Raw genomic sequence first — 230,686 nt, 5'->3', positions numbered from 1 at the left:
GGACGGATTTGATTCAAGCGATCCGCTTCACGTCGGCGGAGCACTTGATCACTTTCGTCCAAGGCATCCAGAAGGCGTCTGCTGTCGATTCGCATGTCGTGCCAGAGCCTTGGGACATGCCTGGCTACGAGCATCCGGTCATCATGGCTGCAGGCACATTCATTCAAGGTGGCAGCTTGGAGCTGTCCGCAGATGCGCCAATTCGAGAGCCATACATCGCATATATGCAGGGCGGCTTGACCTACTCACATTGTAAGTTAGGTGTACTAACGGCTATCCAACATATGGAAGACAAGGGATTACTGTGAAAATTTAAACTGTGAACAAACCTGACACTCCTTGACACGTTTTTGTTAGGAAGGTACAATGAGAGAGAGGTACTTACTGACCAGGAGTGATTAGCATGAGTGATGAAATACGTAGAAATATGGCGTTATTCCCTATCGGAATCGTCATGAAGCTGACTGATTTGACAGCAAGACAAATTCGGTACTATGAGCAACACGAACTGATCATCCCGGCACGTACTGCTGGTAATCAACGGCTCTATTCGTTTAATGACGTGGAACGTCTTCTTGAGATTAAAGATTTGATTGAAAAAGGTGTCAACATTGCAGGTATCAAGCAGGTTCTTATCCCTGTGGATAAGGATTCTGAGGATGCAACCATCCTTAACGAGCACACGGAAGTGAAACGGAAAGAATTAACCGACTCTCAATTGCACAAAATGCTGAAGCAGCAATTGATTGGCGGGGGTAAACGTCCGGATCAAGTGTCTTTGATTCAGGGGCAGTTGTCCAGATTTTACAAATAAAATCAGTTGTCCAATCGCTTAACATTTGAGAGGAGAATGCACACGTGAGTTATAACATTAACTATTCCAAAGAAGATATTCTTCGTATTGCCAAAGCAGAAAACGTTCGTTTCATCCGTTTGCAATTCACAGACTTGATGGGAAGTATTAAGAACGTAGAAATTCCTCTAAGCCAACTTGAGAAAGCGCTTGATAATAAAATGATGTTCGATGGATCTTCTATCGAAGGTTACGTTCGTATTGAAGAGTCGGATATGTATTTGTATCCGGATTTGGATACATGGGTTATTTTCCCATGGGTTACGGAAAGCAAAGTTGCACGTTTAATCTGTGACATTTATATGCCGGATGGCACGCCATTCCCTGGGGATCCGCGCGCTATTTTGAAAAACGCATTAAAGCAAGCAGAAGAAATGGGTTACACGGCGATGAATGTTGGACCGGAACCGGAATTCTTCCTTTTCAAAACAGATGAAAAAGGTAACCCAACTACAGAGTTGAATGACCAAGGTGGTTACTTTGATTTGGCACCAATGGATCTAGGTGAGAACTGCCGCCGTGATATCGTGCTAACTTTGGAAGAAATGGGCTTCGAGATTGAAGCTTCTCATCACGAAGTAGCGCCTGGCCAACACGAAATCGATTTTAAATATGCAGATGCGATCAAAGCAGCTGACCAAATCCAGACTTTTAAGCTTGTTGTCAAAACAGTAGCTAGACAGCATGGCTTGCACGCAACGTTTATGCCGAAGCCATTGTTCGGAATGAACGGATCAGGGATGCATTGTCACCAATCCTTGTTCAAGGGTGAGACGAATGCGTTCTATGATGAAAGCGATAAATTAGGTTTGAGCACAGTAGCAAGACAATATATGGCGGGCGTACTTCGTCATGCGCGTTCTTTTGCAGCGATTACGAACCCAACGGTTAACTCCTATAAACGTCTAGTTCCTGGTTATGAAGCCCCTTGTTATGTAGCATGGTCAGCTAGTAACCGCAGCCCTATGATTCGGATTCCAGCTTCCCGTGGCCTAAGCACGCGTGTTGAAGTTCGTAACCCGGATCCAGCGGCAAATCCATACTTGGCATTGGCAGTTATGCTGGCAGCAGGTTTGGATGGCATCAAGAACAAAATGCAGCTTCCTCCGCCAACCGATCGTAACATTTATGTGATGACGGAAGAAGAGCGTGAAGCTGAAGGTATTCCTAGCTTACCGCTTAACTTGAAACAAGCTCTAGATGAGTTGCTACGTGATGATGTTGTTTGCGATACACTAGGCGAACACGCGCTGGCGCATTTCTATGAGCTGAAGGAAATTGAGTGGGATATGTATCGCACACAAGTTCACCAATGGGAAAGAGATCAATATCTATCCCTGTACTAGGATTTGATTCTTACAATTAGATAATTAGAGCCCGTCAGCCTCGTTTATGAGAGCTGGTGGGCTTTTTAATGCGAAGGAGAATAATTGAACAATGGACAATTTTAATAGAAATTTAGAGAAGTATGCAGAGTTAGTGATCCGCATTGGGGTTAATTTGAATAAAGGTCAAGACCTCTTGGTAGAAGCGCCTATTGAGACACTTGATTTAACAAGGCTTATTGTCCAGAAAGCATATGAAGCAGGGGCAAATTATGTGCATGTGCATTGGCAAGACGATGTTGTAACACGAAGCAAATTTGATCATGCGCAGGATGAATCGATGGATTATTACCCGGAGTGGTACACGACGATGTTGGAGCGTTTTGTAGAAAATGGCGGCGCATTGTTGAATATCAAGGTTCCGAATCCTAACTTGTATGACGGGATTGATGCTAGTTTAATTTCGCGTGCATCAAAAGCTGCATCAACGGCGAGAGCCAAGTACCAACAGTATGTACGAACAGGCCAGTTCAGCTGGTGTCTGATCAAAGCGCCTACAGAAGCCTGGGCGAACATGGTGTATGCGGATTTGCCTATAGAGGAGCGTATTCCTGCGATGTGGGATGCTGTTTTTCAGTTCAATCGTGTATATGAAGATGATCCTATTGCGGCATGGCAGACACATTTGGATACGCTAAAGGCCACGCATAGCTTGTTGAATGAAAGAAGTTATAAAGCGCTGCGTTATCGGGCTTCAGGGACTGATCTACGAGTTGAGCTGCCTGAGGGACATATTTGGCTAGGCGGGGATAATGAGAACGCTCGGGGCATCCGTTATGTGGCGAATATGCCGACGGAAGAAGTGTTTACCATTCCAAACCGAACAGGGGTAAGTGGAACTGTAGCGAGTACGATGCCGTTAAATATCAATGGGGCATTAGTAGATCGGTTTTCATTTACGTTCGAAGCAGGTAAGGTTGTAGATTTCCAAGCTGAAGTGGGTTATGACCATTTGGCTCGTTTATTGGATATGGATGAAGGTGCACGCTATCTAGGAGAGGTTGCACTTGTGCCATTTGATTCTCCGATTTCCAATGTTAATCGTATTTTCTATAACACGGGTATTGATGAGAATGCATCATGCCATCTGGCCTTAGGCAGCTGTTATCCGATCAATTTGAAGGAAGGGACTACGCTGTCTAATGCGGAGTTGAAATCTCGAGGAGGGAATAGCTCCTTGATCCATGTGGATTTTATGATAGGTTCTGCGGAACTTGAGATCGATGGGGAACTAGCAGATGGGACGATCGAGCCGATTTTCCGTGCGGGGAACTGGGTATTAACTTTTTAGTAGGATGAAAAAAAGCAGGCTCTCAAGTGAAATATCACTTTGAGGGCCTGCTTTTTTGCGGTATTGGTGTCTTACATATCCCGGAACAAACCGATAACGCGCCCTAGGATCGTTACATTCTTCAAGAGAATAGGCTGCAAAGCGGAGTTCTCAGGTTGAAGGCGAATGTGATCCTTCTCCTTGTAGAAACGCTTAACGGTAGCTTCATCATCTTCGGTCATGGCGACAACGATATCGCCGTTGTTCGCTGTTTGTTGTTGTTTAACGATGACATAGTCGCCATTATGAATGCCAGCTTCGATCATACTGTCACCCATAATGCTGAGCATGAACACGTTGTTGTCGCCAACCATGCTAGTAGGAAGCGGGAAGTAATCTTCGATATTCTCAGTGGCTGTAATAGGTACACCTGCTGTTACTTTACCAACGAGGGGAACACGAGCGACGGAAACTGCGAATTGGGATTCGGCACCATCAAGCCCTAGAATTTCGATTGCACGCGGTTTAGTAGGATCTCGACGAATCATGCCTTTTTTCTCAAGACGCTCCAAATGTCCATGTACAGTTGAACTGGAAGCTAGTCCAACAGCTTCGCCTATTTCTCTAACGGAAGGCGGGTAGCCCTTATCTTTCACTTCGTTCTTAATGAATTCCATGATTGCTTGTTGACGCTGCGAAATTTTACTCATAAGATATCACTCCAATACTGGGAATCATTACCCAAAGTATAACATAGAACCCGAGTTCGTACAAACATAAGTTCGAGAAATGGTTGACTCAAACATGTGTTCGTGTTATTCTGATATCAGAACAAATGTTTGGGGGATGATTTTATGTATATGGCTTATTCACAATCGAACGGAAGAACAACAATACTTCAAGGTACTGCTCAAGCATCCAAAGGGATGACGACTAAACGGGGTCATGCGAAACTACTACTTCGTTTCTTGCTGATAGCAGTAATTCTTGGAACTGTGTTTTCGTTTGGTGCGATTGTACAAGCCTATGCAGGTGATAGTACGGTTACATCGTCTACATCAACTGCTTCCATTCAACCATCCGCACAACCGATTCAACACGAGAAGATAGTTATTCAAAGTGGTGATACACTCTGGGAAATCGCTGACTCTCACAAAAAGAAGGGTGAGAACACACGTTCTTATGTCGAACGATTGAAATCATTTAATCATTTATCGAGCAGTTCACTACAAGCGGGTCAGGTTCTATTACTTCCTTAATACGTACATTTTTAGTTATCTATATAGATGAAAGTTTGAGCTATGGACCCTAAGGTCTATGGCTCTTTATGATGTATCCTTGACAATCACAAACGGTGATGGCAAAGTAGTACTCATATTGAAATTTTGACTGGGAGGATTACAATGAGTGACAGCATGGATAAAACGATTGAGCGCATCAATGAATTAGCTCGCAAAGCGAAGACAGTTGGCCTAACAGATGCAGAACTGGATGAGCGCAACGAGCTGAGAAAGAAGTATATTGATGCATTCAGAGGGAACCTGAAAGTCCAACTGGATTCGATTAAGTTCACTGACGAAGAGAATTAAGCTTACACATAGATACTACATTCAAAGGGGAAATGAATGATGACGTTGAAAGCTGTGCTTTTTGATTTGGATGATACGCTATTATGGGATGATCGTAGTGTGGAGGAAGCCTTTACTGCAACTTGTGAAGAAGCAGCGAAGCATGTCGATGTCAAACCTGAGGAATTAGAAGCTTCTGTTCGTAAAGAAGCAAGAAGTTTATATGAATCCTTCGAGACGTTCCCATTTACGAAAATGATTGGGATTAATCCATTTGAAGGACTATGGGCTAACTTCACGCAAGGTGAAGATGAGAACTTCCGTAAGTTAGAGAAGCTAGCGCCAGGCTACCGCACGGAATCTTGGACAAGAGGTTTAGCTGCACTTGGAATCGAGAATCGTGAGCTTGGCTACAAGCTAGGTGAGTTGTTTGCAACTGAGCGTCGCAGTCGTCCCTATGTATATGAAGAAACGTTCCGCGTGTTAGATGCGTTGAAGGGTAACTACAAGCTGCTCCTTCTAACAAACGGTTCACCAGATCTTCAAAAGGAGAAATTAGCAGGTGTTCCTGCGATTGCTTCCTACTTTGATCATATCGTAATTTCAGGTGAATTCGGTCAAGGGAAGCCAGCTGCGGCAATTTTCAACTATGCATTAGGGCTGCTTGATATCAATGCTGACGAAGGCATTATGATTGGGGACAAGCTAACAACAGATATTTTGGGATCGGGAAGCATCGGTATGCGTAATATCTGGATTAATCATCACGGACTACAAAGTGGCGATGAAATCGTACCCGCTTACGAAGTAAGCCGTCTTCAAGAAGTATTGCCGATTATTGCGAACGGTTAGGTCATAAGGTTTATGAATAGAAAAGCCCAGCAGCGAAGCAAGACGTAATGTCCTGTGCTGTTGGGCTATTTTTTACGAAGTTAAGATTAAGCTTTACTGAATTGTGGATCATCGACATTGTAAGCAACCCAACCATCTTTTTCGATGAAAAGGCGAACAGCAACGATCTCACGGTTATCCATCAAAGTGAAGAAGTGGTTCGTGTTCTCTGGAACGGAGATGACATCTCCTGGCTCAAGTTCGACATCGAAATAGCCGTGTTCTTCGGATTTGATAATGAAAATTCCTTTACCTGACACGATGGCACGAATCTCATCTTCTGTGTGCGTATGCACTTGCTCGAACTTCTTCAAAAGCTCTTCGATATTCGGAGTTACATCAGAAAGGGAAATAACATCCCAAATTTCATAACCGCGTCTAGCGGCTAGATCTTTGATTTCTGGTTCATACATGGAAATGATTTCTGCTTTTTCTTCATCACTTAGGGTGAATTTCTCGCGTAGTGCGACAGGAAGCTTGTTTGCGTCCCAGTGTTCATAGACAACTTCTTGACTATCCAAGAAGGCTTTAACTTCATTTTCGCCTTCGATGCGTTCATTTGTATTACGAATTCTAATTTGTGCCACGCTACATCCCTCTTTCTTCAATAAATATATACATATTATAGTGGAAATCATGGTAACTGTCGATGGAAGGAAATAAATATTTCCGATAAAACCCATAGGAATTTATGATAATTCAAAATCTTTTCATAAAGGCCTTATTCTGTTACACTAAATCTTAACATAATTTGTCGTTTTTTTTATTACGGTTTAGGAAAAGTTGAAAGGGAGTCTAGTCATGAAGAAACCACCGATTCAAGAACAACTAAAGAAAAAGATTATGATCCTAGATGGTGCCATGGGTACGATGATCCAGCAGGAGAATTTGACGGCTGATGATTTCGGAAGTGATGACTTAGATGGATGTAATGAAATCCTATGTGTGACACGCCCAGATGTCATTCAAAAAATTCATGAAGCTTATTTCGCCGCTGGCGCTGATATGATAGAAACGAATACGTTCGGAACGACGAGTGTCGTTTTGGCGGAGTATGACTTGCAAGATCGTCATCGGGAGTTGAATATCGCCGCTGCCAAATTGGCGATTGCGGCTGCTGAGAAATATTCGACACCAGAATGGCCGAGATACGTTGTGGGGGCTATGGGTCCGACAACCAAAACCTTATCCGTAACGGGTGGTGTGACTTTCGAGCAACTGGAAGAAAGCTACTACGAACAAGCGCTTGCACTCATTGAGGCAGGCGTAGATGCGATGCTGCTAGAGACTTCCCAAGATACACTCAACGTGAAAGCAGGAAGTATTGGGATTCGCAGAGCTTTTGAAACTTTAGGTGTAGAGCTGCCCATCATGATCTCCGGAACTATCGAGCCAATGGGTACAACACTTGCTGGACAAAATATTGAATCCTTCTATATTTCACTTGAGCATTTGAAGCCGATTTCGATGGGTTTGAACTGTGCAACAGGACCAGAATTCATGAGAGATCACATCCGTACATTAGCCGGTATTGCAGATACAGCGATCAGCTGTTATCCGAACGCAGGGTTGCCGGATGAGAATGGTCACTACCACGAATCACCAGAATCTTTGGCGAAGAAAATGGCTGGATTTGCAGAGCAAGGCTGGATCAATATTGCCGGCGGCTGTTGCGGAACGACGCCTGAGCACATTCGTGCGATGGCTGAAACGTTAGCCAATTACAAGCCAAGATCAGAATATGGCTCCCATCCACCTGCGATTTCCGGTATTGAGACTGTTTATATTGAGCCAGAAAACCGTCCTATCATGGTTGGTGAGCGGACGAATATTTCCGGATCCAGAAAGTTTAAGCGTCTGATCAAAGAGGGTAAATTTGAAGAGGGCTCTGAAATTGCTCGGAACCAAGTGAAAAACGGCGCACATGTCATCGATATTAATCTACAAGATACGGATATTGACGAAGCCTACGCAGTAGAGGAATTCATGCAAGAGGTTGTCAAAAAAGTCAAAGTGCCATTAATGATTGACTCGACGTATGATCACATCATTGAGCTTGGACTCAAATATTCACAAGGTAAAGCGATTATCAACTCGATTAACTTAGAAGATGGAGAGACGAAATTCGCAGGGATTTTACCATTGATTCACCGTTACGGAGCATCTGTCGTATGTATTCTGATTGACGAGCGCGGCCAAGCGGTGTCCCGTCAAGCGAAAATCGAAGTGGCAACACGTTCCTATGAGCTTCTTACTGGCAAGTATGGGATGAATCCGGAAGATATTATTTTTGATCCGAACATGTTCCCTGTTGGTTCAGGAGATCCGCAATACATTGGTTCTGCCGTGGAAACCATTGAAGGGATCAAGCTGATTAAAGAGAAATATCCGCTTGCCAAAACGATTCTAGGACTAAGTAATATCTCATTCGGTTTACCGGATGCAGGTCGTGAAGTTCTGAACTCGGTTTATCTGTACCACTGTACGAAAGCTGGACTTGATTATGCGATCGTAAATACGGAGAAACTAGAGCGGTATGCATCGATTCCGGAAACAGAGCGTCAACTAGCAGAAGAACTCATTTATAATACAACGGATGAGACTTTGGCGAATTTTGTCGCTCACTTCCGTGAGAAAAAAGTCGAAAAGAAAGAGAAGATTTCCAATCTATCTCTGGAAGAAAGACTGGGTTCCTATGTTGTTGAAGGTACAAAAGAAGGTTTAATACCTGACTTAGAAATCGCACTTCAAACCTATTCCCCGCTAGAGGTCATTAATGGGCCACTCATGAAAGGAATGGAGGAAGTTGGGCGTCTCTTTAATGGGAACGAACTTATCGTTGCTGAGGTGTTGCAAAGCGCTGAGGTCATGAAGGCATCCGTTAATTATCTAGAGCCATTTATGGAGAAATCCGAAACCGCAGTCAAGGGTAAAATTATTTTGGCAACTGTCAAAGGTGATGTTCACGATATTGGTAAAAATCTCGTAGAAATCATCCTTTCCAATAATGGTTATAAGATTGTGAATCTAGGGATCAAGGTACCGCCAGAACAAATTATCGAAGCCTACCGCAGAGAGCAAGCGGATGCGATCGGATTGTCGGGCTTACTTGTGAAATCGGCACAGCAAATGGTTATCACTGCGCAGGATTTACGTACAGCGGGTGTTGACGTACCGATTCTCGTTGGTGGTGCTGCACTGACCCGCAAATTCACCAAAACTCGGATTCAACCAGAGTACGAAGGTGTTGTTCTTTACGCGAAAGATGCGATGGATGGACTAGATATTGCGAATCGTTTGAGTGATCCTGAGCAGCGGAAACGTTTGATCCAAGAGCTTCGTGAAAGTCTAGAGTCCGATGTCATGGATACGGGCAAAAAAGAAGAGAAGTTGCCGCAGCTTACACGCGTGAGTTCGTCAGCTGTCTCCAAAGATCTGCCAGTTCAAGTGCCGCAGGATACGGATCGTCATATCTTGCGTGACTATCCGATCAGCCATTTGATGCCTTATGTGAACATGCAAATGCTGTTAGGTCATCACCTTGGTTTGAAGGGGAAAGTCGAGCAGTTGTTGAGTGATAAAGATACGAAAGCGATGCAATTGAAAGACACCGTTGACTCGATTCTCCATGCTGCTCAGCATAATGGTATTATTAAGGCTCACGGTATGTATCGCTTCTTCCCAGCACAATCCAGTGGGAATGATGTCATCATTTATGATCCGTCAGATACAAGCAAGGTGCTCGAGACGTTTACATTCCCTCGACAAGACAAGGAACCTTACCTATGTTTAGCTGATTATTTGAAATCGGTTGATAGTGGCGAAATGGATTATGTAGGTTTCTTACTCGTGACAGCTGGCCATGATATTAATGAGTTAGCGAAGGAATGGCGCGATAAAGGGGATTATTTGAAATCTCATGCTTTGCAAGCGACAGCTTTAGAAGTAGCAGAAGGATTTGCTGAGCGCGTTCATCACATTATGCGTGATGTTGTTGGGATTGCAGATCGCGTGGACATGACCATGCAAGAAAGATTCGGGGCCAAATATATCGGTCAACGCTTCTCATTCGGTTACCCAGCATGCCCTAATCTCGAAGATCAGGCGAAGCTGTTTAATTTGTTGAAGCCTGAGGATATTGGCGTTGAGCTGACGGAGTCGTTCATGATGGAGCCGGAAGCTTCTGTCTCCGCGATTGTTTTTGCACATAAAGAAGCACGTTACTTTAACGTAGGATAAGTAGGGAGAGAGCGAGGCAGCCAGTGTGAACTGTTCAGGTTCCGCGGTATCCTCGCTTTCGGTTTTACCACCGATGTGATATTGAAACAGAATGGGGTTTGGCTTGTGGATTTGTATTTTCTTGGAACGGGGGCAGGTATGCCCTCCAAGCAGCGGAATGTAACCTCAATCGCCTTGAATTTATTGGATGAGAGGGGAACATACTGGCTAGTTGATTGCGGGGAAGGTACGCAGCAGCAGATATTGAATTCTCCTGTGAAACTTGGGCGTACAGAGAAACTGTTCATCACGCATTTGCATGGCGATCACTTGTACGGACTTCCCGGGTTGTTGACGAGTCGCTCCTATCTAGGAGGCGATACGCCCTTGACGCTCTATGGGCCACGTGGGCTCAAGAAATTTGTGGAGACAGCGCTAGAGGTCAGCGGTGCCCATCTAACATATACGCTTCATCTTGTTGAGCTTGATGAGGAAGGCGTTATTTTCGAAGATGAAAGCTTTCTTGTGGAAACTGCGCGCTTAGAGCATCGCATTGAATGTTTCGGTTTTCGAATTGTAGAGAAAGATCAACCTGGCAAGCTGCTGAGTGACAAGCTGCAAGAGCTTGGCGTACCCTCAGGTCCGCTCTATGGTCAATTAAAGCTAGGTCACTCCGTGAAGCTGGAAGATGGTCGAACGATCCATGGGCAAGATTTCTTAGGTGCTCCAGTTCCTGGTCGCATCGTTGTTATTCTAGGGGATACTCGCTATTGTGAGGGTGCCAAGCGGTTGGCCCGCGGCGCTGATGTACTGGTGCATGAAGCGACGTTCGCGATGGATAAGCAAGAGCTTGCGTATGCCTTTGATCATGCGACTTCAACCGACGCGGCAAGGACGGCTCAGGAGGCTGGAGCCGATGCGTTGATCATGACGCATCTTAGCTCTCGCTATCAGGGAGAAAGCATCAATGTGCTTCTCCATGAAGCGCAGCAAATTCACGCCAACAGTTACTTGGCGAAAGATTTTTGGAGCTTTGACGTGCCACGCAAAGGTTAAAATAAATAAGCTTCTTCCGATGGTAACATGCGGAGGAAGCTTATTTTTTGTGTTCTTTCGTCAATTTTGTGCGGTTGCCTCATACACTAAACAAAACCGATGGAATTTGAGGTGAAGGTATGGCAATTACACTTGGTGAAGTGCTGCTTTCTATCTTTATATCCTCGATCTTTTTCATCATGATAAAGGAAATTAGGAAGTCTTACAAAGATTCAGAATAGTTAAATAATTAGCCTAGAGGCCCTATACGGAATGCTAGGGCTTCTGATAAAATAAGTGTAAACGCTTTATTAATGGGGGTGGACATGACGTATCCGGTTTACAGATGGACTGTATACCCTATCACGATTTTCTTTTTTCTATGCGCTTTAGTTGGATTAGTATGTCTATCCAAAGATGCATATGCCTCTGAGATTCCGGTTTCTCAAGGTAAATCTACTGTTGCATCAACGGTTACAGGAGTTACATACAGTGCAAGTCAAGCAGTTGATGGATTTATTCATACGAAATGGGTGGCAAGCAACGCGCAACTCCCGCAATGGTTAACCGTAGATCTTGCACAAAATGTGCATGTTGCGCGGGTTGAAACTGTATTTGAACATGTCAATAGTTCTTATGCTTATAAGATTGAAACCTCGATCGATGGCATCAATTGGCATGTTTTTGCTGATCGATCCTCAAATTCATCTATTAACTTTCCCTTTTACTCGGACAGCGGGGATATGACGGCGAGATTCGTCCGATTACAAGTGCTAGGCGTTGGTTCGCCTGGAGATCAAGCTAGTGTGTATGATTTTCGTGTTTATTCATCGAATGATGCGCTAGCGCTTCTATCACAAAATAAGACTACGGCAGCGTTTACTAGTTTTTCAGGTTCATGGGGCTCTGATAAGGCTGTGGATGGTCAATTGTTATCGAGCTGGGCACCAAGCAGCCCTTCCTTGCCACAATGGCTTGTGGTGGATCTTGGGCAGCTGAATCAAGTACAGCGTTTTGAGACGACGTATACAAATCCGCAAGATGTGTATGGGTACAAGATTGATTTTTCAATAGATGGTCTGAGTTGGTATACCTTTACGGATCGGACGGGAAATACACAGGCGGCTGAGCCGCGATATGTGGATGAAGGGAATGTTACGGCACGTTATTTTCGCTTAACAACAACACGAGCAGCGTCTGGGGGTTATGCCAGTGTCGCCGAGTTTCAAATCTATGGGCCAGATGGCGGCTCAACCAACCTTCCTCCTTCACAGACACCAACAAGAGTTTATTTGGATGAAGAGGGGTATCAACTGCAGCCTAGTGAGACGATAGCTAGTTATTTGACCGCGGTCTATGCAAATGGACAAACGACGAATATTCAATCCGGTGCCACCTACAGAATAGCTAATACGGCTGTCGCAACGGTCAATGCAAGCGGAGTAATAACGGGAGTAGCTGCGGGTTCTACAACTTTGACGGTTACCTATAACGGGAGAACGACTTCAGCAAGCATTACGGTAGCTTCCCTAGTGCCAAACTTGAATCGCATAGCCTTAGACTCCTATACGTATTCGCTTCAAATTGGTGCAACACGATCTCTTTATGTGACGGGATATAAATATGATAGCAGCACACAAACATTGACAAGTGGACTAACATTTGCGAGCTCTAATCCATCAGTAGCAAGTGTGAATGTCAGTGGGGTAGTGACAGGGATTTCGCCGGGTTCATCGACAATTACCGCTTATTATGGGAATTTTACAGCATCTGCGAGCCTACAAGTTACAGCTGCGGTGAGCCGAATTGAAGCTGATGAAAGCTCCTTATTTTTAGACGTAAACGACACCCGGTATATAACTATTCATGCGTATGATTCACAATATATAGCAACGGAAGTAACGGCGAATACGAGCTTCACGAGTTCAAATTCATCCGTTGTCACAATTAGCAGCGGCGGCTATCTGACAGCTATAAGCGCAGGGAGTGCTATTATTACGGCAACTTATAGCGGCATCTCTACAACGGTGTATGTTACTGTAGCACTGAAAGATCTAGTAGCTCCAACTTGGAACTACGGCTCTACAATTACCGTTACACCGAGTTCGGTATCTGCGGTTACTTTGACCTGGACTGCAGCTACGGACAATGTTGGCGTAACTTCATATCGGGTGTATAAGGACTCAGAGTTGGTAACGACTGTGAGCGGAAGTGAACTAACGACCGAAATGTCGGGGTTAACGCAAGGCACACCGATGAACTTTAAAGTAGAAGCGGGAGATTTGGCGAATAACTGGTCATCATCTGGGCCAAGTGCAGCGTACACATTAGCTGGAGGTCCAAGGGTGATCGCTTCTTCGACGGTACTTCTTACGAGTGAGCGAGTGCGTGAATCGGCACCTGACGGCAGTATGCTATCCAGAATCCGAATTGATGAAGCTGAACTGAATGATGCGATCAATGCAATAAATAATGGATCAGCCACAACCCTTTCGATGCAAATTCAAGATGATCATGATACGACTATAGTAGAATTCTCATCTGGTATGTTGAGTAGCTTACAGGAGACAGGGGCAAATGCAAGCCTCCAACTGGATATGAGCACTATTCAGTTTACAATTCCTCTGATGCTTTTCAAAAATCATGTTAGTGATGCCAATCGAACAAATGGGTTATTCGCCGTTCTCATCCGACATGAAGCCGGTCACCTAGCGGAAATGCTGAAGGAGCAAGCAGCCTCAGAGCAAGCGATTTTGCAAGTGACCAATCCGATTGAATTTGAAATTCAAGCAGGAGGTGTTTCAATACCGCATTATGAGAACATTCATGTCGAGCGATCCATCAAGCTTCCAGGAGCTTCGTATACCCCTAATGTGACGGCAGTTCGACTTGATACTGAAACAGGCAAGATGGCTTTCGTCCCGTCTCTCCTAACAGGTGGGGATAACGCCTGGAATATGGTTATTAAAGACCAGTATGGCGGGTTGTACACCATTATCCAAAAAAATAAGCAATTTGAGGATATGGTCGCACATTGGGCCAAAGAAGATGTTGAAAAATTAGCCTCTAAAAATATCATTACAGGGGTTGATGAACGCAACTTCGCGCCTGAGAAGGAAATTTCCCGGGCTGAGTTTGCCACATTGCTCATTCGTGCCCTGGGTATGCGTGGCAACAATTCGGCGGCCGGTCCCTCGCAATTCAAAGATATCCACGAGACAGATTGGTATGCACAAATGGTAAATACAGCGGCAAGCGCAGGCCTAATCGAGGGATACGATGATGGGACTTTTCGACCTCTTCAGCAAGTAACACGTGAGCAGATGGCGGCTATGATTAATCGTACGGTTCAAATCACAGGTGATCAACAAGAAAGTTATGCGCAAGATACGATTCTAAATCCATTTACAGACCAACATGCCATTGATAACTGGGCAAGGAATGCCATGGCATTTACCTTGCAACGAGGCTTGATCCAAGGTGTTACGGAAACACAGTTAAATCCGAATGCCTATGCAACTCGAGCGCAAGCGGCCGTCATGTTGAAGCGTTTACTCATTTATTTGCAATTCATGAACTAACGTGTCTAGGACGCAATTCGCTATTAAGCGATTGCGTTCTTTTTTTTGTGCTCAACCTTACAAATTCTTCATAACACGCAAATAAATCGGAAATATTGCTCTGGTAATCTAGAGTTATAAAACTCTAGTGAAGGGCGTGAGGACGAATGAGTGGAGTACCTCTACAATTGGCGCCGCAACCTGCGAAACTGATGATGAAGCTGGCTAGTAATTCACAAGAAATCGAACAAGCGATGCGATTGCGTTATCAGATTTTCGTGGAGGAAGAGAAGAATTTGCGTCTGCGAAATGAGAGTGGGTTAGAAATGGATGCCTACGACGAATATTGTGATCACCTCATTGTCAAAGAGCTAGAGTCAGATCAAGTGATAGGTACGTATCGTCTACTTCCAGGGGATCGAGCATTGGATGCAATCGGCTTTTATTCAGAGACCGAATTTGATTTGGATAGTTACAGCAGTTTGAAAAAGCAGTCCTTAGAGTTAGGACGCAGCTGTATTGCACCTGAGCATCGCGGTGGAAGAGCGATTGGTATGCTTTGGGAAGGGATTGCAGGTTATATACACAATAGTCCGTATACACATTTAATTGGTTGTGCAAGTGTACACATCCCAAAGATAGAGGAATTGAATGAAATTTACACGCTTCTTCATAAAAAAGAAGTTTTGACGGACCGCTACGGGGTCAAGCCACTCGAGACGCATCGGATCTCTGGTTTAGCTCAAATTGAACTTGCTGGTAACGACAAGGAAATGTTTCGCAAACTCCCTCCCTTAATGAAAGGTTATCAGTGGCTGGGAGCAGAAATCGGTGGAGATCCTGCCTATGATGCGTTATTTGGTACGGTTGATTTTTTCATTGTTTTCCAAAAAGATAAAATTACGAGTCGGTACAAACGACACTTTTTGCCTGCAGATTGAGATGAGGGGGACTTGCCTTGTACGAATGGATTGCCAAACTAACTTTGAATGTTGGTAAACAAAGCCGTTTGGCGCGCGTGTTGCCCATTTTTCCATTGTGGTTAATGTCATGCCTATGTGCTGTGTTGGCCGCATTATTGTGTGTGGTATCGCGCAAGGGGTTTCTAAAGCGTGTGGAACATAATCTGGCTGATCTCTTATCCCCGATTTCCAAACGTAAGCTAAGGTCGCTAAGAAGACGATATGTGCGGAATGTTGTGTACTCGCTTTGTGAGATTTTGCTTTTGTCTGATCGCATGCAGGAGAAGAATTTTCAACTTCAGGGTGAAGCGTATTTGCATGAAGCGCAGCAATTGGCCAAAGGAAAAGGTTTTATCATCTATGCGCCGCATGTAGGTAATTTCTTCAGTTATTATTGGTATTTCTCAAAAAGGTATGATTGTCTTACAGTGGCTTCGGCTGGCAGTCCGGAATTGTTGCCTTTGTACATGAAATTCGCTGAATTAGGATGTAAAGGCTTGGATTACGATCGTGTTCCGCCACTTGAATTATATCGGACCTTGAAAAATCATGTACTGTCTGGTGGTGTCGTCTTCCTTTTGGGTGATTTCTGGAGATCCTCATTTCCCTTATCCAAATTATTCGGTCGAGTTACCCGGACACCTGAAGGAGCTGCGATGCTAGCGCTTGAGCAGCAAGTACCGATTATTCCTTTTTACGGATATCGCAAGCGAAATTTTAAGCATCAACTTATCGTTGGCCCCCCATTAAACCTACACTCCCAATCAGCACGAGTTTCGCGATCTGCTAGAGCAGATACGAATCTTATTCTTAATAACTTTATCGAACGGGTTATTCGTGAGCAGCCGGCTTCTTGGTTTTATTGGTTTAACGCCCATGAGAGATGGGAGAACGCGCATCAGCAAGTAAGAGCATAAGGATGGAGGGGTTCAATATGGATTCAGCTAGCCACTTATTGTTTGGGGTAAGTCTTGCAGGACTGGCCTGTTTGGCACCAGGTGTTGTTCAAGAGCCAACGGTAGTTCAGGCAATATTAGCGGGGACATTGATAGGGTCTTATGCGCCGGATTTTGATACGGTAGCCCGCTTGCGAGGATATGGAAGCTATGTTCGCATCCACCGAGGTGTGACACATTCATTGCCAGCGTTATTCATATGGCCGCTATTGATTAGTTTACCACTCGCCGCGGTGTTTGGTGTGTGGGAGCATTATTTTAGCTTATTCCTGTGGACGTTTTTAGCTGTCGTCTGTCATGTTGGTCTAGATGCGTTGAATGTCTATGGTGTGCAATGCTTGCGGCCTTTTACGAAAAAATGGATTCATCTGGATACACTCTGTCTCTATGATCCTTTCCTATTTGTACTTCACGGGGCAGGCGCGATATTATGGTTTGTCGTTTGGCGAGGCGAGGCGGGCAGTCACATTGGTGAAATGTATGCGCTGATTTTTGCGGCTACGCTATTGTATATTGGCACACAAGCCTCTCAGCGGAAAGCCTTGATGAAGCTTGTTGAGAAGGAGATAAAGCTAACTACAGGCGTTTGTCGTCTTGTGCCTAGTTTAAGCTGGTTTTACTGGCAGTTTATTTATGAAAGTGAGACTAGTTTTTATCTGGGAGAAATTCGTTCTGGGAAGGTAGTTGTCCTTGAGCAATATAGCCGCAAGAATTACAATTCGGAGGGCTCACATCCCATTGTGAAAGCAACGATGGGTACAGAAGGGGTACGATCTTTTCTGCACTATGCTCAGAATATTTATGTATGTTGGAACGTGAAGAATGGCGGTTATGAGGTGCAGTGGCGAGATATGCGCTTCTGGTACAAACGGAAATTTTCCTTCGGTGTGGACGTGCAGCTGGATGGCAATATGAACGTAGTGAGTGATCGAATCGGGATGGACAAAAAGGCATGGGATCCCCCTTACGTGTAAATTAGGTTGTGAAGAGTCTCACTCCATTGTGGAGTGAGATTTTTTATTATTGGTTGAGCATATGAAGTGTGACCAAATTGTCATTTTATAAGGAGGAGGCATGGCAGTATTTGTTGAAAATATGGTACAATAGTCCTAGGTATATAGTTGTGGATATTCGATGAAATAATAAATGGGAGTCCGATAGAGATGAGTAAACGAAAAGAGCGAGATGAGGGTTTCACACTTATTGAAGTGTTAGCTGCAACGGTCATTTTATCGGTGGCTTCATTAGCCATGATGACTTTTTTCATCAACGCCATGTCGTATAACAAAGGGAATCAGAATAAAACGGTAATGGTTAATTTGGCGCGTAATGCTTTATTTTATATGGAGAAGCAGCGCTTTAATGATGTGAAGAATTATTTTGCGAATGTGGACGAAGTGGAAGGCGAGAATCCGGTTATTACGTTTGCTGGTTGCTCCTATGACAAGGTATCAGAGGCTTTAAATTGCCCCCAGAATAAATTGCCGTATCTAATTAACTTCTCTGGCATACAGAACATTTTGTCACCGAATATTAATGGACGTGATTATGAAATTACCATTACTTATCAGAATGATTTGAAAAAGGGTCAAGAAAATGTTGATAAATATTTGATCCCGATACGCGTTAACGTTAAGTCAGGGTCAGATCCCAATCGGAGAAATCAAACATTCGTAGAGGGGTATGTCATCAATGAGCAAATTCGCTAGCTTTATCAAAAATGAGCAAGGTATGACCTTGGTTGAGCTAATTGCTACTTTAACGATACTGTCTCTGGTCATGGGGTCTATTTATGGTGTGATTACTTTTGGATTTACAGCGTACAACAAGGTGACAGTTGAGAATTCCTTGCGTGACGAGGCTGACATCCTGATGTCGACGATCATGTCAGAGTTATACACATATGGTCCTACTTCAGTTCGAAGTCTTGTGAATGAAAATGGCTTAACGTTAGAACGTAAAGGGGCATTCGTTACTGGAACCGTGCCTAATAAACAAATTAATATCAAAAATGGGACACTCTTTATCAAAAATGATACGGATGCAGAGGGTATTGGGGCTATTTCAGATCTGAAGTCACGCTTGTTAGCGGGGTCCAAAATAGTATTGGATTGCGGTACCGCTACCTCGTGTTCGGATGGACTGATTAATATTGTTCTTGTACTTCAACAGAGTGACCAGAAGCAACAGCTACATCAAATTACGACGGAGAGTAGATTTGGATTCTAGGAGGGGAACTCGTGAACCGTTGGAAAGATGACCAAGGAGCGGCGCTGTTAATCGTTCTTTTTATGATTATTGTATTTACTATGCTGGGTATGGCTGTTCTTAGCGCAAGTTTAGGGGGAGCTGTGAGAACGGAAACAAAGCAAAGAGATGTGCAAAGTCTACATCTTGCTGAAAAAGCTTTAAATGAAGCAGTAGCGATTCTTAAAGCTAATTTGGATGGTAAGGATATTAGTGCAGATGCGATTTCGGATCAAATTAGAGATGAAATTCTGCCTAAAATTAAAGGGAATATTGTGGAGACGGAATATCAAGAGAAACCTGTGATTAATGCAAGTGTCAGCGGTAATCCTCCTGTCGTCAATGTTGAAGCTATAGCTACCGTGGATGGTGTGAAAAGGAAACTTCAACAGCAAATAACCATTAATACCTATCCGGATATGTTAAATTACGCAGCTGGTTCGGAAGGGAATCTCATCATTAATGGTTCACCATATTTTTTGAATGGTGATTTGTACGCGGGCGATAAATTGAAAATTAAAAATGAGGCTAACTACTTTTACAACGATCCGAATGAAAAAAGTGAAGCTGCAAGGTTTCCGTTTTTAAATGGTAAAGCCTTTGTACAATCCTTTGATAAATTTACCTACTGCGATAAAAAAAATGGTGCCAATGATTGCTCTAGTAATAGCAATTATGTGCCCATAAGTGAAAACGCGGATTTGGGTGAATCGGCTATACGCCTTGTTTTGAATACAAAAAAAGAAAATGTGCAATTTAAGTCGCAAGAAAGCTTTGTTCAGTTGAATATGGACGAATCATTTATTGATAAGGTAACAGAAGCTCTACACGGGGATAGTGCTTTGCGATCACTTGTACAAACCAAGTATTATGAAAGTATTCCTAATTTAATAAGTTACATAGAAGACAGTTTACCTGATCCACAGAAGTTACCAACTTTACCACTTAATTCAGAAGATGATGATGTAAATTATAATAATAAACTCCAAACGTTTATCGATGCGATAAACACCTTCCAGCTTGGTGGAATCACTGTGCTCCATAAAGGTAATTTTAATATGGGCGTAGGTGGAAGCTATTCACAACTTGTATATACCACGGGTGCTAAAGGGAGTAGGACAGGACATTTATCGAATACTGCTCCTTGTCAAGAAACCTATTGTAATAGCAATTGGTTCATTATTGATGGTGACTTAAATGTCGAGACTTTACCTAATGCAGAGCCAATAAAAATTAGAGGGAATATTTTAGTTACAGGGAATGTGAATATACAAGGGAACGTGGATATTGACGCTACGATATTTTCATTAGGTAATTATCAAGCGACGAAATCAAATAGTAAAGCAGGTATTGTGGCTTCAAAAATTGCTACTGGTGTAGAGATCAGTGATGCGAGTATTAAAGGACTTGATGGGAAACAACTGCTATTAATGTCCAAGGGGAAAATATTAATTACTCGCGTGAATTCGTTTAAAAATCTTCCCACATCAGGATATCCTAGTATAAATAGTGATATTGCTAGGCTAGATGCTTTTTTTTATACAGAGGATGACGCTGAATTGTATGGCGTAGGTTCTGTATTTTGGATTAAAGGGGGATTCTTTGCAAGGGGAGATTTAACTATTAACGCTTTAAGAGGGAATACACAAGAATTTGTTGATTCAAATGGTCAATCTTTGATTGAGTTTGCTTTTGGACAATCCAATATAGATAAAGAGTTTTCACGCTTTGTTATTGAATACGATCCCACGATTTTCACGAACCAAAATGTGGGCCTTCCGCGAGTAAGAGGAATAAACCTAAAAACAAGTAAGAAGGTTCAAACACACTAGAACTAATCGAATGATAAAAAAGGCTATACCGAGTTTTCTCGGTATAGCCTTTTCTGTGTGGCGAAATCGGTCTTAATACCGATTATCAAACTGCTTTTGAACAATAACACGAACCGTACCGAATATCTGGTTGTCATCGATATATCTAAGGGTAACAGTCGTTGTACCTGCTTTAGTCCCCGTAACAACACCGTTGCTTAATGAAACGATAGTGGGGTCATCGATGATCCATTCTAATCGATCTTTGAGTTCATCGCGCCATTTCGTTGGCATAACGACGGTCTGAGACCAGATGTCGAAGGTGTTTTTATCCGTATTAAGGACTAAACGAATTGGCCCGTCAGGTAATTTGATGCTAGTTAATCCTTGTTTGATTGTCACGTTTCTAATATCTTCTTTACCGCCAACGAGGACTCTTACTTTGATGGTTCCTTTCGTTTCGCCCGTAAGAGTAACGTTCTGGGAACTGTCTGTATTTAATGTGGCGGAGCCAGTGGAACCAGCTTCTTTAATGATGTACCATTTGAAACCGGTGTGAACAGCATCTGGACGCTGAATTAGGGCCGTAAGATTGACAGATGAGCCTTTGTCCACAGAAATTGTGCTTTGAGAGTTATCAGTCTCGTCAGGTTCGCCATTGACTTGGCGTCTAATGGAAACGGATTTAACGGGGTTTTCCACAGTTACTCGAAAGTTTGCCGAGTACTCCTTACCCTCATTGGTTTCGAGCGTCACTGTCCCTGTTACAGTACCTACTTTAGCGCCGGTTATGGATCTTGAAAGAATGTCGTTTCCTGTAAACACAACAATAGACTGATTAACATCATCAAGTTTCCAAGTGCTCTTACTAGGAACCTGATGAATGAAATTTGTGGATACCTGTAACGTTACAGGCGTATCCGCTACGTTGATTTGTACAGGGGTATTAATTGTAATAGCTGGATTAATCACTGTGATCGTGAGTTGGTCGGATAGATTACTTCCATCGCGAGAGCTTACAGTAATCGTTGCTTCTCCAGCTGCCTTAGCTTTGATGGTTGCGAGCCCTTCATTTGAGCTTGCATTCGTACTTGTCTGCAAAATTTCAATCACATTTGAATTCGATGAATGCCAGTCCAAGGATGGATTGGTTGCATAACCAGGCTGATAGTAAGCGTGTAAGGTGGATGTGTCACCAACCTCATACCTCGTCTCACCATCAAGATCTAAGGATGTGAGTGGAGCTAAGACGGTTACGCTATACGTTTGATTATAAGTCTTTCCTTTATCTGTTGTTATCGTGAGATGGACAACGACTTGTCCAGGTGATTTGCCCCACAGCACACCATTAGTCAGGGTATTCGTACTCTCACTGAATTTGGCAATGGAGTCATTTGATGATCTCCAGTAAATTGTATTTATGCGTTCATTTGCGGTAACAAATACAGATCTTAATTCAATGGGTTGATCGACATTCACAACAGAAGGGCCAGTAATATTTAAGCCAGGTATAATGACTGTTACTTGGGCTGTGGCACTCAATCCACTTCCATCTTTCGAAGTCGCTGTGACATTGGCAACACCGGCTTGTTTACCTAACACGACGCCAGTATCATCGACGCTTACGATAGATGGTGCATCTGATGACCACGTAAAATCGGTATCTCTAACAAATGTGGCATCATCAGGCTGATATTTTGGAATTAACTTCGTTTTGTCGTCCTTCGCGATGGTTACGTTATCTAAGGCTAGACTTGTTAGTTTGGTGAAAGCTGTCAGTAATTGGTCAGTAAAAAGAATAGATTGAGGTGCTGCCGTGCTGTAATCCTTGAAGCTCAATGTGGCATTGGTTAAAGAGTAGTCACCATTGTACAAAGGTTTTACACGAATGGAGAAGAAGCTGTTGTTCCCAATAAATTTATTACCGACTTGATGATAAGGGATGTCTGCTAAGGCTCCTTCGATCGTATATCCTGCTGCTACAGTGCCTGTTTTGGAGAATCCTGCAGGCATGTCTATGATTTCTAAATTTGCCGGAAGCTTTTCTTTGAAATGGATGTTTTTAATTGTGAGATCATCTACATTAATGGCAGCATTGTAATCCATCGCAATCGGCGTAATCGCATACTGTATCGTTACTGGCGTGTTTTTCTCAACACGAGCACTAGACAGGGTACGAGTTGGATCCAATCCTGTTGAGGTAATGATCTTGACTAACACACTTTTTGTTTCTTTTGCACCACTGGGGTCGACGGTAGAAACCGTAATTGTCAGGTCTCCGCCTCGAGTAGCTAGTGGATTTGTAAAAGTCCTTGTGATTGTTTCTCCTTTAGGTTTTTCTAAATTGGAGAGAACGGTGTCGACTTGCGTTGTTCCATTCGCCTTTTGGTAAGTAAACGTTACGGTAGACGTGACCGTCTTATCATCTAAGTCCAAATCATCAGGTTTGAAGCTGACGGAAATATTGCTATTCGCTGAGATGTAGTTTTTAGACGTCGCATTAAAAGCAGCTGGTGATAATATGTCCAAAGTAGGCTTATGGTTAGAGCCGATAAATGCACGATACATGGTGTTGACGAACAGCTTCTGTTCCCAATCGGGGAAGGTGCTATTTGTTGTTGTATTTACAAAGTTATGTCCTGTTCCTGAGTAGGTAACGTTACCTTTGGAATAGGTGTAGTAATGATTCCAGCTATCTTCGATATCGCGGGCGTCCCCTTTTATGTTGTACCAAGGAATGACAGTTGGATCGTCCAAGTTAAGTCGGAAATATTGATCATGTGTGGTTGCTACCGCGGTCGGCAAATCGCTAATAAAGAAAGGGAACTGTGTAAGAAGACCCTCATTTACTTTGACCGTGGTCGTAGACGTATGGGGTGCATTTAGCCCCATGTTCGTCATGGGCCCAATTTGACCTGTAGCTGCTTGAAAATAGTTGATCCATGTCTGATTCCCCTGATAAACCGTATCATGCGTGAACATGACCCCTTGCTTTGTAGCAATGAAAGATTTAACAGCCTCAGCAGCGGTGTTAGAAATATCGCCCGTTCCATTATAGGAATCATTGAATCCGAAAATGACCATATCGTATCTGCTATTTAGTGTACTGTGGATCGTTGAATTGAAGGTACTGAAATCAGTCACGGTAAGATTAATATCATAATCACTGGCGTGTAAGTAAGTTTGGTTCATGTTGGTATTTTTGAGTAAACTGCTTGTTAATGCTGAAGATTGTGAGTTCGGTAACACTTGTAGCACATTAATTGTTGGTTTTTGATCCTTGTAACGGAATACACCAGAAGCCGTATCTTTTAACAATCCTGTGCTAGTCTGGTCTACAAGTTCTAGTCGCCAGTAGTACAAGCCTGAATAACCTTTAGGAAGTGTAAAACTAATCGTGTTGTTCGTTAAAGAAGTAACAGGAACAGTTTGAACAATGTTCGTTGCACTGAATCTTAATACACTGTCCGTACCCAAATACAGATTCGCTACGAGATTGCGTTGCGCAAGATTACGTACATTGGATACATCAAACATGTATGTTAAAGTGTCGCCTGCTTTATATGCTGATTCTCTATTCGTGCTTACCGTATAGTCCGTAGGCTTGGTTATTATATTGAGCTGAGGTCTAACATTTGCGTTCACGAGCAGATTCGTTTTGGTCATAAAGGCACTGATTGATGCTAAATCGGATCTGTTAACGAAAATAACGTTGCTTTTGGGTGTTGTATTATACGGGTTAAATAAGGCATACAGCTTTCCACTATTGCTTATCCATTTGCCATTAGCATCCAAATAGCCTTGATAAAGGGCTCCTCGATTTTGTTTGGTATCACTTGAGGAATCACTGAAAACGATAACGGGGAGTCCCTTATTAATGTATTTCTCGGTAATTTCAGTCGCCTTCAGTGTGGTAATGTCATTTTCTTCGTAGCGCGTATTATGATTATTACCTTTTTCAGAAGTGGGATTGAACAAACTCTTGCCAAAATAAATGGCATCATATTTCCCATCCAGCTCATCACGAAGGGCAACAAATTTTTTGATACTCATCGTTTCAAGCTGAAAGCTGGTGTTCGTGCCAAGGACCGAGGATAGATCGGAAATAACTGTATTTGCGTCTCCGTTAGCAGGTTTATCCAAATCTTTGATTTCAAGAACCTTTAACGGCTTGGTGAGATCAAAATAAGTTACTTTGAATTTGGCACTATCATTCACAGTTTCTTGGTCAGCTATTAAATATGAACTATTTGCATCGTATCTGACGAATTTATTCGTTGAAGTCGATTTAAATGAGGTGAAAGAATTATCGTAATTCGTCATCGTAAAAATTTCTTCATCAGTAGGAGACGAGGAATTTGCTGAAAGAACCTTCGTACTGTTGTTGTTTAGGTTAGTGACTCTAACAAACTTAGCATTCGTTCTTGATTTCAGTTTAACTTGCCCATTTCCTTGCTCAATGACATCGAATAATTCACTAAACCATGGATTAGTTTGACTCCCTTTTAGTTTAGAGCTATCACTTGTATCCACCGAAACAAACTTGTTATTGGAAGCCTGCAAAGCAATCGTAACCGAATCTCCCGTTGCCGCAACTGCTTCATGTGTAAATGGCCCTTGATACAAACTGAACATCGAAGCGAGTAAAGCGGCAATTAGTACAAGACTTATTCTCTTATGTATGGTCCTCAATCGATCATCTCCTCTATTATTTCATACGAATTAAAGTATATGAGACTATTTTACTACTTTTGACAATAAAAAATATACAGTTTGTGCACGTAATATCGAAAAATTTTTGTGATTTTATTTGTTTTATGAGTTAAAATACCTATTTACTCGTCGTTATTCGAGAAAATTTTCAGGAAAACACTGAAAAACGTATTCACTATGTGACTTCGATGTTGTATAATGAGTCTTGAAATTGAATTATAGGTACATAGACCTATTTTGTTTGGGTAAATGACAACTCTATTTACCTCGTTAATCAGGGATGGAGCTGAATGGGTATGGCACTACTTAGAAAAAGATTAGGTGATTTGCTAGTCGATAGTGGAATTATTTCGGAGGCTCAACTACAAGAAGCGCTTCAAGAACAGCGGAAAACGAAACAAAAACTAGGTGATTTGCTGATCACGCAAGGCTATATCACCGAGCAACAATTAATTGAAGTTCTTGAATTTCAACTTGGTATCCCCCATGTGAGCTTATTCAAATATCAGATTGACCCTGAGATTACAAAAATCATTCCAGAAAGCATGGCTAGACGTTACCAAGCAATTCCACTAACAAAAGATGGTGGAAAGCTCATGGTCGCGATGGCTGACCCGCTTGATTATTTTGCAATTGAAGAAATGCGCATGAGTACAGGCTATCGCATTGAACCGGCAATCACGAGCCGGGATGAGTTGCAGCGTGCTATTGCGCGACATTATGGTCTTCAAGATTCGATGAGTCAAATGTTGACGGATATGCCTACGTCGGAAGATATCAAAGAAACAGAAATCACTGACGAGGATTCTCCAATTGTTCGACTTGTGAATCAGATGATTCAGCAAGCCGTGCAACTGAAAGTATCTGATATTCATGTGGATCCAGGTGAAACCAGCCTTATGATCCGATATCGGGTCGATGGACACCTCCGAACAGAACGGGTTATTCCTAAGCAAATGCAAGGCTTTATTACCGCAAGGTTGAAAATTATGGCCAAACTGAACATCGCCGAACGAAGATTGCCTCAGGATGGTCGCATTAAAATGCAAGTGGATTTTAAACATGTCGATATTCGTGTTTCCTCATTACCAACCATTCATGGTGAGAAAATTGTACTTCGGTTACTCGATCTGTCTACAGGTGTTAAACCGATTGACCAGCTTGGCTTTGGTGAGCGTAACATGGGTGTTTTCAGAGAGATGATTGAGCAGCCCTATGGTATCTTGCTAATTACGGGCCCAACCGGAAGTGGGAAGACGACAACGCTGTATTCTGCGCTTAGTCACTTGAATCGAGAAAATGCCAACATTATTACGATTGAAGATCCTGTCGAATATCAATTGCAAGGCATTAACCAGGTGCATGTGAATCCGACCATAGGTTTAAGCTTCGCAGCAGGGCTGCGTTCGATCCTTCGGCAAGATCCGAATATTGTGATGGTCGGAGAGATTCGTGATTCAGAAACAGCAGAAATCGCCATTCGAGCTTCATTGACAGGTCATTTGGTCCTATCCACCCTGCATACGAATGATTCTGTAAGTACAATAACACGTTTCAGAGATATGGGAATTGAACCGTATTTAATTGCTTCTTCCTTGATTGGCGTTGTCGCGCAGCGTTTGGTTCGAAGAATTTGCGCAGAGTGCAAAGTAGCTTATGTACCAACGGAACAAGAAGCTATTTTTATGAAAAATAAAGGCATCCATGTGGAAAAATTGCACAAAGGTGCTGGTTGCGGCAACTGTAACCGAACCGGATATCGAGGCCGATTCGCCATCCATGAAATTCTCGTGATTAACGAAGAACTCCGTCAATTAATCAGTAATAAGGCAACCGTTCAGGAAATGAGAGCAATAGCACAAGCACATGGCTTGATTCAATTGATGGATGATGGCATAGAGAAAGTGAGAATCGGTATCACAACTTTGCAAGAAGTTATTCGTGAGACTGTCGCTTATTAAAGAGAAGGGAGGTGGTCATCATGTCTAATTCGTTAGTACTTATGTTGGATTTACTGAAGCAAGCTCATGAGTCAAAAGCATCGGACTTGCATTTATCCGTTGGGTCTCCGCCAGTATTGCGTGTGCATGGCACATTACAACTGCTCGGACAAACGCCTTTAACAGCGGATGAGACGCGGTCGATGGCAGAGTCGTTATTAAGTGCCGCACAAATTGAGCGATTTCAAGAAGCAGGTGAAATTGACTTTTCGTACGAGTTAGAAGGTTGTTCGAGATTTCGGATCAATGCCTATCGCCAAAGAGGACGAGTAAGTGTCGCGATTCGTACAATTCCCACTGCGATACCATCTCTAGAACAACTGCAGCTGCCTGCCATTATTGCTACATTGGCTTTAAAACCACAAGGCTTAGTGCTTGTAACAGGACCAACAGGAAGCGGGAAATCTTCAACATTAGCGGCCATGATCAATTACATCAATCACAAAGAGAAAAAGCATATTGTCACGCTCGAAGATCCTATCGAATTTCTTCATACACACGCCTCATCGATCATTGATCAAAGGGAAGTTGGTAGTGATACCCAATCATTTTCGAATGGCTTGCGAGCTGCGCTGCGTCAAGATCCAGATGTTATTTTGGTTGGGGAGATGCGAGATCTCGAGACCATTGCTGCAGCGGTTACAGCAGCTGAGACAGGGCATCTGGTTTTTGCAACCTTACATACCTCTGATGCGCCACAAACCATTGACCGTATTATTGATGCGTTCCCAGCTCATCAGCAAGGGCAAATCCGCGTTCAGTTAGCTGCTGTTCTCGTTGCCGTCATTTCGCAACGATTATTTCCAAAGCCAGGTGGTCAAGGACGTTCCTGTGCGACGGAGATTATGATTAATACGCCTGCTGTAGGTAACTTGATTCGTTCGGAAAAAATTCATCAGATCAAGAGCGTTATGCAAACGGGTAAAAATCAAGGCATGCATACGTTAGAGATGGCAATAAAAGAACAAATGCAGCAGGGACTCATAGATCCGATTGCAGCAAGAGCGTATCTTGCTGAAGGTGGTGTCTTGTAATGTCCGAGTATGTGTACGAAGTAAGAGGTCATAGCGGTAAGCAGCATAAAGGTAAAATAACGGCTTCTGATAAGCCTGCAGCCGTGGATGAGCTTCGTAAAAAAGGCTACATCGTTCTCTCCGTAAAAGAAGAGCAATTCAAAGCATTAAAGACGGAGATTTACATCGGAAATCCCGTCAAAACGATTCATTTTATCGTCTATTGCCGCCAATTTGCCACGTTGATCCGGGCGGGTGTGAATATCGTTGAGGCTACGAGTATTTTGGCGGCTCAAACTGAAAGTAAAGCACTGAAAAAGGCGTTAATTGATGTAGCTTCAAGTATATCGAAGGGGGTTTCATTCTCCCAATCGATTTCGGAGCACAAAAGGATTTTCCCTGCGATGTTTATCAACATGGTGCGAGCAGGTGAGGAGACAGGGGATTTGGATGGGACGCTAGATCGTTTAGCCAAATTCTTTGAGAAAGAGCATGTGACCCGAGAGAAAATAAAATCAGCGATGACGTATCCAGCTACAGTCGGCGGGTTATCCATTGTTGCCGTTATCTATCTCTTGAAGTCAGTCGTGCCACAGTTTGTGAGTACGTTTGAATCTTTGCACGCTGAGTTGCCTCTGATCACACGGATTGTACTGTCGCTAAGTAACAGCATTCAGAATCAGTGGCTGATGTGGTTAATTGCGATCCTTGCCATTGTTCTCGTCTATCAAGTTGCCAAACGAAACGTTAAAGGGGCTTATGCAATTGATTACTTGAAGCTGAAGGTTCCAGTTTTTGGAAAGTTGAAACAGAAAGGCTCTGTAGCGGTAATGACCCGAACCTTAGCTTCGCTATATGCGAGTGCTGTGCCCGTGTTACAGTCGTTAGCCATCGTTGAAGAAGTGGTAGACAACAAGGTAATCGGTGGTTTTATTCGCAAATCAGCGGAATCCTTGCGTCAAGGGAATCCACTTTCTGAACCACTCAAACAAGCATGGGTATTTCCACCTTTGGTCACGCAGATGATTGCGATTGGCGAAGAAACAGGCTCTTTGGATCAAATGCTCGAAAAGATAGCAGATTTCTATGAAATGGACGTCGAGAATACGGTAGATCGTTTGAAGTCGTTATTGGAGCCGTTGTTGTTAGTTCTTTTGGCAGGCTTGGTAGGTGGGATCGTAGCAGCGATTATGCTGCCGATGTTCAGTATGTATTCGAATTTAAGCTAGATAAAATATGGAGGTAATGACGATGTTAATTAAAATGATGAATCGTTTGAAAAAAGAAGAGAAGGGCTTTACTTTGATTGAGTTATTGGCAGTTATCGTTATTTTGGCGGTTATTGCGGCGATTGCGGTGCCTTATATTTTGAACGTAATTAATAAGTCGAAGACTGATGCTGACGCTGCACTTTTTAATCAGGTTTATGAGGCGGCTAGATTATACAATACTGCTGAAAATGGTGGTACACCTACAGCATCTGTACTTGTGACAACTAATTTAATTGGTAAAGGTTATTTAGCAAAAGGAATAGTGATGCCGAGTACTAAAATTGCTATCTCTGGCGGAGAACTAACGTACGAAACTGCTGCTGGTGTTGATTTTGGACAATTAAAGAAAATAACACTAACAACAGGTTCAGGGAATGATTTGGTTACCTATACTGTTGATCCCGCTAATGTAATTGCAGGTAAAGGGCCTGTAGCTACATCAACTCCAGCGCCACCGTCAGGAAGCCAATAATATCTATTAAAAAAAGGAATCGGTCCATTCCGATTCCTTTTTTAAAATCTAACGAAAGCGACCCTACCACATGACGATATTAATCGCTATTTATGTTTTCATCCTTGGTCTTGTTCTAGGTTCGTTCTATAACGTAGTTGCTTTACGCGTGCCTGCGAAACAGTCCATCGTCAAGCCGCCTTCTGCGTGCCCATCCTGTGGGACGGAATTGAAAACGAAGGATCTGATCCCGGTGATCAGCTATCTTTTAAGCCGTGGAAAATGTCAGTACTGCCAGGCGAAGGTTTCCATTTTATATCCAATCGGAGAGTTTGCAACGGGGTTATTGTTCCTCTGGGTGTATGTGCATGTGGGAATGACGGCGGAAGCGCTAGTAGCATTAGTACTGGTAAGTTTATTAGTTATTATTACGATTTCGGATATAACGGTTATGCGAATACCGAATCAGGTTTTACTCTTTTTCTTTCCGATATGTGTGGTTGTAAGAATTGCTGTTCCAGATGGACAGGCTTGGTGGAGTTATGTGCTTGGAGCTGTAATTGGTTGTGGGATTATCGTCATGATTTCCCTATTAACGCGCGGTGGAATGGGAATGGGAGATGCCAAGCTCCTGTTGGTTTGCGGCTTTGTCGTAGGGCTGACTCATATCCTAGTGGCTTTCGTTTTGGCATGTCTATTCGGTAGTCTGATCGGTGGATTGCTGCTGCTGTTAAAACTCATCAAGAGAAAACAACCGGTACCATTTGGCCCCTATTTGGCAGTGGGCATTCTTATTTCATATGGATATGGATCGGATCTCATACAAGCGTACCTCAATTTAATCGGATAGCAGGATGTGATGGGCATGTTCGGTCTAGGTAATAAACGAATCGGGATCACAATTGATCAAACAGGTGTCCGATATGTAACGATCAAGAAGAAAAAGTCGTGGGAGATCGGGTCTAGCGGCTATTTGCCAATCCCACCTGGCATTATTGTTGAAGATCATATTATGAATACAGAGTCACTCAGTCTGCAAGTTAAACACTGGGTCAAAACAGAGAAACTTCGGGGTGCTTCTGCAACCGTCGCTATCCCAACTTCGCAAATTATTATTCGTAAAATGCGCATACCGAGTATTAAGGCTGCTGAACTTAGTCAACTCGTGGAGCTAGAGGTAGAAACGGCACTTCGTTTACCTTTTGAGGATCCTGTTTATGATTTCATTAAAGTTGGACATGACGATGAGAGTACACAAGTCCTGGTCTTTGCTGCGCCTAAGAAATTAATTCAGAGCTATGTCAACATTTTTGAAGATGCGGGCATTCATGTTAGAGCCGTAGAAATATCAGCAACAGCACTTGCCAGAGCGATCGCTGCGCAGCAGAATGATTTTGTCCAAGAATCAATGCTCATTTCACTAGATAAAAATGCACTTGAAGTGTATATGATGCAAAATGGAAATCCCATCTTTATGCGAACGATCACGTTTGTAGATCATGATACGAATGATGTAGAAGCATTGACTTCCGATCAGGTTGCCGAAATTATTGCCGAGATTTCAAGGATGTTGAGCTTTTATCAATACAGCATTCAAGAAGGGGCAAGCCGAATCTCACATATTATCGTAACGGGGGCAAATGAAACTAGAATTCAACTGCATCGAGAATTGCAACTGGGACTTACAGAACTTCATGTAGAGACGCTGGATTTTGATATCTTTACCAAAAGTAGATCCAAAGATTTCAATGCCAACGCGTTTCGCGTAACTGCTGGTGTTGCGATGTTCTCGAAGCGAAATGCATGTATCAATCTGCAGCCGCATCGAAAAGCAGAGACCAAGATTAAGATGTTTATCTTATGGACATTTGTCATCGCATGGATAGCTTGCATGGGAATTAGTGGTTATACGTATTGGGGTAATAGCAAAGAAATCACACAAAACACGTCCAAACTCCAACAATTAAATCAGAATAAAGCGATTCTAGAGGCCAAATTATTGGTGAAACCTGAACTTTCTTCTGACCCAGCTAATTTCATTACAACAATGAAGGCTTCTCGCAAAGATGTCGTCGTCATAGCCAATGATCTGATGAAACCATTACCAGTAGATGGGCGCATCACTACGATGGCCTACTCGGCAGATTCACAGATCTCCTTAACTGTACTTTTTGCTAAAATGGAAGATTCAGCGCGCTATTTGTATGATCTTCGCAAACTTACTTTTGGGGAGAATGCCTTGCTACAATCCATCACAGAATCGACGAATGGGAAAACAACGCTGAATGGCACTGCGGACAGCAGCTCCTCAGATGACACTGTAACTGACATGAATGCGAATATAGCAGCAACGAAGCAATATGTGGTGAATTATGCAATTTCTCTGAAGAAGGAAGCGGCCAAGGATGCTGCGAATAAGGCTGCGACGACGGAAGTGAAGGGGGCTGCGACAACGAATGTCCAACAAAAATAATCAGCAAACACTGCTTTTGTTCGTCGCTGTGCTGCTTTTTTTAGGGCTATTCGCCTTCTATTACTTTGTGCAAATTCCTTCCTCAACCAAAGTGAAGAATCAAGCGGATGAGGTTAGCGCTCTTGATAAGCAAATTCAACTCCTCACGCAAAAAGTGAGTGAAAAGCAAAAATCAAACCCAGGTCCATCGATGAAAGATGTACAGGCTGCACTTCCTCTGTGGGATAATACAGAACAGTTAACGCTCGATTTAAATAAGATTCGAACAGAGCAAAATGTTACTTTCAGCAGTATAGCTTACAGTATGAATGATAAAACGGCACAGCCAGCAGACGCGACGAAAAAGAATGCCTTTCCGAATGTTCGTGAGATCAAAGTAACAACAACGTTAAATGGCACATTCAAAGAAGTTTCGGCTGCGCTAACACAATTGCAATCGCTGCCGCGTTTGATCAATGTAGATGCTGTTAACTATGGTAATCTACCGAAAGAGGCAAACAAGAAAATCACAGTAAATCTAAGTTTTACAGCCTATTTTGATCCTTCTTATAAGTCGAAAGTGGACAAGATCGAGTCACCGTATTAAATGAAAAAACAGGACGCCACTTTACATAAAGTGATGTCCTGTTTTTTGGTGAACGGCTACCATTTATTCAAATTGTCCTGCGTAAATAAACTCACTCACTTCACGTCTTCCTGATGGAATTTCGCGTTCTTGCAAGTTCTCTGGGAGAGCTTCGACAGGGCCACGATGTCCAATAGCAATAACCGCATGAAGTTGATAATCAGCTGGGATTTGAAGGGTTTCACGCGCTTTGTCGGCATCGAATCCACCCATGGCATGCGTGACGAGTCCTTGATTGTTTGCCTCAAGCGCTAAGTAACCCCAAGCTGTGCCAGCGTCGAACGCATGACTAGGGTTATCTGTCCCTTTTGGTGTTTTGGTATGTGAGAAAATGAGCGTAAGAACGGGGGCTTTTTCGCACCAAACAAGATTAAATGGATTTATAAATGTATGGAATTTGGCTAGCTGCTCTGGTGTGCGAGCGACAATGAAGCGCCATGGTTGGTTGTTACTTCCTGATGGTGCCCATCTAGCTGCTTCAAATAAGCTAAGCAAAACGTCTTCCGTTACTTCTTGATCCGAGAAGGAGCGCGGCGACCATCTTTCAAGGAATTGTGGGTTGATCTCGTGTTCCGGCTGGCGGTGTGCTTCGATTTCTGCAGGTAATGATGCGGACATTAGTAATTCCTCCTTATTTAGAATTCAACCTAATTTTACCTTATTCTACGCTGGTTTACGAATTTCTTAATTTTTAGTTGGTTTGTATGGGCTTGGAGCAATTTGGCAAAGCTAATTGTTATGAAATGATGGACTAAGAAGAGGTGCGAGAAGCCGTGAATTTCACAAGTCATGATGTCATTATCATTGAAAGAGCTTTAAGAACTGCCATGAAGCATGATAGAGAAGAGCACCGAACTAGAGACTATCAAGAAGTATTGTATAAAATGCAAGAAAGTGCAAATCAAGCATTATCAGTTACAGCTCAGATGACAAGCGATGATCTTGACGGTTTTCGATACGATTATGATGATTCAGCTGATTTAATGTAGACATACGAACGTATATTCTGTAAAATGGAAGAAACGAAATGGGTAAGGAGATTCGGTTTATGAATCCTTTCACAGGTAAGGTTTCTTCAATGATAGAGATGATTGCAGGGCTGCGCCAAACGCCCGAAATCATGGCACAAGTGACATATTGGCACACAATACCCCCACGTGATCCGAAGCTGGCTAATTTTCCAGAAGGATTGCATGAGGGTATTTGTTCTGCACTTCAACATAAAAACATTGGGCAATTATATACGCATCAAGCGGAGTCTTTTCGTCAGGTGACTGCGGGGAATCATGTTGTAACGGTTACGCCGACAGCCTCAGGCAAGACGCTTTGTTACAATCTGCCAGTTCTGCAGAAGATTTTGGAGAACGATGCCTCGCGAGCACTGTATTTATTTCCGACGAAAGCATTAGCACAGGATCAAGTTGCTGAACTTCAGGAAATGATTGAATTTATGGACGTTGATATCAAAACGCATACGTATGATGGCGATACGCCGCCGACGGTTCGGCAAGCCATTCGAAATGCCGGGCACATTGTCGTCACGAATCCAGACATGCTGCATTCTGCCATTCTCCCGCATCACACCAAATGGGTGAAGTTATTTGAGAATTTGAATTATATCGTCATCGATGAGGTCCATTCCTATCGGGGTGTTTTTGGGAGTCACGTGGCTAATGTGATCCGCAGGTTGAAACGGATTTGCCGTTTCTACGGGTCGAATCCACAGTTTATTTGTGCATCCGCAACGATTGATAACCCGAAGGAGCATGCGGAGCGACTAATCGGTGAATCCGTTGCGTTGATTGATAATAACGGTGCACCAGCTGGCGAGAAGCACTTTGTTTTTTATAATCCTCCGGTCGTTAATCAACAACTGGGGATTCGTAAAAGCTCCGTCTTGGAGACGCGCAAGCTAGCGGGAACGCTGCTGCGGAGCGGGATACAGACGATTGTTTTTGCGCGAAGCCGCGTGCGCGTAGAGATTTTGCTGACGTATCTACAGGAGCTCGTGAGTCACGAGTTGGGCAGCAAATCGATCCGCGGCTATCGCGGCGGGTATCTCCCGAAGCTGCGCCGGGAGATCGAAAGAGGCTTACGCAGCGGCGAGATACGCGGCGTCGTGAGCACGAACGCATTGGAGCTGGGCATCGACATTGGCCAGCTCCAAGCGTGTGTCCTTAATGGCTATCCAGGCACGATAGCCAGCACTTGGCAGCAGTCCGGGCGTGCCGGACGGCGGCAGGAAACATCGCTGACGATCCTCGTCGCGAGCAGCAACCCCCTGGATCAGTATTTGATCCAGAATCCGCGGTATTTCTTCGAGCGCCCTCCTGAGCAGGCGCGGATTCATCCCGACAACTTGATCATACTTGTGGATCATGTGAAGTGTGCAGCGTATGAGCTGCCTTTTGAAGCGAATGAGAAGTTCGGCGAGGAGTCGCTCACGGATGTGCTTGAATATTTAACCGAGGAACAAGTGCTTCATCATGTCAACGATCGTTGGTACTGGATGGAGCAGTCTTTCCCCGCACATAACATCTCGCTGCGCTCTGCGGCGCAAGAGAATTTCATCATTATCGATATGACGAATGGTCATCGCGTGATTGGGGAATGTGATCGTTTTAGCGCGCCAACGTTGATTCACGAAGAAGCCATTTACATCCATGAGGGTATACAATTCCAAGTGGAAAAGTTGGATTATGAAGAAAAGAAAGCCTTCGTACGACAAGTCAGTGTGGATTACTTCACGGATGCGAGTATGGCGGTTCAATTGAAGGTGCTGCATGTGAATAGAGAAGGACGCGTAGGCGGTCTTCTTCGCCAATTAGGTGAGGTCACGGTGAATGCGCAGCCAACGATTTTTAAGAAAATTCGTTTACGTACGCATGAGAATATCGGCTCGGGGCCGATCCGATTGCCAGAAGAGGAGCTTCATACGAGCTCCTACTGGTTTACTTTTGACGAGGCGATGGCTGCGGGACGATCGGCCAATGACATGCAGCATGCGCTGCTTGGCATTGCCAATGTCCTGTCTCATCTGGCGCCGCTGTATTTGATGTGCGACCCAATGGATATTCGGGTCGTACCGCAAGTGAAGGCGGTGCATAACAAGCTGCCGACCGTGTTTTTCTACGACCGCTATCCGGGCGGCGTAGGCCTTAGTGATCGGCTGTACGAGGTCCACGGACAGCTGATGGATCAGGCGCGCAGCCTGATTCAGGACTGCGGCTGTATCAGCGGCTGCCCAGCCTGTGTCGGGCCGATCGAAGAGGTCGGCCTGCTAGGCAAGAAGCTCGCGCTGGAGCTGCTCGCAGAGCTTGAAGGCGGTGCCCAATGAGCGGGCTCCGCGAAAGGCTCGGCCGGCTGCGGGGACCCGCAGCCGCTGGGGTAACACCGCCGCCCCCGCCGGAGGCAGGGGGCGAGTGGGCGCAGCTCGGCGCCCATATCACGACGAGCCCAGCGGGCTCGTTCATCATGCGGCGCCGTGTGTACGGCGCGGACAGCGCGCACGGCAAATATCGGCTGCGAGAGCTTGCCGATGTTGCGCCTGAGCTGTCCAGCTTTCACGGCGGGGACGCCGTCGTCCGGCTCGAAGAGCTGCTCTTCTTCGATACCGAGACAACCGGACTCGGCGTCGGTGCAGGTAATGTGCCGTTCATGGTCGGCATCGGCTTCTACACGGGTGAGCTGTTCACGGTTGAACAGCTCATGATTCGTAACCCAGCAGAGGAACATGCGATGCTGGTATATTTGAAAGAACTGCTAGAACGATATACGCATATCGTTTCGTATAACGGCCGAACGTTTGATTGGCCGATACTTAAGAATCGGTTTGTTTTGAATCGTCTTAGCCTGGACGATTCAGAGCTCGTACAGCTCGATCTACTATATCCTTCAAGGAGTCTATGGCGGAACACGCTGCCTTCTTGTCGGCTCAGCAAGGTGGAGGAGAGCCGCTTAGGGTTTGAGCGCGTGGATGATGTACCGGGATCAATGGCACCGACGCTATATTTTCAATACTTGGCTGAGAAGGACCCATCCGTACTTGAAGGTGTTTTTATCCATAATGAACATGATATTGTGACATTGGCTGCATTGACGATTCATTTTGGAAAACTACTGAGGCCAGATGCTGGACTTAGTGATTCTGATCTTGATATTGATCTTGATCCTGATCTTGATCCTGATCTTGATCTTGATCTTGATCTTAATCCTGATCTTAATCTTGAACTACTTGGTCTCGAACTAGAAGAGCTTTTCCGCACGGGCCTATGGCTTGAGAAAATGACACGACCTGCCAAAGCGAAGCGTTATTTTGACGAGTTATATGAGAGATTAACGTTAGATGTTGCCACGACACCGCCAATCGAACGCGAAACGGCTTTGCTTCAATTAGCAAGCTATTACAAGAAATGCGGTCAATACGACCGTGCAACGATACTGTGGAAACATGCGATCTTACTTAAGCCTGCGAGCATTTCCTTGCAGTTAGAGCCGTATTTAGAGCTTGCGATGTATTTTGAGCATCGTGAGAAGAATTTGTCTCAAGCCATTTTTTATGCAGAGGAAGCGTGGGCGAGACTTTGGCGAAGACGTGCATTGCACCGTGGTGATCGTAAAATTAATGAGATCGAGGAAGCTTGGGAGAAACGACTTGGCCGTTTGCAAGATAAAATGCGCAAAAATGAGAGGAATTCTCAGTCTCAAGGAGACCCTTCTTCGTTAGACAAAGTGTTGCCAAAAAGAAAGAGAAGAAAAACGATGAAGCCGGCATACGCCAGTGAAGGGTTAATATAATGACCATTTCTCTTTGATATGAACTTTACTATTCTCGAAGGGGTATTACGCTTTCTAATCTCCTTAACTCTTGCGTATATTTTTAGCTCATATGAGGGTGTTTACACGAGCCGCCATTTGGATATACAAGGTATAAAAACGGCAAGGAGTGAGCGTCGTGCCCGAGCTTCCGGAAATGGAGACGTATCGTCAGCAATTGTCGAGATTCATACTAGGTGTATCGATTACGGGAGCCGAAGTAACACGGCCCAAATCATTAAATATAGACCCGGATGAGTTTATCAGAAAGCTTACGGGTAACCGAATTGCACGGATTGAGCGCAGGGCGAAGCATTTGCTTTTTCACCTAGCTGCTGGAGACGTATTAGTGTTGCACCTCATGCTTGGTGGCTGGATTTTTTACGGCACGCAGGAAGAAAAGCCCGACAGAACGGTTCAGGTAGAAATCCACTTCGGTGAGCATCATCTATCTTTTATTGGACTACGATTAGGGTATTTACACTATCATACGTCAACGGAAGTTGATCACATATTACAAAAGCTAGGGCCTGAACCACTTGGATTGGACTTGATTCAATTTCGTCGTGTTTTACGCTCAAAAAAAGGGAATCTAAAAGTGTCCCTAGTAGATCAAAGTTTTTTATCTGGCATTGGGAATTGTTATTCAGATGAAATTTGTTTTGAAGCGAGGATTTTGCCCTTGCGTAAAGTACCTTCGCTCTCCGAGAATGAGCAAATGATGCTCTTTCAAGCGATGCAAGCGTTGCTTCGAGAAGCGATTCAATTCGGCGGCTACATGGAGGAACCATTATTCGTTGGGGATCGGTTGACGGGACAGTACAATCCAAGATGTCGTGTTTACGATCGGGGTAATGAGCCTTGTCCGCGTTGTGGTCATCCCGTGGTTCATACGGAAGTATCGAGTCGGAAATGCTTCTATTGTGCCCATTGCCAAGTGTGAAAGGTAGGATAGAACCATGTATGTTGGTGCACATGTAAGTACCCGAGGCAGTTATCTGAACGCAGCCAAGACAGCTATCTCAATTGGAGCAACTGCTTTTCAATATTTCCCTATGAATCCTCGAAGTCTTGTAACGAAAGCAGTCAACGCCAAAGACACAAGCGCTTGTTCAGTGCTATGCAAAGAGCAGGGCATTGTTTCTATTGGTCATGCGCCTTATGCCTTGAATCCTGCGGTGGATGAACCTGATCGTGAAGTCATGGTTAAGCTATTGAAGAATGGTTTGGACATTGTGAATGCCTGTGGTTCAGTCGGGCTTGTGGTACATTTTGGCAAATATGCAGGAAAAGACCCGTTACAAGGTTACAAAAATATTATACAATGTTTGAATAGCGCTACGGAGGATTACACGGGTGCTTCTTTCATTTTGCTTGAAAATCAAGCAGGAGAAGGGGCTCAGTTAGGTCTGACCATGGAAGAGATGGTACAGGTACGGTTGCTGTGTAATCAACCTGAGAAAATCGGTTTTTGTCTCGATACTTGCCACGCATTTGCTAGTCGTCTATGGCAGGGAACAGATTGGCATGAGCTGGAATTGAAAGGGACAAAGCTAGATTATCTGCCACATGTAAAAGCAGTTCATCTGAACGATTCTGTCTACACGTACGGATCACGTCGTGATCGGCATGCGAATATCGGGGCAGGTCATATCGGATCAGCGGGTTTTCAAACCATGTTAGCTTCCCCCTACTTGCAGGGGATTCCTGTGGTTTTGGAAACATCTAGCGGACCAGATGGCACGCACCGGCAAGAAATTTCGTTCGTAAATTCGTTGCTGGAAAGGAAATGAGAGGATGATTCATGTATACTTAGATGATTCGCGTCCTTGTCCTCAAGGATTTGTTTTAGCCAAAGATGCTGTAGAATGTATCACTTTACTTGAAGAATATGAAGTTGATATTTTATCGCTGGATCATGACTTGGGTTGGATGTCGAAGCAGACAGGCATGGATGTCGTTCATTGGTTGATTCGTGGACGTAAGTTTCCCAAAACGATTTATATTCACACGTCCAGCCATTCCGCATGTACACAGATGTATCAAATGCTATATGCTGCTAAGCCAGAGGACATGGGATTATTTGCGCATCGCATGCCTGATGAAATACTGTTACAAGTTGCTCAAGAAAAACCAAGAAAACCGTAACGTGAAAGGAAACTGAACTTATGATTCATTTATCAGGCATACATTTTATTCGTGGCGAACGCCATATTTTAGATGATGTGAATGTACATATCGAATCCGGTGAACACTGGGTATTGCTGGGCCGTAATGGTTCAGGTAAAACAACGCTGCTAGAGATGATGAATGGCTATGAATTTCCAACGAGAGGCACAGTTGATGTACTTGGCAATCGCTATGGTCAATGTGACGTTCGTGAAGTACGTAAGAAAATCGGCTACATTTCCCAATCGTTATTTGAAAAATTGAACCTAAATGACTTAGTCATCGAGATTGTAGCGACGGGTGAATATGCATACCTCCGCTTTTATCAAGAGATTCCACAGGACGTGAAAGATCGCGCATTAGCAATGCTAGAACGTGTGAGACTTCCACATCTCGCTGGCCAACCGCTGGGCACGCTCTCGCAAGGTGAACGGAAAAAGGTCATGCTGGCCAGATCCTTGATGATGAAGCCAGATATTCTTATTATGGACGAGCCAGCTGCTGGATTGGATCTGTTCGAGAGAGAGCTCCTTTTAGCTGACGTGAACGATTTAAGTAAACAAGACATTACGGTTGTTTATGTGACACATCACATTGAGGAGATCGTTCCTTTATTTACGCATGTCGCCATTATCGAACAAGGTAAATTGATTGCTGCTGGGCGCAAAGAAGATGTATTAACACCAGAGAACATACGTCAAGCGTTCGCCATCGATATTTCATTGGAATGGTACCAAGATCGTCCGTGGATTAAAGTCATTGGTGGTAAATAAGCAAAGCAGATAAGTAACGAAAGCAAGAACGTAAATTACATTAAGGATGCGGCTATGACACAATTAACGACCTATATAGGTACTTCGAATCATGGATTTGCGCAATATGCACAAGACGAAATCCGCAAGTTGTTTCCAATGACCAAATTTACTTTGTTGATACCAACAGAGGTATTTTATTTCCAAGTTCCTGATGATGCCAATCAAGTGATTTCGGCTCTACAAGAGCAAGAACCTATTTTCCTACGACATGTGCAGCCTGTTCATCAAGAATGGGAGCTATCCCGAACGGATGCGGATATTGCCCATGTAAAAGCTTGGATTCGCGAAGCCTATGCTTCAGGACTTTTTGTTTTCGGTGAGAAAATAGCTACGCAAATTCGCAAAGAAGAGCGGGCCGATGTGCCGTATGCTCCTTTTGCTATTAAAGCTGCGATCGATGAAATTCTTACCGCGGAGTGTGGAACTGACCCCGTAGTTCGCTATGCGGATCATATTATTTCGGTTTATATCAGCGCGAAGAAGCTATTCATTGGTATTTCCAAACCGGAAGAAAACTTGTCGGACTGGTCAGGTGGCGCAATTCGCTTCATAAAGGAAGAGGATCAGATTTCACGGGCAAAGTTTAAGCTTTTGGAAGCAGAACAGCGGTTTGGTATTGATTTTAGCGTTGCACGCAAAGCGATTGATATTGGAGCTGCACCTGGTGGATGGACGTCATTGCTGTTAGAACGTGGCTTGAAAGTTACAGCTATCGATCCAGCAGCCATGAATCCTAGACTTCTCGGTAACCCACTGTTGACGTTCTTAAAGAAAAATGCCGGAGATGTGAAGCTTCGCGAAAATGAGTTTGATTTACTTGTGTGTGACATGAGTTGGGACCCGCGGCAAATGGGACGTCTCGTGGCGGATCTGCTTTTCTCTTTACAAAGTGGAGGTACTGCGATCATTACAGTGAAACTCATGCACAAAAAACCGTTCCAAACCGTGCGTGATATCTTACGTATTTTTGAGGACTCCTTATTCCTCTTAAAAGCGAAGCAGTTATTTCATAATCGGGAAGAACTGACTCTTTATTTGCAAAAGATATAAAATTTGGGAAATGTGCTGGATTTTCTAACCACCCTCCCTTATAATCAAGTGCATTATGGCTTGTTTATAAGAGGGGGTTTTTAGTTATCGAGATGCACACACCGCAGTGGCAGGGCACGCTGATCGGAGGAAGATACCGACTTATCTCTATGCTTGGACAAGGGGGTATGAGTCAAGTGTATCTTGCCGAGGATGAGAAGCTAAGAGGAAAGCGCTGGGCTGTAAAGGAAATCTTGTTTTCAGATACAGATACGAACATATTTTTGGAAGAAGCAGAAATGCTCGCCAAACTTGGACATGCGCAGCTGCCTCAATTAGTGGACTATTTTATCACAGATGAGAACAAAGGGTATCTTGTGATGGATTACATCGAGGGTCCCACGTTACAAGATTTATTCGAACAGCATCATCGTGGCATGCCAACCATACAAATTATTCAAATTGCTTTTCAACTCATTGATATTTTCCACTATTTGCACACCTTTCAGCCACGACCGATTATTTACCGCGATCTCAAACCTTCCAATGTGATGCTCAATGAACATAACCAAGTGCGATTAATTGATTTCGGCGTAGCCAGGCAATTCATGCAAGGACAAGCATCGGATACCATGCAAATGGGAACTATTGGATTCGCAGCTCCTGAACAGTATTTAGGTCTACAAACCGATGCACGTAGCGATCTATACACGCTGGGATCCTTACTCTTTTACTTATTATCTGGCGGCCACTACGCGTATCTCACTCCTAAGCCTTTGGCACAGCTGAAATCAGGGATTCCTGAAGATTTACTCACAACTGTTCATCTACTTCTGCAAGATCAGCCCCAGAATCGCTGCCAAACGGCGATGGAAGTGAGGCTTAGACTTCGTTCTATGTACCCCGACGAGCCTTCTAGCGATACAAAACAAAAGCACACGGCCCCAATAAAAGTTACAGACCAATTAATCGTCGTAGGCGGACTCTTTGCAGGTATTGGTGCAACATTTACTGCAGTCACGATAGCAAGGATCTTGCATGCGCTGCAAATTCCCAACGCGTTAGTCGAACAACCCACGATTGATCCTGATTTATACATGCTGCTCTACGGTGATCGGCACGCCCCTGATACGTATAAATTCCCTTCACAGCTCCTACAAGACCCAACACTTATGCATACTTCTACGGTTTGGACAAATGGTTTTACCACATGGGTACCCACAGACCCTGATGCCATGACAGCCAATTGGCAATCGACAGATTCATTTAAGTTGCTGCACATGATCAAAAAGCCGATCGTCCTATGGGACGTATCGACTCAGTGGGAGCACCCTGCTGTTAAGGAGCTTTGCAATTGTGCGGATTCGATTATTGTCATGATAGATGCTTCGCCGGGCAAATGTACACGACCAAGCTCACGTAAGTATATCACTCTTTTTGAATCGTATCAGAAGCGTGGTATACCTGTGCATTATATCGCTAGAGGACATATTCCTACGCAATTCCGAAAAGAATGGGAAGGTTCTTTACCAGCGGTTCCGTTGTGTACAATGCCAGAAATTCCTAGAGACGATGTGTTGAACGCGATTTGGAAAGGGGAGTGCGTCCAGGATTCACCTGCTTATTTACCTGCTTTTTCCGAAGCGCTGGGGCCATTTCTACGTGAAATGCTCCCCAAAGTAAGTCTAAAATCGTTGGAGCGACCCCGAAGGAAATCTTTATTTTCTAAATTTAATAAGCAAGGTTAGGTTTTTTATTCAGTTGATAAATTGTCCAGGCCAGTAGGGTAGCGAAGCATGACCACAATAAATAGGGAACTAATAACCAAGCTGCCAGTTTGGAATATGGAATAGTTGCATAAATTAACATAAACGTTGTGATTGTGACTAACACTGTGTCCAGAAAAGCTAAACGTACATTTTTTAATTTGAATTCGAAAAAGGTAAAAGCTTGATTAGCTACATAATTGATAAGCAATATCAACACATAACTAGTGGAAGCCTGCTGAAACCCGTCTGTTGAGATGTAGACGATGGCAACTGAGGCTGAGATGAGTGCGTAAATAACGGCCCAAACGATTCCAAACAACTTGGCTGGGGGGTTCCAACTTGGTTTTTTCAGCGTAGCGTAGTAAGCGAGATCTGTGGGGAAAAGTACGCCTGAAATCGAGAAAAGAGCATAAGTAATCAAGAAAACGATGATAAACGTGAACACATGGAAGCACCTCCTGTGAATTGTATAGCTTGTTTTAATATATTCCACAATAAGGATTAGTTATAACCAAATCCAACCAAAAGTGTGGTATGATGAGTCATATTTTGTAGAGGAAATGAGGGGGAACAGTCATGGAACAGAGATATTCGAGAGAATCCAGATGTTTCAAAACATCGCGCATTTTTCCGACAGACGTGAACAATCACAATACGCTATTTGGTGGTAAGCTGATGTCCTACATTGATGACATTGCTTCCATTGCTGCACATAAACATTGTCGCAGATCAGTCGTTACAGCATCAACGGATTCAGTTGACTTTTTATACCCAATTCATACGTCAGATTCAGTCTGTTTAGAGTCATTCGTAACTTGGACAGGCAAAAGCTCCATGGAAGTTTTCGTAAAGGTCGTAACTGAAGATTTAAAATCTGGTGCGAGAAAAATAGCTGCAACTTCCTTTTTGACTTTTGTAGCCTTAGATGAGAATAAGGTGCCTGTGGAGGTACCCGATGTCATTCCAGAGACAGAAGAGGAAAAAAAGCTGCATGAATCCGCACCTCATCGTGCGGAGATGAGAAGGATTCGCCGCGTGGAAAGTAAAAAGTTGGCGAGCTTTTTCACAATGAAGTATCCCTGGGAATAAAGGGATTGATTTATTAGGGGAATGTGGTACAATTTGGGTAATTGAATATCGGACAAGCGGAAGCACCGCTGATGATGGAGTTATTCTCTCTCATCGGCGCGTGCTTTTTTGTTGTTCCGAAATGGGAAGGAGGACGTTAATGAAAGCCGAAACGACCACACGTGTGGCTATTGTACTTGCCATTATGAGTTGTGTTCTCATTGGAAGTGGTGTGTACGCCAAGCTTTCGGGATAATTTCATATAGGAAAAAGGAGATGCTTAAGTGAACAAACTGCAACTATACGTCTTAGATGACGACACGTCTTATGCGGAACGATTAGCCTTATTTATTCGATCTACGGATGCTGCTACGCAGCTGCAAGTAAAACTTTTTACACATCCAGATGTGTTGCTGCAAGAGCTGCATAAGCCCAATCTCACTGGTGTCTTGCTTCTCTCAGAAACCTATTATCCGTTATTGCAACATCATCGAACGCCTTTATACAAGATGTTTTTAAGCGCGAATATCATGAATTCAAATGGAGCAGAGAAAGTGCTTCCGTTCTTATTTCGATTTCAACCTCTGTATCAACTCATATCGCGTATTCAAGCCTTATATGCGGAGGGCATTCAGGTAGATCATCGTCATTCACCTGGTGTAAACAGGACACGTGTAATTTCACTCTACAGCAGCAGCGGGTATTCCGGGAAATCGGTTACGGCCGTCCATGTGGCTAAGCAATTGGCATTTCGCGGGGAACGTGTTTTCTATTTGAGCTTGGAGACGATAAGTGCTGCTTCACGATGGTTACAGGGTGAAACCGCAGGATTATCGCAACTGCTGTATTATTTGAAGAGCTCACCAGAGCAATTCGGTTCCAAACTAGCTTTACTGAAATCACATGATGCAAAGCTGCGCTTTGATTATTTGATACCGAAAGAACAAATAAGGGAAATGCACGAAATGAGTGGGGATATTGTTCGTCAACTCATCACGTCCATTGTCGAGCTATCGGTGTATGATACGCTCATCATTGATCTGGAATCATCCGTACATCCTCGTATTGTGACAAGTTTGGAGATGAGTGACGAAATTATTTGGCTAGTCAGGGATGATTGTAACGATGCTTTCAAAACAGAGTCGTTATATACACAAATGAGTCATTTCCAGCACATTCATTTTGTTATGGCGTGTTACAGGGGCAGTCAAACCAATTCCTACGATTTTCTTGGAAAAGAAATGAGTTACAGACTTCCTTATATTCCGGAGTGGAAGGTAATCAATCGTCCAGAACAAATCTGGCATTCTGAGCTTTTTTCAGAGCAAGTATATGGGATGCTGGCGAATGTTCTGCAAAGGAAACTTTCAACACCGAATCTGATAGAAGGGGCTGGTTCCTTCGTTGAATCAACAGCTGTTTAATGAGTTAAAGCGGGAGATAAAAGAAAACCTCGATCTATCTAATGAAGTCAGCGATGCGCAATTACAGGGTCACATTGAAGAGTCTATCATTCGTATTGCGACTGGGCAAGGATGGACTTCGAGTGAAATTCAGACAGGCGTCAAGCGTATATTTGACAGCTTTCGTGGACTCGACATCCTCCAGCCACTGTTAGATGATCCAACTGTGACAGAGATTATGGTCAATGGTCACACCTGCATTTTCTTTGAACGAATGGGTACCGTGGAACGTTATCCTCTTGAATTGGAAAGTGAGGAGAAACTGGAAGATCTAATCCAGATGATTGTTTCAAAAGTGAATCGAATCGTAAATCAATCTACCCCGATCGTAGACGCTCGTCTAAAAGACGGTTCACGGGTCAATATCGTACTTCCTCCAGCTTCACTCAGTGGTCCCACCTTAACGATTCGCAAGTTTCCAGCGAAACCAATGGACATGTCAGATTTGATTCGGATGGGAAGTATCTCAGAGGAAGCGGCAGACCTGCTGCGGATTATGGTTGAAGCGGGTTTTAATCTATTTGTTGGCGGGGGGACGGGGTCAGGCAAAACAACGTTTCTCAATGCGTTGAGTGCTTGGATTCCCGAGCATGAACGGGTAATAACGATCGAAGATTCAGCAGAGCTTCAGATCCAATCTGTGCCTAATCTCGTTCGACTTGAAACTAGGAATGCCAATACGGAAGGGAAAGGAGCGATCACTATGAGAGAGCTGATCCGTTCTTCGCTGCGAATGCGTCCCAATCGGATCATCGTCGGGGAGGTGCGGGGGGCAGAAGCTTTAGATATGCTGGCAGCTATGAATACGGGGCATGATGGTTCACTTAGTACCGGTCACGCAAATACCTCCTTGGATATGCTAAGCAGGCTGGAAACGATGGTCTTGAGTGCAGCTCCACTGCCTATCGAAGTCATAAGGAAACAAATTGCCTCCGCATTAGATGTTGTAATCCATATTGCAAGAATGCGTGATCGATCACGTAAAGTCACGGAAATTCATCAAGTCATTGGAGTTATGGATGGCGAAGTGAAGCTTCAGCCTCTCTTTTTATTCGAAGAGAACGGAGAGACGCCAGAAGGCAAAATCATGGGCTCATTGCGTTATACAGGGCAAGCACTTTTCAATTTGGATAAAATCACAATGGCTGGCAAGACGCTGCCGGATTGGTTTATTCCAACCGTTAATTCGTGTGAAGCATCATGATGGTGTGGTTATTGCTTCTTATTATAGGTGGTGGCAGTTGGCTGCTTTTGTTATATATGGAACGCCGGAAAACTATGCGAACTACTCAACCCATTGAACCATCCCCCATTCACAGATCATCTGCACTAGTTCCCTTCATTGATTACAACCACTATGACTTAACGTCCAAAGAGAAAGCCTATGCTATTCTTTTGCTTGCGGTACCTGCTTTCGTAATTGGATATATTTTCTACCAAAATGTCATGTTATCCCTCGCCTTTTCAGCAACTGGTTTCTTATTTCCAAAGATTCGTCGACAACAGTTGATTCACAAACGCAAACATATGCTGTATGTACAATTTAAGCAAGCGCTCAGTTGTCTTTCCTCTTCGATGACAGTGGGGAAGTCGATTGAGACTGCGTTTCGAGAGGCTTGGGAAGATCTCAAACTTTTGTATCCCGATCCTGCTTGTCTGATTGTTATTGAGTTCGGCATGATCTGCCGTAAAGTTGATAATGGCGAGCCCATCGAGTCTGCTTTAAAGCATTTTGCTGATCGCAGCCATTTGGAGGACGTTCAGAGCTTTACAGATGTATTTCTAACATGTAAACGAGCAGGTGGGAATCTGGTAGAAGTCATGAAGCGAACAGCCACAGTGATTACTGAAAAATTAGAAATTACACAAGAAATTTCCGTGATGATTGCGCAAAAACGTTTTGAATCTAGAGTGCTTGTTATTGCTCCCATTGCAATTGTTGCTGTATTGGCCTTTTCTTCGCCAGATTACATGGAACCGCTCTATAAAGGGAGCGGAATTCTCATCATGACAGTGTGCTTGTTGCTACTTGGAGCCTGTTATGCCCTTACTCAAAAAATTATGGATATCAAGGTGTAGCATGTGGATGTGGATCCTAGGAATCATTCAAATTGTCATGGGTATGACCTTATATATGCTCGGTCGGCGGAAATATGGTGCACAACTTCATTCCCATGCTTATCCATTCCGACTGAAGTTGTTTCTCCCTTTTAGCTACTATTTGATTGATAAATTTCAATTGTTGGAGAAAATGCCTGAGTTCACTTCGAAAATCCATCATAAATGTATGACCTTATACGGGAGAAGCTTGTCGTCACAAGGCAGTAAATGGTTCTTGGCGGAGCTCATTTCAGCAGGGAGCTTGTGTTTATGTATGGTTACCTTTCTCGCCATTCTTGCAGGTGAAGATAGCTCATTATTCGTTTGTGGTGTAATTGCTGCTTGTGTGACACCGATGCTGATGGTCCGTGATTTGGATACGAAAATACGAAAAAAACAGCAGCAAATGATACTAGCGCTGCCTGAGTTTCTGAGCACGATTGTCCTCTTGGTCAATGCTGGTGAAACGGTGAATCGTGCGTGGATACGTTGCGTGCAGGCGAAACCTCATTTAGCTGATTCACCGCTTTTCAAAGAGCTGCTTGTCGCCGTACATGAGCTTGAAATGAACATCTCTTTCACCAAAGTGTTAGAGGATTTCAGTAAGCGATGTGCCTTACATGAAGTCTCTTTATTCACATCAACGCTTGGGCTGAATTATAAAAGGGGAGGAAATGACTTCGCTGTCGCCCTGCAATCGCTGTCTCTCGAGCTGTGGCAGCGGAGGAAAATGGTATCTCGAACCTTAGGCGAGGAAGCATCTTCCAAGATGGTATTTCCAATGGTACTTATTTTTGTGGTGGTTATGGTGATCGTCGCTGCACCTGCGCTACTAATGATGAAACAATAAAGGAGAAATGTGGATATGAAGACTGTAATTGAATGCTTCAAGCGAGTATGGAAAGAAGAAGATGGTCTAGGTACATTGGAGATTCTATTGATTGTTGCTGTGCTTGTCGCGATTGCCATTATTTTCAGAAAATGGATCGTCTCGTGGTTTCAAAAGCTGATTGGTGATGCAAACACAGACCTCAAGGATAATAGCGTGGTTGCACCGTGTGCGCCTAGCCCAACAACAAGCTGTGCGCCATAAACGGTTACTCGGCTTTACGAGAAGCGAACAGGGAAGTTTCACGTTAGAAGCCTCCCTGGTGTTTCCAATGATCTTGATTTGTACGGTGTCTCTCTTATTTGTGGGTTTATATGCGTACCAACATGTGTATATCAAACAGCTAGCACGTACAGCGGCGGAACGGCTAGCCTTCACTTGGACGAATAGCTATAAAAATTTGAATCCGGGAAGTTTTAACCCGCAGGAAACAGATGGTCTGTATTGGCGTTTGACGCAGGATCACGCGACTGATTTATTTGGCATCCTGAGCGGGAACGGGGGCGCAAGTATAGCACTGCCAACACATCAAAGTGATGGCCTTGTGGAACGAAAGCTGGCAAGAGCCTCAGGTTTACTCCCCAATGGCGTTACTGGAACGGCAAGTTACAGGAATTATGTACTCGATCACCAGGTTGAGGTGGATGTAAACAAGTCCTTTTTAATGCCTTCGTTCATGCGAAAATGGTTGCAAACACATACAACAAGTGGGAGAGCAATTGCCCATGTCGTCGATTCCGTTGAACTAATTCGCATGACAGATCTAACCCGCACTTATGTCCCTACATTGGTAGGCCGAATTTCTCCAGAGAAAGCAAAGGCCGCCCTTATCGAGCCCGAGAAAAGTAATTTGTCAGGCCCCAAAGTTACTATTCAATCCGAGAGACAAGCCTCTACCTATTTACGATCTCTTGTGGGAGGCAAAGAGGTAGTTCGAACAACCGCATCGGGGAAAAGTAGACTGATCGACGCGCTAGATGCTCGTGGCATTGCCCATCAAGCCTTCTACAGTTTGACGGAAACTCAGCTGCGTACGGAGCAGTTGCCGAAGGATGTTGAGCTGCTCCAACAAGATCCAACGGTGAAAGGTGTCGTATGGCACTTTTTCAAAAAAGATGCCAGTGGCAAAGGGATGCCAACAGATGCATTCCGTAAAGAGCTCGAAAGCAAGGGGATCGTTGTTGTGATTCACAATTAAGAAGAGTGAGAGAGGAGATGACCTTGAGAAGATTTCTATATGCAGAAAATGGCGCAGTATCGGTATATTTAATACTTATTATCGTGCCGATTTTCTTATTTCAAGCCGTGTTAATCGATTTTGCCCGGATTAAAGCAGCCGAGAAAGAATCGGAATCAGCGGTTCAGGCTGCGTCCCGTTCTGTCATGTCATCCTTCGATTCAGATCTTCAAAAGAGAGGTCTCTATGGGATGATTCTTTCACAGGAAAATTCTGAACAGCTATTTAGCGAAGTTTTTGCAAAAAACCTATCTAGTGGCGTTACCTCCAATGCCTTTCATTTTATTGACACCAAAGCGGTAGACGGAGGCATGCGGGTTACTCCTGTGTATGCACTCGCTAGTCATGCCATTTTTGAGGGTCAGCTTCTCGAAGATATGAAGTTAAAAGGTCCTATTGAATTCTCTCTGGAAATTGCAGATAAATTTCAAAAAAGCGGAGTGAAAGGGCCATTTCAGATGGGATCACAATTTGCGAAAAATGCTGCGGAAGTTGAGAAACTTATCGAGCAACGGGAAGATGCACTTGATGAAGCGTGGCACAGTACGGAAGCGATGCAAGCTCGAATAACTACTTTTCACCTTTACTATCAGAAAAGAATTTCGGATTTAGATGCAATGGCAAACCGCATTGGACTCCATACGATTGATGAACTGAGAATCGAGATCATTCAAGTAAAAGATCAACTGCAATCACTTTCGAACGCGATACATAATATGGATCTCTCGATGAGCTCAATGATGACAGCGAGTCCGCAAAGTATTCAAGCGGCACTTTCCGCTAGAAGCAACCTTGAACAGCAGTATAGTACACTATCCCAGAAATTGAATGACCTTGAAGCTCTCGTACAATTAATTATTCAGTACACAGCTCTTATCGTCAGCACGAAGTTAGAGGTTGCAGTAAATGAGAGAGACATCTTACAACTTCAGCAAAGTATAGAGCCTGTTTTGAGACTGGCTAAGCAAAAAAATGACGATATTCGGGCAAAGTTAACAGCGATTGGTGGATCTTCTACTTCTACTACGAGTGCTAGTCAAGGTGTGAATGATGTATTTCAGCATGTTTCACTCATAGGTGATAATTATTTTTATGACTATCAGATCTCAGTGGCGAGTATTGCTTCTTTATTTACCGCATTTCATTTGAAAATTGAAAGTATCGCTTTATACACGGCTGCGAACACGAATCAGGCAAATGCAGCGAATGATGCGTATTGGACATTAGCTAATGATTTTTACAGTAAAAAAAGCCCAATTGAAAAAGCTAGAATGGATGCGAACGATGGGACAAAGGCGAAAAAACAAACGGAAAGAAATAAGATTCAAGCTGTTTTGGATAAAGCCAAACAAGCAATTGGCGGCTGCAGCCTCATTCAATCACAATCCAATGATGAGGCATTATATAACAAACTGCAGGGTGATACAAGTAATCTCGAATCAGCGAATGTACAAGGTTTCTATCAGAAATATCGTCAAGTTAATGCGCAAGATTTATTGGTCGGGAACGAAGTTGCCTATGATTTGGATAAAGCGGAATCAACGAGCTTAAGAGCAATGGATATACTGGGAGTGATCACCCAAGCATCAGAAATGCTTCGGGACGAGTTGTATGTGAATGAATATGCCCTGACAAAGTTCAACTATCGTACTTATGGACTTGAGAAAGATCGGAATGGTCAAGCGAAATTGTCAAATGAATTGATCGATCTCGGTTCGCACCCATTAGCAAATCAAGAAGCTGAGTATCTCTTATATGGATTCTCCTCGTGCGCCGCGAACATCTCAGCCGCCTATGCAGAAATGTTTTCTTTGCGACTTGCTATTCGAACGGTAGAAAATTTATTGGATCCCGAAAAAGAATTGCTTAACGTAGGTTCGCCTTTACTCGTATTATTAGTCGCTGCTGCGCAAGGTGCAGTAGAAGCTTTTGCAGATATGAACGCATTAGTAAAGGGGGAGTCCGTTGAATTATCTTCGAAGCTTTCAGCGGCTGTCTTAAAGTTAACGTACAAAGATTATTTGCGTTTATTTCTGATGCTGCACAGCGATAATACGAAGCTAATGGCGAGAATGCAAGCACTAATTGAATTAGAAACAGGTAAGGATCTTACGCAAGCAGCATCATATATCCAGACCAATGCCACTAGTGAAATTAGATTGTGGTTCGTTCCACAGATGATGAAGCTACTTAATGGATCAGATCTTCTTGGATGTAAAGTGGTTGGGACACAATGTCAATTTAATAGGACAGCGATTGTATCTTATTAAAGTGGGGGGGAATGGTATTGCTTCGAAAAATGTACAAGGATCAAGAAGGGGGGATCGTGCTAGAGGCAGCTCTTATTTTGCCTTTGTTCCTATCTTTTGTAGTTGGTCTGATTCTCTTCATTCAAATAGCCATAGCGGAAATGGCTTTACAAGCTGGTGTTTCTGAAGCGACGAAGTCGATTGCTGGTCAAGTATACCCAGTCCAACTGCTAGTACAGGAAGCGAAATCGAAATATGATCAAAGCTCCGCTGCAAATGTGATGAATACGGTGGTAGATCATGTTCAGACGGCACGGAGCCAGGTAGTCAATGCTGAGAATTTTGTGGATCAATATGCGGCCTATATACCTGATTCCGTTCTAGCGCTTGTTCGTTGGGAGCAGGAAAAAAGAGAACTTGGTGAAGGAATGGCAGAAGATGAGTTGGATGCCATGTATGAGTCACAGGTGAAACCGCGTATCCTCGCTGCATTTACGCCGGTCGTATTCGCTTTTTGTGATGCGAAAATCTTACAAAGAGGAAACTTTAAAGTCACTGCGGTGACACTTCCAAGCATGGTGCAGAATGAAGATTCATACTTTGGCGTGGAAGCTCAACTTACGTATAAACTGCCGATCCCTTTTATAAGCCATACCATCGTGTTAAAGAAAAGGGCCTTTGAACGCGCGTGGGTAGGTTCGTCATCCATGTAAAACTGCTGTAACTGAATGCAAGAATGAATTTCGAATGAGGAGTGAAATACCATTTTATTGATCCATGGCATTTTTCTGATTTTTATTACTGTGGCCTTTGTTATTGATGTTCGACTTGCTAAACTGCCCAATAAGTTGACTATGAGCGGAACTGTGCTCGGCGTAGTGTTCCACACAATGAACGAAGGTTGGGAAGGGCTGGTTTTTGCATTCCTCGGTTCTGGGACAGGCCTTGTTATCGTACTTTTCCTCTATGTTATTGGCGCTTTGGGAGCGGGAGATGTCAAGCTATTTGCAGCCATTGGGGCGTTTATGGGGGTTGCATTTGTCATGCAAACGCTCGTGTACGCGATTTTATGTGCCGGGATAATTGGACTTATTCTCTTACTCATGCAGAAGCAAATGAGAACGACAAGCGAGAAACTAAAGGGCTGGCTCATCTCGATATGTGCTTATCGTCAATTAGACACATTATTCGAACTGAAACATCAGAACAACATCAAGTTTCCATTTATGTACGCAGTTGCACCTAGTGTAGCTGTCACTTGGTACTATTCCTTGCTATGAAATGAGGTGGTCGAATGACGGAAGAGGTATTTGGACTCTGTTACGAATTTGTATATCGGCATGGTCATTATATGGAGCTTTATAAAGAAGAAGGACTTTCCAACAGTGAGTTATCGGCCTTGCAAATCCGCATGCTGGAGGCGAACCAAGTGCCTAGATTGCTTCCACTCGACATCCTGGAGGTGGACGCTAAACTTCGTTTGCAATATAAACTATCTTCAAAACGCATGCTGACGCATGTACTAAAAGTTGAATCATTCTCCGTGCATCAATTTGCTAAGCTCATGTACGCTATTGTGAGTACGCTGGATGAGAGTAACAATTACATGCTGTATGAAATCAATTATGTGCTAAAGGAAAATTTTATTTTCATTGGCCAGGATTGGTCGGATATTTATTTGACCTATGTACCGATAGATACACAGCACGTTGAAGAGGATGTATTTCCTTCGATAGCTAAGCTGATGTGTAAGCTTGCTTCCCATATTTCAGAGGAAGAGCAGGATCAGGCCAATGCCTGGATCTCCATGACGTCCAATTTGAAAAGCATGCAGGCCTATAAAGATTTATTATTAAAGCTAATGGACGAGCCAATTCGTACCAACATACCTATAGAATCCCATGTACATGAGTTGCCAAAAGTAGAAGTGGAAGCCGGGCTGCCTAAAGCACACTGGAAACGGGATGAAATGACTCCAAATGAGCATGCAATCCCTGAATCAATTACATATTCGACTAAACAAACTACCACACCAAATGTCGCCTCACTATCAGCAAAAAATCAGAATGCAATGCCGATCATCCCTACTACTGAAAGCGCCATAAGTAAGAATTCTATTGGATTTGCATGGCTTCCACTACCACAACGCGCAAAATGGTTTGCCATTGCAGTACTCATCACTACTACAGCCTTCCTCTGGCAATATTACGCCGCGGATCCCTCAACGAGTTCATTTCAACTAATAGCAGGCATAACTTTGCTTTTAGGTGACGTAGGATTCATTTTGCTTGCATGGGGCTTTCCAGTCTTTTCAAAAGGGAAAACTGCACAAGTTCCATCCATACCTCATGAAGAAGCTGCTACTTTCGATACTACTTCAGAGCCCATGGATATTCAGGCCTACTATCAGAATCTTCCTATGCATACCACGATACTTAACCCTCCGAAACATAATGCGACTGTTTTATTAAGCAAATTACCTATCCAAAAGAGCGGTCCTAGGTTGGAATATGAAGCTGATGGTACTAGTAAAATAGTTCCCATTGATACGAATCTTTTTATAATTGGGCGAGGAGATACTAGCATTCAAGTGAATTGTGAGCTGGAAGTAGCTGGTGTTTCTAGAATCCATGCAGAAATTGTTCAAACGAGCCAAGGTTACCAGCTTCGAGATGCAGGCTCTACGAATGGGACGTACTTGAATGATCAACCACTGGTCATCTATCAAGTATATCCGCTAAAAGATGGGGATATTGTGCGAATTATTCGTCAAGAACTGATATTTCGACTCTAATACAAATAGTTCTACTTCCTGTCTGCCATGAGCAATGGTATAATAAGAAGTCGCGAGGAAAAACGTGATTATCTTAGAACTAGACAGGGGTTTGGTTTTTACAATATGAGTCTTTTAACAATTGAAGATTTAAGCCACAGCTTTGGTGACCGTACATTGTTCAAAAATGTATCGTTTCGTTTGTTAGCTGGTGAACGTGTTGGTATCGTAGGAGCGAATGGCGTGGGGAAATCCACGTTGATGAATATATTAACGGGCAAGCTTTTGAAGGATACAGGCAAGGTAGAATGGACGCCAAGAGTCCACTATGGATATTTGGACCAGCATTCTGTGTTGGCAGCAGGTAGAACGATTCGTGATATTTTGCGAGATGCGTTCCTGCCTTTGTATGAAGAAGAGAAAAGAATGATGGCGATAACTGACAAAATGGGAGACGCTACACCAGAGGAACTTGAGGTTCTGCTGGAGGAAATGGGCGAAATTCAAGAGCGCTTGGAGATTGGTGATTTCTATCTGCTCGATGTAAAAATTGAAGAGATGGGTAATGGCCTTGGCTTGAATGCAATTGGATTGGACCGGGATGTAACATCGCTTAGTGGTGGACAAAGAACGAAAGTTCTTCTAGCGAAGTTATTATTAGAAAAACCAACTGTCCTTCTGCTGGATGAGCCTACCAACTATTTGGATGTTGAGCACATTGAGTGGTTGAAAATGTACTTGAAGGACTACCCATATGCATTCATGTTAATTTCACATGATACGGAATTTATGAATGAAGTCGTCAATGTTGTCTATCATCTGGAGTTTTCCAAATTGACAAGATACACAGCCAACTATGAAAAATTCCTGGATATGGCTGAAATGAACAAGGCACAGCACATTGATGCTTATGAGAAGCAGCAGGAGTACATCAAAAAGCAAGAAGATTTCATCGCGCGCAACAAAGCGCGGGCTTCAACGTCAACGCGTGCGAAGAGCCGTGAGAAGCAGTTAGATCGCATTGACCGTATAGAACGTCCAGAAACAGCTATGAAGCCAACGTTCGTATTCAAAGAATCACGCTCAAGTGGTAGAATCGTATTTGAGGCGCAAGATTTGGAAATTGGTTATGATCGTGCTTTGCTTCCTAGAATGAATGTGACGATTGAACGCGGTGAGAAAATTGCGATCGTCGGCTGCAATGGGGTCGGTAAATCCACGCTTTTGAAGACGATACTTGGCAAAATCGAGCCATTCAGCGGTAAAACGTATCGCGGCGATTACTTAAGTCCTGCGTACTTCGAACAAGAAGTCAAAGCGCCTAGCATGACACCAATTGATGATGTGTGGAATTCTTTCTCTTCCATGACACAGAATGAAGTCAGAGGAGCTCTTGCACGAGTTGGACTGAAGAATGAGCATATCACCCGTGCGATGAGCATGTTAAGTGGTGGTGAGCAAGCGAAAGTTCGTTTGTGCAAACTGCTCATGCAAGAAAGCAACTGGTTGCTATTCGATGAGCCTACGAACCATTTGGACGTCATAGCCAAAGAAGAACTTCAAAGAGCTTTAAAAGAGTATAAGGGTACTGTGCTTCTCGTCTGCCATGAGCCTGAATTTTATGAAGGCTGGGTAACACGTGTGTGGGACGTGGAAGAATGGTCTGCCAAAGTAACGAATTAACTAATACGAATGATCGAATCGGAGGAGATAACAATGTTAACGCATGTTGTGTTTTTTAAACTCAAAGATCGCAGTCCTGAAGCCGTGGAAGTAACCAAAGCCGTTCTTACGAATATGGAAGGTAAAATCCCGGTATTACGACACATTGAGGTTGGGACAGACATTCTGCATTTGGAGCGTTCTTACGATATCGCACTGATCACGAAATTTGATTCACTAGATGATTTGAAGGTTTACGATACTCACCCTCTGCATGAAGAAGTTAAAGCTCACATGAAAACAGTTCTTGATGGAACGTCCATCTGTGTTGATTTTGTAAGCTAACCTACGTTTGAAAAACATAGGAGAACAGTGTAGTATCCTTAGAAGAGGCTCGCTCCTGACAGTGTCAGGGGTTAGCAATGTTCTGAGGCTGCACTGTTTTTTGTGTGTTTAGCGCAATACATACTTACATATAAAAAAGGAGGAATCCGAGTTGAAGTCCCAATTAAATAGAGCTTATATGACGGAAGTTCTTGAAATGCTGCTGCGGACTCCTAGTCCAACAGGCTATACACATCACATCATGCAAAAGGTAGAGCTAGAAGTGAGTAAGCTTGGCTTCGAGCTTTCTTATACGAATAAAGGCTGCGGCATTGTTACCATTCCCGGGGCGAGTTCTGATCGCGTTATTGGGATATCTGCACATGTGGATACGCTTGGTGCTATGGTTCGTTCTATTAAAGAGAATGGCACACTGAAAATCACATCGCTTGGCGGCTTCATGATGGGCGCGATCGAGAATGAATATGTTCAAATTCACACACGCGATGAGCGAGTGTACGATGGGACGATTCTGACTTCTAGACCTTCCGTGCATGTGTACGAGGATGCGAGAGAGTACAAGCGTGATGAAGCGAATATGGAAGTTCGTATTGATGAACTGGTGAAATCCAAAAAAGATGTGCAAGCTCTCGGCATCCGCGTAGGCGATTACATTTCTTTCGATCCTCGTGTACAGGTGAAGGATAATGGTTATGTGAAATCACGTCATCTGGATGACAAAGCGAGTGTGGCTTCTTTGTTTGGCCTTCTCAAACTATTGAAAGAACAAGGGATTCAACCATTCTACACCATCAAGTTGTTCTTCTCTAACTATGAAGAAGTTGGTCATGGCTCCTCATTTATCCCTTCAGATATTACTGATTTTATTGCGGTTGATATGGGAGCGCTTGGGGATGATTTGAGCGGCAGTGAACGCGATGTTTCGATCTGCGCGAAGGATTCGTCTGGTCCTTACGACTATGCGATGACGTCGAAAATGATTGAGCATGCCGAGAAGCTGGAGATCGGCTATGCCGTAGATATTTATCCGCGCTACGGATCGGATGCATCAGCAGCGTTAAGGGGCGGCCGCGACATTCGCGCAGCGCTCATAGGACCTGGTGTTCATGCGTCACATAGCATGGAGCGCACGCATATGGATGCTGTAGTAAACACGGCAGCCCTTCTTGCCGCGTACATCTTGGAGCCGGTACAAGGATGAATATACTTAGCGCAGCTGATATAACCAAAACTTACGGCGACAAGGTGCTCTTCGATGACATCTCGTTCACCCTGAACGAGAAGCAGCGTATTGGCCTCATCGGCGTGAACGGCACAGGCAAGTCCACGCTGCTGAAGATGCTGGCGGGTCTGGAAACACCCGATCGCGGCAAGCTCGTGCACGCGAACCATTTCCGCGTGGAATACTTGCCGCAAAACCCGGAGTTCGATCCGAACTCCACGGTGCTTGAGCAAGTATTCCACGGAGATTCGCCGCTCATGAAGACGCTTCGCGACTATGAGCTGGCACTTGCTGAACTGGAGCTAGACGCCTCCAATGAGAAAAAGCAAGCGCGACTCTATAGCGCCCAGTCGCGCATGGATGAACAAGGTGCCTGGGAAGCCAGCACCTTGGCCAAAACCGTGCTGACGAAGCTCGGCATCAGCGAATTCGACAAACCCGTCGGCCTGCTATCCGGCGGTCAGCGCAAACGCGTTGCCATGGCGCGCGTGCTCATTCAACCGGCCGATCTGCTCATCCTTGATGAGCCGACGAACCATATTGATAACGAGACGGCCATCTGGCTCGAGGAGTTCCTCAGCAAGTGGCGCGGCGCTTTGCTGCTCGTTACCCATGACCGGTACTTCCTAGAGCGGGTCACTACCCGAATTCTGGAGCTGGACCGGGGCAAGATCTATAGCTATGAGGGGAACTACGAGTGGTTCCTCGAGAAAAAGGCGGAGCGGATGGATTCCGAAGCCGCTAGTGAAGATAAGCGGCAGAATCTCCTCCGCCGCGAGCTGGCCTGGCTCCGTCGCGGCGCGAAGGCGCGCACGACGAAACAAAAGGCGCGTATCAACCGCGCCGAGGAATTACGGGACCGCAAAGTGGACGGTCCCGCTGACAAGCTAGACATGGCGCTGGCTGGCAGCCGCCTTGGCAAAAAGGTGATGGAGCTCGACGACATCTCCAAGTCTTTCACAAGCGGGAAGCAGCTGCTCAGCGGCTTCAGCTATATTGTGATGCCGAAGGACCGTCTCGGCATCATTGGTCCGAACGGCAGCGGTAAGTCGACGCTGCTCAATATGCTGGCCGGGCGCATTCAGCCCGACAGCGGCACGATAGAGACAGGTACGACGGTGAAATTGGCGTACTACACGCAAGAGAACGTCGAAATGGACGAGAAAATGCGTGTGATCGAATACATTAAAGAAGCTGCAGAGCAGATTCGCACGTCGGATGGTGAAACCATTTCGGCCGCGCAGATGCTGGAGCGCTTCATGTTCTCTCCTAACCTGCAATGGTCGCCAATTGGCAAGCTTTCAGGTGGAGAGCGTCGCAGACTTTATTTATTACGCACCCTAATGGGTGAGCCGAACGTTTTGCTGCTCGATGAGCCGACGAATGACTTGGACATCCAAACTTTGACGATACTGGAAGATTATCTAGATCAATTCACAGGGGCTGTTATTACCGTCTCCCATGATCGATACTTCTTGGATCGAACAGTTACCCATTTATTTGCATTCGATGGCAGTGGCGGGATTGAGCCTTTCATCGGGACGTATTCCGATTATTTGGAAGATAAGCGTGAACAAGAAGAAGCTGAGCAAGCGAGGAAAGAAGTCATTCGCCAAGCGAGCGCGAAGTCGAGTAGCGGCAGTCCTGCTTCTACGTCATCAAGTGCAAATACAGCTCCAGCCGCGAATCGTCCGAAGAAACTTTCGTTTAAAGATCAGAAAGAATGGGATGAAATCGAGAATACGATTGCTGCTTTGGAGGACAAAGTCGATAGTTTGAAAAAGCAAATTGAAAACTCTGGAAGTAACTTTGATCTCGCTCGTGATCTCTATGAACAGGAGCAACAAACGACTGCAGAGCTAGAAGCTGCAATGGAAAGATGGACTTATTTATCAGAGTTAGTAGAAGAAATAGAACGAAATAAGTTATGATAGAAGAATATACAATAAAAATATTATAAAGGCAGGTATATACACCACATGATTAATGTAAATAACGTGACGCTTCGTTACGGCAAGAGAGCCCTATTCGAAGATGCCAATATTAAATTCACACCAGGAAATTGCTATGGCTTGATCGGAGCAAATGGTGCAGGTAAATCCACATTCCTCAAAATTCTTTCTGGTGAGATCGAGCCGAACACAGGTGAAGTTAGCATCACACCAGGCGAGCGTATGGCTGTCCTGAAACAGAACCATTATGAATTTGATGAAATCGAAGTTTTGAAAACAGTTGTAATGGGGCACTCCCGGTTGTACAAAATCATGGAAGAGAAAGATGCTTTGTATGCAAAAGCAGATTTCTCTGAAGAAGATGGCATGAGAGCCGCTGAGCTCGAAGGCGAATTCCAAGATCTTGACGGCTGGCAAGCAGAATCCGACGCAGCAGAGCTTCTAATCGGTCTTGGCATCCCAACATCCCTGCATGACACCAAAATGAAGGATTTAGATGGTAACGAGAAAGTTCGCGTGCTCTTAGCGCAAGCACTTTTCGGTAACCCGAACATTCTTTTACTCGATGAGCCTACCAACCATTTGAACATGGAGTCCATTAAATGGCTGGAGCACTTCTTGTCCCGATTTGAAGGCACCGTTATCGTGGTATCACATGACCGTCACTTCTTGAACCAAGTGTGTACGCATATCGCAGATATTGACTTTGGTAAAATCCAAATGTATGTCGGTAACTATGATTGGTGGTATGAGTCCAGTCAATTGGCACTTCGTTTGCAACGTGATGCGAATAAGAAAACGGAAGAAAAACGTAAAGAACTTGAAGCGTTTATCGCGCGCTTTAGTGCAAATGCGTCCAAATCCAAGCAAGCGACTTCCCGTAAAAAGCAATTGGAGAAGCTTACGCTTGAGGATATTCGTCCGTCCTCCCGTAAATATCCGTTCATTCACTTCAAAGGTGAGCGTGAAGCAGGTAAGCAATTGCTTGCTGTTGAAGGCCTTACGAAAACCGTTGATGGCGTTAAAGTTTTGAACAACGTCTCGTTCACACTTAACAAAGGCGATAAAGTTGCTTTCGTGGGACTAGATGGAATTGCCAAAACGACACTTTTCAAAATTTTGATGGGTGAATTGGAAGCAGATAGTGGCACGTTCTCATGGGGTATCACGACTTCACAAGCGTATTTCCCAAAAGACAGCCAAGATTACTTCAACTCCGAACTTACGTTAGTGGATTGGTTGCGTCAATACTCCAAAGATCCGGATGAGTCATTCCTTCGTGGATTCTTAGGCCGCATGCTGTTCTCTGGTGAAGAAGCACTGAAAAAAGCGAATGTCCTTTCCGGAGGAGAAAAAGTTCGTTGTATGTTCTCCAAAATGATGTTGAGCGGTGCGAACGTGCTTATTCTTGATGAGCCAACGAACCACTTGGATTTGGAATCCATCACAGCACTTAATAATGGTCTTGTTGATTCTGACTGTACGATGTTGTTCGTCTCGCATGACCATCAGTTCATTCAAACGATTGCAAATCGCGTTATGGAGTTGACACCGAAAGGTATCATCGACAAAATGGTGACGTACGATGAGTATTTGGAAAGCGAAGATGTGAAAAAACAAAAGGAAATTCACTACGCATAAAGAGTAAAAATGAAAAGCGCCCTGAAGTGTTACTCTCAGGGCGCTTTTAGCTACACAAAGTTGTCTAGCTTCCGCCAGTACGACGGCGTTGATTATTTACTTTTTTGGTCATTTGGCTTTTCGCTGTTTGATTGCTATTTCCATTTGCTTTTGGGTTAGCGCGCGCTGCGGCTTGATCCGCTTGCTTCTGAGCTAGTTTGGCTTTGATCGCGTCAGCTAAACTTACTTTTTTGACACCTTGTTGCTCGACCTGGTCGGCTTGCTGATCTTGAGGCTTGTCTGACATAAGAACACCTTCTTTACGTGGTATATCCATAGTATAATCGAATCAAAGAAAAGATGAAAGAAGGTGTGTGGGGATGTTTGATCCAACGATCTATGACAATATCAAAGTCGTGCTCGAAGGAGCCGTCTACGATTTGGATTTGGAAGGTAAAATCATCATAACACGAAGAGAAGATCTGATTGACTTGTCGTCGATGTCTCGCACATTTGCCATTGAGTTTGCAAGGAAATTAGGACTTCCTAGCCAAGCTGAAATCTACTTGCATGTTCATTTAAGTGACTTGGCAGCTGAAATTCTAGAGAATCCTACGGCTAAGCCAGGTTGTACACTGTTAATTAAACTTCACACGATCGTGAATGATCCTGAACTGGATTGCCCAATGATCGAAGCGCAATTGAATGCGATTTGGGAGCAGCGCCCGCGAATTACACAGCAAATTTCCTATTTATATGGGGAACAACCGGAGGAATATCGCAATCTGATTACGTTATCTTTTGGTCGCAAAATTGATGAGAGCCACCTCGATGACTTTTCTGATTTGATCGATTATGCCTTCGAAAGCTTGGTGTGGTTGGATGGAAGAGGGTCATTATAAGCCATGCAAGAATTAAACCAGCAAGAATTGTTAAGCAAAGTACATCAAGTTAACGAGAAACCCTTCGCTGTTTTTATGTATACGCCGCTTTGTGGGACATGCAAAGTAACGGAGCGAATGCTGGATATTATTCTGGCGATGAAGCCAGAGCTGCCGCTTGTCAAATGCAACATTAATTTCCTTCCACAGGTCAGTCAAGAATGGCGAATCGCTAGTGTCCCGTGTGTTGTCATCATTGAACAAGGGAAAGAAAAAGAAATGATCTATCGGATGCAATCCGTGGATGAGATATACCGCAAACTAATGCCATTAATAGAACAAGAATAGGAGTTGTGTATATCATGAGTTTTCAAGTCGGAGACCGTGTTGTTGCAGAATATAAAACAGGGGTTTATTTCGGTGAAGTTGTTGAGATAACCTCCAGTATGAAAGCGGCAGTCCGCATTCTAGCTGTGAAGGATCATCCTACACAAGGAGATTTACATAATCCGATGGATCCAAGTGTTGCTTTTTTTCATCAAAGAAGGGCATTGTCCCATCAAGAGATTGCATTAATGCCAATGGCAACGATTCGTCCTTATGCGGGTGAGGTACCAGATTACCAAGTGTCTCTGAAGAGAGCGCTAATGGCTCAGATCGATAAGTTGTCGGACATGGAAGCGTGGGCCCGACGCTCTCTGCAGGAGCTTGATCAGCTGAGTAAAGAATATTTTCCACCGTCCAATTAGGAAACTTCTAGGTACAGCTTGGTGCCATCATTGTATTTAAAAATGGCTACATCACCAATGATCTCGATCATCGAGATCATTTTTAATTTTCTACGAAATTCAAAATGCAATTCATATTCCTTTAATTTCGTTGAAAGTAACTCCATTTGGGAACGTTTATGAGTAAAATTCATCACAGGGATCGATTTATTTTTGAATCGGATCGTGTTTGCTTGCATGTTCAAGCCCTCCTTTACACGAATACTTCTGAATACTTACGACTTACTTGTTCTAGGATACATTTCAAATGTTAAATATGTTTGCGTGCAACTATTAAAAAAGTTTTAGCAATTTATTATATGTGAATAATAGCGCTACAGGGCTAGTTCCGATAAGATAAATTTTTGCGGGTCAGATTCGTGGTTGCGGGGAAAGTTAACCCCATTTATAATAGATAAGATTGTATTCTAACAGGTTCTGGAGGGTCATAGAAATGACAGAAGCAAAACCAACTCGCATAGGCATTATTGGAGCCGGAAACATCGGAAATGTGCATATGGGGACGTTCAAAAACATAGCTGGGGCTCAACTTGCAGGAGTAACGGATGCTTATTTGCCGCTTGCTGAAACAAGAGCAAAAGAACACAACATTGAGCAGGTATATGCGAATTCAGATAAATTGTTAGATGACCCTACGATAGATGCAGTTGTCATTGCTGTATCGAATGAGTGGCATGCGCCACTTGCCGTGCAAGCGTTAGAAGCTGGTAAACATGTCATGCTTGAGAAGCCGATGGCTATTGATTTGGCGTCAGCACGTCAGATTGTTGAAGCGGAGCGTAAGGCAGGAAAGATTCTCATGATCCCGCATCAAATGCGCTGGGAAGCATCCTCGATTGCGGTTAAAGAGCAGGTCGAGAAAGGCGCACTTGGACACATTTATCATGCAAAAGCGAGCTATCTCAGACGTAAAGGCATTCCAGGCTGGGGAACATGGTTTACCCAAATGGACAAATCAGGCGGCGGTCCTCTGATTGATTTAGGTGTACATATGTTAGATTTAACGCTGTATTTGATGGGGAATCCCAAACCGGTTTCCGTATATGGATCAACGTATGCAGAGTTCGGACCACGTAAGCAAGGGATTGGCACTTGGGGGGCGCCGAATTGGCAAGGTACATTTGATGTTGAGGATTTAGCTACTGCCTTAATTAAGTTTGAAAATGGGGCAACACTTTCCTTGGATGTTAGTTGGGCGGGGCTCCTTGAGACGGATAATTTACCTGTTGTCCAATTGCTGGGCTCAGAAGGCGGAGCCTATTTAAAAGGTGCGAAAGGTAAGCTTTTTGCAGAAAAATTCGATCGCATCGTAGAGACAGAGCTTTCAGCACCAGCTGCGAATGATGATCCACGTGCACGTATGGTACAGCATTTCTTGTCCAGTATCGCAAGCGGCTCTCAGCCGATAACGTCTGTGATGACGGGCTACACGAATAATTTGATCCTAGATGCGATTTACCGTTCGTCGCAAACAGGCGATGAAGTGAAATTGAACTGGGACATCGAGTAGACAGGGGCTGCAAAGCAAGTGAACTGGGAGTTATTTAGTATCATCGGTACGATTGCCTTCGCAGTTAGTGGTGCGATTGTCGCGATGGAAGAGGAATACGATATTCTAGGTGTATATGTACTTGGTCTTGTGACCGCATTTGGTGGAGGGATCATCCGTAACTTGTTGATTGGGAAACCAATCGTACTGTTATGGGAGCAAGGCATGTATTTTCAAATCGCTTTGTTTGCCATGACGGTTGTTTTCTTGATGCCAGTGAAATATATTCGAATGTGGAAGACGTGGGAAGCTTTCTTCGATGCGATTGGTCTTGCAGCCTTTGCAATCCAAGGAGCGCTCTATGCCACGAATATGGGGCACCCATTAAGCGCAATTATCGTCGCGGCGGTCCTAACAGGCATTGGCGGAGGGATGGTCCGCGATGTGCTGGCAGGTCGGAAGCCGCTCGTGCTCAAAGATGAAATTTATGCGGTCTGGGGTATGTTAGCGGGAGCATTAGTTGGGCTAGGTTGGTCACAGGGCACATGGCAGTTAGCCATTCTATTTGCACTTATCATCATTCTGCGCATGTTCTCAGTTAACTACAAATGGAAACTGCCTAAACGCTCTTTGCGTGATACCTTAGTGGAATCCACTCGAAGATCAGATTCGTAGTCCAATACACCTGCACGGTAATCGCTTCAAGATAGGAGGTGGGTCAAATGGAAGCATCTTTAACACAGCAGCAGAAAATTTCAGCAGAGACACTAGCAGCACGAATTATTTCTGTGAAGGAGCTGCTTCAAACGGAGTTAGATCTGTATGAAGTATCCAAGGATTCAGAGACCGGGGAACATTATTTGCATTACGCCTACATGCATCGTGATTTCTCGAATACGGGAGTGCCGGAATCTTTTCACTATTTAATGCCTATTGAAAACGATGATGTGCTTGGCATGATTTTTGGCGAGCAAGGATATGCCTACCCCGAACATTGGAAAGCTTCCTTTTTACGAAATGGTCCCGAGGGCTTCTACATCTGGTTTGATCCTTCTCATGAAGCTCAACAAACCGAAGATGAGGCTATAGCAGCAGATTTGCTTAAGAAACTTCGAGCTTTTCATGATCAAGGAAATGTGGATCCGGAAGCTGTTCGTAAATTGTTAGAAGAAATGGATGAGACACGTAAGAAAAGCGAATAAAACGTTGCTCCATAAAAACTGCGATTGTGCAGCTTTTGTGGAGTTTTTTCATTTGTAATGGGGAAAAATGTGGAAAACCGCGGAATAACCGCATTTTTCCAACGAGTTTCGGGCATAAAGGGGATAGCAGCTAAGATCTTTCACGTTATGTTTAGTAAAAATAAGGCAATTGGTCCATATTAACACTAGTGTCAATAGCTGATTAGAAAGGGGGACTAAACATGGGTATGGCCTCGTATCATTTTGCAAATTTGGACATTCATGAAGAATTGATGCAAGAACTTCGCAATCTGGAATCTCGTATGAAAGAGGAATTAGGGTACGAAATTGCGCTAATTGCGTATACAAAGGAAGCAGATGGACTTCCAAATAACTAGTACATGATAGAGAAAAAAATAGGGGGAATGACGATGAAAGCTGTGAAAATGTCAGTCATCATGACGGCTGCACTCGTCGGTTTAACAGGGTGTTCAGCGGCACCTTCAAATCAACTAGAGAAGGCATCGGTGTCGATTCAAAGCGTTGGTTTATCAGATTCCGGCAGTGGCAAGTTGAAGATGAATTCGTCGGATGTCATTAGCGGTAGTCAAGCGGAGCAATTGACAGAAACTCAATTGGGCAAAGCAGACAACCCACAACACCAGAACACGTATCTTTCCATGAACAGAGAATTGGCAGATCAGTTGATGCAGGAGACACATCTTGGCGGGGCCTCCATTGCAATGACGGATACGAATATTTATGTGGCTGTTGATCTAGGGGAGCGGCAGGATAAACGTGATAACGAGAAAGCCAAGGAGTTAAGCAAAAATAATGATCCATCAACAGAAGCTGGATTGTTCGGATCAGGCGTTGGTGCGCAGATGGACTGGGTCACAGCGAAACCCATGTCTTCGGAGAACATGAATGCCATTCGACATGTGATTAAGAGGGTTTATCCGGATTCGAAGGTGTATATCTCCTCGAATGAGCTTTTCGTCAATCGGATGATGTACTATGACAGGCAACAGCAAACAAATAAACGTATGGATACGTACCTATATGAGTTTAATACGATGGTGCATTATACGTTTAATAGCAGCTCATGAGTAATAAATATAAGGTTCGTGCCTACTGCAGCTCGCGAATTTGCGAGTATGTACATAAAGAGGATGTGATGGTCGCAATCAATTATGAAACGGCCTATAGTCTGGCACAGCTATACAACGATTTTCCTTCCAAACCAAGTTGTCCTTCTTGTGGTGAAGCCATTTCATTTTACGCACATGCGGTTATCGAGGAGCTTTGGCACACTTGAGAAGCTTGACAATTCGCGGTTTCCTGATAATAGTTAGAGAATATGCACTCAGGAAAGGATAATTACGCGATGATGTCAGGAGTATTGAAGATAGATGGGTTACCACATGAAGTTCACTCCCACTTGGGAGAGCTTAACCGGATAGTACATACAACAGAGGATCATAAATTGATTGGCTCAGCTGCCTATGAAGCACCGTCAGAGGAGCTGCTTACGGATGCCATTCTTTCACTTTTCTTAGGCAAAAATGTGCTGCTGAAGGGACCGACAGGCTCGGGTAAAACGAAACTAGCTGAGCATGTTTCATCCGTGTTTAACCTACCCATGCACAGTGTGAATTGTTCCACGGATTTAGATGCAGAGGCTTTGTTAGGCTTTAAAACATTGACACATGATGAACAGGGCAGAAGTGGAATTGCGTTCATCCCAGGGCCCATTATGAAAGCAATGACGAAGGGACACCTGCTCTATATTGACGAAATCAATATGGCCAAGCCAGAGACACTCCCACTAATCAATGGCGTATTAGATCACCGTCGATCGATTACCAATCCCTTTACAGGCGAAGTGATTACGGCACATCCGAATTTTAGAGTCGTTGCAGCAATTAATGAGGGATACATTGGTACAGTGCCTTTAAATGAAGCGTTGAAAAATCGTTTCGTCACCATTGATGTCCCCTATCTGCAAGGCGAGCTCTTGTTCCAGTTATTAAAAAGTCGTTCTGTTTTACGTGATGAGAAGCTGATCCGCACCTTCGTTCAGCTCTCAGCTGATCTGCTTTCTCTTATTGAGATGGGACAGTTGCCGGATGAAGCGGGATCAATCCGTGCACTGTTAGATGCCTGTGATTTGGCAGCATATATTCCTCCTATGCGAGCAGTAACCCGCGCAATCGCAGATAAGTTAGAGGATGAAAGGGAACGTGCAGCCGTACTCAATACAGCTGAAACGTTGCTGTAACACCATGTTCGTAGGAAGCCTAAGCCGTCTGGATGATAAAATCGATGCCATGCTGCACATGCAGTTAGTGGATTTGGCACGGTTATTTACGAAACGCGGTAAGCTCGAAGTGGAGGCAGCTTATCACGCCCATTATGATGAGTCAGCTAGCCAGATGACAGTGAGTCAATTCTGGTGGGATTATCCGCTACGGGACAAAACAGCAGGCATGAAAAGCGATGTGTATCTGCGTTGTCTAGGCAGTGCCTGGTTTACAGGGAGTGAGGCTGTCACTGCTTACCTTCACTATTGTGCACAGGCTAAGTTCCCCAAGCTGGCCAATAGCTTATTTGCCCTTTGTGAGGATATGCGCTTAGAGCGGATTTGTCGTAGTCAGCGTCCAGGTACGGGAGCTGTTTTCATACATCGGCATCGCATCTTAAGTGGTTATTTCCAACATAAGCTCCGAACGCATTTGACTAAGAATGAGTTGTCAGATGCTGTTCTTTTATTCGTCTATGGTTGGTTTACTGGAAAGTCGTGGCAGCAAGAGCTGCCAGCTTCTTCAATCGGGAGCGAGTTTTCCAGCCGTCTAGCTGGGCTTTATGATTTGCTCGAACAAGTGGAAGCGGCAGCGCATACGGCTGATGTTGCAGCTTTATGTGAACGGATGCACAACATTCTGTCTGAGTGGCTAGAACGAGATGCTGCGACAGCGTATTTTTGGACGCAGCAGGGAAGCGGAATCGCGACGCCCTTGCCTGCGGATTACAAAGGCGAGCTAAGGCGCGCGAAGCGGCTCGCGAATGAGGATGTGCTCCCCAAGCAAGAGGGGGAGCGTCAATTACCCGGCCAAGAGCGGCTGCCGACTTGGCACCGCGAGAGCAGCGACCGCAGCCCTGGGCTGCTGCGGTTCGAGCTTGAGCGCGGCGCACGCACCGCCGCGCAGGGCTCTGCGCCCCGTGAGGGCGATGCCGCCGACCAGGCGCTCGCCATCACCCAGGGGCGCTCGCAGCGCGCCCAGCGCACCGGCGCCGCCGCTGAGCGGCGCCAAGGCACTTCCGTGCCCGCGTCCGCGGGGCACGGGGAAGCCGAGGTCGCCGCGTATGCGACGGCGACCTGGCTGGCGCCTGAACGTCCTACTGCTGCGCAGGAGGACGGGTTCAGGCGCCTGAGCGAGCGCGCAGCGCCGCTCGCGAAGCCTTTGCAGCGTGCGATACGGCGCACGCTGGAGCAGAAGCGGATCGCCCCGCGCGGCGATCGCCTGTTCGGGCGGCTCGACAAGCGGCTTACGCGAGCCGTCACGCAAGAGCAGCCGCGCCTCTTCTATAAGAAGCGCGCGCCAGTCCCACAGCTCGACGCAGCGTTCGCGCTGCTCGTCGACTGCTCAGCGTCCATGTATGACAAAATGGACGAAACCAAGCTCGGTCTCGTGTTATTCCACGAGACGCTCCAAAATCTCAGAATCCCCCATGAAATTGTGGGATTCTGGGAGGACGCAGACCGCGTCACAGAGCAGGAGGCACCGAACCTGTTCCAGGTTGCGCTGGACTTCGACTCCTGCCTCGCGGCCACTAGCGGTGCGGCTCTCATGCAGCTAGAGCCGCAGCAGGACAATCGCGATGGCTTTGCCATTCGCGAGATGACGAAGCGGCTGCTGCGGCGCACAGAGAGGCAACGCATCCTCCTCGTTTTCTCGGATGGGGAGCCTTCGGCAGCCAATTACAATGACGTCGGCATCCTAGATACACATGAAGCCGTCCTCCAAGCTAGACGCTTAGGCGTCGAGGTGATCAGTGTGTTTCTAGCCAATGGCACCGTGCATGAGACACAGCGGAACGCAATGCGCAATATGTATGGGCGCAGCAGCATCGTTGTGCCACATGTCGAGGAGCTGTATGAACAGCTCGTGCCGATATTACGCAAGCTTTTGCTGAAGTCAATCAGTACTTGATCTTGCACTTGATCTTGCACTTGATCTTGCACTTGATCTTGCACTTAATCTGCATCTTTAATTGGAAAACTCCAGTTAATTAATCGGATTTATTGCTTTTCTCTCCTAAATCCCTGAATTAACTGGAGAAAATCCATAGATGTATGTTTTCCATGTATCCCTACTCATTGAAGGTGTCTGAGCCATTCTAAACGTGTCGCATATGAAACTTTCAGTCGATCTTATCAAGCTTTTGCCACGATCTCATCTATCTTTTGCCCTCAAAATCCAGTACAATAGATCAGGGTCATTCTAGGTAAATTTCGCCATACTCCGACAATTATCGGAGGTATTACATACACAATTATCAAGTTTTTATGAAACTCATCATACCTTTAGGAGGCTTTTCATCTTATGTACGGTGCACCTTTATCAAACAAGTCCAAAAAAATCATGCTGCTTGGCTCAGGTGAGCTGGGTAAAGAAGTCATCATTGAAGCACAGCGTCTTGGTATTGAGACAATTGCTGTTGACCGTTATGCGAATGCGCCAGCTATGCAGGTTGCTCATCGCAGCCATGTCATTTCTATGTTGGATGGCGAGCAGCTTCGTGCGATTATCGAAAAAGAACGCCCTGATCTTATCGTGCCTGAGATTGAAGCGATTGCGACTTCCGTTCTAGTTGACTTAGAGAAGGAAGGCTACCGTGTAATCCCGACAGCGACCGCTTCTCGTTTGACGATGGACAGAGAAGGGATTCGTCGACTGGCTTCCGAAACATTGGGCTTGCGCACGGCTAAATATGAATTTGCCAACAGTCTTGAAGAGCTGCACGCAGCTGTTGCAGTAATTGGGACGCCTTGCGTGATCAAGCCGATCATGAGCTCGTCCGGTAAAGGACAAAGCGTTTGTCGCACGCCCGAGGGTGTAGAAGCTTCGTGGAACATCGCGATGGAAGGCGGACGTGCCAAAAACGCTCGTGTTATCGTCGAGGAATTTATCCATTTCGAATCTGAAATTACGTTGTTGACGGTTCGTTCCGTATCTGGGACAACCTACTGCGAGCCTATCGGTCACATTCAAAAGGATGGCGACTACATCGAATCTTGGCAGCCGCACACGATGTCGGAGCAGCAAATCATAGATGCTAAGCACATGGCCAAAACGATTACGGACGCACTCGGCGGACATGGGTTATATGGTGTTGAACTATTCCTGACGGCAGATGGCGTGTACTTCAGTGAAGTATCACCGCGTCCACATGATACAGGAATGGTAACGATGGCTACGCAAGATCTTAGTGAGTTTGCCCTACATGCAAGAGCTATTCTTGGGTTCCCAATCACAGGCGTTCGCCTATTAACACCAGGAGCCAGCTACACACTTAAGGCAGATCGCGAGCAAGTTGAATACACTATTAGCGGGATTGATGAAGCGTTATCTGTGCCTAATACGCAAGTCAGAGTGTTTGGCAAGCCAGAAACCAAAGTTGGTCGTCGTATGGCAGTTGCACTAAGTTCAGGACAAACGGTGGAAGAAGCGCGGAGCCTGGCGAAAGAAGCCGCAAGTAAGCTTACATTAAACTATAACTAAAAAATAGTATGACTGCAGTAGCCCTACCTGTCTGAGGTCATCATCCGGAGGCAACCACTATGGAACCCAAAGCAGCAAGACTGTCTCGAACCGTGTTGACAGAAATTATTTTACCAGCGGACACGAACTACCATAACACCGTGTTTGGTGGTCGTGTTATGCAGTATATAGATAAAGTAGCAACAATTGCTTCTATGCGTCATTGTCGGAAGAGCGTCGTCACCGCGTCGAGTGACAGTTTGGATTTCTTTGCCCCAGTGAAGCTTGGTGAAGCGATTCAGTTGGAAGCGTTCGTAACGTGGACGCATCGCAGTTCGATGGAGGTCTACGTGAAGATTGAGTCGGAGAACTTATTGACCGGTGAGAAGAAACACACAGCTACCTCGTTCCTTACATTTGTCGCTTTAGACGAGCAAGGGCAGCCGTGTCCCGTGCCTGGCATTATTGCGGAATCGGATGAAGAGAAGCGATTGTTCGAATCAGCGGAAGCGCGTTTTACTGCCCGCAAGCTACGAAAAGAAAACCGTTTATAAGATGTTCATCTAAACGATTATGCTAGCAGCTCCCATTGAAGGGGCTGCTTTTTTCATTTGGAAAAGGAAGGAATACTTGGGCAGATATTGAATAGTAGTGAAGAAGGACAGACAATTAAGAGCTGACATTGACCAGAAGGAGACTACGATGAAAACGCATATCTACTTGGTCAGACACGCAGAATCTCTCTATATCGCAAATATGGACAGGGAGAGAGGCCTTACGAACAAGGGGCAAGGGGATGCATTAACTGTTAAAGCGATTTTGGATAAGGTGGACGTGGATATATTCATATCGAGTCCATATAAGCGTGCTATTCAAACGATTAAAGCAGCTGCCGGTAATAGAGAAATTCGTACCTATGAGGATTTGAGAGAACGAACTATGGGTGATTTTCAAGAGATCGATTTTAAGTTAGCCAAGCAACAAGTCTATGATGACTTTCAGTTCTCCTATATAGAGGGGGAGTCGAGCCAAGAGGCACAAGACAGAGCAATCAACGTTTTCAAACATATTTTGACGGTACATAAAGGGTCAAACGTGGTAATTGGCACGCACGGCGACATCATGACTTTAATCATGAATTACTTTGATCCAAGTTATGATTATAAGTTCTGGGAGACAACTTCGATGCCGGATATTTATCGGATGGAATTTCATGATCTTACTTTAGTGGGTGTTAAGAGGCTTTGGGAACGAAAAGATTTGTAACACTAGAACTTTTTGGTTCGATAGAAAGTCAAATGGAAGAGGAAAAGCTTCCTACATGTCATTGTCATAGATAAGGATGAATAAATCGTGGATTTGGTTACGATGAAACAACGAATAGGCAAGCAGTTTCCATACTTATACCGGCTCCGAGTTAAACAGCTGATCCTCAAAAGACACATGAAGAATTGGAACCCGAGAATCACATTTGTATCCGGTAGCAGTTCTCAGAGGCTTACTTATACACTGAAGAAGCATAAATCGATTTTACGTCGTGTTCTCGGGCATACGGATCCTATTTTACAAGAAAATAAAATCGTGAATTTGAAAATCGCATTGCAGCACGTAGATGGGGTAGTGATACATCCTGGGGAAACGTTCTCTTTCTGGAAGCTTATCGGTGTGACTAGCAAGGAGAAAGGCTATATTGAAGGCCTTATGCTGTCATATGGTGAGGTGCGTGTAGGAACCGGGGGAGGGCTGTGTCAGTTAGCTAATATGCTGTATTGGTTAGCCTTACATACGCCGCTGGATATTAAGGAGAGACATCATCATAGTTTTGATCTATTCCCGGATGATCGCAGGGTAATTCCATTCGGTACGGGGACGAGTGTGTTCTATAACTACCTAGATTTGCAATTTTATAATCCTACTCCTTACCGGTTTCAATTTCATCTTCGTGTATCGGAAGAGTACTTAGAAGGTGCAATATACAGCGATTCGGAGCTGACTTTTAGCTATCGAGTGAAAGAGAAAAATCATGAATTCTATCAAAAGGATAATAAATGGTACAGAGGCAATGAGATTTGGCGGCAAAAGATAAACAAACAGGATGACTCTCTTGTGGACGAAGCGTTGGTTAATGTGAATCATTCTGAGGTCAAATATATGAAATCCAATGAGTCACAGGAGACAGAATGAAGAGAGAGCATGTGAAGGATTTTCTCCTATTCGGTTGGAAGCAAGCGTTATGCTGTATTTTCCCGGTTGTCATATTTTTGACATTGGCAGTATCTAAAGTTCTAACGTTACCATTCTTGCATCGCTATGATTTCATTTTACTCGTATGCATTCTTGCCCAAGTTGTACTCGTGTGGACGAAATTGGAAAGTGTGGATGAACTCAAGGTTATCACGGTGTTTCACATTATTGGACTCGGGCTTGAGTTATATAAAGTGCACATGGGTTCGTGGTCATATCCGGAGGAAGGCTGGACCAAAATAGGGGGAGTCCCCTTGTACAGCGGCTTCATGTATGCCAGCGTCTCCAGTTATGTGTGTCAGGCCTGGAAACGATTTGATTTGCATCTAATCCATTGGCCTAGAACTTCGATAGCGATTATCATGTCGGTAAGTATTTATGCCAATTTTTTTACTCATCATTTTGCCTATGATATTCGATGGATTCTAATCGCCTTGATTGTGATTCTGTTTTACAAATCGCATATTCGCTTTACGGTTACAACCACAACGTATCGGTTGCACACCATCCTTTCGTTTATGTTAGTTGCTTTTTTTATTTGGCTGGCAGAAAATATTTCGACTTTTCTTGGTGCTTGGCGCTATCCAGATCAAGAAATTTCCTGGCGAATTGTCCATTGGGGTAAAATTAGCTCTTGGTTTATGCTCGTAATTATTACGATCATTATTGTGGCGGAGTTGAAGCGGATTAAATATCCGGAGCAAGTCAAAGGTGCGAAGTAGCCCGTGTTTTAAAAAAAAGAAGACCCCAGAGCAGCTCTGAGGGTCTTCTTTTATTGCAATGAATAGATTACTTAGCTCCGCCTTCAGCGAGAATGGTTTCCCAAATTGCGCCTTTACCATAAAGCTCTTTGTTCACTTTATCCCAACCGCCAAGGTATTCGATATTGAATAGTCCAGCTGGTGTTGTGTAATTTTTCTCATATTGCTTAGCGACTTCAGGAAGCACAGAGCGGAAGCCTTTGTCAGCAAAAACTTTTTGAGCATCAGCAGAGAACAGGTAATTATAGAACGCTTGAACAGCTTCGCGGTTACCGTGCTTATCTACATATTTATCGATAATGGCAACTGGATTCTCAATGGAAGTCGTGTATTGTGGAATCACTTCTACATATTTTTTTCCAGTTTGGATACGAGCAACAAGCTCATTCTCATAAGTGATGATCGCGTCGCCAACACCTTTATCGAACGTAGTTAGGGAATCAGCACCACTCTTATCGAGAACTTTAATATTTTTGTAGATTTTAGCTACAAGATCTTTTGCTGCGGCAGGATCTTGTTTACCAGCAGCTTCAGAGATTTTGAGACCAGCTCCATAAACCGCATTAATGTCCCATTTCGCACCACCAGATGTGCTTGGGTTCGGGATCAGAACTTCAACGCCTGGCTTTGTCAGATCAGACCAATCCTTAATACCTTTTGGATTTCCTTCACGAACACCAATAGCGGCGATAGAAGTCGTTACGAATCCTTTTTGCGGCGTGTTTTTCCAGTCATGTGTGATTAGACCTTTTTCCACGATTTTTTGAATATCTCCTTCGAGAGAGAGAGGAGCGATGTCCGCTTCAAAGCCTTGAATGATAGCTGTTGCTTGTGAACCAGAAGCGACATAGGATTCTTGGAATTCAACAGTCGTACCTGTTTTCTTTTTATAATCTTCTTTAAATTTAGGCAGGATCACTTCAAAAGAATCTTTTAGGATGGAGTAGGCTCCAATTGTGATGGTTACTTTACCGCCTTCGGTTTTGGGTGCTGAACTTGCAGCGGTCGTTGCAGCGGCTGTCGGAGCGCTTGTGCTAGCCGGTTTCGTTGTGCCTGATCCGCAAGCTGTCAGGGTAATACTTGCTGTGAATAAGGCTGCAGTAACGAGTCCAAGTGATTTAAATTTTTTCATGGTTAACAACTCCCCTTCTTGTCTAAAGCTTATTTTTTCGAAAATTATATGAAGACAGGCTGCGGATCTTGTTTCGCCTGATTATCAATCCAGGTTGTACCTGATTGGGTGAATACAGAAATCTGATGGATCAGGATGTTGACTTCATCGCCAACTTGATAGATGCGTTCTTTCACGGGCTGATAAGCGAAAAGCTTAAATTGACCGGTATCCATTTCCAAATACCAGGAATCTCCGCGGAAGTGAACATGTGTGACTTTGCCTTTTTCGCCAGCCGTCGCCAAATGACTGACGTTGTGTGGACGAACTTCGATATTCTCTGGTCGAATAAGTACATTCACATCAGCCTGCCATTTGCCGTCTTGTTGAAGATCAGCAAGAGTTGGGAATCCGACAAGCGGCGAATAGGAGGAGAGCACATTAGATTCGCCAATAAAGGAAGCGGCGAAAGGGGAAGCGGGCTTCGTGTAAATCTCCCATGGACTTCCTTGCTGTTCAATTTTGCCGCCTTGGACCAAAATGATTTCATCAGCAACTTCGATCGCCTCATCCTGATCATGCGTAACGAAAAGCGTCGTAACTTTAAATTCGCTGATGAGATTTCGCAGCCAGACGCGAAGTTCTTTACGGATCTTGGCGTCAATCGCGGCGAATGGTTCGTCAAGAAGGAGCAGCCGCGGTTCAGGTGCTAATGCTCTAGCGAAAGCAACACGTTGGCGTTGGCCGCCAGACAGCTGGTGCGGATATTTGCGCTCATGACCAGCGAGACCCATTAAGTTCAACAGATAAGAAACACGGTCTTGAATCTCAGCTTTCGATTTCTTAAGCACTTTGAGCCCATAAGCGACGTTATCAAATACAGTCATATGCTTGAAGAGCGCGTAGCTTTGAAATACGAAGCCAATGCCTCTTTCCTGAACAGGGAGATGAGTCGCAAGCTTGCCATCGAAATAAATATCGCCGCCAGTTGGACTTTCAAGTCCTGACAACATCCGCAGGATGGAGGTTTTACCGCCACCGCTCGGTCCAATCAATCCAACAAGATGCCCTTCTTGTATTTTGAAATTAACATCTTTGATCGCATGAAATTCACCGTAATGTTTATTTAAGTTGGTCACTTCAATGTGCATGTGGGGATCCTCCTCCATGAGTTCTCGTTGCTTCGCTTCTGCGTTTCAACCACTCTAACGCTAACAAAATCGTGATGGATATGAGACCTAATACGAAAGCTACGCTATTAGCAGCAATGAGCTGGAACTGCTCAGCATCTTGATACACGAGTGTCGTAGCTGTTTGAGTTTGATTAATAATGTTGCCTGAGACAACAAGGATAGATCCGAACTCACCAAGTGAGCGAGCGATGGTTAAAATTAACCCATACACGACACCCCATCGAATACTCGGCCATGTGACTTGGAAGAACGTGCGAAAAGGGCCTGCGCCTAAAGTTGCCGAAGCTTCCTCGGACTGCGTTCCGATCTCCTCAAGTAAAGGTACTACTTCACGTACCATGAGAGGGAAGGTGATGAACATGGTCGCAATCACCATACCTGGAATCGCATAAACAATTTTCATGTTATGGTCTTCAAGGAATGTGCCTAATGCTGTGTTTGGACCGAAGATTAAAATAACCATTAAACCTACAATGATAGGCGATACAGCAAACGGCAGATCGATTAGAGCATTAATGATTGGTTTCAACCAACGTGAAATCCATGAGCCTCTAACAATTTCTAAAGAAATATAAATGCCTATAATTGCATTAAGAATAGTTACGATGGCGACAATGATGGCGGATATCTTCAGTGCGTGAAGTGCTTCAGGGCGTGTAAGTGCATCTAGGAAAGCGCGTGGACCATCTTCAAATGCGCCAAATGTTATCCCTAAGAAAGGCAATATGATTAGTAGGAATATAACCAAAAAAGAAATGCCGATCAGTAATCTTCTCATGCTATCCGCCCCTTTCCGCGTGTCCCGATATGGACTGCCCATAGAATCAGGACGGAAAGTGTGAGGAGGACTAACGAGATAGCAGCTGCGCCTTCTGGATTGTAGTTCTGCGTTTCACCATATATATAGACCGATGCCACCATCGTTTTCCCGGGTAAATTACCTGAGATTAAAGCAATGGCACCAAATTCTGCAAGTGATCGAGAAAAAGCGAGCATGCTGCCAGCAATCGTACCAGGTAATAGCGCTGGTAATACGATGCGATAGAACGTATAGAACCTGTTTGCTCCTAATGTAAAGCTTGCTTGTTCTTCAGCTGGATCAATCTGCTCCAATAGCGGTTGAACCGTTCGAACCACAAAGGGAAAAGTAACGAAGATAAGACCGATCACAATGGCAGTTTGATTATAGAGAAGTTTAATCCCTACAGAGTCTAGCCAAGATCCTAGTGGACTTTGTGGACCTAGTAACGTTAGAAACATTAATCCAGCAACAGAGGTTGGGAGTGCGAAAGGGAGGTCGACCATGCTGTTCAAGATACTCTGTCCTCGGAAACGGTATCTGACAAGTACATAGGCGATAATCGTTCCTATTATGGCTTGGATGACTGTTGCTATAATGCTGAGCTTAACTGTTAATACAATTGACTTCCATGCTAAAGGTCCTGTGACTTCTTTCCAAAACGGCTCCCATCCTAACGAAAATCCTTTGACGTAGATGGTGGCAATGGGGATAAGAAGAAACACAATTAAGTAGCCTATAAGCACGGATCGAACCGTCGCCTTGAAAACCTTGTTCTGCATGGAACACCACCTATTCTCATAAAGCATACCAACTTACTTGGTTTTATTAAAATGAATATAACAGTGGCAGGATTATTCTGTCAATAACTAATTTAGGAAAAAATAAGTGAGGTCAAGTTATTGTGGGATATATAGTAGTAAGAAAAAATAAGAAGAAAATGAAACATAAATTTCTCCAACTTTAGGAATGATACAGGAACAAGTTGTATTTTAAAAATGCTTGGATAATTATGTGAATTGAGCATTGACACCAATATTTTGCCATGCTAAGATATGTTTACATTCTAATTCCGAGTAAATTTATAAGAATAATATGAGTAAAGAAAGGGAGTTACCAGCATGGAGCATGCCATCACGATTCAATGCGAAGATGTCGAATTAGCCGCAACATTACATTACCCTACACAGCAACCCACAGCGGTTAAAGCCGATTGTCAGCGTTGGCCCTTAATTATCATTTGTCACGGATTTATTGGGAGTCGAATCGGTGTGGACCGGCTTTTTGTTAAGGCGGCTCGTTATTTTAGTGCGCAAGGTTATCTAGTTCTTCGTTTTGATTACGGCGGATGTGGTGAGAGTACTGGGGATTATGGCGCAGGTGGCCTAGATGTCCTCATTGAGCAGACTCGCCGAGTCATTGATTATGGTGTTTCCATAGATTGTGTAGATCTGAGTCGAGTTATTCTACTTGGACACAGCTTAGGTGGAGCCGCGGCAGTTCTAACGGCAGCGAAGGATCATCGCGTTAAAACCTTAGTTCTATGGTCAGCTGTTGCACATCCACACAACGATATTATGCGAATCGTCGGCAAAAACGAATATGAGAAACTGCCTATGGGTGGTTCGATCGATCATCATGGATATAAACTAACAAGTCGATTCTTCGAATCTTTATCTCAGCATCAACCTTTTGAGCAATTACGTAAGTTTACAGGCGATGTTTTTGTTGTCCATGGCACGGCTGATGAAACGATACCCGTTGATTATGCGCCTTTATATCAGAAGATGTTTTGGCTGCGTCAAGAAGGTCAATGCGACTTAGAACTCGTGTATCAAGCAAATCATACGTACTCGACGACACCCTCAACGACAGAATTGCTGGAGAAAACAGGAGATTGGCTGAATTATATGTATAAACGAAACAATGAGTGGAATGATTGGACAATTTAATTTGACTTGGAGGCATGAGGATGGCGAAACCACTGGAGCTGGATGAAATATGGGTAGAGCGAATTAAGCAAATATTAGAAGGTTTAGAATACGGATCTGTGCAAATTGTTGTCCACGATGGCAAGATTACACAAATCGACAAAACGGAACGAAAAAGGTTTGAAACACCGGCAAGCCCACAGGCTCAAACGCCTTTGCAGGCTGTGAAATCGAACAAACAAAAGAGTAAAGTATAAGTTCATAACGCACTTATTCAGGTAGCCCTCATTCCTTCGGAATGGGGGCTGTTATCATTTCTAAGAAAGCGTATACTAAAGAGGGAGAACAGCGGATTTGGAAGGAGAATCTTATGCGTAAAGGGCACTTTATTTGGGAAGATGCGCAGGGAAACAAGCACTATGTGTACGAGTGGCTTCCTTCGGCAGATGTGGCCATAAAGGGGTTTGTACAAATTGCTCATGGAATGGCAGAAACGGCTGCCAGATATGAACGCTTAGCTGTAGTGTTAACACAGAATGGCTACGCCGTTTATGCGAATGATCACTTGGGTCATGGACAAACGGCAGGCTCTCTCGATGCTGTTGGCAAGTTTGGCAAGGACAGCTTCCATGCGATGGCTGATATCATGGGGCAAATTACGATGCAGATTCGGAATCGCTATGAACCTAACAGCGAGTTACTTATACAGGATCATAAACGAGATCACCTGCCACTTTTCATTCTAGGGCATAGTATGGGGTCATTTTTAACCCAGTATTATATGGTGTCCTATATGGAACGTTATCCGGCTCACGTGCAGGGGATTATATTGTCAGGCTCAAATGGAAAAGAAGGCGCAGCGCTTCATGCAGGGATTGCGATAGCGACTGTTGAAGCGGCGATTCGCGGGGATCATTTTAGAAGCTTAATGCTGACTGCGCTGTCTTTCGGAAACTTTAACGCTAGATTCAAGCCGAATCGTACGGCCTTTGATTGGTTGAGTCGAGATGAACATGAAGTTGATGCTTATATGAAGGACCCTTATTGCGGCGGTATCTTCACTTCTGGTTATTTCCGAGATTTCTTTAAAGGTCTGAAAGAAATTCATCAACCGCAGCATGCAAATCGTATTCGTAAGGATGTCCCTATCTATATTTTTTCAGGGGAGGAAGACCCGGTTGGTGGACAGGGAAAAGGTGTGCGCAGACTCATTCGCGGCTACGAAAAGCTTGGGATTCAAGATATCAGCTATAAGCTGTACCCAGGTGGAAGACATGAGATGTTGAATGAAATCAACCGCGATGAGGTGATGCGGGACATTGTTGCGAGGTTGGATAGTTGGATTGCCAAATAGGTCTAAGCATGAAAGTGTTGTGTACATGCGTAATAAAATGGTGAGAAGCTGTTCCGATTATTGGCCAAAAATAGCCAGTTCGGAGCAGCTTCTTTTACATGCTTATAACGATGCATTTCGCTCAAGTTGTCTGCGAATGCCTTCACGATCGATTTGAATCCAATATTCTACGATTCTTTCATTCTCAACACGATAAACGGCGCTAGCGATTTCGATAATCGTGTGCCCCGTTGGTGCGTAGCCATCAACCTCTCCGATATGCGTACCGGTCTGCTTCCATCGCACATAGACACGATTCTCTTGAGCTAGGAGTTCCTGAATTTCTAATTGAAAAGCGCCATAGGCGGTGAGCATCTCACGCACATGATCCGCATAATTCGCTGGTGTGCGATGAACAGTCGTTTCATTTTCAGCGGTCATTTGATGGGCTAGCACTTGTTCAGCCATGAAGTCATGAGCCGCATCGGGCTGCTTGCCAGAACGAACGAGTTGGAAGAACTGTTGGACGAGATCTTTTGGGGATATAGGCATCTGTGTTGGCTCCTTCAGCTAGAATGGAATAATGATAAGTATTGAAAGTATAGGGGAATGTTGTTCGAAGTACAAGTGGCAGATCTGCTTGGTGAGAGTTTTGCTAGGGTTGAAACATTTAGGGAAACATGCACGTTTATGTAATAGGTAAGTAACTAATGTTGTATGCGGGGTTAGAAAAGGAAGGGGGAGTCATGTTGCGCAAATTACTAAGTTTGATTGTGATGATGGTTATTGGTTTAACGATCATGACAGGATTCCATTCATCGACAGCTTATGCTTGTTCATGTGCCCAACCGCAAACGGTCGAAGAACAATTGAGCCATTCGGAAGCTGTTTTTGCTGGACGTGTTCTTGAAGTGAAGGCGCAAAGTAACGCAAAGAGCGGTTCGACGAAAGCAGCGGTATTCGAAGTTAGCCGTATATGGAAAGGCGGCACGGAATCTCAGATCACTGTTCATACGGGAAGTGGTGGTGGAGATTGTGGTTTTAATTTTGAAAAAGGGAAGGAATATTTGGTCTATGCGCATCCCTCAACGATGTACGGCGATAAAGAGTTGCTGGTAACTATCATTTGTGATCGGACAAAAAGCTTAGATCAAGCACAAGAAGATCTTGCTGCTTTAGGCGTGGGAAAAATTCCGACGGAACAAGCTCGGATTGATGGAGAAGATTCGGGTCAGATAGACCCAACGATCTGGATCGCGCTGACTGGCGTTGTAGTCGTCGGAATTATTGGAGCGACGATTCTCATTGTTCGGCGTAAAATGAGATAAAAGCAGCCCCCTTCGCCTTGCGCAAAGGGGGCTAATTATGTCTGCTGTTCTACGCTAGCAGCTTCTTAAACTCCGCGGTCAGCAGCGGCACGACCTCGAATAGATCGCCGACGATGCCGTAGTCGGCCACTTTGAAGATCGGCGCCTCCGCATCCTTGTTGATGGCGATGATGACGCGCGAAGAACTCATCCCCGCCAAATGTTGAATGGCGCCGCTAATGCCGCACGCGATGTATATTTCCGGCGTCACGACCTTGCCGGTCTGGCCGATCTGCATCGCGTATTCGCAGTAACCCGCGTCGCAGGCTCCGCGGGAAGCCCCAACAGCGCCGCCTAAGACGGCAGCTAGCTCTTCGAGCGGCTGGAAGCCATCGGCGCTGCGCACGCCCCGTCCGCCGGAGACCACGATCTTGGCTTCAGCCAAGTCGATGGCGCCGGACGTTTTCTTGACGACCTCCCGGATGATGCTGCGCAGGGAGGGAGCGGGGTAAGCAACATCGATAAGCTGTGCTTGACGCGAAGCGTCAGGCTCAGTGGCTGCGATGTTGTTCGGTCTTATCGTGACGACCCATGGCGCGTCAGGGTCGGTAAACGCTTTCTTTTCGACTGCTTTGCCAGCGTAAAGCGGTCGGGTGAACAGCACGTTATCGCCGCTGCGCTCGATGCCGGTAACGTCGGAGATTTGGCCAGCAGAGAGGGACGCTGCAGCCAAAGGAGCAAGATCACGGCCGATAGCCGTGTGGCCGAAGTATAGTGCTTGCGGTCCTGCGATAGCAGTAACAGCAAGCAATGCGCTTAGATAAGCTTCCGAGCTATAGCTCTCAAGCTGCGGATCTTCAACGACATAGATGGCTTCTGCGCCATAAGCGGCAAGTTCGCCAGCTAATGCTTTCGTATCTGCACCGCCAATCAAGAGGGCAGCCAGTGTATCGCCATCAGCAGCGGATAGCTGCGCTGAGCGTAACGCCTCAAAGGATACTTGACGAAGCTTGCCACTGCGAGCTTCTGCAACTACGAGAAATTGTTTTGCCATCGTTGTAGCCTCCCAATAAATAAATAGTTAGATCACTTTGGATTCGTTACGCAGTGCTTGAACAAGTTCAGTCACTTGGTGAGGGAGTTCGCCCTTGAGGATGCGACCCGCTTGACGTTCGGGTGGAAGAGATAGAGCCAGTCGAGCTGTTTTGGCCAGGATCGCATCTGAACCTGGGATATCATCAAGGGTTAAGTGCTGGAATGGTTTCTTCTTCGCCTTCATAATGCCAGGAAGAGAAGGATATCTAGGTTCATTTAAGCCTTGTTGCGCCGTAAATAGTGCAGGGAGAGGGACCTCGATCACTTCGATATCGCCTTCAGCATCACGGTGAACGACAGCTTCATTACCGGAAATATCCAGTTTTGTGATCGACGCTACATGGGGGAGTCCGAGCAATGTAGCAAGTCGAATGGCGACTTGGCCAGCACCGTTATCGACAGAGAAATTACCACCAAGCAAGAGGTCGACGGATTGTTCTCGCAAATACGCGGCCAAAATCTCAGCAATTTCAAATTCATCGCCCAAAATCCGATCGTCCGTAATCAAGACAGCCTCATCCGCGCCCATCGCAAGAGCAGTTCGAAGTGCTTCCGCTGTGCGATCAGGTCCGATCGATAGAAGCGTAACTTTACCGCCATGCTCATCGCGAAGCTGAATAGCTTGCTCGACAGCATACTCGTCGTAGGGATTAATGACGAATTTCGCGCCATCCTCTTGAATGACGCCACCTTGCAAGACAATTTTCTCTTCCGTATCAAACGTTTGCTTCACTAATACAAAAATGTCCATAGTGGGGCTCCCTCCTGAATATACATGAAATAAGAACTTGAAATGGTGGACTTTGAAGCCAGATTTGAAGCCATGCTTACGTCTCAATGCCTCTCAAGAAAAAATCAAGGGTTGGGCCAACCTGTGCGGTTAACGAATATTTCTGGCCAGAAATCAGCCAAGAGGTAACGACTTCATCCATGCCTCCAAAAATCAGGAGTCGCACAAGCTTAACATCCAGATTGGAACGGAAGCTGCCGTCATTCTTTCCTTTTTCTAATATATTTTCAATGAGGATAATATATCTCTTTAGGGCAAGACCAATCTCTTGGCGAAGCTCCAAATCACTTTGACGAAGCTCAATTTGCGTGAGGTAGGCCATATGAATGTTATTTTCCAGCTCGCTAAAATGAATTTCACAAATTTTGCGCAACGCATCCTTCGCACTCGTGCTTTCACGAACCGCCTGATTAAATTTCTCTACAAGCTCGCCTAACTTCTCTTGAAAAAGACTAGTTAAGATATCCTCCTTCTTCTTGAAGTAGAGATAAATGGTGCCATCCGCGACGCCAGCTTCTTTCGCAATACGCGAAACTTGGGATTTATGAAACCCATTTTCCGCAAATACCTTTAACGCGCCTTCGAGAATCGCATAATACTTGTCTGGTTTTTTGCCACTTGTCAAGGAGATCACCTCGGTGTTAGAATACAAATATCGGTGAATGAATACTCATTCATTTTTGTAATTTCATCATAAAATACGCAGTACGCCTTGTCAACGACTTATTCCGCTTAACCAAGCAAGTAGGGAGGTTTGTCGGCTTACTCTTCACATGGAAGCAGGTTTCTACTCTTATTTTAAAAGGGACGAATGGAATTTGCTTTTTTACGAACGAGGAATGTAAGCGTTAACAAAAAACGTCTATAAACAAATTAAATAAAAGGAGGGTCCTCCATGACCGGTACGCTGATTCAGTTTCTCCTTTTTCTGGCGGTTACGGGTTTGGCACTCTACGGGTTCGGCCGGGTTGTGTATCACCGATACTTATACATTCAGTTGGGGAAATCAGTGGATTTGAAGAAGGAAGCTAGCTTAAGGCTCAAGGGGTTTGCGGTTCAAGTGTTTGGCCAGACGAAGTTATTGAAGGATAAAAAAAGCGGCATTATGCATATCGTGATTTTTTATGGCTTCATTATTCTACAGCTAGGCGCCTTGGACCTTATTTTAAAAGGATTAATTGACCGAGGGTTACCTGTCCCAGGTTATGACTACTTCACCCTCATGCAGGAAGTGACGGTCGGGTTGATCGTGCTGGCCATGGCCTATGCGACTTATCGACGCTATGTAGAGAAGCTTAAACGCCTTAAGCGAGGCTGGAAGCCAAGTATTGTTCTGTTTTTTATCATGTTCCTGATGTTATCTGTTGTGATTAGCGGTGGCTTTGAACGAGTACGTGAGGGACTTCCGGCATCTGGTTTCGCACCACTCACATCTGCATGGGCGGCTATGTTCGAAGGGATGTCGACTTCGGCGGCAACGGCGGGCTTCTATATTGGCTGGTGGATGCATCTGCTGATATTGTTGGCTTTCCTCATATATGTGCCGCAGTCCAAGCATTTTCACATCATAACCGCTCCAATCAACATCTTGCTGCGACGCACAGAGCCGACAGGGAAGCTTGCTTCACTGAATTTGGAAGATGAAAATGCGGAGACATTCGGAGTTGGCAAGATTGAGGAGTTTACGCAAAAGCAGATGCTGGATCTTTACTCCTGTGTAGAATGTGGTCGCTGTACGAGCGTATGTCCTGCTAACACGACTGGAAAACTGCTATCTCCGATGCATCTGATTACGAAGTTGCGCGATCATTTGACAGAGAAGGGTGCCGCCATTACATCGAAGTCGCCTTGGGTGCCGGCCATGGTGTTTGCACCAGAGTCGCAGGGGAATCCACTGGAAGTAGAACTTATCGGAGGCGTGATCACCGAGGAAGAGCTGTGGGCTTGTACAACCTGTCGAAACTGTGAGGATCAATGTCCAGTAGCGAATGAGCATGTGGATAAAATTATTGATATGCGCAGGCACTTGGTGCTGACGCAAGGCAGTATGCCGCATGATGGGCAGCGAGCGCTTCAAAATATCGAAAGACAAGGCAATCCTTGGGGGATTTCCCGCAATGATCGTGTGAAATGGGTCAAAGAGGTTGATCCGGAAGATGCGCTTGAAGTGCGAACGGTTAAGGAGAATCCAACGTTTGAGTATCTGTTCTTCTTGGGCTCCATGGGTGCCTATGACAATCGCAGTCGCAAAATAACACATGCATTCGTGAAATTAATGAAGGAGGCTGGTATCTCTTTTGCCATATTAGGAAACGAGGAAAAAAATTCAGGCGACACACCGCGTCGGATGGGGAATGAATTCCTGTTCCAACAGCTGTGTGCGGATAATATCGCTACTTTTCAAAAGTACAAGGTCAAGAAAATCGTCACGACATGCCCTCATACGTACCACACGTTCAAAAACGAGTATCCCGAATTTGGCTTAACGGCAGAGGTTTTTCATCATACAGAACTGCTGGATTTATGGGTGAAAGAAGGACGCTTGACTCCGCAATATGAGGTTAATGAACGCATAACGTACCACGATTCCTGTTACTTAGGCCGTTATAACGAGGTGTATGAAGAGCCACGCAACGTGTTGCGGGCGATTCCTGGTGTGGAACTTGTGGAACAAGCACGTTCTCGTGAGAACAGCATGTGCTGTGGAGCGGGCGGAGGCATGATGTGGATGGAGGAAACGGCGGGTACTCGTGTAAATGTGGCGCGTACGGAGCAACTTCTGAGTGTCAAACCAACGGTGATCTCCTCGGCGTGTCCTTATTGTTTGACGATGGTGGAAGATGGTACGAAGCTGAAAGAAGTCGAGGAGCAGGTAAAAGCAAGGGATATCGCAGAGATTCTGGCACAATCGGTGTTTGGTCTTTAGAAAACGAAAACTTTTAGGAGATGATCTCATGACAACTATTCGTACGGCAGCAGTAATCGGTTCGGGTGTAATGGGTTCCGGTATTGCTGCGCATTTGGCCAACGTAGGTATTCCTGTCTTATTGCTGGATCGTGTGCCAGATCAATTGACGCCGCAAGAAGAAGCAGCAGGACTTACGCTAGATCATCCTAAAGTACGAAATCGGTTTGCAGTCGGTGCCTTGGAGAAGCTTGGAAAGACCAATCCGGCGCCCTTGTATAGTGAAACTTTTGCCTCGCGCATCACACCAGGGAATATTGAAGATGATTTGTCAAAGCTAAGCCAAGTGGACTGGATCGTTGAAGTCATTATCGAAAATTTACAGGCTAAACAAGAGCTTATTGCTCGTATTGAAAAAGTGTGGAAGCCTGGAACGATCGTCTCATCGAATACGTCGGGGATCTCAATTAATGCCATGGTTGCAAATGCGGGTACTGCATTTAAAAAGAATTTCCTAGGGACTCATTTCTTCAATCCTCCACGGTATATGAAATTATTGGAAATTATTCCGAATGAACAAACAGATCCAGCAATTATATCTTTCATGTATGATTTTTGTGAGAAAAAACTTGGAAAAGGCGTTGTGCAAGCGAAAGACACACCTAATTTTATAAGTAATCGAATTGGTACTTACGGTTTGCTCATTACTTTACGGGAAATGTTGGCTAAAGGTTATACAGTTGAAGAAGTTGACGCAGTTACAGGACCTGCTATGGGTCGCCCGAAAAGTGCGACTTTCCGCACATTGGATCTCGTTGGTCTGGATACATTCCTGCATGTGGCGAACAATGTGTTTGATCTTGTGACGGATCCAGTAGAGAAGGATGTCTTCGATACGCCTGAGATTTTGAAACAGATGGTGGCCAAAGGCTGGATTGGTGAGAAGCAGGGTCAAGGCTTTTATAAGAAAGTGAAGTCGGCCGAAGGCAAAGAAATTCAAGCTTTGAACTTGGAAACGATGGAATACGCGGTAGGTCGCAAAATTAGCTCGGCATCGTTGGAGGCAGCCAAACAGGCAAAAGGGACTGCTCAGAAGCTGAAAGCCTTGCTGGGTGCGAAGGATCGGTATTCGGATCTGGCGTGGAACATTTTGAAGCCAGTATTGCTATACGCAGCTGACAAACGCGACGAAATTGCGGATAACATCGTGGACATCGATAATGCGCTCAAGTGGGGCTTTAATTGGGAGTTGGGTCCTTTTGAAACATGGGACGCAATTGGACTGAAACGTTCGGTGGAACGCATGGAAGCGGAAGGCAGCACCGTGCCGGAGTGGGTGAAAGCGTGGATTGACGCGGGTCATGACAGCTTCTATGAGCGAAAAGAGGGTCGCACGTTCGCGATCTTGAATGGGGAACTGCGTGAGGTGGAGTCGCGGCCAGAAATCATCTCATTGGCGTCTCTTAAGCAGCAAAACAAAGTCATCCGCTCGAACAGCGGAGCGAGCTTAATTGATATTGGTGACGACGTAGCTTGCTTGGAGTTCAACTCACCGAATAATGCAATTGGGGCTGATATTCTCACGATGATTCAGCAGAGTGTGGATGAGGTGCGTAGTAATTATCGAGGGCTAGTTGTGGCCAATGAAGGTAAAAACTTCTGTGTTGGCGCTAATCTGATGCTCTTGTTGATGGAAGCGCAGGATGGCGAGTGGGATGAAGTGGATGGCATCATTCGGTTATTCCAGAACGCGATGTTGAAGTTGAAAAGACTGGATAGACCGGTTGTTGCTGCTCCTCATAAAATGACGCTCGGCGGAGGCGTGGAGGCTTGCATGCCGGCGGATCAAACGATTTTCTCAGCCGAGACGTATTACGGACTCGTTGAGACGGGAGTAGGACTTATTCCTGCGGGTGGCGGCTGTAAAGAATTAGCACTGCTGGCTAGTCAGCAAGTGAGAGATCCGGAAGTTGATCTACAGCCGTGGATCAATGCAGCGTTCGAGACGGTGGCAATGGCGAAAGTATCCACGAGCGGCCATGATACGAAACGTCTCGGGTATATGCGAGCGCAAGATTCCGTCGTCGTGAATCCAGATCATCGAATTTATGAAGCGAAGCAAGCTGTGCTTCGGATGGATGCGGCTGGTTATACAGCTCCAGCGGTGGAGAAAATTCGCGTGGTTGGCGAGAATGGAAAGGCCGTTATGCAGGTTGGTGCCTACTCGATGCTGAAAGGCGGCTACATTAGTGCGCATGATCAGCTCATTGCGAATAAGCTCGCTCATGTGTTGGCTGGAGGGAATGTGCCTGCGGGGACATTGGTGACGGAGCAATATATGCTCGATTTGGAGCGCGAAGCTTTCTTGAGTCTATGTGGTGAGTTGAAGACGCAGCAGCGGATGCAGTTTATGCTCTCGAAGGGGAAGGCGTTGAGAAATTAAGTAGCTGGCGTTGACACACGTCAAAATGAGCTCAGGATGAGAATACAATTTGTGAAGTATGATCCCCAACTATTCCTAATGAGGTGAGTTCGATGAAGGAAGCCGTCATTGTATCCATAACACGTACCGCCGTAGGGCGAGCAAAAAAAGGCAGTTTTGCGCAAACGCGCGCGGAAGATCTAGGTAAAGCCGTACTCGAAGAGGCTGTACGGCGCGTTCCTGGGCTCGACAAAGGTGATGTCGAGGACATCATCATCGGGTGCGCGATGCCCGAAGGCGAGCAAGGGCTGAACTTCGCCCGCACGATGTCGCTGTATGCGGGCTTTCCCGTGACCGTGCCGGCCATCACGGTCAATCGCTTCTGTTCCTCCGGCTTGCAAGCCATCGCCTATGCGGCGGAGCGCATTATGCTCGGCCACGCCGAGGTGGTCATCGCCGGAGGCGTTGAGAGCATGAGCCACGTCCCGATGACGGGCTTCAAGCTCTCGCCGCATCCGCGGCTGGTCGAGACCATGCCCGAGGTGTACATGGGCATGGGGCATACGGCTGAAGCTGTCGCGACGCGCTTCGGTATCTCGCGCGAAGCGCAGGATGGCTTCGCGACGCGCAGCCATCAGAAGGCAGCGGCGGCCATCGCAGCGGGCCGCTTCACAGACGAGATCGTGCCGGTGAGCACGAGCGTGAAGGGCGTTGACGAACGAGGCAAAGCCTACGTTCGTGAGTACGTGTTTGCCACGGATGAGGGCGTTCGCCCCGATACATCCGTGGAAGGTCTGAGCAAGCTGAAGCCTGCGTTCAGCTTGGGGGGCTCTGTGACGGCGGGCAACGCGTCACAGACGTCGGACGGCGCAGCGGCGGCCGTGCTGATGAGCCGAGAGCGCGCGGAAGCGCTCGGGCTGAAGCCGATGGCGACGTTCCTGTCCTTCGCGCTTTCCGGTGTGGAGCCGGAAATTATGGGCGTTGGGCCCGTCAAAGCGATCCCGAAAGCGCTCCAGATGGCTGGCATTACCCAAGATCAAGTTGATCTTTTTGAGATAAATGAAGCTTTTGCTTCACAGTGCGTGCATATAGTCCGCGAACTGGGTATAGATGAAGAGAAGGTTAATGTCAACGGGGGAGCGATTGCACTGGGCCATCCACTTGGCTGCACAGGTGCAAAGCTTTCAACAAGTTTAATTTATGAACTGCAGCGCCGAGGCGGCGGGTATGGTGTTGTGTCGATGTGTATTGGCGGCGGCATGGGAGCGGCTGGTGTGTTTCAAGTTCATGCAGTGGAATAATCACAAAAACATCTTATCTTTCATATGTGTTCCTACTCATTATCCCAAATCATAAGGAGAGTTGACTCATGACGAACAAAATCGTAGGCGGAAGCTTTGTTATATCGGATCTTGATTTTCATGCCATCGTAACACCGGAGGATTTCACGGAAGAACATCGCATGATTGCAGAAACAACACGTGACTACGTGAATGGGGAAGTTATGCCGAATGATGAGCACTTGGAGAAGCTGGATTATGATTTGACCGTTAAACTCATGCGTAGTGCAGGTGACTTAGGATTGCTTGGGGCGGATGTGCCTGAAATATATGGTGGCCTAGGTTTGGATAAGGTCAGCTCCACGATTATCAGTGAAAACTTAGCGCGTGCTTCTTCCTTTGCCTTATCCATTGGCGCGCATGTCGGGATCGGAACATTGCCAATCGTGTTCTTTGGAACGCCGGAGCAGAAGAAAAAGTATCTGCCTGATTTAGCCACTGGAGCGAGAATCGCCGCCTATTGCTTAACGGAGCCAACTTCTGGATCAGATGCCCTTGGTGCCAAAACGACGGCTCGACTATCGGAAGAGGGAAAACATTACCTTTTAAACGGTTCAAAACTTTATATCACAAATGCTGGATTCGCTGATATTTTCATCGTCTATGCGAAGATTAATGGAACAGACTTTACTGCTTTTATCGTGGAAAAAGGTGATCCAGGCTTTACCATGGGACCTGAAGAGAAGAAGATGGGGATTAAAGGCTCATCGACTCGTCCCTTATTTTTTGAAGATGTAAAGGTACCTGTAGAAAACCTGCTTGGCGAAATTGGCAAAGGTCATCTGATTGCTTTTAACATTCTGAATATCGGCCGTTACAAGTTGGCTGTTGGTTGTCTAGGTGCATCTAAGGAGACGATTGAGCTCGCATCCAAATATGCCAATACGCGCCAACAATTCCAAACACCGATATCGCGATTTCCTTTAATTGGTAAAAAATTGGCAGAAATGAACATTCAAACCTATATCCTAGAGAGTATGGTGTACCGGACGACTGGTTTATTTGATACGATTCTCAAGGATATTGACCATTCGAGTCCAGAGGCAGGCAAAATCTCGGCGAAGGGTATCTCTGAGTATGCATTGGAATGCTCGATCAATAAGGTCTTTGCTTCGGAAGTTCTAGACTTTGTTGCTGATGAGGGGCTGCAAATTCATGGCGGTTATGGCTTCATTCAAGAGTATAAAGTGGAACGGATCTACCGAGACTCGCGGATTAATCGTATTTTTGAAGGGACGAATGAAATTAATCGCTTGCTCATTCCGGGTACATTAGTGAAGAAAGCCATGAAAGGCGAGTTGCCTTTATTGCAAAAAGCTCAAGAGCTGCAAGGCGACTTGCTTGGTTACATGCCAGGCCAAACGTTCGAAGGGACGTTAGAAGAAGAAGCTCATCTTGTGAGCATGGCGAAGAAAGTATTCCTTATGGTAGGCGGGCTTGCCGTACAGAAATACGGGATGGCTCTTGAGAAGAATCAAGAGGTGCTTAGCAACCTAGCGGATATCATGATTCAAATTTTTGCTGCAGAAAGTGGACTGCTTCGTACCCAAAAACTCATTGACAAACAAGGCGAAAGTAAGGCGAAAAACGCCATTCAGATCACGACGGTATTTATTCATGAGGCTTTTGACAAAATTGAGGCATATGCGAAAGAAGCACTCAGTACGATGGAAGAAGGAGATGTGCTTCGGACTCAACTATCTATACTCAAGAAGCTTTCTAGACGCAGCAGTGTCAATACGGTGGGGTTGAAGCGCGACATCGCCGCACGTGTAATTCAGGGTGAGAAATTCATCGGATGAGTCTTGGGAGTCAAGAACCTGAAGGGGATGGTTTTGTATGAGGGAGACAAAGCCTTGGCTGCGTCATTATCCAGCGGAAGTGGCGCCGACTTACGAGTACCCGAAACATAATCTAGCACGTCTGTTGGTTGATTCAGCACATCAATTTCCCGAACGGCCTGCCTTGTATTTCTTGGGGAAAAAGCTATCGTATCGCGAATTGCTACATGCGTCTTATCAATTTGCTCACGTGTTATTGGATCTTGGGGTACGCCCAGGGGAACGGGTGTCGATTATGCTGCCCAATTGTCCTTCGGCGATCATTGCGTATTTCGGCACGTTAATGATGGGTGGAATTGTCGTGATGACGAATCCGCTTTATGTGGAGAGAGAGCTGATTCATCAGCTCTCTGATTCAGAAGCTGTCGTCATCATCACCTTGGATCTGCTATTTGATCGCGTTCAGAAGGCGAAATCACGGACATTTTTGCGCCATGTTATCGTAACTTCAATTAAGGATTACTTACCGTTTCCTAAGAATCTTCTATATCCGATTAAAATGAAAAAGGATGGCGCCAAGCTCGATGTGACTTATGGAGACGGCGTTTATGCATTCAAGAAGTTATTGCGAGGGGCTTCGGCTGCGCCGATTTGTGTGGATGTCAACGCGGATGAAGACATTGCCTTACTTCAATATACCGGTGGAACAACGGGGCTCTCTAAGGGTGTCATGCTGACACACACCAATTTAATTTCAAATACGTATCAGACGAGTCATTGGTGTTATCAAGTTGAACCTGGCGGAGATCGTTACTTAGGTGCCATTCCGTGCTTCCATGTCTTTGGTTTGACGGTTCTTCTAAACCAAGCCATGTATCGCGCAGGCATGCTGATTCTCATTCCTAAGTTCGATATTGATATGATTCTAGATACCATTCACAAATTAAGGCCGACCATTTTTCCAGGTGCGCCTACCATGTACGTCGCGTTAATCAATCATAAACGGGTGAAGGAAGTTGATATTTCTTCCATTAATGTTTGTGTAAGCGGTTCAGCGCCATTGCCCTTGGAGGTTCAAGAGCGTTTTGAAGCATTGACCGGAGGTAGATTAATTGAAGGGTACGGGCTGACAGAGGCTTCGCCTGTTACCCATGCCAATCCAATCTGGGGATTCCGTAAAATTATGTCTATCGGTGTTCCTTTTCCGGATACCGTAACAAAAGTCGTGGATTCCGACTCCGGGGAGGAAATGCCGATTGGTGAGATCGGTGAAATTATTATCAAAGGCCCTCAAATTATGAAGGGGTACTGGAAACGGGAGCAAGAAACGGCCAAGACGATCAAAGATGGCTGGTTATATACCGGAGATATGGGACGTATGGATGAGGATGGTTTCTTTTCGATTGTTGACCGGAAAAAGGATTTGATTATTGCAGGTGGCTTTAATATTTATCCGCGTGATATTGAAGAAGTGCTCTACGAGCATCCAGCGATTCTGGAAGCGGCTGTCGCAGGTGTTCCTGATGAATACCGTGGGGAAACCGTGAAAGCTTTTATCGTTCTTAGAGAAGGGATGACACTCTCGGAGAAAGAGCTCGATGTTTGGTGCAGAGAACGGTTGGCTGCTTATAAAGTGCCTCGTAAAGTTGAGTTTCGGAAGTCTTTGCCTAAAACGATGATTGGGAAGGTCCTCCGTCGGCAATTACTAGAGGAAGAAGTCAAGCAGTAAATAGCAGGGCTATCATACGTAGGGCAGCCCTTACAAAGAAGGAGGGAGTCCAATGGATGATGGAAATGATCATGTCGTAAGAAAATTGCAGCAGCTCGCCGCAGCAGCGGAGCCCACCTTCTGGGGCTATCTGGGTTGTGAATTTGTCGGTATAACGAATGGTATCATCACAATCGCATTGGATGCGAAGCCGCATCATTTAAACCCCATTGGCATGGTTCATGGCGGTGTCACATCTTCGTTGTTGGATACTGCAATGGGAATAATCGCCATGATCGCGAGGCCAGAGGAGAAAGTTGTTACAACAAACTTGAATGTGCATTTTGTGTCTCCCCTCTATGCAGGAAGGCTGCTTGTGACAGCGGAACTTGTCCATCAATCACGTAAAATGATTACAGCTCAAGGTCGCGTTGAGGACAGTGAAGGCAATTTGGGGACGATCGGGACAGGAACGTTTCGTGTGATTTAGTTGAAGCTTCAGCATAAGGAGCCTTCATTACTACGGAGATCGTGGTTGTGAGGGTTCTTTTTATTAATTATATGTCATATAACCTTACATATAATTAATAATTTTCATGAAAAATTCATAAATTTTTATTTGATGTCATGTTTTATGACGTAAATGCATTGACGGGTACCGTTTGATCATCCTATAATCGATTAAAAGGCATAGGGGGGAAGCACGATGCATCTTACCATTCGTGAAGCGTTGGCGATATATCCTTTAACGGAAGCAAAGTTAGTCGCCGGAAAACAAGGGGAATCCCGTATTGTTAAATCAGTCAATGTCATGGATGCACCTGATATTGCTGATTGGACAAAATCAGGTGAAATGCTGTTTACTACAGCCTTCGCGATGAAAGACAGCCCGCAAGAAACCGTGAACCTCCTGCGCAAATTAAATGACCGCGGAGCTGCAGGTCTAGGGATTAAGCTCGGGAGATTTTGGACGGAGCTGCCGCAAATCGTTATGGACGAAGCGGATCGATTACATTTTCCAATTATTGAAATGCCATTTCAGTTCACGTTCTCGGATCAGATGAATGCGCTGTTTAATGCGGAATATCGCCGGAATACAGAGTTGCTGCAAACGGTGCTCGAAAAGCAGAAGAAGCTGATGCAGTTTGGACTGAAACAAGATAACATGAACGACATGTTTCAGCTTGTCAGCGACATTCTAGGGTATCCGATGGCAGTTATTGGAGCAAGAGGTCGGGTCTTATTTAACACAAGTACATGGCATGCCGAGCAACTTGCTCAGGACTGGCCGAAAAAGAGAAAATCAGGCTGGGTCTATGCAGGAAAAGATAGAGCATATCGCGTTAGTTTACAGCAACAAGATGATGAGCCATTAGGGCAATTATTAATCATTCCAGATGTTGTTCTACTGGCTACTGTTGAGGAAGGTTTGTTTCAACAAGCCGCAGATATTCTCTCGTTCCATATGAGCTATACGTTCCGTTCCCATGTTGAAGCTTCAGCTGAGCGGGATTTGCAAAATAACCTCATCCGCTACTTGGATAAAGGAACGTCCCTTGAGGGGTTTATGGAGCAAGCGGAAGCGAGAGGTGTATTCATTTTTACAGGTGCTTACCAATGTGTCATTGGAAAGAGTAAGAATCCATCATTGAGTCAGGATGCTGGGAGTGAGAAGCTCAAGGAAGTTAAGCAATATTTGGAGAGTCAAACGAAATCTAACAATGTGCGAGGGCATCATTTTATCCTGAAAGATCATCTGTTTTCTATCTATTCCACGACGCAAGCGGATGGATTTCCTGAGGAAGAGCTGTCACAGCTATTAGGTAAGTTTGAACGGGAAGCTGGACATGTGTCTGAGCGAGAGGGCATGGTGTTCTATACCTCATCACTGAAAGTGAAGCCTACTGCACTTCGCGAAGCTTACTTGGAATGTGGTGAGACTGGGCGAATGGCAGAGAAACTCTGTTTGCCAGATCGCGTCCTTCATTATGAAACGATTGAATTCGCTCATCTTTTTCAGCACTTGTCTTCTCCTATGATGGAAGATTACTGTGCGAAGATTCTGCGTCCTCTCTTAGAGAAGGATCCGGAGTATTCCCAAGAAATGATTCGTACGCTTGAAGTATTTATTCGAAACGACGGTCAAGTCAGTGAGGCTGCTAAGCAATTATTCATTCATCGTAATACCGTTACGTATCGGTTGGAGAAAATTAGTGATTTGCTGCAAGTTGATTTCAAAAAAGTCAATGATCTCTTGAAGTTGAAGGCGGTTTTCTTATTCCGTCAATTCTTGCAAGTGAGATCTTAAGCGAACAGAACCCTAAGCAGCCAGTTGCCGCTTAGGGTTTTTCGAGTTACAGAACGAAAAAGAGGCGCCGCAGCTCCCGTAACTCGAAAAATTCGAGTTACGGCACGAAAAAGAGGCGCCGCAGCTCCCGTAACTCGAAAAATTCGAGTTATGGTACGAAAAAGAGGCGCCTTAGCTCCCTTAACTCGAAAAATTCGAGTTACAGCCCGAGAAAGAGGCGCCTTAGCTCCCGTAACTCGAAAAATTCGAGTTACAGCCCAAAAAAGAGGCGCCTTAGCTCCCGTAACTCGAAAAATTCGAGTTATGGTACGAAAAAGAGGCGCCTTAGCTCCCGTAACTCGAAAAATTCGAGTTATAGCCCAAGAAAGAGGCGCCTTAGCTCCCGTAACTCGAAAAATTCGAGTTATAGCCCAAGAAAGAGGCGCCTTAGCTCCCGTAACTCGAAAAATTCGAGTTACAGCCCAAAAAAGAGGCGCCTTAGCTCCCGTAACTCGAAAAATTCGAGTTACAGCCCAAAAAAGAGGCGCCTTAGCTCCCGTAACTCGAAAAATTCGAGTTACGGCACGAGAAAGAGGCGCCAAAGCTCCCGTAACTCGAAAAATTCGAGTTACAGTATGATAAAGAGGCGCCAAAGCTCCCGCAACTCGAAAAATCCTGAGGGAATTAACTACATTTTTTCCATTTAATTTAAGTTTATGGTGATATTCTTTCTATATAGATGTGCAATTTCCAGTTATTTCTTATTGCGCGATAAACCAAGCACTGGAAGCCTAAACAGTGCCACAATCAGAATCGCTAGAAGCCCGGGAGGGTTGACTTGTAAGCGAACAAGTTGCATATGCGAAGTGGTTATCTTATAATTTTGAGGAGAAAGTAGAGAAAGGAGATGTGAAACATGTCTGCATGGAAAGAGTTAACGACGTTATCGGAGTGGCAGGAAGTGCTTGATCGTTCTGAGGAAAAGCCAGCTGTTATTCTAAAGCACAGTACAACATGTCCAGTAAGTGCGAGTGCACTTGATGAATATGAACAATACTTATCTGGCACACACAATGAGGCTGTGGATTATTTCTTGGTGAAGGTGATTGAGTCCCGTCCTGTTTCGAATCAAATCGCAGAGGACCTCGGTATCAAGCATGCATCCCCACAAATTCTTTATTTCAAAAATAAAGAATCTATCTGGAATACATCCCACTGGTCCGTAACGAATAAGCATATGTCCGCAGTATTAGATTAATTATTTAACGTATATACAGCCCTTCGTTTTATCTACGTGATGTAGGTGGGACGGAGGGCTTTTTTATGCCTGTGTTTAATTGAACATCGTTTAAAAAAGATTGGCAAGCCGAACATCCTCCTATATACTTATTTGGCGACAACATGACAGTAATTTTCAGCTAAGGAGTTCGTTATTCATGAATGCAATGAACAAAACAAAAATTCCCATCCCGATTTTTCTAATAATCGGTATTATTGCTATATCTTTTTCCTCCATATTTGTAAAATGGTCTGATGCATCAGCAGCGGTCATCGCGATGTACAGACTTTTTATGACGAATGTCTTAATGCTGCCATTCCTATGGAATTACCGCAAAGAGTTTCAGAGAATTCAAATGAAAGATTGGCTTCGCACGGCTATATCTGGCATTGCGCTTGGCTTGCACTTTTTATTTTGGATGGATTCGCTGCGATATACGACGGTTGCAAGCTCGACTGCGATTTTAACGCTTGAGCCGATTTTTGTGCTGGTTGGTGCCTTCTTGCTTTATGGTGTTCGGACAAGCCGTACCGCAATTATAGCCATGTGTATTGCAATTCTAGGAGCTATTTGTATCGGTTGGGGCGATTTTCAATTCTCAGGTGAAGCGCTAAAAGGCGATGTGCTGTCCTTCGTTGGGACGATTGCTGTTGCTTTTCATATGTTACTTGGCAAAAGCTTGAGAGAGCGTATTTCTGCTTATGTGTACAGCTTTCTTGTATTCTTGTTTGCGGGACTAACGCTCGCGGTGACGAATATTTACTCAGGTGAAGCATTTACGGGCTATCCGATGAAGGAATGGGGAATCTTTTTCCTGCTAGCATTCGTCTCCACGATATTCGGACACTATGTGTTTAATTGGCTGCTAAAATATATGAAAGCTTCATCGGTATCGATGACGGTACTAGGGGAACCGCTGGGTGCGTCGATATTGGCCTATTTCCTATTAGGTGAAACGATTACGACGATGCAGCTTTTGGCTGGTTGTTTGCTGCTGGTTGGTGTAGCTTTGTTCTTGCGAAGCAATGAGAAACCGTAAGGGTTTCTTGTACTCTTTTATTGAACGAAGGTTAATAATGGTGTGAGATGGAGGCAGGAGAAGCATGAGGTTTCGAGATTTTCATCGCAATGTAAAATTAAGAATAGGCTTATCCTTTCTATCGGGCACTGCGAATAATATGGTGCTGCCATTTATGTCGATCTATTTCTCAGGTAAATTAGGGGATACACTTGCTGGTTTGGTTGTTATTCTTGGTATTTTGGCAGGTGTCGTCGCTGGTATCATCGGCGGGTATTATTCAGATCGATTTGGCAGGAAGAAGCTGATGCTCGCTGCAGAAATAGGCTGGATGCTCTGTTTCCTACTTATGGCAGCTGCGAATTCGCTGTGGTGGGAGTCACCAATCGCAACCTTTATCCTAATGATTGTCGTGAGTGTATGCTGGGGGATTCATGGGCCAGCTAATGAGGCTATGCTGCTGGATGCCACGCAGCCTGAGGAACGTAAATTCATGTATGCGATCATGTATTGGATGAATAATTTATCTTTTGCCATCGCAGGTATGGCGGGCGCATTTTTATTTAAATCCTATTTATTTGAATTGTTTATAGCGTTGTCCGTAATTGGTTTGGTTACCAGCATCATTACCTATGTATGTATTCAGGATGACTATAGGGCTCAAATGATGGCGAAAAGTAATAAAACGAAGGAGAAGCGTCCTTCAATTTGGACGAATTACCGGATGGTACTGCGTGACAAAACGTTTCTGATTTTCACAATTGCTTCTTTATTGTTGGTATCCGTGGAGTTTCATTTGGGTAACTATGTCGCTGTTCGTTTGGGGAAAGAGATGATAGATACGCCGTTTCTTCCGTGGCTGACGGATGCCTGGCGCATTGATGGCTTCCAAATGCTGGGGTTTATACGTACGGAGAATACGGTACTTGTGGTTGTTCTCTCGGTGTTTATGGGGGTGCTGATGCGTCGATTTACGGATCGTAATGTGCTCTTTATCGGCTATGCTTGCTATATTGCTGGGTATAGCTATCTGGCTTACAGTAATCACCCTGAATTACTCTTACTTTCGATGCTGATCGCTACCGTAGGTGAACTGATGTACGTGCCAATAAAGCAAGCCTACCTCGGTAACATGGCTCCCGACCATTCACGCAGCTCCTATATGGCCTTGTATGGCATGGTATATAGAGGAGCTACGTTTCTGGGCGGTCTAGGGGTAATTCTAGGCGGGATGCTGTCGTCCTGGCTCATGGCCTCATTAATTGCCATCAGTGGTGTGATCGGTATGGTGATGTTCTATTCGATACTGTCACAGCTGGAAGAGCGGAAACAGGGTTACTTTGCCGCTGCAAATTCCTCTTTTATGGAAGCCAATAAAGCAGGTTTAGACAGCACTTCATAAGCGGTGTAAGCTAGTGCCTTCGCCGTGAAGAGCATACTGTCAAGTGCAGGCTCAGTCATAGCGAGATCACGGAATTCCTTCGTATGGAGCAAATGTCGCTCACCCACCACCTTCACGAAAGGGTGAATGGTAGGGCATTGTGTGGAGACATTGCCGAGATCCAAGGATCCGTGGTCTTTGCCGATTTCAATTTCTTTCGGGTTGATACCCAGCTCGAACAATTGGTCTGTGAAAACGTTGGATAAGATCTCATTTGTGCGCAGCTCATCGTACGAGTATTCGTAGAAGGATGTTTTCAGCGTGCAGCCGGTTTGAAGGGCAGCGCCTTCTGCACAGTGAAGAACCTTCTGAACGAGCTCATTCGTGTACGTACGTGTCGCTGAGCGGACGTAAAATCTTGCAACCGCATAGTCCGGAATAATGTTGGGCGCTTTACCGCCTTCACTGATGATGCCATGAATGCGAGCATCTGATTTGAGCTGTTGGCGCAGCGCATTGATGCTGTTGAACAGTTGCAGGACTGCATCAAGCGCATTAATGCCTTCATAGGGTTGTGCCGCGGCGTGTGCTGAGCGGCCGAAGAATTCATATTCGATGGCATCCATGGCCAGCGATTCGCCTGATTTTTCATACGTATAATAAGGATGGGCCATGAGTGCGATGTCGACGTCGTGAAAAAGCCCGGCTGCCGCCATAGGAACTTTGGCGCCCTTGGTTTCTTCGGCAGGCGTACCGTAGACGCGAATGCTGCCACCAGTTTCTGCTAAAGCTGCTTGGAGGCCGATTGCAGCCCCGATGCTCATCATGCAGATGAGATGATGACCACAAGCATGACCGAGCTCAGGGAGCGCATCGTACTCAGCCATGAAGGCAACGATGGGGCCGGGTTTGCCTGAGTCGTAAGTTGCGATGAATGCGGTAGGAATATCTAAAACACCACGTTCAATTGTAAAGCCATGGTAGGAGAGTTCTTCGGTTAAACGTGCGAATGCAAGGAATTCTTCATGCCCAAGTTCCGGGTTTGCCCCAATGAAGCGGGAAATATCTTTGAATCTTGCGGCATTGGTTTCTATTGTTTGATCGATTATTGATTTCATAAGAAGTTGGCTCCTTTGTTGAATGGTTCTTCACTCCATTGTAGTATATAGAAGCAAGAACTACCAAATGCAATGTCATAATGGCTGAAAACTAGATCATGGATGCAAAAGAAAGTGGAGGGATCGACTATGATGAAATATGGAGCAGAGCATGAAGAACACCAATTTAGCTTATGCTTTCTTGAAACGGAGAGCCGGGGGCAGTGGCAGGATGTGTACCTTGGCATCCAATTGGCAGAAGGTGAAGATTTTCCTGAAGGGCTGATTGATCCATCAATCCTTGTCATTTGTAATACCGATGGAGACATTGTACAGATTGTCCTTCATGATGAAGGCTGTGATAGTGAATTCCAATTCACTTTTTCAGAGAAAGCGCAAATCGAAGATTACGTAAATCAGCATGTAAGCGTAAAAAAAACGACGAATGAACCCCTGTAGGTATCCCTTCCCAAACTGGGCGGTGGCGCATATAGTAATATACGTCACGCTTTAGGGGAGAGGATAGCGATGGAAAAAAGAATACAATACTTGGCGTTTGGTGATTCTTTAACCGTTGGTTATGGTGCTGAAGAAGGTCAAGGCTTCGTTTCGGTGTATCGACAAAGGTTGGAATGTCTGCTGAATGTACCTGTTACCTTGCGTCATGCCGGCACGAATGGTGCCACGACAGCGCAGTTGCTTGAGACTATCGAGTCTGATCAAGAGCTTCAGAAGGATATTCAAGAAGCGACTCTCATTACAATTACAGCTGGCGGTAACGATCTCATTCAAGCGGCTATTCCCTTCTTTTATGACGGCGATAACTCGGTACTCAAAACTGCTTTACAAACGTATGAGTCCAACTATCGTAAACTTATCGCACAAATTGAAAAGCTGCGGCAAGGTATACAAACTCCCTACCTACTGGCCTTAATCGGTTTATATAATCCCTTACCGCAAATACCGGATGCTGCCTATTGGGTACAACGGTTTAATCTTTTTCTGCGCAAATTAGAGCAGCCGCATATACAAGTCGTGCAGGTTTACGATGCTTTTGTCGGTCAAGCGGCACTTTTTCTAGCTGAGGATGCCATCCATCCCAATGAATTAGGCTATGAGAAGGTAGCGAACCAATTAGAGGTCGCTGTAACCTTGCAGCAGCTGCAGCAGTTGTTTATCTAAATGAAACTATCTCACATACCCGAAAATGGAAATGAAATGACAGGCGCTGCCAGCCAGCACGAATAAGTGCCATATGGCATGGTGATAGGGAATGCGCCTCCATACATAGAAGATCGAGCCGAGTGTGTAGAGAAGACCGCCGACAATTAGCCATACAATGCCGCCTAGCGGCAATTGCGCATAGAGCGGTTTGAACGCGATCACGATCAACCACCCCATGAAGATATAACACAGGGTTGAAACGAGAACGAACCTTTTTACGAAAAATAACTTTAACACGATGCCAATGAGGGCTAAGCCCCATATGACACCGAAAAACGACCACCCTAGTGTCCCTCGCAACGTAACGAGTAGATAAGGGGTGTAGGTTCCGGCGATTAAGATATAGATGGCGGAGTGATCCAGGACTTCAAAAATATCTTTTATTTTCGTCTGAGTAACGCTGTGTAACAGTGTGGAACATGTATACAGAAGAACCAGCGCTGTACCGAAAATGCTGAAGCTGACGATATGCCAGGCGTTTCCATGCGTGCAAGCTTGTACGATGAGCAGAATGAGTGCGGCTATGCTGAGGATGACACCAATCCCATGCGTGAGCGCATTCGCTTTCTCTTCTTTGACTGAATATTGCATAGTTAACCCTTCTTTCTTATTGGTGAATAGAGAATCCCTATATAGATTGGACGATGAATCGATGTATTTACCTTCATTTCAACTGAATAATAAAGTTGCCCTAGTGACCGGAGCCGGCAGAGGTATTGGTAGAGCTCTGGCGATTGGTTTAGCAGAGGCTGGCGCGGATGTCGCTATTTTTGCAAGAACGGCAGCGGATTTAGACAATGTTGCTGAAGAAATTCGCGCATTAGGTAGACAAGCTTATCCATATGCCGTGGACGTTACGAATCGGGAGCAAATTGAAGAGGCTGTCGCCGCTATTATTGCTCAGACGGATCGTATTGATATCCTTATTAATAATGCTGGCATGAACATCCGCAGTCAAGCTTTGGCAGTAACGGACGAAGAATGGGATACGATCATGCAGACGAACTTAAAATCAGCGTTTCTGTGCTCACAGATTGTAGGTCGTCACATGCAGCAGCGTGAATATGGGCGAATCATCAATATTGCGTCAGTTGCGGGTCAGGTGGCTTTGCGTACAGGTGTCGTATACGCTGCAACAAAAGCGGCGATGATCCAGATGACCAAAGTGCTTGCACTGGAGTGGGGGAAATATGGCATCCTGGTGAATGGGATCGGACCTTGGTATTTCAAAACTCCCCTGACTGAGAAGATTTTGAATCAGCCCGATTATTTAGCAGAAATTATCGCTCGCACGCCGCTGCGCCGTGTTGGTGAATTAGAGGAGCTAGTCGGACCTGCGGTATTCTTGGCATCTGATGCGGCTAACTATGTCACTGGCCAGACACTTTTTGTGGATGGTGGTATGACAATATACGGATTTTAGCGAAATTTGTCTAAATATGTAGAATTAGGGTCGTAAATTCACGAAACCTATCACCATTTATGTCGTACTACTAGATAAGCTAAAAAATAAGAAATGAGTGGACCCCATGACGACAATCAAGATTATCACCGACAGCAGCTGCGACCTCCCTAGAACGACTGTTAACGAAATAGGAGTAGGGATCGTTCCCTTATCTGTGCAATTTGGCGAGGAATGTATGCCGACAGATATGGATCTTGCTGATTTCTATGCAAGGATGAAGCGAGAGAGCGCGTTGCCTAAGACCTCAAGCCCCTCACCTGGACATTTCCTAAGTGAGTATCAGAAGGGTGGGTCGGATCAAGATATTCTTGTCATATGTCTATCATCGGCTTTAAGCTCTACGTATCATCACGCGGTTATGGCGAAAGAGATGCTGCAGGAGGAAGGTTATACTGGCCGCATCGAAGTCATCGATTCAAAGACAACTTCGCTAGGATTGGGTGTACTTGTGTATCAAGCAGCCAAGATGGTGGAGAGTGGACATGCTTATGAAACGATAGTAGCTGCGATTCAACAAGCCGTTACGAGTTCGGGTACGTTCTTTTTCTTAGATACGCTAGAGAATGTTATTAAAGGCGGAAGACTCGACAGAGTGCGCGGTGCGGTAGCTTCCGTCTTGAATATTAAGCTGCTCATGAAAGCTAGTGAGGAAGGCGCGATTGAGGTTGTTGAGAAGATTCGCGGCTCACAGAATGCCTTGAAGCGATTAATTTCATTCCTTGGTGATAAAGAGCATGATTATGAGAAGGACGTTATTGCTATCGCCCATAGTAACTGTGAACCAAGAGCTCGTGAGTTCATGGTTCAGCTGTTGGAGAAGCATCCGTTTCGCAATGTACTGTTCGCCAATATGGGTACTGTGATCGGTACCTATGCTGGTGAAGGCGGGGTATTAGTCGCCTATTAAGAGAAAAAGACACCTATTGCTCGATCGGAATGATCGGAAGCGTAGGTGTCTTTTGCTGTTCTTAGAGTTCGGATGGTTGAACGTTGAGCACAAGTCGTTTATTTACAACGGCAACTCTGTTGTCGTGATGTCCGCTTGATCCGTTGTAACTAGCGGCGACATTTCTCCGGTCACGAGCAGCCAAAGCTCATGTAGCGCACGTGTACAGCCGACATAAAGCAGCTTGGCATCCATAAGCGTCGCTTCATAGTGCTCCGCGGTCACATCCATCAGGAGAACGGCGTCAAATTCTAATCCCTTTGTCAGATAAACGGGCAACACGGAAATTCCACCTCGATAGACACGTTGCTTGGAGGTGATGAGATTGGTTGCTATCCCAGCAAGGGTCAAAGCGTCGTGCAACTCTTGTGCCTGTTGCTCTGTTCGCGCAACGACAGCAATGGTGCTGGACGTGCCCGTTTGTAAGAGTTGAATCGCTTGCTGCAAGAGCGGCAGTCGATCTTTCAGAGACGTTTGCAGCACGCGAACTTTATTTCCGCTGCGGAAGACGGGAACAGCTAGCAGCGGGTTGCTTACGCCGCGTTGAAGGACAGAATTCGCAAACTGGATGATTTCCATTGTGGAACGATAGCTTCGTTCCAGTTCGAAGTATCCTGTTTCTTCTTCTTTGAACAAACTGGAAAATTCCTTCCATTCCTGAATGCCTTGATAGGCATGTATTCCTTGTGATAAATCACCAAGAATCGTGAAGGAGCTGTTACGTGTGTACGAATCCAACACGGCGACTTGGAAAGGTGAGAAGTCTTGTGCTTCATCAATGACAACATGATCGAATAATCGGTCCGACGTAATACCATGGAGTCGTGTATGGATGTAGAGTAGAGGAGCTAGATCCTCGAGTTGGACTTCCTTCTTTTTGAAAAGCTTTGCAGATGCCGTTACGATTGACTCTGGGATCTCCTGGAGCAGATTAGCCGGTAAGCTGTCTGGTCGTCCTTTGTCGGTGAACAGCATTTTGTAGAACGTGAATGCTGTATATTCAGGCCACGCCGTTAGGTAGGTGCGGAGCTTCTGTGCGGATTTCTTTTTCAACTCTTTTTTCAAGCTTTGCTCCCAAACCTTCTCAAGCTGGATTTCCATCCATCGCTTGATCCGTGCAACGACGCGCTCACGACGTTTGATCAGTGGGTAATGTTTGTTTTCAACAAAAAACCACTCGCGAATGGTGGCGATGGGCAGCTTTACACCATCCCATGGCGAGAAGTCCGCGGTAGGTACATAGGTTGTTTCAAGGCGATTGAGACAATCGTCTAAGTAGTCTTTAAAAGCGACGGCACCTTTGAAGCGTCCTGGCGCTTGGTCGTCGACAGGAGGCCTTTTGCTGCCCAGAGCAAACCAACGCTGTAGCGTCAGCTCTTGGTCTGCGATTTGTACTTCATGGTCGAGCACTTCGAGCGCCCAATCGGTAAAGGTACTCTGCTGAATGTTGCCGACACCGAGTTCAGGTAAGACACCTGAAATATAGTCCAAGAACATGGAGTTGGGCGCGAAAATGATCATGCGCTCAGCCCGTACCTGTTCACGGTATTGATAGAGAAGGAATGCGAGTCGGTGCAAGGCAACGGTCGTTTTACCACTTCCTGCGACACCTTGAATAATAAGTGCGGTGTTCTTAGCGGCACGAATAATGCGATCTTGTTCCGCTTGAATCGTGGAGACGATATCGCGTAGTTTGTTATCTTTATTTTCGCCCAATCGGTAGAGCAAGAACTCATCACCGACAGAGAGGGAGTCTTCATTGCGGTCGTAGGTATCGACAACACGCTGGAGAATTTGCTTGCGCACAACGAGATTTCGCTTCAAATAGACTAAGCCGTTGATAAGTCCGTCAGGTGAATCATACGAAGCAGCGTCCAAGCCGCCTGTGAAGGAATAGAATAGGCTGGCTACTGGAGCGCGCCAATCAATGACCAGAAGTCGACCTGTTCGCTCGTCTTCAACGCCGGCTTTGCCGATGTAAAGCGGAACGGGTGAAACTGTGCCTGTTTCTTCAAAGTCCAGGCGGCCGAAATAAGGTTCATCAATAGCTTTGGATAAATTGTGCCTGCCATTCTCACGCAAAACTTCAAGAGCTTGCTCAGTTAAATCGGGACCATAATAAACCGGAGTAGCGCGAAGCCGTTCCAGTTGTTTATCGATTTCCTTATTCGTCTGTTCGAGCCTTTGCAGTTCTTCTTGATAGGCACTTTGAGTCTTTGTGTCCAAGATCAGTTACCTCCTAAGATCAGATGTTGTCTATGGATTTATCATAAACAGGTAAACACTATAACACACCTGACTGGAGATAGAAAGCGAATCTGGGAAAATCTTCGCCTTACCATTTGGGCTTCTGTGGAAAGGAATGGTATACTCAGGAGGTACGTAAATTAATTAATGGAGGCGAAGAGATTCATGTCGATTTATGATATCGAGGTCCAAACGATTACAGGGGAAACACAAACACTTTCAACATATAAAGGAAAGGCGCTCCTTATTGTGAATACCGCGAGTGCTTGCGGACTTACCCCGCACTACAAGGGTCTTCAAGCTCTTTATGAGCAATATCAGGATAAAGGACTCGTTGTACTTGGGTTTCCGTGTAACCAATTCGCTGGGCAAGAGCCTGGCACGAATGAAGAAATTCAAGCTTTTTGCGAGTTAAACTACAAAGTAACCTTCCCATTGTTCGATAAGATCGATGTTAAAGGTGAGCACGCTCATCCGTTGTATACCTATTTGCTTAGCCATACGCCGGAACCTTACCGTACGGGCGAAATCGAATGGAATTTCGTGAAATTCTTAGTAGATCCGAGTGGTCAAGTGGTTAAACAATACGGTGCACGTACAGAACCAGCAGATATTAGTTCAGATATCGAAGCTGTTTTAGCATAACTAATTGAGAAAAGAGGTGGACGAGCAGTGGGGTCCCGAAACGGGTTTATTTATGCCCATCCCGATGATGAAACATTCTTAAGCGGATGCCTGATTCGCCGTCTAGCTGATGAAGGAGAAGAAGTTGTCTTACTTCTTGCCACACGTGGCGATGCAGGGAGACAAGGGTTAGAACGCGCGAAGAATCGGCAGGAATTAGCCGAATTACGTGAGCAAGAAATGTTAGTAGCAGCGGAAATCCTAGGGATTTCTGAGGTTGAGCACCTAGGCTGGCCTGACGGTCAGCTGGATGAAGTAGATTTCCAAACATTAGTGGGACAGATTATTACATTTATTCAGCATCATGAAGTGGAGAATGTCTATACGTTTGCGGAAGATGGCGGTAATGGTCATCGTGACCACGTGGCTATCTCTAAGGCGACTACGGCAGCCGTACACAGTGGAGAATGTCCGAGTGTAAAGAAATTATATTACGGATTTTCGCCACTCATGCGGACCCTAGGACATCAACCATCCATTCTAATTGATACGGAGACGATGTGGACTGTGAAGGCCGCTGCGCTTAAAGCTCATCATACCCAGCATGTCACGGTTGGTAGACACTTTGGCAACCTTATTGATTTTCCAGCGGAAAGAAGATGGGAAGCCTTTGTGCTCGGTTGGCAGGATGGTGTTTATTGGCCATAGCAAGACACAGAATCAAGGTAGTTTATCAATGAAGGAATGAGAGGAAGGTGAAGGGGATGCCTCTTCATGCACGAATTGAAGCGATTCTTATCGCTGACGATCCTGCGACATTCGTGACGAGAGAACTTGAACGTGTAGAGCTCCAATTTGGCGGAATCGAAGGTGATCGTCATTTTGGCATTTTAGCGAAAGCGAATGTTCGTCAACCCATGTACAAGCGTGGTCAAGAGATCATGAATCGACGTCAGCTGAGTATCGTTTCTGTGGAGGAGCTGCAGGGAATTGCTGAGCGGATTGGCGTGAAAGAGATCCAACCGGCATGGCTGGGTGCGAATATCGTCATTAGCGGTGTACCCGAGTTAACCAAGCTGCCAATGGGAATTCGGATGATGCTCCCTAGTGGTGGTGGACTTGTATGTGAAGGGGAGAATGAGCCGTGTTCGGGTCCAGGACGTATCATTGCTGAACATTATCAAGACCCCTTGCTTACGAAGCTTTTTATTCAGAGGGCACAGCAAGCTAGAGGGATTGTTGCCTATGTGGAGCGTCCAGGTGAGCTCAAAGTGGGGGATCTCGTCCAAATTTATAATTAATTGCTGATGTACCCCCAGAAACGGAGCAACTGTTACGAATGAGCTTGAAGAGTAAGTCATTCATCGGTTCTAGGGGAGTGTAAGCATGTCTCTTTGTAATTGTATCAAATGTGGACGCGTCTTCATCTCGAAGTGGGAAACTAGATGTACAAGTTGTTTGCAGCTTGGTCTAGTGGATTCGAATAAAGTGAAAGATTTTGTGCGAACAAATCCGCGCGCGACACTTATTGAAGTATATCATCAAACAGGGGTCTCCCTGCAGACCATAAAGGAATTAATGAGAGCTTAACCGCTTGAGCTAATAAAGGAGCTTGCACGTATGCCTCATATGATTATTAGAGGAATCAGCGTTTCGCACATCCAGTCCATAAGCACGGCGCTTATTACGGAGTTAGCAGAGGTCTGTTCCTGTGGCATTGACAACTTCATGTTGGAATGTCTGCCAACTGTCTCCATCTTTCAAGGTGAGGTTTGTGATACCTATCCCTTTATCGAAGTAGGCTGGTTTGAGCGCGGGCAAGAAATTCGTGATGCCTATGCCGAGGTCCTGACGAGGCATGTGATGTCACTTGGCATACCCGAGGTAGAAATTGCTTTCAAGGTATACCGAGAAGATAGTTATTATTGGAATGGCAAGTTAATCTAACACATTCATCCTTCTTAGGCAGTGATTGTGCGCAAAAGAACCCGTTAAACCTCTTATTCCGCTTAAAAAGTGGGGTGAGAGGTTTTTTGGTGTGTAGATTTCCGCTAGGCATGTGCTGTCTTTACAGAACGTTTTCAACCCGTAGGACATAAAAATGAATAAGGATGAAAGGGCGACGCCACACACCATGCACAAGGAAATCCAGTGAAAAGAAGGAGGCCATAAGGTGATTTCGATTAGTCTCTGTATGATTGTTAAAAATGAAGAACAATCGCTTGGGCGATGCCTGCACTCGGTACGAGAGGTTGCAGACGAAATCGTCATCGTAGATACGGGGTCGACGGATCGGACGAAAGAGATTGCGGCTTCGTTTGGGGCCAAAATCTACGATTTTACATGGATCGATGATTTTGGAGCTGCACGTAATTTCTCATTTTCGAAAGCTACGCAAACCTATATCATGTGGCTGGATGCGGATGATGAATTTGAAGAAGTGGATCGCTTGAAATTATTGCAATTAAAAGCTGATCTTGATCCGAAGATTGATAGTGTGACCATGAATTATCATTTGAGCTTTAATGAAGCGGGGCAAGTGACATCAAGTTTGAGACGCAATCGCTTAGTTCGCCGAGATCGAGGCTTTCAGTGGGAAGGGCCTGTGCATGAAGTTCTGATTGTCGGTGGTCAAATTTTCGCAGCTGATGTTGCAGTAACGCATAAAAAAGATAAAGAACATACCGATCGCAACTTGCGGATCTATCGCAAACGGGAAGCTGCTAACGAGGACTTCTCTCCACGCGATCTCTATTATTTTGCCAATGAATTACGAGATCATGGGCTTCATAAAGAAGCGATTGCCTACTATGAACGGTTCTTGGATACGAAGAAGGGATGGATTGAGGATGTCTATTCTACCTGTCTGAAATTGGGAGATAGTCATGGCGTGCTAAAAGAGAAAGATCAGCAAATTCGGGCCTATTTCCGAGCACTAAGTTACGATAAGCCACGTGCAGAAATGTGTTGCCGGGTAGGCGCTTACTTTTTCAATAACAATGCGATCCCATTAGCTGTCTACTGGTACGAAACGGCAACAACCCTTGGGAATCCGCAAGGTTTGATGGGGAAAGTGGATCATGCGGCATGGACATGGCTGCCTCATCTTCAATTATGTCTCTGTTATGATCGATTAGGTGACAAGGTAAAAGCAAATGAGCATAACGAGAAGGCTTATCACATACACCCGACGCATCCAAGTATGCTTCATAATCGTGCCTATTTTGCGAAAGTGCTCAACAAGGAGAGCGCGACATGAGGGTATTTTTCGACAATCCGGAATAGGGGGAATTGACGTGTATAAGCGAACGAATAAAACAGGTAAAGCAGGTAATCGTAAATTTACGATTAGCTTATGCATGATTGTGAAAAACGAAGAGAACGCGCTGCCTGCGTGTTTAAAATCGGTGGCTGGCATTCCAGATGAGATTATCATCGTGGATACGGGCTCAACAGATCGAACGAAAGAACTGGCGGCAACATTTACGGATAAGATCTATGATTTCCAGTGGATTGATCATTTTGCGGCAGCGCGGAATTTCGCCTTCTCCAAAGCGACCAAGGACTATATCCTATGGTTGGATGCGGATGATGTTGTCTTGGAGCGAGATCGCAAGCTCTTTTTAGACCTGATCCGTACAATGAATCCGCTAGTCGATCGTGTAACGATGCCATACAATCTTGGCTTTGATGCGAATGGCAATGTCTCGACCTCACTTCGTCGTAATCGTTTGGTTCGACGTGATCGTCATTTTCAGTGGATTGGCCCTGTCCATGAGTACTTAGCAGCTTCTGGCAGTTTTCTTGATAGTGATGTAGCGATTACGCACAAGAAAGATAAAGAATATACCGATAGGAATTTACGTATTTACCGCAAACGTTTGGAGCAAGGGGAAAAATTCGGTGAGCGTGATTTATTTTATTTCGCTAATGAGCTGCGGGATCATGCCCAGTATGAGGAAGCAACTACCTACTATCTGGAGTTTCTTGCAACCAATGGCTGGGTAGAGGATAAAATAAATGCCACACTGAATTTGGCGGATTGTTACGCTCATTTGAATGATCGAGATGCCCAGATGATGTCTTTATTACGTGCGTTTGAATTAGACCAGCCAAGGGCAGTGACTTGTTGCCGGATCGGCGCAATTTTTATTAACGAAAGAAGCTACGAACAAGCCGTTTATTGGTATGAGAAAGCTTATCAAACGCCTGGAAAGGATAGTGTGGCGTTAACAGACCATAGCGCATGGACATGGTTGCCGCACGTCCAATTATGTTTGTGCTATGATAGGCTTGGAGATGTGAATAAAGCTAAACAGCATAATGAAATCGCTTATTCCTATCACCCTACACATCCTGCCATTCTTCATAATCGCGCATATTTTGCCAAGGTATTGACGAATCCATCGTGATGGTTGAGTAGATTATTTAAGCCCTTTATGGGTTTTTTTTTATGCCAAAAGTCATATTTCACGCGATCGATATTGCAGGCGCTTATAAAGTGGGATACACTAAATCGACAGAATCTGATTTCCAGCATTGCTTTGGGAATCTTAGGTTAGGAGCGATTTGTGGTTGAAGACACTAATTATTGCGGAAAAACCCGATATGGGGCGAAACATAGCTGCCGCAATAGAACCAAAAGCCAAAAATATGAGGTCCCATCTTGAAGGTGAGCAATATATCATCACGTGGGCAATCGGACATTTGATTGAATTGGCTGAACCAGATCAGTATGATGACAAATATAAAAAGTGGAATATTAATCACCTTCCCATCATTCCTGCTGAGTTTAAATTGATTCCTAACCCGCGTACCTATGATCAACTTAAGGTAATTGCGGAGTTGGCGAAGAAGTGTAATCAATTGGTTAACGCTTGCGATGCGGGGCGAGAAGGGCAGCACATTTTCTCTCTGATTCAACGTCATCTTGGGCTAAATCAGCCAGTAAAACGGCTTTGGATCTCCGATTTAACCTCGGAAACCATTCGTAATGGCTTCGCCACTTTAAAAGACGGGGCGGAATACGAGAATCTGACGCGTGCCGCGCGCTCTCGCAGCGAAGCGGATTGGTTAATCGGCATGAATGGTTCACGAGCGTTCACGACGAAGCATAATGTGCTGTTGTCCGTGGGACGCGTTCAAACACCGGTTCTTGCACTTATCTATGATCGTCAGAAGCAAATTGAGGCGTTCTCTTCGCTTAAATTTTATGAATTGGAAGGACATTTTGCGCAAGGAGACACGGCCTATCGCGGCATGTGGCAAGGTGAGCGGTTCACAGATGGTGAGAAAGCGCAGGCGCTTGCAGCGAAAGTGAAAGGGAAGGCAGCTCGCATCCAATCCTATGAAGTCAAGGAAACGAAAGAATTCCCATTTAAATTATATGATTTAACTTTACTGCAGCGTGAAGCGAACGGGAAATATGCCTTCTCAGCCAAGAAGACCTTGGATACTGCACAAGCTTTGTACGAAAAGCATAAAGTAATTTCTTACCCGAGAACCAATTCCAACTATGTGACCGAGCAAAATATTCCTGACATGCATAAGGCGCTTAATGCGTTGCAAGGAACGGCTTATCATGAACTCGTTCAAGGTGCGAATCGCAATCTTGTTCATATTAATAACAAATTTATTTGTAATCCAAGTAAGGTAGAAGATCACCACGCCATTTTGCCTACCAATAAGAAAGCATCTGGACTTAGTCCAGACGAGCAAAAATTGTACGATCTCATCGTCAGACGATTCCTTTCGCAATTTTACCCGCCAGCTGCCTACAAGGTTCATACGGTTATGACAGAAGTGGAGCAAGAGCTGTTCAAGACGACTGTCAAAGAACTATTGTCTCTCGGCTGGAAAGTGATTTATGCCGATCAGAAGAAGGAAAAGGCGAAGGCAACGAAAGGGAAAGAGAAGGAAGAGGAAGAAGACGAAGAGGTCGAAGTCAATGAGCCTTTCTCGATAGATGCCAATGGAGACGTCACATGTACAGATGCGATTGTAAAGGAAAAAGACACGCAACCACCCAAACATTTTAATGAGGGAACTTTGCTGAAGGCAATGGAGAGCGCGGGCAAACAGATTGAAGATGAAGAGCTCCGCGATGCGATGAAAGACTCCGGTTTGGGCACACCTGCGACACGGGCAGCGACCATCGAGCGTTTGAAGAAGGTTGGCTACATCGATATGCAAGGGAAGAAAATCATTTTGACCCAGAAGGGCAGAATGGTTGTCGAGTTGATTCGCGGAGCGGGAATCGAGCTGTTGACTTCCCCGGAAATGACAGGACAATGGGAGCGCCGATTGAATGAGATCTCCCGTGGTACAGCGTCGGACGAGCAGTTTATGCATAATGTGAAAAGATTCGCGACGCTGATTGTGGATAAAGTGCGAAAGCAAGCAAGGGCTTCGAAAACGGATTTCGAAGGTGACAACGCGCCAGAGGCAACTGGTAAACGAGGCTCAGCTTCAGGGAAGCCAACATCTCGCGGTGAAGGTGGAACGAAATCGCCAACCAAGAAGAAGGCGCCAGCTGAGAAATCGACAGGCGACGGAGCGAGTACGTTTATCGCCACTTGTCCACGACCTGGTTGCGGTGGCTCGCTCTTTATGGGACGCAAAGGTTATGGCTGCTCTCATTACAAAGAAGGTTGCAGCTTCGTCATTTGGAAGGAAAGCTTCGGACGAAGCTTAACAGACACGCAGGTGCAAGCGCTCGTTCAAAAAGGAAAAACGACAAAACTAAAGTTAGTCCTGGCTGACGGCACAGAAACGGATGGGAAAATCGTGCTGAAAGATGTTGCGACTGGTGCATTAGGCACGGAATGAACAGATGGGGGAACTACGGCGTGAGGTCTTTAACGAACGATTGGTTGACGATTTTGGCTGAGGAGATTCAAGCACCGTACTTTCAGGAATTACAGCAGTTTCTGAATGAGGAGTATGCGCAGCAGACGATTTATCCACCTCAAGATGAAGTGTTTTGTGCATTGGAGTGGACCTCCTTTACGGATACGAAAGTCGTCATACTCGGGCAAGACCCTTATCATGGCAGCGGCCAAGCTCATGGTCTTAGCTTTTCTGTGAAACCAGGGACGGTGATCCCACCTTCTCTACGTAATATGTATAAAGAATTAGCGGCAGATCTTGACTGCCCCATCCCGGATCATGGATATTTGAAGACGTGGGCGGAACAAGGCGTTCTCTTATTAAATGCCGTATTAACAGTACGTGAGGCGCAACCTAATTCACATAAGGGAAAAGGATGGGAACGATTCACGGATCAAATAATCCGAGCATTAAATGCGCGTGAGAAGCCTGTCATTTTTGTGTTATGGGGAAGCCATGCGCAGGCGAAGGCTGCTTTAATCGATGCAACGAGACATGTGATCCTATCTTCTGCCCATCCGAGCCCGCTATCTGCGTATCGCGGATTTTTTGGCAGCAAGCCTTTTTCTAATGTGAATGCGGTTCTGAAACGACTTGAAATGACAACAATCGACTGGCATATCCCGAATATGTAGACAAGAAAAACCATGAATGACAGCATTCATGGTTTTTTTACATATATAGACTTAAACCGCAGTTTGGTATCGAATACTATATGCAAGTTCTGTAAATGTGTGAGGACTCTTTATAAAATGGGCTGTACGTGAGTAATTGGCAAGCGTAAGTCGCAATCTTTACCTGTTTCATAGGAGCGGTTACCAAGGACGCCCCGTAAAGCGTCACAATCTGCTTCCGTGCCTCGTTGCAACACCTGGATAGCAGCTTGAAGCACAAGAATGGCGTCGTTCATTGCTGTTTCCAACAGCTCCCATACACTAAAAGAGTAAGTTTCATCTAGATCTGTGGGGCAGTTCCAAGTCGCTTTAGCTTCATTGAAATAATCGAGCGGAGCCGGGTTCTTCGTAAATACCAAAGGCGATATTTGACCAAATGTCAATATTCGCTTGATTCCGTTAGGATCATGGAATAGACGTTGTGCACGAATCATATCCAAATAGGCGATATCCCAGTCGTTAGCGTCGTTCATCTGAGATGCAATTTCAGGATAATGAATGGCAGTTGCAGCGGAAAGTGCTGGAACAATGCCAAGTGGGAATTTTTCACCTACATATATTTCTTTCCAGACTGGCGTTTTCCACGTTAGAATATTTCGTTCATGCTTTGCGTAGATGGTATCCATAATAATTTCAAAACGTTGATGGTCCCATTTCTTGAAGCCTGACTTATAGAATACATAAGGGTGTAAATTACGATCTAACACATGGTGAGTTATAAAACCGAGCACGAACAGAACGGCCGGATTATAGATGCCTCTGCCTTGTACCTGACGAATCAGATCAAGCAAAAAGGGGCCGCACGATTCTTTATGCATGAGACTGCCGAGCTCATTTAAAGTTTTATCTTTTTTCCAAGGTAGGAAGTTGTGGTAAAAAAGAAAATCAGGTCCTTGGCAGCCTAACGAAAAAATGTTCCGCTGTTGTTTATCGTTCAGAATCGATGAATGACCTAATTGGTTCAACGCTTTTTGTCCGAAAATGAGATGTGTCCAAATATTAGGCAAGGGAGCATCCTCCTAAAGTATGAGCTAATGATTTTTATATTCTAACATACGGATGAAACCCAAGGGCACATTTCGCGAACAATTTCGCTGTAAAGGGGTAAAAAGGCAGGATTAGTGCGGGTATTGTCGAATCTATCAAGCGATGATGGGGCAACATCAAAGCCTGTACCATGGGGGATAAAAATATGACTAAGCAATCGGAAATGGAGCCTTCGTTCGATACGATTTTTGAATTTATAACAATGGGAATGGCTCTGATTTCGCTTGATGGTCAGTGGTTGAGGTTGAACCGCAGTCTGTGCGATATGCTTGGATATTCCGAGACAGAGCTTCTTACAACAAATATAAAGGCATTATTAGAGCCTGCTCAACAAGGGCATTTCTTGAGTGCTTATGAAAAACTACAATTGGGAACGTTGACAGATTATCAATTGAACATGCGCATACAACATAAGCATTTATCGATGATGTGTGTAGATTGGCGGATGTCTGTGGTAAGAGATTCAGACAATGAGCCCCAAGCCTTCCTTGTTCAAGTGAAAGAAACCTCAGAACAGTCAGAGATGGAACGAAAATTGGCCGAAAGCGAACAGCGTTATAAGTCATTAATCGAACATAATCCTGCGGGTATTCTTACTTGTGACATACAGGGACGTATTCTAGGTGCCAATCCAGCCATTGAGCGGATCTTAGGCTACTCAAAAGATGAATTGCGCTTACGATTGATCCATCATATATTTCAACCTAAGGACCCGAACCTGGTTCAAGCAGAAGGCATGCACCTGCGAAATGATAACTATATGTTGAAATTTCAACAAGCGAATGGAGAAATCATTGAATTAGGCGTGAAAAATGTACCCATTATTGTAAATGGTGAATGGGATGGTGTGTATTTAATTGCGAAAGATATCACACAGTTCAACCGTGACCGGGAATCGCTGCGTATCGCACAACAAGATCTTCATGACACGGTGAGAAGACAACAAGGAATGACGTTGAAGTTCCGGAAAATCAATGGAAATTACGTTCATACCTTGTGTGACGGTGAGCTGTTGTATCGGTTGGGCTATAAGCCATCTCACATACTGGGGAAAACGTTATATGAAATCTGGCCAACAATGTTGGCGACTTCCATAGAGGCCTATTACCACCGTGCATGGAACGGTGAGGAAAATGTCATGTTTGAGTCGACATTTCGGGGGATTACGTATATCACCTCCTTGCGACCGATCATGGAGAATGAACGCATGATTGAGGTTATTGGCTCGTGTGTGAATATTACGGAACGGAAACAGATGGAAATAGAGCTTCGCGAGACGAAAGAACTGCTGGAGTCTGTTATTAATAACACGTCTGACGCGATTAGTGTGTTGGATTTGAATGCGAGAGTTATTTCCGTTAATGCGGCGCATGAACATATTTTTGGCTGGAGTCAAGAAGAATTAATGGGTCGTACATTACCGATTTATCCGAGCTATCTGGAAAATGAACGCAAAGAAATGTACGAGCAGCTTCGATTAGGGAAGCAGATATCGGGGAAAGAGTCTGTTCGTCTTCGCAAAGATGGCCGACTTATCCATGTAAGCATTACAAAAACGCCGATCAAGAATGAAAAGGGTGAGATTTTCGGGTTTGCAGCAATTACTCGAGATATCACAGAGCGCAATCAAACGGAAGAACTACTTCGTAAGTCAGACAAGCTTGCCGTTGCTGGTCAGCTCGCGGCAGGACTTGCACATGAAATTCGAAATCCGCTGACTTCGCTCCGTGGCTTTTTACAGTTGCTGCAGCATGATATGAAAGACAAGAAACATTATTTTGACATTATGTTATCCGAACTGGATCGTATTAATTTTATTGTAAGTGAATTTCTTGTGATCGCGAAGCCGGAGGCAATCACCTATAAGAAAAGTAGTTTAGAGACGATTTTGCAATCCGTCATTGCGCTGTTGGATACACAGGCCGTCCTTTGCAATGTAGAATTGTTGTTGGAATTTCAATCCGAAATCCCTGAAATTACTTGTTCGGAAATGCATTTGAAGCAATTATTCATTAATCTAATCAAAAATGCGATGGAAGCCATCTCGAAAGATGGACAGATTAAAATGATCGTTTCGTTACATGGCGAAGATTTGATCCGAGTGCGGACACAAGACAATGGGAGCGGGATTCCAGAGGATCGAATGAAACAGCTGGGCGAGCCTTTCTATACGACGAAGGAAAAAGGGACTGGATTAGGTTTAATGATGTGCTTCAAGATTGTAGAAGCGCACAGAGGAACGATGAGCATAGAGAGTCAAGTAGGCTATGGGACTACGATTGATGTCTACTTGCCTACGGATAAGAACGAGCCCAATTTGGAGACTTAAGTTGACTACATAAAAAACCGCCGACCGAAGGATACGGAAACGGCGGTTTTCCTATGTTTTAGAATGCAATACTAAACTCGGATGTTTCTCTTGAGTACCAAGTGGATACTTCGGGGTTATTTTCAGTGTAAACTTGTACGTGATCAGGCGTGTATTTATTGATAATCCCTGTATTAACCTGGTAATACACGCCTAGCTGATCGAGTGACCATACAAATACAGGCGTTTTCGTTAGAGCCGCGGCAAATAATTCTGAATCCGTATCTAGTAATTTAGTCCCGTAAATCATCGATACACCTCTGTCTTATGGATAGGATTGTAAGTCACTTATTAATAGAGACAGCATGGCAAATGAAATCGTCACACTGTGTTTTTAATTTTTTGTATCATCATCAGGCTTCATTTGCTCACTACTTTGAGGATTGCCAAAAATTTGTAAAATATAAGTAATCGTGAAGGAAAAAAAAGAGGGTTCCCTCCCGTTTGAATTCCTTGTATAATAGGTAAGCTTTGCTGAATTGACAGTAGGTAAATTATGATTGGGTAGAAGGAGAAAGGGGTCAATGGCAGTGATTGTGGTTGGGGGAATGATCGGTCTTGGTAAGACATCTGTATCCACTTTGCTTGGGCAAGAATTAAATTCGAATGTTTTTTATGAGAGTGTCGATGATAATCCGATTTTACCGCTTTTTTACACAGCGTCACCGGAGGAGATCGAGAAACATCGTTATCCTTTTCTCCTGCAATTACACTTTTTAAATACGAGATTTAAGGCCATTAAACAGGCGTTAGTACATAATCGCAATGTACTGGATAGAAGTATTTATGAGGATTGGTATTTTGCGAAAGTGAATCGCGAACTTGGACGTATTTCTCAGTTGGAGTTCGATGTATACGAAGGTTTAGCAGACAATATGATGTCGGAGTTGGCAGAACTTCCAAAGAAAGCACCTGATTTAATGGTGTATTTAAAAGCTTCCTTCGAGACGGTTATGCACCGTATCGGACTTCGTGGCCGGAGCTTTGAACAGGATCAATCGTTGGTTGATTATTACCGTCAGCTTTGGTCAGGTTATGATGATTGGGTCATGAATCATTATCATGCCTCCGAGGTTCTGATCGTTGATATGGACCACATCGATGTTGTTAATCGTAAGGCAGATGCTATTCAACTCGTAGAAGAAGTTAAAGCGAAATTATCGGATTTGGCCATCGTTTAGAAGATAAAAGCGAAATTTGTCGAATTGTCGAAAAGACCCCCTCAAACCTGAGGGGGTCTTTCGAATCTTATAGGTAACAAAGCCAACCAAACCAAAAGTTATAATCCGAGAAAGCGAAGGTGATGAAATTGTTGTTTATCGTATGTTACAAAGGCAAGCCTATGAGTGCACCATTGCCGAAATTAGCAGCAACGGAGAAAATGTTGAAGCTTAGTCGATCATTTGCCAATTTGGAGCTTGTCGAAGTGCAACAACAACAATGGCAGAAAGCTTCGAATATCTAGGACCCTACATAAGACGAACGAACATGACAACTCCTTAATCTCCAATTAGGGAGTTTTTTGTGTTGCCCCATCTATGATAGAGTGAGTATACATGCATATACATTGATGTGGAGGTTATTCCAACTATGTTATTAGAAGTTATTGCAACTTCACTCTTAGATGCCAAGCGAGCAGAGGCCGGCGGCGCAGATCGGATTGAACTCGTTGCAGATTTGCAGCAAGGTGGATTAACACCTGAATTAGCACTTGTTAATCAAATTACTTCCTCTGTCTCCATACCTGTGAACGTAATGATCCGCCCGCATGCCCGCTCGTTTCAAATGTCAGAAGAAGATATAGCCACTATGCTTGACTCGATCCAACACGTTGAGCAAGCAGGTGCCAATGCCCTCGTATTCGGCGTGCTTACACCCGAATTAATGATTGATATATATAATCTTAACTTGCTACTAAAGGCTACTTCTTTGCCCGTTACCTTCCATCGTGCTTTCGATGAAGTGCCGCAACAAGCAGAAGCATTACAGTTGCTGCTTGCTAATAAACAAATTCATAATGTACTAACATCGGGAGGTGCCTCGAGTGCGCTTCAAGCGGTGGAGCAGATTCGCTTACTAAACGACATGACTAGCGGAAGCCATTTAAACATCTTGCCAGGTGGTGGACTTACGCTTGAAACTCTTGCTTCATTCGTTCGTGCAACAGGGGTGCGAAGTGTTCACCTAGGTACTGCAGTTAGAGAAAATGGCAGTGTGAGCGATCCCGTTGATGACAATAAGGTGCGGATAGCAAGATCGCTTTTAGATGAAATCATCCAACATTCGAATCTTAAGGAGGAACGCTAGTGAACATTCTAATTCTTGGCGGAACCAAATTCCTAGGAAGGGCACTGGCGGAAGAAGCACTCGCGAAAGGGCACGAAGTGACCTTATTCCATCGCGGTTTGCATGATGCGCATGCCCTCCCGCAAGCTCGACACATCCTAGGAGATCGGAATGACGATTTATCCAAATTGAGTGGCTATGAGTGGGACGCGGTGATTGATACGAGTGGTTATCAGCCTGAATCAGTAACAGCCTCTACCGAGATATTGAAACATCTTGCGAAACAGTATACGTTCATTTCAACCATTTCTGCCTATGCGGATTTAAAGAAGGCTGATTTGGATGAAACCGCTGATGTGTTGCGCGTGGAGGACGCGGCAGATCCAGGGCAGCGTTATGGCGCGCTAAAAGCAGCGTGTGAAAAAGTCGTTGAAGAGGCATTTCCACAGAGAGCGCTCATTATTCGGCCAGGTCTCATTGTGGGTCCGAACGACGCTTCAGACCGATTCACGTACTGGCCAGCTCGCTTGAAGCGAGGAGGGCACGTAGTCGTTCCACTGCCGCGAGAAAGAAAACTGCAGTTCATCGATGTGCGGGATCTTGCAGCGTGGACATTGGCGTTGATTGAGCAAGGCGTCACAGGAACTTTTCATGCTAGTGGCCGTGATTACACGATGGAAGAGCTCGTGAACGCTTGTTGGTCTAGAGACATCGAGACGAAGATAATTTGGGTGACGGAAGAATTCTTAGTCGCACAAGAAGTGGGTCCATGGATGGAGCTGCCGCTTTGGCTGCCAAGCGATAGCTTAATCGGCATGTTACAGCTAAACAACTCGAAAGCGTTCCAAGCGGGATTAAAAACTAGGCCGCTGGGCGAAACCGTTAGAGATACACTGGCGTGGGACCAGAGTCGTGATCCGGCGGCGGCTAGACTTGCTGGATTGAAGCCTGAGCGTGAGGAGCAATTACTGCGGGATTGGGAAGCTTTCTCAGGAGCAAAGATTTGAGCATTATCCACCGAAGGTCAATTTCGTGAGGCGAAAATAATTTGAGTTTTGTCCAAAAGGGTAGTGAATAGCTGCTGGTTTCTGAATATAATGGAAGAGTAAACTCTGAGAAGATGAGGTGCTGTCCATGTACGATTCCACAGATATTCAAAGTAACAAGGGAATGGCTATTCTTGCGTACATTTTGTTTTTCATCCCATTAATCGCTGCAAAAGAATCTAAGTACGCTGGCTACCATGCTAATCAAGGTCTTACTTTGTTCCTAGCATGGGTCATTGTGAATGTCGTACTCGGCATTATTCCGTTTATTGGTTGGATCCTACAGCCGATTGCGAACTTGGCTCTGGTCGTTCTGGCTATTCTGGGCATTGTCGCGGCAGCCCAAGGTCAAGTCAAGCCACTTCCCATTATCGGCAGCTATACACTTCTGAAGTAGATCATACATAACAGTAAGGGCTGACTATCCGTAGAGCATCTACGAAGGTCAGCCCTTTTTCGTTTTTTTAGAAATTTGCATGCGAAAGTCACTAATATGGAATGATAAGAGTGAAAGGGGATTGAAATGTCCTATCGATTGCCTTGTTTAATCAAGTAACTTCAATTGCCGATAAAATTTTGTCCAAATTTTGATCATCGTGTGAATAAAATATGAACAAAATTAAGATTTTGTGTTATACTATTTATGAAGCACTTACAATTAAGTCAGGAGTTGTGATGACAATGTCAAATAGAGCCGTTTCCGTAAAATCAGTTGAACGTGTTGAACGAGATGTAATGCCATTAGTGAAATTAATGACGTTTGCTGCGTGGGCGTTGCTTGCTATAGGTTTGGTTCTTAGCTTGGTTAGTTTAGAGAGCTTCAGTGATACCAACACGACATTAATGGTTGGCATTGGGTTCATGGTAGGTAGTGTCCACATTTATGTGATTCGTACAGCGATTCATTTGGTTCATTCTCGCAATATTGCCAAAGGTGAATGAGAACGAGGGTTCGGTGGAATACTAGGCAAGCCTTTCAAGTCTAAAACTTGGAAGGCTTTTTGCTGTTCATATTTTTCCAGCAGAGTCAACAAACGTTCTGTGACATTTGTTTTACATTACTACGTCGAACCGTTGACGTATTTGTTAAGTTGACATTGTGATGGTGAACTTTGATGAACAAGATGATATGTTGATAACAGGTAGGATTTGTTGATTGGGAGGTTAAAGTGGATGAAGAAGAGAAAGCTTGTACAAGCAGGGATGCTCTTCATGATGGTCGCCATCATCGTAGTACTTTCTGGCTGCAGCCAAGCTATGGTGTTGGATCCTAAAGGACCCGTAGGTGCTGAGCAAAGAGATTTGATTGTGATTGCAACCATTTTATGCGGGGTAATCCTCGTTCCAGTTCTTGCACTAACAGCTTGGATTGTATGGCGATATCGCGATAGCAAAAGTAATAAGGCATCGTATAAACCCAATTGGTCTCACAGCACCTCACTCGAAATTGTATGGTGGACTGTGCCGATCATCATTATTGTCACATTGGCTGTTGTTACGTTGAAGTACACGTACGCATTAGAGCCTTCAAAGCCTTTGAAGTCGGATAAAGAACCAATCACTATTCAAGTGACTTCACTTGATTGGAAGTGGCTGTTTACCTATCCTGAGCAAGGAATTGCCACAGTGAATTACTTGCAAATTCCTGAAGATACACCGATTAAGTTTGAGCTTACATCTGATGCGCCAATGAACTCCTTCTGGATTCCACAGTTAGGTGGGCAAATTTATACCATGTCTGGTATGGCAATGACACTCTACCTGCAAGCAGATGAGATTGGACATTATTTCGGTACAGGAGCGAATTTCAGTGGAGAGCACTTCGCTGATATGACATTCGATGTAAATGCAACTTCGAAAGAAGATTTTGATTCCTTTATTGAGAAGACGAAGAAAGTACCTACGAAATTAACCAAAGAAGGTTACGAGGAGCTAGCAATGCCGGGGAAATCTGGCGTGAAGTATTTCTCTTCGGTTCCAGAGGGGCTTTTTGAACAAATCGTAAACAAATATACGAATGGTCAGTCCGTTCACAATGGTCACGGTGCTGGTGGTCATGACACGAAAGATACGAAAGACTCGAAGGACACGAAAAAAGAAAGCTCTATGGACCATAGCCAAATGAATATGGATCATAGTCAGATGAATATGTCGAAGTAATTGGATATCGATCAAAGTTCCATGAAAGGGAGATCTGCTCATGCTGGATAAAATAAAAGATTTTGCATCCGAGTTTTTCGTAACGGGCGATCCAATGATTCTAGGAGCTCAGGTTAGTATCGGGCTCTCCTTAGTAGCCATAGTATTCGTACTCACCTTTTTCCGAAAATGGGGTTGGCTGTGGCGTGAATGGTTAACAAGCGTTGACCACAAGCGAATCGGGATCATGTATATTATCTGTTCGTTGTTAATGTTATTCCGCGGCGGTGTAGATGCGCTTCTAATGAGGTTGCAGCTAGCGATTCCGGATAGCCAGTTCCTACAACCAGATCACTATAATCAAGTGTTCACAACGCATGGTGTCATCATGATTTTGTTCATGGCGATGCCGCTCATGTTTGGTTTATTCAACATTGTTGTTCCTTTGCAAATCGGAGCGCGCGATGTCGCCTACCCATTCTTGAACTCACTAAGTTTCTGGATGTTCTTCTGGGGTGCCATGCTATTCAACGTTTCATTCGTAATAGGTGGTTCACCAGACGCAGGATGGCTCAGTTATCCGCCACTTTCCGAGTTGTCACATAGCCCAGGTGTGGGCCAGAACTTCTATATTTGGGGCATTCAAATTTCAGGTATCGGGAGTTTGGCAACAGGGATTAACTTCATTGTAACTATTTTGAAAATGCGTACACCAGGCATGAAGTTAATGAAAATGCCAATGTTTACGTGGTCTGTATTTTCAAGCTGTATCATGATTATCTTTGCTTTTCCAATCTTAACAGTGACTCTTGCCTTACTATTCTTAGACCGCTTCTTCGGTGCTCATTTTTTCACCTTGGACGGCGGCGGAAATCCGATGATGTATATCAACTTAATCTGGATGTGGGGACACCCTGAGGTATATATCGTGGTGATTCCAGCCTTCGGGATTTTCTCCGAAATTGTATCAACGTTCTCAAAGAAGAAGCTGTTCGGTTATAAATCGATGGTATTCGCGATGTTAATCATCAGCTTGCTGTCCTTCTTTACCTGGGCGCATCATTTCTTCACGATGGGATCCGGCGCGGACGTGAATGCTTTCTTCGCGATAAGTACGATGCTCATTGCCATACCAACCGGGGCAAAAGTATTTAATTGGCTCTTCACCATGTTCCGAGGGAAAATTCGCTTTACAACACCAATGATGTGGACGATTGCTTTTATCCCATGTTTTGTTGTTGGGGGAATGACAGGGGTCTTGCTATCAGTTGCTCCTGCTGATTTTCAATTCCACAATAGCTATTTCTTGATCGCGCATTTCCATCAAGTATTAATTGGTGGGGTAGCGTTTGGATATTTCGCGGGACTTTATTACTGGTGGCCGAAAATGTTCGGCTTCAAGCTGAACGAGCATTTAGGCAAATGGGCGTTCTGGGTGTGGAACATCGGTTTCTATGTATGTTTCATGCCGCAATACTTCCTAGGTCTAGACGGAATGACGCGTCGTACCTACACGTATAGCTGGGATATGGGCTGGGGCCCGCTTAACGTAGTTTCAACTGTCGGCGGTTTCTTAATGGGTCTTGGTTTCATTTTCCAAGTATGGCAAATCGCTCACTCCATTAAGTTCAGAGAACAAGATGTTACCGGCGACCCTTGGGATGCACGTACACTGGAATGGTCCATTCCTTCACCAGCACCACTTTACAACTTTGCAGTATTGCCTAAAGCAGAAGTCGCTGACGCATGGTGGGAAGCGAAGCAAGGTAAGAAACAACCGAAACCAACTACGTATGAACCGATTCATATGCCTAAAAACTCAGCAATTCCGTTTATTATATCGTTGTTATGGTTTTTTGCAGGCTTCGGATTCGTCTGGGATTGGATGTGGCTAACCATTCCATCGCTAATTGGTGTTGCCATCTGTATGATTGCTCGTTCCTTCAGCTATGATACGGATTACTATATTCCAGCGGATGAAGTGAAGAAGACAGAAGACGCCGCTTGGAAAGGAGTGAAGGTGTAATGGCACACACAGCTGCACATGGTGCACACGACCATGAACACGATCATGAGCAAGCGCATGAAGAGCTCAAAACGTTCGGCTTTTGGATATTTCTAATCACAGACGTTATTTTATTCGGCTCGCTATTTGCGACATATATCGTCCTTCACCAAAATACGAATGGCGGACCAACACCAGAAGAGTTATTCAAGATGCCAGGAATCATCGCGGAAACCTTCATCTTGCTGACAAGTAGTTTCACAAGCGGTTTGGCTGTACTGGGTATGCACAAAGGAAATCTGAAGCAATTAATCGGTTGGTTGATCGTGACCGTGATATTAGGAGCCTCATTCGTAGGATTAGAGGTTTCCGAATTTATTACCATGGTTAACCATGAAGGTGCAACAATCAGTACGAGTGCGTTCCTATCGGCTTTCTTCACCTTAGTAGGGACACACGGTTTGCACGTTTCTGTTGGTTTGCTTTGGATGATTGGTTTAATTTTTCAATTAAAACGCCGCGGGATTACAACCGTTACGAAACGTAAAGTAGCGATCATTTCCTTGTATTGGCATTTCCTTGATGTCGTTTGGATCTTCGTATTTACGGTCGTTTATCTCATGGGGGTGATGTAAGTGAGCCAACCACATACACAATCTCATAACAATCACGAGTCGCATGGAACATTGAAATCGTATATTATCGGTTTTGCGCTATCGATCATTCTGACCATCATTCCTCTTGTTGTTGTCATGAACCATATGCTTGGGAAAACAGGTACATTAGTTTTGATTTTAGTCATGGCTGTTTTGCAATTTGCTGTGCAATTGTTCTTCTTCATGCATCTCAAAGAAGGCGAGAATGCACGGTGGAACATCATGGCGCTGCTATTTGGTCTAGTTATTCTAGTAACCATCGTTGCCGGTTCCATCTGGATCATGACCTATAATACAGTCGCGCATTAAATTGTTAATAGCATGAAGGATTAGACGTTCTCAACCACCTGTTTAGAGGTGGCTGCGGGCGTCTTTTCTGTTCTCAACACACGGAGAGCCCACGATGAGTTAAAGGGGTTGTCTTTTTAATCTATTATATGATACATTATGTATCAGAGATACTAAATGTATCAAGCATCATGAAAGACAAGCTATATTTATGAACGGAGAGGAGCCAAATGATCCGACGAAACCAACGATTTCGTAATCAACTCGACGATCACCTCGTTCATTTGCACAAGAATTTGTTCATTAGTCATGCTGATCCACAGTATCATGAGAAGGTCATTCGTTATTTGGATGCGAATTCACCAGAATCGCATTTCAATCTCGGGCAGAAGTTTCGTGAGAGAGGGAATTTGAAGAGAGCTAGGTTTCACTATACGGAAGTGCTCAAAACCTATCCTTCGCCATTTTATTCGGCTGCAAATCGTGCGATTCATCTCTTAGATGAGCAGCAGGCTGCTCACCTTGCGAATCTAGAGATGACATTGCCCGTGAAGCCCAAGCCCTTATTGCCCCCTTTTATGAAAATGCTGTTGCTTGTCCTTCTGATTCTCAATGTAATCTTGGTAACGTTCTTTGCGGGTAATCAAACAATTTCTAGGACGATTAGCAAAATGAAGGTATGGGGAGTAGGCACGCAGGTGACCTACGAAACGGTGGACAAGCCGTTTATCCTATATCTCTCGCCAGACGCTTCACATGCTGAAATCGAGAATAAGCTTCATGATCAAGCCTTGGTTTTAGCAAAAGAAATACCGAAAGCTGCGATTCTGATCTATGGCATAGTCACAGCAGATAACAGGGACCAAGGGAAAACCATGCTGCTGACCAATGAGGAGGATATGAAGCGTGCGAGTGTCCTTGCTACTTATCAGCCTGAGGCAGATGGCTTGGTTCACATCCGGTTTTTGAACCCTGAATTTGAAGAGCACCAACCGCTTAGCGCGTTTGGTGCTAATTTAGTTCGAACAGCTTTGGAATCGTATCGTAACGATATCGGACACACTCCCGCTCACATAGATGAACTCTTACAGGCTTATCCCCACAATTATTTGAGCTTTATCCCCATCGAAGCGGCTTCTGGATCGAATGAAATCAAAGCCAACTACGATGGTGAAGGGGGATGGGTGTATGACCCTAAGTCACCAGATATTGCGCATATGTTTTATGCGAATGCAATTAACGGGGCAAGCGTTCCCTATGATCCTGTCCATCTCGAGATAGATAAAGCCGCGTATCATCTGAAGCTCGTAAGCGGACCTTATCTACTCTGGGATAAAGAAATTGGACTTGGTGCCAACGGAAGCACGCCAGATGGCGAATTTCGGGTCGTAGACCGCGTGAAACAGCCTCAAGGGAAGACAAGTCAAAGTTATGGTGAAGCAGGCTTAGGACTAGGCGCAATCGCTTTACATGGCACGTACGATGAGAGTTCGATCGGCGGAAATAAATCGTTAGGTTGTATTCGTTTAACGAATGAGGACATTCAGCAGGTATTTCCATTCGTCCCCAAAGGGGCCGAGGTGCGCATACAATCCAACGGGAGTACGCCAAACCTAATTGGTTTAGTGAAACAAACCTCGCTTCTTATTCCGTTACAAGCGCATGCTCATAATGAATCTGCGGCGAACGTTATTTTCCACTGGCTAGGATAAAAAGCAGTTGAAGCTTACCGAGAGAATGCGCTCGGAAGACTCAACTGCTTTTTTAATATGCTGTAGGTGATTAACTACATTAAATTTTCTGGGTTTAGTTTTTCCAACTCTGGAATAACGAATCGACCGTCTTTACGAATAAGCACATCGTCGAAATAAATTTCGCCGCCGCCGTATTCAGGACGTTGAATTAATACCATGTCCCAGTGAACGGAAGAACGGTTCGTATTGTCTGCCGTTTCATAAGCTTGACCTGGCGTAAAGTGGATACTTCCGTCAATTTTCTCATCAAATAAGATATCTTTCATCGGATGTTGGATGTAGGGGTTCACGCCAATCGCGAATTCGCCAATGTAACGGGCGCCGTCATCTGTATCCAAAATCTCATTCAACTTCTTCGTATCATTACTTGTTGCGTTAATGATGCGGCCATTCTCGAAAGTCAGCACAATATTCTCAAAAGAAGTTCCGGAGTAGATCGTGGGTGTGTTGTAACTAATAACACCGTTCACGGAATCTTTCACAGGGGCGGTGTAAACTTCGCCATCTGGAATATTACGACGCCCGGAGCAAGGTACAGCACCGATATCTTTTATCGAGAAGCTGAGGTCCGTGTTCTTAGCGACCAAACGCACACGATCGGTTCGGTTCATCAGATCAACTAGTGATTCCATGGCCTTCGCCATTTTGCTGTAATCGAGGTTGCAGACGTTAAAGTAGAAATCTTCAAATGCTTCTGTGCTTTTACCCGCTAGCTGAGCCATGGACGGATTCGGGTAGCGCATAACGACCCATTTGGTGTTATTTATCCGCTCATCGAAGATTGGACGTTGGAAGTACTTCAGGAACAGCTTCATTTGTTCATCAGGCACATCCGATGATTCTGTAATGTTATCGCCGCTGCGAACAGCCACATAAGCATCCATTTGTTTCATGCGAGCAAGCTCAATGTCTGACCATGCGCTGAATTGGGCTTGTGTTCCTTTCATTTGCAGGCTCCGTGTAATCGCTGGATCACGTAATTCGATGAATGGATTACCTCCAGCAGCATAAACTTCCTCGATCAAACATTTCGCAAGCTCAGGATCTTTTACACCAATCATTTCAATCAATATGTTCTCACCGGGCTGCAGGCTCACGGAATACCGAATAATGTTTCGGGCAAAAATTTGAAGTCTCGGATCTCTCATACGGTAGGTCTCCCTTAATTAAAAATATGTACTTATAAAGTATAACGCAACGCGTTGGCGTAATCCAATCGAGGGCATGGCTTCACGGAGTTGGAAGGGGTATACTACGTATAGGAGTTTGGAATTTGTAAAAAGTCATCAAGATGTAAGGACAACTAGAGGAGGTAGCTATGGCACGAGATCAAATCAAAGTACCCTTTGGGTACGAACCCCCAGCCGAATCCGAGAAAGGTACCGTCCTCGTATTTGAAACGTTCGAAGACTGGACAGCACACGAGATCAGCGCGTGTATCGCCTGGGCGGAAGAAAGAAAGTTCGTACGTGCAATCTTTTATCCACAACATGAGGAAACCCTGCGTAGGATGGAGATTCGGACAGAAATGCCATATTATGCTCGTGTGAAACAGTTGGAGCAATTGTTAGAAGATGTAGATTCCACCCTGCAGATTGAATTGGACAAATGGGAAGGCAAACGCAAGAAGTACACGCCGCTGGACACGTCGTTAAGTTTTTTAACTGAGAAATCGCCGGGTCCTCACTTTATTTGTATGAGTGATCGCTATGCGAATCTTTTCGTTACCTACCCATCCTTCAAAGAGTGGATTAAAAAAGCAAGACTCGTCATATTTACGCAGTTCCGTGTGCCCCTTCATGGCAAGCTACATGACTATGCCGAGAGATGGGAAACGGTGGATTTCGGGAATGGTTCTTAAATTCTGGAAGTCTAATTATCAATTAACGACATTAATAATGGTGATTATCGTGGCAGGAATGAGCCAAGGGATGCTTCTGCCACTTCTCACGATTTTACTTGATCGCGCTGGTGTTTCAACGGATACGAATGGTTTAAATGCTGCGGCTTTATATATAGGAATCTTCGCGACGATGTTCGTCATCGAGAAGCCGGTACGAAGATATGGTTATAAACCGGTTATTATGATCGGTATGAGCTTAATCATCATCGCGAATTGTTTGTTCCCCGTATGGCAGCATGTTGGTTTTTGGTTCGTCCTGCGGCTGCTTGTAGGAATTGGCGATAGCGCCTTACATTTTGCAACACAGCTCTGGATTGTTGCGTCTAGTCCGAAAGAGAAGAGAGGACGCAATATCTCCTTGTATGGCATGGCATATGGGGTAGGCTTTAGTATAGGGCCTTTAGGTATCACGTTATTAAAAGCGGGTATTTGGATGCCTTTCCTTGTGACAACCTGCTTCTTTCTTTTGATCTTAATCTTGCTAACGAAGCTAAAGAATGAAAAGCCTGAACGTTCAGAACGTGCAGAAGCCGCCCATAAACGAGCAACGACCGTCATTTCATTAGCATGGTTTCCACTTATAACCTCTTTGCTCTTTGGCTATATGGAAGCCGCAATGAATAGCAACTTTCCTCTCTACGGTCTGCGAATCGGGATATCGGAGTCTACGATTGGGCTCTTACTTCCTGTCACGGGAATTGGTGGACTCATTATGCAGCTGCCTCTTGGGATATGGAGCGATCGTGTAGGGAGAAAGCCCATTCTAATGGGCACAGCTATCGTAGGGGCTTTGGCGTTCGCTTGCGTACCCTTCGTAGGGACAAACTTATGGGGACTTGGGATTTGTTTAGGTGTAGCAGGCGGCATGGTGGGGTCATTTTTCTCGCTTGGTCTTGCTTACGCGGCCGATATTTTACCAAGGCATTTACTGCCAACAGCCAATATCATTGCCTCGATTCAATATAGCGTAGGAAGCATCATCGGTCCCTTAGTTGGCGGAATGGCGTTGCACTATTTGAACGTATCCAGTATTTTTTACTTTCTTGCCCTGGTCTACTTGCTATTCGGTATCTCCGGTTTCATTTTTAGAGCGCGGACAGAATGAGAAAAAGCCACTTTCCCTATGAAGGAAGGTGGCTCTTTGTCATTTGAATACTAGCCAATTTCGTAATTGGCGGCTTGATCGGTCATATAGCGTTCTGTCAAAATGGTTAGTAAAGAGATGCCAATTTGATTTTCTCCGCCTTCCGGTATGATGATGTCTGCATATTTCTTCGAAGGCTCTATAAACGCATCATGCATGGGTTTAACTGTCGTCAAATATTGGTCGAAAACGGATTGTAAAGAACGGCCGCGTTCGTTAATATCACGAGACAATCGACGAAGGATGCGGACGTCGGGATCTGTATCCACGAAGACCTTAATATTCAATGCGCTGCGCAGCTCTTCATCGGTTAGAACGTGAATGCCTTCGATCAACACAATCGGCTTAACTTCAATATGAATCGTTTCTTCCGAGCGAGCATGCTGTGAAAAATCGTAGACAGGAATGTCGACAGCCTGCCCATTTCTTAACTGCGTCAGATGCTGAAGAAGCAAATTATTTTCAAATGCACGAGGATGATCATAATTAATGCGTTCCCGCTCTTCAAAAGTAATGCCGCTATGATGAAGATAATAATTATCTTGTGATATTAATGTCACATTCGCGGATCCGAGTTTTGTCATAATCGATTTCGCTACTGTTGTTTTACCTGAACCGGTACCTCCGGCAATTCCAATCACGAGCATGTAAGTAGTGCCTCCCCAAATAACTTGAAAACCTTCCTACGTAGTTTAACATAATGTGCACCTAAAAAGAAAAAGCGATCGAATATCGATCACTTTGGAGGGGCGAAGCGGTTATCGAACCTGCTTAGGTGTATGGAACTTCTCTTGATTGGCCCCGATATCTTGGGCAGCTTGGTTCAATTGTTCAAAGGTTTGCTTAATTTGCTGTCCGAACTGATCATTGGCAAACTCAGCTAATTGTTGTTGGGCTTGTCTAACCTGCTGATCTGCTTGTACAAGGGCGGCTTGTGCGGATTGGATCGCATTCGGATTGGCTTCCGTTATAGCGACTTGCAGCTTATGCTGGGCATCTTGTGCTTGCAGGATAGCGTGATCAGCAGCATCAATGGCATGCTGAACCGGTTGTTGATGTTGATTGGTTCCTGTCATGGGGGAGGACCTCCTTAAGGTTCAAAAAAGATAAGGGAGAAGCTATGAAAAGCGACTTTACTACATTGCACCAAAACTGGGGAAATCATTCGGATTCGGGAAATGAAATTATTTCCTGGGTAAGCGCAAAATGTGAGCGTTATCAAGAAGATTCGACATTAGTTGTCAGACAATTTTGAATACATTCACTATTTAGATAATACGGATCTGTCTTACACATGTTTCCAAAATAAAAGTGGACAAATTTACTGATTATTCTTAAGCTAGAGAAGATAGCTTTTTGGCATGTTTAGACAAAAAAACATCTTCACGGGGGATGACAAATGAATAGATTCAAGAGTTTTTATTTGTTAACAGCGTTAACAATCGTTATTTCCGGCTGTAGTACAGCTAAAACGACTACGTCTACCACAAATACCTTTACACCTACGTTAGAGGTTGCTTACGTGGTTAAAGACGATACCGTGACCTTGGATCTTACAACGGATCTGAAGCTATCGAAGGAACATTATGATCAACAACGTGTGCAAGGTGAAGGTCATGTTCATATATCGTTAGATAAAGGTGAGAAGATTGTCGTTACAACGAATCAAAAGGTATTGGATCATTTACCCAAAGGGCCGCATGAAGTGAAGGTCTCCTTACATAATAACGACCATACGCCCTACGACGTAAGTAAAACAATTACGTTTGATGTGAAGTAGGTGTGAGTGGATGTTTTCTCGCTCCAAGAGGCTTAGCTTACAGAAACGTATTGTTTTTCTCGTTACAGCAGTGACTGCTGGTATGATTTCGACGATGATGGTGTTTGACACGATCAGTTTAAATCAATCGATTCGAGAAGCCTATGTCAGTCAAATTAGCGGCATGACGATTGCGATTAATGGAAGGTATGAGGAGTCACGATCTATTACGGATGTCCAACAAATCTTCGACTACATTCAGTATAAGAATAATCGGGTTATAGATATGAAGCTTTATGACAAGCAAGGGAAAATTCTAGCCGCTTCGGAACGGAAGGAAATAGGAACGATTCTGAATGAGACGAAGATCGTGATTCCCAAACAAGACCAAACGATTGTAGACCGCATTCCTATTGCAGAGAATGAAAAACCAATCGTACGCTTAACGGCCCCCTTACAAGAGGATGGTGCTGTCGTTGGTGCAGTTGAGGTTATTTTCGATTCATCGGAAGAAGAGCTGCTGCTCAAACAAAGAACTAAGCTTATCCTGATCGTTGGACTTAGTATTGCTATTATTCTCTCCGTGTTATTATGGCTCATTCTACGTGTCATTGTGATACGTCCACTTAGCCTGTTACGTGAGGCTGCTTTGATTGTTAAACAGGGTGGAGAACTGCCTAAATTGCAATTCAAGGCATCCCCGGAAATTGCCGAGGTATCAGAAGCTTTTAATGATATGGTGAGTAATTTGGATGAACGTTATCAGGAGCTGCAGCAGGCGCTGAATACATTGCATGTTACGCAGGATCAACTCGTTCATTCTGAGAAAATGGGGGCACTAGGCAGCTTAGTTGCCGGTGTATCGCATGAAATCAATACACCCATCGGCATTGGTGTAACCGCAATCAGTTACTTAGATCAGAAGACGAAACAGTTTCAAGTGTTATATGAATCTGGGAAGATGAAGAAATCCGATTTGGAGCAATATCTCGCCATAGCCCATGAGACGAATGTCATGGTACAGTCCAATTTGGAGCGAGCTTCTTCGTTAGTGAAAAGCTTTAAGCAAATATCTGTGGATCAGAGCGTGGAAATGAAGCGAACCTTCCTAATCAAAGAATATATGGAGGGAATAAGTGCTAGCTTGAAGCCTGCGCTTAAGAAAACACATATTTTCTTGAATGTCATCTGCGATGATCAACTTCAGTTGTATACATATCCAGGTGCACTGTCCCAAATTATTACGAATTTAGTTATGAATTCAATGAATCATGCTTATGATGCAGACGATGAAGGTAACATATGTATCCGTGTTTTTGAATATCCCGAGCATATTCTAGTTGCCTATTCTGATGATGGTAAAGGAATGACGGATGACGTGTTGGCGCATATTTTTGATCCGTTTTTCACGACAAGCCGCGGACAAGGCGGAACAGGGTTAGGTATGAATATCGTTTATAATCTTGTAAAAGAATCCTTAAATGGCACGATACATTGTTCAAGTGTACGGGGGCGAGGCAGCTTATTTACGATTACAATTCCTAAAGAGGAGGAAGCGGAGCTATGACCAAGGAACTGGAGTCTGTCGATCAGGATGAGCTTCTTTTTGCTGAAGAGGAAGACAGTGAAGCAGCGAATCTCAGGACTGTTGAACAAGACCCATGGATTGTACTTATTGTGGATGATGAAAAACAAATACATCAAGTAACCAAAATGGTCTTGCATGATTTTGAATTTGCCGGCAGGAAGCTGACGTTTCACAGCGCATACTCCGCATTGGAAGCCAAACAGCTGCTAAGAGAGCAGCCGCAGACAGCACTTGTATTACTTGATGTTGTCATGGAACACGAGGACGCTGGTTTGCAGATTGTGAAATTTATTCGTGAGGATTTAAATAATCAAGCGGTACGTATTATTTTACGAACAGGACAGCCAGGACAAGCGCCGGAACGAACGGTCATTATGGATTATGACATTAATGATTATAAAGAAAAGACAGAGCTGACGTCGCAGAAGTTGTTTACGACAGTAGTCACGGCACTTCGCTCATTCCGGGATATCAAAACGATTGAGAAAAGCAGGATCGGTTTAGAAGAAATCATTAAGTCATCAGCTACCCTGTTTGAGTTGCAATCCATGAAGAAATTTGCATCAGGCGTCCTGACGCAAATGACCTCCATCGTGAATTTACATAAGAACGCCATTCATTGCAGTTTCGCCGTGACGAAGGGTGTTGAGGATATCTATATTCTTGCTGCCAGCGGGGATTATGCCTCGAATCAAGATGCTAGAGCACGGGATGTGGTTCCTGTGGAAGTTCTTGAAGAGATTGAGTTGGCCTTTCAAACGCGTAAAAGCAGCTTTGCTGCGGATCGTTTCGTCATCTATTTCCAAAGCAAAATGGGGATGGAAAACGTCATTTATATGAATGGCTTCAATGCACTCAGTGAATGGGAGCAGTACCTCGTTGATATTTATTGTGCCAATGTATCCGTGGCCTTTGAGAATATTTATCTCAATAATGAGCTGGAGAGTACGCAGCAGGAAATCATTTATACAATGGGGGAAATTACGGAAACGCGTTCGCAGGAAACCGGACATCATGTGAAACGAGTAGCGGAATACTCCCGCCTATTAGCATTGAAATACGGCTTGTCGGAGCAAGAGGCCGAAATCATTCGATTAGCTACACCCATGCATGACGTGGGTAAAGTGGGAATACCGGATGCCATTCTTAATAAACCGGGCTCCTTATCGACGGAAGAATTTGAAATCATGAAAACTCATTCTCGTTTAGGTTATGAAATGCTCAAGCATTCGAATAAGAAGGTGCTACATGCCGCGGCTATTATTGCCCATCAGCATCATGAACGATATGACGGGACTGGTTATCCACAGGGATTGAGTGGGGACAACATCCACCTATATGGCCGCATTGCAGCGCTGGCTGATGTTTTTGATGCCCTATGCAGTGATCGTGTATATAAGAAGGCTTGGGAATTAGATCGCGTATTGGAACTATTGAAGGTAGAAAGAGGAAAGCATTTTGATCCAGCTATTGTCGATCTATTCCTAAGCAATTTGGATGAATTTCTTGTTATCAAAGACATGTATAGAGAAAATCGTTAATGGCCTTAAGCTATTTTTTACTGCTACGTAACCCTTGTTCTTAGGAACAGGGGTTTTTGGGCATAATAGGAACCTACTTGAACATTGTAGATTGAAAAGTTGACGTACACGTTAAATTTCGGCAAAAATACGGATGAAGTGTGATTTCCCCTAATTTGTCTTAGAAAGTAGAAGGAAATCTTCGTCTTTGTCTCATTTACGAAGAAAGAAGGCCGTTTCTTTTGATTTACAATTCCTGTATGCTAGAAAGGGGCTTGAGACAGACAGAAAGAAGGTGTCACCATGGAAGGGATTGGACTCGTACTGGAAGGCGGAGGTATGCGAGGCGTATACACCGCAGGAGTCTTGGAATACTTTATGGAGCAAAATTTATATTTCCCCTATGTGGTGGGCGTTTCTGCAGGGGCATGCAATGCCGTTTCCTATATTTCTAAACAACCTGGGCGCAATAAGAAAGTGACGATTGGCTATGTCGCGGATCACCGTTATCTAAGCTATCGTAACTTATTGCGCAGCAAAAGCATATTTGGTATGGATTTTATTTTTAATGAGCTGCCTAACCGGCTAGAACCATTTGATTATGACACGTTCTATGCCTCTTCGCAGCAATTTGCTATTGGTACAACAGATGCGCATACAGGTGAACCGATTTATTTCACAAAACATGAGCTGCAGCAGCAAACGATGCCTATCGTTCAAGCTTCTAGCTCGTTGCCATTTGTAGCTACACCGATACAATTTGAAGGTAGAACCTTATTTGATGGCGGATTGGTTGATCCGATCCCGGTTCAGAAGTCAGTGGCTGACGGTAATCGAAAACACGTAATTATATTAACGAAGGAGCTTGGCTACCGGAAGCGGCCGTTCAAACAGCGCTGGTTAGCGAAGAGCTTCTATCCGAAATATAATGGTTTGGTCAATGTGCTTGTGAATCGCAGCGAGATTTACAATAACACCCTCGAAACGCTTGAACGCATGGAAGCAGATGGAAGTGCGATCATTATCCGACCTTCAACCAAAGTGGAAGTAGGACGGATGGAGAAAGACCCACGTAAATTAGAGAAATTACATGATCTTGGTTACGAAGATGCGAAGAGAGTGGGATCGCAATTAAAGGAATGGTTACTTCACTAGCTGCGAACAGGTAAGTTAAGCCATAAATAAAAGAAACCACTTTCTATCGCGGAAAGTGGTTTTGTGTTTTAATTGTGTACGGTTTTGTGCCGAAATAGATAAAGAATAAAGAGTAACGGGATGTAGGCATAAATAAAGTAAAAACCAATCTGGGCAACATGCATGCCTAACCAGTTGATCTTCACGCGATCACTAAAGGGTAGAGATGCTATAAAGAGTACGATCAGAATCAGTAGGAGTGAATAAGTGGGTTTAAGATGGGTGACTCTTTTCATAATGCGAGTGCAACTCCAAATCGACAAACAAAGTGTGGGGATGATAATTAAAAGCCAAACACTTACGAAAATGAATTCTACTCTTGCAATAAGCGAAAATTCAATCACTTTTATCATCACTAAAGTAGGCCAGTAGGTGTGTTTTAATAGTCCCTGACTATAGTACATGAGCGTTACAATCGATAATATCGTGTATTTGCAAGTAGTCGCGAATATAGCCAATTGTGCCCACTTCCGATTCTTTTCAGGTGATTTAATAAAAGGAAAGTAGATCAGTAGGGTTTCAAATCCCATAAACATGATGCCCGCGTATCTAAAAGTAGAAAGAAATTCGGATATGGAGTGATTAAAGATTGGCATGAGATTATCAAGATGTCCATATTTGAAATTGAAATACATGAACAGAGGTAATACCGTAGATATAACAACCCCGAAAAAACTATAGCCAACTAACACACGAAATCCACCAGAAACGACATAGAAGATGAGACTGATGAGTAAGAAGGCTAATATCCAAGTTTGAAGTGTAGGGAACATCCAAACTTGAATGATCTCGATGTAACTGCGAAATAAAGTTAGGGCCGTGATGAAATAGTAACCAACCATGATGAAAGAAAAGGTATTTCCTACGTATTTACCAAGTAAGATCCGATGTAGGTCAATCACATCCTTGGCTGGATTCCCAAGCATTTTAAATATCATCCAGATGATGACGTGTAGGCTTACTCCCATAAGTAGAACCGAAATCCAAGTATCGTTCTCAGTAAATTTAAAAATGATATTTTGAAAGCTTAAAGCACCAATCCCCACTAAGGAGCTATAGATAAGGAAAAAAACAAAGAATCCGGAAATCATGTGATTTTCCTTTACCAAGTTCTGCACTAATGCCCAACTCCCAATAGTAATATGTTAATTTCTGTCTGTACATCAAATTTCAATTTGGCGTACTGGTGATTATTGAAATCTGACTCAGACCAATTGCGTTGGCGAATTTCAGTAAGATGTCCAAAACCAATCGGATCTACCGCATTTTTTTGGAAATTTTCCAACATAAGTTTAATATCGTTTGTTAATTGATGTTCGTATTGATTCTTCAAACGCATCATATCCTCTTTATTTGTGGAGACATTGGAAGTAACTGGGTAATCCCGAAGCTCGATATTAAGTTTAAGTGAAATCATGACGGTATCATCTGTCACATGCATGTTTCGTTTTGAATTCAAAATTTTAAAAGAAATTCGTTTGTCGTCATCATCAGTGAAGTTGTATGTGCTGGTCATAGCATTGGTTTTATCGTCTTTTAGCAGTTTAATCAACAATCCTTCTTTAGCTGGAAGCATAAGCATTAACTTGTCATTTTGAAATACACCGATACCATCCATTTGTAGAATACCTTTGGGGTTACGAAACAATATTGGCAAAAAGACATCTTGTCCTTCTCCAAAGTATTGATCGAGAAACAAGTGGCCATTTGTGTTAGGGGTATTCCCACTCTCCATATTTTGTTTAATCAGATTGGATAAATAACCTGGTGGATATTTTAAAGTTTCGTTTAAGATATCACTTGCAAGTTCGTTAGTTAAAACAATTCTTGAGTTATTACTCATAAGAGGATCTCGAATGATGGTGGCAGCCAAATTTGAAATACCTCTTCGTGCCATTTTTTCACTAAGAATAATTGTTTGTAATTGACCGATTGCGATAGGATGATCCGATTGTGCTGTAAAAAGGGTAAGTACTTCATTAAACGTTTTCGCTTCTCCATTTATCAGAGATAATCCAACTCGTTTGTTATACGCATAATAAGTACCGCTAGCTTTAAATGTATCCCCTTGCAAGTCAAAGCCAATACTTTGCATGAGTTTAATTCGATCTACAATTTGTTCTTTCGCGCATCCGGATAACAGGAAGCAAAAAATGAGGAGAAGATATCTGTACATGGACTCAATTTCCCTTACTATAATTTATTCGTTATTATAATCGTCACTAACATCGTTCTTTTTGTTTACCTTATACCGTTGAAGCGAGAGTGGGCGTAAGTACCTTGGTCGATTATAGGTAAGGTTAAGGGAGGAGCGAATAAAACTATCTCTGAATTCACGAAAACGAAATGGGAACATAGGAGAAATGTAAGGCGTACCTAAAGACTTTAATCGCAACAAATGCCCTAATAGAATGACTAACCCAATGACAACACCTAGACCACCCCAAGCTGCAGCTAAGCACATAAATGGAAACCGCAAGAAGCGAATGGTGTTAGCCATTTTAAAGATAGGTGTGGCAAAAGAGGAAAGTGCAGAAAGAGAAACAATGATAATTAAAATATTGCTTGTCAGCGCGGCTTGAACAGCTGCTTCGCCGAGTACGATACCACCTACAATCCCCAGGGTTTGTCCTACTTTAGTAGGCAACCTAGCGCCAGCTTCACGTAACAACTCGACAGTTAATTCCAACAGCAATACTTCAAAGATAGGTGCAAAAGGGACGTTTGCTCTTGACTCAATAATCGGTGTTAGAAGTGATTGCGGGATAACGGAATAATGAAAGGTTAGCACCGCAACATAGATGGGAGAAGCAAGTATGGAAAAGGCAATGCCGAAATAGCGTATACACCGAAAAAATGAGCCTAACACCCAGGGTAAATAATAATCTTCTGGTGAAATGAAAAAATCAAACACGGTGGTTGGTCCTGAAATGACGTAAGGAGAACCATTGCTTAATAGCGCCACTTGGCCATTTAAAAGGTTAAATTTCGTTCTGTCTACACGCTCAGAAGACATGAATAAGGGGAAAGGTGAGTTGGCGTTATCTGCGATGACTTGGTCTAGGATGGAACTATCAAAGATAACGTCGAAATTTAGATCTAAGAGTCTTTGTCTAATCGTATTAACATGCTGCGGATTGCAAATACCATCCAGATATACAATCATGACTCTTGTCTGTGAAAGAGTTCCAATTATATGTTCTTCGAATCGTAGCTTGTCCGAAATAATTTCTTTGCGGAGCAAATTAAGATTCGTATCGATATCTTCTACAAAGCCAACTTTTGGGCCAATTACGCTATACTCATTGTCTGCTTCATTATTGCTTCTGTACCCCAGTTTCAGATCCGCAACGTCGACTAAAAGTCCTTCATTTAAATTAGATTCTAACTGTATATAGATGTAGCCTTTAATCAATCTTTGTGAAATTTCTTCTACGTTGGACGACATGCTGATCTTTTCAAGTGGAATCATTTGTTGTAAGACAAGAAGATTTGTGATCTCTGTTTTTGAAGTTTGTAGTCGATGTAGTAATTCATGTTGGAGCAGTTGCGGGTCTACAATGGCATTGTAATATGTAAAATGAATCCGTTTATCTTGAATGATATGGGCAGATTGTACCAAATCATGGGATTTCATTGTCTCAGTCAAGGTTGTATAAATGTTTTCTGAAATTTGAAGCCACTCCTTCCCCTATAATTCCTCACCCTTAGTATGCAACGGAAGATGGAAAGTATACCCAGACCATGAAAGAGCTGAAGTGACAGATGGGTAAGGATTACTTGCATATTTAGTTCAGTAGGGGTATATTAATGTAAATTGAATAGCAACCTTCCGGGAGCTTGAGTAGTCAGGCTGAGAGTGCGGGATATACCGCTGACCGTTCGATCTGATCTAGATAATGCTAGTGCAGAGAATGATTGTACACCACGATTAGTGTGTGCTAATGTCAACGTATACGCCGCGAGAGACTTTTTGTCTTTAGCGGCTTTTTTATATCTATGGACTACTAGGGTAGTGCCAGCGTAGAGATTTCAAAATAAATGCACATCCAACGTATCTAACGTTGGGATTAACATTTTCTACATGGCGCTCCCGGATGTCGGGGGCTTTTCCTTATGCAACAAGAGATACTGAGAGGGGAAAGAAGAATATGAAATGGAACAAAATAGCACCACTTGTACTCGTGAGTTTCACCGTCTTCATGGCAGGATGTGGCAATGACACTGGCAAATCAGCTCAACCGACAGATGGAGGCAAAAAGCTAACTGATGTGAAAGTTGTCCTTGACTGGACACCAAACACCAACCACACAGGCTTGTATGTTGCGAAGGATCAAGGTTTTTTTGAGCAAGAGGGCTTGAATGTTCAAATTATTGCGCCTGGTGAAGGCGGAGCGGATACGATGATCGCTTCTGGGGCGGCAGAGTTTGGTGTGAGTTATCAAGAAAGTATCACGCAAGGCCGTATTCAAGGTGTGCCGTTAGTCTCGATTGCTGCAGTTATTCAACATAATACATCTGGCTTTGCTTCACCTGTTGCAAAGAATATCAAAACGCCTAAAGATTTTGAAAACAAATCTTACGGCGGATGGGGAGCCCCAGCGGAAAGTGCGATGATTGATTCCTTAATGCAAGCGGAAAAAGCAGATCCATCAAAAGTGAAAATGCTCAATATTGGTGATGCGGATTATTTTACAGCGGTTAAACGTGATATCGATTTTGCTTGGATTTATTACGCTTGGACGGGTGTAGATGCAGAACTTCGTGGTGAGCCGCTCAACATGATTTATTTGAACAAATATTCGGATAAACTGGATTATTATACACCGGTTTTGGCGACAAATGAGAAGATGATCTCATCGAAGCCGGACATCGTGAAAGCTTTCGTGGCCGCAGCATCCAAAGGCTATCAATTCGCGATATCGAAACCGGAAGATGCGGCAAATATTTTGATAAAAGCTGTTCCTGATTTAGATGCGAAACTGGTTGTTGCCAGTCAAAAATGGTTAAGCCCTCGCTATCAGGACGATGCTGCACGTTGGGGTGAACAAAAGAAATCCGTTTGGGAGAATTACGCCACATGGATGCTTGACCACAAGCTTTTGGAGAAAAAGCTAGATGTGGATACAGCATTTACGAATTCATTTTTACCTGAGAGTAAGAAATAATCTGAAGTTCGAAAAGAGGAGAATTCCGATGGCTAATGCGCTTGTTAGTATTCAAATCATTCCTAAAACCGTGAATGGCGAAGACGTCATTCCTTACGTTGACCGAGCGATCGAAGTCATTGCTAAGTCAGGTGTCAAATATGTTGTATCACCATTGGAAACGACGATGGAAGGCGAATTAGATCAACTTATGCTGATTATTCAAGATATGAATACAGCTATGATTGATATGGGGAGTCCGAATGTGATATCACAAGTGAAAATTTACTTCAATCCGTCCGGAGCCTCGATGGACAAACTTACGGAGAAATACAGATAATGAACATCCATCGCTGGATCAAAGCAGGATGGCCGCCACTTGTGGTAGTCATCCTTCTGTTGTTTATTTGGCAGCTTGCCGTCACATGGGCAGGCACGGCAGATTGGTTGCTTCCGAGTCCGCTCAAAATATGGCGTGACGGTACCACGGATATGCCTCGTGTTTGGATGCATATGTGGGCTACCGTACGTTTGATGTGCATTGGCTTTAGTGTGGGAGCCCTTGGTGGTGTGCTCGTCGCCAGCGTCTTACATAGGCTGCCATTCGTTAAAGCGGGTTTTTATCCGCTGCTCATTTTAACTCAAAACATCCCAGTGATTGCATTGGGACCCTTATTAATTATTTTATTTGGATTTGGCCTTTTACCTAAACTTATCTTAATTTCACTTGTTTGTTTCTTTCCTGTAACCATGTCTACGTTAGATGGCTTTATGCAAACAGATCGCAGCATGTATAACTACATGCAAATGATTGGTGCTTCGAAACGCCAAATCTTCTATAAATTAGAGCTGCCTCATGCATTGCCATTTCTATTTACTGGTCTCAAAATATCTGCCACTTATAGTGTCATGGGGGCAGTGATTGCCGAATGGCTAGGCGGAAATGTAGGGCTAGGCTATTATATGATTTTGCAAAAATCAGCTTTTCGTGCAGATCGCGAATTTGTTGCCATCGGTATTATCGTGATTCTGAGTTTACTCTTTTTCTGGCTGATTGCAGGGCTTGAAAAGCTCGTTATTCGTTGGAATGTCAAACGATCTTCATAGGAAGGGGGACTACAACAATGAGCAAATTGAAGCTTACTGGGATTCACCATGCGTTCAGAAGTAAAAAAAGTAACGTTTCCGTACTCGCAGATATTGATCTGCATGTCGATCAAGGGGAGTTTGTTTCCATTATTGGACCCTCTGGCAGCGGTAAGAGTACTTTATTCCATATCATTGGCGGGCTCGTTCAGCCGACATCTGGAGACGTGTGGTTGGATGGTGAGAACGTGACAGGCCAAAAAGGGTTGATTTCCTACATGCCGCAGCAACCAGCGCTATTTCCTTGGCGCTCCATTGAGGAAAATGTGGCGCTTGGGAATGAAGTAGCAGGAGCATCACGCAGCACGGCGATCGCCAAAGCAAGAGAATGGCTGCCCAAAGTTGGCTTAGGCGGTTATGAACGAGAGCTCCCTCATGTGCTCTCAGGTGGCATGCAGCAGCGAGTTTCCTTTCTGCGGGCGTTGTTAAGTCCTCAAGAACTCATGTGCCTAGATGAGCCTTTTGGCTCGTTAGATGCCTTAACACGACTCGATATGCAGGCATGGTTGATCAACATTTGGGAGCAGAATAAACGCTCCATTTTATTTGTCACTCATAGTATCGAGGAAGCGCTCTTTCTGTCTGATCGGATATATGTGTTTTCGAACAAACCGGCTACAATCTTGGAAGAGGTGAAGGTTCCATTTGCACGACCAAGACGAGAAGACGTGCAGCAGGATCCTACATTCTTAGCCTTAAGACAACATATTCAAGGACTCTTGCGACGGGAGAAAACAAGCTATGCGGGCCATTGATGCACATATTCATTTAGATATGTATTCGGAAGCATCTTCTAGGGCTATCATTGCAGATCTGGATACTTCACAGGTTCAAGCTTTGATCGCGGTATCCAGACATCTGACATCCTGCCAAGCTACGAAGCAATTGCAGATACTTGCGCCAGACCGCATTTTTGCGGCATATGGTTTTCATCCCGAGCAGAAACTACCCTCGGAAACCGAGCTGGAAACATTACTCGAGTGGATGCGTGTCCACAGAAACGAAATGATTGCAGTTGGTGAAGTGGGGCTGCCGTATTACACGCGACAAGAAGTCGAAATGGCAGGACTCACGTTTGACTTAGCACCATATATCCTGCTGCTAGAACGTTTTTTGCGTCTTGCTGCTGAGTGGGACAAGCCAGTCGTGCTCCACGCGGTGTATGAAGATGCCGAGCTTGTATGTGACTTACTTGCAAAATATGAGCTCAAGAGGGCACATTTCCATTGGTTCAAAGGATCAAAAGAAACGATAGCACGTATGATTGAAGCTGGTTATTTCATTTCGATTACGCCAGATGTGCATTATGAGGAAGAGATTCGCTCGCTTGTTCGGGAATATCCGTTGGAGCTCATGATGGTTGAAACCGACGGGCCTTGGCCGTTTGAGGGGCCTTTTGCAGGTGAAGAAACGCATCCGCGTATGATTCACGCCGTCATTGAGCAAATTGCAGAGTTGAAAGGGAAATCGGTGCTGGAAACGGCGACCCTTTTACTCCATAACACGCATCGTTTCTATCGGTTGTCATGAGGTCTTCACTAAATCCAACTGGACAAGTGTTCGCCTACGATTTATAATGAAATAGAACACATGTTCGATATTTGGATGAGGTGAAAGAATAACATGACAAATCGATGCGGTTGGGTCAATGAAGACCCTTTATATCAAGAGTACCATGACCATGAATGGGGAGTTCCCGTCCATGATGATCGTGTCTTGTTTGAAATGTTAAATTTGGAAGGCGCACAAGCTGGCTTAAGCTGGTATACGATTTTGAAGAAGCGGGACAATTATCGACAAGCGTTCGATGGTTTTGATCCACATGTCATCGTCAATTACGATGATGCGAAGTTGCAGGATTTACTCCAAAATCCTGGTATTGTGCGCAATCGCTTGAAAGTTGCTTCCGTTGTTCAGAACGCTAAGGCGTTCCTCAAAGTACAACAAGAGTTCGGTACATTCGACTCGTACATCTGGAGCTTCGTAGGTGGAGAACCGATTCAGAATAAATGGGAAGACAGTCGTCAATTACCTGCCAAAACGGACATCTCCGATCGTATGAGTAAGGATTTAAAGAAGCGCGGATTTAAATTCGTGGGCTCAACGATCTGCTATGCCTACATGCAGGCTGTGGGTATGGTGAATGATCACACGCAAACTTGTTTCTGTTATCGTGGCGAGTAGTATGTAGGCGAGAGGAAAGCTAAACTTAAGGCCATCTGAAGGACGTATCGTCCGAATCAGATGGCCTTATTGTGCTTCAATTGGCATGTTGGAGTTGTTTCTCTATTAGATTGGCTTTGATCATATAAATCCGCTTACGGATGTAGAAATCATAGACAGCGCCAGTAAGTTCTTTCGGTTTAATGCGGTTGTTCGTGTCGTTATCTATGATTGTCACCGATCCATCGTTATAAAACTTGAACGTGTAGTCGGCATAATAAGAATGAGCATCGTCAAGTAAAGCATCGATCTGTTCGGGAAGCAGATGGTCAGTGTCACATAATGCCTTCTGGTACCAATAATCTCTCTCGATAAAACGGAAATTGTGACTGGGGTTCATCATGTTAACAACCTCCTCATCTAATTGGAACATTTGTTCTTGTTTTCATTATAGCAAACAAGTGTTCGTAATGGAAGAGGGACTTTGAAAAAAGGTAATATTTTCATAGATTCGTAGGTTGGTAGGGGAAAAGATAGGGGGAGAATGGAGTAGAGCAGAACAGAATGGGGTAGAGGGAACAGGAAGGAACAAAGAGGAGCAGACTGGGGCGGACAGAGGCAGATTGATGTAGACTGGGGGAGATCGGGACAGATGGGAGCAGCCAAGGCAGATGGGGCAGACGAGAACGGACGAGAACAAATCAGAGCAGACAGGGCAGACGAGAACGGACGAGAACAAATCAGAGCAGACAGGGCAGACGAGAACGGACGAGAACAAATCAGAGCAGACAGGGCAGACGAGAGCGGACGAGAACAAATCAGAACAGACTAGGGCAGACGTGATCAAACCAGACTCAATCAGGACTAACTGCTCCCATCATCGCCTTCCAGTCGTGCAAATTCTGAAAAACCTGCAAAAGTACATCTTTCTGAGCTCTTTCCAAGCCTCCAGAGAGGAATTGATGCAAAAGTGCAGGAATTTCCCAAGAATTGGCCCATTTTAGATGCGAATGGTAAAAATACCTGCATAATCGCAGGAATTCAAAATAGTAGCTCCTGTTTGCGGAAAAAAGATGCATTTTCGCATCCTTTCCGCGATCGAACGAACTCCCAGCGCTTACGATCCACTCACCAATTAAGACGTAACTCACTTAAATGAACGAAGAAAACCACCAATCACTAAGATTGATGGTTCTGGTCCGAAATGGGATCGGAAACGATATGTTTAGTAATGGAAAGCCCATGTATTCGTCCAGTTTCAATAAAAATCTCGTTCGCATCATATTTGGAAGACGCGACTACGCCAGCGACATATAAGCCGGGAATATTCGTTTCCATGGTGTCGGGGTTGACCAGAGGTGCGTTCGTTTCTTTATGAAACTGAACGCCGATATCTGTGAGCAGCTGACGATCCGGACGAAAGCCGGTGAGGGCAAGAACAAAGTCATTCTCCATGGTGACATGTTCGTTTCCTTTTCGCACATGTACAGCATGTTCATCAATACGTTCAACCTGAGCATCAAACCACATGTGGATACGACCTTTTTTCACCATACTCTCAAATAACGGACGGACCCATGGTTTAATATTCGCGGAGAAATCTTTCCCTCGATAGACAACGGTCACTTCTGCACCGACTCGGAGTAAATCCATGGCAGCGTCCACAGCTGAATTGTTGCCGCCGATAATCGCGACTTTAGCTCCAGCATAAGGATGAGCTTCCTTGTAATAATGAGTCGTTTTCGGGAGTTCCTCTCCGGGAATGCCCAACATGTTTGGATGGTCAAAATAGCCAGTAGCGACAACAACTTTATGCGTTTCGTAAGTGGCTCTACTGCCAAACTGATCAGAAGTATGAACCCTGAAGCCTGTATCAGTTTGTTCAATTTGAACGGCTTCTTCATAAGAACGAATGCGCAGCTGCTCTCGGCGAGCGACTTCGCGATAATAAACAAGCGCTTCTTGACGGTAGGGCTTCTCATGTGGGGTTGTAAAAGAGTAACCGCCAATCTCGAGCAGCTCGGGTGTGCTGAAAAATTGCAAATACGTAGGATATAAATAGATGGCATTTACGATGCAGCTTTTTTCTATAAGTAAAGGTGACAAACCTGCGCGCTGTAAGGCAACGGCTGCTGATAACCCGCAAGGCCCAGCACCAATAACGATTACTTGTTCCAAAGTAACAACCTCCCCAAATCCATTTTCCTTCATCTATAGTAGCGCACGCGATGGGAGATGCCAAGTTCGAATCATTAAGAAAATAAGTCGAAAAAACGAAAATAGAGCAGCCACAGGCTCCTAAGAAGGAACGAGATGACTGCTCTTAACGAATGAAGACGACTATTTTTGGTTCAGCTGATGCTCTTCATTTTCCTCACTAATATCGTCTTTGGCCAGATTAACTGTACTCGTGCTAGGTGCATTTTCTAATGTATCATTGACGAAAGCCATATCTTGATTCTCTGCATTCATATTCGTTGTTCCCGTATAGTTGCCTTCATGGTTCTTGTTTTCCATAGGAGCACTTCCTTCTTTTCTAATTTACAGTACTCCGCTAATGTGCGCATCTCGGCAGGATTTTATTCCCTTCATATCCAAAGGAAGGCAGTAACGGGCATCCATATAGTTCCTAGCTCCAAAATCCGTTATAATAAGCGAAGATGAAAAATAAAGGAGAGTTGTTACGGATGAATAGGACAAGTATTAAACATATGGTGGTTTTCAAGCTTCATGCTGGTAAAAATAACGTGAATGCAGAGCAATTCCTTAATGTCAGTGCAGATGAACTGGCGACCATACCTGGTGTTGAGCAATTTGAAGTACTTCGCCAAGTGAGCCAGAAAGCGGATTATGATTACGGGTTTTCGATGGTTTTTGCCAATCAAGCTGCTTACGACGCGTATAATATTCACCCTGTACATACTCAATATGTAGCTGAGCGCTGGTTAAAAGAAGTGAGCTCTTTTCAAGAGATTGATTTTCAACTATTTGAAAAATAGGAGTGCGAACCTATGAAAGTTCTAAAGTTGCCCAAGGATGAAAAAGACATGCTTATCAGCGATTTGCAGGAGCATTTGGATGTGGAATTAGGGGTAACAGTAGGTCAAATTGCCGCAGAGCAATTGATTGATTACATGCTTCAGCAGCTGGCGGCACCCATTTACAACCAAGCTATCGAGGATGCACTTAAGGGTGTAAGAGATCGCATGGCCGTGCTAGAGGATGATCTTTACGCAATGAAAGTTACGAAGTTAACACGGAGATAGGCCTCCATTAATATGCGTGACAAGTGACAACCAGATTGGAGTGGGGATTTGTAATGAAGAAGTCGGAAGAGTTTTTTGATGTGTTTGATGCGAAAAAGAATTGGCTTGGCGTAGCGCCTCGCTCTGAGGTTCATGCCAAGGGGCTATGGCATCAGACTTTCCAATGCTGGATTGTCAGCTTGGAAGAAAATGAACCGAAGCTTCTGCTTCAGTTACGGCACCCAGACAAAGATCTATTCCCAGATTTATTGGATATTTCTAGTGCAGGGCATCTTGCTGCAGGTGAAACCATTGAAGAGGGGACTCGGGAGCTAGAGGAGGAGTTAGGACTCTCCGTCGCTTTTGAGGATTTAATTCCCTGCGGTATGTTTGCGGAGGAGGACCTGATTTCGGACAAGCTGATGGATCGAGAGTTTTGTCATGTATTTATCTATCGATGCGATCAACCGCTGCGGAGCTACGTCCTGCAGCCTGATGAGGTGAGCGGACTCTTCGCTGTGACTGTATCTGATTTTAAACAACTGGTTAGCGGTGATCGTGCACAAATTGCATCAAGTGGTTATAAAAGGGGAATGAACGGCGAGTACATAGATGTAGAGTTGCCCGTTTCGCTAAAGGACGTCGTTCCTCATCCTGCGGCTTATTTTGAACTTCTTTTTCAGAAGCTGGACGAACAAGGTTGGAAATGAGGACGTGCGCAGGAAAAAGAACCGAATCAGTGAACTGATCGGTTCTTGTCGTGCGATGCTTTTAAACGAAATAAGAATTCGCAATGTAAACATATGCGATGTAACACACGATGGAGAGACCGATGCAGGTGATTCCCCATGCAATTTTTTGCTTAAACAAGAGCAAGAATCCAGCACTGAAGGCGGATCCCATGATAAGCATTGAAATAAAAGTTAGTACACCCATGGAAATGTATCTCCTTACCCTTTGTTTACGTAATCACGGACCATATCCTCAGTAACTAGGGAACGGAGTGGAGAAATACCTTTTTGGGCATGGGCGATAATTTGGGCCGTAATGGCGTTGATCGAATCAACGGTAAAAGGCAGCCCGCGTTTGCACAAATCGACAGCCGCATCAATGGCGTGCTCTCGCTGTGCATCTAGCTCAGCAAATCGCACGAGATGCAGATGCTGTGCATTCGAATGTTTGGAAATCGCTTCATGTACATTCATGTTAAACTTCTCCTTTAGTGACTAGATTGTCTTCTAGTATACACGATTGAAAAGCGAAGGAACAGGTTTCCAAACAGAAAACAGTTGAACAAATCGTGATCTTTCCATCATTGGATAATTATGCAATCGTATTAATTAGAAGGTAGGCTCGGAGTGAACCCCATGAATGTGTTACCTATTACCGCAGTACTTCCGCAAATTATAACGACATTAAAAGAACGAACTTGTGCGATTGTTGTGGCTCAGCCTGGTGCGGGTAAAACGACACAGGTTCCGTTAGCGTTACTGGAAGCCGAGTGGCTTCAGGAGCAAAAAATTCTCATGCTGGAGCCAAGAAGACTGGCAGCCCGCGCCGCTGCTCGGTATATGTCAAAGCTGCTAGGTGAGGAAATCGGCCAGACCGTGGGATATCGGGTGAAAAATGAGACACGCGTTGGCCCCAAAACGCGTATTGAGGTGATCACAGAAGGTGTCCTAACGCGCATGCTGCAACATGATCCTGCCCTAGAGGGGGTGGGTATTGTTATCTTCGATGAGTTCCATGAGCGAAGCCTGCATGCCGACATCGGACTTGCCTTATCGCGGCAATCACAAATGCTGCTTCGTGAGGATTTGAGAATATTGCTGATGTCCGCAACGTTGGAAGCGAAAGAAATTTCGTCATTATTAGATGATGCGCCTATTATCGAGAGTGAAGGGCGGACTTTTCCGGTTGAGACGCACTATCTTTCACAGAAAGTTGCAGGGAGACTGGAGAATGCCGTTATAGCAAGCGTGGGGCAAGCACTGCGTGAGCATGCGGGAAGCGTGCTGGTTTTTCTTCCAGGAGCGGCAGAAATTCATCGGGTTGCGAACGGACTTGCCGCATTACGGTTAGGAGAAGCTGTGCATATAGCACCTTTATATGCAAATCTTTCGTTGGAGGATCAAGATCAAGCTCTGACCGCTGTCCACATGCCAGGACATCGCAAAGTCGTGCTTGCTACCTCAATCGCGGAGACCAGCTTAACGGTCGAAGGGATCACGGTTGTGATCGACAGCGGCCTCATGCGTGTGCCGCGTTTCTCTCCCCGCACCGGCATGACTCGTCTGACGACGGTGCCGGTATCGATTGCCTCTGCGGATCAGCGCAGAGGACGGGCAGGGCGTCTCGGTCCAGGCGTGTGTTACCGCCTATGGACCGAGACCGAGCATCGGCAGCTCCCGCCGAGCTCTACGCCCGAGATCCGCGAAGCAGATCTCGCTCCGCTGGCGCTGGAGCTTGCCGCCTGGGGCGCGCCAGACCCCGCTGCGCTGGTCTGGCTAGACCCACCGCCTGCTGCTGCGTATCAGCAGGCGCGAGAACTTCTCGTGCAGCTAGACGCGCTGCACGAGAACGGAAGCCTAACGCCACACGGGAAGTGTGTCGCGGCGTTAGGCTTGCACCCCCGGCTTGCGCACATGGTGCTGCAAGCCATTCCGCTTGAGCTCGGCGCGCTGGCGTGCGAGCTCGCGGTCATGCTCAGCGAGCGCGATTTCATGCGCGCAGCTGAGCGGGATGCGGATGTGCGCAGCCGCATCGAAGAGCTCTGGCGCGCGCTGCGAGGCGACGCGCGCGAGGGTGTGGATCTTGGCCTATGCCGCCGCATCGCAGCGGAGGCCAAGGTCTTGATGCAGTCGCTCGGCATACGGCCGAGCGTAAGTACTGCAGCGGCGAGCGGCTTGCTGCTCGCCTTCGCTTACCCCGACCGCGTCGCGCAGCGGCGGTCGGCGGGGCGGTTTACGCTCGCGAACGGCCGCGGGGCCGTGCTCCCGGAGCTGCAGCCGCTCTCAAATGAGCAGTATATCGTCGCAGCAGAGCTGGACGATAACGGCATTGAGAGCCGGATCTATTTGGCCGCTCCTCTGAAAGAGGAAGAGATTTTCACTGCTTTTGAAGCTAGCTTCCGTAAGGAGCAGATAGTAGAGTGGGATCGCGAGGTAGGATCCGTCAAGGCTAGAGAGCGATGGCAGTTGGGTGCGATTACACTCAAAGATAAACCGCTTCAGGAGCCTAATCCAGATCTGATCCTACAAGCTTTACTGGAGGGGATAAGATCGGAATCCTTGGATGTCCTTCCTTGGACACGCTCGGCACGTCAACTTCAGGAACGTTGCCTATTTTTACACCGTTTTACAGAAAATTGGCCAGACCTTCGCGATGAATCGTTACTTGCGACCCTTGAAGAGTGGGCTGGGCCACATTTATTTGGCGTAAAAAGCAAAGGGGCTATAAGCCGACTTAACTTGACAAGCCTATTAGAGGGAATGCTAACATGGGAGCAGCGCCGTTCATTAGACGAGTGGGCTCCTACCCACATTCAAGTGCCGAGTGGTTCGCGAATCCCGGTTGACTATAGCAATATGGAGTCCCCAACGTTATCAGTACGTTTGCAAGAAATGTTTGGATTAGCAGATACCCCGCGAATTGCCAAAGGGAGAGTGCCAGTAACCTTGCACTTGTTATCACCGGCACAAAGGCCGATGCAGGTGACGAAAGATTTGGCGAGCTTTTGGCGTGAAGCCTACTTCGAGGTGAAAAAAGATCTCAAAGGCCGTTACCCCAAGCACTATTGGCCTGATGATCCGATGGCAGCGATTCCGACGAATCGTGCCAAACCTAGAACATAAACTCATGATTCCGAGAAAGGAACGAAGCAAGAAATGAGTATTCACGCTGATACCGCAGACATCGTTATATACGTTTCAGCTGGATTTGCAACGGCATCTAATTTTCTAGACGACTTTGCAGCTAAACTTGCTTCGCGATATGAGCAAACTGGCAAGTGTGTGCGAGTTTATGTACACTTTCCTTATGGCGATTGGGATCGCCCGAAGCGGGGGCAACTGCAGGAAATCATCCGTGATATGTGGCATAATGCCCATGGGAAGTCATCCATTTATGGTGGGAAAAGCTTGCTTCAGTTCGTCTTATCGACGAAAGAACAGGGAAAAAAACTGCTTTTTATCGGGCATAGCGCTGGCGCCATAGCCTCGATTTTGGCTGCGGATGAGCTTGAACGTCTCGGCTATGATATCCTAGGGGTAATCCAAATTGGATCCCCAAGGTCATCTATTCCAGCAGCACTCAAGCATAAAGTGTTGTACATACAGGCTACTAATCCGCAAAATCAATCTCGAGATCCGATATCGCGGCTCGGGACTTGGGGAGGCTGGGGTCGAACACGCCTTGGCATTTACGGCTGGAAGCGTGCAAAACATGCACCGACTCACCAACGCATGCTTCCGATTATCGGGAGTCATGCTGATTATTTTAGAGATCACAATCCATACATATGGCAAAATGCAACCAATTTACAAACCACCATGAACGCGATCTGGACATGGATACAAACATTAGAAAAGGATGTTGAACATGATTGAAATTTTAAAAGCGACTATGGAATACAGCAAAGAAGATGGCTACCTTGGGCATGTTGAATTTAAAGTAGAGGGCCACGAGCACCCCTATGAAATCACACTTCAAAGCACCAAAGGCAAAAATGATTGGAGCTACGCACTGCACTTTTTGCGTGAGTCTGGCAAAGAAGAGGACATCGAGGCAGTAGAAGAGCTTCTTGAGGAAGATGAGTGGTTCGATCTGCTCGTGAACGCTGCGCGTGAAACCGTAGTGAAGTAGACAGTACTAAATAATAAAAGAAGAGGGTGCCCCTTGCCATTTCATGGCTTTGGGACAGCCTCTTTTTGTTGCGCGTGCAAGTTTCAACTTGGCAGAAAATAGTCAACTGACAAATTACAACTGACAATAATTGAAAAATGTCATTACACACTTTGCGGAAAAGTAATCTAGAGTACCTCGGGCAAGTGTATTACGATTCTCCTTATAGCACGATGACAAATTACAACTGACAATAATTGAAAAATGTCATTACACACTTTGCGGAAAGGTGATCTAGAGTACCTAGGTAAGTAAGTGTATTACATTTCTCCTCACAGCACGATGACAAATTACAACTGACCTTAATTGAATAATGTCATTACACACTTTGCGGAAAAGTAATCTAGAGTACCCCGGGTAAATGTATTACGATTCTCCTTATAGCACGATGACAAATTACAACTGACATTAATTGAAAAATGTCATTACACACTTTGCGGAAAAGTGACCTAGAGTACCTCCGGTAAATGTATTACGATTCTCCATAAAGCACGATGACAAATTACAACTGACAAAAAATGAAATTTGTCATTTTTCTACTTCATGGAAAAGTGAATTGATGGACTTCCGGTAAGTGTATGACGATTCTCCTCACAGCGCGATGACAAATTACAACTGACAAAAAATCAAATTTGTCAGTTGTAATTTGTGGAAGATTAATGCGCTGGGCTGTTCCTCACGTTTACCCAAATTTCTTCAAAATCAACACTGCATTATGCCCACCAAAGCCAAATGAGCTCGAGAGTCCATACTGAAGCTCCGCACGCCGCGCTACATGGGGCACGTAATCTAAATCACACTGTGGATCTGGATTGTCCAAGTTGATGGTGGGGGGGATGAGGCCGTCCTGTAAGGTTTTGATCAGGGCGACGGCCTCGACACCACCGGCGGCGCCTAGCATGTGGCCGATCATTGATTTGTTCGCGCTGATCGGCACGTCGTAAGCGCTGCGTCCAAGTAGACGCTTGATCGCCAGCGTCTCCGAGAGGTCACCCGCGATGGTACTTGTCGCGTGAGCGTTGATGGTGCTGATCTCCGATGCGTCGATCCCCGCATCAACCAGCGCTTCGCGCATGGCTCGGTAAGCTCCCGAGCCTTCAGGATCGGTCGCCACGATGTGGTAGGCGTCCGAGGTGGATCCATAGCCGACGATCTCGGCATGGATCCGGGCCCCACGTCGCTCCGCATGCTCGAGCGACTCCAACACAAGCACGCCGGCGCCTTCGGCGGGGACGAAACCGTCGCGCTGCGCATCGAACGGGCGACTCGCCTGCTCCGGCGCGTCACAGCGCGTCGACAACGCGGTTGCATTGCCGAAGCCGGCGAGCGCGAGGTCGGTGACCGTCGCTTCAGCGCCGCCGGCAATCACAGCATCTGCGCCTCCGCGCTGGATGAGCTTAAAAGCCTCGCCAATCGCGTTGTTGCCCGTAGCGCATGCAGTAACTGGTGCTAAGGAAGGTCCTTTCGCACCGTATAAAATGCTAACTTGTGCTGCCGCCATATTGGCAATCATCATCGGAACAACGGTTGGACTGACTCGGCTTGGCCCTCTGGACAGCAGCGTGCGATAGTTGTCCAAGATGGTTTGAATACCGCCAATGCCAGAACCGATATAGACGCCAACGCGCTCCTCATTGGAAGCGTCAATCACAAGGCCTGCATCATCAATAGCTTGTTTGGCTGCCGCTACGGCGAATTGGCAGTACCGATCCATGCGGCGCACCTCGCGCCGACCTACAGCAGCCTCGGCATCGAAATCATGAACGACGCCAGCGAAGTTCGTTTTGTAATCGGATGTGTCGAAATGCTCTATTTTAGAAATGCCAGATTGCCCCTTCGTCAAATTCCCCCAGAACGTATCTACCTGATTTCCTATTGGTGTAATGACTCCCATACCTGTAATAACTACACGTTTCATCGCGTCGTCCTCCTTTTTACATAGAATGTCATACTGTGTATCCTATTACAAGTTACCGTTTATACTGGTATAATGGCTTCTATGATAATAGGCTGAGGAGGAAACTTGGCATGAACACAAAGGAGAGGCTTCAAGAATTATCCAATTTTTTAGTGGCACATCGGTCACGTATTCAGCCGCAAGAAGTTGGGTTGATTGGTGGCAGCAGGCGACGAACGCCGGGATTACGTCGAGAAGAAGTCGCTACGATCGCTGGCGTAAGTACGACTTGGTACACCTGGTTAGAACAGGGGCGTGATATTAAGATGTCCGTACAAGTCTTAGATCGCATTGCACTGGCTTTACAGCTCAATGAGGATGAGCGTCAGTATTTGTTCATGCTAGCCCTTGAGCAACCTGCGCCAACAACTTTTATAGATAATATACCGACAATTAGTCCGGCGCTGAATCGGATTTTGACTGAACTTCACGATTGTCCTACGATTGTTTCTGATCGAAGATGCCATATTGTTGGCTGGAATCAAGCGGCTGCGGCGGTTTTTCTTGATTTTGCTCAACTCCCAGAGGGGGAGCGCAATATGATATGGCTGCTTTTTACACGGAAAGAACTGAAAGCACTCGCGGTTAATTGGAGCGACTTTGCAAAAGGATTTTTGGCCATGTTTCGTTCCTATTACGGACAATACGTGGGGGATAATTGGTATAGTGAATTTATTGAGGAAATAAGTGAGCGCAGCAAGGATTTTCGTGCATTGTGGAATGAGAGTGATGTCAGCACGGCACCCGAAGTTTTCATTGAATTTCGACATGCCAAGGTCGGGAAAATGCTGTTTGACCTAACAACTTTGCAGGTGCAAGGACGTACGGATTTGAGATGCAGTGTGTACACACCGTCGATTGGATCAGATACAGATAGCAAAATCAAATTACTGATGAGTAAAATAGGTGAGTAGCAGCCATTTTTCTTGTCCATGTGGTTTATACAAATATGTACATACAAGTTGGGCGGATGGTATAATACGTTCACAATCGAAGCCTTGAGGTGAAGCATGAAAGAAAAGCAATTACCAAAATATCAACAATTAAAACAGGAAATTTTATCCTGGTTACATACGGGAAGGCTCAAACCTAATGATCAAATGCCATCGGAAAATGAAATTGCCGAGCAATTTCAAATGAGTCGACAGACGGTAAGGCAGACATTTGGCGAGTTAGAGAAAGAAGGACGGCTCTACCGAATGCAAGGTAAAGGTACCTTTGTTTCCGCCCCGCAATCTCAAAAATCGCGCGATGTACAAACAATCGGCATTCTGACGACCTACATCTCAGATTATATTTTTCCGCATATTGTGCGGGGGGCAGAGGCGACCTTGCGTGCAAGAGGTTATAGATTGCTGCTCTCTTCTACCGATAACGATAAGGCAAAAGAGCGGGAAAGCTTAGATATGATGATGAGTCAGCCGCTAAGCGGACTTATTATTGAGCCGACGAAGAGCGCGGAAGGCAATCCGAATCTTAGCTATTATTTGTCTTTGGACTACCAGCATATTCCGTATCTGATGATTAACGAACGATATCCGGAGATGAACTGTCCTTCTTTAATCGTGGATGATGAAGAGGGAGGCTTTAAAGCGGCAGAGCATCTGATAGAGCTTGGGCATCGACGGTTAGCGGGCTTTTTTAAAACGGATGATTTACAAGGTGTAAATCGCTTAAAAGGCTTTATTCGTGCTCATCATCACTACCAGATTCCATTACTGCCAGAGTATGTAGTTCATTATACGACTGAGGAAAAGCGATCAAAGCCATATACGAGCGCGATTGCTATGCTGGAGCACATTGAAGTTGAAGAACGTCCAACGGCATTCGTTTGCTATAATGATGAGCTTGCTATTCATCTTTTGGAAGCTGTACGTACAATTGGCTTGCAGGTACCACAAGACGTCTCACTAGTTGGATTTGATGACTCCAATCTTGCTACCGCTACAGAGGTGAAATTGACCTCTCTTTCTCACCCAAAAACGGAGTTAGGCAGCGATGCAGCAGCTATTTTAATTGATATGATTGAGAATAAACGGGTTAGCGGCAGTGAGACGGGAAAAGTGTACAAGCCAGAATTAATCGTCCGAGACTCCACAATTCGTATCAGGTAACTAAAAATAAGGGTAGCCAACTTGTACGTACAAGTGATATACTAGAACCAATAATCATGTTCACTTTTGAAGGAGGCCCCCCGATGTCGAAGAAATATGCAATTGGCGTTGATTATGGAACAGAGTCAGGGCGCGCAGTTCTGGTTGATTTGAGTGATGGTACTGAGGTTGCCGATCACGTTACGCCGTATCCACACAATGTTATTGATGAGAAACTACCTGTTTCCGGTGTGAAATTAGAGTATGACTGGGCTTTGCAGCATCCTCAAGATTACTTGGATGTCCTTACGCAATCGGTTCCGGCAGTTGTACGTGCATCAGGTGTAGATCCGGTGGACATTATCGGATTAGGGATTGACTTCACAGCTTGTACAATGCTTCCTATTGATAAAGAAGGTCAACCCCTGTGCTTCCAACCGACGCTCTCTTCCAACCCGCATAGCTGGGTAAAGCTCTGGAAGCATCATGCCGCACAGGATGAAGCGACATTACTTAATGAAATTGCTGCGAGCAGAGGGGAAGCCTTTCTACCGCGTTATGGCGGAAAGATTTCATCGGAATGGATGATCGCCAAGGTTTGGCAGATTTTGAATGAAGCACCGGACATTTATGACCAAACCGATCGTTTCTTAGAAGCGACAGACTGGGTTGTTTCTCAAATGACGGGCCAATCAGAGATCGTTCGTAACAGCTGTACGGCTGGTTATAAATCGATTTGGCACAAACAAGATGGGTATCCGAGCCAAGATTTCTTCAATGCGTTGGATCCTCGTCTTGTAGATGTGACAGAAACGAAGCTGCGCGGCGATGTTGTTGCCTTAGGCACAAAAGCTGGGGAATTAACGGCTGCCATGGCAGAACGTATGGGGCTAGCAGCAGGAACCGCGATTGCTGTGGGCAATGTTGATGCGCATGCAGCGGTACCTGGCGTTGGCGTTGTTACACCTGGCAAGCTCGTAATGGCGATGGGTACGTCCATTTGTCACATGCTGCTGGGAACGGAAGAGAAAGAAGTAGAAGGCATGTGTGGCGTCGTAGAAGACGGTATCATTCCCGGCTACTTAGGCTATGAAGCAGGGCAATCAGCGGTTGGTGATATTTTCGCTTGGTATGTGGAGCAGGGCGTTCCAGCGTATGTGGAAAAGGCTGCAGCCGAAGAAGGCATCAACGTACATGAATGGTTGGAACGTCGTGCATCCGCTTACAAACCAGGCGAAACAGGCTTACTCGCCCTGGATTGGTGGAATGGAAACCGTTCGGTACTTGTAGATACGGAGTTAAATGGACTTATTCTAGGGTATTCCTTGCTTACAAAGCCAGAAGAGATCTATCGGACATTATTGGAAGCAACAGCTTTCGGCACTCGAAAAATCGTGGATGCTTTCCATAGCAACGGGGTTGAAGTTGAGGAGCTGTACGCTTGTGGCGGTTTGCCGCAGAAGAATCGTCTTTTGATGCAAATTTATGCGGATGTTACAAATCGTGAAATTAAGATTGCCGATTCCAAACAAACACCAGCCCTAGGAGCTGCGATGTTTGGAGCAGTGGCAGCAGGTGCAGGCAAAGGCGGTTATGACAGTATCGTGGATGCCGCGAAGCAAATGGCTCGTGTTCGTAAAGAAACATTTAAGCCGATTGCTGAGAATGTGGCTGTATACGAGAAGCTATACCAAGAGTATAGCAAATTGCATGACTATTTTGGTCGCGGTGACAATGATGTCATGAAACGACTTCGCTCGATTCGCGAGGAAGCACGTCAGTAGTTCCCTAGTAATAAAGAATCCAATTTGCCATTATTCATTACATTCCTAGGAGGCATATAGCTCATGAACCCTTTTTCTGAAAAAGTATTCTGGTTTGTTACCGGAAGTCAACACTTGTACGGACCTGAAACATTGCTTCAAGTAGATGAACATTCCAAGCAGATCACAGCAGGTATTGATCGTGCGGAAATCATTCCTAGCAAGCTCGTATTCAAACCTGTTTTAACGACACCAGATGCGATTCGTAGACTGTGTCTAGATGCGAATGCCGATGATTCCTGTGCGGGTATTATCACGTGGATGCATACGTTTTCTCCAGCAAAAATGTGGATTGCCGGTCTTTCGGAATACCGCAAGCCGCTGCTTCACTTACACACACAATTCAATCGCGATATCCCATGGGAAACGATTGATATGGATTTTATGAACTTGAATCAAGCTGCCCACGGTGATCGTGAGTATGGTTTCATTGGAGCACGCATGGGTATTTCTCGTAAAGTGGTCGTTGGTTACTGGGAAGATCCTGCTGTTCTTGCACGTATCGCAGGTTGGATGCGGACTTCGGTGGCCTTCATCGAAGGGCGCAGCTTGAAGGTTGCTCGTTTTGGTGACAATATGCGCCATGTTGCCGTAACGGAAGGCGATAAAGTGGAAGCGCAAATTAAATTCGGCTGGTCTATCAATGGGTACGGTGTGGGAGATCTCGTTCAGCGTGTTGGGGATATATCAGAAGCTGAAGTCGATCAACTCATGGATGAATATAATGAGCTATACGATATTACACCTGAAGGGCGAACAGCAGGACCTATTCGTGAAGCGATTCGGGAGCAAGCACGCATTGAGCTTGGTATGAAAGGCTTCCTGCAAGAAGGCGGCTTCGGTGCGTTTACGACGACATTTGAGGATTTGCACGGTCTGAAGCAATTGCCAGGTCTAGCGGTTCAACGGTTGATGGAACAAGGTTACGGATTTGGCGGTGAAGGTGATTGGAAAACAGCGTCATTGCTGCGTGTAATGAAGATCATCGCGAACAATAAGGGGACGTCCTTCATGGAGGACTATACGTATCACATGGAGCCAGGCAATGAGCTTGTGCTGGGCGCACACATGCTTGAAATTTGTCCGACGATTGCAGCGACACGTCCCAAAATTGAAGTTCACCCGCTGGGTATTGGCGGCAAAGCGGATCCAGCTCGTCTCGTTTTTGACGGTGCTTCAGGCTCAGCTTTGAATGCTTCGCTCATCGATATGGGCAACCGCTTCCGTTTGTTGATTAACGAAGTAGATGCGGTTCAACCCCTAAAAGAAATGCCGAAGCTGCCTGTAGCTCGCGTATTGTGGAAGCCACAACCTTCGTTGAACGATTCAGCAGAAGCTTGGATTTATGCAGGGGGCGCTCATCATACTGTATTCTCATACACAGTAAGTACAGAGCAGCTTGTGGATTGGGCAGAGCTAGCTGGCATTGAAGTTGTTATTATCAATAAAAACACGTCACCACTTCAGTTCCGGAATGAACTTCGTTGGAATGACGCGGTTTGGAGACGTTAAGTTATTGAAGTTAGGGACCTGGGGCCTGCGGCCTCAGGTTTTTCTTTTGTTGGGGCCCCCCAGGAAAGTCACATTTATCGATATAAAAGCAATTTACGTCCATTGACTTTTTTCACGCACATGGGCTAAAGTGAAATCAATATGTCCGTCCAGATTATGGACATAAGACAAGCAGTTATTAGGAGGAGAATGAAGAGGATGTCTACCAAAGCATATGAAGGAACGTACAACGGAGAACAAGCGATTTGGCTGCAAGCTGGACGCTATGAAGCGGTTGTTTTGCCAGATGTGGGAGCAAATCTGATTGCTTTTCGTGATATAGAGAAAGAATATCGCTTTTTGCGCGAGCCTGCGCTGGAAGAGATGGAAGCGTTTAAAGAACGTCCGATTGTACATGGCATCCCGGTGTTATTCCCGCCGAATCGCTATGAGGATGGCAAATTTCCTTGGCAGGGGAAGGTTTTTCAATTCCCAGTCAATGAACCTAAAACGGGCAATCATCTGCACGGATTTGTACACAATATTCCATGGGCTGTTGAAAATTACAGCAGTGATGGCCATGAAAGTCGCGTAGCACTTGCCTTGCGAGTTCGTGAAGGACATTCTGTTCATGAGTTCTTGCCTTTTGATTTTACGATTCGTCTCGTCTACACGTTGAATGAGCAAGGTTTGCATCAGCAAATTTCTGTACATAATGAGGGCAATGAAGCAATGCCGTGTTTGCTGGCTTTCCATACGACGATTAATGCGCCTTTTGCTGTCAACAGTCAGCCATCCGATTATACGTTCCAAATGACGATCGGCGAGCGTTGGGCATTGAACGAGCGTATGCTGCCAACGGGCGAATATCAAGCGCTGTCTGCAGATGAAGCGAAGATGAAAGTGGGCGGTTTGTCGCCATTCTTCGAAGGCATGGACAATCATTACACGAGTGTTCCGCAGAATAGCCGCAACTTCATGGCATTGACAGATGCACGTGAAGGCATCAAACTAGTCTATGATGTTGGGACTTCTTATAAGCAATGGATGATCTGGAACAATGGCAAAACCGAAGGTTTCTTCTGTCCAGAGCCGCAAATGAACTTGGTTAATGCGCCGAATGTGAATCTGCCTGCAGATCAAATCGGACTAGTCTCCTTAGAGCCAGGCGAAGTTTGGGAAGAAACAGCTCGACTTTATACAATCAATATCACGAAATAAGCAGTAAGCGATAGGAACCGCCCCCTTTGATGCATGGAGAGAATCCGATGGGATGATCGACTTGCGAGGAGGGGGTATTTTCATGCTAGGAGGTGTAAGAATGGGGAAGTGGGATCACTTGGATCGCGAGCAAATCGAAGCGAAGGTTGATGCGCTAATACTTGAAAATGAAAGACTGAAAGCGGAAATCGCGCGCCTGCGCGGCGTTAAACCTGCAGCATCAGGTTCAATGGAGAGCATGTCAACGAAGCTGAGGGAAGCTTTGTATGAATAAAAGGGATTGTCGGATACGGAGATTCGCCTCAGTTCGACAAAGCGCTAGGGATTCGCTATAATGAAAACTGGCAAAAGGAGGGAACTAACATGAGTGAAACGAACGTAAATGCAACTTTACCGCCAAAGACCTGCTCGGTCGATCGACTTGTAACAAAAGAAGAAGAAGTAAGCAAGGTGCTTGCTGGTCTCAAAACAGCTTGTCGTCGTAATGGGCGTTATGCGGATATTGGTGAAACGATGGATTTGCAAGGTACAGCTTTTACAGTAACTAACGTGTATCAACAAGCACTTGGTGATCTGACACCTGAGCATGCCAAAATGGAAGGTCACGAAACCGTTGATGAGTATCGCGACAGTATCCTTGCTATTCACCCAGGTATGCCGTGGCTGCCACAGATGAAAGTATGGGTACACGAATTTCAAAAAGCCGAATAACACAAAAAACCGTGTGGATCCTAGGATTCGCACGGTTTATTCACATTACAGATAGAACGGATGATCAACTTGTCTTGGTATATTGTCATGCTGTATATCCATATTTTTAGCGTTGTATTAAGCATTGGCCCTTATTTCGTCCTATTTCCTTTACTCGCATTAATCCGTAGAGCTCCGTTTGAACAGCTTCCTGATTACTTAGAGCCGTTCCGGATTACAGTACGACTAACAAAGCATGCAGGACATGTGCTGGTTGCCACAGGCATTATTTTGACATGGATAACGGCATGGAGCTGGAAAACCTCTTGGATTGTCGCGACAGTCCTAATCATGGTTGCTTCGCTTTACTTCATTGCACGTGCATTTTCGCCTCTATTACGACAGCTGAAAGCTCCCCACGAAGATCGAAATCTTCTTGTTAACAAGCTTCGCAAAGCTTTGATTTGGTATGTGATTATTACACTCGCGATGATGTGGTTTATGGTGTCTAAACCAATGATCTGGTAAAAGAGTCTGAGAGAGCTACGGCTTTCTCGCATACATCACGACAAAATTATAGGACTTGTAAACGCAGTCCACATCTTCGAATCCACAGTCCCGAAGCCAGCCAAGCTGCGTGTCTAATGGTGCCATTTTATCCAGCTTGGTCCGCTCGTAGGCTGCTTGGAGTGCTTCTTGGGAAAGATCCGTTGCTTCAATTTTCGCCACCCAATCCGAACGGTAAAGACGATCAAGATTGGAAGTTTTGCCTAAGACTTGATCTGCGTTCACAAACACGCCACCTGGCTTCAACAGTTGGAAAATGCGCGGAAATAGTCCTTGCTTAGCTTCGTCATCTAGATGATGAATCGATAGGGAGGAGATGATGGCATCAAAAGGTTCTGCATCCTCAAAGGTGGAATAGTCCCCGACAAGGTAAGTGACCTCCGCTGCTTCCGCTTCTGCGAATCTTTCTTTGGCAATGTCGAGCATTCCAGTAGACAGGTCGATCATCGTTAACTTCGCTTGTGGATACATGCGTTGCATATAAGATGAGAAAAGTCCTGTACCTGCACCTAAATCAAGAATACGCGGAGTTTCGTGACCAACTTGGACTAGCGAAGCGGCCGTGTTGTAAAAATCATCAAAGCAAGGAATTAACTTTCTCCGCTGACTGTCGTACTTTTGGGCGATCTCATCGAATTTCGTTAAAATGTGATGGTTGGCATTGTCGTTCATAGGGTATCCACTCCATTTCCTATTCTTGGCTTATTGATTCTATACCCCTAGTGTAAAGGGCAGTTAGGAAAAAATCCAAGATATAAAAGGCATAAAGTTATAGGTAAAACCTATTAAAATTAATTCATTTATTGGATTATAGAGTGAAATTATGCTTTAGCACGTCTTAAGAGCACATTGATGACTTCCGAAAAGACCAGTCCTATCGCAATGGCACCAGAGAGTAGAAATGCTTTCGCAGCTAACTGCACGGCGACATCATAATGGTTAAGTACGACATTGCGCATGGCGTCATACGCTAATCCACCTGGGACAAGGGGAATAATACCAGACACACTGAAAACGATAACAGGTGTTTTATATATTTTCGCAAAAAATTGACTAATAATGGTGACAACAAAGGACGCAATGAGTGTGGCCAAGATGGGATCCAGATGTGCTTTTTGAAAGGAGAAATAGAGCATCCATCCAATCATGCCAACAAAACCGCACTGGACTAAAGTTCTGCGGGGGACGTTGAAGATGATGCCAAAAGCGGAAGTTGAGATGAAGCTTGTTACAAGCTGCTCCAACATGTCCATGTTAGTACCCCTTCCCAGGATAAAATGTCAATACAAAGGCGATCCCTGCGCCAATGGCAAAGGCGGTTAAGAAGGCTTCAGCACCTTTGGAGACGCCAGAAACGAAATGGCCTGCCATCAAATCGCGCACAGCATTTGTAATTAGGAGCCCTGGTACGAGTGGCATGACAGAGCCAATGATAATCTTATCCAGATTGTGGCCGAGCCCTGTTTTGACCGTTACATAAGCAATAAGTCCAATAATTAAGGACGCGAGAAATTCAGCGAAGAATTTGATCGGAACTAAACGATGAAAATAAGTTAAGGCAATCGTACCAGCTCCACCCGCTAAGAAAGCAGGGATGAAGTCGTACCACTGACCTTGAAACATGATGAGAAAACAACCACTGGCAATGGCTGCGGCTAACGCTTGAAACCATGTGGGATATCTGCGCTTATCTAGATTAAGGGCTTCAAGCTGCTGATATGCTTCAGTTGGTGACAGCTCTCCTTGGCTAATACGGCGAGATATGGCGTTAACCACGGTTACTTTTCTTAAATCTGTGGATCGCGAAGAAATGCGAATTAATCGGGTCGTCTGCTCAGGACCGTCGATGGAGAAAATAATTCCTGTAGGTGTGACAAAGCTGTGGGAATTCGGAATACCAAAGGCTTCGGCAACATGGGTCATCGTATCTTCCACCCGATAAGTTTCGCCGCCGTTTTCCAGCATGATTTTACCAGCGAGTAAACATACTTGTGCGATTTCATAATTTGTCGCTGCAGGCTGCTGCGCCATATGATCTGTATCCCTTCTCGTTTGAATTAATTGACCTTAGTATAAATCAAATTGGGATATTTTGAAAATGAGTATGATGCAAGAGAGGGGCGCATGACACGTTGTTTGTGCTATAATGCTTGGATAAAAATGACTTCTGACACAGACAAAGCACTAGGAGGAGAGACTCGCAATGAGTTTGGAAATCAAATTCGTTTCCCATTCGGACCCTGTTTTACATGAGTTGATAGCAAAGTTAGATCAAGATCTGCTGGCAAGATATCCGATTGAGGATATTTATTTTGTGGATTTTAATGATCCTTCGGTGGAGCGAATTACGTTCGCGGTTGCCCAAATCGATGGTATCCCCGTCGGTTGTGGAGCGCTGCGCCCGATTGATCAAGGTAGTACGGAATTGAAACGTTTTTTCGTTGATGCTAGTTACAGAAAACAAGGTATTGCGACGAAATTACTTTCTTTTTTGGAAAACGAAGCGTTGCGTCTTGGGCATCATACAATTCGGCTAGAAGCTGGCGAAGCGCAGCCAGAGGCAGTTGCGTTTTATGCCAAATGTGGGTATTATCCCATCGCATGTTTTGGTGAATACATAGGAAGCAAGAGCAGCTTATGCTTTGAGAAGAAAATCGGATGAAAAGAGCCTATTTCTTGACGGACTTGGACGGTACCTTGTTGAGATCTCACGCAAAGCCTTCTGATTTTACAATAAGCGTTCTTACACAGGCACTTGAGCAGGGAATGGTTGTAAGTTACGCAACTGCACGAAGCTATCAAAGCTCACAAGCTGTTGCTTCGGATATTCCGTGGCGGTACCCGCTTGTTTTGTACAACGGCGCGATGTTGTTTGATCCTATTCAGAAACGCGTATTGGATGGACGATGGTTGGACAGTGAGCGATGCAATGCGATTATTAAAATGGGTAAAACATTGGGCATAACGCCGCTGCTGTTCGCCCTCGATGAGAAGGATAATGAGCGTGTCATGCACGAGAGGTTGGAGCGCACGGGTGATCTGCAATTTTTGGCTAGTCGTCCAAATGATCCGAGATTCCAAGAGGTGGATGAGCTCCAAAATACGGAAGACCTGCGTACGTTAATACTGACCTATATCGGTTTATACAACGAGCTGCTTCCATTGAAGACTGCCATTGAGGAATTATTTGGCTCTGAGGTACACATCCATTTGATGAAGGATAACTACATAGAGGGGCATTATTTCCTTGAATTTAGTCATCCTGAAGCAAATAAGCAGATGGGCTTGCGTTTATGGGCAGCGCTAGTCGGCTGTACGTCTGAGGATGTGACTGCATTCGGAGATAATCTGAACGACACCGGGATGTTCCTAGAAGCAGGTCATAAAGTCGCTGTGGCGAATGCACATCCTGATCTTTTGCAAATGGCAGATGAGATTGCCGGCAGTAATGATGAGGATGGCGTAGCTGCTTATATCGCTGCTCGTTCGGGTGGGTTGGGTGTGAATGAAGTAAGTTAAGTGTAGGAAATGGTGAGTTGAAAAAGGAGGGGTTTGGATGCCTAGGTACATCGCTATGCTGCGAGGAATTAATGTGAGTGGTCAGAAAATCATTAAAATGGACAGGCTTAGACAGCTCTTCGAATCGCTGGAGTTCACACAGGTGAGTACGTATATCCAGAGTGGGAATGTGATTTTTGACAGTAATGAGCTGAACCCTGAGGTTCTCCGTGATCGTATTGTCCTGGAGCTGAAGGAGCAATTAACCTTCGACATCCCAGTCATCATTCGCACTCCTGCGGAGCTAAAAGAGGTGGTGAGCGATACACCATACGTAACGGTAAATGTGGAAGAAAATGAGCAAAGATATGTCACATTCCTCTCAACGGCTCCGACGGAGGCAGGTCTAACCAAGCTGCAAGCAGCACAGAGCGAAGTGGACGAGTACCATGTCAATGGATTGACCGTGTATCTGCTTATCCGTAAAAACTACGGAGAATCCAAATTTAGCAACAATTTCATCGAGAAAAAGCTAGGAGTAGCTGCCACCACTCGGAATTGGGAGACGGTGAATAAGTTGATTCAGTTAGCTGGTGGGAGTGCTGGCGTAGAGTAGAGTAGAGTAGAGTAGAGTAGAGTAGAGATTGGTGTTTATTGTTGAAAAGTTCGAGTTACATGCGGAATGAAAGGACGAGTTGCCACTAAAGGCAATCCTGCGCCTGTTTGAGCCGTAAAATCGATGTAACGGTTACCCAGGCCGCACATTGCTCTCGAAGCATCATTTAGTCCTAAAAAGCCGTACTAATCTAACTTTCAACGCACGAAAACTCTGTTTAGTCCTAAATTACCCAACTAAATCGCCACAATGCCTCTCACACGAGGAAAAGTGGGGATTGGTTAGGGGAAATCGGACTATTTGTCTTTTTATCAATAGAGGAGGCGTTTTAGTTCGGCGATATCGGACTACAGCGACGCCCAAAAAGCGTCCGCCAACTGTATTAGCAGTGCAAAAGTGTTGCTAAGCAGCTACGGTAGTCTGGGATTATTTGCATATTCGTCGAGGAGATAGGGGAGGCTTAGGAGATCAATCATTGAACGGACATGTTCAATATGGGGTAGGGGATCTTGGTTGAAACTTAGGATGATCCATTGGAAGAATAAGACCGTGCACACGGCCTTGCTGCTCGTGTGCCTCCAGCTGGCATGCTTCGCATCGCCAGCCAAAGCCACGCCCGGGATCGCCATCCCCGTGCTGAATTACCACAGCATCGGGGTGGCCCCGGGGAACACGTACGTGCTCCACCCCGATACGTTCGCGCGCCAAATGGACTATTTGGCCGCGCATCACTACACCCCGTTGACGCTGGATGATTTCGCCAGCGTCCTCTCTCACAAACAGCCGTCACCGGCTCACCCCGTGCTGCTCACGTTCGATGACGGCTATGCCAATAACGCGGAGGTGGCGTTGCCCATCCTCCAGAAGCATGGCTTTCCGGCGACGCTGTACGTGTCGACAGGTCTAATCCATACGCCAGGTTATCTGACCTGGCCCCAAATACGTGAGCTAAGCGCAGCCCACTGGGATATCGCGTCACATACCGTGACGCATCCGCATCTGCCGAAGCTCAGCAAGAAGGCGCAGCGCGAAGAGATACTCGCAGCGCGAGCTAGCATTGAACAAGAGCTGGGAAAACCAGCGGATACGTTCGCTTATCCCTACGGCGAGTACAATCGCGCTACATTGAGGATTCTACGTAAGGCTGGCTTTCGCTATGCGTTTACGACACAAGCTGGCTGGGCATCCTCGGATCAACCTATGCTAGAGCTGCATCGCATCGTCGTTGACAGCCAAAAGTCATTCGAAGATTGGGTGCAGCAGCTAACCGACGCGACATCGACCTGAGGAGAATAGTGGATTTACCCAGAATTTTGAGTATAATCGTTATAGAGATAATACCTACTCTTACTAAAATATGTCGTTTAAGGAGTCGTACAATGTCAAAAACACTTATTTTCGGACATAAAAATCCGGACACTGATTCAATCACATCCGCAATTGCTTACGCAGCACTGAAAACGAAATTAGGTCAAGAAGTCGAAGCTGTTCGTCTAGGTTCCATTAATGGCGAAACGCAATTCGCGTTAGATACTTTTCAAGTAGCTGCTCCACGTGAAGTTCAAACGGTTGCGAATGAAGCGGCAAATGTGATCTTGGTTGACCATGTTGAGCGCCAACAAAGCGCAAGCGACATCGATCAAGTACGTGTTGTGGAAGTTATCGACCACCACCGCATTGCTAACTTCGAGACGAGCCACCCGCTTTACTACCGTGCGGAGCCAGTGGGTTGCACAGCAACCATTTTAAATAAATTGTACAAAGAAAATGGCGTTGCCATCGATAAAGATATTGCAGGTTTGATGCTTTCCGCTATCATTTCTGATTCCTTGTTATTCAAATCCCCAACGTGCACAGAGCAAGACGTTGCCGCTGCTCGTGAGCTAGCTGCCATTGCTGGAGTTGACGCAGAAGAGTACGGTCTGAACATGCTCAAAGCTGGCGCAGATCTTAGTGACAAAACGGTTGCTCAATTAATTTCTTTGGATGCGAAAGAATTCCAAATGGGCAGTTACAAAACAGAAATCGCACAAGTGAATGCAGTTGATGTGAACGATGTTCTTTCCCAGCAAGCTGAGATCGAAACAGCGCTTCAAGCGATCATCGCTGAGAAAAACCTAGACTTGTTCTTGTTCGTTGTAACGGACATTTTGAACAATGATTCCGTAGGTCTTGCTCTTGGACGTAAAGCGGATGCGGTTGAGAAAGCTTACAACGTATCCCTAGTGGACAACAAAGCAGTGCTTAAAGGCGTTGTTTCCCGTAAATCACAAATCGTGCCTGTCCTTACAGACATTTTCAACAACCTGTAGGATACATAGCACTATCTTAAACGAACACCGTTCACGCGAGGAACGGTGTTTTTGGTTATCTCCGTAACTTTTGGTATGATAAGAAGATACTTTGAGAAAGAGGTGGCAGGACACATGACAAATAACAATCAAGGCGTTCATTCAGATAAAGCAACATTTGCAGGAGGGTGCTTCTGGTGTATGGTGACACCGTTCGAGTCACTTCCGGGAATTATTTCTGTTGTTTCTGGCTATATTGGCGGGCACACAAGCAATCCGACGTATGAAGAAGTCTGCTCAGAGACTACTGGACACGCAGAAGCTGTTCAAATTACATTTGATCCCGAGTTATATCCTTACGAAAAGTTATTGGATACGTATTGGCGCCAAATTGATCCAACCGATGCGGGTGGACAATTCCATGATCGTGGATCATCGTATCGTACATCGATTTTTGCCCATTCCGATGAGCAGTTAGCCAAAGCCGAGGCGTCCAAAAAAGCGCTGCAAGACAGTGGCCGATTCGATCGTCCCATCGTAACAGAAATTGTGCGCATTGATGCCGAAGCCTTTTATCCAGGGGAAGACTACCATCAGGACTATCATCATAAAAATCCGCTTCGCTATAAAGCGTACCGCAAAGGTTCAGGACGCGACGCGTATATTTCGCAATATTGGAACACCGCGAAGGATAAAGAAGAGCGCAAGAAGGCACTTACACCGATCCAATACGAAGTTACACAAAATAACGCGACGGAGCGTCCTTTCCAGAATGAATTTCATGACCACAAAGAGAAAGGTCTCTATGTGGATATCGTTTCTGGAGAGCCACTGTTCACATCCGTCGACAAATTTGATTCTGGCTGCGGCTGGCCTAGTTTCACGAAACCATTGTTTGAAGGGCAAGTGAAAGAGGTCACAGATACGAGTCATTTCATGATTCGTACCGAAGTGAGAAGTACAGAAGCGGATTCACATTTAGGGCATGTGTTTAATGACGGCCCTGGTCCGAATGGTCTACGTTATTGTATTAACTCCGCAGCCCTGCGCTTTATTCCATTCACTGATTTGGAGAAGGAAGGTTACGGCGCCTATCTTCGATTCTTCGAAGGAAAGTAATCCGTAAGAGGTAATCCCAGGCTTTGACGCATACATTGAATTATACAGCGTTGAAGCGGGGGGATATGCCTTGGTCGTGTCACCAGATCTACAAGATCTAAGTTATGTCATGCTGCAAGGCGTGAAATTTTTTGAGTTGGTCGCAGAGCCAGTTACGCAAGAGATTTTGCCAGGCGTGTTCTTCAAGGGCTGGGGATACAATAGCAGCATTCCGGGTCCGACGATACGCGTATGTCCCGGGGATTGGGTGACCATACGCGTACATAATCGGCTGCCGGAGGCTACCAGTGTACATTGGCATGGGCTTGATGTGCCGAATCGCATGGACGGTGTGCCGGCCGTGGAACCTTCACCCTATATTGAGCAAGGCGAATATTTTGATTATCATTTTCAAATTATTAATCCACCTGGTACACATATGTATCACACCCATGTAGACACGGCTTTTCAAGAGCTGATGGGTTTGGGCGGAGGCTTTATCATTGAGGATCCGTTCGAAGGCAGCATCCAGCGGGACTATTTTATGATGCTGTCGGAATTTCATTTACTAGGCATGGCAAAAAGTGTGGTGAAGGCTGGACATTATGAGCTGGATACCATGTCGGATCGTTTTAATTTTTTTACAATGAATGGTCGCTGTTTCCCGCATACCAGTCCGTTACCAGTCCGATTCGGAGAAGAGGTGCGTATTCGATTCGGAAATATCGGGATGAACGCGCATCCCATGCATTTCCACGGTCATCAATTCTGGGTCACAGCAGCCGATGGAAATACGATACCTCATTACAATCGAGAACTGCGAAATACGATACTTGTGCCAAGCGGTGTTACGGTGGATATTGAATTTTCAGCGCAAAATCCTGGCGTTTGGCCGCTGCATTGTCATATGCCGCATCATACTTCAAACAATATGACGAAACCTACGGGCGGTATGTTCACCGTCGTTAAGTATGTGTAGGCAAGAATGATTATAATGATTTTGTCCACAGATGCCTCTTGACATGAACCTGTCAAACTAAGTAATATGAGTTCCATAATCACATAAAAAGTTATGATCAAAGACATGATTTTCTTCACGAACTGCCCAGAGAGAGAAGTAATAGCTGAAATCTTCTCCTGTTGCCGGTTGAAAATTACCCCTTTGTAGCTGTGATGCTGAACCCTGGTAGTTCTCCCATGGAAGTATGCGACACCGTCTTATCCTCGATACCGGATACTAATAAGGACTTGCATACAAGGCAAGTCGAATTAGGGTGGAACCACGAGCTAAACGCACTCGTCCCTTTCTGGGATAGAGATGCGTTTTTTTGCGTTGATTTGGAAGATAGGATTGTATCTTTCGTACACAAATTACTGGGAAAGGGAGGCATGGAAGGCATGGAAATTGAAGTTATTTTACCAGATGGCACAAATAGGAGGTACGTACAAGGCACGACGATTGTACAAGTGGCAGCATCCATTAGTGCAGGTCTCAAGAAGCAAGCCATAGCAGGCAAAATGAATGGTAAATTGGTGGATCTCGAGCAGCAGATTGAAGCAAACAGTCACATCGAGATCGTCACTCTGGAAAGTAAGGAAGGACTATCCGTTTATCGACACAGCACAGCTCATGTACTCGCGCAGGCGCTCAAACGCTTGTATGGCCAGCAAGCCATTAAGCTGGGAATTGGACCCGTCATCGAAGATGGTTTTTACTATGACATCGATATTGATAACCCATTATCCAGTGATGATCTAAGAGCTATTGAAGCTGAGATGAACCTTATTATTCAGGAAAACATCCCGATTGTTCGCCGAGTGGTCAGCCGGGAAGTGGCGATGGAAACTTTTGAAGGGGCAGATGAATCGTATAAGCAAGAACTCATCCGCGAGTTGCTGGAAGATGTAGAGATTACGATCTATGATCAGGGTGAATTCTTCGATCTATGCCGAGGCCCTCATCTCCCATCAACTGGTTATATAAAGGCATTTAAACTCCTTCAAGTCGCAGGGGCGTATTGGCGGGGAGACGCTAAGAATAAGATGCTGCAGCGGATCTATGGCACAGCTTTCTTGAAGAAAGCGCAGCTAGATGAGCACTTGCATTTGATTGAGGAAGCTAAGAAACGTGACCATCGCAAGCTTGGAAAGGAACTGGAGCTCTTTATGTTCTCAGAAGAAGCGCCGGGAATGCCATTCTATTTGCCCAAGGGGATGATTCTTCGCAACGAACTTGAGAATTTCGCTCGTGAGCTGCAACGCCAGAGAGATTATAACGAAGTACGTACTCCTCTGATGATGAATAATCGCATTTGGGAAGAATCAGGTCACTGGGATCACTATAAAGACAATATGTACTTTACGAATGTAGACGATACGAAGTTCGCACTTAAACCCATGAATTGCCCAGGACATATGCTTATTTATAAAAACAGCTTACACTCCTACAGGGAATTGCCTATTCGCCTATCGGAATTCGGTCAGGTACATCGTCATGAGTTCTCTGGGGCGCTTAATGGGATGATGCGTGTACGTACTTTTTGTCAGGATGATGCCCATCTCTTCGTTTTACCTGAACAAATCGAAGAAGAAATCGGACGCGTCATTGAACTGATTGCTCACGTATATGAAGTGTTTGGCTTCCCGTATCGGATAGAGTTGTCTACACGACCGGATGATTTCATGGGCTCAAGCGAGCTATGGGATCAGGCAGAGCAGTCTTTGCAGCATGTGTTAGATAAAAGAGGGATTGACTATCGCGTCAATGCGGGTGATGGTGCGTTTTATGGGCCCAAAATCGATTTTCACATCTTGGATGCCTTAAAACGGAGCTGGCAGTGCGGAACGATCCAGTTGGATTTCCAAATGCCTGAGAAATTTGATTTAACTTACATCGGGGATGATAATCTCAAACACCGGCCAGTCGTGATACATCGAGCTGTTTATGGTTCGATTGACAGATTTATTGGGATTTTAACAGAGCATTATGCAGGAGCCTTCCCATTGTGGATAGCACCTGTACAAGTGAAAGTATTGCCAGTTTCCGATTACTACCTAGACTATGCACTGCAAGTGAAAACCTCTCTTGAGGAAGCGGGAATACGGGTGGAAGTAGATGCGCGTACGGAGAAATTAGGGTATAAGATTCGCGAAGCTCAGCTTGAAAAAGTCACATACATGATGATCGTTGGTGAAAATGAAAAAAACTCCGGCAGCGTCTCCGTTAGAAAAAGGGGAGAAGGCGATCTTGGTGTTAGATCGCTGCCAGAGATTGTAGAGAATATCACTTCAGAAATTCGAGTGAAGGGCTAACAATCTTTCACTCCTCATACCAGGGATTCAAATGAATTAAGACTTCGTCCACATCGCTGTGTTGATCCATGATCGATTTTTTGATTGCACGTGAGATGTCGTGACCCTCTTGAATGGTCAGCTCACCAGGAACAGAGATGCGTGCATCGACCAAAATATAGTGTCCATGCTCTCTCGCACGAACACGATCAATCCGCTTAACCTGAGGAACCGCTTCGATCAACGCCGTAAATTGCGAGAGCATGTGTTGATCGACGGTTTTTTCCATGAGGATATCGAAGGATTCTTTGGCCATCTCCACACCTAATTTCAAAACCAAGAGCGAAACAATGACCCCGGCAGCTGCATCACCGTAAGCCAGCCAGTAAATGTCATAGGCTTTGCCGATAAACGCCAATCCAATCCCGACTACAGCCGCAATCGAAGCATACACATCAGCCATATGATCGTGAGCCGTTGCGATTAAGCTTTTGCTATTCGTACTGCGTCCGATTCGCATGGTGTACACATAAAGTACATATTTCCAAATCACAGAAACGGCTGAGGCGATTAGAGCAATTAGACTTGGTGCACTCGGTTCATGGAATAGCGCGGCAACCGCGTGGTACCCGATATAAAGGGCGGCAGTTACGAGGATAAACGCAACGAAACCTGAGCCCAGTACTTCAGCTTTACCATGACCGTAGGGATGATCTTCATCGGCGGGGAGCTTGGAAATCCGCATTGCACTTAGTGCGGCGATGGTTGCGATGATGTCTCCAGCATTATGAACACCGTCCGCGAGAAGAACTTCGCTGTGAAAAATGAGACCAATAATAATTTTGATGATCGTTAATAGAATATTACTGATGAGTGAAAGCCAAATAGCCCAAACCGATGCTTTGTTGTTAGTATGCATGAATGATGACCTCCTGCAGAAGTGTTTCCCGAAGGAAAAAAAATCCCTCGACCACAGGTCGGGGGATTGGGCTGGTTTTTTGGTGGGAATCTAGTAAACTATCAATAAATGGCATATTCAACACTTCACTTTTCACAAATATCTTTGTATAATACCACACATAATGAGAATCCACAAACCGCCAAATGTCATGGAAAGGAAGTCGAGCAGCATGCGTGTACATGAATTTATGGTTGCAAAAGATTTAGAAAGAAGCGATTTATCTACCATTTCTACGAAATCGTCTCATTTTATTTCGGATATCACACTCGACTTTCAATTTGATGAGAAGCATCATAAGGTTGATGTGAAAAGTGTATTAGGGATGTTGTTAGTTCCCATCAAAGCAGGCACTACGTTGCGTTTACTTACGAGAGGCAAAGATGAAGAAGAGGCTATGCACTATATCTTTGACTTATTTCGAATGTTTTGTTGATGACTTGTCCGTATGCGCTTACATATCTTGCAGAGTAAGCAGTCAGGTATGATAAAAAGCCTACAACTCACATCTGATGTGGGATTGTAGGCTTTTCTATGTGCAGTTTAGTGAATATCCTTCTTCTTAAATCGTCCGCCCTTCACATCATGGATATTCCCGATGGCAAGAAAGGCTTTCGGATCCAAGTCGTCTACAATGGATTTAAGTTTCGCTTCTTCAAGCCGCGTAATAACGCTGAAAATGACTTTTTTGTCATCGCCTGTGAAGGCACCTTCGCCTTTAAGGTAAGTAACTCCCCGACCCAGACGATTTGTTATAGAATCCCCGATTTTCTCGTATTCATCGCTGATAATCCAAACGGATTTGGATTGATCAAGACCTTCAATCGTGATATCAATCATTTTATAAGCAATAAAATAGGCAATTAGAGAATACATCGCTCGATCCCAACCGAAAACAAAGCCTGCGCTGGCAAGAATGAACAAATTGAAGAACATGACAATTTCGCCTACCGAGAAGGCGGTCTTTTTACTAAATAAAATAGCTACAATTTCCGTGCCGTCTAGTGATCCACCGGATCGAATAACGAGCCCGACGCCTATTCCAAGGATAATCCCGCCGAATACAGCAGCTAACAAAGGATCCAAGGTAATGGCTTTAACAGGGTGAAGTAAAGATGTGCCAACCGACATGATAATAACGGAGAAGGTTGTTGATATAGCAAAAGTTTTGCCAATTTGCTTATATCCGAGTAAGACGAAAGGCAGGTTGAACAGAACTAGAAATATACCGAGTGGGAAGCCAGATAAATGAGATGCAATGATGGAAATACCTACAATACCACCATCAATAATATGATTTGGAACTAAGAAAATTTCAAGTCCAATGGAGACGAGAGCGGCACCAATGATCATAAAAAAGATTCTGCGTGCAAATTTCATACGTGTTAATTTTTGATGTTGTGCGTGTGCATGTGCTTGAGCTAGAGCTTGTGAATTAGCCATGAAAGTTTCCTCTTTTCCTCATCATTCTATTTCGTTACTTTAATGAGTAAGAAGGAATGAGGCCCGCATAACGAGAGGTGAACTTGAGGAACGCAAGTAGGATCACTTTCAGCTTTTTCCAGAAAAGATGAGTTAAAAATACGATGAAAACGACGAAAATCGTCATCTCATATTGCTTGTGAAACTGGTCAAACAGGTGGATCTTATTCTCATAAACATGGATGATTTCCTTCGATGGCGGTTGCTGTTGAACAGTCAAGACCTGAGTGGTATTGGCTGAAATTAGAACATCAGTCTCAACAGTCGTATGGTTGGAGATAGGAGGTGTTAATGGAAAGACAAAAAGTACGAGAATCAGCCATACCATAATTGTCCAACAGCATCTGCGTGTTAAAGGGTTCACGTACATCCCCTCCAGACAATGTGAATCCAAATTTGCTTGAATTGTAGCATTTCACTTCCAATGAGTCAAACTAGAATATGTAAGATCGGGAATCTCGCAATTTCCATTCGTCATTTTGGACCCTTTAGGCCAATGTTGCATACAGTAGTAGGATGAACCTAAGTGGGAGAGGTGAAATTGTGCGTAATGTAATCGGCATCCTCCTTGATCGAAAGACGTATCTTGGCATTCTACAAAAGCAAACCGGATATGAACATATTGACTACTATAACAAAGCGGCAATTGAGCTCGAGATGACGCCATTTTACATGTGTTTAAAGCACATTAGCACGAAGACCGCCCTAGGCTTATGTTATGAGAATAAAAAGTACACCTTGAAGCGGCTGCCTATTCCAAAAGTCATTCATAACCGCGCGATGACACTTTCCACGTTTTCACAAAAGAAACTTAAAGACCTAGCGAAGATAAGCCAAATTTTCAATGGTCAAAATAGACATGATAAACTTCGCATCCATCGGATGTTACGTGCGAGTTCCGGAAGCTCTGCATTTCTTCCAAGTACCATTGCATACACACGGAATAACTTGGGTAAGGCGATAAGCCGGTATGACTCTTTTTTCGTTAAACCTACGAATAGTTCTGTGGGAATAGGTGTCCTGAAAGTGTCTGCGATGCCCGGTCAGATATGGCAGGTATGGTGGAGTAAACAAATTCTAAAGGAACTGAATAAGGAACAAACGATTGATTTTATAGATGAGAAAGTCAGAGGAAAGTCCTATTTGATACAAAAAACAATTCCTCTTGCGATGTATGAAGGCCGTCCCTATGATTTGCGTGTATCTGTCCAACGCGGCGACAAAGGTCAGTGGGGCGTAACAGGAATCGCGGGTAAGATTGCTGCAAATGGCCGGCATGTCACGAATTTGGCTAGGGGAGGTGAAGCCATGATCTGCGAAAATTTGTTTCGAAGCAATGGTTTCGACCCCATTCAGAAAAGAGAACAGGTGGAGAAAGCCGCGTTGCAAATCGCGGAAAGCTTAAGCGAGAAAATCCCATCTATGTCTGATGTCGGGATGGATATCGGCATTGATGATCAAGGCGAAATTTGGCTTATTGAAATTAATGGCAGGGATCAACGCTATCAATATAAGCATTTGAATTTGAATAAAACATTTTATCGTACGTATGAGACTCCGATGCTTTATGCGAAATATTTACTGGGTAAGTGAATCTAATCAGAAGTTGGCGTAGTAAGTTAACCTGTATTGAAAAGGTGGAGTGGGGATGTGAGTGATCGAGTACTCGTCATCAAAATGAATTTATTACCCTGGTATAACGAGCTTGATGATCGTTTGGAAGTCATGCATCAAACTTTTCCCGAAGAAGTACGTCAGCGAATTTTGACATTTGGTGAATTTCGAATCATCTCGATTAATCGTGCTCAAACACGCATAAGACGAATTTCTCAAAAAGACTAGTGCTATTTGTGCGTAGAAAATAGGTAAATGTGGCATAATTAGTATAGAAGCAATACCCGTAGAGGCAGGGAAATACCTGCTTCTTTTTGTGTACAGAAAATGAATTTGGCTTTAGTGTTGCTTCATACCCCTATAAACAAGTAAAATAGAAGTGAAGCATTATTCGTTCGATGTAGGCTTTTACCCACAAGCAAATACAGGGTGTACAGGAAAAGGGGACATTTAAAAGTGAACGTTCATTTAAATTTTACAAACAAAGGCAAAGTAGTTATCGAAAATTTCAATAATGAGGAGCTCATTGAAATTTTTAGTCGTTATATTAATACGTTAACGAAGAAGTATGCAGTTGATATTACGGTGCCAGCTGAAGCGAATCAGAATATCGTCCAAGATGGTTCATTTAAAGTTGTTCTTTCCAATGTACAATGTGATGTTGAGACTTTTTTCAAAGAGCTCGGGAGAGATATTAAAGTGCCCCTGAAGAAGAGAGCGGACGGTAAGCTCGAGAATGTGTTCAAAATTCAAGTGATCGATTAAGTTACGGGGGCATGTATGCTTAGTTTAGACGAAAAGCTAGAAATTGCAGCATCCTTTCCTGAGTTGCAGCGTAAGGATGTTTCACTGGGACGAATCAATTTTCATTATCTAGAAAGTGACTATGAGAAGACAACGGTTCTGTATCATCTTCACCCGAATGGAAATGGATTTGTGTATGCCGAATACATCCCAGGTTGTACGGCAGATGCCAAAGGATTAATTAACATTCGGGATTATAGTGAAGACGAGCTTCGTGATATCATCGCGAAGTCGATTCAGTCTTTAACTCGCAGCGGTAGTCCTAAGATTGCGAAGATCGAGGTCGAGGTCGAGGAAGCTAACGACCCACAAGAAGAGATCTGGGTAGATGAAGATGGCAACACATTGAGCGTTACGTTCGTAGAGGATTTATGGTATATCTACGCGGGAGAGAACCTCGATTGTGCTTTTGAGACCTATGAAGAAGTACAAGAGTATCTGGAAGAAGAAGGCTTCGATAAAAAGTAATCTTTACATGTAAGCCCTCCTCGGAGGGCTTTTTTGGTATCTCGTGCATCGCTTTCGTCCAAGATGGACGGAGCGGCAGTTTATTTTGTATACTAGATGGAAAATCGTACAAGACTTACGACGACCAAAGGGGAAACATACGTCATGAAATTTAGACCATGCATCGACCTGCATAATGGGAAAGTGAAGCAGATTGTAGGAGAAACTCTGGGTGGCGAGGGGCAGCCCGTTGTTGAGAATTTCGTATCCTCCTATGATGCTGTGTATTACGCAGAAATGTTCAAAAGGGATCGCTTAACTGGCGGTCATGTCATCATGCTTGGCGAGGGGAACAAGGAGGAGGCGCTCAGAGCGCTTGGAGCATACCCTGGCGGCCTGCAAGTCGGGGGAGGCATACAAGCGGATAATGCGAGCTTTTATCTGGAGCAAGGGGCATCACACGTCATTGTGACGTCTTACATTTTCCGTGATGGCCAACTGAATATGGATCATTTGGAACGCATTGTTGCGGCAATCGGCAAAGAGAAACTAGTCATTGATCTAAGCTGCAAGGAAAAAGATGGCAAATGGTATGTGGCGACGAATCAATGGAAACAGTTAAGTGATGTGGAATTGAATCAGGAAACGATTCAGTTTTTCGAACAGTATTGCGACGAGTTTCTTATTCATGCGGTGGATGTCGAAGGCAAGCAAAGTGGTATTCAACAAAGCCTCGTAAGCGCCTTGGCCGAGTGGGTTACTATTCCTACTACGTATGCTGGCGGAGCGCGTTCATTTGAAGATGTAGCTCTGTTTAGAAAGCTTTCCCAGGGGAAGCTGGATATAACGATTGGGAGTGCGCTTGATATTTTCGGCGGTAAGCTCTCGTATGATGAGGTTGTCCAACAGTTAAGCAGTTAAAAAGGATGTGTGCAATGGCAATTTGGCACAAGCTGTACTACTGGGGACTTGGAATCATCCTCTTGTTAATTATGATTGGGGAACTCGTATGGCTGCCAGATCCGCTAAGATGGGGAACACGTTTCTATTGGATAGATCTTATAGATCTGCTCATCTACGCGATTGCACTTGTTCCTGTATTATGGATGATAGCGGCTCTCTTGCATCTAAGAGCGTCACATTCACGTAATTTGAAGGTATTTCGCGGCTTTATCAGTTTGGTCTGTTTGTGTAGTACGGTGATCGTGATCGCGATGCCCAAAAAACTGGAATTCTCAGCTTCCGCTTTGATTCTTAGCTTGCTGCTTATCCTGACAGATATGTTCCTGCACGAGAGAAGGAAACGCAAGGTGCCGCGTCAGAGTATCATCGTGTTTGGCGTGACACTGAGTCTCTTGCTGCTAATGCTGTGGCCTACCCCCTACTTAGTTACCTATCCGGGGATAACGCTCAACATGAATCGCTATGCGCAGGCCGAAGGCGGTTCCAAGCATGGTGATATTTCGGGTGTGCTCATCTTCGAGCGGCCGGCCTTCCCGATGGATTGGTTGTATGCGAAGCTTTTTAAAGACTACACGTTTGAAAAGATTGAATCGTTAGGCATGTCGATCGGTGAATATAATCAGGAAGTGCGCACGATGAAGGAAGATGCGAACGCCGCGGGAAGTGCGATTGCCTTCCAGAAAGTGGGTTTAGGCAAAGGCATCCTATCGGAGGGTGTACGGATTACGGCCGTCTTGCAGAATTCACAAGCCTCAGAAGTGCTGCAGCCCAGCGACGTGATTACTGTATTGAACGGGCATCCCATTACGATGGTCCAGGAACTTAGTGAGCGGATGCAAGTCATTAAACCTGGCGAATCGATCAAACTCACGGTCACTCGGAGTGGCAAGAAACTCGAGGTGACAGTTCCTACGCGCGCGAGTACGGACGATCCCAAACGGGCATCCATCGGAATTATGATTGCCAATGAGCTCAGATATGACATACCTGAACTCGTGTCCTATCATAATTACCTGTTGCACGAGGGTGGACCGTCCCATGGGGCCATGCTGGCACTCACGCTAATAGACCAACTGACCCCTTGCGGGGTCACGTATGGCCATCACGTTGCAGGGACGGGAACGATCGAACCAGACGGCTCCATCGGGCCTGTTGGCGGACTTGTTCAGAAAGCCTATACGGTAAGTCGGACGAATGCGGATGTGTTCTTCGTCCCAATCGCGAATGAAGCTGATGCGAGAAAAGGCGCAGGCGATCTGCCGATCGTTCCGGTTCGCAATCTCGATGATATTCTGAATTGGCTGAAGGCCAATCCCAAAGCTGGGGCAACAGCTTGCTCGTCATAACCGTTCGAACTAATCACGGGAAGCTTCGTAAATCTTGGCAGCTATAAGCTTAGGCTCATATTGAGGCGTCGTCATATGGTCACCATGGACTTGCAGGAAGCGGAAGATACCGAGCCTGCTAGACATGTGAGGATGCCAACCGTAGTTGGGATCGCCAAAAGGAATCACATTATCTTCCGTAATGTGGATATAGCTTTTGGGAATAGGAAGGCTATAAAATTTCTTCAAATCTAACTTTTCGAATAAAGGGCCAGCGGGCTCTGGCGATACTTTGCTATAAATGTGTTTGGCTTGCTCCAACGTTCCCAAATTCGTAAACGTTTCTCTGAATAGTTCAAATGGCAGCATGAGCGTGTTGTTCTTGGAACTAGCGACGAGCTGTTTAAACTGCTCTGTGGCTTGTGGCGGGAACTCATCGGCGGCCATGCCGCCATCTTTGAGAACAAAGGCATTCAGAAATACCAATCGCTTTAAGCGATCTGGAACGAGTTCGGCTACTTTCTGAATCAGCGTTCCTCCAAAGCTGTGAGCAACAAGAACGACATTGTGCAAGTTATAAGATATGATGAAATCGGCGATCGATTTGGACATCATCGCATGTGTGACATTTTTATTGGGGTCAGCGCCATGTCCTGGAAACTCGGGGACGTAGACGGTATGACCTTTTTTGCTTAACTCAGAAGCGATGCCCGCCCAGAAGCTGGTATCCGCCCATGCACCATGGACAAGTACGAACGTAAGCGGCTGTTCTTTGGCGCGGTAGGATGAGTCCTCATCTTGGTACCATGGGGATAATGGATAAGATGGTGTATAAGTGGGTTGATACGGGTTTGGCCATGATGAAGGGCCGTAATTGGGGTAATGCTCATTCAGGTATGTCATTGTGGTCTTCCTCTCGCGTAGTGATGTATTACTATATGCCCAGATGACATTTGTGCGATTGGAATTTGAATGTGAAGGGAATTGTGCGAAAAATGACGCCGACGGAACCAAAGACGTATCGATTTAGCGAAGCACCTATTTGGGAGCTTCAGCGTTCCTACTATGAGGAACAGGGCATAACAGCATGGCAGAGCGGCGATGTGCCGCAATACATAACAAGTAACCGAGTAATGGCAATTTCGTACGCGGAGATGATATTTGCTTTCTTGCAAGATCGAGCCAGACTCGGCGAGTTAACAGAGCGTGTAATGATACTAGAACTGGGAGCGGGATCGGGTCAATTCGCTTTCTATGTGCTGCAAGAATTAACGAAGTGTATTGAAATTGCAGGCATTCCTTTGCCACCATTTCGCTATGTGATGAGTGATTTGGCCGAGAAAAATGTGACGTTCTGGCGACAACATACGGGTCTAGCGCCGTTTGTAGAACTGGGCGTACTTGATTTTGCTAGATTTGACGCGGTTCAGGATAGGGACATTTATGTACAACATGTTGGTGAACGCGTGGGTCCTGGAGATTTGGCACAACCTTTGGTGATCATTGCGAATTATTTTTTTGATAGCCTGCCTCAGGAATTAATTTATATCGAAGATCAGCATGTGTATGATTGTCGGATTTCTCTGCAATTCCCGGAGGGAGCTCACGATTGGAGTGCATCCCAACAATTAAAAGAGGTTATCGGGAGTTACCATTATCAACGGGATCAAGCCTATGATGACGATGCTTACCCGTATCGAGATTTATTGGATGTGTATCGTCAACACGTATCGGATTCGCACATTCTGCTGCCCGAAGTTAGTTTAAGGTGTTTAGCACGATTACAAGCGTTATCTCACAACGGATTTATGCTATTGACAGCTGATAAAGGCGATCATCGTTTAGAGAGCTGGGAATATAATGAGCCGCCGAAGCTGATTCATCATGGCAGCATTTCACTCACGGCGAATTATCATGCGATAAGCTATGTATGTGAGGCGAAGGGAGCTCAGTCGCTGTTCACGAAACATCCGTATACGTATCTAAATATTGGCTGCATTCTTCACGTCCCGGATCCTGCCCTCTATGGGCTAACGCGACTAGCGTATGAAAGATGCGTGGAACGGTTTGGTCCGGATGATTTTTTTAATCTCAAGGAATCTTTTGATACACAAATAGAGCAGAAATCGATGCCTCAACTTCTAGCGCTGTGGCGTTTAAGTGGCTATGATACGCAATTTTTATTACCGAGTACGAAACATTTGATACATTTAATTCCAGAATGTGGGGAACATGAATGGATAGCCCTTCAGCAAGGAATTCATCGGATGTGGGCACATTATTATCCAATGGATAGTAATACGGATGTTGCGCTGGCCTGTGGAATTCTCTTGTATCAAATGGATCTGTATCAGGAAGCGATCCCTTACTTTGAGCGTACGCAGCCTGCAATGGATCATGATGCAACCGTACTCTATGAGATGGCAGTCTGCTATTACGAGCTGGGGCAAGATCATGCTGCCAAACAGTTCGTTGATCGAACGATTGCGATCCAGCCAGAGCATGAGGAAGCACTTGCCTTACGTGAACTGCTGCTTACTTTGGAATAAAAGTTGACAGGCGGCTGCAACAATCTCGTTGCTCCTCACGTTAGGAAGGTAACCATACCAAATGGTAGTAAAAACTGCCAACCGAAAATGAGAGGAGCACGAGCATGAAAAAAATAGCAGCACTAAGCTTATCGATCCTACTGGGCAGTACGTTGACATTCGGTTCCGCTTACGCGTTTACAGATTTGGAAGAGGGACAAGCAAACGCGGTACTAGCTTTAAAAGAGCGAGGTATCGTCAGTGGCTTTGATAACTTGCATTTCGTGCCGAAGGGTAAAATCAGCTATGCACAAAGTGTCCAAATGATCGTTAAGGGTCTGAACCTCAACTTGGATAATATGAAGTTCATTAAACAACCCTTGGCCTCCGACAGCTATACCAATATCCCTAATGATTCTTGGTATGCCAATGCGTTCGTTATTGCCCATTACCACAATCTTGACATACCTAAAGATGTGAATCCGAATGCGACGATAACACGCGAACAATTCGGAAATCTTTTAGTTAAAGCGCTGGAAACTAAAGGTCAATTTCCTCTGGTGAAAATGTATATTCCGATCAATGATGAAGATCAACTTACCGTGGATTACCAAGGAACCATCCAAAGATTGCTGCTCTACAAAATCACGGCTCTAGATGGGAATGGCAACTTCAAGCCCAAAACTGAGCTAACTAGAGGAGAAGCCGCGAACTGGTTATACAATGCCATTCGTGTGCTAGAGGCACATGTGCAAAAACCACCACAAGTAGAAGAAGTCAAAGTAACGATTGAAAAAGTAAACGCTGATGTAAATAAAGTGGTACTTTCTCGAGGAGAGAAACCGAATGCTGGCTACGGAATAAGGATTGACCGCATCGAATTTCCGACAGAAGGTAAGGCTATTGTGAAGTATACGTTACTTGATCCAAAACCTGATCACATGTATGCGCAAGTCATAACAGAAGCGAAGGCTGAAACCTATGTATCTTCGAAATATGAAGTGAAAGCAGAAGCTAGCGAAGTAAAATAAGACGTCTCAAGGCTGTCATCTCATGTAGATGGCAGCTTTTATTTTGTGCGTTTACCCCCCTGTATTCGAACTGTGCAAGCTCGTACTCTCTCACATAGGATATAGCATCCTCTATCAGATGGGTGGTGAGAGATATGAAAACAGTGAACTATTACACGTTAGCTTTAGGTTTGTTAGGTGCGGCCAAATTAATTTTGGATGCATTCGGAATGACTATTATTACGGATGAGTCAGCGAATGCGATTGCCAATGGTGTTGCTGCCTTACTTTCTGTGATCGGTGTCTATACAAACCATCAAAAAGAGCAGTAATTCGCCTAACACCATCTCGCGTTGACACCTATACCTGCCTAGATGAATATCGTAATGGACAGTTCAGATTTTCCATAACGGAGGCGTCGTACGTGGGATACTATGTGCAAGTGGCAGATGGTGTGAAACTATTTATCGAAGATTTAAATCCAAGAGGGACGAAGACCATCCTATTCATTCATGGGTGGCCTTTGTCTCATACACAATTTGAGTATCAATTTAATGTACTTCCTGGCCTAGGGTATCGTTGTATCGGGATAGATTGGCGGGGCTTTGGGCAATCGGATAAACCAGTGGATGGGTATACTTACGATCAACTAGCCGATGATTTGCATGCCGTGATTCTAGCGTTGAAGTTGGAAGGAATCACACTTGCGGGTCACTCAACGGGTGGAGCAATCGCCATTCGCTACATGGCTAGGCATCATGGAAAAGGCGTGTCGAAGCTCGTATTAATCGATGCGGCAGCGCCTACGGGCTTTACGAATGAAACGGCAGCGGCACTATTGAAACAGAATGCTAACGACCGTGCGAATATGCTGCAACAAGGTGTAACGGATGTCTTCTTCTTTCAATATATCACACAACGATTCTCCGATTGGTTCTTTCAAATGGGGCTAGAAGCAGCCAGCTGGTCAACCGCGGCGGTCATACGCTTGCTGCGAGATGAGAATGTGGCGGCCGATCTAAATCGAATTCAAGTACCGACCTTGATCGTACATGGTATTCATGACAAAGTCATTCCATACCCTCAAGCGGTCGAGATGAATGAACGTATTCCGAACTCTCAGCTTATTCCGTTTCATTACAGTGGACACGGTGGATTCTGGGAGGAAAGAGATCGATTCAATTATGTCCTTACGCAGTTTATTGGATAAGCGCGCCTCCCGACAAGGGAGGCTTTTCGGCTTTATGGATATCCGATTTTCAATAAATAGTCTATTAAAAGACTTGTCTCTTAGGTGCCGGTTCTTTATGATGAAAGGGAAGGGAATATCAAATAACGGATGACTTACGTGCATGTCAAATTCATTTAAACTGGTTTGGAGGTTATGTTAATTATGACTCATTCACCATTACGCATTGGTATTATTGGCATTGATTCCTCACATGCCCCGACGTTTACGCAATTATTGAACGATAACGAGCATCCTTTTCATGTTACTGGAGGCAAAGTGACCGTAGCGTATCCAGGCGGTTCACCAGATTTCGAGATGAGCTATTCCCGTATCGAAGGATTTACAACGCAGCTTCGTGACCGAGGTGTAACTATCGTCGATTCACCAGAGGAAGTTGCCGCGAATTGTGATGGCATTTTGATGACTTCTGTGGATGGCCGCATTCATCTGGAGCAGTTTCGTCGCGTGTTGTCCTATCGCAAACCGATTTTTATTGATAAACCGATGACCGTTTCTTCGGCCGAAGCGCGTGAAATCATAGCGTTAGCTCAGCAAAATAACATTCCGCTTATGAGCTGCTCCTCTTTAAGATATGCAGAGGAACTGACAATCGCTTTGCATGCAGCGGATAATAGCCCGATTATTGGTATGGACTGTTATGGACCAATGGCCTTACAAGCGACACAACCGGGCCTGTTTTGGTATGGTGTACATACGGTTGAGATGCTTTTTCGAGTATTAGGCAAGAATTGCCTGCATGTAACAGCTGCGACGACGGAAGATCATGATGTGATTACCGGGGTATGGGATAATGGGGTTATCGGTACCATTCGTGGCAATCGCAAAGGCAATGGGCAATTTGGAGCGCTGATTCATCAGGAGGCGCGTACACAATTTGTTGATGTGAACAAACATCCTAAACCGTATTATGCAAGTCTTTTGGAAAAAATTATGTCGATGTTTGTGACGGGGTCTCCAGAGATTGATGCGGAAGAGACCGTGCAAATCATTCGTTTTATGGAAGCTGCTAATGAGAGTAGACAGACAGGACTCACCGTGAACTTATAGAGGTTATGGCACATAGGAGTTAAGGAGAGGAACACTACGATGGGAATAGTAGATCTAAAGGTAGCTGTTTTAGGCGCGGGCGCCATTGCTGGTCAGCATTTTGATGCGATTCGACGAACCGAGGGATTCGTTGCCTGCGCTGTCGCGGATATTCAATTGGAGAGAGCACAAGCTATTGCTGACGCCTATGGCATTCAAGCCTATCGAGATTATCAAGAACTGATTCGACAAGAACGACCGGATGTCGTGGTTATTGCTTTACCGCATTTTCTGCATAGAGAAACAGCCATTTTCGCAGCTGAACATGGGTGTCACTTGATGCTTGAGAAGCCAATGGCGCTATCTGTAGCGGAATGTGATGAAATCATGGCTGCTGCAACGAAAGCCGATATTCGTATCTTAGTCGGGCATACGCAGCATTATATATCGGAGAATATTCAAGCGAAGCGAATCATTGAAAGTGGCGAAATTGGTGAGGTCGTGATGATCAATGATGTTCGGCATCTGAATTATTTCCAAGACACACGTCCACAGTGGTTTCTTGAAAAGGACAAATCGGGTGGCGGGATTCTAGCCAACTTAGGTACCCATTCGATCGATAAAATACAGTGGTTGATGGAGAGTCAAGTTCGTAAAGTGAGCGCAAAAGTGAGTCATCATGGCAAAAGAGGAAATGTAGAAGGAAGCGGCGTCATCTACTTAGAGTTAGAGTCTGGTCTGCCTGCAACGATTGCACAGTCTGGCTATCCGGGAGCTACTCGCAATGAAACGGAGATTATCGGTACAGCAGGCATGCTGAAGCTAGTAACGGGCGTTAGTTTGTGGATGAGCCGAGGCGGCGTTTACGAACAGGTTAGTGTGCCACCGATGGATACGCCATTCGAGCTGCAGTATAAGGATCTATTGAGCGCAATTGCCTCGAAAAGCGAAACGAGTTGTCCGCCTGTCTATGCGCGAAGTGTGATTGAGGCTCTAGAAGCCGTGTATCAAGCGGCAGAGTCAGGTGTGGAACAATTTCTTTAGCATGAGAAAAAGCTGGAGACCTCCAGTTTTTTTAACATACTAAGAATTTATATGTTTTGGGGTAAGTAGCGCTTACCCCTATTTGGGTTTCCATTCAGCATCTCGCTATGAGCAGAGAACTGCAAAAATACATCTTTTTTAGGAGAATAGACCGTTTATCGAGGAATTGCTACGAAAATACATCCTTTTTTACCGATATTCCATAAAAAGGGTAAATATGGTGGAAAATGATGCATAATTGCATCTTTGCTATTAGACTACGCCTTTTCTAGTGGAAAAAGATGTATATTCGCATCCTTTTTTAGATTCTGACTTTCCGAGGACGCAGCAGCCGTATTTCTTATGTTTATTAAGCCCAAATAATGGCTTTGTTTTTTTGTCATTTTGTCTCATAGGCAGGTATATTTTACTGTGCATGGAATATAAAATGAGGTTCAGTAAAAGAATCTAACGATGATGATGATTTGGAGGATGAATAGCATGACGGTTGTCGGACTTATACGACATGGGTTAACTGATTGGAACACAGAGAAGCGCGTACAGGGACAAACGGATATTCCACTCAACGCGTTTGGGCGTAAACAAGCCGAATTACTGTCCGATAGAATGAAAGATGAGGATTGGGATTACATCTATGCTAGTGATTTGGGTCGTGCTCACGAAACGGCAACATATATTGCAAATGTGAAGCAAATGGAAGTGACAACGGATCAACGCTTACGTGAAATGTTTTGTGGACAGATCGAAGGAACAACACTTGAAGAGCGTGTGGCCAAATGGGGGGAAGACTGGTCCCAATTGGATTTAGGGGTCGAAACACATCAGCAAATTGCTGCCCGCGGTGTGAGTTTCATCCAGGATGTGATTGAGAGACATCCGAATAAGAAGGTCTTAATCGTCAGTCACGGTGCCTTACTTAGTCTGACACTAATGGATTTGATCCCACATGAGAACATCGAAGAACACATACACAATACGTCTGTAACCACATTACAACATATCAACAGCCGTTGGGAATGCTTAAAGTATAATTGTATTAGTCATTTAGATGGGCTTGCACCCGAAACTGTATAAAGATACTCTTCTTGTTATTCCTACTTGACGATAAACCTAAAGTGCGTGGTATGATCATATCGAAGAAAGCAAGGTGCTCATAACAGAGTACCTTATTTTTATATCCATATTTTTCATGACGGGTGGAAAACAATGAAAAAGCCAACTCTTCGTATTGGTTTGATCCGCAGTTTCTTAGTCATTATTACACCTTTGGTGCTCTTTCTGTATTATGAAAACTACTACGCTATCAAAATTGTTCGAGAGGAAGTGTCGCAATCTACTAGCAATGTACTCGCGATACATATTACACAAATTGATCGTACGCTAGAGGAAATCACGCACTATCTGTTACAACAGATTGTCACATCCGATACCAAATCGGCCTATCTGGATATGGCATCACTGCCAGAAACGAACGGAGATTATACGCTTGCTAAAATCAAAATCCATAATGAACTTACCTCGGGAAGTTCCGCTTTCGAGAATTTCCATTCATTCTTTGCTTATTCCGTCAAAAACGAGGATTTTATATTTTCTCGTTCCTCGTTCGCGGACACGAACGATCTGAAAGAATTGTTGGGCGCTTACGTGCGAGAGAAGGTCAACGGACAAACATTCAGTAATTGGATTGTCCTTCGGTATTGGGAAAAGAGGTATCTGGTTCGTGTTGCGCAATCGAGTGATGGGCTATATATCGGGGCTGTCATCCTGTTGGAGGACCTGATGCGACCTCTGCGCGGTTTGGATTATGGTGAGAGGTGGGAGGCGATTCTGCTAGATCAGTCGGGAGAACCTTTGACGAAATCCGTGATGTCACCTGAAACGATGACAGCGGTTAACCGAAAACTGATAAGCAATCCACGTGCTTTTCAAGTTTTTGAAAATCCAGCTGACCATAAGGATTACCTGCTTGTCAGTACGGACTTCCAACAGGCACCACTTCGACTGGCGGCCATGATTCCAGAGAAATCGCTGCTGCAGCGTCTGCCATTTTTTCAAGGAGTTATCTATCTCATTCCTCTTGGTGTTATTGTTATCTTTATCTTTTACTCCCATTATTTGCGTAAAATGCTGTTCAGTCCCATGAATTCATTAATTATGGGCATGCGGCGGGTCGTAAAAGGGGACATGGAAATCGGATTAAAGGAAGCGGAGACCGAGGAACTAAATTTTCTGATCACAACTTTTAATCATATGGTGTCTCAAATTAGCCATCTCAAAATTAACGTGTACGAAGAGATGTTGAAAGCGCAGCAATCTGAATTTAAACATTTGCAAGCTCAGATTAATCCACATTTTTATCTCAACTCCCTGAATATTATTAACAGTCTTTCTACGCTGGGGGAGAACGATCTGATCAAAAAGATGACGGAGCATCTAGCGGATTATTTCCGATTTATAACAAGATCGCATCGGGATACGATTACTATCGATGAAGAAGTACGGCATATCCGCAATTATCTGGAAATTCAAATGCTTCGTTTTCCGGAGAAAATTACGTATAACATTGATCTGCCGGAACAGTTCTCTCGTACGATGATTCTTCCCTTGATGATCCAACCCTTTGTCGAGAACGCGGTTATTCACGGAATGGAAGAGGGGAGCAAGCCGTTCCATATCGAAATCTCCGCGGGTAGTTGCCAAGAAGATCCGAACTGTCTGGAAATTCTCATTCGTGATAACGGCGTAGGCTTCACACCAGAAGTATTGTTAACGTTCAATCAGAAAAAGTTTGGAGATGGAACAGGCACTCATATGGGCATTTGGAATGTGTACAGGAGGATGCGTATGGCTTTTGGCTATCAGGCGGAGGTAACCTTCTTGCTGGGTGAGCCGAATGGCGCTATTGTTCGTCTGATTATTCCGGCAATTGGGGCATTTCATGAAATGGAGGAGGAAGAAGATGGCAAAGCTGATGATCGTTGATGATGAGGTGTACGTACTGCGTGCCATGATAAGGTCTGTTGATTTTGCGGCACTTGGATTTGAAGAAGTGTATCAGGCCATGGGCGGAAAAGAAGCGATGGCAATATTGAAAGCGCATTCCATTGATTTAATCATTTGTGATATTGAAATGCCTGGCATGAGCGGCTTGGAGCTAATTGAATGGGTCAATGATCATTATCCCGAAGTGGAAACCATCTTCTTAACCGGACATGCCGAATTCTCCTATGCGAAAAAAGCCGTACAATTAGGCAGCTTCGAATATTTGCTTAAGCCTGTCAAAACAGAAGAGCTTGTCCTAACGATAAACAATGCGATTGAGAAGATCAATGAAAACAAAAATGCAGCGCAAATGGTGGAAACGAGCAAGAAATACCGGACCTTATGGGAACGCCAGAAGTCGGTCGTTGTTGAACGGTATTGGCAGAATCTGCTGTCAGGCCGAATTATTCCGGAGGCGAGCAATCTACAAGCGGTCAATTTGCCGTTAAAGACCGACTCGCAAATCTTGCCAATTCTCATCAGTATTGAGCAGTGGCACAAGGAGTTCAGCTTACGTGATGAGGATACGTTGGAATATGCGATTCGCAACGCAGCATCTGAGATCCTTCTAGGCGGCTTTGCCGGGGACATTATCAAAGATGAGAATGGCATTTTATTTGCACTTGTCTATGAGTCACCTGAACAGTCGTCGAAACCTGAAGTATTGGCTGAGGCTTGCCGTACGTTCGCTGATGCCTGCACGCGTTATTTTTACTGTACGGTTTCCTGCTATATAGGGCATGCGGTACCGTTCCAAGAGTTAACAGAGGTGTACCATCGTTTGATCGAAATGGAGCAAGAGAATTTGTCCAATCCGCTATCTGTTCAGCAGCTGAACCAATCGGTACGATCTAACAATGCTAGTAAACATCCGTTCGTCATCCCGTGGTCGGACTGGGTTATTCTTTTTGAAACAGGTAATAAAACAGAGCTCTTAAAGCGGTTAGATCAATTATTTGCTGGAATGCAGGAGGGTGGTGCGGATACGGAGTCGGCAAGTGCCCTGTATCATGCACTAGTTTATATGATCTATCATGTTGCGCATAAGAACGGCTTTTCGGTGAAAGAGTGGTCAGGACTTCGAGAACGCAGCGGAGAATTAAATGCCATTCGTTCGATTTCCCAATTGAAGACATGGGCGGAGAAAATCATCGATACGGGATCGCGTTATCTGGAATCCCAAAAAAATGAAAGCTCTCAAATTATTGAGAAGACAAAGCATTTCATCAAAGCCAACTTAAAAGACGTTACACGGGAAAAGGCCGCCGGTTACATTTACCTAAATTCCGCTTATCTGTCACGGATATTTAAGCGGGAAACAGGTCAGTCCTTGATTGACTTCATCATTAATGCGAAGATGGATCGGGCGAAAATCCTGCTGACGGAATCGACTCTGAAAATAGTTGATATCTGCGAGGAGATTGGCTATGAGAATTACTCGCATTTTGGGCAAGCCTTTAAGAAGAAGGTAGGCATCTCACCAGTGGAGTTCCGTAAACGATTCCAAAATCTAGAATTGAAATAGGCACACATCCTGCAGAAGGTTTGGCATCATGCCAAACCTTTTTACGATATTAGTGTTAAGTATGTGGTATAAAGCAGTCATAAAATCGAGATAAGAGTCACGCTACCCGATAGAGAGAGTCACAAAACGACAGTATACTAGGAGTATAGGAATTAAGTGAAAGGTGTGACAAACGCATGAAAGGCAATAACATGAATCTAAAGTCACCGAATATGTTCGTACGATTTTTGCGAAATGTGAGGAAAGACAAGGCGCTGCTTCTGCTGCTTCTGCCTGGCGTCCTGTATCTAATTTTAAACAACTACTTGCCCATGTTCGGTGTCGTCATTGCTTTTAAGCACATCGACTACTCCAAAGGGATTCTCGGCAGCGATTGGGTTGGATTCGATAACTTCAAATTCTTGTTCGCGACGAAGGATATTTGGCTCATTACGCGAAACACAGTGCTTTATAATGCGTTGTTTATTTTACTCCATCTCGTCATTCCCGTTGGGTTTGCCATTGCGCTGAATGAGTTGAGAGTGCGGCTTGCAGCACGATTTTATCAAAGCGTCATGTTTCTGCCGTACTTCCTGTCCATGATCGTGGTCAGCTATCTGGGGTATTCTTTGTTAAATAGTGAGTATGGCTTTATTAACAAATCATTGCTAGAACCGCTCGGATTTCCTGCGATATCCTGGTATAGCGAGGTCAAGTACTGGCCATATATACTCCCGCTCGTGAACATATGGAAGTCTGTTGGCTACTACAGTATCGTATACTTGGCAGCGATCATCGGTATCGATAATGAGTACTACGAAGCAGCGCACATCGACGGTGCGAGCAAATGGCAGCAGATTACACGCATTACGATTCCGCTTATTCGTCCCGTGCTCATCATCTTGATGCTCTTGCAGGTTGGTAAAATTTTCAATGCGGATTTTGGTTTATTCTATCAGGTACCGCTGGATTCGGGGGCGCTTTACTCGGCCACACAAGTTATTGATACGTATGTGTATCGCGCACTTCTTACGCTCGGAGACATTGGGATGTCCTCAGCAGCTGGTTTATATCAAGCTTTCGTAGGGTTTGTTCTTGTGCTGACCACGAATTATGTGGTGCGTAAAATCGATAAAGAGAATGCATTGTTCTAGGAGGAGTCGAAATGAAAGAAACTGTTCAGAAGTTGACTGTAGCCTCACAAGCTCCACCACAGGGTAGCAGACTTTCGCTAACAAGGCGGAAGCGCGAAATCAATGCCATTAAAAGACCGACTGAATTTGTATTGCACCTGTTCTTCCTGCTGTTCTCAGCTGCTTGTATTTTTCCAGTGCTCGTTGTGTTGGGCGTTTCGCTGACGGATCAGGATACGATTTACCTGTACGGCTATAATGTCATCCCGCGTGTATTCAGCTGGTCTGCGTATGAGTATCTATTACGAGATCTCGGACCGATCCTCAATTCGTATATGATTACGATCTTCGTGACGGTATTCGGAACAGTCATTGCGCTCACGATTACAGCCTTGGTCGCGTATCCGTTATCCCGGCAAGATTTTTCGTTTCGAAATTTCTTCTCCTTTTTCGTCTTCTTCACGATGATTTTCGGCGGTGGGTTGGTACCTTGGTATCTCGTGTATACGAACTTCATCGATCTGCGGGACACCATTTGGGCATTAATTGTACCCAATCATTTGTTAGGTGCCTTTTATGTAATAATCATGCGGACGTTTTTTACGACTAGCATTCATCCGTCCATCCTAGAGTCAGCAAAGATTGATGGAGCTGGTGAGATCCGGATTTTTACACAAATCGTTCTTCCGTTATCGCTGCCAGTGCTGGCGACCATCGGCCTGTTCTATACGCTAAGCTACTGGAATGATTGGTTCAATTCCTTGGTATTTTTGAATTCAGATAAGCTGATTTCGATTCAATATATGATGTATAAAGCGCTGCGAAACTTGCAATATCTAACTACCATCGCTGTGGATAGCGGAATAAGCGATCAGACTGCCAAACTTCCAAGCGAAACAGCCCGGATGGCGATGGCGATCATTGGGATGGGGCCGATTGTCCTTGCGTATCCATTCTTCCAGAAATATTTTGTGAAAGGTTTAACGGTTGGCGCAGTAAAAGGGTAGGCTTCATCCGGCTATCGTGCCGGTCGAGCATAGAGCACATTCATAAATACGAACTAAATGGAGGGTTAAAAAATGAAATCGATTCGCACTAGAATTGGCGCTGCCCTAGGGTTCACCCTAACCGCAAGCCTTGTGCTCAGCGCCTGCTCCTCAGGTACGTCTAGCACCAGCACTAGCACCCCAGCACCCGCTACAAGCACAACTCCGACTGCTTCCGCCGCAGCTCAGCCAAAGCTAGATCCGTACACGATTAAGATGTTCGTTCCTGGTGTGCCACAGAAAGATCAAGAGCTTGTGAATGCGGAGATCAGCAAGTATTTGAAAGACAAGATTAATGTAACACTCGATATGCAGGTCATTGATTGGGGTAGTTGGGCGGATAAAATGAATTTGAAATATGCGTCCAACGAAGTGTTTGATATTACGTGGACGACATCATGGGATAACTGGGTTGGCAAAATCCAAAACAAATCGATCATTCCGCTTGATGACTTGATAGCCAAATATGGGCAAGATGCAGTGAAAATTGTGAATCCTAAAGTGATGAACGGGATTAAGTATAACGGTGTCACGTATGGTATGCCAACTAACAAGGAATTTGCTGCCAATAAAGGTTTCTTGGTACGCAAAGATTTAGTGGATAAGTATAAATTTGATCTCAGTACTGTGAAAAAACCAGAAGATATGGAGCCGTTCTTTGATGTCATTAAGAAGAATGAGCCGGGGATGATTCCGTTCTTAAGCAGCAAGGGCAATGCGCTATTCATCGCTGTGCAAGAAGCTAATTTTTATGGGGCAAGCTCCAGTGCAACAAATCTGGGTGTCTTGGATCGTAACAACAAAGACTTGAAGCTAGTTGACCTATACAGTGATCCACGCTATATGGATATGTTGAAGCTGGCGAATAAATGGTACAAAGCCGGCTACATTAACAAAGATGCTGCTACGCTGACTGATTTCGCAGGTACGTACCGTTCAGGTAAAGTGTTCGCTTTCCCTGAAACATTGAAACCTGGAAAAGATATGGAAGTAACACAAGCGAGCGGTCAAAAATGGGTTCAAGTTGAGTTCACGAAGCCACTGATTACAACAGGCAGTGTACTTGGAAATATGTTGTCGATTTCCCGTACGTCCAAAAATCCAGAACGTGTCATGATGTTCCTGAATCTGTTGTATTCGGATAAAACATTGCTCAATATGATTGCATTCGGGCTTGAAGGCAAGCACTTTGTGAAGAAAGACGCGAATACGATTGACTTCCCGCAGGGTGTGACAGCGCAAACTTCCGGATATTCGCTCGGAGCGCCTTACATGTTCGGTAATCAATTTAATGATTATCTCTGGACAAACGAAGATCCGCAAAAATGGGATAAATACAATAAATTTAATACAGACGGGGAAGAAGCGAAGGGCATTGGCTTTATTTTCAACAATGAAAATGTGAAAAATGAAATCAGTGCTTACACTAATGCATTAGCTGAGTTCTACCCTGGTTTGATCACAGGTACATTAGACCCTGTAGAATACTTGCCTAAGATGGTTGAGAAGTTGAAAGCAGCGGGTATGGATAAAATTAACAAAGAAGTTCAAACACAGCTGGATGCATGGGCAGCAGCTAACAAAAAATAATGAATACAAGGACGGCTCCGATAATCGGGGCCGTTCCCATTTAAAATAGTAGAATTTATATGTTTCACATCATAATTTGACTATATTTCTCCATAAACGCTCCCGTCCTTGAAGGACGGCGTAGCCGTTTATTTTGAGTAAGGGTGAGCTGCATGTGGAAAATTGAGAAAAGTAAACTAGCCATGGTCATTGCCATTGTACTCATTGCCTCAAATTTGCGGGCGCCATTAACGTCCATTAGCCCGTTGCTGGAATCGATTAGTCAAAAGTTGAACTTATCCCATCTTGTGGCAGGGACATTAACAACGCTGCCTCTGATGGCATTTGCAGCATTTTCTATCCTGTCGCCACGTCTCGCCAATCGCTTTGGTCTAGAAAGAGTGGTGTTGGCGGCACTATTCCTGCTGGCGTCAGGTCTGTTGCTGAGGCCATGGTCGGGCGTAAGTCTGCTGCTTGTCGGCACGACAATGGCTGGCATGGGTATTGCTGTGGGCAACGTCTTGCTGCCATCTTTGCTGAATCGTTATTTTCCTGACCGACTTGGATTTATGACAGGCATCTACACCGTCTCGATGAATCTAACAGGATCTATTGCTTCCGCCACAAGTATCCCCATTGCCAGATCATTAGGTTGGGGATGGGAGAAAACGTTGGCCTTATGGGGATTCCTTGCCATCATAACTGCCTCCTATTGGATGTATTGCATGCGAGCTCGTCGGCAGGTAACACAAGCGGGTAATCCAAGTTCAAAAAGTAAACGTATATCTTTATGGCGATATAAACTGTCCTGGCAAATTACGTTGTATTTGGGTCTGCAATCCTTCTTTTTCTACGTGGTTATGGCTTGGCTGCCTGATATTGCAGCAGAGCGCGGAGTTGGGGCAGGCACCTCTGGTGTGATGGTTGCTTTGATGCAATTTGCTGGGCTGCCTTTTAATTTTGTTGTGCCTTTGATTGCAGTTAAGGTTAAAAATCAACGCGTGCTAGCGTTGACGAGTGCCGCCATGTCTATTGGGGGAGTTATTTGCTTATTTATGAATCATGCTGTGCTCCTTGCCCTAGGAGGGGCATTAATTGGCAGTGCGGCTGGTTTCGCCTTTAGCCTGACGATGATGTTCTTTAATTTGCGAACGAACAGCGCACGTCAGGCAGCTGAAATATCCGGCATGGCACAATCTATCGGGTATACGCTTGCTTGTACAGGGCCCGCATTATTCGGCTGGCTGCATGATTTGAGCGGAGGCTGGCGTATGCCGCTGAGTGTACTTTTCGTAGCTATCATCGTGTTCTTATGGGCAGGGCTTGGTGCAGGAAGAAATATTCGGCTGCCAGAGGAGGAGAGGTTATCTGCATGAAAGTAGAGGAAATTATTGAGCATCTAGGTATTATCCGAACGGGGGCAGATTCATGGCTGTTACATGAAGACAGCCAACAAGTTCGCAAGCGAATCCTTACCGATGCTGCTTATTTACCATATCTAGAACAATTAGTTGGAGAAGGGGATCGATTTTTGCAAACGCCGATCCCCGATCTGGCATGGTCGCTTTTCCGTAGAATATGGGAAGATGGAAACCGCAAGACGTATGAGGTAGATTATTTCCATCGGAGGCAAAGATTAGCCGCATTAGGGTTATTGAGTTGGCTATGGCCTGAGCGCGAAGATTATCGGGATGGGTTGCTAGATATCGTGTGGGCGATCTGCAACGAGTTTTCTTGGTGTGTGCCCGCACACTTTGAGAACATGCCAGGCCATGTAGCGATAAGGCAGTCCGTTCTTGATCCCCATATGGGTAATCATGATCCCGCGTTAGAAATTGATCTCTTCGCAGCGGAAACTGCGTTTACGTTAGCAGAGATCCTGCAGCTTACAGGTGATTGGTGGCCGGAGGCTGTACGAGGTCGTATTTATCGAGAAATATATCGCCGAGTCTTTATTCCCTATTTGAATAATGCTTATTTTTGGGAAGCTGTGCGTAATAATTGGGCGGCAGTCTGTGCGGGATCGATTGCTGCAGCTGCGATTTATTTAATTGAAGATTCGCAGGAACTTGCCTTGGTACTAGCCAAAGCCTTGCCGATTCTTGACCTCTTTCTTGAAGGTTTTGGAGAAGATGGTGCGTGCTTGGAAGGCTATATGTATTGGAGTTATGGCTTTGGATTTTATACGTATGCTGCACAACTCCTAGAACGCAGGACCGCTGGAGGCATTAATCTTTTTGATCATCCCAAAGTGAAAGAAATCGCGTTATTTCAGCAAAAATGTTTTTTGACAGGGAGAAAGACCGTCAACTTCTCTGATTCGCAAGATGAAGCGGATGTGAATATCGGACTTACCCACGAATGGGCCAGAAGAGTACCTGACATGCATATCCCTGCTTACAGCTTTGAGGGCAAGTTGATTTATGATCATTGCGGACGTTTTGCACCAGCTCTGCGTAAGTTGATTTGGTTTGACGCGAACCTCAAAGGAACGGACTGGGAGGAAGCTTCTTATTATTTGCCCGATGCACAATGGGTGATTTCACGTGTTCACCAACCGAATGGCACCTTTTGCTTCGCTGCAAAAGGCGGTTACAATGATGAGCCACATAATCATAATGATATCGGTCATTTTATTTTGACTGCAGATGAAGAAACGTTTCTTGCCGATATGGGCGCTGGTCTCTATACCAAGCAGTATTTTAGTCCAGCTCGATACACGTTTATAGGCAATGGAGCGCAGGGACATTCCATTCCCATGATTAATCATGAACTTCAGCTAACGGGCAAAGAGATTAAGGCCAAGGTGCTTGAGGCGGATATCGGTCTCGAGTGTGACCGGTTTACATTGGAGTTGAAAGATACTTACGGACAATTGAATTTACACGCATTTGAACGTAGTTGGACGTGGCAGAAAGATTGCAATCCTCCAAGACTTCAACTTGAGGATCAATTCGTGTTTACTGAAGGCATAAACTCGGTGAAGGAACGGTTTATTTGTGCCATGGAGCCTAAGATACATGAGCAAGGGGGAGTCGAGCTGGAGGGCACCCGCTATAGGTTAGTCATTCAGTTTGATAATGAATTACTGAACCCGAGTGTGGAGCAACTGAACTTTATGAACCATTTTGGCAGGGAAGTTAACTTCTATGCCTTAGATTTTAAACTCAAACGAGATGTTATCGAAAATGCGCAGCGTATCCGCTTTGCGTTTCACTTTGAATTCATCTAGTTCGATGCTGACATTGTACAAGAGGTTACAAATTCGATGTTAATGTCATGTAATCATATAGTCGGGGGGAATTTACAACTGTTAATATGTGGGTGAACTGAAAACGATTTCACTTGGAGGTGAGAAAATTACATTTGAAAAAGCGAGGAACAGCAGGTTGGCTATCCCCAGAAACTAGGTGATCAAGCTTTCGAGCATTTCCTTCAGGATCACGTCAGCCATGCGGAGCTAATTGTGAATAACGAGGTGTTAAAGTCCGTTACAGCTAAAGTATTGCTCGAACAGTACGGAAATTCGAGATAATGACGAGGTGGCAGAATGAGAAAACTAGTAACCATGTTTACATTGGCAGCGCTCTTATTCAGCATGATTCCTTTATCAACACAAGAGGCCGAGGCAGCAACTGTAACCGTTTTATCAGAAGACTTTGAAAATACAACTGTTGGCCAAGTTCCTGCGGGATGGGTTGCTTCAGCAAGTCCCAATTTAGTCAGTGTTGTGGCAGATACATATGGCAACCGCTCATTGTCCACGACAGAAAATAGTAATAGTACGGCAAACACGGCTTACTATAATTTTACTTCCCCCATCACCACGTCATTCAGTGTAGATTTGCAAGCTAAGACTAGTACAACCAGCACAGGATTCGAAGGTTACTTCTTTGCCTTGAAAAATGCGAATGATGAAAAAGTGGTCGAGTTGTTATTCTACAACAACACGATTTCGCGCAGATCGGGTGCAAATGGGAAGACGACCGTAAAAGCGGGCATCGTGGCGAATCAGTGGTACAACATTCATGTGGATGTTGATATGGTTGCCAAGAAATATAGTGTAGCGATTGATGGAGTACCGGTTTCTTCAGCTGCCAATATCGCACTTTACACGCCGACTGCGACCGAAGTTTCTCAGTTTTCGTTTTCTTCGTATCGGCTGCAGTCGGGGACAACCGCAGTGGACGATATCGTCATTGTTAAAGAAAGTGGAGGGGTACCAACAAACCAAGCTCCAACTGCAGTGACATTAAATGTATATGGTACGCCTACACTTGGGAATACGTTAACTGGCAACTATATCTTCAGTGATGCGGAATCGGATCCTGAAGGAGCGTCGGTCTACAAGTGGTATCGGGGCACACAAGCAAATGGTTCGGATAGAACAGCTATTACGAATGCCGTGAATGCTGACTATACCATTGTGTCGGAAGATATAGGCAAATTCTTATTTTTCGGTGTGACACCGATAGCACAGCAAGGGACGACAACCGGGTCGCATGTGGTAAGCACTGGCGTATATGTATCGCAGCCACCTACTTCCCCACAGGCTGGAACGGTGATCGGCAATACGATTAGCTTTGACAGCTCTAATCGGTTTGTGGATGATTTGACTAATTTCTCAAAAGTGTTTAGTTACAAAGGAACGACCATAAACAGTGGCGGTGCGGTTGGCGTAGCTGGCGATTTGTCGTACTATGCTGGTACGAACGACTTTAAGTCGTTGGATATGGAAGTCACTTATAACAAATGGACGCTGAACTTTACGGTTCAAAATGAACTGTCCGTGTATGAAGCCGTGTATAACAGTCAGACAGGTACTTTTGAAAACGGCAAAAAAGTGACCCTGCTTCGCAAGCTTCGTCCTGAACTCATGACATCCGGTGTTCAGTATGTGAAAGCAACATACTCGACGGCTGAACCTATTACTCCGGGAACCCAATATCTCCGCGTCATTTTGCCACAATCCGGATTTTATGGAGATACAGCAACAGCAAATGATTTCAGAATTGATCAAATCACGTTAGAGAGTTCTCTATCAACGTCAGCGCCATTGGGTGGTTATCTGATTGATGATGCATCCAGTTTCGCCATGTACACTGCGGGGAGCGATACGATTAATCTACAAGTAGTCACTCCGACGAATATAGCGGATATTCGAACTTTCGGCACCACTTCCTATATTAAACGCAAGGATCCGACGGTTGCTTCGATGATGACGTATGCAGCTCCAGCTGGCAAGGATTTCAAAAATGCTTACGTCGAAGGCTATTATTTCGGCAATGTGCCGAGCAGTCAAGCCATGGAGATCTGGACTTCGACCAATGGCACCGATTTCACAGTTTACAATATCGCAGGTGTTTACAAGCATCCAGCTTTCGGATCATTAGCGAATAACAGCATTCCGGATGTTCTGCAAGCCAATTATTTGCCGCCAGGCGTGAAATTCGTAAGAGTCAAGCTCGTTGGAAATATAGCCAACGGTTTCCCTTACTTGACGAAGATGGCATTTGGCTATGGGGCAGAAGTACCTGTAACTCTGATTGATACCGACATAGTGATCAAACAAGCATCAGGAGAAATCGTTTTAGATGGTGTGGTTGACACCGATTCAGACGGTAATCCGACAGGAGAATGGGCTGGTAGTGAACTGCTGCGCATTGCAGGCGTAACCGATAATAATGGGGATAAGCACAGTGCGGACATTTATTTCAAATACGATGAGAGAAAACTGTATCTCGGAGCTAAGATTAAAGATCCGACACCAATGATCAACACCAAAACAGGAACTGGCATTTGGAATGGCGACGTGCTGGAATTGTTTATGGGCGCTGAAGACCTCGATTATTCCCTATATCCGGACAAAAAGGGTACAATGCTTCCTACAGATATTCAGCTGGTACTCGGAAGTGGGATTGATTTTGGTTATCAATCCTACATGTCCATGAATGGCGTAAATTCTAAACCGTCCGTCTTCATGGAGTTGAAGAAGGATACCGATGGCAAAGGATATACGATGGAAGCCGCCATACCGCTACACGCATTAGGTTTGTCTCAGCCGTGGACTGGCAAACCATTCATACTGAACGCTTTCCTAAGTGACGGAGGCTTTGCCAGCCGTGGACAATGGGGTTGGACGATTAACGGCGAGCAAAACAAAAAGGTAAGAGGAAACTTTGGCAAGATAGCGTTTGAGCCAGCGTCACCTCCACCTTCGGAAATGCAATTGTCTGCTGTTGTTGATCCTAGCGCGCAATTCGTAACGGTGAGCGGGCAAACCAATCATGTTCAGGATAAGTATGTAACGATGGCGATGCAAGATGCAACAGGTACTACAATCACGTTGGATCAAACGATGAGCGACGAAGATGGTAACTTTGCGTTCGTGTTCGATTTGAGCGGTTTGGTGAATCGAAAAGGATCGTACACCGTCAAAGTTGGCGGTCAAGGTATCCAAGTTCCGCAAACAGCAGCCTTTACGGTTGGTGATGGGATTTCGACGATTTCCCCGCTTACGGCTTCGTTTGACAAGAACGTGTCTAAGCAAGGGGACGTGAACGTTGATATGACCTTGAATGGGAACACGCTGACGGCGATCAAGAATGGAACTTACCTGCTTGCTGCGGGTACAGACTATGTCTTGAACGGAAGTCGTGTGGTTCTATCTAAGACGTACCTCACAACATTGTCCGTAGGCAGCGTGACGATATCTTTCGAGTTTAGTGCAGGCGATGCTTCTGCGTTGACGCTGCAAGTGGCAGACACCACATCTACGGGCGGTTCTGGACCTGAAACTCCATCTAGTCCCGTTGTTTTGTCAGCGGATTTTCTAAAAAATAATACGAGTATCACCGTTAATTCCGATGTGACTCAAGTCAGCTTTCCAGGGCGAGCTTACAGCAGCATTGGTAAGAAAAAGTTTGAAATTAAGTCTGATAAGCTCAGCATGATTATCCCTCCGGAAGTTTTTATGGAAGTAGCCGCATTCACGCTAGGAACAGAGTGGAAGGATGCTGTAGCAACACTCAGCTTTACGCCACTCGCGGATACCGCTGCAAATCAATTGCAGCAGCAGATCCAGCAAACTTACAAGAGTACAGTGAAAATGGATAGCGAAGTTTACAATTTCAATTTGACACTGACGAACTCATCAGGCAAGACCCGTAAGATTACACAACTTGTTGCGCCTATCACTCTTCGTCTGAAGCTCAAAGCCAATGCGGATATGAAGAAAGCAAATCTATACTACATTACGGAGAATGGCTTATTGCTTTACCTCGGTGGCAAGAACAGTAATGGTTATAATGAAGCGGGGCTTTGGCGATTTGGCAGTTATGCTGTTCTCGAGCTGCAGCGTCCATGAGGAGGGTAACTATGAATGTAAAACGTCAATTTGTACAGATGATTTCCATCGCCATGGCAGCAATTATGCTGCTTAGCGTATGGGGAACTGTCGGTCCTGTTAACCGTGCCTATGCTGACGGAGTTACCTACTATATTGACGCCGTAGGCGGAAGTGACAGTAATAACGGAACCAGTGAAACGACAGCTTGGAAGAGCATAACCAAAGTAAATAATAAGACCAATTTTCAACCTGGTGATCATATCTTGTTCAAGTCTGGCGGTTCCTGGTCGGGCTCACTGAAGTTGAAAAGCTCAGGGGCAGAGGGCAATCCCATTGTTGTAGGTAAATATGGAGAGGGTCCCGCACCTGTCATTAATGCCAATGCCGCTTATGCAGCGATCGATCTGGAAAACATTCAATATATCACCTTGCAGGACTTGGAGTTAACGAATTTTAATCCAGCGGCACCAGATGATTACAAAACAGGTTTTTACAGAAGAAGCGGGATCTGGATTAAGTCATTTCACAATGGACCTATGAATGATATTACGATTCGTAATATGGATATCCATGATGTCACAGGGATGAATTTGACAGGTGAAGCGACGACCACGACTACCGATGGTAAGGATAAAGGGGTTAACAAAAATGCGAACGCCGGCATTCAAATCGAAGCTTGGGAATTCGAAACCGGTAAGCCCAAAGCATATATTGACGGTTTGACGCTGGAGAACAATTATATTCATGATCTGGCGGTCATCGGGGTTAATATTACAGCCTTCTCCAATGATGTCGCGTATTTTAACAAAAACGTCACGATTAGAGGCAACACGGTGTCCAATACGGGTGCAGACGGCATCATTGTAGGGGTTTCATCTAATCCATTGATTGAGCATAATATCAGTTTGGATGCCGGTGCTTATGCTCCCGGTATCAAATGGATTGCGGGCATCTGGGTTTGGAGAACCGACCGGGCGCTGGTGCAATTTAACGAAGTAGGTCGTACGCGTGCGGAGATCAAAGCCGATTCGGATTCCGCAGCATTTGATACGGATCTGGCCACGCGAGGCGACCATATTTTCCAATACAACTATACCCATGACAATGCAGGCGGTTTCTTTATGGATATGGGTCAGTTGAAAGGCGGTATTAACATCCTCCGCTACAACATCAGTCAGAACGATAAGCGTGACGGATGGCATAGCTATACGTTGAATATTAACGATCCGGGAATCTATTATAACAACATTTTCTATAATGATCTCGGTATCGGGTTCCAAATGAAAAATAATTCGAATGCCACGTTTATGAACAACGTTTTCTATGTTACAGGGCCAACGCCTATCACAGAAACGTATCCGACTGGGCCCAAATTCCTATCCAACGCTTTCTATGGCAAAGCCGCACCGACGCAAGGAAAGAATAACGTCGTCGGCGATCCAGGCTTTGTGGATCCAGGTAAAGGCGTAGATGGTTACAACACGGTGGATGGTTATAAGCTGAAGCCGGATTCGCCGTTGATTGGCGCAGGTGCTGTGGTCGCGAACAACGGAGGAAGGGACTTCTGGAACAATCCAATTTACAGAGGATCGCCAGATATCGGAGCGTTCGAAGATTCGTCTACCGCAATTAACGACACGATTGCTCCAGCCAAACCAACCACGGTAGCCGTTAAAGATTACCAAGACTCGACCGTAACTTTGACATGGGCAGCTTCAGAAAATGGCGTGGACCTGGATGCGGATATTTATAATGCAGCGAACAATCAACTGCTCACCTCTGTGATCGCCAGCAATGAAGCTACGGTCACAGGACTCACACCAGATACAGATTACAATCTCTATGTGGTGGCTAAAGACAGGAATTGGAATTCCTCCGAGTCAAGCGCAAGTATTTCCGTAAAAACACGGAAGTCCATCATTGTCGACGATACACAGGCCGTTAAAGTCGGCACTTGGACAGCTTCAACAGGAACCAATTCTTATAATAACAACTTTGTGAGGATTGCAGCAGGATCAGGAACAAACTCAGTCAAATGGACACCGCAGGTTACAATCCCTGGTTTTTACGCCGTGTATTACTATCTGCCGGACGGTGGTTCATCGAGGGCGGGGAATGCGAAGTACACGGTCACCTCGGCAACAGGATCGAAAACCTATACAGCCGATCAAAGACCGGTAAGGGGAGGCACTTGGAATCAGCTCGGTATTCATAGTTTCAGTGCAGGTACTTCAGGCTACATTCAACTGAGCGATGGGGCAACTGGCGAGGTCGCAGCGGATGCGATTAAGCTCGTTTATCTGGAGGGCTTCGGCTTGGAGGATATCGCCAACATTCAGCTGTTCACTTCGAAGCTGCAGCTGCGCTTTGAGGAATCCACGAAATTCTCTGTGACAGGCACAGATCATGAGGGTCAGATGGTCGAGTTGCCAACGGATTCCACGGAGTTGTCCTATATTGTTGATGATCCGACAGTTGCTGTTGTTAACGGTGGATTCGTGAAAGGGATTTCCGAAGGTGTGACTCGTTTCCATGCCAAATTCAGCTATAACGGCAACATCATCGAAAGCAACTCGGTTGAGGTGATCGTCGGACCGAAGCAGTCTGTGGAGACACCGTTGTTCACGGATGCCAGTGGTCAGGAAATAACCACTCTGACGACTGGCACGATTACGGTATCATCGAGAATCATTAATTCTACCGATAAGCATTTGAATGCGACACTGATTGTCTCCTTGCAAGCACCAACTGGCATTGTGGAAACCAAGACGCAAGAGGTTGTGTTGAACAAGTATGACAATACGACGCTAACGGTATCGATGACCATGCCAGAATCGGTGGAAGGATACACACTTAAAGCATTCATTTGGGATAATCTCACTGATATGACGGCATTAACTGATCTGGTCACTTTAGAATAAATATATGGTAATAAATGTAAATTTAATGAGCGCATGCGAAGTTTGTTATTCATGAAAAGGTGTTAACAAGGTTTGTATGGAATTAAATGGATAGTGCGCATACACGAATGGCCAAGGTAGAGATGGATATCCTCTCTATCATGGCCATTCAATGCTAATAAACGATCAGGAAGTGGACAACGATGTTTACTTATAAGGATTCGACTTTACTTGTATCCGCGCTAAGCTTGGAAGAGAATTCGGGTCTGCCCGTGCTCAGCGGCTTCGGCGTAACCGTATCTTTGGACAACGAAGCGCCCAAGAGACTGGCTTATCAAGACAGTGAGACAACGCATGGTGTTAACAAGCTTGGAGCGTACGAGGAACATACCTTGAAATTCGATGACGGCGGCAACGTCAATGTGTCATTTACTTTACGGTGTTACGATGATGTAGTTCTTGGATTTGTTAATGGACGGATCATTACGAAGAATCCATTCGTGCGGAAAAAGTCCTTCTCAGCCAAAGCAAGTATCCGCATTACTCTGGATGAGATCGTGGGATTGACCAGTTTGATGGCGAATTATCAGCATAATGCCTGGTGGACACGACCTCACTTTGAATCTGATCTGACAAAACTTCCGGCTCAAACGATTTCGTTGCTTTGGCAGTCTGATGCAGCTTACTATCGATTATTGCCTGTTTGTGGACCTGTCTGCCGTACCGATCTTCAAGGAGGCGGAGGCGCTCATGATCAAGGTTTATCCGTGATTCTGTCTTCTTATCAAGGAGGCTTACAGCATCAAGAGACGCTGGCGTTCGTACTGGGAGTTGGCAAGGAGCCGTACACGTTGGCAGATCGAACAACGGAAGCTGCACTGATGGAATTGGACTATCCAGTCCTTCCACGTGAGCACAAAACGTATCCTGAAGTGCTAGATTATTTGGGCTGGTGCAGTTGGGATGCTTTTTACCAAAAGGTTGATGAGCAAGGGGTATTGGCCAAAGCTGAGGAGTTTAATCGTGTTGGTCTGCCTGTGCGTTGGATGATGATTGATGATGGCTGGTCTACTGAAACGGGTGGCAAGCTGCAGGCTTTTGACGCGAATCCAGATAAATTTCCAGAGGGTCTCGCGGCTACGGTAGCTCAGCTCAAAGAAAAACATGGTGTGAAATGGGTCGGCGTCTGGCATACCATCGTTGGGTATTGGGGCGGCATCGATGCGGACAGTACCCTTGCCAAATCACTTGGGAATTATCTATACAAGACAGCAGATGGAAGTCTTATTCCTTATCCTGACCCAGCCTTGGGCTTCGGTTTCTGGCATGCTTGGCACGGGTACCTTCGCAGACAAGGCATTGATTTCGTTAAGGTGGACAGTCAAGCGGCAATTAACAACTTCCTGCAATTTGAACGTTCTGTCGGCGCTTCCGCTTCGGCGGCACATCAAGCCATAGAAGCTTCGGTTGCGCTGCATTTCAATCGCACGATGATTAACTGCATGGGCATGGCGGCAGAAAACATTTGGCATCGTCCAACATCTGCGGTGTCGCGCAATAGTGATGACTTCATGCCGAAGAGCCCGAATGGATTTCGGGAGCATGCGATACAAAATGCCTACAATTCCTACTATCATGGTTCCTTCTATTGGGGGGATTGGGATATGTTCTGGACGATCAATCATGACGATCATCAGAATGCCGTGCTTCGAGCCATAAACGGCGGGCCTGTCTATATCAGTGATCCACTCGGTCAAACCGATCCGACAAAGCTTTTGCCGTTAATCTATAGTGATGGTAAGCTGATTCGGTGTGGACGAACTGCTGTTCCTACGCTTGACTGTTTGACCAAAGATCCGATACGTGAGCCTATCCCGCTTAAACTGTGGAATTATGCAGGAGAAGCAGGGATCGTTGCAGCCTTTCATATTGGGGAAGAACGTATTGAGCAAGAAGGAACAATTTCCACGATGGACATACCGACACTTGCAGATAAACGTGTCGTTCTTTTTGAACATTTCTCTCAAGAAGTTAAGATATTGGAACCGGGGGAGTGTTTTGCGTTCACGCTACAGCCAGAAGCATGTAAGCTATTTCTGCTTGTTGAGATGAAGAACGAGGTAACGCCACTAGGGTTACTTAATAAATATGCCTCCTCACATGCGATCCTGAAGCAGTGGCGGAAGCAAGGAAGTGAGCTGATTCGACTACGAGAAGGCGGAAGATTTGCTTTTCATTCGGAGGTTGTTCCATCGCACGTCTTGGCCAATGGAGAGGAGCATCAGGTAATCGCAGTAGGGAATAACGTATACGAGATTGCGTGCGGTCATATCCTGGAGGAGCTAGACATTGAAATTGTTTGGCATCGATAATGGTGGGTGTGGGGAAGAGGCTATTCTATTTGTAGAATAGCCTCTTTCTTTTTTATTAATCAATGTTGTCTGCCAGCAGCCCAGCACGGCTGAGGGGAAGATTAGCTTGATAGAGATGTCCAACATCGCCTACGCCATAGCATCGCGGAGCAGCCCAGCCATGTGCACGTTCCTCCATGACAATCGTCGTTACCGAACTTGGTGCGATCCAGAAACCTGCCCAGACCATCGGCAAAGGAAGCTCAAGAAGATGAGACAACCAAGCTAAGCCAAAGCCGAGATGGCAGAATACAGCAATGGTGTCCCTGTTAGATGCCTTAATTCGATAGCGGCCACCTTCACGTTGATAGCCATTTTCTTCAAAGAATCGATCAGAATTGCGGCGAATCTCTTCGTATTTGTCATGAAAATCCGGCACATTGAAAGGTGGCAGTTGATGCCAATTCTCACTGGAGGGATAGGGTTGATGCTGACGAATCCATGAGTTATCGACATTCCAGGCAACTTCAGTTTTTCCATTTGGATGCACGAAGTTCCAGCCCTCAAGTTCTGCAGTCCATGGCAATAAGGTCGGTTGAATGCCCATCGCATCTGCGGTGTACTGCATTGTATGTATAGCCCTGCCTAGCGGAGAATGGTAGATCCGATCGATCTTTGTTCCACATAGACGCTCTGCTAACGCTTGGGCTTCAAGATGTCCTGGCGGAGTGATGGTATTATTGGGGTAGTCCGGTTCTGCATGTCGAATGATATAAATTTTCATAACGGCCTCCGCATTCATCGTATGTTCACATTTAGTATAGGCGCCTTGCATTTGTATCGCAATAGTTACCAAAAACTCACGATCGCGCAAAGAACAAACTTTCTTTTTATCAGAAAAAAAGAATAGCTGGTGCGAATGTCGAAGTAGCATAAAGCTAGAAGTGGAAAGAAGGTATCCTATGCTAATCTACCAAACCGATGCATTGACCGTACGAAAACTGGCGTCCAGCGACAAAGAGCTGCTCGTAACCTGGTTGAATAATCCCTTGGTTCTCACTTATTATGAAGGGCGAGATCGCCCCCATGACATGGAGAGGGTAGAGGAGCATTTCTATAAGGAAGACTCTGCGACGAGATGCCTCATTGAATACCATAAGAAGCCGATTGGATATATTCAATTTTACGAAATTGATGAAGAGGAACGACTTGAATACGGGTACCTTGATCGGGCGGAGACCATTTATGGAATGGATCAATTTATTGGTGAAACGGATTATTGGAATCAAGGAATTGGGAAGCTGCTTGTGACATCCATGGTGGCATATTTAATAGGTGAACTCGGGGCAGATCGTGTCGTGATGGATCCACAGCAATGGAATGTGCGAGCAATCACATGTTATGAGCGCTGTGGATTTAAGAAAGTAAAGGAATTACTTGCACATGAGCTGCACGAGGGTGAACTGCGAGATTGTTGGTTGATTGAATATTCACGGATTACGAAGATTAGGGAAGAAGAACGAAAATACCATGAAGCTTGCTATGAAAATTATAAGTTATTTGAAGAGGGAACCTGGCTATCGAAGCCTGTGAAAACAGTCATGCAATCATTATCCCATTTCGACGATTATGAGAATGTTACTGTCCTGGATCTGGGTAGTGGTGTTGGGCGAAACAGCATCCCCATGGCGGAAGCGTTGAAATATAAAGGGGGTAAAGTGGTTTGCGTGGATATCCTGCAATCCGCGCTTACCAAGTTGCTGGTTTACAGTGAGCAATTCGGTGTTAGTGAGAAAATCGAAACCCATCTCTCTGACATTGGTGACTATGACATTGCCGCGAATACCTTCGATTATATCGTTGCTGTATCGTCACTGGAGCATGTGGATTCGGAACAAACATTCAAACGTGTTCTGGATCAAATGGCGATGGGGACGAAGGATAAGGGGATTCATTGTTTGATTCTGAATTCACAACTGCAAGAAATGGATAAGTTAACTGGAGAGGAACTAACGCCTCTTATCGAGCTTAATCTTACAACCGAACACTTACAAACCATAATAGCTAATCAGTATGAGGGTTGGGAAGTTTTGTTAATGACATTAAATAATTTAGCTTTTGACATAGAGCGTAATGGCAGACCCATTCAGTTGAAGACAGCTTGTCTCACTTTTGTCGCGAGAAAACAATAGCTTTATGGCGATGAGGGTTGCACGAAACACAGAAAGGAGCACCTCTGATGGAAGTGGAAACGTTGTATGTTACCTATAAACGGCTATTATTCTCTGTCGCCTACCGGATGTTAGGCACGGTTTCCGATGCGGAAGATATGCTGCAAGACATATTTATCACGCTGCAACAAACAGACATGGAACATGTAACAAATGTGAAATCGTATTTGGTTAAAATGGTCACGAACCGTTGCTTGAATTACTTGAACTCCGCCAGTAAGCAAAGGGAAACCTACCTGGGCCCATGGCTTCCTGAGCCTCAAATGACCACATCCCGCGATGATCCGATGGGAAGTCTTGTTCAAGATGAAACGATTTCATATGCGTTTCTAGTCTTGTTGCAACAATTGACCGCGGTAGAACGAGCTGTATTCGTCCTGAGAGAAGTACTCGGCTATGAGTATGAAGAAGTGGCCGACATGCTTCAGAAATCGGAAGCGAACTGTCGCAAAATTTATAGTCGCGCTAAAAGTAAAATTAATGAAATAACTGAGCAGGATGAGGTTGCTTTAGGGGAGACCGAACCCTTGGTCAAAAAATTTCTTTACGCGGTTGATACGGGGGACTTCCAAGATTTTGTCTCCCTGTTAATGGAAGATGCTGTGATGGTCTCAGATGGAGGAGGGAAAGTGCGGGCTGCCATTCATCCGATCTATGGGAGACAGCGAATTGCCGCGTTCTTCGAAGGGATTTGGACGAAAGGTTCATTGGAAGGACTTTGGATATCTACAACCTTCAATGGTCAATCTGGCGTTGCGCTTATTCATGAACAAATTATGACGATGGTCATCTTGTTTGAATTAGCAAAGAATCAGGATCAATCAAGCCAAATGTTCCTCATTAAGAATCCAGATAAATTACTTCAAATAAATAGGCTGCGAAATGTCACAAAACCATAAACTCATTTGTCCTATAAGCGCAAACCCAAATATTGCGTTGTGGAGGAGAATTCAAATGGAAGTTAGATTACAACATGGTAAAGTAAACCCTGCTGCTTACCAAACGATGATGAAGTTAGAAGGATTTGTGAAAGAAAGCGGATTAGATCTAACGCTGTATGAGTTTATTAAAATTAGAGCATCACAAATGAATGGCTGTGCATTTTGTTTAGACATGCATACGCGCGATCTTCGCAAGATGGGGGAGACAGAGCAGCGTATCTATTTATTGAGTGCATGGCGTGAAGCGCCATTTTATACGGAGAAAGAAAGAGCGGTCTTGGAATTAACGGAAGCCGTAACCACGATTGCTGCTTCGGGTGTTTCCGATGAGTTGTATGATCGTGTTCGTAAGCATTTCGACGAGGGCGAGTATGTCACGTTAATTATGGCCATTAACACGATAAACGCTTGGAATCGTATCGCGATCTCAACGGGTATGTTCCCTGGATGTATGTAAAATAAGTAAAAGGAGCTCTTTCACCAGGTGAAAGGCTCCTTTTCACTTCATGATAGAGGCGGCTTCTTGCCCTCATTCTCAATCAAATGGTCACGTTCGCCATCCTCCATGATATTACGTGTTGAGTTACGGAATTCACGTAAGGTATCGCCAAAAGCGCGACCCAGCTGTGGCAGTTTGGAAGGGCCGAAAACGATTAAAGCGATAGCCAGAATCAAGATTAATCCTGAAACGCCAATATTGTTGAACATGGTGTTCATCCTCTTTTCCTATTTTTAACTCAATCTTCGATTAGATTTAGGTTCGCAACACGCTGCATGGCTCGCCATTGCCAGCCGGCCACCAAAACACTGATTTCAAACAATAAGATCAATGGAATGGTGACGGATAAGTGTGAAATCATATCAGGTGGCGAGATGCAGGAGCCAGTGATGGTTAGCGCGATATAGGCATATTTCCTGGACTTTTTCAAAATTTGTGGCGTTAGCAGTCCGATCTTTGTTAAGAACAGAAGAACAACGGGCAGCTCGAAGGCGATAGCCATCGGAATCACTATTTGAAACAGGAAAGCGAAATAGCGATCTATCCCATAGGTTTCGACAGCACCGATCGATTGATTCATCCGAATCATGAAACGCATCATCATCGGGAAAACGACCCAATAGCTGAACGATACCCCAATGATAAACAAGGCAAAGGCGACGGGTATATAGGGGAGTGCACTCCTAGATTCACTCTCTGTCAGCCCTGGCTTCACGAAAGCCCATGCTTGGTAGAGGATCACGGGGATTGTAAATAAACCAGCGAACAGAAACGCACATTTCATATAAATCATCAGCCCATCTGTAAAAGCAAACACATTCCACTTAATTTCACCGATTAATGGCTGTGTTTTCAAGTACAGGAGAATATCGGAAGAGAGGTATAAACCGACACATAGTGTGACGATGAACCAGGCGAACACAATGAGCAATCGCTTGCGAACTTCCGTCAAATGTAAGATCCAATCTTCTTGCTCCATGCCATTCCACCTCCTTCATGAATCGTAAAGACTCCTTAACTCATGATCTCAAACGACACTTCCACCTTGTTTTAAATATTTAGCAATGCCTTCAACGGCGCGGTATGCCAGGGCTCCAACCGTTCCTGTTGGATTGTAACCGCTATTGTGAGCAAAAGCAGATGCACCTACCACAAATACATTCTCTGCATCCCACATTTGCAAATACGAGTTAACCGCTGAAGTTGCAGGGTCTGCCCCCATAATGACGCCCCCCGTGTTGTGGGTTGATTGATAGGGAACGATATTGTAAGGCGCAAGTTGATCCGAGGAACCTATAGTTGTTGGGTTCATCTCTTTCATGATTTCTGCTGCTTTACCTGCTACGAATTTGATCATTTGTCGATCTTGCTCTTCAAAATCGAAAGTGATACGTGGGAGAGGGAGCCCGTAAGCATCCTTGTAGGTTGGATCCAAATCCACATAATGATGCTTCCAAGGTAAGCTGCTGCCCTGTGGAGAGACGGACAAGACACTGTTCGCGTATTTCAGCGACTTTTGTTTAAAATCGCCACCCCAGGCCGCTGTGCCTTTGGGAACTGAGTTCGTTGCAATAGGGCGCTGGCCGGTTTGGGAGATCCGTATACCTGCACCGTGGATGAAATTCAGATTCGTATGGTCGAAATTATCGCCATTAAAATCAGGAATCTCCATGCCGAGGGAGCCGGCGCCTGCATATAAATTGAACTGTTTTTCATCGAAGAAGCCTGTGGCACTTCCGCCGTTTGTTTGGTAACAGTAATTTTTACCAATGACACCTTTACCTGTCGCTGGATCGTAAGGTTTGCCTAATTTGGATGTGAGCAGCAGCTTAATGTTATTGAATACATAGCTTGCCATGATGACAACATCAGCAGGCTGCTCGAATTGTTCGCCCGTAACCGTGTTTACGTAAACAACGCCGCTAGCTTTTTTGCCGTCATTTAACACTTGAGTCACGTTGGAGTAAGAGCGCAGCTCGAAATTGCCAGATTTCTGCGCAATGGGGAGAGCCGTCACGATGACATCGGCTTTTGCCCCGTATTCACAGCCAAATCGCTCGCAATAGCCGCAATATTGGCAGGCTGCACGCGTGATACCATCCGGGTTCGTATATTGCTCTGACAAGTTAGCCGAAGGCATCATATACGGGTGATACCCGAGCTTCTTGGTTGCGTCCTCGAACAATTTCAAGACAGGTGTTTTCACCATCGGCTTAGTAGGAAAAGGAGCGGAACGTTTGCCCACCATTGGATTCTGTTCCGCATCACCTGAAATACCAGCTAGTTTCTCGAATTTGTCAAAATAGGGTTCTAACGTGTCATACGTAATGCCCCAGTCTTGAATGGTCATGCCTTCTGGGATCTTTTGCTTGCCGTAGCGTTCTACGGTTTTGCTATAAATCTCGAAGTCGTAGGGGAGAAAACGATAGGTTTGTCCATTCCAATGAACACTGGCCCCGCCAAGACCTTCCCCGAGTAGGAAAGAACCATACTCACGCATAGGCACAGCAGCCATTTTCTCGGTATTACGGAATGTCACCGTTTCTTTGGACAAATCTTGCATGAGATCATAGCGTGAGGCGTACCGCAGCTCATCATGGACCATGTAGTAGTCAGCGGTATTTCGTGGCTTTCCACGCTCCAAGCCAACGACCTTCACACCTTGCTTCGTTAATTCAGCAGCAATAATTCCCCCGACCCATCCCATACCGACAATGACAACGGGGACTTTCGGCATTTTAGTAGCCATCCATGTATTCCTTCCTTCGTGAGAATTGTCCCTTTAGTGAACAAAATGATCGTGCAAACTGCGGGGCTCCATAACGACGAATTGATCTTTATCAATCATGTTCGTATAACTCATTTGGTTGCCTGGATATTTACGCATTTTCCAACCAGCCATATTCTTATTTCCGCCATACAACGGATCAGAGTAGACACCTTCCATAACAAGGATGCGAAATGAGTTGAAAAAGGTTTTCCCTGTGATGCCGTTCACGACAAGGATTTCGCCTTTTTCCATAGAGGTGAGAATGGCATCCCGTTCTTCAGGTGTAATATCAACGAAGCCCTTCGTATGCTTGGTTTTGGCGGTTTCTTCAAGACTATTCAGACCCATCGTGATGAGCTCATGTCGTTCAATACTGAGGTAATCACCTTGGGTAGCTTCACCTTTGACGAAGGGGCCCATTCGATAGGTACGCGCATTTACGCCCCATGGACTAGCTAATTGATGATCGATATAGAACGCAACACCTAGCTCTGCTGCGCCTGGGCCATTGTCGTCTTTGGGAAAGATCCGTTCCGCGGCGGCTTCGGCGACCTGAAGCTGGAGTTGATTGAGGAACATCGGTGCCTGGTTATAGTCCGCGGTAACTTGCGGGTTAGGACTTGCGGATGGCGTTGGAGAGGTTTGGGGTGTATCTTTCTTGAAACCTCCTGACACTGCGCTTCCAATGACGCCACCGACGACCACGCCACCAATGGCAGTACCGGTATACTTGAGAAAACGGCGACGCGAATGATCAGGTGTATGTTGCGTGTTTTTGTCAGCCAATTTGTCATTCCTCCATGGAATTTTATGTACATCTGGGTAGTTATGGATATGTTGAGCTTGAATGGCATTTCCTATTCATCATTTGCATGAAAATATGGAAACGGGGGCAATGTAGTGGTAGGTATCCGATTTCAAAATACGGCATGTGAACCTAAGAAATGTGAGGAGAAGCATACGCATGAACAGAAAGATTGTAGTACTCACCCTCTTGCTGGCTGGCGCTTTATCTGCTTGTGGTAAGAGTGAAACGACACCTAGTCCTACTGCAGGAACAACCACTTCACCAACAGCATCCGCAAGCACTGGAACGACAACAAAAGCTGATGCACAGACGGTTTTCAAAGCCAATTGTGTCAGCTGTCATGGCGCTAATTTGGAAGGTTTAGTTGGACCGAATCTTCAAAAGGTAGGCAGCAAACATTCTAAAGATCAGCTTACCGCGCTCATTACCAACGGTAAGGGTGCAATGCCTGGTTTTAAAGGAAAGCTTTCCGATGATGAAATCAGTTCATTGTCCACGTGGCTTGCAGACAAAAAATAGTCCGGCATAAACCCGCCCCTCGCTGTCAAGCGGTAGGCGGGATTTTTGTTTTGCAGCTTGGACGACATTCATTTCGTTCAATACTAGGCATAGGATAATGAAGTGCTTTTAACATTGACTAGGTAAGGTGCTTCCTTTTTATCAGGATGGAATAGGGAGATGGGGCAGATGAAGGGTAAGGATCGGTGGAATGATCTCATTGAATTAGGGATGTATGTACTAGCGGGATGCTGTTTTGTTTATTTTCTGGTACGAGGGAATGGGGCCAAAATGTTCCAAGCGGTGCTCATTGTGGCTGTTCTTCAGCTTATTCGACTCCTTGTCAAATGGACGAAAACAACCATGTTCACTTCGTTGCGCTTCTGTGTACTGCTCTTTATATTCGTCACGATGTTCATAGCCAACGAATTTGGATTTTATGGCGTCATTCCCTATTTGGATAAAATAGAGCATCTCTTCTCGGGCGTTATTCTCTGCTTCATCGGGTTACTCATCTATAGCAAAGCAGCCGATCACCACGAGGGGACTGAACCACCTTCATCAAAGGTCGCCGTATGGCTTTGTTTTTTCTTCTCTGTGGCGATGGCGGGTGTTTGGGAAATCTATGAGTTTGCGACAGATCACTTGTTTGGTCTCAACTCACAAAATGGCAGCTTGCTCGATACCATGACTGACATCATTTGCGGAACATCGGGTGCCATTCTGACGGCTAGTTATTTGGCCATGAAGGCAAGGAGAAAGACGCTTCCGTTGGTGGATGTGAGGTGAAAGATAAAATGGGCAAGAGGGCAGTTCTAAAGTCAATGTTAGACTTTGGAAACAGCCCTTTTGCGTCCTGCTAACTTTTCTTGATATCCCATAATGCATCAAGTTCAGGCAGCAGAAGAACGCTCTCTTGTTCGTTGGGATCCGTGCGGGCAAGTACACAAGTACAAATATCCGTTGTACTTGGATTGTAGGGAAGATGGGGCATGCCAGCTGGAATATAGAGAAAGTCACCTTGTTCTAGTTCCATGTGTTGTTCCAAGTTCTCGCCGTACCACATACAGGACTTACCTTCCATCATATAAATGGTGGTTTCATGATTTTGATGCAGATGTGCTTTTGCTCGTTGCCCCGGTTGAATGGTTAGCAGCATCATACAAATTCCTTGCGAATCAGCACTTTCCTTGGAAATTGCTTCATGATAATCGAATCCTTGTTTTCCATGATAGGTTCTAGATGATCGGATCAGTCGACATGTGCGCTTATTGTCCATGTAGCACCACCTCCTAGAATTATCCTATGCGGCTCTACATATTTTAGCTGCGGATGACCCATCTTACTAAGTAAGGAAAGTATGGGGTGTATTTCTATGGAGGAGGAACTGATTTGGACATATTTCATTTGAGCTATATTGTTCTATTTAGCGCATTGCTCGCGGTCGGAACGATCGGAGTTGCGTGGTTCGTATTTCATAAGCGGAAACGAAAAGCTCGATAAATTTCATTCTCATTCTTAAGAAGTAAGAGCATCCTGTGGATGTTCTTTTTTTGCGTTCAATTAACAAGGGGAATGCTGTATCTTTCACGAATACAATGTAGAGAGTCCCGTTTCACTGACGTTTTAATATAGCAAGGAGGATTGCGTGATGAAGCTCTATGAAAGGTCTATAAAATTACAGCTTGTAACTATTAGTTTGATGTTCTTCCTAACGCTTGTGCAAATAATTATAAATATTGCTGCTAAAAGTCCTGTTATTTTTGTTTCCATTTTCAGTTTATGTCTAGGCGTGTTTCTTATCCTTGCGGTTATTATTTGTATTGATTTAGTGCAGAATGACGCGGAGAAAATGACAGCCAAAGTTGAGTTCATAGAAGAATATCGCGTACATATTCGGAAACCGAATGGCAAATTAATGAAAGTGCGTGTAAAGCCTACAGAATACGAACAATTCTATGTAGAACAATCAGTTGAACTATTAACTGCCAAACGTACACATGCGCTGCTTACGATCCATAGTCTGACTGCTCCGACAGAAAACGTGGATCAACCATGAGACGATTGAAAAAACTTTTGAAAAGTAAAATCATATGGACGATCCTCGTTCTCCTTGTGTTCATTTACGTGAACAACACATCACTCCTTGCGAAAGAACGGACTGGGGAGCCGTTTCTCATGGCGCATCGGGGACTATCACAAACCTTCCATACTGAGAATCTGAAGAACGACACCTGTACAGCTGAGCGCATTTTCGAACCGGAGCATCCCTATCTGGAGAATACCCTGCCATCGATGCAAGCTGCTTTTGAAGCTGGCGCTGATGAGGTTGAATTTGATATCCATATGACCAAAGATGAGCAATTCGCCGTTTTCCATGATTGGACACTTGATTGTCGAACGAATGTAAAAGGGCAGTCCAAAGACTATACAATGGCTGAGCTGAAAAAGCTGGATATTGGCTACGGCTATACGGCCGATCATGGGAAATCATTCCCTTTTCGCGGCAAAGGTGTTGGATTAATGCCTTCTCTTGGCGAAGTATTCTCGCAATTCCCAGACAAAGAATTCCTCATTCATATAAAAACGGATGATCCTCATGAAGGCGATGTATTAGTTAACCTCTTGTCCAAGCTTACACCAGAACGGAGAGCACAATTGACGATTTATGGTGGAAATTTGCCAATAGCTATCGTGAAGGAAAAACTGCCAGACATGCGAGTTATTTCTGTTGATACGATGAAGAGCTGTTTGCTTCCTTACCTTGCCTACGGCTGGACAGGCATTACGCCTGCGGCTTGCGAACATATACAGATCCATATTCCTGAGAAGCTGGCTCCACTATTATGGGGATGGCCAGACAAGTTTCTAAATCGTATGGACAAAGTGGATACGCGTATTCTCGTTGTTGGAGGCAATGGGACGGAGTTTTCAACAGGATTTGATACGCCAGCTGATTTGGAGCGGCTTCCAGCTTCGTATACGGGGGGAATTTGGACGAATCGGATTGATTGTATTGCACCAATGTACAAGAGATAAAGGTGTTTACAAGGGTACCTCGCGTAGATCATTCTACTTCTGAGGTGCCCTTGTTGACTAAAAGAAGGCAATTTCCGCCTATTTTTACTTGTAAAATGGGGATTGAAACGGCGTCAGCGCTGCAATGACGGCATCGCGGAAAACGTCACTCCGCGTAATACGCCCTTCGGTAAATAAACCATACGCACCATCTTTGTGATTGCTTCCGATGGTACTGCTTAGTTCATCGATAATGTGGCGCAGCTCACTCCCGCCTTGTTGTAATTTCTCCCCAATGGGATTGGGAATGGGGAAATATAAACCTTTGCCGACGAAAAGTTGCTTACCATCCCAAGCGGCACAAACAGAGAAGAGATACCACTGTTGGGTATGCGTCTCATCATAGGTAAGTCCACCTTCTAGACCAAGTCCTATGTCTGCTTGTGGTTCAGCTGCAAGCACATTTTTTGCACGATTAATGGCACCGATAATGGTCTCGCTTTCGGAAAGAGGCTGGTTAGCTACCCCGGAAGGGACCGCATGGCAGATAGGTTCGATTCCAGAAGCTAGCACAACGGCAGCTCTTTTCGCTTGGTTGTGTGTGCCCAAAGCAATTATGAATTCTTTAGCGAACATTCAAATCACTCCTAGTCATCCATTGCGAATGAAGTTTATTATTTGTGGATTAGTATATCATGTTTTGATTAACAGGTTGAGTAGGGAGTAGGTTGGCAATGGAGAAAGTATGGTATAACAGTATGAGGACAATTGGGAACTAATCGTGTCAGAGAATAAGTGAGAGGAGTATTAAATCATGAAAAATTTACAAGGGAAAGTTGCCTTAGTGGCAGGAGCTACACGCGGAGCAGGAAGAGGAATAGCGATAGAATTAGGGGCTGCAGGGGCCACTGTCTATGTGACGGGCCGCACGACACGTGCGCAACGTTCTGAATACAATCGACCTGAAACCATTGAAGAAACAGCTGAATTAGTAAATGATGCAGGTGGAGTAGGGATAGCGGTTCAAGTGGATCATCTGGATCGGGATCAAGTTCAGGCGCTTATTGCCCGCATCGAGAGCGAACAAGGGCGACTAGACATCCTGGTCAACGATGTGTGGGGGTCTGAATACTTGACGGAGTGGAATGTACCTGTGTGGGAGCATTCATTGGATAAAGGATTTCGTATGCTTCGGCTAGCGATTGATACGCACATTATTACGAGTCATTTTGCACTAGCTTTGCTAGTTCGCAACAAGAATGGACTTGTGATTGAAATAACGGACGGTACAGCAGAGTACAACGATACCAACTACCGGTTATCGCTCTTCTATGATCTAGCCAAATCCTCTGTCATTCGCATGGCGAAGTCGCTATCCCACGAATTGGCGCCGCACGGCTGCACGGCTATTGCAGTGACCCCTGGTTGGATGCGTTCGGAAATTATGTTGGAGCACTTCGAGGTTACGGAAGCAAATTGGCGTGACGCGACAGAGAAGGAACCACATTTCATCATCTCGGAATCGCCGCGCTTTGTAGGACGTGCGATTGCCGCATTAGCTGGAGATCCGGAAGTTGCTCGATGGAATGGTCACTCGATGTCAAGCGGCAGTATTTCACAAGTGTACGGCTTTAAAGATGTGGACGGCTCACAGCCAGATTGCTGGCGCTACCTTGTTGAGGTGCAGGAAGCAGGGAAGCCTGCTGATGCTGAGGGGTATCGCTAAGCACTTATTTGAAACCGTATTAAAAAAGAGACGAATTGGGCATATTTGTTAAAAACAATGCAATTTGAAGGGAATCTAGGTGTTGCGTCAATGGGGGAAATTGTATTAATTACATGTTACATTTTACTGGTAATCACATTTTTCATAACAAAGAGACGCCTGCATTTATTTGAACTTATCTTCATTTGGCTCCTTACGGTTTTTATGAATGATGCCTACTTTATGATAGTCTCACTTAATTATTCTTACATCGTTCCTTCACTACACTATGGGGATATCTTCTTACGTCTTGTCTACCAACAGATCTTCACTCCTATGATTGTGATTTGGGCTATGGAGCGATGGGTGACGAAGCATGGATTGTTGTACAAGTTAGGAACGGTTATCTTTTATTCACTCGTTCTTATGTTGTTGAAGATATGGTTACATCGGTTGGAGATTATTCAATACTCAGATATGTGGAAATTAGAGTGGTCCTATTTGGAAAGCCTCTTATTGCTTATTGCAACTGGAATAGGACTGCTCATTTTTCGTGCGATTATGCGGAAGGATGGCATACCTTATGAGTCATCTTGACGTTTTGTTTCAACGAAATACCATTTTCACAATGATTTGCCTCGTGCTCGGTTATGGTTTTGTGTGGCTATTGCCGAGAATGATGCCTAGATCCATTAGCCTTCTCATGATGCTTTTTAGCATTGAATCTGCAACAGGATTAGATACGGTCATCGGGGTAAAACCATTTGATTTCTATAACGCGAATATTTTTCCCTATTTTGACTTAGCAGATCTTTTAACATGGAGCCTTTATCCGGTTTTTGGCTATCTATTTGCCTACTACTACAACAAGTTCCGTATCAAAGGGCTTCTGATTCCGCTCTACATCCTCGTATCATCCTTGATTGGAACAGCGTTTGAAGCCTTAAATGTGTATTTCGATGTGTTCCAGTATAATCATTGGAAACTGAGCTACTCTTTCTGCATTTACCTTGTTGTACAGACCTTGACTGTTCTCTTATTTACGAGACTGAAAAAGCATTGGATTGAACAGAAAAGTCAATCGATAAGGAGAATGTATCGAAATTGAGTTCGCGACACGCACAATCACCCCGTAGGCAGCAAGCCTTATTAAGTCAAGATGGATTAAGTAGTCTGAGATGGCAGGATCCCAGGATCATTGCCTGGTGGTCTGCCTCTTTTCCAGGATTCGGACATTTCTTGCTTCATCAGTTTATTCGAGGATTTCTGCTATCTGCATGGGAAGTTGCCATCAATACGCTTGCTCGAATTAATGAAGCTATTTACTATTCGTTCAGTGGACAATTCGAGTTGGCTGCTCAAGTCATCGAACCAAGATGGGCATTTGCGTATGCGATCGTATATCTGTTTGCAATATGGGATAGTTATATCAAGGCGATAGATGCGAACAAACAGTATCACCTAGCGAGATTGGAAGGAGCACGGATCACTTCAAATTTGATGAAGCCGTGGACGATTTCGAATATAAGTATCAAAAGACCTGGTGCAGCGCTATTCAGTTCTTTTATTTTCCCAGGGCTTGGACAGCTTTATAACAACCGATTAGCCTTAGGCTTCTACGGTGTCATGTGGTGGTTTATTTATATGACAATGTCACGATCACATGAAGCTTTGCTTTATTTAATATTAGGCAGGGTATCGCAATCGACATCGCTTTTAGACCCCCATTGGCTTTTGTTTATGCCATCCGTCATCTGCGGCGCCATGTATGATGCTTATATGACGGCTGTTGAGCATAATCGCTTATTCCGAATAGAACAGAAGCAATTTCTGACAGAGTCGTATCCTCATTTCTCATTACACCTGTTTGAAAAGGAGAATGACCCACATGTTGATCATTAGTACATTTGAGCATTCGATCGAGGTGGAGGAAGCGCTAGCAGTTCTGGAGAAGTTGGGGCTATCTCGTCAAGAAATGATGACCGTGATGATGGACAATTACCGTGAGACCTCTGATCGTAATTACAATTCGAATCCAAATAAAAAAACATTAGCTTTTGAGGTTGGCATGGCAACATCGACGGGTGCAACGGTTTTGGGGATAAGCTTCGGCTTCATTCTGTACTGGGGACCGATTATTTGGGGCGTTATTTCCGCTATTTGCGGGTTTCTATTAGGTTTTATTATAACAAGAGTGATTCAAACCAAGGTGCTAAAACATACCATTCGAAAGAAAGAACGCCTACCCGAGCTTGCAATAATCATTCAATGCCATGAGGGACGACTTCAAGAGGTACAGCATGTATTGTGGGAATATCAGGCTTTGTCAGTGGGCAAGATTTATAGTTAATTATGGCAGAAATAATAGAGCGGAAACTTTTTGTGTGCTGAAATGGAAAAATTTGAGTCATGTTTTAAGGATAATCACATGATACAATCGGTTAGATCCATTTTGGATCCAAAACTTAGAAGGCCGAAGCTTTTTTGAAGCACGGGGGAACCAATCTTTGGGGTGAAGCCGCCAACGTGCGGCCGGGTGATTACTCTTTGATCCGAATCCGACAGCTAACCTCGCAGGCCGCAAAAAGGAGAGGTTTTTGCATGAAAAGTTATAAAAAGTTTGTCATTACTGGTGCACTAGGTTTGAGTGTCCTTATGGGGGCGAACGCAGCAGGGGCTGCAACGGCAACACATACGGTGTCCGGTAACGATACCATGTGGTTAATATCTAAGCAATATGGCGTTAGTCTAACTGAACTTATTAAAGCCAATCCTCAGGTTGCTAATCCCAATGTCATTTGGTCGGGGATGAAGCTCAACATCCCAGGAAAGACGAGTACGAATGTTGCGGCCAAACCAGCTGTCACACCTGCACCTGCGCAAACTACGTTCGCTAGTCAAGTTGTTAACTTAGTTAACCAAGAGCGGACTAAAGCTGGACTGAAGCCATTAACCAGTAACACCGCACTTACCGCGATGGCGTTGGATAAAGCGAAAGACATGTACAACAAAGGATACTTCGATCATAACTCGCCAACCTACGGTTCTCCTTTTGATATGATGAGCTCCTATGGCATTAGCTATTCCTATGCAGGTGAAAACATTGCAAAAGGTCAGCAAACACCTCAAGCCGTTATGACAGCATGGATGAACAGCGCTGGTCACCGTCAAAATATATTAAGCCCCAACTTCACGCAAATTGGCGTTGCCTATTATAATGGTGAGTGGGTACAGGAATTCATAAGTAACTAATAAGTGAGGCAGCCTTCCTTTGGGGGGCTGTTTTTTCGTATGAAGTTTTGCTTGGAAAAGGAGATAAGTGATGCGTGTCGAATTGGGAACCGACGAGAACCGAGCAAGGAAATTCGAAGGAAACATGAGGAGAACATCATGATAAAAATAGTTACAGAAATCGAGATTGAAGCACCAATTGACATTTGTTTTGATATGGCAAGCAATATAGATATCCATACACAAACCGTTTGGCCTCATACCAAGGAAAGAGCGATCGCCGGAACAACTAGGGGTCTGATAAGCGGAGGGGAAACGGTCACTTTCGAGGCACGGCATTTCTTCATACGGCAAAAGCATACGTCGCTCATCTCCAATTACGTTCGTCCTTATCACTTTGTTGATGAAATGCTGAAAGGTACTTTCAAAAGCATGCGGCATGAACATGAGTTTATTGATTTGGGAGATAGAACTTTAATGAAAGATACATTATGTTTTGAAGCTCCATTAGGGTGGATAGGATGGGTCGTTGAGCGAGTAGTTTTGAAAAATTATATGAAGCGATTCTTGATGTATCGGAATCAACAATTGAAGATTCTAGTTGAGAAATCGTAGTGAAAAGGAGCGCGCGGCGATATGGGGAGTGTAATCACACGTTTAATTCATAAGGATGAGTTAAGTGAACTGTTAACCTTGTATAAGCATTTGCATAAGCAAGATCCTGAACTTGTTTGGGACAATAATCTAGAAGCACTTTGGGATGAAATCATGAATGACACCTATATGAAAATTATTGTTGTGACACGTGATGACGTGATCGTTTCCTCTGTCGTTTTGACAATAATTAAAAATTTAACTAGAAATGCAAGACCGTATGCACTTATTGAAAACGTAGTCACACATGAACAACATAGAAACAAGGGATTTGCAAGAAAGGCAATGGATAAGGCAATAGGAATAGCTACGGAATTTAACTGTTATAAGGTTATGCTCATGACGGGGTCGAAGAGAGATGAAGTACTTCGTTTTTATGAAAAGTGTGGATTTTCCCAAGGGAAAAAGACAGGATTCATTCGCGAGTTGGAGTGAAGCCGGATTGCTGGAATGGATAGTTTTCAGCATGTGTAAGGAGGGAAGGAAGTCCAATGAAATTTTATATTGCATCAAGTTTCAGGAATATCAAAAATGTCAGAGAAGTCGCAGACAAATTGAAGTCACGAGGATTTAGGCAAACTTATGACTGGACTATGCATGCTGCCACGACTACTCTCCAAGAACTCGCGGAAATCGGTCAAAGTGAGATGAGGGCTGTATTGGAAGCAGACGTATTCATTATCATGTTGCCAGCGGGGAAGAGGAGTCATGTTGAAATGGGACTTGCTTTAGGAGCCAAGAAGACAATTATATTGTATTCTCCTACGTCTGAGCTAAATGATATCGAAAAAACGAGTACTTTTTATCAGTTGCCAGAAGTGCATAGAATCATGGGAAGTATAGAGAATTTGGTTTCTCACTTAAAAGGGGAACCGCCGACTTATCCGCTCGAGTAAGTCGAAATATTCGACTTACAGGAGCGAAAACATCGCATTGGAGAGCTGTAAGTCGAAATATTCGAGTTACAGGCTCGCAAACAGCGAATCGGAGAGCTGTAAGTCGAAATATTCGACTTACAGGCTCGGAAGCATTGAAGCGAAGAGCTGCAAGTCGAAATATTCGACTTACAGGCTCGGAAGCTGCTGCGAATCTGAGAAGAGTAAGTCGTACCTCGACTTAAACGTCTGAAACATCCACAAATTCACGTCCCACAAGTCAGCCACCGGCTGCCTCGTGTAAGGCTGCACCTGCAAATACGGCGGCGGTCCGAATTCGGGCGTAAAGGTCATTGTATCCGCACCGGCATCGAATCGGTGTTGGCAGATTCTCAACCATAAGTCGATGAAAGTCTCCACATGCGCGGCGAATTCAGGTGCCCGCGGGTCCGACACTTGCGGCCCTTCCTGATACCCGACGCGCCCATGGATATGAATGGCTCGCGATATGCTCAGCCGAACATCCTCGTCGTCGGGGCTCGGCATGCTTTCGCAAGCCGCGCACCAATGGCTGAAATCAGCGCCGATCGCAAGCGTCGGCAGCTGCTTCAACACGGCGGCCGTTTGCCACGGCGTGAAAAAAGCTCGACCCCGATGCGTTTCGTGCGCGATCGGAATCCCGATCTCTTGCTCCACTCGCAGCGCCGCTTCGAAGAAGCGCAACTGCTCGTCAGCTGTCATTCGATCGGCTGCGCTGTGCGAATTGATCAGAACAGGCCGCAGTTCCGCCGCGCGAAGGACTTGCTCTCGGAAGGAGCGGCTATGATCCGGTCCCCGCGTCACCACTTGTGCAATGAACGACAAGTTCATGTTGTCTAAGTCTTTTCGAAACGTACGATCATCCTTCGGATCCGCAGGCGGGGTATATTCTACACCGACATATCCAGCCTCAGTGACCCCAGCTAATTTCCCTTCCCAGCTCCCATTCCATTCCCACAAAGATTTATAACCGCGTAATTGCATAGTCAATTCTCCTTATCTGATAGCTCTATAGCATTATCTTTGAGTATAGATCGGGAGACGCGTATAAAACTTATGGTATCTTCAGCAATACGCAACCTATTTTCACCAAGACAAATGTCTGTAGGCAGTTGGGGATAAATTCGTCCATCGTTTGAATTGTTTGCTAAATTGCGACAAATCCTTATACCCCAGCTGATCGGCGATATGCTCGATAGAAAGTGTAGGGTCCATTAGCATTAGCTTAGCTTGACGGAGCTTTACTGTGCTTAAATAGTGACGTGGCGAGACGCCATAAGCTTTGTGAAAAACGCGATTACAGTGAGCGGGACTATAACCAAGCTGTTTGGCTATGTGTGTGATTCGAAAAGGTTCCTGCCCTTTCAGGGTTGATGCTTGATGTTCAATGCGTGCTGCTAGCTGCGCAGCTAAGCCAGAATCTCCCGTTTGCTGTGTAGAAACCTCAGACTCATCGAGTAATACTTCGCTTAACGCAGTGAAAATACGAAAGGAAGCATGCATCGTCTGCAGCTTTACATTCACTCCGCTGGAGGAATTTTCTCGAGCTATTTGTGCGAGATCCATCAAAATCGGGCGAAGTAGGCTCTCCATTTTGCTGCCAGACGGGTGAATGATTTGATTAATTTGACTCAATTGCTGTCTAAACCACGGATCTGTGACCTCTAAATGCACACACACATACTCCATCATACTGCCCTCG

Annotated in this window: 223 protein-coding genes, 1 pseudogene and 1 riboswitch (2 of these 225 only partly in view); of the genes and pseudogenes, 177 read left to right on the top strand and 47 right to left on the bottom strand. The window is 44.9% G+C overall.

Annotated elements, in window-relative coordinates; all coding sequences use genetic code 11:
• The 4 genes from AC58QT_RS06950 to AC58QT_RS06935 all read left to right on the top strand — a co-directional run.
• On the top strand, nucleotides 1-308 hold the end of the coding sequence (locus AC58QT_RS06950; protein WP_497408315.1) for a methionine gamma-lyase family protein. It extends 943 nt beyond the left edge of the window; the window shows 308 of its 1,251 coding nt (coding positions 944-1,251); its start codon lies beyond the left edge, outside the window; the stop codon is at nucleotides 306-308.
• A 95-nt stretch (nucleotides 309-403) separates the two neighbouring features.
• Complete coding sequence (locus AC58QT_RS06945; RefSeq protein ID WP_047676992.1) at nucleotides 404-814, top strand: MerR family transcriptional regulator; 411 nt, start codon at nucleotides 404-406, stop codon at nucleotides 812-814.
• Between the two features lie 56 nt (nucleotides 815-870).
• Nucleotides 871-2,199 carry a type I glutamate--ammonia ligase gene (glnA, locus tag AC58QT_RS06940; protein WP_497282754.1) on the top strand — a complete coding sequence of 443 codons (1,329 nt, stop codon included), beginning with the start codon at nucleotides 871-873 and terminating at the stop codon, nucleotides 2,197-2,199.
• A gap of 91 nt (nucleotides 2,200-2,290) precedes the next feature.
• A complete protein-coding gene (locus AC58QT_RS06935) occupies nucleotides 2,291-3,529 on the top strand; it encodes an aminopeptidase (RefSeq protein WP_497408314.1) in 1,239 nt (412 codons plus the stop codon).
• Nucleotides 3,530-3,600: 71 nt separating this feature from the next.
• Here the strand turns inward: AC58QT_RS06935 and lexA are convergent, their stop codons facing one another.
• Nucleotides 3,601-4,218: a transcriptional repressor LexA gene (lexA, locus tag AC58QT_RS06930; protein WP_497408313.1), complete on the bottom strand. Its 618-nt coding sequence runs from the start codon at nucleotides 4,216-4,218 to the stop codon at nucleotides 3,601-3,603.
• Between the two features lie 144 nt (nucleotides 4,219-4,362).
• Here lexA and AC58QT_RS06925 point away from each other — a divergent pair, with 144 nt between their 5' ends.
• From AC58QT_RS06925 to AC58QT_RS06915, 3 genes are all read left to right on the top strand, one after another.
• On the top strand, nucleotides 4,363-4,767 hold the full coding sequence (locus AC58QT_RS06925) for a LysM peptidoglycan-binding domain-containing protein (RefSeq protein WP_497408312.1): 405 nt from the start codon (nucleotides 4,363-4,365) through the stop codon (nucleotides 4,765-4,767).
• Between the two features lie 144 nt (nucleotides 4,768-4,911).
• Complete coding sequence (locus AC58QT_RS06920; protein ID WP_497281850.1) at nucleotides 4,912-5,097, top strand: DUF896 domain-containing protein; 186 nt, start codon at nucleotides 4,912-4,914, stop codon at nucleotides 5,095-5,097.
• 39 nt (nucleotides 5,098-5,136) lie between these two features.
• Entirely contained in the window at nucleotides 5,137-5,928 is a 792-nt protein-coding gene (locus AC58QT_RS06915; RefSeq protein ID WP_497408852.1) for an HAD family hydrolase, read from the top strand.
• Between the two features lie 86 nt (nucleotides 5,929-6,014).
• Here AC58QT_RS06915 and AC58QT_RS06910 read toward each other — a convergent pair whose 3' ends face one another.
• On the bottom strand, nucleotides 6,015-6,554 hold the full coding sequence (locus AC58QT_RS06910; protein WP_497408311.1) for a 1,2-dihydroxy-3-keto-5-methylthiopentene dioxygenase: 540 nt from the start codon (nucleotides 6,552-6,554) through the stop codon (nucleotides 6,015-6,017).
• A gap of 214 nt (nucleotides 6,555-6,768) precedes the next feature.
• Between AC58QT_RS06910 and metH the strand changes: the two genes are divergently transcribed.
• The 9 genes from metH to AC58QT_RS06865 all read left to right on the top strand — a co-directional run bounded on the left by metH (nucleotide 6,769) and on the right by AC58QT_RS06865 (nucleotide 20,777).
• Nucleotides 6,769-10,206 carry a methionine synthase gene (gene metH, locus AC58QT_RS06905; RefSeq protein ID WP_497408310.1) on the top strand — a complete coding sequence of 1,146 codons (3,438 nt, stop codon included), beginning with the start codon at nucleotides 6,769-6,771 and terminating at the stop codon, nucleotides 10,204-10,206.
• Nucleotides 10,207-10,311: 105 nt separating this feature from the next.
• Nucleotides 10,312-11,241 (top strand): ribonuclease Z, encoded by a 930-nt coding sequence (rnz, locus tag AC58QT_RS06900; RefSeq protein WP_497408309.1) that lies wholly within the window; start codon nucleotides 10,312-10,314, stop codon nucleotides 11,239-11,241.
• Nucleotides 11,242-11,546: 305 nt separating this feature from the next.
• Nucleotides 11,547-14,801 carry an S-layer homology domain-containing protein gene (locus AC58QT_RS06895; protein ID WP_497408308.1) on the top strand — a complete coding sequence of 1,085 codons (3,255 nt, stop codon included), beginning with the start codon at nucleotides 11,547-11,549 and terminating at the stop codon, nucleotides 14,799-14,801.
• A 146-nt stretch (nucleotides 14,802-14,947) separates the two neighbouring features.
• A complete protein-coding gene (locus tag AC58QT_RS06890) occupies nucleotides 14,948-15,721 on the top strand; it encodes a GNAT family N-acetyltransferase (RefSeq protein WP_497408307.1) in 774 nt (257 codons plus the stop codon).
• Between the two features lie 17 nt (nucleotides 15,722-15,738).
• Nucleotides 15,739-16,659 carry a lysophospholipid acyltransferase family protein gene (locus tag AC58QT_RS06885; protein ID WP_497408306.1) on the top strand — a complete coding sequence of 307 codons (921 nt, stop codon included), beginning with the start codon at nucleotides 15,739-15,741 and terminating at the stop codon, nucleotides 16,657-16,659.
• Nucleotides 16,660-16,676: 17 nt separating this feature from the next.
• The gene (locus AC58QT_RS06880) at nucleotides 16,677-17,672 is read left to right on the top strand and encodes a metal-dependent hydrolase (protein WP_497408305.1); all 996 of its coding nucleotides are present in this window, start codon (nucleotides 16,677-16,679) and stop codon (nucleotides 17,670-17,672) included.
• 189 nt (nucleotides 17,673-17,861) lie between these two features.
• Nucleotides 17,862-18,407 (top strand): prepilin-type N-terminal cleavage/methylation domain-containing protein, encoded by a 546-nt coding sequence (locus AC58QT_RS06875; protein WP_497408304.1) that lies wholly within the window; start codon nucleotides 17,862-17,864, stop codon nucleotides 18,405-18,407.
• Nucleotides 18,391-18,927, top strand: a complete 537-nt coding sequence (locus AC58QT_RS06870) for a PilW family protein (protein WP_497408303.1) — start codon at nucleotides 18,391-18,393, stop codon at nucleotides 18,925-18,927. The genes AC58QT_RS06875 and AC58QT_RS06870 overlap by 17 nt, the downstream gene beginning before the upstream one ends.
• 11 nt (nucleotides 18,928-18,938) lie before the next feature.
• Nucleotides 18,939-20,777 (top strand): hypothetical protein, encoded by a 1,839-nt coding sequence (locus tag AC58QT_RS06865; RefSeq protein ID WP_497408302.1) that lies wholly within the window; start codon nucleotides 18,939-18,941, stop codon nucleotides 20,775-20,777.
• A gap of 72 nt (nucleotides 20,778-20,849) precedes the next feature.
• On the opposite strand, the gene AC58QT_RS06860 is transcribed toward AC58QT_RS06865, so the two are convergent.
• Nucleotides 20,850-25,448 (bottom strand): Ig-like domain-containing protein, encoded by a 4,599-nt coding sequence (locus tag AC58QT_RS06860; protein ID WP_497408301.1) that lies wholly within the window; start codon nucleotides 25,446-25,448, stop codon nucleotides 20,850-20,852.
• Nucleotides 25,449-25,765: 317 nt separating this feature from the next.
• Between AC58QT_RS06860 and AC58QT_RS06855 the strand changes: the two genes are divergently transcribed.
• The 7 genes from AC58QT_RS06855 to AC58QT_RS06825 all read left to right on the top strand — a co-directional run bounded on the left by AC58QT_RS06855 (nucleotide 25,766) and on the right by AC58QT_RS06825 (nucleotide 33,263).
• A complete protein-coding gene (locus AC58QT_RS06855) occupies nucleotides 25,766-27,430 on the top strand; it encodes a GspE/PulE family protein (protein ID WP_497408300.1) in 1,665 nt (554 codons plus the stop codon).
• A 20-nt stretch (nucleotides 27,431-27,450) separates the two neighbouring features.
• Complete coding sequence (locus AC58QT_RS06850) at nucleotides 27,451-28,503, top strand: type IV pilus twitching motility protein PilT (protein WP_497408299.1); 1,053 nt, start codon at nucleotides 27,451-27,453, stop codon at nucleotides 28,501-28,503.
• Nucleotides 28,503-29,711 carry a type II secretion system F family protein gene (locus AC58QT_RS06845; RefSeq protein WP_497408298.1) on the top strand — a complete coding sequence of 403 codons (1,209 nt, stop codon included), beginning with the start codon at nucleotides 28,503-28,505 and terminating at the stop codon, nucleotides 29,709-29,711. The genes AC58QT_RS06850 and AC58QT_RS06845 overlap by 1 nt, the downstream gene beginning before the upstream one ends.
• 22 nt (nucleotides 29,712-29,733) lie before the next feature.
• On the top strand, nucleotides 29,734-30,225 hold the full coding sequence (locus AC58QT_RS06840) for a type II secretion system protein (protein ID WP_497408297.1): 492 nt from the start codon (nucleotides 29,734-29,736) through the stop codon (nucleotides 30,223-30,225).
• 70 nt (nucleotides 30,226-30,295) lie between these two features.
• Nucleotides 30,296-31,054 (top strand): prepilin peptidase, encoded by a 759-nt coding sequence (locus tag AC58QT_RS06835; protein WP_497408296.1) that lies wholly within the window; start codon nucleotides 30,296-30,298, stop codon nucleotides 31,052-31,054.
• Nucleotides 31,055-31,069: 15 nt separating this feature from the next.
• Nucleotides 31,070-32,677, top strand: a complete 1,608-nt coding sequence (gene pilM, locus AC58QT_RS06830; protein ID WP_497408295.1) for a pilus assembly protein PilM — start codon at nucleotides 31,070-31,072, stop codon at nucleotides 32,675-32,677.
• The gene (locus AC58QT_RS06825; protein WP_497408294.1) at nucleotides 32,661-33,263 is read left to right on the top strand and encodes a hypothetical protein; all 603 of its coding nucleotides are present in this window, start codon (nucleotides 32,661-32,663) and stop codon (nucleotides 33,261-33,263) included. Before pilM ends, AC58QT_RS06825 begins: the two co-directional genes overlap by 17 nt.
• A gap of 63 nt (nucleotides 33,264-33,326) precedes the next feature.
• Here AC58QT_RS06825 and AC58QT_RS06820 read toward each other — a convergent pair whose 3' ends face one another.
• Nucleotides 33,327-33,920: a nitroreductase family protein gene (locus tag AC58QT_RS06820; protein ID WP_497408293.1), complete on the bottom strand. Its 594-nt coding sequence runs from the start codon at nucleotides 33,918-33,920 to the stop codon at nucleotides 33,327-33,329.
• Between the two features lie 155 nt (nucleotides 33,921-34,075).
• On the opposite strand from AC58QT_RS06820, the gene AC58QT_RS06815 reads away from it, so the two are divergent.
• The 9 genes from AC58QT_RS06815 to AC58QT_RS06775 all read left to right on the top strand — a co-directional run bounded on the left by AC58QT_RS06815 (nucleotide 34,076) and on the right by AC58QT_RS06775 (nucleotide 43,878).
• Entirely contained in the window at nucleotides 34,076-34,291 is a 216-nt protein-coding gene (locus AC58QT_RS06815) for a hypothetical protein (RefSeq protein ID WP_497281816.1), read from the top strand.
• Nucleotides 34,292-34,350: 59 nt separating this feature from the next.
• On the top strand, nucleotides 34,351-36,639 hold the full coding sequence (locus AC58QT_RS06810; RefSeq protein ID WP_497408292.1) for a DEAD/DEAH box helicase: 2,289 nt from the start codon (nucleotides 34,351-34,353) through the stop codon (nucleotides 36,637-36,639).
• Nucleotides 36,636-38,099: a ribonuclease H-like domain-containing protein gene (locus AC58QT_RS06805; protein WP_497408291.1), complete on the top strand. Its 1,464-nt coding sequence runs from the start codon at nucleotides 36,636-36,638 to the stop codon at nucleotides 38,097-38,099. Before AC58QT_RS06810 ends, AC58QT_RS06805 begins: the two co-directional genes overlap by 4 nt.
• A 157-nt stretch (nucleotides 38,100-38,256) precedes the next feature.
• A complete protein-coding gene (locus AC58QT_RS06800) occupies nucleotides 38,257-39,060 on the top strand; it encodes an Fpg/Nei family DNA glycosylase (protein ID WP_497408290.1) in 804 nt (267 codons plus the stop codon).
• Between the two features lie 16 nt (nucleotides 39,061-39,076).
• Complete coding sequence (locus AC58QT_RS06795) at nucleotides 39,077-39,910, top strand: deoxyribonuclease IV (RefSeq protein ID WP_497408289.1); 834 nt, start codon at nucleotides 39,077-39,079, stop codon at nucleotides 39,908-39,910.
• A gap of 4 nt (nucleotides 39,911-39,914) precedes the next feature.
• Nucleotides 39,915-40,265: a cyclic-phosphate processing receiver domain-containing protein gene (locus AC58QT_RS06790; protein WP_497408288.1), complete on the top strand. Its 351-nt coding sequence runs from the start codon at nucleotides 39,915-39,917 to the stop codon at nucleotides 40,263-40,265.
• A gap of 20 nt (nucleotides 40,266-40,285) precedes the next feature.
• Nucleotides 40,286-41,059 carry an ABC transporter ATP-binding protein gene (locus tag AC58QT_RS06785; RefSeq protein WP_497408287.1) on the top strand — a complete coding sequence of 258 codons (774 nt, stop codon included), beginning with the start codon at nucleotides 40,286-40,288 and terminating at the stop codon, nucleotides 41,057-41,059.
• Between the two features lie 54 nt (nucleotides 41,060-41,113).
• A complete protein-coding gene (locus AC58QT_RS06780) occupies nucleotides 41,114-42,151 on the top strand; it encodes an SAM-dependent methyltransferase (RefSeq protein ID WP_497408286.1) in 1,038 nt (345 codons plus the stop codon).
• 92 nt (nucleotides 42,152-42,243) lie between these two features.
• The gene (locus tag AC58QT_RS06775) at nucleotides 42,244-43,878 is read left to right on the top strand and encodes a serine/threonine protein kinase (protein WP_497408285.1); all 1,635 of its coding nucleotides are present in this window, start codon (nucleotides 42,244-42,246) and stop codon (nucleotides 43,876-43,878) included.
• On the opposite strand, the gene AC58QT_RS06770 is transcribed toward AC58QT_RS06775, so the two are convergent.
• On the bottom strand, nucleotides 43,862-44,344 hold the full coding sequence (locus tag AC58QT_RS06770) for a TspO/MBR family protein (RefSeq protein ID WP_497408284.1): 483 nt from the start codon (nucleotides 44,342-44,344) through the stop codon (nucleotides 43,862-43,864). The two genes, AC58QT_RS06775 and AC58QT_RS06770, sit on opposite strands and share 17 nt — an antisense overlap.
• A gap of 131 nt (nucleotides 44,345-44,475) precedes the next feature.
• Between AC58QT_RS06770 and AC58QT_RS06765 the strand changes: the two genes are divergently transcribed.
• The 16 genes from AC58QT_RS06765 (at nucleotide 44,476) to AC58QT_RS06690 (ending at nucleotide 62,500) form a co-directional block, all read left to right on the top strand.
• Entirely contained in the window at nucleotides 44,476-44,988 is a 513-nt protein-coding gene (locus AC58QT_RS06765) for an acyl-CoA thioesterase (RefSeq protein ID WP_310223875.1), read from the top strand.
• A gap of 263 nt (nucleotides 44,989-45,251) precedes the next feature.
• On the top strand, nucleotides 45,252-46,391 hold the full coding sequence (locus AC58QT_RS06760; RefSeq protein WP_497408283.1) for a P-loop NTPase family protein: 1,140 nt from the start codon (nucleotides 45,252-45,254) through the stop codon (nucleotides 46,389-46,391).
• Entirely contained in the window at nucleotides 46,372-47,634 is a 1,263-nt protein-coding gene (locus AC58QT_RS06755) for a TadA family conjugal transfer-associated ATPase (RefSeq protein ID WP_497408282.1), read from the top strand. Before AC58QT_RS06760 ends, AC58QT_RS06755 begins: the two co-directional genes overlap by 20 nt.
• Nucleotides 47,631-48,509, top strand: coding sequence for a type II secretion system F family protein (locus AC58QT_RS06750; protein WP_497408281.1), 879 nt, complete (start codon nucleotides 47,631-47,633; stop codon nucleotides 48,507-48,509). Before AC58QT_RS06755 ends, AC58QT_RS06750 begins: the two co-directional genes overlap by 4 nt.
• A 7-nt stretch (nucleotides 48,510-48,516) precedes the next feature.
• The gene (locus AC58QT_RS06745) at nucleotides 48,517-49,380 is read left to right on the top strand and encodes a type II secretion system F family protein (RefSeq protein ID WP_497408280.1); all 864 of its coding nucleotides are present in this window, start codon (nucleotides 48,517-48,519) and stop codon (nucleotides 49,378-49,380) included.
• Nucleotides 49,381-49,395: 15 nt separating this feature from the next.
• On the top strand, nucleotides 49,396-49,623 hold the full coding sequence (locus tag AC58QT_RS06740; RefSeq protein WP_497281789.1) for a Flp1 family type IVb pilin: 228 nt from the start codon (nucleotides 49,396-49,398) through the stop codon (nucleotides 49,621-49,623).
• A gap of 58 nt (nucleotides 49,624-49,681) precedes the next feature.
• Nucleotides 49,682-50,617 carry a TadE/TadG family type IV pilus assembly protein gene (locus tag AC58QT_RS06735; protein WP_497408279.1) on the top strand — a complete coding sequence of 312 codons (936 nt, stop codon included), beginning with the start codon at nucleotides 49,682-49,684 and terminating at the stop codon, nucleotides 50,615-50,617.
• Between the two features lie 23 nt (nucleotides 50,618-50,640).
• Nucleotides 50,641-52,926: a hypothetical protein gene (locus tag AC58QT_RS06730; RefSeq protein ID WP_497408278.1), complete on the top strand. Its 2,286-nt coding sequence runs from the start codon at nucleotides 50,641-50,643 to the stop codon at nucleotides 52,924-52,926.
• Between the two features lie 17 nt (nucleotides 52,927-52,943).
• Nucleotides 52,944-53,618, top strand: coding sequence for a TadE/TadG family type IV pilus assembly protein (locus AC58QT_RS06725; RefSeq protein WP_497408277.1), 675 nt, complete (start codon nucleotides 52,944-52,946; stop codon nucleotides 53,616-53,618).
• A 57-nt stretch (nucleotides 53,619-53,675) separates the two neighbouring features.
• Complete coding sequence (locus AC58QT_RS06720) at nucleotides 53,676-54,185, top strand: A24 family peptidase (protein WP_497408276.1); 510 nt, start codon at nucleotides 53,676-53,678, stop codon at nucleotides 54,183-54,185.
• A 14-nt stretch (nucleotides 54,186-54,199) separates the two neighbouring features.
• Complete coding sequence (locus AC58QT_RS06715; protein ID WP_497408275.1) at nucleotides 54,200-55,699, top strand: DUF6382 domain-containing protein; 1,500 nt, start codon at nucleotides 54,200-54,202, stop codon at nucleotides 55,697-55,699.
• A gap of 105 nt (nucleotides 55,700-55,804) precedes the next feature.
• Nucleotides 55,805-57,361 carry an ABC-F family ATP-binding cassette domain-containing protein gene (locus AC58QT_RS06710; RefSeq protein ID WP_497408274.1) on the top strand — a complete coding sequence of 519 codons (1,557 nt, stop codon included), beginning with the start codon at nucleotides 55,805-55,807 and terminating at the stop codon, nucleotides 57,359-57,361.
• A gap of 33 nt (nucleotides 57,362-57,394) precedes the next feature.
• A complete protein-coding gene (locus tag AC58QT_RS06705; RefSeq protein WP_310223897.1) occupies nucleotides 57,395-57,685 on the top strand; it encodes a Dabb family protein in 291 nt (96 codons plus the stop codon).
• Between the two features lie 151 nt (nucleotides 57,686-57,836).
• A complete protein-coding gene (locus AC58QT_RS06700; RefSeq protein ID WP_497408273.1) occupies nucleotides 57,837-58,886 on the top strand; it encodes a M42 family metallopeptidase in 1,050 nt (349 codons plus the stop codon).
• Nucleotides 58,883-60,838, top strand: coding sequence for an ABC-F family ATP-binding cassette domain-containing protein (locus AC58QT_RS06695; RefSeq protein WP_497408272.1), 1,956 nt, complete (start codon nucleotides 58,883-58,885; stop codon nucleotides 60,836-60,838). The genes AC58QT_RS06700 and AC58QT_RS06695 overlap by 4 nt, the downstream gene beginning before the upstream one ends.
• Before the next feature lie 48 nt (nucleotides 60,839-60,886).
• Nucleotides 60,887-62,500 carry an ABC-F family ATP-binding cassette domain-containing protein gene (locus AC58QT_RS06690; protein WP_497408271.1) on the top strand — a complete coding sequence of 538 codons (1,614 nt, stop codon included), beginning with the start codon at nucleotides 60,887-60,889 and terminating at the stop codon, nucleotides 62,498-62,500.
• Between the two features lie 64 nt (nucleotides 62,501-62,564).
• On the opposite strand, the gene AC58QT_RS06685 is transcribed toward AC58QT_RS06690, so the two are convergent.
• Complete coding sequence (locus AC58QT_RS06685) at nucleotides 62,565-62,786, bottom strand: hypothetical protein (RefSeq protein ID WP_497408270.1); 222 nt, start codon at nucleotides 62,784-62,786, stop codon at nucleotides 62,565-62,567.
• Between the two features lie 73 nt (nucleotides 62,787-62,859).
• Here AC58QT_RS06685 and AC58QT_RS06680 point away from each other — a divergent pair, with 73 nt between their 5' ends.
• Genes AC58QT_RS06680 through kapB form a run of 3 tightly spaced genes read left to right on the top strand, consistent with a single transcriptional unit; the run spans nucleotide 62,860 to nucleotide 64,109 of the window.
• Complete coding sequence (locus tag AC58QT_RS06680; protein WP_310223906.1) at nucleotides 62,860-63,381, top strand: hypothetical protein; 522 nt, start codon at nucleotides 62,860-62,862, stop codon at nucleotides 63,379-63,381.
• Nucleotides 63,382-63,384: 3 nt separating this feature from the next.
• Nucleotides 63,385-63,708, top strand: a complete 324-nt coding sequence (locus tag AC58QT_RS06675; RefSeq protein ID WP_497408269.1) for a thioredoxin family protein — start codon at nucleotides 63,385-63,387, stop codon at nucleotides 63,706-63,708.
• A gap of 14 nt (nucleotides 63,709-63,722) precedes the next feature.
• The gene (gene kapB, locus AC58QT_RS06670) at nucleotides 63,723-64,109 is read left to right on the top strand and encodes a kinase-associated lipoprotein KapB (RefSeq protein WP_497408268.1); all 387 of its coding nucleotides are present in this window, start codon (nucleotides 63,723-63,725) and stop codon (nucleotides 64,107-64,109) included.
• On the opposite strand, the gene AC58QT_RS06665 is transcribed toward kapB, so the two are convergent.
• Complete coding sequence (locus AC58QT_RS06665) at nucleotides 64,106-64,327, bottom strand: hypothetical protein (RefSeq protein ID WP_056621044.1); 222 nt, start codon at nucleotides 64,325-64,327, stop codon at nucleotides 64,106-64,108. The two genes, kapB and AC58QT_RS06665, sit on opposite strands and share 4 nt — an antisense overlap.
• A 254-nt stretch (nucleotides 64,328-64,581) precedes the next feature.
• Between AC58QT_RS06665 and AC58QT_RS06660 the strand changes: the two genes are divergently transcribed.
• From AC58QT_RS06660 to AC58QT_RS06605, 12 genes are all read left to right on the top strand, one after another.
• The gene (locus tag AC58QT_RS06660) at nucleotides 64,582-65,658 is read left to right on the top strand and encodes a Gfo/Idh/MocA family protein (protein ID WP_497408267.1); all 1,077 of its coding nucleotides are present in this window, start codon (nucleotides 64,582-64,584) and stop codon (nucleotides 65,656-65,658) included.
• 18 nt (nucleotides 65,659-65,676) lie between these two features.
• Nucleotides 65,677-66,312: a trimeric intracellular cation channel family protein gene (locus tag AC58QT_RS06655; RefSeq protein ID WP_310223916.1), complete on the top strand. Its 636-nt coding sequence runs from the start codon at nucleotides 65,677-65,679 to the stop codon at nucleotides 66,310-66,312.
• Nucleotides 66,313-66,359: 47 nt separating this feature from the next.
• Nucleotides 66,360-66,839 carry a hypothetical protein gene (locus AC58QT_RS06650; protein ID WP_497408266.1) on the top strand — a complete coding sequence of 160 codons (480 nt, stop codon included), beginning with the start codon at nucleotides 66,360-66,362 and terminating at the stop codon, nucleotides 66,837-66,839.
• Between the two features lie 221 nt (nucleotides 66,840-67,060).
• Nucleotides 67,061-67,216, top strand: a complete 156-nt coding sequence (locus AC58QT_RS06645) for a hypothetical protein (protein ID WP_310223921.1) — start codon at nucleotides 67,061-67,063, stop codon at nucleotides 67,214-67,216.
• Between the two features lie 33 nt (nucleotides 67,217-67,249).
• Nucleotides 67,250-67,927 (top strand): hypothetical protein, encoded by a 678-nt coding sequence (locus AC58QT_RS06640; protein ID WP_497408265.1) that lies wholly within the window; start codon nucleotides 67,250-67,252, stop codon nucleotides 67,925-67,927.
• A gap of 281 nt (nucleotides 67,928-68,208) precedes the next feature.
• Nucleotides 68,209-69,099, top strand: coding sequence for an ATP-binding protein (locus AC58QT_RS06635; protein ID WP_497408851.1), 891 nt, complete (start codon nucleotides 68,209-68,211; stop codon nucleotides 69,097-69,099).
• Nucleotides 69,062-71,032: a nitric oxide reductase activation protein NorD gene (locus tag AC58QT_RS06630; protein WP_497408264.1), complete on the top strand. Its 1,971-nt coding sequence runs from the start codon at nucleotides 69,062-69,064 to the stop codon at nucleotides 71,030-71,032. Before AC58QT_RS06635 ends, AC58QT_RS06630 begins: the two co-directional genes overlap by 38 nt.
• 393 nt (nucleotides 71,033-71,425) lie before the next feature.
• The gene (purT, locus tag AC58QT_RS06625) at nucleotides 71,426-72,604 is read left to right on the top strand and encodes a formate-dependent phosphoribosylglycinamide formyltransferase (protein ID WP_497408263.1); all 1,179 of its coding nucleotides are present in this window, start codon (nucleotides 71,426-71,428) and stop codon (nucleotides 72,602-72,604) included.
• A 59-nt stretch (nucleotides 72,605-72,663) separates the two neighbouring features.
• On the top strand, nucleotides 72,664-73,137 hold the full coding sequence (locus tag AC58QT_RS06620; protein WP_497281752.1) for an acyl-CoA thioesterase: 474 nt from the start codon (nucleotides 72,664-72,666) through the stop codon (nucleotides 73,135-73,137).
• 148 nt (nucleotides 73,138-73,285) lie between these two features.
• Nucleotides 73,286-73,849, top strand: a complete 564-nt coding sequence (locus AC58QT_RS06615) for a histidine phosphatase family protein (RefSeq protein WP_497408262.1) — start codon at nucleotides 73,286-73,288, stop codon at nucleotides 73,847-73,849.
• A gap of 87 nt (nucleotides 73,850-73,936) precedes the next feature.
• Nucleotides 73,937-74,767 (top strand): VanW family protein, encoded by an 831-nt coding sequence (locus AC58QT_RS06610; RefSeq protein WP_497408261.1) that lies wholly within the window; start codon nucleotides 73,937-73,939, stop codon nucleotides 74,765-74,767.
• Nucleotides 74,764-75,549, top strand: a complete 786-nt coding sequence (locus tag AC58QT_RS06605) for a DUF817 domain-containing protein (protein ID WP_497408260.1) — start codon at nucleotides 74,764-74,766, stop codon at nucleotides 75,547-75,549. Before AC58QT_RS06610 ends, AC58QT_RS06605 begins: the two co-directional genes overlap by 4 nt.
• Before the next feature lie 67 nt (nucleotides 75,550-75,616).
• Here AC58QT_RS06605 and AC58QT_RS06600 read toward each other — a convergent pair whose 3' ends face one another.
• From AC58QT_RS06600 to cysT, 4 genes are read right to left on the bottom strand one after another with little or no spacing between them, the layout of a single operon-like run.
• On the bottom strand, nucleotides 75,617-76,720 hold the full coding sequence (locus AC58QT_RS06600; RefSeq protein WP_497408259.1) for a sulfate ABC transporter substrate-binding protein: 1,104 nt from the start codon (nucleotides 76,718-76,720) through the stop codon (nucleotides 75,617-75,619).
• Between the two features lie 44 nt (nucleotides 76,721-76,764).
• Nucleotides 76,765-77,850 (bottom strand): ABC transporter ATP-binding protein, encoded by a 1,086-nt coding sequence (locus AC58QT_RS06595; protein WP_497408258.1) that lies wholly within the window; start codon nucleotides 77,848-77,850, stop codon nucleotides 76,765-76,767.
• Nucleotides 77,840-78,670, bottom strand: coding sequence for a sulfate ABC transporter permease subunit (locus AC58QT_RS06590; RefSeq protein WP_497281741.1), 831 nt, complete (start codon nucleotides 78,668-78,670; stop codon nucleotides 77,840-77,842). Before AC58QT_RS06590 ends, AC58QT_RS06595 begins: the two co-directional genes overlap by 11 nt.
• The gene (cysT, locus tag AC58QT_RS06585) at nucleotides 78,667-79,473 is read right to left on the bottom strand and encodes a sulfate ABC transporter permease subunit CysT (protein WP_497281739.1); all 807 of its coding nucleotides are present in this window, start codon (nucleotides 79,471-79,473) and stop codon (nucleotides 78,667-78,669) included. The genes AC58QT_RS06590 and cysT overlap by 4 nt, the downstream gene beginning before the upstream one ends.
• A gap of 339 nt (nucleotides 79,474-79,812) precedes the next feature.
• Here cysT and AC58QT_RS06580 point away from each other — a divergent pair, with 339 nt between their 5' ends.
• The 3 genes from AC58QT_RS06580 to AC58QT_RS06570 all read left to right on the top strand — a co-directional run bounded on the left by AC58QT_RS06580 (nucleotide 79,813) and on the right by AC58QT_RS06570 (nucleotide 81,976).
• Nucleotides 79,813-80,643, top strand: a complete 831-nt coding sequence (locus tag AC58QT_RS06580; protein WP_497408257.1) for an alpha/beta hydrolase family protein — start codon at nucleotides 79,813-79,815, stop codon at nucleotides 80,641-80,643.
• A gap of 20 nt (nucleotides 80,644-80,663) precedes the next feature.
• The gene (locus AC58QT_RS06575; RefSeq protein WP_497408256.1) at nucleotides 80,664-80,879 is read left to right on the top strand and encodes a YezD family protein; all 216 of its coding nucleotides are present in this window, start codon (nucleotides 80,664-80,666) and stop codon (nucleotides 80,877-80,879) included.
• 113 nt (nucleotides 80,880-80,992) lie between these two features.
• The gene (locus AC58QT_RS06570; protein WP_497408255.1) at nucleotides 80,993-81,976 is read left to right on the top strand and encodes an alpha/beta fold hydrolase; all 984 of its coding nucleotides are present in this window, start codon (nucleotides 80,993-80,995) and stop codon (nucleotides 81,974-81,976) included.
• A 102-nt stretch (nucleotides 81,977-82,078) separates the two neighbouring features.
• Here the strand turns inward: AC58QT_RS06570 and AC58QT_RS06565 are convergent, their stop codons facing one another.
• Nucleotides 82,079-82,507, bottom strand: a complete 429-nt coding sequence (locus AC58QT_RS06565) for an ester cyclase (protein WP_497408254.1) — start codon at nucleotides 82,505-82,507, stop codon at nucleotides 82,079-82,081.
• Nucleotides 82,508-82,701: 194 nt separating this feature from the next.
• On the opposite strand from AC58QT_RS06565, the gene AC58QT_RS06560 reads away from it, so the two are divergent.
• Complete coding sequence (locus AC58QT_RS06560) at nucleotides 82,702-83,283, top strand: hypothetical protein (RefSeq protein WP_497408253.1); 582 nt, start codon at nucleotides 82,702-82,704, stop codon at nucleotides 83,281-83,283.
• 49 nt (nucleotides 83,284-83,332) lie between these two features.
• Here the strand turns inward: AC58QT_RS06560 and AC58QT_RS06555 are convergent, their stop codons facing one another.
• The 3 genes from AC58QT_RS06555 to fadR form a co-directional block, all read right to left on the bottom strand.
• A complete protein-coding gene (locus AC58QT_RS06555; RefSeq protein WP_497408252.1) occupies nucleotides 83,333-84,316 on the bottom strand; it encodes an electron transfer flavoprotein subunit alpha/FixB family protein in 984 nt (327 codons plus the stop codon).
• A 27-nt stretch (nucleotides 84,317-84,343) separates the two neighbouring features.
• Nucleotides 84,344-85,108 carry an electron transfer flavoprotein subunit beta/FixA family protein gene (locus tag AC58QT_RS06550; protein ID WP_497408251.1) on the bottom strand — a complete coding sequence of 255 codons (765 nt, stop codon included), beginning with the start codon at nucleotides 85,106-85,108 and terminating at the stop codon, nucleotides 84,344-84,346.
• A gap of 76 nt (nucleotides 85,109-85,184) precedes the next feature.
• Complete coding sequence (gene fadR, locus AC58QT_RS06545; RefSeq protein ID WP_497408250.1) at nucleotides 85,185-85,772, bottom strand: fatty acid metabolism transcriptional regulator FadR; 588 nt, start codon at nucleotides 85,770-85,772, stop codon at nucleotides 85,185-85,187.
• A gap of 270 nt (nucleotides 85,773-86,042) precedes the next feature.
• Between fadR and AC58QT_RS06540 the strand changes: the two genes are divergently transcribed.
• The 10 genes from AC58QT_RS06540 to AC58QT_RS06495 all read left to right on the top strand — a co-directional run bounded on the left by AC58QT_RS06540 (nucleotide 86,043) and on the right by AC58QT_RS06495 (nucleotide 101,289).
• Entirely contained in the window at nucleotides 86,043-88,073 is a 2,031-nt protein-coding gene (locus tag AC58QT_RS06540; RefSeq protein WP_497408249.1) for a (Fe-S)-binding protein, read from the top strand.
• Nucleotides 88,074-88,101: 28 nt separating this feature from the next.
• Nucleotides 88,102-90,495 carry a 3-hydroxyacyl-CoA dehydrogenase/enoyl-CoA hydratase family protein gene (locus tag AC58QT_RS06535; protein WP_497408248.1) on the top strand — a complete coding sequence of 798 codons (2,394 nt, stop codon included), beginning with the start codon at nucleotides 88,102-88,104 and terminating at the stop codon, nucleotides 90,493-90,495.
• Nucleotides 90,496-90,587: 92 nt separating this feature from the next.
• Nucleotides 90,588-91,775: an acetyl-CoA C-acyltransferase gene (locus AC58QT_RS06530; RefSeq protein WP_497408247.1), complete on the top strand. Its 1,188-nt coding sequence runs from the start codon at nucleotides 90,588-90,590 to the stop codon at nucleotides 91,773-91,775.
• 68 nt (nucleotides 91,776-91,843) lie between these two features.
• Nucleotides 91,844-93,616: an acyl-CoA dehydrogenase FadE gene (locus AC58QT_RS06525; protein WP_497408246.1), complete on the top strand. Its 1,773-nt coding sequence runs from the start codon at nucleotides 91,844-91,846 to the stop codon at nucleotides 93,614-93,616.
• Between the two features lie 37 nt (nucleotides 93,617-93,653).
• Nucleotides 93,654-95,324 (top strand): long-chain-fatty-acid--CoA ligase, encoded by a 1,671-nt coding sequence (locus AC58QT_RS06520; RefSeq protein ID WP_497408245.1) that lies wholly within the window; start codon nucleotides 93,654-93,656, stop codon nucleotides 95,322-95,324.
• A 52-nt stretch (nucleotides 95,325-95,376) separates the two neighbouring features.
• Nucleotides 95,377-95,793, top strand: coding sequence for a PaaI family thioesterase (locus AC58QT_RS06515; protein WP_497408244.1), 417 nt, complete (start codon nucleotides 95,377-95,379; stop codon nucleotides 95,791-95,793).
• 216 nt (nucleotides 95,794-96,009) lie between these two features.
• Nucleotides 96,010-97,611, top strand: coding sequence for a PucR family transcriptional regulator (locus tag AC58QT_RS06510; protein ID WP_497408243.1), 1,602 nt, complete (start codon nucleotides 96,010-96,012; stop codon nucleotides 97,609-97,611).
• An 895-nt stretch (nucleotides 97,612-98,506) separates the two neighbouring features.
• A complete protein-coding gene (gene ytxJ, locus AC58QT_RS06505) occupies nucleotides 98,507-98,848 on the top strand; it encodes a bacillithiol system redox-active protein YtxJ (RefSeq protein WP_310223974.1) in 342 nt (113 codons plus the stop codon).
• A gap of 178 nt (nucleotides 98,849-99,026) precedes the next feature.
• Entirely contained in the window at nucleotides 99,027-99,908 is an 882-nt protein-coding gene (locus AC58QT_RS06500) for a DMT family transporter (RefSeq protein WP_497408242.1), read from the top strand.
• A gap of 64 nt (nucleotides 99,909-99,972) precedes the next feature.
• Nucleotides 99,973-101,289: an MDR family MFS transporter gene (locus tag AC58QT_RS06495; RefSeq protein ID WP_497408241.1), complete on the top strand. Its 1,317-nt coding sequence runs from the start codon at nucleotides 99,973-99,975 to the stop codon at nucleotides 101,287-101,289.
• On the opposite strand, the gene AC58QT_RS06490 is transcribed toward AC58QT_RS06495, so the two are convergent.
• Nucleotides 101,223-102,386, bottom strand: coding sequence for a M20 family metallopeptidase (locus AC58QT_RS06490; RefSeq protein WP_497408240.1), 1,164 nt, complete (start codon nucleotides 102,384-102,386; stop codon nucleotides 101,223-101,225). The two genes, AC58QT_RS06495 and AC58QT_RS06490, sit on opposite strands and share 67 nt — an antisense overlap.
• A gap of 129 nt (nucleotides 102,387-102,515) precedes the next feature.
• On the opposite strand from AC58QT_RS06490, the gene AC58QT_RS06485 reads away from it, so the two are divergent.
• Nucleotides 102,516-102,824 (top strand): hypothetical protein, encoded by a 309-nt coding sequence (locus tag AC58QT_RS06485; protein ID WP_497408239.1) that lies wholly within the window; start codon nucleotides 102,516-102,518, stop codon nucleotides 102,822-102,824.
• Nucleotides 102,825-102,893: 69 nt separating this feature from the next.
• A complete protein-coding gene (locus AC58QT_RS06480; RefSeq protein ID WP_497281703.1) occupies nucleotides 102,894-103,547 on the top strand; it encodes a GDSL-type esterase/lipase family protein in 654 nt (217 codons plus the stop codon).
• Nucleotides 103,548-103,553: 6 nt separating this feature from the next.
• Here the strand turns inward: AC58QT_RS06480 and trhA are convergent, their stop codons facing one another.
• Nucleotides 103,554-104,180, bottom strand: a complete 627-nt coding sequence (gene trhA / locus AC58QT_RS06475) for a PAQR family membrane homeostasis protein TrhA (protein ID WP_497408238.1) — start codon at nucleotides 104,178-104,180, stop codon at nucleotides 103,554-103,556.
• A gap of 61 nt (nucleotides 104,181-104,241) precedes the next feature.
• Between trhA and AC58QT_RS06470 the strand changes: the two genes are divergently transcribed.
• Nucleotides 104,242-105,012 (top strand): SDR family NAD(P)-dependent oxidoreductase, encoded by a 771-nt coding sequence (locus AC58QT_RS06470; protein ID WP_497408237.1) that lies wholly within the window; start codon nucleotides 104,242-104,244, stop codon nucleotides 105,010-105,012.
• A gap of 106 nt (nucleotides 105,013-105,118) precedes the next feature.
• Complete coding sequence (locus tag AC58QT_RS06465; protein ID WP_497408236.1) at nucleotides 105,119-105,961, top strand: DegV family protein; 843 nt, start codon at nucleotides 105,119-105,121, stop codon at nucleotides 105,959-105,961.
• 102 nt (nucleotides 105,962-106,063) lie between these two features.
• Here AC58QT_RS06465 and AC58QT_RS06460 read toward each other — a convergent pair whose 3' ends face one another.
• Nucleotides 106,064-108,226 carry a HelD family protein gene (locus AC58QT_RS06460; protein WP_497408235.1) on the bottom strand — a complete coding sequence of 721 codons (2,163 nt, stop codon included), beginning with the start codon at nucleotides 108,224-108,226 and terminating at the stop codon, nucleotides 106,064-106,066.
• 186 nt (nucleotides 108,227-108,412) lie between these two features.
• Between AC58QT_RS06460 and AC58QT_RS06455 the strand changes: the two genes are divergently transcribed.
• The 8 genes from AC58QT_RS06455 to AC58QT_RS06420 all read left to right on the top strand — a co-directional run bounded on the left by AC58QT_RS06455 (nucleotide 108,413) and on the right by AC58QT_RS06420 (nucleotide 116,394).
• Nucleotides 108,413-108,892, top strand: coding sequence for a glutathione peroxidase (locus AC58QT_RS06455; RefSeq protein ID WP_310225198.1), 480 nt, complete (start codon nucleotides 108,413-108,415; stop codon nucleotides 108,890-108,892).
• A 27-nt stretch (nucleotides 108,893-108,919) separates the two neighbouring features.
• Nucleotides 108,920-109,579 (top strand): PIG-L deacetylase family protein, encoded by a 660-nt coding sequence (locus AC58QT_RS06450; RefSeq protein WP_497408234.1) that lies wholly within the window; start codon nucleotides 108,920-108,922, stop codon nucleotides 109,577-109,579.
• 56 nt (nucleotides 109,580-109,635) lie between these two features.
• Nucleotides 109,636-110,172 carry an MOSC domain-containing protein gene (locus tag AC58QT_RS06445; RefSeq protein WP_497408233.1) on the top strand — a complete coding sequence of 179 codons (537 nt, stop codon included), beginning with the start codon at nucleotides 109,636-109,638 and terminating at the stop codon, nucleotides 110,170-110,172.
• A gap of 319 nt (nucleotides 110,173-110,491) precedes the next feature.
• Nucleotides 110,492-110,818 carry a DUF1904 family protein gene (locus AC58QT_RS06440; RefSeq protein WP_497408232.1) on the top strand — a complete coding sequence of 109 codons (327 nt, stop codon included), beginning with the start codon at nucleotides 110,492-110,494 and terminating at the stop codon, nucleotides 110,816-110,818.
• Nucleotides 110,819-111,044: 226 nt separating this feature from the next.
• The gene (locus tag AC58QT_RS06435) at nucleotides 111,045-112,130 is read left to right on the top strand and encodes a tetratricopeptide repeat-containing glycosyltransferase family 2 protein (protein WP_497408231.1); all 1,086 of its coding nucleotides are present in this window, start codon (nucleotides 111,045-111,047) and stop codon (nucleotides 112,128-112,130) included.
• 100 nt (nucleotides 112,131-112,230) lie between these two features.
• Nucleotides 112,231-113,283, top strand: coding sequence for a tetratricopeptide repeat-containing glycosyltransferase family 2 protein (locus AC58QT_RS06430; protein WP_497408850.1), 1,053 nt, complete (start codon nucleotides 112,231-112,233; stop codon nucleotides 113,281-113,283).
• A gap of 163 nt (nucleotides 113,284-113,446) precedes the next feature.
• Entirely contained in the window at nucleotides 113,447-115,699 is a 2,253-nt protein-coding gene (locus AC58QT_RS06425) for a type IA DNA topoisomerase (RefSeq protein ID WP_497408230.1), read from the top strand.
• A complete protein-coding gene (locus AC58QT_RS06420) occupies nucleotides 115,696-116,394 on the top strand; it encodes a uracil-DNA glycosylase (protein ID WP_497408229.1) in 699 nt (232 codons plus the stop codon). The genes AC58QT_RS06425 and AC58QT_RS06420 overlap by 4 nt, the downstream gene beginning before the upstream one ends.
• 110 nt (nucleotides 116,395-116,504) lie before the next feature.
• On the opposite strand, the gene AC58QT_RS06415 is transcribed toward AC58QT_RS06420, so the two are convergent.
• Complete coding sequence (locus AC58QT_RS06415; RefSeq protein ID WP_497408228.1) at nucleotides 116,505-117,440, bottom strand: zinc dependent phospholipase C family protein; 936 nt, start codon at nucleotides 117,438-117,440, stop codon at nucleotides 116,505-116,507.
• 185 nt (nucleotides 117,441-117,625) lie between these two features.
• Here AC58QT_RS06415 and AC58QT_RS06410 point away from each other — a divergent pair, with 185 nt between their 5' ends.
• Nucleotides 117,626-119,809 carry a PAS domain S-box protein gene (locus AC58QT_RS06410; protein WP_497408227.1) on the top strand — a complete coding sequence of 728 codons (2,184 nt, stop codon included), beginning with the start codon at nucleotides 117,626-117,628 and terminating at the stop codon, nucleotides 119,807-119,809.
• 58 nt (nucleotides 119,810-119,867) lie between these two features.
• Here AC58QT_RS06410 and AC58QT_RS06405 read toward each other — a convergent pair whose 3' ends face one another.
• On the bottom strand, nucleotides 119,868-120,098 hold the full coding sequence (locus AC58QT_RS06405; RefSeq protein ID WP_310224015.1) for a hypothetical protein: 231 nt from the start codon (nucleotides 120,096-120,098) through the stop codon (nucleotides 119,868-119,870).
• Nucleotides 120,099-120,372: 274 nt separating this feature from the next.
• On the opposite strand from AC58QT_RS06405, the gene AC58QT_RS06400 reads away from it, so the two are divergent.
• The 11 genes from AC58QT_RS06400 (at nucleotide 120,373) to AC58QT_RS06350 (ending at nucleotide 129,980) form a co-directional block, all read left to right on the top strand.
• Nucleotides 120,373-121,029: a deoxynucleoside kinase gene (locus AC58QT_RS06400; RefSeq protein ID WP_310224017.1), complete on the top strand. Its 657-nt coding sequence runs from the start codon at nucleotides 120,373-120,375 to the stop codon at nucleotides 121,027-121,029.
• Between the two features lie 122 nt (nucleotides 121,030-121,151).
• The gene (locus AC58QT_RS06395) at nucleotides 121,152-121,313 is read left to right on the top strand and encodes a hypothetical protein (protein ID WP_310224019.1); all 162 of its coding nucleotides are present in this window, start codon (nucleotides 121,152-121,154) and stop codon (nucleotides 121,311-121,313) included.
• Nucleotides 121,314-121,438: 125 nt separating this feature from the next.
• Nucleotides 121,439-122,155: a copper homeostasis protein CutC gene (locus tag AC58QT_RS06390; RefSeq protein ID WP_497408226.1), complete on the top strand. Its 717-nt coding sequence runs from the start codon at nucleotides 121,439-121,441 to the stop codon at nucleotides 122,153-122,155.
• Nucleotides 122,155-123,141: an NAD-dependent epimerase/dehydratase family protein gene (locus AC58QT_RS06385; protein WP_497408225.1), complete on the top strand. Its 987-nt coding sequence runs from the start codon at nucleotides 122,155-122,157 to the stop codon at nucleotides 123,139-123,141. Before AC58QT_RS06390 ends, AC58QT_RS06385 begins: the two co-directional genes overlap by 1 nt.
• Nucleotides 123,142-123,268: 127 nt before the next feature.
• Nucleotides 123,269-123,577: a DUF4870 domain-containing protein gene (locus AC58QT_RS06380; protein WP_310224024.1), complete on the top strand. Its 309-nt coding sequence runs from the start codon at nucleotides 123,269-123,271 to the stop codon at nucleotides 123,575-123,577.
• A 284-nt stretch (nucleotides 123,578-123,861) separates the two neighbouring features.
• On the top strand, nucleotides 123,862-124,122 hold the full coding sequence (locus AC58QT_RS06375) for a hypothetical protein (protein ID WP_310224028.1): 261 nt from the start codon (nucleotides 123,862-123,864) through the stop codon (nucleotides 124,120-124,122).
• Nucleotides 124,123-124,353: 231 nt separating this feature from the next.
• A complete protein-coding gene (gene cyoA / locus AC58QT_RS06370; RefSeq protein ID WP_497408224.1) occupies nucleotides 124,354-125,340 on the top strand; it encodes a ubiquinol oxidase subunit II in 987 nt (328 codons plus the stop codon).
• Between the two features lie 40 nt (nucleotides 125,341-125,380).
• Nucleotides 125,381-127,345, top strand: a complete 1,965-nt coding sequence (locus tag AC58QT_RS06365; protein WP_497408223.1) for a cbb3-type cytochrome c oxidase subunit I — start codon at nucleotides 125,381-125,383, stop codon at nucleotides 127,343-127,345.
• Complete coding sequence (gene cyoC, locus AC58QT_RS06360) at nucleotides 127,345-127,959, top strand: cytochrome o ubiquinol oxidase subunit III (RefSeq protein ID WP_497408222.1); 615 nt, start codon at nucleotides 127,345-127,347, stop codon at nucleotides 127,957-127,959. The genes AC58QT_RS06365 and cyoC overlap by 1 nt, the downstream gene beginning before the upstream one ends.
• Complete coding sequence (gene cyoD, locus AC58QT_RS06355) at nucleotides 127,960-128,289, top strand: cytochrome o ubiquinol oxidase subunit IV (RefSeq protein WP_497408221.1); 330 nt, start codon at nucleotides 127,960-127,962, stop codon at nucleotides 128,287-128,289.
• 209 nt (nucleotides 128,290-128,498) lie between these two features.
• Nucleotides 128,499-129,980 (top strand): L,D-transpeptidase family protein, encoded by a 1,482-nt coding sequence (locus tag AC58QT_RS06350; RefSeq protein WP_497408220.1) that lies wholly within the window; start codon nucleotides 128,499-128,501, stop codon nucleotides 129,978-129,980.
• Between the two features lie 74 nt (nucleotides 129,981-130,054).
• Here the strand turns inward: AC58QT_RS06350 and AC58QT_RS06345 are convergent, their stop codons facing one another.
• Nucleotides 130,055-131,170: an aminopeptidase gene (locus AC58QT_RS06345; RefSeq protein WP_497281646.1), complete on the bottom strand. Its 1,116-nt coding sequence runs from the start codon at nucleotides 131,168-131,170 to the stop codon at nucleotides 130,055-130,057.
• 170 nt (nucleotides 131,171-131,340) lie between these two features.
• Between AC58QT_RS06345 and AC58QT_RS06340 the strand changes: the two genes are divergently transcribed.
• Complete coding sequence (locus AC58QT_RS06340) at nucleotides 131,341-131,883, top strand: hypothetical protein (RefSeq protein WP_497408219.1); 543 nt, start codon at nucleotides 131,341-131,343, stop codon at nucleotides 131,881-131,883.
• Complete coding sequence (locus tag AC58QT_RS06335; protein ID WP_497408218.1) at nucleotides 131,873-133,030, top strand: MFS transporter; 1,158 nt, start codon at nucleotides 131,873-131,875, stop codon at nucleotides 133,028-133,030. Before AC58QT_RS06340 ends, AC58QT_RS06335 begins: the two co-directional genes overlap by 11 nt.
• Before the next feature lie 50 nt (nucleotides 133,031-133,080).
• Here the strand turns inward: AC58QT_RS06335 and udk are convergent, their stop codons facing one another.
• On the bottom strand, nucleotides 133,081-133,716 hold the full coding sequence (gene udk / locus AC58QT_RS06330) for a uridine kinase (RefSeq protein WP_497281640.1): 636 nt from the start codon (nucleotides 133,714-133,716) through the stop codon (nucleotides 133,081-133,083).
• A gap of 111 nt (nucleotides 133,717-133,827) precedes the next feature.
• A complete protein-coding gene (locus AC58QT_RS06325) occupies nucleotides 133,828-134,145 on the bottom strand; it encodes a hypothetical protein (protein WP_310224049.1) in 318 nt (105 codons plus the stop codon).
• Between the two features lie 323 nt (nucleotides 134,146-134,468).
• On the opposite strand from AC58QT_RS06325, the gene AC58QT_RS06320 reads away from it, so the two are divergent.
• From AC58QT_RS06320 to AC58QT_RS06305, 4 genes are all read left to right on the top strand, one after another.
• Nucleotides 134,469-134,849: a hypothetical protein gene (locus AC58QT_RS06320; RefSeq protein ID WP_310224051.1), complete on the top strand. Its 381-nt coding sequence runs from the start codon at nucleotides 134,469-134,471 to the stop codon at nucleotides 134,847-134,849.
• A gap of 10 nt (nucleotides 134,850-134,859) precedes the next feature.
• On the top strand, nucleotides 134,860-136,395 hold the full coding sequence (locus AC58QT_RS06315) for a sensor histidine kinase (RefSeq protein WP_497408217.1): 1,536 nt from the start codon (nucleotides 134,860-134,862) through the stop codon (nucleotides 136,393-136,395).
• Nucleotides 136,392-137,957, top strand: coding sequence for a DUF3369 domain-containing protein (locus AC58QT_RS06310; protein ID WP_497408216.1), 1,566 nt, complete (start codon nucleotides 136,392-136,394; stop codon nucleotides 137,955-137,957). Before AC58QT_RS06315 ends, AC58QT_RS06310 begins: the two co-directional genes overlap by 4 nt.
• 282 nt (nucleotides 137,958-138,239) lie before the next feature.
• Nucleotides 138,240-139,091, top strand: coding sequence for a patatin-like phospholipase family protein (locus tag AC58QT_RS06305; protein ID WP_497408215.1), 852 nt, complete (start codon nucleotides 138,240-138,242; stop codon nucleotides 139,089-139,091).
• Nucleotides 139,092-139,159: 68 nt separating this feature from the next.
• Here the strand turns inward: AC58QT_RS06305 and AC58QT_RS06300 are convergent, their stop codons facing one another.
• From AC58QT_RS06300 to AC58QT_RS06290, 3 genes are read right to left on the bottom strand one after another with little or no spacing between them, the layout of a single operon-like run.
• Nucleotides 139,160-140,248: a GerAB/ArcD/ProY family transporter gene (locus AC58QT_RS06300; RefSeq protein WP_497408214.1), complete on the bottom strand. Its 1,089-nt coding sequence runs from the start codon at nucleotides 140,246-140,248 to the stop codon at nucleotides 139,160-139,162.
• Nucleotides 140,248-141,306 (bottom strand): Ger(x)C family spore germination protein, encoded by a 1,059-nt coding sequence (locus AC58QT_RS06295; RefSeq protein WP_497408213.1) that lies wholly within the window; start codon nucleotides 141,304-141,306, stop codon nucleotides 140,248-140,250. The genes AC58QT_RS06300 and AC58QT_RS06295 overlap by 1 nt, the downstream gene beginning before the upstream one ends.
• Nucleotides 141,307-141,330: 24 nt before the next feature.
• Nucleotides 141,331-142,767, bottom strand: a complete 1,437-nt coding sequence (locus tag AC58QT_RS06290; RefSeq protein ID WP_497408212.1) for a spore germination protein — start codon at nucleotides 142,765-142,767, stop codon at nucleotides 141,331-141,333.
• A gap of 514 nt (nucleotides 142,768-143,281) precedes the next feature.
• Here AC58QT_RS06290 and AC58QT_RS06285 point away from each other — a divergent pair.
• The 6 genes from AC58QT_RS06285 to AC58QT_RS06260 all read left to right on the top strand — a co-directional run bounded on the left by AC58QT_RS06285 (nucleotide 143,282) and on the right by AC58QT_RS06260 (nucleotide 147,607).
• On the top strand, nucleotides 143,282-144,298 hold the full coding sequence (locus AC58QT_RS06285; RefSeq protein ID WP_497408211.1) for an ABC transporter substrate-binding protein: 1,017 nt from the start codon (nucleotides 143,282-143,284) through the stop codon (nucleotides 144,296-144,298).
• A gap of 28 nt (nucleotides 144,299-144,326) precedes the next feature.
• On the top strand, nucleotides 144,327-144,617 hold the full coding sequence (locus AC58QT_RS06280; RefSeq protein ID WP_310224065.1) for a thiamine-binding protein: 291 nt from the start codon (nucleotides 144,327-144,329) through the stop codon (nucleotides 144,615-144,617).
• On the top strand, nucleotides 144,617-145,384 hold the full coding sequence (locus AC58QT_RS06275; protein ID WP_497408210.1) for an ABC transporter permease: 768 nt from the start codon (nucleotides 144,617-144,619) through the stop codon (nucleotides 145,382-145,384). Before AC58QT_RS06280 ends, AC58QT_RS06275 begins: the two co-directional genes overlap by 1 nt.
• A 17-nt stretch (nucleotides 145,385-145,401) precedes the next feature.
• Nucleotides 145,402-146,178, top strand: coding sequence for an ABC transporter ATP-binding protein (locus tag AC58QT_RS06270; protein ID WP_310224069.1), 777 nt, complete (start codon nucleotides 145,402-145,404; stop codon nucleotides 146,176-146,178).
• Nucleotides 146,165-146,953 carry a TatD family hydrolase gene (locus AC58QT_RS06265; RefSeq protein WP_497408209.1) on the top strand — a complete coding sequence of 263 codons (789 nt, stop codon included), beginning with the start codon at nucleotides 146,165-146,167 and terminating at the stop codon, nucleotides 146,951-146,953. The genes AC58QT_RS06270 and AC58QT_RS06265 overlap by 14 nt, the downstream gene beginning before the upstream one ends.
• 93 nt (nucleotides 146,954-147,046) lie before the next feature.
• Nucleotides 147,047-147,607, top strand: a complete 561-nt coding sequence (locus tag AC58QT_RS06260) for a DNA-3-methyladenine glycosylase I (RefSeq protein WP_497408208.1) — start codon at nucleotides 147,047-147,049, stop codon at nucleotides 147,605-147,607.
• Between the two features lie 76 nt (nucleotides 147,608-147,683).
• On the opposite strand, the gene AC58QT_RS06255 is transcribed toward AC58QT_RS06260, so the two are convergent.
• Nucleotides 147,684-147,989, bottom strand: coding sequence for a hypothetical protein (locus AC58QT_RS06255; RefSeq protein ID WP_310224075.1), 306 nt, complete (start codon nucleotides 147,987-147,989; stop codon nucleotides 147,684-147,686).
• Nucleotides 147,990-148,238: 249 nt separating this feature from the next.
• Here AC58QT_RS06255 and AC58QT_RS06250 point away from each other — a divergent pair, with 249 nt between their 5' ends.
• Nucleotides 148,239-148,418, top strand: a complete 180-nt coding sequence (locus AC58QT_RS06250) for a hypothetical protein (RefSeq protein WP_497408207.1) — start codon at nucleotides 148,239-148,241, stop codon at nucleotides 148,416-148,418.
• Nucleotides 148,419-148,765: 347 nt separating this feature from the next.
• Here AC58QT_RS06250 and AC58QT_RS06245 read toward each other — a convergent pair whose 3' ends face one another.
• A complete protein-coding gene (locus tag AC58QT_RS06245; protein WP_497408206.1) occupies nucleotides 148,766-149,764 on the bottom strand; it encodes a YpdA family putative bacillithiol disulfide reductase in 999 nt (332 codons plus the stop codon).
• Between the two features lie 162 nt (nucleotides 149,765-149,926).
• The gene (locus tag AC58QT_RS06240) at nucleotides 149,927-150,103 is read right to left on the bottom strand and encodes a hypothetical protein (protein ID WP_310224079.1); all 177 of its coding nucleotides are present in this window, start codon (nucleotides 150,101-150,103) and stop codon (nucleotides 149,927-149,929) included.
• A 170-nt stretch (nucleotides 150,104-150,273) separates the two neighbouring features.
• Between AC58QT_RS06240 and AC58QT_RS06235 the strand changes: the two genes are divergently transcribed.
• The 3 genes from AC58QT_RS06235 to AC58QT_RS06225 are packed head-to-tail and all read left to right on the top strand — an operon-like array spanning nucleotide 150,274 to nucleotide 151,541.
• On the top strand, nucleotides 150,274-150,585 hold the full coding sequence (locus AC58QT_RS06235; RefSeq protein ID WP_497408205.1) for a Dabb family protein: 312 nt from the start codon (nucleotides 150,274-150,276) through the stop codon (nucleotides 150,583-150,585).
• 12 nt (nucleotides 150,586-150,597) lie between these two features.
• Nucleotides 150,598-150,852 carry a DUF2164 domain-containing protein gene (locus AC58QT_RS06230; RefSeq protein WP_310224081.1) on the top strand — a complete coding sequence of 85 codons (255 nt, stop codon included), beginning with the start codon at nucleotides 150,598-150,600 and terminating at the stop codon, nucleotides 150,850-150,852.
• A 53-nt stretch (nucleotides 150,853-150,905) separates the two neighbouring features.
• Complete coding sequence (locus AC58QT_RS06225; RefSeq protein ID WP_497408204.1) at nucleotides 150,906-151,541, top strand: NUDIX hydrolase; 636 nt, start codon at nucleotides 150,906-150,908, stop codon at nucleotides 151,539-151,541.
• 240 nt (nucleotides 151,542-151,781) lie between these two features.
• Here the strand turns inward: AC58QT_RS06225 and AC58QT_RS06220 are convergent, their stop codons facing one another.
• On the bottom strand, nucleotides 151,782-152,036 hold the full coding sequence (locus tag AC58QT_RS06220) for a YpbS family protein (RefSeq protein ID WP_497288871.1): 255 nt from the start codon (nucleotides 152,034-152,036) through the stop codon (nucleotides 151,782-151,784).
• A gap of 162 nt (nucleotides 152,037-152,198) precedes the next feature.
• Between AC58QT_RS06220 and hrpB the strand changes: the two genes are divergently transcribed.
• Genes hrpB through AC58QT_RS06205 form a run of 3 tightly spaced genes read left to right on the top strand, consistent with a single transcriptional unit; the run spans nucleotide 152,199 to nucleotide 155,694 of the window.
• Complete coding sequence (gene hrpB / locus AC58QT_RS06215) at nucleotides 152,199-154,685, top strand: ATP-dependent helicase HrpB (protein ID WP_497408203.1); 2,487 nt, start codon at nucleotides 152,199-152,201, stop codon at nucleotides 154,683-154,685.
• Nucleotides 154,686-154,718: 33 nt separating this feature from the next.
• On the top strand, nucleotides 154,719-155,438 hold the full coding sequence (locus AC58QT_RS06210; protein ID WP_497408202.1) for a vWA domain-containing protein: 720 nt from the start codon (nucleotides 154,719-154,721) through the stop codon (nucleotides 155,436-155,438).
• Nucleotides 155,431-155,694 (top strand): hypothetical protein, encoded by a 264-nt coding sequence (locus AC58QT_RS06205; RefSeq protein ID WP_310224086.1) that lies wholly within the window; start codon nucleotides 155,431-155,433, stop codon nucleotides 155,692-155,694. Before AC58QT_RS06210 ends, AC58QT_RS06205 begins: the two co-directional genes overlap by 8 nt.
• Nucleotides 155,695-156,415: 721 nt before the next feature.
• Here AC58QT_RS06205 and fabF read toward each other — a convergent pair.
• Complete coding sequence (gene fabF / locus AC58QT_RS06200) at nucleotides 156,416-157,651, bottom strand: beta-ketoacyl-ACP synthase II (RefSeq protein ID WP_497408201.1); 1,236 nt, start codon at nucleotides 157,649-157,651, stop codon at nucleotides 156,416-156,418.
• 110 nt (nucleotides 157,652-157,761) lie between these two features.
• On the opposite strand from fabF, the gene AC58QT_RS06195 reads away from it, so the two are divergent.
• The 8 genes from AC58QT_RS06195 (at nucleotide 157,762) to AC58QT_RS06160 (ending at nucleotide 165,536) form a co-directional block, all read left to right on the top strand.
• Complete coding sequence (locus tag AC58QT_RS06195; RefSeq protein ID WP_497408200.1) at nucleotides 157,762-158,604, top strand: helix-turn-helix transcriptional regulator; 843 nt, start codon at nucleotides 157,762-157,764, stop codon at nucleotides 158,602-158,604.
• Between the two features lie 96 nt (nucleotides 158,605-158,700).
• Complete coding sequence (locus AC58QT_RS06190; protein WP_497408199.1) at nucleotides 158,701-159,804, top strand: GntR family transcriptional regulator; 1,104 nt, start codon at nucleotides 158,701-158,703, stop codon at nucleotides 159,802-159,804.
• Between the two features lie 83 nt (nucleotides 159,805-159,887).
• On the top strand, nucleotides 159,888-161,567 hold the full coding sequence (locus AC58QT_RS06185; RefSeq protein WP_497408198.1) for a ribulokinase: 1,680 nt from the start codon (nucleotides 159,888-159,890) through the stop codon (nucleotides 161,565-161,567).
• Nucleotides 161,568-161,630: 63 nt separating this feature from the next.
• A complete protein-coding gene (araA, locus tag AC58QT_RS06180; protein ID WP_497408197.1) occupies nucleotides 161,631-163,118 on the top strand; it encodes an L-arabinose isomerase in 1,488 nt (495 codons plus the stop codon).
• 198 nt (nucleotides 163,119-163,316) lie between these two features.
• Entirely contained in the window at nucleotides 163,317-164,318 is a 1,002-nt protein-coding gene (locus AC58QT_RS06175) for an aldose 1-epimerase (protein WP_497408196.1), read from the top strand.
• Nucleotides 164,319-164,418: 100 nt separating this feature from the next.
• Nucleotides 164,419-164,592, top strand: coding sequence for a hypothetical protein (locus AC58QT_RS06170; protein ID WP_497408195.1), 174 nt, complete (start codon nucleotides 164,419-164,421; stop codon nucleotides 164,590-164,592).
• Nucleotides 164,593-164,681: 89 nt separating this feature from the next.
• Nucleotides 164,682-165,029 (top strand): ASCH domain-containing protein, encoded by a 348-nt coding sequence (locus AC58QT_RS06165; RefSeq protein ID WP_310224094.1) that lies wholly within the window; start codon nucleotides 164,682-164,684, stop codon nucleotides 165,027-165,029.
• A 60-nt stretch (nucleotides 165,030-165,089) separates the two neighbouring features.
• Nucleotides 165,090-165,536, top strand: a complete 447-nt coding sequence (locus AC58QT_RS06160) for a DUF2269 family protein (RefSeq protein ID WP_310224095.1) — start codon at nucleotides 165,090-165,092, stop codon at nucleotides 165,534-165,536.
• Nucleotides 165,537-165,551: 15 nt separating this feature from the next.
• Here the strand turns inward: AC58QT_RS06160 and AC58QT_RS06155 are convergent, their stop codons facing one another.
• From AC58QT_RS06155 to AC58QT_RS06145, 3 genes are all read right to left on the bottom strand, one after another.
• Nucleotides 165,552-166,247 (bottom strand): class I SAM-dependent methyltransferase, encoded by a 696-nt coding sequence (locus AC58QT_RS06155; RefSeq protein WP_497408194.1) that lies wholly within the window; start codon nucleotides 166,245-166,247, stop codon nucleotides 165,552-165,554.
• 149 nt (nucleotides 166,248-166,396) lie between these two features.
• Entirely contained in the window at nucleotides 166,397-166,828 is a 432-nt protein-coding gene (locus AC58QT_RS06150; protein WP_497408193.1) for a threonine/serine exporter family protein, read from the bottom strand.
• A 1-nt stretch (nucleotide 166,829) separates the two neighbouring features.
• On the bottom strand, nucleotides 166,830-167,606 hold the full coding sequence (locus AC58QT_RS06145; RefSeq protein WP_497408192.1) for a threonine/serine exporter family protein: 777 nt from the start codon (nucleotides 167,604-167,606) through the stop codon (nucleotides 166,830-166,832).
• 172 nt (nucleotides 167,607-167,778) lie between these two features.
• On the opposite strand from AC58QT_RS06145, the gene AC58QT_RS06140 reads away from it, so the two are divergent.
• The 8 genes from AC58QT_RS06140 (at nucleotide 167,779) to thrS (ending at nucleotide 176,390) form a co-directional block, all read left to right on the top strand.
• Nucleotides 167,779-168,237 (top strand): GNAT family N-acetyltransferase, encoded by a 459-nt coding sequence (locus tag AC58QT_RS06140; RefSeq protein ID WP_497408191.1) that lies wholly within the window; start codon nucleotides 167,779-167,781, stop codon nucleotides 168,235-168,237.
• Nucleotides 168,234-169,094: an HAD-IIB family hydrolase gene (locus AC58QT_RS06135; protein ID WP_497408190.1), complete on the top strand. Its 861-nt coding sequence runs from the start codon at nucleotides 168,234-168,236 to the stop codon at nucleotides 169,092-169,094. Before AC58QT_RS06140 ends, AC58QT_RS06135 begins: the two co-directional genes overlap by 4 nt.
• Before the next feature lie 37 nt (nucleotides 169,095-169,131).
• On the top strand, nucleotides 169,132-169,689 hold the full coding sequence (locus tag AC58QT_RS06130) for a DUF1697 domain-containing protein (protein ID WP_497408189.1): 558 nt from the start codon (nucleotides 169,132-169,134) through the stop codon (nucleotides 169,687-169,689).
• A gap of 525 nt (nucleotides 169,690-170,214) precedes the next feature.
• Nucleotides 170,215-170,976 (top strand): polysaccharide deacetylase family protein, encoded by a 762-nt coding sequence (locus AC58QT_RS06125; protein ID WP_497408849.1) that lies wholly within the window; start codon nucleotides 170,215-170,217, stop codon nucleotides 170,974-170,976.
• A gap of 92 nt (nucleotides 170,977-171,068) precedes the next feature.
• Complete coding sequence (locus AC58QT_RS06120) at nucleotides 171,069-172,001, top strand: manganese-dependent inorganic pyrophosphatase (RefSeq protein ID WP_497408188.1); 933 nt, start codon at nucleotides 171,069-171,071, stop codon at nucleotides 171,999-172,001.
• Between the two features lie 114 nt (nucleotides 172,002-172,115).
• Nucleotides 172,116-173,099 (top strand): peptide-methionine (R)-S-oxide reductase MsrB, encoded by a 984-nt coding sequence (gene msrB / locus AC58QT_RS06115; RefSeq protein ID WP_497408187.1) that lies wholly within the window; start codon nucleotides 172,116-172,118, stop codon nucleotides 173,097-173,099.
• Between the two features lie 76 nt (nucleotides 173,100-173,175).
• Nucleotides 173,176-174,057, top strand: a complete 882-nt coding sequence (locus AC58QT_RS06110; protein WP_497408848.1) for a multicopper oxidase family protein — start codon at nucleotides 173,176-173,178, stop codon at nucleotides 174,055-174,057.
• A gap of 419 nt (nucleotides 174,058-174,476) precedes the next feature.
• Nucleotides 174,477-176,390 carry a threonine--tRNA ligase gene (gene thrS, locus AC58QT_RS06105; RefSeq protein WP_497408186.1) on the top strand — a complete coding sequence of 638 codons (1,914 nt, stop codon included), beginning with the start codon at nucleotides 174,477-174,479 and terminating at the stop codon, nucleotides 176,388-176,390.
• 7 nt (nucleotides 176,391-176,397) lie between these two features.
• Here thrS and AC58QT_RS06100 read toward each other — a convergent pair whose 3' ends face one another.
• Nucleotides 176,398-177,288, bottom strand: a complete 891-nt coding sequence (locus tag AC58QT_RS06100) for a cation diffusion facilitator family transporter (protein ID WP_497408185.1) — start codon at nucleotides 177,286-177,288, stop codon at nucleotides 176,398-176,400.
• Nucleotides 177,289-177,499: 211 nt separating this feature from the next.
• Between AC58QT_RS06100 and AC58QT_RS06095 the strand changes: the two genes are divergently transcribed.
• A complete protein-coding gene (locus tag AC58QT_RS06095) occupies nucleotides 177,500-177,763 on the top strand; it encodes an HPr family phosphocarrier protein (RefSeq protein WP_497288898.1) in 264 nt (87 codons plus the stop codon).
• A 107-nt stretch (nucleotides 177,764-177,870) separates the two neighbouring features.
• Here AC58QT_RS06095 and AC58QT_RS06090 read toward each other — a convergent pair whose 3' ends face one another.
• Nucleotides 177,871-178,770, bottom strand: coding sequence for a YitT family protein (locus tag AC58QT_RS06090; RefSeq protein WP_497408184.1), 900 nt, complete (start codon nucleotides 178,768-178,770; stop codon nucleotides 177,871-177,873).
• A 34-nt stretch (nucleotides 178,771-178,804) separates the two neighbouring features.
• Nucleotides 178,805-179,173 carry a hypothetical protein gene (locus AC58QT_RS06085; RefSeq protein ID WP_497408183.1) on the bottom strand — a complete coding sequence of 123 codons (369 nt, stop codon included), beginning with the start codon at nucleotides 179,171-179,173 and terminating at the stop codon, nucleotides 178,805-178,807.
• A 179-nt stretch (nucleotides 179,174-179,352) separates the two neighbouring features.
• Between AC58QT_RS06085 and AC58QT_RS06080 the strand changes: the two genes are divergently transcribed.
• The 6 genes from AC58QT_RS06080 to AC58QT_RS06055 all read left to right on the top strand — a co-directional run bounded on the left by AC58QT_RS06080 (nucleotide 179,353) and on the right by AC58QT_RS06055 (nucleotide 183,983).
• Nucleotides 179,353-180,402, top strand: a complete 1,050-nt coding sequence (locus AC58QT_RS06080; protein WP_497408182.1) for a YheC/YheD family endospore coat-associated protein — start codon at nucleotides 179,353-179,355, stop codon at nucleotides 180,400-180,402.
• A gap of 57 nt (nucleotides 180,403-180,459) precedes the next feature.
• A complete protein-coding gene (locus tag AC58QT_RS06075) occupies nucleotides 180,460-180,651 on the top strand; it encodes a hypothetical protein (RefSeq protein ID WP_497408181.1) in 192 nt (63 codons plus the stop codon).
• A 228-nt stretch (nucleotides 180,652-180,879) separates the two neighbouring features.
• Nucleotides 180,880-181,188 carry a hypothetical protein gene (locus AC58QT_RS06070; protein ID WP_056621264.1) on the top strand — a complete coding sequence of 103 codons (309 nt, stop codon included), beginning with the start codon at nucleotides 180,880-180,882 and terminating at the stop codon, nucleotides 181,186-181,188.
• A gap of 15 nt (nucleotides 181,189-181,203) precedes the next feature.
• The gene (locus AC58QT_RS06065) at nucleotides 181,204-181,695 is read left to right on the top strand and encodes a hypothetical protein (protein WP_497408180.1); all 492 of its coding nucleotides are present in this window, start codon (nucleotides 181,204-181,206) and stop codon (nucleotides 181,693-181,695) included.
• Nucleotides 181,696-181,839: 144 nt separating this feature from the next.
• A complete protein-coding gene (gene hisA / locus AC58QT_RS06060; RefSeq protein ID WP_497408179.1) occupies nucleotides 181,840-182,595 on the top strand; it encodes a phosphoribosylformimino-5-aminoimidazole carboxamide ribotide isomerase in 756 nt (251 codons plus the stop codon).
• Between the two features lie 14 nt (nucleotides 182,596-182,609).
• Nucleotides 182,610-183,983, top strand: coding sequence for a PDZ domain-containing protein (locus AC58QT_RS06055; protein WP_497408178.1), 1,374 nt, complete (start codon nucleotides 182,610-182,612; stop codon nucleotides 183,981-183,983).
• 9 nt (nucleotides 183,984-183,992) lie between these two features.
• Here the strand turns inward: AC58QT_RS06055 and AC58QT_RS06050 are convergent, their stop codons facing one another.
• Complete coding sequence (locus AC58QT_RS06050; RefSeq protein ID WP_497408177.1) at nucleotides 183,993-184,865, bottom strand: alpha/beta fold hydrolase; 873 nt, start codon at nucleotides 184,863-184,865, stop codon at nucleotides 183,993-183,995.
• 92 nt (nucleotides 184,866-184,957) lie between these two features.
• Here AC58QT_RS06050 and AC58QT_RS06045 point away from each other — a divergent pair, with 92 nt between their 5' ends.
• From AC58QT_RS06045 to AC58QT_RS05965, 17 genes are all read left to right on the top strand, one after another.
• Nucleotides 184,958-186,511: an SAM-dependent methyltransferase gene (locus tag AC58QT_RS06045; RefSeq protein WP_497408176.1), complete on the top strand. Its 1,554-nt coding sequence runs from the start codon at nucleotides 184,958-184,960 to the stop codon at nucleotides 186,509-186,511.
• Between the two features lie 104 nt (nucleotides 186,512-186,615).
• Nucleotides 186,616-187,521 carry an S-layer homology domain-containing protein gene (locus AC58QT_RS06040; RefSeq protein ID WP_497408175.1) on the top strand — a complete coding sequence of 302 codons (906 nt, stop codon included), beginning with the start codon at nucleotides 186,616-186,618 and terminating at the stop codon, nucleotides 187,519-187,521.
• Between the two features lie 134 nt (nucleotides 187,522-187,655).
• The gene (locus AC58QT_RS06035; RefSeq protein ID WP_497408174.1) at nucleotides 187,656-187,832 is read left to right on the top strand and encodes a hypothetical protein; all 177 of its coding nucleotides are present in this window, start codon (nucleotides 187,656-187,658) and stop codon (nucleotides 187,830-187,832) included.
• A 92-nt stretch (nucleotides 187,833-187,924) separates the two neighbouring features.
• Nucleotides 187,925-188,710: an alpha/beta fold hydrolase gene (locus AC58QT_RS06030; RefSeq protein ID WP_310224118.1), complete on the top strand. Its 786-nt coding sequence runs from the start codon at nucleotides 187,925-187,927 to the stop codon at nucleotides 188,708-188,710.
• A gap of 183 nt (nucleotides 188,711-188,893) precedes the next feature.
• Complete coding sequence (locus AC58QT_RS06025; RefSeq protein ID WP_497408173.1) at nucleotides 188,894-189,799, top strand: Gfo/Idh/MocA family protein; 906 nt, start codon at nucleotides 188,894-188,896, stop codon at nucleotides 189,797-189,799.
• A 39-nt stretch (nucleotides 189,800-189,838) separates the two neighbouring features.
• Nucleotides 189,839-190,822 (top strand): Gfo/Idh/MocA family protein, encoded by a 984-nt coding sequence (locus AC58QT_RS06020; protein ID WP_497408172.1) that lies wholly within the window; start codon nucleotides 189,839-189,841, stop codon nucleotides 190,820-190,822.
• A gap of 480 nt (nucleotides 190,823-191,302) precedes the next feature.
• On the top strand, nucleotides 191,303-191,896 hold the full coding sequence (locus AC58QT_RS06015) for a histidine phosphatase family protein (protein WP_497408171.1): 594 nt from the start codon (nucleotides 191,303-191,305) through the stop codon (nucleotides 191,894-191,896).
• Nucleotides 191,897-192,028: 132 nt separating this feature from the next.
• On the top strand, nucleotides 192,029-193,804 hold the full coding sequence (locus tag AC58QT_RS06010; RefSeq protein WP_497408170.1) for a sensor histidine kinase: 1,776 nt from the start codon (nucleotides 192,029-192,031) through the stop codon (nucleotides 193,802-193,804).
• Nucleotides 193,782-195,389 (top strand): response regulator transcription factor, encoded by a 1,608-nt coding sequence (locus tag AC58QT_RS06005; RefSeq protein WP_497408169.1) that lies wholly within the window; start codon nucleotides 193,782-193,784, stop codon nucleotides 195,387-195,389. The genes AC58QT_RS06010 and AC58QT_RS06005 overlap by 23 nt, the downstream gene beginning before the upstream one ends.
• 176 nt (nucleotides 195,390-195,565) lie before the next feature.
• Nucleotides 195,566-196,522: an ABC transporter permease gene (locus AC58QT_RS06000; protein WP_497408168.1), complete on the top strand. Its 957-nt coding sequence runs from the start codon at nucleotides 195,566-195,568 to the stop codon at nucleotides 196,520-196,522.
• 11 nt (nucleotides 196,523-196,533) lie between these two features.
• Nucleotides 196,534-197,508, top strand: a complete 975-nt coding sequence (locus tag AC58QT_RS05995; RefSeq protein WP_497288918.1) for a carbohydrate ABC transporter permease — start codon at nucleotides 196,534-196,536, stop codon at nucleotides 197,506-197,508.
• 72 nt (nucleotides 197,509-197,580) lie between these two features.
• A complete protein-coding gene (locus AC58QT_RS05990) occupies nucleotides 197,581-199,137 on the top strand; it encodes an ABC transporter substrate-binding protein (RefSeq protein ID WP_497408167.1) in 1,557 nt (518 codons plus the stop codon).
• Nucleotides 199,138-199,289: 152 nt separating this feature from the next.
• Nucleotides 199,290-200,492: a CynX/NimT family MFS transporter gene (locus AC58QT_RS05985; protein WP_497408166.1), complete on the top strand. Its 1,203-nt coding sequence runs from the start codon at nucleotides 199,290-199,292 to the stop codon at nucleotides 200,490-200,492.
• Nucleotides 200,489-202,348: a hypothetical protein gene (locus AC58QT_RS05980; protein ID WP_497408165.1), complete on the top strand. Its 1,860-nt coding sequence runs from the start codon at nucleotides 200,489-200,491 to the stop codon at nucleotides 202,346-202,348. Before AC58QT_RS05985 ends, AC58QT_RS05980 begins: the two co-directional genes overlap by 4 nt.
• 318 nt (nucleotides 202,349-202,666) lie before the next feature.
• The gene (locus AC58QT_RS05975) at nucleotides 202,667-206,482 is read left to right on the top strand and encodes a X2-like carbohydrate binding domain-containing protein (RefSeq protein WP_497408164.1); all 3,816 of its coding nucleotides are present in this window, start codon (nucleotides 202,667-202,669) and stop codon (nucleotides 206,480-206,482) included.
• 11 nt (nucleotides 206,483-206,493) lie between these two features.
• Nucleotides 206,494-209,385 (top strand): golvesin C-terminal-like domain-containing protein, encoded by a 2,892-nt coding sequence (locus tag AC58QT_RS05970; protein ID WP_497408163.1) that lies wholly within the window; start codon nucleotides 206,494-206,496, stop codon nucleotides 209,383-209,385.
• Nucleotides 209,386-209,567: 182 nt separating this feature from the next.
• The gene (locus AC58QT_RS05965; RefSeq protein ID WP_497408162.1) at nucleotides 209,568-211,736 is read left to right on the top strand and encodes a Sip1-related alpha-galactosidase; all 2,169 of its coding nucleotides are present in this window, start codon (nucleotides 209,568-209,570) and stop codon (nucleotides 211,734-211,736) included.
• A 55-nt stretch (nucleotides 211,737-211,791) separates the two neighbouring features.
• Here the strand turns inward: AC58QT_RS05965 and AC58QT_RS05960 are convergent, their stop codons facing one another.
• Complete coding sequence (locus AC58QT_RS05960; RefSeq protein ID WP_497408161.1) at nucleotides 211,792-212,499, bottom strand: histidine phosphatase family protein; 708 nt, start codon at nucleotides 212,497-212,499, stop codon at nucleotides 211,792-211,794.
• A 178-nt stretch (nucleotides 212,500-212,677) separates the two neighbouring features.
• Between AC58QT_RS05960 and AC58QT_RS05955 the strand changes: the two are divergent.
• The 4 genes and pseudogenes from AC58QT_RS05955 to AC58QT_RS05940 form a co-directional block, all read left to right on the top strand.
• Nucleotides 212,678-213,136 (top strand): annotated as a pseudogene (locus AC58QT_RS05955) (GNAT family N-acetyltransferase); the annotation flags it as partial.
• Nucleotides 213,137-213,196: 60 nt separating this feature from the next.
• A complete protein-coding gene (locus tag AC58QT_RS05950) occupies nucleotides 213,197-213,907 on the top strand; it encodes a class I SAM-dependent methyltransferase (protein ID WP_497408847.1) in 711 nt (236 codons plus the stop codon).
• Nucleotides 213,908-213,954: 47 nt separating this feature from the next.
• The gene (locus tag AC58QT_RS05945) at nucleotides 213,955-214,845 is read left to right on the top strand and encodes an RNA polymerase sigma-70 factor (RefSeq protein WP_497408160.1); all 891 of its coding nucleotides are present in this window, start codon (nucleotides 213,955-213,957) and stop codon (nucleotides 214,843-214,845) included.
• Between the two features lie 55 nt (nucleotides 214,846-214,900).
• A complete protein-coding gene (locus tag AC58QT_RS05940; protein ID WP_497408159.1) occupies nucleotides 214,901-215,344 on the top strand; it encodes a carboxymuconolactone decarboxylase family protein in 444 nt (147 codons plus the stop codon).
• Nucleotides 215,345-215,391: 47 nt separating this feature from the next.
• Here AC58QT_RS05940 and tatA read toward each other — a convergent pair whose 3' ends face one another.
• The 4 genes from tatA to AC58QT_RS05920 are packed head-to-tail and all read right to left on the bottom strand — an operon-like array spanning nucleotide 215,392 to nucleotide 218,942.
• Nucleotides 215,392-215,595: a twin-arginine translocase TatA/TatE family subunit gene (gene tatA / locus AC58QT_RS05935; protein WP_310224133.1), complete on the bottom strand. Its 204-nt coding sequence runs from the start codon at nucleotides 215,593-215,595 to the stop codon at nucleotides 215,392-215,394.
• Nucleotides 215,596-215,624: 29 nt separating this feature from the next.
• On the bottom strand, nucleotides 215,625-216,365 hold the full coding sequence (gene tatC, locus AC58QT_RS05930) for a twin-arginine translocase subunit TatC (RefSeq protein WP_497408158.1): 741 nt from the start codon (nucleotides 216,363-216,365) through the stop codon (nucleotides 215,625-215,627).
• 48 nt (nucleotides 216,366-216,413) lie between these two features.
• Nucleotides 216,414-218,135, bottom strand: coding sequence for a GMC family oxidoreductase (locus tag AC58QT_RS05925; protein ID WP_497408157.1), 1,722 nt, complete (start codon nucleotides 218,133-218,135; stop codon nucleotides 216,414-216,416).
• A 33-nt stretch (nucleotides 218,136-218,168) separates the two neighbouring features.
• Nucleotides 218,169-218,942 (bottom strand): gluconate 2-dehydrogenase subunit 3 family protein, encoded by a 774-nt coding sequence (locus AC58QT_RS05920; RefSeq protein ID WP_310224136.1) that lies wholly within the window; start codon nucleotides 218,940-218,942, stop codon nucleotides 218,169-218,171.
• Between the two features lie 178 nt (nucleotides 218,943-219,120).
• On the opposite strand from AC58QT_RS05920, the gene AC58QT_RS05915 reads away from it, so the two are divergent.
• Together AC58QT_RS05915 and AC58QT_RS05910 are read left to right on the top strand one after the other, a co-directional pair.
• The gene (locus AC58QT_RS05915) at nucleotides 219,121-219,483 is read left to right on the top strand and encodes a c-type cytochrome (RefSeq protein WP_497408156.1); all 363 of its coding nucleotides are present in this window, start codon (nucleotides 219,121-219,123) and stop codon (nucleotides 219,481-219,483) included.
• Between the two features lie 159 nt (nucleotides 219,484-219,642).
• Nucleotides 219,643-220,251: a DUF2238 domain-containing protein gene (locus tag AC58QT_RS05910; protein WP_497408155.1), complete on the top strand. Its 609-nt coding sequence runs from the start codon at nucleotides 219,643-219,645 to the stop codon at nucleotides 220,249-220,251.
• A 70-nt stretch (nucleotides 220,252-220,321) separates the two neighbouring features.
• On the opposite strand, the gene AC58QT_RS05905 is transcribed toward AC58QT_RS05910, so the two are convergent.
• Nucleotides 220,322-220,741: a cupin domain-containing protein gene (locus AC58QT_RS05905; protein ID WP_497408154.1), complete on the bottom strand. Its 420-nt coding sequence runs from the start codon at nucleotides 220,739-220,741 to the stop codon at nucleotides 220,322-220,324.
• 372 nt (nucleotides 220,742-221,113) lie between these two features.
• On the opposite strand from AC58QT_RS05905, the gene AC58QT_RS05900 reads away from it, so the two are divergent.
• Together AC58QT_RS05900 and AC58QT_RS05895 are read left to right on the top strand one after the other, a co-directional pair.
• Nucleotides 221,114-221,521 carry a hypothetical protein gene (locus tag AC58QT_RS05900; RefSeq protein ID WP_497408153.1) on the top strand — a complete coding sequence of 136 codons (408 nt, stop codon included), beginning with the start codon at nucleotides 221,114-221,116 and terminating at the stop codon, nucleotides 221,519-221,521.
• Nucleotides 221,518-222,501 carry a glycerophosphodiester phosphodiesterase family protein gene (locus AC58QT_RS05895; RefSeq protein ID WP_497408152.1) on the top strand — a complete coding sequence of 328 codons (984 nt, stop codon included), beginning with the start codon at nucleotides 221,518-221,520 and terminating at the stop codon, nucleotides 222,499-222,501. Before AC58QT_RS05900 ends, AC58QT_RS05895 begins: the two co-directional genes overlap by 4 nt.
• A gap of 84 nt (nucleotides 222,502-222,585) precedes the next feature.
• On the opposite strand, the gene AC58QT_RS05890 is transcribed toward AC58QT_RS05895, so the two are convergent.
• Entirely contained in the window at nucleotides 222,586-223,116 is a 531-nt protein-coding gene (locus AC58QT_RS05890; RefSeq protein WP_497408151.1) for a DUF84 family protein, read from the bottom strand.
• A 178-nt stretch (nucleotides 223,117-223,294) separates the two neighbouring features.
• Between AC58QT_RS05890 and AC58QT_RS05885 the strand changes: the two genes are divergently transcribed.
• From AC58QT_RS05885 to AC58QT_RS05845, 9 genes are all read left to right on the top strand, one after another.
• Entirely contained in the window at nucleotides 223,295-224,206 is a 912-nt protein-coding gene (locus tag AC58QT_RS05885) for an SDR family oxidoreductase (protein ID WP_497408150.1), read from the top strand.
• A 222-nt stretch (nucleotides 224,207-224,428) separates the two neighbouring features.
• A complete protein-coding gene (locus AC58QT_RS05880) occupies nucleotides 224,429-224,782 on the top strand; it encodes a hypothetical protein (RefSeq protein ID WP_497408149.1) in 354 nt (117 codons plus the stop codon).
• Nucleotides 224,769-225,293, top strand: coding sequence for a hypothetical protein (locus AC58QT_RS05875; RefSeq protein WP_497408148.1), 525 nt, complete (start codon nucleotides 224,769-224,771; stop codon nucleotides 225,291-225,293). The genes AC58QT_RS05880 and AC58QT_RS05875 overlap by 14 nt, the downstream gene beginning before the upstream one ends.
• Nucleotides 225,290-226,087 carry a hypothetical protein gene (locus AC58QT_RS05870; protein WP_497408147.1) on the top strand — a complete coding sequence of 266 codons (798 nt, stop codon included), beginning with the start codon at nucleotides 225,290-225,292 and terminating at the stop codon, nucleotides 226,085-226,087. The genes AC58QT_RS05875 and AC58QT_RS05870 overlap by 4 nt, the downstream gene beginning before the upstream one ends.
• Nucleotides 226,074-226,535 (top strand): hypothetical protein, encoded by a 462-nt coding sequence (locus tag AC58QT_RS05865; protein ID WP_497408146.1) that lies wholly within the window; start codon nucleotides 226,074-226,076, stop codon nucleotides 226,533-226,535. The genes AC58QT_RS05870 and AC58QT_RS05865 overlap by 14 nt, the downstream gene beginning before the upstream one ends.
• 111 nt (nucleotides 226,536-226,646) lie before the next feature.
• Nucleotides 226,647-226,780, top strand: a riboswitch (cyclic di-AMP (ydaO/yuaA leader).
• Nucleotides 226,781-226,786: 6 nt separating this feature from the next.
• Nucleotides 226,787-227,437: a CAP domain-containing protein gene (locus AC58QT_RS05860; RefSeq protein WP_497408145.1), complete on the top strand. Its 651-nt coding sequence runs from the start codon at nucleotides 226,787-226,789 to the stop codon at nucleotides 227,435-227,437.
• A gap of 138 nt (nucleotides 227,438-227,575) precedes the next feature.
• Nucleotides 227,576-228,031: an SRPBCC family protein gene (locus AC58QT_RS05855; RefSeq protein ID WP_497408144.1), complete on the top strand. Its 456-nt coding sequence runs from the start codon at nucleotides 227,576-227,578 to the stop codon at nucleotides 228,029-228,031.
• Between the two features lie 21 nt (nucleotides 228,032-228,052).
• Nucleotides 228,053-228,505, top strand: a complete 453-nt coding sequence (locus AC58QT_RS05850) for a GNAT family N-acetyltransferase (protein WP_497408143.1) — start codon at nucleotides 228,053-228,055, stop codon at nucleotides 228,503-228,505.
• A 56-nt stretch (nucleotides 228,506-228,561) separates the two neighbouring features.
• Nucleotides 228,562-228,966 carry a group-specific protein gene (locus AC58QT_RS05845; RefSeq protein WP_497408142.1) on the top strand — a complete coding sequence of 135 codons (405 nt, stop codon included), beginning with the start codon at nucleotides 228,562-228,564 and terminating at the stop codon, nucleotides 228,964-228,966.
• A gap of 168 nt (nucleotides 228,967-229,134) precedes the next feature.
• On the opposite strand, the gene AC58QT_RS05840 is transcribed toward AC58QT_RS05845, so the two are convergent.
• Both AC58QT_RS05840 and AC58QT_RS05835 read right to left on the bottom strand, forming a co-directional pair.
• Entirely contained in the window at nucleotides 229,135-229,968 is an 834-nt protein-coding gene (locus AC58QT_RS05840; RefSeq protein WP_497408141.1) for a sugar phosphate isomerase/epimerase family protein, read from the bottom strand.
• Between the two features lie 102 nt (nucleotides 229,969-230,070).
• Nucleotides 230,071-230,686 carry the 3' portion of a helix-turn-helix domain-containing protein gene (locus AC58QT_RS05835; protein ID WP_497408140.1) on the bottom strand. The gene runs 281 nt beyond the window's last position, so 616 of the gene's 897 nt are visible here — the last part of the coding sequence; its start codon lies off the right edge, out of view; its stop codon occupies nucleotides 230,071-230,073.

The sequence above is a fragment of the Paenibacillus sp. J31R109 genome (genome assembly GCF_059692055.1).
Note: the sequence above shows the minus strand (reverse complement) of the source record. Positions and strands in the feature narration are given on the sequence as shown.

Bases quoted from the DNA above. Each gene is read 5' to 3' on its own strand.
- AC58QT_RS06945 (WP_047676992.1), top strand. From the start codon at position 404: ATGAGTGATGAAATACGTAGAAATATGGCGTTATTCCCTATCGGAATC.
- AC58QT_RS06935 (WP_497408314.1), top strand. From the start codon at position 2,291: ATGGACAATTTTAATAGAAATTTAGAGAAGTATGCAGAGTTAGTGATC.
- lexA (WP_497408313.1), bottom strand. From the start codon at position 4,218: ATGAGTAAAATTTCGCAGCGTCAACAAGCAATCATGGAATTCATTAAG.
- AC58QT_RS06925 (WP_497408312.1), top strand. From the start codon at position 4,363: ATGTATATGGCTTATTCACAATCGAACGGAAGAACAACAATACTTCAA.
- AC58QT_RS06920 (WP_497281850.1), top strand. From the start codon at position 4,912: ATGAGTGACAGCATGGATAAAACGATTGAGCGCATCAATGAATTAGCT.
- AC58QT_RS06915 (WP_497408852.1), top strand. From the start codon at position 5,137: ATGACGTTGAAAGCTGTGCTTTTTGATTTGGATGATACGCTATTATGG.
- metH (WP_497408310.1), top strand. From the start codon at position 6,769: ATGAAGAAACCACCGATTCAAGAACAACTAAAGAAAAAGATTATGATC.
- AC58QT_RS06895 (WP_497408308.1), top strand. From the start codon at position 11,547: ATGACGTATCCGGTTTACAGATGGACTGTATACCCTATCACGATTTTC.
- AC58QT_RS06890 (WP_497408307.1), top strand. From the start codon at position 14,948: ATGAGTGGAGTACCTCTACAATTGGCGCCGCAACCTGCGAAACTGATG.
- AC58QT_RS06880 (WP_497408305.1), top strand. From the start codon at position 16,677: ATGGATTCAGCTAGCCACTTATTGTTTGGGGTAAGTCTTGCAGGACTG.
- AC58QT_RS06875 (WP_497408304.1), top strand. From the start codon at position 17,862: ATGAGTAAACGAAAAGAGCGAGATGAGGGTTTCACACTTATTGAAGTG.
- AC58QT_RS06870 (WP_497408303.1), top strand. From the start codon at position 18,391: ATGAGCAAATTCGCTAGCTTTATCAAAAATGAGCAAGGTATGACCTTG.
- AC58QT_RS06855 (WP_497408300.1), top strand. From the start codon at position 25,766: ATGGCACTACTTAGAAAAAGATTAGGTGATTTGCTAGTCGATAGTGGA.
- AC58QT_RS06850 (WP_497408299.1), top strand. From the start codon at position 27,451: ATGTCTAATTCGTTAGTACTTATGTTGGATTTACTGAAGCAAGCTCAT.
- AC58QT_RS06845 (WP_497408298.1), top strand. From the start codon at position 28,503: ATGTCCGAGTATGTGTACGAAGTAAGAGGTCATAGCGGTAAGCAGCAT.
- AC58QT_RS06840 (WP_497408297.1), top strand. From the start codon at position 29,734: ATGTTAATTAAAATGATGAATCGTTTGAAAAAAGAAGAGAAGGGCTTT.
- AC58QT_RS06835 (WP_497408296.1), top strand. From the start codon at position 30,296: ATGACGATATTAATCGCTATTTATGTTTTCATCCTTGGTCTTGTTCTA.
- pilM (WP_497408295.1), top strand. From the start codon at position 31,070: ATGTTCGGTCTAGGTAATAAACGAATCGGGATCACAATTGATCAAACA.
- AC58QT_RS06825 (WP_497408294.1), top strand. From the start codon at position 32,661: ATGTCCAACAAAAATAATCAGCAAACACTGCTTTTGTTCGTCGCTGTG.
- AC58QT_RS06820 (WP_497408293.1), bottom strand. From the start codon at position 33,920: ATGTCCGCATCATTACCTGCAGAAATCGAAGCACACCGCCAGCCGGAA.
- AC58QT_RS06810 (WP_497408292.1), top strand. From the start codon at position 34,351: ATGAATCCTTTCACAGGTAAGGTTTCTTCAATGATAGAGATGATTGCA.
- AC58QT_RS06805 (WP_497408291.1), top strand. From the start codon at position 36,636: ATGAGCGGGCTCCGCGAAAGGCTCGGCCGGCTGCGGGGACCCGCAGCC.
- AC58QT_RS06795 (WP_497408289.1), top strand. From the start codon at position 39,077: ATGTATGTTGGTGCACATGTAAGTACCCGAGGCAGTTATCTGAACGCA.
- AC58QT_RS06790 (WP_497408288.1), top strand. From the start codon at position 39,915: ATGATTCATGTATACTTAGATGATTCGCGTCCTTGTCCTCAAGGATTT.
- AC58QT_RS06785 (WP_497408287.1), top strand. From the start codon at position 40,286: ATGATTCATTTATCAGGCATACATTTTATTCGTGGCGAACGCCATATT.
- AC58QT_RS06780 (WP_497408286.1), top strand. From the start codon at position 41,114: ATGACACAATTAACGACCTATATAGGTACTTCGAATCATGGATTTGCG.
- AC58QT_RS06775 (WP_497408285.1), top strand. From the start codon at position 42,244: ATGCACACACCGCAGTGGCAGGGCACGCTGATCGGAGGAAGATACCGA.
- AC58QT_RS06765 (WP_310223875.1), top strand. From the start codon at position 44,476: ATGGAACAGAGATATTCGAGAGAATCCAGATGTTTCAAAACATCGCGC.
- AC58QT_RS06750 (WP_497408281.1), top strand. From the start codon at position 47,631: ATGATGGTGTGGTTATTGCTTCTTATTATAGGTGGTGGCAGTTGGCTG.
- AC58QT_RS06745 (WP_497408280.1), top strand. From the start codon at position 48,517: ATGTGGATCCTAGGAATCATTCAAATTGTCATGGGTATGACCTTATAT.
- AC58QT_RS06740 (WP_497281789.1), top strand. From the start codon at position 49,396: ATGAAGACTGTAATTGAATGCTTCAAGCGAGTATGGAAAGAAGAAGAT.
- AC58QT_RS06715 (WP_497408275.1), top strand. From the start codon at position 54,200: ATGACGGAAGAGGTATTTGGACTCTGTTACGAATTTGTATATCGGCAT.
- AC58QT_RS06710 (WP_497408274.1), top strand. From the start codon at position 55,805: ATGAGTCTTTTAACAATTGAAGATTTAAGCCACAGCTTTGGTGACCGT.
- AC58QT_RS06705 (WP_310223897.1), top strand. From the start codon at position 57,395: ATGTTAACGCATGTTGTGTTTTTTAAACTCAAAGATCGCAGTCCTGAA.
- AC58QT_RS06695 (WP_497408272.1), top strand. From the start codon at position 58,883: ATGAATATACTTAGCGCAGCTGATATAACCAAAACTTACGGCGACAAG.
- AC58QT_RS06690 (WP_497408271.1), top strand. From the start codon at position 60,887: ATGATTAATGTAAATAACGTGACGCTTCGTTACGGCAAGAGAGCCCTA.
- AC58QT_RS06685 (WP_497408270.1), bottom strand. From the start codon at position 62,786: ATGTCAGACAAGCCTCAAGATCAGCAAGCCGACCAGGTCGAGCAACAA.
- AC58QT_RS06680 (WP_310223906.1), top strand. From the start codon at position 62,860: ATGTTTGATCCAACGATCTATGACAATATCAAAGTCGTGCTCGAAGGA.
- AC58QT_RS06675 (WP_497408269.1), top strand. From the start codon at position 63,385: ATGCAAGAATTAAACCAGCAAGAATTGTTAAGCAAAGTACATCAAGTT.
- kapB (WP_497408268.1), top strand. From the start codon at position 63,723: ATGAGTTTTCAAGTCGGAGACCGTGTTGTTGCAGAATATAAAACAGGG.
- AC58QT_RS06665 (WP_056621044.1), bottom strand. From the start codon at position 64,327: ATGCAAGCAAACACGATCCGATTCAAAAATAAATCGATCCCTGTGATG.
- AC58QT_RS06660 (WP_497408267.1), top strand. From the start codon at position 64,582: ATGACAGAAGCAAAACCAACTCGCATAGGCATTATTGGAGCCGGAAAC.
- AC58QT_RS06650 (WP_497408266.1), top strand. From the start codon at position 66,360: ATGGAAGCATCTTTAACACAGCAGCAGAAAATTTCAGCAGAGACACTA.
- AC58QT_RS06645 (WP_310223921.1), top strand. From the start codon at position 67,061: ATGGGTATGGCCTCGTATCATTTTGCAAATTTGGACATTCATGAAGAA.
- AC58QT_RS06640 (WP_497408265.1), top strand. From the start codon at position 67,250: ATGAAAGCTGTGAAAATGTCAGTCATCATGACGGCTGCACTCGTCGGT.
- AC58QT_RS06635 (WP_497408851.1), top strand. From the start codon at position 68,209: ATGTCAGGAGTATTGAAGATAGATGGGTTACCACATGAAGTTCACTCC.
- purT (WP_497408263.1), top strand. From the start codon at position 71,426: ATGTACGGTGCACCTTTATCAAACAAGTCCAAAAAAATCATGCTGCTT.
- AC58QT_RS06620 (WP_497281752.1), top strand. From the start codon at position 72,664: ATGGAACCCAAAGCAGCAAGACTGTCTCGAACCGTGTTGACAGAAATT.
- AC58QT_RS06615 (WP_497408262.1), top strand. From the start codon at position 73,286: ATGAAAACGCATATCTACTTGGTCAGACACGCAGAATCTCTCTATATC.
- AC58QT_RS06605 (WP_497408260.1), top strand. From the start codon at position 74,764: ATGAAGAGAGAGCATGTGAAGGATTTTCTCCTATTCGGTTGGAAGCAA.
- AC58QT_RS06600 (WP_497408259.1), bottom strand. From the start codon at position 76,720: ATGAAAAAATTTAAATCACTTGGACTCGTTACTGCAGCCTTATTCACA.
- AC58QT_RS06595 (WP_497408258.1), bottom strand. From the start codon at position 77,850: ATGCACATTGAAGTGACCAACTTAAATAAACATTACGGTGAATTTCAT.
- AC58QT_RS06590 (WP_497281741.1), bottom strand. From the start codon at position 78,670: ATGAGAAGATTACTGATCGGCATTTCTTTTTTGGTTATATTCCTACTA.
- cysT (WP_497281739.1), bottom strand. From the start codon at position 79,473: ATGCAGAACAAGGTTTTCAAGGCGACGGTTCGATCCGTGCTTATAGGC.
- AC58QT_RS06580 (WP_497408257.1), top strand. From the start codon at position 79,813: ATGGAGCATGCCATCACGATTCAATGCGAAGATGTCGAATTAGCCGCA.
- AC58QT_RS06575 (WP_497408256.1), top strand. From the start codon at position 80,664: ATGGCGAAACCACTGGAGCTGGATGAAATATGGGTAGAGCGAATTAAG.
- AC58QT_RS06570 (WP_497408255.1), top strand. From the start codon at position 80,993: ATGCGTAAAGGGCACTTTATTTGGGAAGATGCGCAGGGAAACAAGCAC.
- AC58QT_RS06565 (WP_497408254.1), bottom strand. From the start codon at position 82,507: ATGCCTATATCCCCAAAAGATCTCGTCCAACAGTTCTTCCAACTCGTT.
- AC58QT_RS06560 (WP_497408253.1), top strand. From the start codon at position 82,702: ATGTTGCGCAAATTACTAAGTTTGATTGTGATGATGGTTATTGGTTTA.
- AC58QT_RS06555 (WP_497408252.1), bottom strand. From the start codon at position 84,316: ATGGCAAAACAATTTCTCGTAGTTGCAGAAGCTCGCAGTGGCAAGCTT.
- AC58QT_RS06550 (WP_497408251.1), bottom strand. From the start codon at position 85,108: ATGGACATTTTTGTATTAGTGAAGCAAACGTTTGATACGGAAGAGAAA.
- AC58QT_RS06540 (WP_497408249.1), top strand. From the start codon at position 86,043: ATGACCGGTACGCTGATTCAGTTTCTCCTTTTTCTGGCGGTTACGGGT.
- AC58QT_RS06535 (WP_497408248.1), top strand. From the start codon at position 88,102: ATGACAACTATTCGTACGGCAGCAGTAATCGGTTCGGGTGTAATGGGT.
- AC58QT_RS06530 (WP_497408247.1), top strand. From the start codon at position 90,588: ATGAAGGAAGCCGTCATTGTATCCATAACACGTACCGCCGTAGGGCGA.
- AC58QT_RS06525 (WP_497408246.1), top strand. From the start codon at position 91,844: ATGACGAACAAAATCGTAGGCGGAAGCTTTGTTATATCGGATCTTGAT.
- AC58QT_RS06520 (WP_497408245.1), top strand. From the start codon at position 93,654: ATGAGGGAGACAAAGCCTTGGCTGCGTCATTATCCAGCGGAAGTGGCG.
- AC58QT_RS06515 (WP_497408244.1), top strand. From the start codon at position 95,377: ATGGATGATGGAAATGATCATGTCGTAAGAAAATTGCAGCAGCTCGCC.
- AC58QT_RS06510 (WP_497408243.1), top strand. From the start codon at position 96,010: ATGCATCTTACCATTCGTGAAGCGTTGGCGATATATCCTTTAACGGAA.
- ytxJ (WP_310223974.1), top strand. From the start codon at position 98,507: ATGTCTGCATGGAAAGAGTTAACGACGTTATCGGAGTGGCAGGAAGTG.
- AC58QT_RS06500 (WP_497408242.1), top strand. From the start codon at position 99,027: ATGAATGCAATGAACAAAACAAAAATTCCCATCCCGATTTTTCTAATA.
- AC58QT_RS06495 (WP_497408241.1), top strand. From the start codon at position 99,973: ATGAGGTTTCGAGATTTTCATCGCAATGTAAAATTAAGAATAGGCTTA.
- AC58QT_RS06490 (WP_497408240.1), bottom strand. From the start codon at position 102,386: ATGAAATCAATAATCGATCAAACAATAGAAACCAATGCCGCAAGATTC.
- AC58QT_RS06485 (WP_497408239.1), top strand. From the start codon at position 102,516: ATGATGAAATATGGAGCAGAGCATGAAGAACACCAATTTAGCTTATGC.
- AC58QT_RS06480 (WP_497281703.1), top strand. From the start codon at position 102,894: ATGGAAAAAAGAATACAATACTTGGCGTTTGGTGATTCTTTAACCGTT.
- trhA (WP_497408238.1), bottom strand. From the start codon at position 104,180: ATGCAATATTCAGTCAAAGAAGAGAAAGCGAATGCGCTCACGCATGGG.
- AC58QT_RS06470 (WP_497408237.1), top strand. From the start codon at position 104,242: ATGTATTTACCTTCATTTCAACTGAATAATAAAGTTGCCCTAGTGACC.
- AC58QT_RS06465 (WP_497408236.1), top strand. From the start codon at position 105,119: ATGACGACAATCAAGATTATCACCGACAGCAGCTGCGACCTCCCTAGA.
- AC58QT_RS06455 (WP_310225198.1), top strand. From the start codon at position 108,413: ATGTCGATTTATGATATCGAGGTCCAAACGATTACAGGGGAAACACAA.
- AC58QT_RS06445 (WP_497408233.1), top strand. From the start codon at position 109,636: ATGCCTCTTCATGCACGAATTGAAGCGATTCTTATCGCTGACGATCCT.
- AC58QT_RS06440 (WP_497408232.1), top strand. From the start codon at position 110,492: ATGCCTCATATGATTATTAGAGGAATCAGCGTTTCGCACATCCAGTCC.
- AC58QT_RS06430 (WP_497408850.1), top strand. From the start codon at position 112,231: ATGATTGTGAAAAACGAAGAGAACGCGCTGCCTGCGTGTTTAAAATCG.
- AC58QT_RS06420 (WP_497408229.1), top strand. From the start codon at position 115,696: ATGAACAGATGGGGGAACTACGGCGTGAGGTCTTTAACGAACGATTGG.
- AC58QT_RS06410 (WP_497408227.1), top strand. From the start codon at position 117,626: ATGACTAAGCAATCGGAAATGGAGCCTTCGTTCGATACGATTTTTGAA.
- AC58QT_RS06405 (WP_310224015.1), bottom strand. From the start codon at position 120,098: ATGATTTACGGGACTAAATTACTAGATACGGATTCAGAATTATTTGCC.
- AC58QT_RS06400 (WP_310224017.1), top strand. From the start codon at position 120,373: ATGGCAGTGATTGTGGTTGGGGGAATGATCGGTCTTGGTAAGACATCT.
- AC58QT_RS06395 (WP_310224019.1), top strand. From the start codon at position 121,152: ATGAAATTGTTGTTTATCGTATGTTACAAAGGCAAGCCTATGAGTGCA.
- AC58QT_RS06390 (WP_497408226.1), top strand. From the start codon at position 121,439: ATGTTATTAGAAGTTATTGCAACTTCACTCTTAGATGCCAAGCGAGCA.
- AC58QT_RS06380 (WP_310224024.1), top strand. From the start codon at position 123,269: ATGTACGATTCCACAGATATTCAAAGTAACAAGGGAATGGCTATTCTT.
- AC58QT_RS06375 (WP_310224028.1), top strand. From the start codon at position 123,862: ATGTCAAATAGAGCCGTTTCCGTAAAATCAGTTGAACGTGTTGAACGA.
- cyoA (WP_497408224.1), top strand. From the start codon at position 124,354: ATGAAGAAGAGAAAGCTTGTACAAGCAGGGATGCTCTTCATGATGGTC.
- AC58QT_RS06365 (WP_497408223.1), top strand. From the start codon at position 125,381: ATGCTGGATAAAATAAAAGATTTTGCATCCGAGTTTTTCGTAACGGGC.
- cyoC (WP_497408222.1), top strand. From the start codon at position 127,345: ATGGCACACACAGCTGCACATGGTGCACACGACCATGAACACGATCAT.
- AC58QT_RS06350 (WP_497408220.1), top strand. From the start codon at position 128,499: ATGATCCGACGAAACCAACGATTTCGTAATCAACTCGACGATCACCTC.
- AC58QT_RS06345 (WP_497281646.1), bottom strand. From the start codon at position 131,170: ATGAGAGATCCGAGACTTCAAATTTTTGCCCGAAACATTATTCGGTAT.
- AC58QT_RS06340 (WP_497408219.1), top strand. From the start codon at position 131,341: ATGGCACGAGATCAAATCAAAGTACCCTTTGGGTACGAACCCCCAGCC.
- AC58QT_RS06335 (WP_497408218.1), top strand. From the start codon at position 131,873: ATGGTTCTTAAATTCTGGAAGTCTAATTATCAATTAACGACATTAATA.
- udk (WP_497281640.1), bottom strand. From the start codon at position 133,716: ATGCTCGTGATTGGAATTGCCGGAGGTACCGGTTCAGGTAAAACAACA.
- AC58QT_RS06325 (WP_310224049.1), bottom strand. From the start codon at position 134,145: ATGACAGGAACCAATCAACATCAACAACCGGTTCAGCATGCCATTGAT.
- AC58QT_RS06320 (WP_310224051.1), top strand. From the start codon at position 134,469: ATGAATAGATTCAAGAGTTTTTATTTGTTAACAGCGTTAACAATCGTT.
- AC58QT_RS06315 (WP_497408217.1), top strand. From the start codon at position 134,860: ATGTTTTCTCGCTCCAAGAGGCTTAGCTTACAGAAACGTATTGTTTTT.
- AC58QT_RS06310 (WP_497408216.1), top strand. From the start codon at position 136,392: ATGACCAAGGAACTGGAGTCTGTCGATCAGGATGAGCTTCTTTTTGCT.
- AC58QT_RS06305 (WP_497408215.1), top strand. From the start codon at position 138,240: ATGGAAGGGATTGGACTCGTACTGGAAGGCGGAGGTATGCGAGGCGTA.
- AC58QT_RS06295 (WP_497408213.1), bottom strand. From the start codon at position 141,306: ATGTACAGATATCTTCTCCTCATTTTTTGCTTCCTGTTATCCGGATGC.
- AC58QT_RS06290 (WP_497408212.1), bottom strand. From the start codon at position 142,767: ATGAAATCCCATGATTTGGTACAATCTGCCCATATCATTCAAGATAAA.
- AC58QT_RS06285 (WP_497408211.1), top strand. From the start codon at position 143,282: ATGAAATGGAACAAAATAGCACCACTTGTACTCGTGAGTTTCACCGTC.
- AC58QT_RS06280 (WP_310224065.1), top strand. From the start codon at position 144,327: ATGGCTAATGCGCTTGTTAGTATTCAAATCATTCCTAAAACCGTGAAT.
- AC58QT_RS06275 (WP_497408210.1), top strand. From the start codon at position 144,617: ATGAACATCCATCGCTGGATCAAAGCAGGATGGCCGCCACTTGTGGTA.
- AC58QT_RS06270 (WP_310224069.1), top strand. From the start codon at position 145,402: ATGAGCAAATTGAAGCTTACTGGGATTCACCATGCGTTCAGAAGTAAA.
- AC58QT_RS06265 (WP_497408209.1), top strand. From the start codon at position 146,165: ATGCGGGCCATTGATGCACATATTCATTTAGATATGTATTCGGAAGCA.
- AC58QT_RS06260 (WP_497408208.1), top strand. From the start codon at position 147,047: ATGACAAATCGATGCGGTTGGGTCAATGAAGACCCTTTATATCAAGAG.
- AC58QT_RS06255 (WP_310224075.1), bottom strand. From the start codon at position 147,989: ATGATGAACCCCAGTCACAATTTCCGTTTTATCGAGAGAGATTATTGG.
- AC58QT_RS06250 (WP_497408207.1), top strand. From the start codon at position 148,239: ATGGGAGCAGCCAAGGCAGATGGGGCAGACGAGAACGGACGAGAACAA.
- AC58QT_RS06240 (WP_310224079.1), bottom strand. From the start codon at position 150,103: ATGGAAAACAAGAACCATGAAGGCAACTATACGGGAACAACGAATATG.
- AC58QT_RS06235 (WP_497408205.1), top strand. From the start codon at position 150,274: ATGAATAGGACAAGTATTAAACATATGGTGGTTTTCAAGCTTCATGCT.
- AC58QT_RS06230 (WP_310224081.1), top strand. From the start codon at position 150,598: ATGAAAGTTCTAAAGTTGCCCAAGGATGAAAAAGACATGCTTATCAGC.
- AC58QT_RS06225 (WP_497408204.1), top strand. From the start codon at position 150,906: ATGAAGAAGTCGGAAGAGTTTTTTGATGTGTTTGATGCGAAAAAGAAT.
- AC58QT_RS06220 (WP_497288871.1), bottom strand. From the start codon at position 152,036: ATGAATGTACATGAAGCGATTTCCAAACATTCGAATGCACAGCATCTG.
- hrpB (WP_497408203.1), top strand. From the start codon at position 152,199: ATGAATGTGTTACCTATTACCGCAGTACTTCCGCAAATTATAACGACA.
- AC58QT_RS06210 (WP_497408202.1), top strand. From the start codon at position 154,719: ATGAGTATTCACGCTGATACCGCAGACATCGTTATATACGTTTCAGCT.
- AC58QT_RS06205 (WP_310224086.1), top strand. From the start codon at position 155,431: ATGATTGAAATTTTAAAAGCGACTATGGAATACAGCAAAGAAGATGGC.
- fabF (WP_497408201.1), bottom strand. From the start codon at position 157,651: ATGAAACGTGTAGTTATTACAGGTATGGGAGTCATTACACCAATAGGA.
- AC58QT_RS06195 (WP_497408200.1), top strand. From the start codon at position 157,762: ATGAACACAAAGGAGAGGCTTCAAGAATTATCCAATTTTTTAGTGGCA.
- AC58QT_RS06190 (WP_497408199.1), top strand. From the start codon at position 158,701: ATGAAAGAAAAGCAATTACCAAAATATCAACAATTAAAACAGGAAATT.
- AC58QT_RS06185 (WP_497408198.1), top strand. From the start codon at position 159,888: ATGTCGAAGAAATATGCAATTGGCGTTGATTATGGAACAGAGTCAGGG.
- araA (WP_497408197.1), top strand. From the start codon at position 161,631: ATGAACCCTTTTTCTGAAAAAGTATTCTGGTTTGTTACCGGAAGTCAA.
- AC58QT_RS06175 (WP_497408196.1), top strand. From the start codon at position 163,317: ATGTCTACCAAAGCATATGAAGGAACGTACAACGGAGAACAAGCGATT.
- AC58QT_RS06170 (WP_497408195.1), top strand. From the start codon at position 164,419: ATGGGGAAGTGGGATCACTTGGATCGCGAGCAAATCGAAGCGAAGGTT.
- AC58QT_RS06165 (WP_310224094.1), top strand. From the start codon at position 164,682: ATGAGTGAAACGAACGTAAATGCAACTTTACCGCCAAAGACCTGCTCG.
- AC58QT_RS06160 (WP_310224095.1), top strand. From the start codon at position 165,090: ATGATCAACTTGTCTTGGTATATTGTCATGCTGTATATCCATATTTTT.
- AC58QT_RS06155 (WP_497408194.1), bottom strand. From the start codon at position 166,247: ATGAACGACAATGCCAACCATCACATTTTAACGAAATTCGATGAGATC.
- AC58QT_RS06150 (WP_497408193.1), bottom strand. From the start codon at position 166,828: ATGGACATGTTGGAGCAGCTTGTAACAAGCTTCATCTCAACTTCCGCT.
- AC58QT_RS06145 (WP_497408192.1), bottom strand. From the start codon at position 167,606: ATGGCGCAGCAGCCTGCAGCGACAAATTATGAAATCGCACAAGTATGT.
- AC58QT_RS06140 (WP_497408191.1), top strand. From the start codon at position 167,779: ATGAGTTTGGAAATCAAATTCGTTTCCCATTCGGACCCTGTTTTACAT.
- AC58QT_RS06135 (WP_497408190.1), top strand. From the start codon at position 168,234: ATGAAAAGAGCCTATTTCTTGACGGACTTGGACGGTACCTTGTTGAGA.
- AC58QT_RS06130 (WP_497408189.1), top strand. From the start codon at position 169,132: ATGCCTAGGTACATCGCTATGCTGCGAGGAATTAATGTGAGTGGTCAG.
- AC58QT_RS06125 (WP_497408849.1), top strand. From the start codon at position 170,215: ATGATCCATTGGAAGAATAAGACCGTGCACACGGCCTTGCTGCTCGTG.
- AC58QT_RS06120 (WP_497408188.1), top strand. From the start codon at position 171,069: ATGTCAAAAACACTTATTTTCGGACATAAAAATCCGGACACTGATTCA.
- msrB (WP_497408187.1), top strand. From the start codon at position 172,116: ATGACAAATAACAATCAAGGCGTTCATTCAGATAAAGCAACATTTGCA.
- thrS (WP_497408186.1), top strand. From the start codon at position 174,477: ATGGAAATTGAAGTTATTTTACCAGATGGCACAAATAGGAGGTACGTA.
- AC58QT_RS06100 (WP_497408185.1), bottom strand. From the start codon at position 177,288: ATGCATACTAACAACAAAGCATCGGTTTGGGCTATTTGGCTTTCACTC.
- AC58QT_RS06095 (WP_497288898.1), top strand. From the start codon at position 177,500: ATGCGTGTACATGAATTTATGGTTGCAAAAGATTTAGAAAGAAGCGAT.
- AC58QT_RS06090 (WP_497408184.1), bottom strand. From the start codon at position 178,770: ATGGCTAATTCACAAGCTCTAGCTCAAGCACATGCACACGCACAACAT.
- AC58QT_RS06065 (WP_497408180.1), top strand. From the start codon at position 181,204: ATGCTTAGTTTAGACGAAAAGCTAGAAATTGCAGCATCCTTTCCTGAG.
- hisA (WP_497408179.1), top strand. From the start codon at position 181,840: ATGAAATTTAGACCATGCATCGACCTGCATAATGGGAAAGTGAAGCAG.
- AC58QT_RS06055 (WP_497408178.1), top strand. From the start codon at position 182,610: ATGGCAATTTGGCACAAGCTGTACTACTGGGGACTTGGAATCATCCTC.
- AC58QT_RS06050 (WP_497408177.1), bottom strand. From the start codon at position 184,865: ATGACATACCTGAATGAGCATTACCCCAATTACGGCCCTTCATCATGG.
- AC58QT_RS06045 (WP_497408176.1), top strand. From the start codon at position 184,958: ATGACGCCGACGGAACCAAAGACGTATCGATTTAGCGAAGCACCTATT.
- AC58QT_RS06040 (WP_497408175.1), top strand. From the start codon at position 186,616: ATGAAAAAAATAGCAGCACTAAGCTTATCGATCCTACTGGGCAGTACG.
- AC58QT_RS06035 (WP_497408174.1), top strand. From the start codon at position 187,656: ATGAAAACAGTGAACTATTACACGTTAGCTTTAGGTTTGTTAGGTGCG.
- AC58QT_RS06025 (WP_497408173.1), top strand. From the start codon at position 188,894: ATGACTCATTCACCATTACGCATTGGTATTATTGGCATTGATTCCTCA.
- AC58QT_RS06020 (WP_497408172.1), top strand. From the start codon at position 189,839: ATGGGAATAGTAGATCTAAAGGTAGCTGTTTTAGGCGCGGGCGCCATT.
- AC58QT_RS06015 (WP_497408171.1), top strand. From the start codon at position 191,303: ATGACGGTTGTCGGACTTATACGACATGGGTTAACTGATTGGAACACA.
- AC58QT_RS06010 (WP_497408170.1), top strand. From the start codon at position 192,029: ATGAAAAAGCCAACTCTTCGTATTGGTTTGATCCGCAGTTTCTTAGTC.
- AC58QT_RS06005 (WP_497408169.1), top strand. From the start codon at position 193,782: ATGGCAAAGCTGATGATCGTTGATGATGAGGTGTACGTACTGCGTGCC.
- AC58QT_RS06000 (WP_497408168.1), top strand. From the start codon at position 195,566: ATGAAAGGCAATAACATGAATCTAAAGTCACCGAATATGTTCGTACGA.
- AC58QT_RS05995 (WP_497288918.1), top strand. From the start codon at position 196,534: ATGAAAGAAACTGTTCAGAAGTTGACTGTAGCCTCACAAGCTCCACCA.
- AC58QT_RS05990 (WP_497408167.1), top strand. From the start codon at position 197,581: ATGAAATCGATTCGCACTAGAATTGGCGCTGCCCTAGGGTTCACCCTA.
- AC58QT_RS05985 (WP_497408166.1), top strand. From the start codon at position 199,290: ATGTGGAAAATTGAGAAAAGTAAACTAGCCATGGTCATTGCCATTGTA.
- AC58QT_RS05980 (WP_497408165.1), top strand. From the start codon at position 200,489: ATGAAAGTAGAGGAAATTATTGAGCATCTAGGTATTATCCGAACGGGG.
- AC58QT_RS05975 (WP_497408164.1), top strand. From the start codon at position 202,667: ATGAGAAAACTAGTAACCATGTTTACATTGGCAGCGCTCTTATTCAGC.
- AC58QT_RS05970 (WP_497408163.1), top strand. From the start codon at position 206,494: ATGAATGTAAAACGTCAATTTGTACAGATGATTTCCATCGCCATGGCA.
- AC58QT_RS05965 (WP_497408162.1), top strand. From the start codon at position 209,568: ATGTTTACTTATAAGGATTCGACTTTACTTGTATCCGCGCTAAGCTTG.
- AC58QT_RS05960 (WP_497408161.1), bottom strand. From the start codon at position 212,499: ATGAAAATTTATATCATTCGACATGCAGAACCGGACTACCCCAATAAT.
- AC58QT_RS05945 (WP_497408160.1), top strand. From the start codon at position 213,955: ATGGAAGTGGAAACGTTGTATGTTACCTATAAACGGCTATTATTCTCT.
- AC58QT_RS05940 (WP_497408159.1), top strand. From the start codon at position 214,901: ATGGAAGTTAGATTACAACATGGTAAAGTAAACCCTGCTGCTTACCAA.
- tatA (WP_310224133.1), bottom strand. From the start codon at position 215,595: ATGTTCAACAATATTGGCGTTTCAGGATTAATCTTGATTCTGGCTATC.
- tatC (WP_497408158.1), bottom strand. From the start codon at position 216,365: ATGGAGCAAGAAGATTGGATCTTACATTTGACGGAAGTTCGCAAGCGA.
- AC58QT_RS05925 (WP_497408157.1), bottom strand. From the start codon at position 218,135: ATGGCTACTAAAATGCCGAAAGTCCCCGTTGTCATTGTCGGTATGGGA.
- AC58QT_RS05915 (WP_497408156.1), top strand. From the start codon at position 219,121: ATGAACAGAAAGATTGTAGTACTCACCCTCTTGCTGGCTGGCGCTTTA.
- AC58QT_RS05910 (WP_497408155.1), top strand. From the start codon at position 219,643: ATGGGGCAGATGAAGGGTAAGGATCGGTGGAATGATCTCATTGAATTA.
- AC58QT_RS05905 (WP_497408154.1), bottom strand. From the start codon at position 220,741: ATGGACAATAAGCGCACATGTCGACTGATCCGATCATCTAGAACCTAT.
- AC58QT_RS05900 (WP_497408153.1), top strand. From the start codon at position 221,114: ATGAAGCTCTATGAAAGGTCTATAAAATTACAGCTTGTAACTATTAGT.
- AC58QT_RS05895 (WP_497408152.1), top strand. From the start codon at position 221,518: ATGAGACGATTGAAAAAACTTTTGAAAAGTAAAATCATATGGACGATC.
- AC58QT_RS05890 (WP_497408151.1), bottom strand. From the start codon at position 223,116: ATGTTCGCTAAAGAATTCATAATTGCTTTGGGCACACACAACCAAGCG.
- AC58QT_RS05885 (WP_497408150.1), top strand. From the start codon at position 223,295: ATGAAAAATTTACAAGGGAAAGTTGCCTTAGTGGCAGGAGCTACACGC.
- AC58QT_RS05880 (WP_497408149.1), top strand. From the start codon at position 224,429: ATGATAGTCTCACTTAATTATTCTTACATCGTTCCTTCACTACACTAT.
- AC58QT_RS05875 (WP_497408148.1), top strand. From the start codon at position 224,769: ATGAGTCATCTTGACGTTTTGTTTCAACGAAATACCATTTTCACAATG.
- AC58QT_RS05865 (WP_497408146.1), top strand. From the start codon at position 226,074: ATGTTGATCATTAGTACATTTGAGCATTCGATCGAGGTGGAGGAAGCG.
- AC58QT_RS05860 (WP_497408145.1), top strand. From the start codon at position 226,787: ATGAAAAGTTATAAAAAGTTTGTCATTACTGGTGCACTAGGTTTGAGT.
- AC58QT_RS05855 (WP_497408144.1), top strand. From the start codon at position 227,576: ATGATAAAAATAGTTACAGAAATCGAGATTGAAGCACCAATTGACATT.
- AC58QT_RS05850 (WP_497408143.1), top strand. From the start codon at position 228,053: ATGGGGAGTGTAATCACACGTTTAATTCATAAGGATGAGTTAAGTGAA.
- AC58QT_RS05845 (WP_497408142.1), top strand. From the start codon at position 228,562: ATGAAATTTTATATTGCATCAAGTTTCAGGAATATCAAAAATGTCAGA.
- AC58QT_RS05840 (WP_497408141.1), bottom strand. From the start codon at position 229,968: ATGCAATTACGCGGTTATAAATCTTTGTGGGAATGGAATGGGAGCTGG.